The sequence below is a fragment of the Variovorax sp. RA8 genome, from assembly GCF_901827175.1.
Taxonomy (GTDB): Bacteria; Pseudomonadota; Gammaproteobacteria; order Burkholderiales; family Burkholderiaceae_C; genus Variovorax.
Map to the genome: position 1 here is coordinate 5,815,840 of NZ_LR594662.1, position 225,671 is coordinate 6,041,510.

Genomic DNA, 225,671 nt, shown 5'->3' on the forward strand with positions numbered 1-225,671 from the left:
ACTGGGCCGCGGCCGTGGAAAATCAGGCGCGCTACGTGGAGCGCTGGCCGGCCGACGAAGTCACATTGCACCAGCGACGGCTACTGCACGACTATCGCGAGGCGATGCGTACGGGAAGGGCCTTCGCGATCCCGCGCCTGCCGCACTTGCTGACCTTGCGCTTCTGAGACAGCGCCCGCCGGCAACCGCAGCCGCGGCGGCGGCCGGGAAGAAGAGGCTCAGGCCTCCGCCGTCAGCGTCTGCGCCGCAACGACTGCCTCCGTGCGGTTGCGCACGTTGAGCGCACGGAAAATGGCCGCCAGATGAATCTTTACAGTGCCCTCGCTGATGCCGAGCGCACGCCCGATCAGCTTGTTGGGCTTGCCTTGCGACAGCAGCTGCAGCACTTCGACCTGGCGCTCGGTAAGCACGGTGCGCAGGTGCTCGAGGGTCTGGGCGGTAGCGGCGGATGAGGCACGCTGCGCAGCCTCGCCGGCACCGGGCGGCACGCCGGCCACCACGCCCGGCGGTACCGCCGACAACAGCATCGGCGGCACATAGACGCCACCGGCCAGCACCAGCCGCACGGCCGACAGCATGACCTCGGGCGAGTAGGCCTTGGGAATGAAGCCCAGCACGCCACGCTCCAGCGCCGACCGCATGATGGCCGGGTCCTCGTAGCCCGAGAGCACGATGACCGGCACGGCCGGGTGGCGGCGCCGGATCTCGTCCACATGGGCCTGTCCCTCGGCACCGGGCATGTTGAGATCGATCACGGCCAAGTCGATGTCATCGGAGGCGCAGGCGAGCAGTTCGTCGACGCTCATCGCCAGAACGAACTCGATGCCGGGCTCGATCTCCGACAGCTTGGCCTTGACCGCCTCGATGACGAGCCTGTGGTCGTCGGCGATCAGGATTTTCATGGCAGGCCTTAATAGATTAAGCGTAATGCACGCAGTCAACTCAACGAGTAGCACGAAAGATAACGGTGAACGCCCAGCCCTGCAAGGCTCGCCGGCTCCACGAACGACATAGTCCCCAAGCGGTATGGCAGCTGTCCAGGGGCGTTGAAAGAATCGATCCAAGATCCACCGCTTCAACAGGGACATAGGCATGTGCCATCGAGACAGGCGCAAACCCAGGGCTCCCGTTGCCACCGAAGAATAGCGCGAGCGCTTCATGGCTCGGCTGTTCGACTGCTTCAGCGCACTCTTCTCGTTCGGCCTCGAGCTCGACGCGGCCATCGCGGCCGGCCGTGCCGCGCCCGCGCCCGAAGCCGCCCAGCGGCGCGCGCTCCAGTTGCTCGACCAGGCCCGTGCCGCGGCCCGCGAGGCCGGCAGCACGCAGGCGCACGTCGAATCGGCCTCCTTCGCGGTGGTCGCCTGGCTCGACGAGGTGATCGCGCGCCATCCGGCGTGGAACACCGGCGCGACGCCGCTGCAGGTGCGGCTCTTCAACTCCAACAACGCGCACAGCGAGTTCTTCCATCACCTGTCCGCCCTGCAGCCGGACGACGGCGAGGTGCGCGAGATCTACTGGCATGCGCTGGTCCACGGCTTCAAGGGCCAGTACTACTTCGAGAGCGGCGACGGCGGCGAGCTCGGCAAGCTCAAGGAGCTGCACGGGCGGCAGCTGCCCGTGCGCCCGCTGGCGCTCGACACGCTGGCCGAGGACCGTATCACGCCGCAGCCCTATGGCGTGCCCGATCCACCGGGCCCGCGCGTGCCCGAGCGGCGCGAGCGCGCGCTGCTGCGCGCCGCCGGCGCGATGGCGCTGCTCGTCCCGCTGGCCTACCTGCTATGGGCCATGCTGGGCGGCGCACGCGAGACGGCACCCACGCCGGCCCAGGCCGTCGACCAGCGGCTGCAGGCCGTTGCCTGCGCGGACCTCACCGTGGCGGTGGGCGACGACGGCACGGCGCGGGTGAGCGGCTTCGTCCCGACGGCGGAGGACATGGCGCGCGTGGAGCGCGAGGTGCGCGCCATGCCCGGCATGGCGACGGCGAACTTCGCGCTCCGGCTGCGCGTCTGGCCCCATTGCGAGGTCGTGGCCATCCTCAAGCCCTACCAGGCACGCAACCAGGAGAAGCGGCAACCGCTGAAGGTCGCCGCGCTCACCGCGCAGGAGGGTCGGGTGCGCGAGGGCGACACGGTGGTGGTGCGCGTCACCAACGCGGACCACGAGGGCTACCTGCGCGTCGACTACTACACGGCCGATGGCGCCGTCATGCACCTGCACGCGAACCGCGGCCAGCAGCCCCTGCGCCCCGGTGAAGTCCTGGAGCTGGGCCGCGACATTCCCTCGAGCTGGCTGGTGAGCCCGCCCTTCGGCACGGTGCTGATCACCGCCTTGTCGTCGACCACGCCACTGGCCGACACCGCCGGCACGCCGCCTTTCGAGCTGGCCTCGGCCTACCTGCAGCGCCTGCGCGAAGCGCTGGCCTCCAGCGAGGCCGCGGGCCGGCCGATCGCCGACTTCGTGTTCCTCGAAACCGTCTCACGCTGAGACCGCGACATCCCGCCCTCGCATGAACATGCTGTACCCGCTGCCCGCCCACTACGGCGCCCTGCTGGTGCTGTGCATGGCGGGGCTGCTCGCACTGTGGTGGTTCATGCTGGGCTCGCGCTACCTCGCGCGGCGGCGCCTGCTGCGCCGCCGCATCGAGGCCCTGGCCACGCCTTCGGATACGGCGCCGCCCGAGCCCTTCGCCGAGCCCCGCGCCGCGGTCGCGCATGCGCGCGAGCACCTGCTTTGCTCACCCGCGCTGCGCGCGCTGCATCACCCGCTCTATGACCTGCCCTGGCTGCTGTTCATCGGCGACGAGGACGCCGGCCTCCGGGCGCTGCTCGCCGCGGCCCGTCGCGAAGCCTCCGTGCCGCCGGGGCAGGGCATGGACGAGGGCGGAAACTTCTGGCGCTGGCATTTCTTGCCGACCCTTGTCGCCATCGAGACCCGTGCCGCCGCGGTGCACGAGCCGGCCACGCCGCACGAGCGCGGCCTCTGGTACCGGGCCCTGCTGGCGCTCGCCGAGCAGCGCGAGCGCCTGCCGCTCAACGGCATCGTGGTCTGCGTGAACGCGGCCCGCCTGCTGGGCGACGCGCAGCACGTGGCCGCCGATGCGGCACGCCTGCGCCAGCGTGTCGACGAGGCGGCCGAACTCCTGCGCTTGCAGCTGCCCATCTACCTGCTGGTGACCGGGCTGGAGCGGCTGGCGGGTTACGAGGTGATGCGCGAAGCCCTGCCGCGTGCGGTGCGTGCCCAGGCCCTGGGCCATCGCCTGCCCGACGTCGCCGCGGCCGCGGCGCGCCCTGATGCGCTGTTCGAGCCACTGGCGCTGCGCCTGCATGCCTTGCGCATGGGCCTGCTGCGCAGGCAGCCGGACCCGGCGCGCCGCCAGGCGATCCATGCCTTCGTCGAGCAGGTGCGCGCATTGCAGCCCGGATTGCGCGCCTTCGCACAGCAGCTCTTCGAGGCCCCGCGCAGCAGCCATGCCGGCGCGCGCTGGCGCGGTCTGTACCTCGTGGCAGCGCCGGGCAACAGCGACCAGTCGGCCTTCGTCTCCGACCTGTTCCAACGCTTCCTGCCCGCCGACCAACCGCTAGCGAGATAGCCGATTGCCTCGCGGCCGGCTAACGGATGCTTATCTGGCGCGCGCCGAAGGTGGCGGTCAGCACCAGCGGCTTGCCCGGCTCGACCACGCGCACCTCGCGCCAGCGTGCGCGATCCAGGTCGCGGTACGCGGCCATCACACCGATCGCCTTGATGTCGGCGGCCAGTGTCATCTCCAGCTTCTTGCTGTCGCCCGGGCGCAGCAGCAGTTCTTCGCGCTGCGCCATCTCCGCGCCCAGCGTGGCCTGGTCCTTCTCGAACAGCGAGAAGAAGTCGGCCGACTCGAAGGCGCCACGGGTCTTGAGCGCATAGACGCGCACCGTGAGCGGCGAGGCCCGGCCGCGCGCATCGGGATTGGCATCGGCACCGGCCACCAGCGTCATCGCCACCGGCGTCGTGACCGGTGGCGGCGGCGGCTTGGCGCAACCGGTCACCAGCAGGCCCGCGGCCAGCAGGCCCAGGCTCCAGCCCGACAGCACGCGGCGGCGGTCCGCGTTGCGCAGGCGTCCATAGGACGAACGGCGTGTACCCAGCTCACTCATGCTATTCCCTTCGTTGCATTGACCCGCCCCGGGGCATCTTTGATTATCACCAGCGTCTGTCGACACATGAATCAGCCGGAGGGCCGGGGGGAAGGAAATCCTCATGCCGACGGGCTCTGTCCATCCCAACAGGCAACATGCTGACACCCGAACTCGTCGATGCACTGCAAGCTCCCGTCAGCCAGGCATCGCCATGCGGCGACGATCTGGAATACGACCCGGCCTTCACCGCGCTCGAGGCTGCCGCGCAGGGCAAGGCCGAGCAGCAGTTCGGCGACACGGTGATCCCCGCGGTGGAGCCCGAGTGGCGCGCGGTCGCCGACCAGGCACAGGCACTGCTCGCGCGAACCAAGGACGTGCGGCCCGCCGTGCTGCTGCTGCGGGCAAGCACCCGGCTCCAGGGCGCGTCCGGCTTCGGCCTGGGGCTGCAGTTGCTGAGCGGCCTGCTCGAGCGCCACTGGGACGGCATACATCCAAAGCTGGATGCCGACGACGACAACGACCCCACCATGCGCCTCAACGCGCTCGCCCCGCTCGCCGACGAGGGCATGGTGCTGCGCGACCTGTACGACGCCCAGGTCGGCATCGCGCGCGGCGTAGGCCCGATCCGCGTGCGCGACATCGCGATCGCGCACAACGCGCTGGCCGCCGTGGGTGGCGACGCCGCCTACTCGCAGGCGCAGGTGCAGGGCGGGCTCGAAGCCATCCACGCCGAGACGCCTGACATGCTGCGTGCGCTGATGGCCACGCCAGCGCAGGTCTCCCGGCTGCAGACGCTGATCACCGAGCGCACCGGCCGTGCCGATGCCATCGATCTCTCTCGTCTGCGCGCGATCGGGCAGGTGCTGCACAAGGCCTGCGCGGCCGTGGCCGGCGCGGCAGGGCCCGCCGAGGCCGCGGCCGATGCCGGCGAACAGCCCGCCACGGCCGAGGGCAACGCACCGGCGCAGCGCGCCGCCGCGCCCGGCGAACTCCGCACCCGCCAGGACGTGCTCCAGACCCTGGACCGCGTGATCCGCTATCTCGAACAGACCGAGCCGGGCAACCCGGCGCCGCTCCTGATCGCGCGCGCCAAGAAGCTGATCGGCGTGAGCTTCCTCGAGATCATGGCCGACCTCGCGCCGAACGCGCTCGACACCATCGAAGCCGTGACCGGCAAGCAGACCACCGAGTAAGGCCCCTGCCGCCGCGCTCGTCTTCCCATCCATCCTGCAAGGAGTTCCTCCATGTCCACCAAGAGCAGCCAGAAGTTCATCGCCCGCAACCGGGCGCCGCGCGTCCAGATCGAGTACGACGTGGAGCTCTACGGCGCCGAGAAGAAGATCCAGCTGCCCTTCGTGATGGGCGTTCTGGCGGACCTCTCCGGCAAGCCGGCGGACCCGCTGGCGCCGGTCACCGACCGCAAGTTCCTCGAGTTCGACGTCGACAACTTCGACGCCCGCATGAAGGCCATGAAGCCGCGCGCCGCCTTCTCTGTGCCGAACACGCTGACCGGCGAGGGCGAGCTCAAGGTCGACATCAGCTTCGAGAACATGGACGACTTCTCGCCCGCCGCGGTCGCCCGCAAGGTGGATGCGCTCAACAAGCTGCTCGAGGCCCGCACTCAGCTGTCGAACCTGGTCACCTACATGGATGGCAAGGGCGGCGCCGAAGACCTGCTGGCCAAGGTGCTGGAGGACCCGGCCCTGCTGCAGACGCTCGCCGGCAGCAGGAAGCCCGAAGAGGGCGCCCCGTCCACGGCTTCCGCCGCCTGACGCCCCACGAAACGAATCACGAGGAGAAAGCAACATGGCCGAAGCACTCGAACAGCAGAGCGCACTGAAAGACGTCGCCTACGGGGGCAGCGACTTCGCGTCGCTGCTGCAGAAGGAATTCAAGCCGCGCAGCGACGAGGCGAAGAGCGCCGTGGAGGCGGCCGTGCTCACGCTGGCGCAGCAGGCGCTGGCGAACACGCAGGTCATCGGCAAGGACGTGACCAAGTCGATCCAGGCCATGATCGCCGCGATCGACCAGAAGCTCACCGAGCAGGTCAACAAGATCCTGCACCACGAGGACTTCCAGAAGCTCGAGAGCGCCTGGCGCGGCCTGCACTACATGGTGAACAACACCGAGACCGACGAGAACCTCAAGATCCGCGTGATGGACGTCTCGAAGAAGGAGCTGCACAAGACCCTGAAGAAGTTCAAGGGCGCGGCCTGGGACCAGAGCCCGCTGTTCAAGAAGATCTACGAGCAGGAGTACGGCCAGTTCGGCGGCGAGCCCTTCGGCGCCATCGTGGGCGACTACCACTTCGACCAGAGCCCGCCCGACGTGGAGCTCCTGGGCGAGATGGCCAAGATCGCGGCTTCGGCCCACGCGCCCTTCATCACCGGCGCCAGCCCCAACCTGATGCAGATGGAGTCCTGGCAGGAACTCGCCAACCCGCGCGACCTGACCAAGATCTTCTCCACCCCCGAGTACGCCGGCTGGCGCAGCCTGCGCGAGTCGGACGACTCCAAGTACATCGGCCTGTGCATGCCGCGCTTCCTGGCGCGCACGCCCTACGGCGCCAAGACCAACCCGGTTGAGGACTTCGACTTCGAGGAAGACGTCGCCGGCGCCGACCACAGCAAGTACGCCTGGGCCAACGCGGCCTACGCCATGGCCACCAACATCAACCGCTCCTACAAGCTCTACGGCTGGGGCTCGCGCATCCGCGGCATCGAATCGGGCGGCGCGGTCGAGAACCTGCCGCTGCACACCTTCCCGAGCGACGACGGCGGCGTGGACCAGAAGTGCCCGACCGAGATCGCCATCAGCGACCGGCGCGAGGCCGAGCTGTCCAAGGCCGGCCTGCTCTCGCTGATCCACCGCAAGAACTCCGACTTCGCGGCCTTCATCGGCTCGCAGTCGCTCAACAAGCCGACCGAGTACGACGACCCCGACGCCACCGCCAACGCCAACCTCGCCGCGCGCCTGCCCTACCTCTTCGCCTGCAACCGCTTCGCGCACTACCTCAAGTGCATCGTGCGCGACAAGGTCGGCAGCTTCAAGGAGCGCGATGAGATGCAGCGCTGGCTCAACAAGTGGATCACCAACTACGTGGACGGCGACCCCGTCAACTCCTCCGAGGAGACCAAGGCGCGCAAGCCGCTGGCGGCGGCCGAGGTGGTGGTGGAGGAGGTCGAGGGCAACCCCGGCTACTACACCTCCAAGTTCTTCCTGCGCCCGCACTACCAGCTCGAAGGGCTGACGGTGTCGCTGCGCCTGGTGTCCAAGCTGCCGTCCGTCAAGGGCGGCAAGTAGCACGTGACGAAGCGCAGCTTGCTCTGCAGTTGCCGATCAACCCCCCGCCCGCCGCAACGGGTTTCCTGAAGGAGCATCGAGATGAGTTCTGACTATTTCGCCAAGATCACGAAGGCCGACGGCGAGTCGAAGAAGGAAGGCCACGTCAACGAGATCGAGGTCCTGAGCTGGAGCTGGGGCGTCTCGAACGCCTCCAGCGCCGGCGTGGGCGGCGGCGCCGGCAAGGGCAAGGCCACGCCCTCCGAGCTCACCTTCATGCACAACTACGACAAGGCCTCGCCCGTGCTGGCCAGCTTCTGCGCCAAGGGCACGCACATCGACGAGATCAAGCTCACCGCCCGCAAGTCCGGCGATGGCCAGGAGGACTATCTCATCATCACCCTGAACGGCGCCTTCATCACCAGCACGCAGTTCAGCGGCGGAGGCGGCGGCGACATGGTCGAGAGCGTGTCCTGCGCCTTCAAGAAGATCAAGATCGAATACAAGCTCCAGGACGACAAGGGCAAGCTCAGCGCCGGCCCCGAGATGACCTGGGACCTCGAAGCCAACAAGGTCACCTGAGGCCACTACCTGGCCACCCGGCCACCACCCGACCCATCGCGAAGCCCGGGCCGTCGCCGGGCGATAGCAGCATCATCGAGGTCGACGGCTGGTGGGGCCCGACCCGTACCGCGACGCGCCCTGGACGCCGTCCACCATCTCCAGGACCACCTACGCGCTGGTCGTGCTGGTGCAGCGATGCCACCGGCTGTGCGAACAGAACCGCGAGACCTACTACCAGGACCTGCCCAACCGGCAGGACATGCCGCTGCAGCTGCGCAACGCGCTGAAGACGGTCAAGACCCGAGCCGACAAGTACAAGTACAAGTAAAAGCCAGGCGGGCGACCGCGCGGCGCTACGGCCGAGGCGGTTCGGGCAGCGGCCGCGTGACCTCGTCGTCCTCGCCGTCCTCGTGCAGCCATAGCACGACCGCCGTGTAGTTGTCGTGCCCGGGCTTGGCGCGTGCGCGAATCTCGGCGTCGAGCTGCTCCACCCATCGGCTGGGGTCCTGCGAGGCCTGCAGCGTCTCGCACAGGCACGCGTCGCCCAGCGGCTCCCAGACGCCGTCGCTGCACAGCAGCAGCACATCGTCCACGGCGAGTGGCATGCGCTCGGAAACGGTGATCTCCGGCAGCGACTCGAGCGAGCCCAGCGCCGACAGCAGCATGTTGCGCTTCGGATGCAGGCGCGCGGCCTCCTCGTCGATCATGCCGCCCGCCACCATCTGCTGGACCAGGCTGTGGTCGATGGTGCGCGCCACCGGCGCGCCGGCGCGGAACAGGTAGGCGCGGCTGTCGCCGCTGTGGGCCCAGACCACCGCGTTCTCGTGCAGGTCGATGGCGGCCAGCACCACGGTGGAGCGCATGGCCGCCAGCTTGCCGCCTTCGGCCTGGCGCGCGACCACGTCGCGGTTGGCCTGCTCCAGCAGGCGCCGCAGGCCTTCGGCATCCAGCCCCGGCGCCGCCGCGAAGCCGCCGAGCACGCTGCTGCGCACGATCGACGCGGCCACGTCGCCGCCGCCGTGGCCACCCGCGCCATCGGCCACCAGGCAGGCCAGGAAGCGGCCGTCGTTCCACTGGCCGAACACGTCCTCGTTGTAGCTGCGGCCGCCCTGCCTCGACAGGGTGACGATCTCGATCTCCATGGGGCCTCCCTCGTCCTCGTCCCTCTTGCTCTTGCACTTGCTCTTGCTCTTGCTATTTGCGGCCTTCGCCCGACTTCAGGCGTGCCATCTGTTCCTCGTAGGCCTGCACGAAGGCCTTGCCGAAGAGGGTGTGGAAATCGTCCTCCGCCTCGCTCGCGATGCCGGCGTAGAGCGCAACGAACTGGTCCCACAGCTTGGCCTTCCGGTTGGCGGCGAACAGGCTGTCGAGGGCGGACTTCGCGGCGATCTTCTTCTCGAGCTCGCCGGGTTCGAAGCGCTCGATGAGTTGGGCCAGCGCGGCGCGCATGCCGACCATCACGCCGAACTGGTGCGCGCGCAGGTCGTCGAAGGCATCGCGCATCGCCGCCTCGGCCGGCATGAAGCCGCGCACGCCGGGCCCCAGCAGATGCGCCAGCGCGACCTCGGCGGTGGGCGAGAACTTGAGCGGGTTGTTGGCCTGCGCCGCGATCATCGTCACCTCGGCGCGCAGCTCGCGCTTGAATTCCTGGCGTGTCAGCAGCAGCTGCAGCGTGCCCTCGGTGGCCGAGCGCAGCAGCACGCCGATGCGCTCCATCAGCCCCGGCGTCAGCAGCTCCGGCATCTGGTGCGTGCTGCCGAGGCCGCGCAGGAGGGCGGCGAGCAGCGCGTCGGGTGAGGTGGCGCCCATCGGAGCCGAGGCCGGGCCCGGCGGCGGCGAGGCCAGGACCGGCTCGCCCGTCATGTCGTCGAAGCGCGGCGCGGACGAAGGCGCGACGGCCGGCACTTCGCGCGGCGGCGCATAGCCGAATTGCCCGATCGGAAGATGGTCGGCGCGTGGCGCCGCGGCCGCGGGCGGCGTGCCCTGCAACGCCGCAAACGGATCGGCCGCCGCGGCCGTGTTGGGCTGGCGCAGCGGGTCTGCCAGCGGCGACAGCGCGAGCGGATCGCCGCCGAGGCCCGCGCCAGCGCCGCCGCCGAACAGCTCGTCGATGCCCGTCCCCTTGGCCGCAGGCGACACCAGGCCCAGGTCGGAGAAGTCGTCATCGAGCAGGCCGCGCGCCGGTGTCGCGACACCGGGCGCGGCCGGCGACGGCGCCAGGAGATCCGCGAAGGGATCCTCGGCCGAGGCCGCGGGACGCCCGGCGCCCAGCGGATCGCCGAGCGGAAGGTCCGGCACGGCCGAAGCCGCAGCCGGCGCCGGCGCGGCAGGCCCGAGCCCGGCAAGCAGGTCGGCAAAGGGGTCGTCCTCCGCAGGCCTCGCGACGGCGGCCGGCGCTGCGGCAAGAGCCGCGGCAGCGCCTGCGGACGCCGCGGAAGGCGCCGCCTCCACCACCAGCTCGAAGCCACCGATGACCAGCCGCATCCCTTGCGACAGCGCGGCCTCGTTGCCCGCGCCCAGCGGCCGGCCATTGCACAGCATCGGATTGCTGCCGCGGTCGACGATGAAGTACTGCCCGTCGCGGCACAGCACCTGCGCATGCACGCGCGACACCGTCCGGTCGGGATCGTCAAGCACCAGCGTGTTGGCCGGCGCGCGCCCGATGGTGCCGCCCTGCACGTCGAATTGCGCGCTCAGCGCGCGGCCCGCACGGGCGCCCTGGGGGGTGAGGACCGATATGCGAATCACGATCGTGGCTCCGTCGAGTGAGGCCTGCGCCTGGGCACCTTCGTCATGGCGCCAGCATCAGGACCAGCGCCTGGCTGGGCACGACGCGCGCGCCCGGGCAGTTGGTGCTGTTCTGCAGCGACATGCTGGTGAGGCGCGTCGCCGGCATGCCCATGTAGAGCACCGTGAAGGCGCCCGTCAGGTGGCGGCTCGGGCCCATCACCGTGCCCGAGGCCACACCGGTCGCCACGCCGGGGTTGTCGCCGTTGGTCATGGGAATGGTGGTCGCGAGGTTGTGCACCGGCATGCCCATGATCAGGATGTTCGGGCAGTTGGGAACCGCCATCGGCCCCATGGCGATGTTGGGATAGGGGATGGGGATCGGCGAGGGCGAAGGCGGCGCGGGCGTGAGGCACACGTCCGGGAAGCCCATGTCGGTGCCCATCATCTGGCAGTTGGCGAACATGGCGTCACCCGAAGTGGATCTGCCCGCCGCGGGTCTTGACCAGCTTGCCGCCGTTGATCAGCGCATGCTCGCCCGACAGCCTCAGCAGTTGGTCGGCCTCGATCTCCAGGTGCGTGGCCTGCACCCGGTCGATGCCCTGGGTGGTGCGCAGGTGATGCTTGCTGAAATGCGTGACCCGATCGAAGACGCTGTTCAACGCCAGGCCCACCAGCTTGATCGCACCCGCCACCACGCGCAGCCGGCTGCTGCTGAACTCGGCCTCGCCCACCACCATCTCGGCGCGCGCGGCGCGCAGTTCAAAACGCGTGATTTCGAAGCTGAGCTCGGGCGCCTCGATCTTGAGCGGCGCCCCGCTGCGCAGCAGGTGCGCCGCGCCCTCCTCGCGCTGCAGGACGGCCACCACCCAGAGCTCGTCCGGCGCCACCAGCAGGCAGGCGACCGTGTCGCCCGCCACCGGCTCCAGCAGGCAACTCGCGGCACGCCGCCCGACGGCTTCGAGCCCGCCGCTGCGGATGGAGAAGGCCCGGCCGGCGACGCCGGTCACCAGGCCGACGCAGGACTGCGCCGGCGTCGCGCCGCCCGGCACGCCACGCCGGGCCGGCTGCCCGGCGATGGATGTGGAATCGCTCATGGTCGCGTGCTCCTTGTCATTTCCTGGTCATTGCCTGTCATTTGCTTGTGCTGCATCCGATTCAGCCCCCCACCGGCTGCCAGTCCTCCGCCTGCGCCAGCGCGGGATCGGTCTCCAGGGCACGGACGCGGTCGGGCAACTGCGCATGCTCCGTGGCCGCGCGGTGCAGCACGGTGCGGAAAAGCGTCGCCTCGCGCGCATCCACCGCGCGCAGGTCGGCATGGCTGAAGTCCGCATAGGTCAGTTCGGCGCCGCGCAGCACCGCACCTGGCAGCTGCGCGCGCGCGAAATGGCACTGGTAGAGATCCGCGCCATCGAAGCGCGCGGCCGGAAAGATGCTGGCGGTGAACAGCGCCTGGCGCAGCCGGGCACCCGCGAAGCTCACGCCCGTTCCGCGGGCCTCGCAGAACACGGCGCCGTTCGCCTGCACGCCGGCGAAGTCGGCACCCTCCAGCGTCGCGCCCTGGAAGTTGCACTGCGGCATCGCCACCTGCGCGAAGCGCGCGCCGCTCAGGTCGAGGCAGGAGAACTGGCAGCCGTCCAGCGCCAGCCCGGCGAAGGACTTCTGCGCCAGCCCGGTCTTGTGGAAGATCACGCGGCGCAGGCTGGCGCGCTCCCAGCTCAGGCGCGCCAGGTCGCATTCCATCACCGAGGTGTGCAGCCAGCGGCTGTCGTCGGCGTTGACGTCGACCAGGCTGCTGCCCAGGAAGGCGGCCGATTCGAGCGAGCAGCCGGCCAGCGCCGCGTGGTCGAGCCGGCAGGCGGAAAAGGTCGCCATGTCGAGCGCCGCGCGGGCGAGCTGCCCATGCGGGAGCCGGCAGCCGGTGAAGGTGGCGCCGTGCAGGTTGGCCTCGCGGAAATCCACGTGCTCGAGCTCGCACTGGTTGAAGACGGCGCGGCGCAGGTTGGCGCCGTTGAAGAGCGCGCCGCGCAGGTCGCACTGGTCGAACAGGGTCTCGCGCGCATCGGCGCCGCGGAAGTCGGCCTGCGCCAGCTGCGTGCGCGTGAAGATGCCGCCGCCGAGGTAGCTCTTCGCGAAGGAGCCCTTGCGCAGGTCCTGGCCTTCGATCGGTTCGCCCAGCGCGGCGGCATAGGCCAGCAGTTGCGCCTTCATGGCGTGCCCCCCGCATGCTGCTCCGGCGCCAGCCGCGGCCAGGTGCGGGCCCGCTGCAGCAGCGCGCCTTCGAGGCGCGCATCGCCGTCGAGCCGGATGCGCGACAGGTCGGCGCCGAACAGGTTGGCGTTGCGCAGATCGGCGCCGCGCAGGTCGGCGCGCTGCAGGATCGCGTCCTTGAAGTCCACGCCCGCGAGCCGCGCCCGCGCCAGCACCGCCTTGCGCAGCAGCGCGCCCTTGGCGCTTGCCAGCCGCGCATCGCAATCGGTCAGTTGCGCCATGCCGAGGTTGGCCCCGTCGAGCCGGGCGCGCACCAGCCGCGCGCCGGTGAGATTGCATTCGCCGAGGTTGGCGCCCTGCAGGCCGGCGCCCGTGAAGTCGGCGTGCGCCAGGGTGGTGGCCTGCACGAAGCTCGCGCCGGCCAAGTGCGCGCCACTGAAATCGGCACGTTCGAGCCGGCACCCGATGAAGTTGCTGCCCGCCAGCTTCGCACCGCGGAAGTCCAGCCCCTGCAGGTCGCATTCGATGAAGTTGCACGCGGCCAACTCGGCCTCGGCCAGCACCACACCCTTCATGTCCAGCTTGTAGAAGAGCAGGCCCGGGCCCACCGCGCCGCTCCAGTCGGCCGCGCCCCAGCGCGTGTCCATCAGCTCGGCGCCGGCCAGGCGGGCCTGGCGCAGCTGGGTCGCCTCGAAGCTGCAGTACTGCAGGTTGGCACCCGAGAACTCGGCTCGGTCGAAGACGGCACCGCGCAGCTGCGCGCGGCCCAGGTTGGCGGCCTGGAAGACGGTCTCGATCGCGATCGCGCCGCGCAGGTCGGCATGGGCCAGCACGGCGGCGCGGAAGTTCGCACCCGACAGGTTGGCGCCCGCGAGCCGGGCGCTTTCGAGCCAGGCGCCGGTGAAGTCGATGCCACGCAGGTCGAGATTGGAAAAGTCCGCGCCGGTGAAGTCCGCACCCGGCAGCTGCTTCGTGCCGCGCGCGAGCAGCCATTCGATCTCGCGCCGGGCCTCGGCCGCACGCTCGCCCGCAAGCGGCGCGACCGGCGGCTGCATGTGGGCGTTCTTCAGGTAGTCGAGGTGGTGCGCCATTTCCTGCAGCACGAGCTGCGGTGCCATCGTCGCCCGGTCGAAGACGCGCTCGCCCAGCGCGAAGCCCTTCTCGATCTCGGCCAGCTGCGCGCTCGCGCGGTAGCTGGGCGGCCCGCGATGCACCAGCCGCTCGGGGTCGAGCTTCTTCTCGCGCATGAAGGCCTGTGCGTTCTCCAGCTGCGTCACCGCGTCCTCGACGGCGGCCCACTGCTGCTTCTCCATCTCGGCTTCTAGCTTCTCGAGGTACGCCGGCAGTTCCTGCGCACTCGGCGGCTTCTCGCGCGGCGCGAGGCGAACTCCGAGGGCGTCCGGGTCCTTGCCCTGCGCGCGCAGCTGGTCGCGCGCCATCTCGACGTCGACCTGCGCACGCCGGTACTGCGCGTCCTCGCGCAGCCCGTCGGACTTCATCACCGCCTGCGCCTGCTCCTGGCCGGGGTCGACAGTGTCCAGGCCCGCGGGCACCAGGTCCGCATCGTTGAGCGCCTGCACCGCAGCGCGCCGGCCGTCGAGGCGCTTGCCGAGCACCTCCAGGTAGTGCTCGGGCGGGCGCGGCTCGTCGAGGCGCTCGACGGCGCCGAGCAGCTGGCGCACATCGCCGCCGTCGTCCTCGCCGGTCTCGGCCAGGCCCTGGTGGATCAGCACCATGCGCCCGGCGTGCGGGAAGAACCACACGGTCGTCAACCGCATCGGGATCTCGCGCAGCCGCGTGTCGCCGTTGGTCCTGTAGTTGGCGAAGGCGCGCACCCGCAGGGCGGGCAGCGTGCCCTCGATACGCGCGCGTTCCGGATGCATGTGGTCGAGCGCGTAAGGCTCGTCGCCGCGCAAGGGCGCGTCCAGCCACTGGTCGCTGGGCGCGAGGTTGAAGTAGCGCCAGTCGACATCGGGCGGGAAGCCCGGCGCGTGCGCCTGAAGCCAGGCCTCGTCGTAGGTGCCGCGCAGGGCGGCGCGCTGCGGATGCATGACGTCGAGCGGCCCGAAGCCGGCCGGCGTCACCGCCTGGTCCGGCCGTTGCAGGCGCGCCTCCGGCAGCTCCAGGTTCGGCAGCCATTGCACGCCGCCTTCGACGCTGCGTCCGCGGCCCTGCGGATTGGGCGCGAAGTCCGGGCCGCCGTAGGCGTGGGTCCAGGCCAGCGGCATCCGCTCGAAGGGACGCGGCCGGCTGGGTGCGCCCGCGTCCCAGTAGCGCTCGCCGAAGACCAGCAGCGTCTTGTCGCGTGCGCCGAGCCGCGCGCGCACCGCCACCGCCTCCGGCCGCCCGGGCGCGGGCCAGGCATGGCCGTGCACCAGGAATTCCGGCGTGAGCTTGGCGATGCCCTCGTCGATCAGCGGCACCGCCATCTCGGCCGTGAGGAAGTTCCACATCGACTGCTCGTTCCACAGCGTGCCACGCGCGGCCTGCGCGAAAGGCACGTGCAGGTAACCCGAGACGCACAGGCCGAAGCGCTTGCGGTATTCCATCGGCCGCGCCGACAGGCCGAGCACCTGGGGCTTGATCACATGCATGGACAGCCCCTAGCCACCCGAGCCGCCCGAACCGCCGGACCCCGGCGCCGGCGGCAGCTGGAAGGGGGCATCGGCGGGCGCGATGCCATCGCCGCTGGTCGCCTGCGTGCTGTTCGGCGCCGGCCCGCTGGTGAGCGCGCCCACGTCGTTGCCGGTCGCGCCGCCCGACTGCGACAGCCGGTTGAGGCGCGCTGCCAGCCCTGGATGTCCCGCATCGGCCGCGGCCTGCGCTGCGTCGCGCAGCTCCTGGCGCGCCGCGCTGTACTGGTCCGACAGCTCGGAGAAGCCCATGCCGGCAGAGAACACGCTGAGGCCCGCCATCACGCCCAGCACCTCGGCCGCCACCGCCGCATCGGCGGCCGCCAGCGCAGCGCCGCCACCCGCGCCGCCGCCGCCCGGCGAATAGACCTTCATCGTGATCAGCTCCAGGTGCGGGCCCACCGAGGCGCTGATCTTCGCCGCCGCCACGGCCTCCATCTGCACCGCCAGCGTGGTGCTGATCTGCGCGCCCATGAAGGTGTCCACCGCCAGCCCGAGGAAGGTGCTGCGCGCCAGGCCCATGTTGGTCTCGCTCGCATGGCCGATGTAGCCGCTGGTGTTGGTGCCCAGCACCGTCGTGTTGTTCTCGATCGAGGTCTGGTTGATCTTGCCGACGGCGAGGATCGAGGCGTCGGTGTTGCTCAGCAGCGAGAACTTGTTCGCCATGATCGTGTACGGGCCGTTCGGCGAGGTGTGTACCACCGAGTTCGCGCCCGTCACCTTGTGCTCGATGTGGCCGGCCTCGAAGGTCATCTTCGCGGCCTTGTACGACAGGTTGCCGGTGATGTTGACCGTCTGGTTGCCGCCGATGGTGCGGGACTCGTTGCCGGTGGTGTTCTCGGTGCGGGTGGCCTTGGTGTCGGTGTTGATCGCGCCCTTGACCACCAGCGTGTGCACCCCGTCGACCTGGGTGCTCTGGTTGCCGACCACGTGGTTGTCCTGGTCGGTTCCGACCTTGAGCTTCTGCGCCAGGTCCACCACGTGCGACTCGTTGTTCTTGACGTGGATGCTGCGGTCACGCGTGACGGCCAGCGTCTGGTCGCGCTGCACGATGCTGCTCTGGTCGCGCTGGACCACCAGGCTCTGGTCGCGCCCGACGGTGGCCGAGTCGTCCAGCTCCACGCTGCGCGCCATGTTGCGCTCGGCGTGGACGGAGAGCACCTCCTCGCCCTTCTTGTCCTCGAACTGAATCTCGTTGTAGTTGTTGGCGTTGCCGCCCGGCGTGGAGCGGCTGCGGAAGCCGCTCTGCGTGGGGGACTTGTACGGGATCGGCTGCTCGTCGTTGTAGACCCGGCCGACGACGATCGGGCGGTCCGGATCGCCGTTGAGGAAGTCGACGATCACCTCCTGGCCGATGCGCGGGATGAAGTAGCCGCCCCAGCCCTTGCCGGCCCAGGGCTGCGAAACGCGCACCCAGCAGGTCGACTTCTGGTCGCGCTGGCCGTAGCGGTCCCAGTGGAAATGCACCTTGATGCGGCCATGGTCGTCCACGTGCAGTTCCTCGCCCTCGGGCCCCACCACGATCGCGGTCTGCGGCCCCGGCATGCGCACCCGCGGCGTCAGGCGCGGCGGCTTGAAAGGGATCTCCACCGGCAGCACCGTCAGCAGGAAGGCGCTGGCGCCGCGCGCGCCGTCGCGCAAGACCGGCGTGTCCTCGATCAGCTGCTGCAGCAGCTCGCGCGACTCGAGGTTGACGGCGTCGTCGGCCAGCGCCTGGCGCAGCAGCTCGGCGGGAAGCGCGGCGCCCTTGTAGCCCTCCAGGCCCTCGTAGCCCGGATGGGTCGCGACGAAGGTGCAGCCGGCGATGACGTACTCGCCGTCGCGCGTGCCGTCCGGGTCGCCCTCCAACTTGAAGGCCAGCCCTGCCGCCACGTCCGGCCAGGTGGTCAGCGCCCAGTGGCGGTCGCGCCGCGCCGTGAGCTCGTCGGCGCGGATCTTCGCCGTGTTCTCGGCGTCGTCGGTGCTGAAGTAGCCGCCCGGGAACTCGAAGGCTTCGAGGTCGGCCAGCTCGTGGTTGTCGGAGGCGTCGATGTCCACGCCCAGCTTCTTGCGGATCGCCTTGAAGTCGCTGTCGCGCGCCGCGTGCTTGCCGGTCTCGAAGCGGCGCGCCGCGACCCAGCGGCTGATCTCGTTGAAGCGGCCCTCGCTGGCGCCGTCGTGCGCGAAGCGCAGCGTCTCCGTCACCGGCAGCTTGGCGTGCGCCACGTCGCTGCTGTCGGCCAGGTGCATGGTGCCCGGCGCCTCGTGGGCGTCGAACCAGTAGTAGATGCCCTCGTCCTCGAGCAGGCGCGACAGGTAGTCGTAGTCGCTCTCCTGGTGCTGCACGCAGTAGCGGCGCGCGTTGTGCGTGCCGATCACGTTCTCGGACTTGAGCTTCTTGAAGCGCTTGATCGGGCTGTCCTCGAACACCGCGTCGAGCACTTCCAGCACCGGCTTGTCCTGCAGGATGCGCGAGTTCGTGCGCTTGCTCAGCAGCCAGAACCAGGAACGCAGCTGGATGCGGTATTCGAAGTAGCGTCCCACCTGTCCGCAGCGCATGAAGCGCACCGCGTGGCCCTGGCAGTGGCGCTCGTGCCTGCCGCCATCGGGATCGAGGAACTCCATCACCACGTCGAAGGCGCGGCCGAGGATGTCCTTGGCATCGAGCTGCCGGTTCTTCGACAGCACTGTCAGTTCGTAGACCGATGGCCGCGACAGCCCTTCATGGCCGGCCACGCTCCAGAACATCAGCTCGCCGGCAACGGGCGAATCGCTCTTGATGGTGAACTGCGTGTCTTCGGCCATGGCTCCTCTTTCTCTTTCTGCTTGCTAGTCCGCCGGGGACAGCGCCTCTTTCCTGCACGACACCACCCACCCGTCCACGGGCTCGCCGCTCTCCACGCGCAGATCTGCCCGCTCCAACTCCTCGACCACCAGGCCCGCATCCACAAGCACCTTGCGCAAGTAGCTCTCACGATGGCTGTAGCGGCCGTGAGGGTGGAGCCGGAAGCCGGCGGCCTCCTCCCCGGCCAAGGCCTCGACGGTGAAGACCAGCCAGCCCCCCGGCCGCAGGACCTTCGCCGCGGCCTGGAAGAGGCTGCCCAGCTCGCCGAAATAGATCAGCACGTCGGCCGATACGATGAGGTCGCAGGAGGCCGCCCGGGCGCCCTCGAGGAAGGCAGTGAGCTCGGCCTTCGTCAGCGCGTCGTAGCCCCCCCGCAGCCGCGCCTTGTCGAGCATCGGCTGCGACAGGTCGACGCCGGCCAGGTGCCGCGCGTACGGTGCGATCAGCGGGCCGCACAGGCCGGTGCCGCAGCCCGCATCCAGCACGTCCAGCGCGCGTTTCGGCTCGCCCAGGCGCCGTGCCACGGCCTCGGCAACCTGCGCCGGCCCGCGGTAGTCCAGCTCCGCCAGCGTCTTGTCGAAGGTGTTGGCAAAGGCATTGAAGGTGCGTTCCACGTAGGCGTCGGCGGCGCGCTCCGGCACGGCCTCGCCCGAGCAGCCTGCGAGATGATGGAGCGCCGTCGGGTCCCCGGGGTCCCGCGCCAGCCAGTCGCGGTAGACCTGCGCCGCCGCGTCCGGCCGCCCGAGCCTGCGGTAGATCAGTCCGAGCAAGGGGCGCGCCATCATGAGCTCGGGGTTCAGGCGCAGGGCCTCGTCGAGGCAGCTGCGTGCCTCCTCGTTGCGCGACAGGCGCAGCAGCACGCGCCCGAGGTTGGCATGGATCTCGGCCTTGTCCGGGTCCAGTGCGAGGGCGCGGCGCAGGGTGGACTCCGCTTCCCCGAGCCGCCCCCGCTCGTTCTGGAACACGCCGAGGTTGTTGTGGATGTCGGCGCGCTGCGGCGCCAGCCGCAGGGCCTGCGCGTAGGCCTCGCCCGCCGCGTCGGCCTGGTCGGCCAGCAGCAGGACATTGCCGAGATTGATGTACCAGCCGAAATGCCGGCCGTCGAGCGCGATGGCCGCCCGGATCAGCGTGATCGCCCGCGCATGGTCGCCGCGTTGGTGCGCCGCCAGGCCCTTGAAATGCAGGGCCTCGGCATGGCCCGGCGCTGCCGTGAGGACGCGCTCGTAGCCTTGCTCGGCCTCGTCGAACCGGCCGGCCTCGTGCAGTGCCCGGGCCCGGGCCCACTCCAGCGCCGGGCCGAATGCTTCGGCCGACGGCGTGGGTTGGACGATGGAATTTGAAGGGTTGCTCATCGGCGTCTGCTCCTTGTCATGTGTCGACGGTGAGTGGCCACTACTCCCGATCGGTTCCACGACGAGGCGCGTCTCTTCTTCGCATTCAGAACCCGTAGGCGAACTGCCCCTCGGCCACGCGCACCTGCACCCGCTCGATCGGCCTGCCTTCCATCATCCGGTTCAGGAACTCGCGGCTGATGTCGGGCAGCATCGTGTTGGTGAGGATCGCGTCGATCATCCGGCCGCCCGATTCGCTCTCGGTGCAGCGGCTGACGACCAGCTTCACCACGTCGTCGCCATACTCGAAGGGGATCTGGTAGCGCGCCTCCACCCGCTTCTTGATGCGTTTGAGCTGCAGCTCGACGATCTTCCCGAGCATCTCGTCGGACAGCGGGTAGTAGGGGATGGTCACCAGCCGGCCCAGCAGCGCCGGCGGGAAGATCTTCAACAGGGGCTCGCGCAGGGCCTTGGCCATGCCCTCGGGGTCGGGCATCAACTCCGGGTCCTTGCACAGGCTGGCGATCAGCTCGGTGCCGGCGTTGGTGGTCAGCAGGATCAGCGTGTTCTTGAAGTCGATGCTGCGGCCCTCGCCGTCCTCCATGAAGCCCTTGTCGAAGACCTGGAAGAACAGCTCGTGCACGTCGGGGTGCGCCTTCTCCACCTCGTCGAGCAGCACCACGCTGTAGGGCCGGCGGCGCACGGCTTCGGTGAGCACCCCTCCCTCGCCGTAGCCCACGTAGCCGGGCGGCGCGCCCTTGAGCGAGCTGACGGTGTGCGCCTCCTGGTACTCGCTCATGTTGATGACGATCATGTTCTGCTCGCCGCCGTACAGGGCCTCCGCCAGCGCGATCGCGGTCTCGGTCTTGCCCACGCCGGAGGTGCCGGCCAGCATGAAGACGCCGATCGGCTTGCCGGGGTTGTCGAGGCCGGCGCGCGCGGTCTGGATGCGCTTGGCGATCATCTCCATCGCGTGGTCCTGGCCGATCACCCGCTGGCCCAGCAGCGCCGGCAGCTTGAGCACGGTCTCGATCTCGTTGCGCTGCATGCGGCCGACCGGGATGCCGGTCCAGTCGGCGACCACCGACGACACGGCCTGCGAATCCACCGAGGGCAGGATCAGCGGGGACTCGCCTTGCACGCTACTGATCTTCGTCTGCAGCTCGTGCAGCTCGGCCAGCAGTGCGCTGCGGTCCGGGGCGACGCCCTCGGCCGTCGCCGCATCGATCGGCTTGTTGCCCTCGCGCAGCTTGCCGCGCAATTCGAGCAAGCGGTCGACCAGTCCCTTCTCCTCCTTCCAGCGCGCATCGAGCTTCTCGAGCTGCGCCTTCGACTCGGCCAGCAACGACTGCACCTGCGCCGAACGCTTGCTCACGTCGATCCCGATCGCCTCCTCGCGGCCGATGATCTCCTGCTCCACTGTCAGCGCCTCGATGCGGCGCTGGCAGTCCTCCACCTCCGGCGGCATCGCATGCTGCGAGACCGCGACGCGCGCGCAGGCCGTGTCGAGCAGGCTCACGGCCTTGTCCGGCAGCTGCCGCGCGGGGATGTAGCGGTGCGACAGCTTCACCGCCGCCTCGATGGCCTCGTCCAGCAGCTGCACGCGGTGGTGCTTCTCGAGCACGCTGGCCACGCCGCGCAGCATGAGGATCGCCTTGGTCTCGTCGGGCTCGGGCACCTGCACCACCTGGAAGCGGCGCGTGAGCGCCGGGTCCTTCTCGATGTACTTCTTGTACTCGGCCCAGGTGGTGGCGCCGATGGTGCGCAGGTTGCCGCGCGCCAGCGCGGGCTTCAGCAGGTTGGCCGCATCGCCGGTGCCGGCCGCGCCGCCTGCCCCCACCAGCGTGTGGATCTCGTCGATGAACAGGATGATGGGTGTCGGCGAGGCCTGCACCTCGTCGATCACCTGCCGCAGCCGCTGCTCGAACTCGCCCTTCATGCTGGCACCGGCCTGCAGGAGGCCGATGTCCAGCGTGAGCAGCTTCACCTCCTTGAGTTGCGGCGGCACGTCGCCGCGCGCCAGCCGCTGGGCGAAGCCTTCCACCACCGCGGTCTTGCCGACACCCGCTTCGCCGGTGAGCAGCGGGTTGTTCTGGCGGCGCCGCATCAGGATGTCGACGATCTGGCGGATTTCCTCGTCCCGCCCGGTCACCGGATCCATCCCCCCTTTCCTCGCCTTCTCGGTGAGGTCGACAGCAAACTTCTTGAGCGCATCGCCCTTGCCCATGGCGGCGGGGGCCATCGCGCCGGCGTCCTCGCCGGGGGCTGCACTGCCCATGCCGGTGCCGTCCTGCGCCCGCATCTTCGATTCGGGCGAAGGGTCGCAGATCTTTGCGAAGTTGTCGGCCAGGTCCTCGACCTTGACCTTCTCGAACTGCTTCGACAGGCCCATCAGCGGATTGCGCAGGCTGGGCGTCTTGAGCATGCCCACCAGCAGGTAGCCGGTGCGCACCTGCGCCTCGCCGAACTGCAGCGTGGCATAGGTCCAGGCGCGTTCGATGGCGTTCTCGATGTGCGGCGAGAAGTCGCTGATGGCGGTGGCGCCGCGCGGCAGGCGGTCGAGCGCGGCCGTCATGTCCTTGGCGATCACCGAAATGTCCAGCCCGTAGTGCTGCATCACGCGGTGCAGGTCGGAGTCCTGCTGCTGCAGCAGCTGGGCAAACCAGTGCTCGAGTTCCACGTAGGCATTGCCCCGCATCTTGCAGAACACGGTGGCGCCCTCGATCGCCTTGTAGGCGAGCGCATTGAGCTTGCCGAACAAGGCGGTGCGGCTGATTTCACTCATGATGTTTCTCCATCGTCAGGACGAACGGCCCCGGTGGTTCATTCAAGCGCGGCGCGCAGCAGCAGAGGCGCGTCGCCGTCGATGCGCACGTCGGCCGCGTCGCGCTTCCGGCGGCGCGTGCCCAGCCACGACACCCAGCCCAGACGCGGTGCGTTGCCCGCGTGCGCGCCCAGCCGCGTGGGCGGCACTTCCTCTTTCTCCAGGATCAGTTCGGCGTCCCAGTACAGCTCGCCGCCCAGCAGTTGCTGCATCCAGCGCTGCAGCACCGGCCGCGCCGAGCCGGTGGGCAGGAAATCGCGGTAGCGCTCCAGCGTGAGCGGCCCGATGTGCAGGCGCACGCGGTGCTGGCGGTCCCAGGCGCGCCGCCCCAGCATCGCGCCCATGCCCAGCGAACCGGCGGCCTCGCCACGGCCCAGGCGGGTGAGCTCCTGCGGGGGCAGCGCCATCCAGTGGCCGACCCAGGGCTCCAGCCGGACCGGCACGCCGAAGTAGCTGGCGAGCACCGCCTCCACGCCTTCGGCGTTGTGCACCCGGCGCACCAGGCGGCCCGCGAAATGCAGGCGCGCGTCGTCGTGGATCTCGTCGCGCTCCTGTCGCGCCGCGGTGCCGATGCCGACCAGCGCGCCGACCTGGCGGCGAAAGCCGTCCTCCTGCGGACGGTCCAGCCCGACCGCCGGCCGCGCCTGTGCCCAGGCCCGGTAGAAGAAGAGCGCGAAGCGGTGCGAGAAGGTGTCGAGGAAGGCGAGCCAGGTCGGGTCGCCGTGGTTGAGCACCCGCTCGCGGATGAAGTCGCTCAGGTGCACCGGCAGCGGCCCGTTGGGCCCGAGGTAGCCGAAGAAATGCTGGCGCAGCCGCGGCGGCGAATGGGCCGTCGCCGCCTCGAAACGGCTGAAGCTCGCCGGCGCGAAGGAGAGCGATGGCTCCTGTCCCACCCGCACGGACTCGGCCCCGGGCAGCAGCGCGCGGCCCCAGCGGGGTGCCGTGACGCAGAGGCTTTCGAGCCGCCGCATCAGTGCGAAGTAGTCGTAGGCCCAGGGCTGGTCCGCGCAGGCCTGAAGGCGCTCGGCGACCGTCTCGCCGCGAGCGGCCTGCAGCGTCACAGGATCGGGCGTGCCCCGCACAGCGGCCTCCAGCGCATGATCTCGCCCCGGCCCGCGGCCGTCAGCACGGTCTCGACGAAATGATTGACCTCCACGTGCCGCGCCAGGTAGCGCGCTAGCACCGCGCCGAAGAGGAAGGCACTGTGGCCATGGAAGGCATTGCGGTCGACGTCCAGGGTGACCTCGAGCCCGCGGCCGAAGGCGATCGGCCCGCCCAGCGGCAGGCGGCGCGCCACCGGCTTCGCGCGCACCGAGAGCAGGCCGCGCACCTGGCTCTGCCGGATCTCGTCGGCATGCGCCGCGTAGAGCATCAGCATCTCGCGCAGCGCGGCGGCGCCTTCCTGCGCGCTGCTGTCGGCCAGCGACAGGTAGTTGAGCGCGAGGTGATCGATCACGCGCCAGCCCAGCCCCTGGCTCACCACCGGCGAGACCGGCCGCGAGGGCCCACGCACCATGCGCACGCGCTGCGCCGGAAAGGCATCGACGCAGTCGAAGTCGTTGTCGCGGCCCAGCGGCATCAAGAGCGGCAGGTCGCGGTTGGTGACCAGCGCGCTGACGGCCAGCTGCCGCAGCGAGCCGTCGTAAGGGGCCTGCTGCGGATCGACGATCTGCATGTACAGCTCGGAGCCGATGTGGCTGCTGCGGCGCCCTTCGCTGCGCTGGCGCGCCGACATCATGCGCGGCTCGCGCGTGGTGGTGAAGTAGGCGGGATGGCTGTGGCGGCTGCCGTGGAAGGCCGCGTAGAAGGGCAGGAAGACCTGCTCCGGCGGGGCACCTGCGCCGCCGGGCGCCCCATGGCCCACCACCTCGGTGACCGTGTGCAGCTCGAAGTCCTGCGGCCGGGTGCGGTCCGGCACCAGGTGGAACTGGCTCACACCCTCGCTGACCGGCACACGGTCGAGCCGCTTGCCGAAGAGGTTGATGACCGGCACGCAGTGCAGCTGCACGTTGCCGAGGCCGACCAGCTTCTCCAACGCGGCATCGCCGCGCGAGAACAGCACCACGATCTCGATCTCGGTCACCGCCATCGACGACAGCAGCGACTGCAGCCCCGCGATGCGCGCGAACTGGAAGCGCTGCGGAAAGGCGAAGTACTCCTGCACCAGCCGATGGCCGGAGAAGCCGGTGGCGGTGACGGGCAGCAGCGCCTCGTCGTCCTCGAAGCCGATGGGGTGCACCGCGCTCGCGGGCAGCGATCGCACCGCGCTGCCGGCCGCACCGGAGGCGCTGCCGCCGGCGGCCAGCGGCTGCACCAGCACGCCCAGCGGCTTGCCGAGCATGCACTCGTGCAGTTGCCAGGCCACGTCCTCCGCGCCGCCGAAATGGAGCACGAGCTCGTCCATCGGGATCTGGTCGAAGCGCAGGCCGGCGGTGGCGGCGAGCGCGATGCGCAGGCCGCCGCGGATCTCGCGCGACTGCGGATGCTGCGCCAGCGGCAGGTCGGGCGCGTAGCTGAAGTACTGCACGCGCCGCACCTCGATCGGCCAGAGCCGCAGCGCGCGCGAGGTGCGGAACTCGCAATGCGTGTTCTGCCCCACCGCCGCGCGCGCGCGCAGGCCGCTGCCGCGCGGCAGCGTGGGTCCGGTGGCGAGGCTGGCGTCGTCGGGATCGATGGCCATGGAAACCACCGCCATCGAGGGCGTCGGCGCCATGAAGTTCGGATAGACGATGTCCAGCAGGTGCCCGGTGAAGCGCGGGTATTCGGCATCGAGCTTGAGGGCCACGCGCGCCGACAGGAAGGCGGTGGCCTCGATCAGCCGTTCGACATAAGGGTCGGCGACCTCCTGGCCCTCGATGCCGAGGCGGTTGGCGATCTTCGGGAAGGCCCGCGCGAACTCGGCCGAGCTCTCGCGGAAATAGCGCAGCTCCTGCTCGTACAAGGACAAGAGGCGCGGGTCCATTTCCTAGCGCTGCGCCCCTGGATTGGACATGTCCTGGATCTCGATGCGGCCCTCTTCCAGGTCGATCCGGCTGCGCATCAGGAACTCCAGCGGCACGGGCTGGGCCCAGAGCATCCCGCGTATCTGCAGGCCGATCCGGTTGTGGGAGTCGAGTGCCGAGCCTTCCATGACGAGTTCAACTTCGAGTGTGCGAGCCAGGATGCGAGGCTCGAACTGCAGGATGGCGTTCTTCAGAGCCTGTTCCATGCTGACACGCTGAACGGATGAAGTGAACTGGCCGGACAGCATAGGCAATCCGTAGTTGAGCACCGAGCGCGCCGCGTGCGGATAGCGCTTGTCGTCGTACGCGAGGCCATGGCCGGTGGCATTGAAGAGCCAGCCCAGGTCGCGCAGCACGGCCTGGCGCAGCGCCTGCCGCGTCAGCGTGCGCTTGTCGTCGCTCTCGCGCTGCTCGCCGGGCGCATGGTCCACGAGGCGGTCGAGCAGCGAGGGCTGCAGGCGCTCCTGGACGGTGAGCTCAGGCATTCGCGCCGCCCTCTTCTTCCGCTTGTTCCTGGGGCGCGAAGACGATCTCGCGCACGTCGAGCACGGCATGGTCGCCGGCATCGCTGCCGAGCATGCGCTGCCCGAGCCCGGCCCAGGCCTCGGAGCCGAGATCGCGCCACTCGGTCTTGCGCGCGAGTTGCAGCGCGCCGTCGGCACTCTTCTCACTGCCCTCGTAGCGCACGGGCACCAGCGCGAGGCTCTCGCCGCCGTTCTCGAACTGCAGGTGCGCGGGCAGCCAGACGCAGTCGCGCAAGTCCTCCGGCGGCTCGAACTGGACCTGCGCCAGGCGCGCGAACGGAATCCAGTAGTAGCGGCCGTTGACGAAGGCCTCGAGCACCGGGCCCAGGCGCATGTCTGCATCGGCCAGCCACTCGAAGTGCTGGCCGTCGAGCGTGCCGGCGGTGGCGGGCGCGGCATCGAAGGCGCGCCGGCGCAGGTCCTCGGCCAGCTCGGCTTCGCCGCGGCCGCGGCGCAGCAGCGACTCGATCAGCAGCGCAAGCCATTCGTCGGGCTGGCCGAAGACCATGGGCGTGCGGGTGCCGGCGAAGACCTCCGCGCGCAGGCCCTCGCAGCGGATCGCCTCGCCGTAGACCTGCTTCATCGGCACGGCCAGCGCATCGAGCTCGGCCGCGACGCCGAGCTGGTTGAGCGCGCGCTCCCACTGCCCCAGCACGCACAGCAGCTGCGCGAGGAAGACGCGCAGCTTGCTGTCGGCCGGCCTCGCGCGCACCTCCTCGGTCAGGGCCTTGAGCGCGCCGGCGGGATCGGCGGATTGCAGGTATTCGGCGGCGCTGGTGGCGGTCATGGCGATTGCCCTCGTTCCTTCTTCACTTCTTGAAGCTGCAGGTGCGCACCGCGCCGCGCAGGCCGCTGCCGCCTTGCGGCGCCGTGCGGATCTCGAGATCGCGGTACTCGATCTGCAGGATCTCGCGCGGCCGCTTGGGACCGGGGCCGGTCAGGATGGTGTGGTTCAGCAGCCGTGCCTGCCCGAGCTCGATCTCGAGCTGCGCCTGCATGTCCTTGGCGGTGTCGCCGCCGGCATGGAAGACGGAGAGCACCACCTTCAGGTCGCTCACCTGGTCGCGCAGCAGGCTGGCGAGCGAGGCGGTGGAGGCGTCGCAGTCGCGCACCACGAAGATGGCGGCCGCACGCAGCTGGCCCTTGGTGGAGCCCGGCGGCGAGACCACGTCCATCTGGTAGCGGAAGCCGGCCACCTCCAGGCGCGGCTTGCCGTCCTCGAACTCGCGCTTCGCCTCGCCTTCGATCGGCTTGCCCTTGGCCTCGACCAGCATCCAGAAGTCGTCGCCGTGCTCGCCGGGCACGAGGTCGAGCAGGCGCAGGCCCTCGTCGGGGTCCACGGCTCCATCCATTGTCCAACCCATGGCTTTCTCCTCAAGAATTCGAACGCGGGCAAAACAGCAGGGGAATTTCGTACGTTGCTGTTGGTTTGAGGCAGGAGCCGGGAATTCGCCCCGGCGGGCGAGTCACTTTCTTTGCTTCGCCAAAGAAAGTAACCAAAGAAAGGCGACCCCACTGGCCGCGACCCGCAGCGAAGGTGCGGGCAACCTGCGGTGCTCGCTTTTCGCGGGGTCCGCGCAAACTCGCTTCGCTCAAACACGCGCGGCCCTGATCCGCGAAAAGCTCCGCTCCTCGGCGCGGCCAGAGGGGACTTGGAATCCAACGCGCCATGGCGCGTCCTTGTGTGGAGTGCAGGTGGGCGTGAGCTTCTGGTCCTCGCTGGCGCTGGCACTCGCGCACATGCACATGCACATCCGCATGCTCGTGCTCGTGCTCGTGCTCGTGCTTGTGCTTGTGCTCACCTTCGAGCGCATCCGCATGCCCCTGTTCCAGGCCTCGCGCAGCGAGTCCGTTGGCGGCCGAGCGAAGCGATGGCCCGATCCATTCCCCTCTGCGCGTGCCGAGGAGCGCAGCTTCAGGCGGAAAAAGGGCCGCGCGTGCTTGAGCGAAGCGAGTTTGCGCGGACCCCGCCTGAAGCGAGCACCGCAGGTTGCCCGTAGCGAAGCGAAGGGACTCGCGCAGTGGGGTCGCCCTTCTTTGGTTACTTTCTTTGGCGAGACAAAGAAAGTGACTCGCCCGCCGGGGCGAATTCCGGGCTCCGGACTCACACCAACAGCAACGTCCGAAATCAAACGAACGCCTCCCGCCAAGACCCCAGACGAAGCAAGTAAGCCTAGTCATCGACACAGGCGTCCTCTTGCTCCACCAGGCACTGCGGCAGATCCGCCCCCACCGCCGCGCCGCGCGTGCGGATCGACGAGCTCGCCGCCGCCGCCACCGCAAGCCCGCGCGGCAGCAGGATCCACAGCTGCCCCCGCTCCTTCATGCGCCGCGCCTGAGCCGCAGCCTGCTGGCCGTTGCCGAAGAAGTAGTCGGCCCGCACCGCGCCGCGGATCGCGCCGCCGGTGTCCTGCGCGATGGTGAGCCGCTGCATCGGCGCGCCGCCGTCCGGTGTGCGCGTGGAGACGAAGACGGGGAAGCCCAGCGGCGTGCTGCGCGGATCGACCGCGATCGAGCGCCCGGCCGACAGCGGCACGCCGAAGGCGCCGACCGGCCCGCCGGTGCCGCCGCCTGCTTCCTTGAAGAAGACGTAGCTCGGGTCCTTGATGCCCGAGCCGATCACCGGGCCGGCGGAGCGCCGCCCCGGCACCACCACCGCGCCGCTGGACGCCGGCAGCGCCAAGGTGAAGCCGCGTGTGCGAATGGCGGGCGTGTCCTCCACCTCGTCGTCGCCGTCGTCCAGCTCGAGTTCGAGCGACAGGCCGCGCGTCTTCACCCGGCTGAGGGCCTTGCCCGATTTCGACTGCGCGAGCGTGGGCCGGAAGGGCTGGCCGTTCTGCTCGGCATAGGCGACGCGGATGATCTCGCCGCTGGGCAGGCGGATGCGGCCCGAGCCCTGGATCTGCATTTCGTAGAGGGCGGTGGCGCTGCTCACGAAGGCCAGCACGCGGGCGTTGGGCGCGCCCTTGGTCTCGATCTCCTCGCGGGTGTAGTAGGGCAGCAGGCTGCGGCCCTCGATGCGCAGGCGCACCTTGCGGTCCAGCGTGTCGCGCGTGATGCCCGAGAGGTCGAGCGCGTAGAGGCCCGGCGCGCCCATGTCGCGCGTGGAGAGGCCCTGCTGCACCACCACGCTGCGGCCTTGCACGCGCGCGGCCACCGTGCCGCTGCCGCGCGGCAGCTTGCGCGCGTCGGCGAACAGCATGTCCTCGGGTTGGCCGTAGACGGGGTAGATGTGCGGCGGCGCGTAGTTGCGGCTGCCCGCGATCTCGGGCTCGAAGTAGCCGGTGACCACGCCGTCCGGCCGGCGGTCGTCGTCGCGGATCTGGTAGGCCGAGAACTCGCGCTCGAAGAAGCCGCGGATGGCCGGGTTGCTCTTCGCGTCCACCGCCAGCGCGCGCTGGCAGACCTGCCGCCACTCGGCACCGCGGCCGGTCAGCACCTTGCAGCTGCCGAGGAAGGCCGGCCAGGTCTCGGAGAAGTCGTCGCGGCCCCAGCCCGGCAGGGCCTCGTAGGTCACGGCGGTGTAGGTCGCGAGCTGGGTGGAGAAGCTGCGCGCCTGGCCGGCCACGCTGGCGTTGGCGCTGGACGGGCGCGACGCCACAGGCTCCGGCGCGGCGGGCGCGAGCGCCGATGCCGGCGCGGCCGCCGCCGGCGCAATGGGCGCAGTCGGTACGGTCGACGCGGCCGACGCAGCGTTGGGTGCCGGCATCGTGGCGCAGCCAGCGAGCAGGGTCGAGACGGCCGCGGCGATGACCAGGCGCAGGGTCGCGAGAGGCTTCGGGACGAGAGGCTGGGTGCTGTTCATGCGAAATCTCCTGGTCTGGAGGGAGGGGTGCGAGTGCCCGCCGCCTTGAAGACGATTACTTCTCCGTGATCTTGAAAAAAGCCGTGCCGTAGGCGTCGTTGCACGGCGTGCCTGGGGCACATACCGGCTTGCCCAGCAGCGGTGGGGGGCCGCTGCCGCGTGCGGCCTCCAGCGCAGCCAGTACCGGCAGCGGGAATTGCGGGAACACGCCCTCGCTCTGGATGCCCGAGCCGCTGAAGTCGCGCTCCTGCGCACTGACCAGCACTGCGAACTGGTTGACGCCGGCCGGTCCGCCCGCGTCCATCGGCCAGGAGGCGCGCGGCAACGCGAAGCTCTGGCCGGCGGCGATCTTGTTGTGCTTGTCGAGCAGGTTGGGGAACAGCAGGAACAGCTCGCCGCTGCTGGACAGCAGGTAGACGTAGACGTAGCCCTCGCGCTTGCTGCGCAGCTCGAAGCCCAGCTTGTCCTTGCCGATGGCGACCTCGCTCTTGCGCGGGCTCGCCGTCACCTCGAAGCCGGGCGCGGCGCCCTCGGCCAGCGACTGCAACGACTCGGCCGGCGTGCGCGGCTGGACGGCCTGCGGTGGCGGTGGCGGCGCGGGCGCCTGCGCGACCTCGGCGGGCGGCGATGGCGCGGCGACGATGGGCGGCTTGCCGTCGTCGACGCCGACGGCGCGGCCTTGCCACCACCACCATCCACCGGCCGCGGCCAGCACGGCCACCGCGGCCACGCCGGCGAGGGCCGCGCCCTTGCCCTTGGCGGGTGCCGCGGGCGCAGGAGGCGGCGGCATGCGCGCCCCTGCCGATGTGAGCGAAGGCCCGGGTGGCGGCCGGATCAGCGTCGCGCCACCGTCCAGGCCCAGCGCCTCGCGCAGCGCCGCCATGGACTGCGGCCGCGACTCGGGCCGCACGCCCAGGCCGGCGTCGATGGCGGCGAGCAGCCGGGCGCCGTAGCGTTCGCGCAGCGCCTCGTTGCCCGAGAGCGGCACGTAGCTGTCGGCCAGCAGCCGCGCCACCGAGGGCGGCGGCGCGCGCCCGCTCACGGCGACGTGCATCACGGCCGCGAGTGCGTAGACATCGGTCCAGGCGCCTTGCGTCATGTCGGGCATCTCGGCGTACTGCTCGATGGGCGCGTAGCCGGGCTTGAGGATGACGGTGATGGCCTGCGTCTTGTCGGTGATCACGCGCCGCGCGGCGCCAAAGTCCAGCACCACCGGCCGGCCCGAGTTCTCGAGCAGGAGGATGTTGTCCGGCGCGATGTCGCGGTGGTAGCAGTGGGCCGCATGCATCACCGACAGCGCCTGCGTCACGCCGTCCATGATGTGCAGCAGCCAGCCCTCGTCGGCGCCGCCCGGCATCGCGTGCAGGGCCTGGCGCAGGGTGTCGCCGCGGTAGAAGGGCATCACCATGTAGGCGGTGCCGCGTTCCTGCCAGAAGCGGTAGACCTTGAGCAGCGAGGGATGGTCGAACTGGGCCAGCAGGCGCGCCTCGTTGATGAAGCTGCGCATGCCGAGCTCGAAGGTCTCGCGGTGCCGCTCCGACAATGGCGCGACGGTGCCGTCGCCCTGGCGGGTGGACAGCGAGCTGGGCAGGTACTCCTTGATCGCGACCACGCGTTCCAGCGTGGGGTCCCACGCCTCGTAGACCACGCCGAAGCCGCCCTGGCCGACGACGCGCGTGACCTCGAATTCGGCGAGGTGGCTGCCGATGGGGAGCAGGCCGGCCTGGTCGTTGGCGCTAGACGATGTGCGCGAGGTCGGTGCCACGGTGGGTGCCTGGGTGGACAGGAGCGTCGGGCCGGCACCGGTGATGACGGTGGCGCCTTCGTCCTGCATCGGGCGGTTGGTGATGACCTGGGTGGGGTCGTCGGCGCCGTTCGGTGGCAGGGTCCGCGGGTTGGGGTTCGGCTCGGTCATGGGGCAACCTCTTCCGGGGCTCTTTCGGACCTTGCGCTCGTTCCGAGGCAGGAGCCGGGGCGAATTCCCGGCTCCTGCCTCACGCCAACTGCAAGGCAAAAATCAGGCGACCGGACTGCGCTCATGACCCCGCCTCCTGCCGCACCCCCGTCTCCCCCCCAATCCCGAACAGCGCCGCGAACTGCTCGTCCTGCGGCAACCCCTGGCTCGTCATGCCCAGCCCCCGTTCGCCCCCCGGATCGGTGAACCACAGCGAGTGCCCCACCTCCGGCAGCGCCAGCGGCGAGCGCTCTCCCGCCGCGACCTCGGCCCCGTAGCCGGCGAACAGCTCTTCAAGACGCGCATCGAAACGCAGCGCATCGAGATCGTGCTCCAGCCCCTCGAGCGCAGCCTGCGCGGCCAGGGTCCACCAGCGCTGTGTGCGCGCCAGCACCTCCCCCTCCAGCGCGGTGCGCGAGGACACCAGCTCGGCCGTCAGCGTCAACGGGAAGTAGCGTCCGACGCCGTCGACCGAAGGCATCAGCACGCCGAGCCAGCTGGAGGCGTCGATCACGCCCTCGCCCAGCACGAAGCACCACAGCGGCGCCTTGAGGTAGCGCTCGGTCCAGTCGGGGTGCCACGCGCGCAGCCTGGCGAAGCCGTTCTGCAGCCAGCGGTCCCACGCATCGCGGAACACGATGGGCATGCGGCGCTGGGCGAAGTCGCCCATGCCGGGCAGCTTGCCGAACCAGCCCGGCGCGGCCGTCGAGCCCTCGTCTTGCATCACAGGCCCTCCGGACAAGCGAACTCGCGCAACTCGCGCAAGCGGATCGGATGCTGCACGCTGTTGGTCGTGACCTCGAATCGGGTCTTGCGCGCGCCCACCTGGAAGGTGATGAAGAACTTCTCCGGCGCGTCGCCGGCCTCCAGCTGCCCATCGTCGAGCACGCGGAACAGCGCCCACGGTCCATCGACCGCCATGCCCGACGGCCCGCTGGCCGACGGCGGGGCGACCTGCACCCGCACCTGGTTGCTGCCCTTGGGCCCGGGCCACTGCACGGCCATCGGCACCACCGGGCCGTGCGCGTACTTCACCAGCTGGCCATCGACGTCGAGGATGAACTGGGTGATGCCGGCGTCCATCTCCACCGGCTTGAAGTCCAGCCGCATCGCCGGCGTGCGACCGGCGGCGCGGAAGAAGATTTCCTTGATGCGCGCGGCGCGCTCGAACTGCGCGATGGCCTGCGCCGTGATGGCGCCCTGCTCCGCCACCGGCCTGTAGCGCCACGGCCGGGTGCTGGTGTCGACCAGCGCGGCCAGGCGCTTCTGGAAGAACTCGTCCATCAGCCCGCCGGGGCCGAACATCTGGCCGAAGTCCTCGGGCAGCACGTCGCGCTTGCTGGCGAGCACGAAGGGGTAGCGCCCGGCAATCGCGCGGTTGCAGAACTCGGTGACCGGCCGCAGGTCCAGGCTCAGGCTGCCGCGCTCGGCCAGGCGGGCCTGGGTGGCGCCGGACTGGCTCAGGTTCTCGACCATCGAGCGCACCGGCTCGGGCAGCCGGCCGGCATCGGACTTGAGCTTGCCCGCGACGTCGCCGGGCGGCGGCGAGGTGCGGCTCTTGACCGCGGTGTCGACCGCCGTGAGGTAGACGTAGACCTCGTTGAAGAGCTTGAGCGCGTCGTCGATGGGCGCGGGGCCACCGGGCGTGGGCGAGGTGACCATGCGGCGCAGCGGCTCGAAGCGATCATCCACGATGCTCTCGATGCGCTTGCCCGTGGCCACCGGCTTGTTGGGATCGCCGCCGAACAGCTCCTCCAGGCCCTTGCGGGTGTTGCGCACGGTCTCGCTGGCCTTGGTGACGACATCCCTGCCCTGCTGCTCGGCCGGCGTCAGCGTGGTCTCCTTGACCACTGCGCGCAGGAAGCTTGCGAGCGGCGAGCCGACGCCCGAGAGGATGCGTGCGCTCTCGATGTTCTTCTCGAGCCCGGTGGCGCGCACGAGGCGCACATCGGCCAGCAGGGCCTCCCACACCTTCACGTATTCCTCGAGGTAGAGCCGGCGCACGCGGTCGGTCAGCGCGCCCAGCGCGGCGGCGTCGCGCAGCCGGTCGGCCGCAGCACGCTCCTGGCCGAGCACCCACGGGTCCTCGCTGGCCAGCAGGCCGGTGACCACCGTCACCTCGTTCTGGAATCGCTTGTGGTAGCCGTCGTAGGTGAACATGCCCGGCACACCGTCGGCGAGCGGCTTGCCGCTGGCACGCTCGAAGACCAGCGGGCCGGCGGGACCGGCAGCCGCGGCGACGCTGAAGGGCGGGATGTCCTTGCCCAGGCGCTGGCGCTTGAGGCGGCTGAAGACGCGCTGCTCCAGCGGGTAGCTGGCGAGCACGGCGCGCACGTTGCGCACCAGGGCCTCGTCCATCTTGAGCGGCGAGCGCGGCGGGCCCTGCGCGATGAGCACGTCGAGCTGGTCCTCCAGCAGCTTGCGCTGGTCCTCGGGGATGCCGCGGTCCAGGTTGCGCGCCCAGTCGAGCGTGATCCAGGCCTTCAGTGCTTCGGCGTCGAAGCGCTCGGGCTGGTGCAGCATCAGGTAGGTCTTGAGCGCCTCGTAGCTGAACTCGAGGTTGTCCTTCTGCGCGGTGCGCAGCTGGTCCTCGATGCGCTTGGCCAGTTGCGGCAGGAAGACCTCGTTGAGCGCGCGCTGATGCGCCAGCATGGCGGCGGCGTCGAGCTTGCCGCCCTGGTAGAGGCCCAGGGTCATCGACAACGGCTCGTCGCCCTCGCGGTTCTCGGGCACCTTCCAGATGTTGCGCAGGCCCTGCAGCACGGGCGCGACCTCGACCAGGTTCGACACGCGCGCCGGCAGCGCGGCGAGCTGCTGGCGCGCGGGCGCGATGCGCGCATCGACCGCCTCCAGGTACTCGAGGTTGCGCCAGCCGCTCCAGCCCCAGCCCGCCAGCAGGGCGAGCGTGACCCCCGCCATCGCCGCCAGCCCGGCCACGCGCAGCGCATGGCGGCGGCGCTCCAGCTTGACGTCGGCGCCGGCCAGGCGCTGTTCGGGGAAGACCACGTCGCGCAGCAGCGAGGTGAGGAAGTAGCTGCGCCCGCTGCTCTTCTGCGGCGGCAGCATCGCGCGCTCCAGCCCGAAGCTGCGCGAGAGCGCGCCCATCACGCGGTCGATCGGGCTGCCCTCCTGCGTGCCGCTGGTGAAGTAGACGCCGCGCACCCAGGGCGGCTGGGTGAAGCGCGAGCCGGTGAAGACCTGGTCGAGCAGGTCCGCGAGCAGCGGCTCGACGGAACCGAACTGGGCCGGGAAGCCGAAGATCGCGGCGCGCCGCGTGCCCTCGGTCTCGCGCTGCATGCGCTGGATCAGCGCATCGTTGACGCGCCCGTGCAGCAGGCCGAACTCGCGATGGAAGGCAGCGGCGAGTCCCTTCTCGTCGACCACCGCGCCCTCCTGCGCCGGCAGCGTGAAGCCGAAGACCTGCGCGCGCTGCTCCTTGCCGAGGTCGGCGAAGTACTCGGCGAAGCCGTAGAGCAGGTCGCTCTTGGTGACCAGCACATACACCGGCAGGCGCGTGGCGAGCTTGGCGTCGAGCTCCAGCAGGCGCGCGCGGATCGAGGCCGCGAGCGTGCTGCGCGCCTCCGCGTTCTGCGACAGCAGGTCCTGCACGCTGACGGTGAGGAACACGCCGTTGAGCGGACGCCGCGGGCGCACCTTCTTCAGCAGGCCGAGGAAGCTCTCCCATGCGCCCTTGTCCTCGGCCTGGTGGCTGTCCTGGGTGGTGTAGCGCCCGGCGGTGTCGATCAGCACCGCGTCGTCGGTGAACCACCAGTCGCAGTTGCGCGTGCCGCCGATGCCGCGGATCGCGCCGGGGCCGAACTTCTCGGCCAACGGGAAGGACAGGCCCGAGTTGACCAGCGCCGTGGTCTTGCCCGCGCCGGGCGCGCCGATGAAGACGTACCAGGGCAGGTCGTAGAGATAGCTGCCGCCCGAGAGCGAGAGCCAATCGCGCCAACCCGGCTTGCGGCCGGCGGCGTGCAGGCGCATCTTCTTGAGCGTGGCGACGGCTTCGGTGAAGCGCGCGTCCAGCACCTGGCGCTCGCCGCCGTCGTCGCCCGTGGCGGCGGTTGGCGCGGCCGGTGCCTTCATCAGCCCGTCGGTGAGGTGCTGGCTGGCCTTGCGCACGCGCCAGCGGCGCCAGGCGGCGCGCAGCAACACCAGCAGCACGATCGCGCCGACCAGCACGGCGCGCGCGAGCTCGCTTTCCAGCGGAGCCAGCTCGCCGATGCGCACCAGCGGGCCGATCCACCAGACCAGCAACGCGACGACGATGAGCGCCAGCAGCGCCAGCAGCACGGGATGGAAGAGCCATCCGAAGAGCTTCTTGATCATCGCTTGGACTCCGACAGCTCGGCGGCCACACGCTCGGACGGGGAGAGCAGAACGATCTCGACGCGCCGATTGCGCGCGCGGTTTGCGGGCGTGTCGTTGGCCGCGACGGGCTCGGCATCGGCCCTGCCGTCGGCGCGCATGCGGGCGGGCTCGACCAGCGTGGAGAGTGCGCCCTTCACCGCTTCGGCGCGCGCGGCCGAGAGGTGCCAGTTGGAGGGATAGCGCATCGAGCGGATCGGCTGGTTGTCGGAATGGCCGGTGATCAGCACCTCGCCCTTGACCTCGGCCAGCGCCTGGCCGATGCGGTGCAGCACGGGCAGCGACTGCGACATGGGGTCGGCGCTGCCCGAGCCGAAGAAGCTGTCGCCGCGCAGCCGCACGGTGCTGCGATCGGCTTCGTCGGTGACCGTGACCAGGCCCTGCCTGATCTCCGCCTCGAGGAACTTCGCGAGCCGCGGCGACTTGGCCAGGATGGCCGGCGGCGCGATCTGCACGTTGGGCACGCGCAGGCCGGAGACGGCCGCATAGGTGGCGTCGGAGCGCTGGTTGAGCGCCAGCCGGAAGCCGAACCAGGCCAGCGCGAGCAGCAGCGCGAAGCCGGCCGCGAACACCCACATCGGCAGCGACTCGCGCAGCCGCACGGTGCCGGCGCCCTGCCCGCGCCAGTGCGGCGAGAGCTCGGCCTCGACCGGCGGGCGCTCCTTGGCGATCAACTCGGCCAGGCGCTGGCGCACGCTGTCGAGTTGGGCGCGGCCGTTCTCCACCACGCGGTAGCGGCCCTCGAAGCCCAGCGCCAGCACGCTGTAGATCAGCTCCAGCAGGTGGCGGTGGGTGGGCACGTCCTGCGCGAGCCGGGCCAGCAGCTGGAACACCTTCTCGCCGCCCCAGGTCTCGTTGTGGAACTGCACCAGCAGGCTCTGCTTGTTCCAGCCGGCCTGTGCGCCCCACGGGGTGTTGGCCACCGCCTCGTCGAGCGCGGTGCACAACACGTAGCGCGCCGCCATCACAGAGTCGTTGGAGACGCCGGCGCGCCGCACGGCGGCATCGAACTGGTTGACGGCGTCGGCGGCCGAGGCGCGCAGTGCCGGCACGTTGGGCGCGTGGACCATGTTGCGCAGCTGGCCCATCAGCACCAGCAGCTTGCCGGCCGCCGAGACCACCGGATTGAGCAGGCCCAGCTCGCCGAGCTCGGCCGGCAGCGGTTCGGCGCTGCCCATGGAGGCAGGCGGCGGCAGCGGCGCCGCACCGCCCGGCGCACGCGGCTTCGGCTTGATGACCGTGCGCTCCGACTCGAAAGCGGCGAAGGGGTCGGGGGTCGTCATGATCGAATCGCCCAGAAGGCCAAGTCCAGCCCGGGGAAGTCGCCCGCGATGTGCATCGCCATGCCGCCCGACTGCTCGAGCTGGCGCCAGAGGTCGCTGTTGCGCGTTTCGAGCTCGAAGTAGTTGGCGCCCGCATGGAAGGGGATCTGCCGCGGCGCCACCGGCAGCGGCATCAGCGTGACGCCGGGCAGGGCGAGGTTGACGAGATCGCGGATGCGCTCGACCGGGCCGATCTTGACCTGCGTGGGGAAGCGCGCGCGCAGGGCCTCGCCGGGCATCTGCGCGTTGACCGCGAGCACGAAGGTGGCGTTGCGCTGCAGCTCCACGTCGGGGATCAGCGCCACGCGCACGCCGTGCTTGCGGTCATGCAGCTCGATGCGGATGGCCGACTGCTCCAGCACCATCGAGAGGCTGCGGCGCAGGTCGTCCATCAGCGGCTTGAAGCTCATCGCGAGCTCGTCGTGCACGTAGGGCGGAAAGCGCGCCACGCGGCGGGCATCGCGAAAGCTCGCGAGGTCGCCGGCCAGCGCCAGCGCCTGCTCGAAGAAGCGCTGCGGGTGCAGGGTCGCACTCTTCGCGAGATGCGCGAACACCGCCTCGTTACGGTTGACGGTCTGCAGCAGCAGGAAGTCGGCGATCTCGGCGACGCCGCCGGTGCCACCCTGCGTCATGCGCCCGGCCAGCGCCTCGCCGCGCTGGCGCAAGAGGCCCAGCAACTCGTCGAGCCAGCCGCGAATCGCGGGATGGGCGGCCACGTCGAGCAGGGGCGGCAGCAGGGCGCGGTCGAGCTGCACCTGGTTGTCGGCACGGCGCTCGACCACGCGGGCGACGGTGAGCGTGGTCCAGGCGTCGGTGGCGTCGCCGGCGCGCAGCAGGCGCGCATTGAGCGCTCCCAGCTGCAGCACGGCGGTGCGCTCGCCAGCGGTATTGGAGTCGGGCACCTCGGTCTCGAGCACGCGGTGGCGCACCAGGTCCTCGTAGGCCTCGGCATCGGCCTCGCGCGCGCCCGCGCGGCGCAGCGGCAGGGCCAGCACCACCGCCTCGTCGCGCATCGTGGAAGGGATGTCGATGGATTCGGGCAGCGGGTCGACCGCCGGCATGTCGAACACCGTGCCGTCGCCGAACACGCCCACGGCACGCACCAGCGCCAGCTTGCCCAGCGTGAGCGCGGCGGCGTCGATCTCGAGTTCGGCGAATCCCCAGGCATAGGGCGCGGTGGTCCGCAACAACAGATGCCGCGCGTGGTCGGCATGGCGCTCGCTTTGCTGCAGGTGCTGGGGCTGCAGCAGCATCCCCTCGCTCCAAACCACTTTAGTTCGCCAGGTCATCCACGCTCCGTCGATGGCGGGCCGTTCCGCCGGGGTAGGAAACATCTAGTTTCCGGCGCGAGGAGCGCGCGGCAAATCTGGCTAACGGCCTAGCCGGCGAGGGCGGGATAGTGCGAAGGGGCTAGGCGGCGGCGCTGCCCGGCGGGCGCAGAGGCGCAGTCAACGGGCCGCGCCGGCGCCGGTCGCGAAGTTGAAGGTCTTCTCGAAAGGCGTGCCGTCGTTGGTCCCGGCGACGCTCACGGTGTAGCTGGTGTTCGGCATGAGGGAGGCGTCGGGAATGAGCACCGCCTGGTGGGGCGCCAGCACCGCGTTCGGGTCGCTGTTCTTGGTCAGCGGCGGCCGCAACGCGACGGGCGCGCGGCCCGACAGCGTGGTCATCGTGGCCGAGGAGATCGTGAGCGTCTGTCCGCTTCGCACGGCGACCACCACGCCCGGGCCGAGCGGGCTGGCCCGCAGGTCGCGGCCCGGCACCGGGTTGGGCGTCTCGTTGGTGATCTCGTAGAAGACACCCGTCGTCCCTTCGCAGGGATAGGTGAGCACCTGGTCGCCAGCGGGCTCCTGGCGGCCGGCCGAGCGCGTGAAGCCGAGGTTGAACTGCTGCACCGTGCGCGGACCCCTGCTGGCGGTGGTGCCGAGTTGGTCACTGCCACGCAGCGCGATGCCCACGTCGCGATAGCCGCTGAGCATTCCGAGCTGGTGGTAGGGCAGCGCGAGCAGCGCCCGCACACCGAAGACGCCCGTGCCGGCGATCGAGCCGGAATAGAACAAGCTCGAGATCTCTTCGCCTACGCCGGCGGCCACATAACCCGCGGCCGAAACCCGGTCCAGGGGGGTGACGCCCGTGAAGCCGGGCGTGCCCGTCACTTCGGTGTGGCTGAGCTGGTTGTTGAGAATCTGCCAGTCCGCATGCGCCTGCGCGGCCGCGTCGAGCTGGGCGTTCTGCGCGACCAGGCCGAAGCCGCAGCGCCCGCGCTCTGCGTTCAGCAGTTCGAAGGCTTGGCGGCCTTCCGAGCCCGCGCCATAGGTGGCGGGCGGGACGGACGCGACCAGCGTCGCGGGTTGTACGCCGTCGTTGGGTGTCGCCGTCGCGGGCGGGGTGGTGGCTGGAGCGCCGGCGTTGCTGGCGGGTGTCGACGCGAGCACAGGCAGCGCACCCCCACCGCCTCCGCCGCCACCACCGCAGGCCGCGATGGCTGCGCAGGAAAAGGCCGCAAGCGCACGGCCCATCACGTTGTAGGAAGAGAGGAGGAATCGCCGGCTAGTCGTCATGGTTACATCAGCTCACGCGCGGCCCCGCGGCCCTGTCAGCGCGCGGCCATCGTTCGTGTAAGGACGGCGCCACCGCGCCTCTCGAGCGGCAGGGGCAGCCCTTCTACAACGGCGCGCCGTTCGGGTCGCAGAATGCGGGCCTGGGTGTTACAGGAGAAATGCCATGCTTCAGAAATCCCCGATGTATGCCTACATCCCCGCGAAGGACGTCGACCGGGCGCGCCGGTTCTACGAGCAGAAGCTGGGCTTCCAACCCAAGGCGGAGATCGCCGGCGGCGTGGTCTACGACTGCGCCGGCGGCACCAGCTGCTTCCTGTACCCCACGCCCAATGCGGGCACCTCGCAGGCCAGCCAAGCCTTTTGGCAAGTGGCGGATATCGAGAGCGAAGTGGCCGAGCTGAAGAAGCGCGGGGTGGTGTTCGAGGACTACGGGATGCCGGGGCAGGACGCCAACGGGATCGTGAACGAGGGCGGGGCGAAGGCGGCCTGGTTCAAGGATACGGAGGGGAACATCATGGCGGTGATACAGGGTGTGTGAACCGGGTCCTGCTCTGCCGGCAAGCGGGTTGGCCGATTCGCCGTGTCGCGTGTATCAGGGCGCAGCGGAGATCCGCGCGGACGCCGGCCTGAATTGCTGCCGGATGTTCTGCGCAATCCTCGCCGCCAAGGCCTCGAGCGCCTCGTCATAGCTGCGAGCGACTTCCTGCGGCTTCGCGACCAGCTCGCCGAAGCTCGACCAGCGGTGGGCGGGATTGGCAGGCACGCTCCAGGATGCGTTGCCGCTTGAATCGGCGCCGTAGTAGATGGTCTCGTCGTAGACGGTCTCTTGCTCCCCGGGCCTGATGAGATAGGCGCTCAGGTTGACGCGCGGCACATAGTCCACCGAGAAGCGCGCGGAATGCATGCCGACCTCGTTCGACGAGACCCAAGGACTGGAACTCTTGGCAGGGTTGCGGCGATGTGCTGACGTAGAAATGCGCGGGGTGCCCGCGGCTTCGTACGACCAGCTTGGCTGTGCCGGGTTGGACCGAACGCAGCGCCTCATAACCGTTGGTGGCGCGGATGGCGGATGAAGGTGCCGCCATCGACGGCGATGCCCGCGGGGTTGGCCACGATGACCTCGGCGCGCTGGCCGCTGACCTCGATGGCGCCGCGCAATTGCGTGGGGTTGCGGCGTTGAAGACGACCCTGTGAAGATGCTTGTTCATATTCTTTTTCTTCCTGCGTACGCGTCAAAAGCTGTAGTTCAGGTTGAATCCCGCCGTGGTCGCAGCCGTGCGGAAGCCCTCGGGCTTCGCAATGGGCGCACCGACGAAGAAGTCGTAGCTCAGCCCCTTCCATACGCCGCGCAGTCCGACCACGCCGCCGCTCAGTCGGCGACCCTCCAATTGCCGCGTGGAAGGCCCGGCGACCTGCCCGTGGTCGAGGCCGAGGTAGAGCTCGGCGCCGCTCGCGCCCAGCGCCCAGCCGATGTCGTTGCGCAGCAGCCAGCCACGCTCGCCCATCAGGCTCGACTCACCGTCGAAGCCGCGCACGGTGTAGCGCCCGCCGATCGAGAAGCGATCCTGGGGAGTGAGCGCGCCCGGGCTCCACTGCGCGCGCCACAGGCCCACGAAGCGCAGCTTCTGCGCGCCGAGCTGGAAGGGCGCATTGAGGCCGAGCTCGGCCGTGGCGATCCGGAAGCGCGAAGTGCCGTCGCCAAATTTCTCCTCGGGCGCATGCAGTGCCCCGAAGGCGCCGGTGCCGCGCCGCCCCGCCAGGCTGGCATCGAGCGTCGCCTCGCCGATGAATTCGCGGTGCGCCAGGCCCAGCTCCCAGCCGGCGGTAGCGCGCCGCTGCACCGGGAGCTCGGCGTCCTCGACGAAGTTGTGCGCGCTGCGCCGGAAGGCGCGCAGGGCCAGCGTGGTCTTGCGGCGCTGGTCGCGGTAGACCAGGCGCGAGAGCTTGAGCTCGGCATTGGCCGACTCGCCTGCATAGACGTAAGCCTGGTCCGCGCCGTGCACGGTCTGGTGGTACCTGCCCTGCGAGGCGGTGGCGCTCGCGAGCCAATAGCCCCAGGGCAGCGAGTAGTGCACGGTCTGGCCGCTGGTGCCCTGCCCCGGGTGGTTGAAGGCGTCGTGGTTGAGGCTGACGTAGATCAGGTCGTTGAGTCCCAGCGGGTTGTCCCAGGCGACGGTGGCGCCGGCCTGCGTCTTGCCGGTGGCCTGGGTGCCGCTGTCGTCGAGGCTCAAGGTGGTGCGCAGCGGAAAGCGCTGCGCGTACTTGACGACCAGGTCGCTGTCGCCGGGGCGCGCGTCGGCGGCAGTCGAAGGCTCGATCTGGATATCGGCCTCGGCCGTGGGCGCGCGCTTCAGGTTCTCCAGGCCCTGCTCCATGTCGCGCAGGTTGATCAGACCGCCGGGGCGCGCGGGGATGGCGGCGGCAAGGCGGGTGCGCCCCTCGTTGCCTTCGGCGAATCGAATGGCGGCGATGCGGCCGGGGATCAGCGTCAGGGTCAGTGTGCCCTGGGCCAGCTGCTGCGGCGCGGCGAGCACGCGGGTGGTGACGTAGCCGCGCGCAACCACCGCCCGCTGCAGCCGCGCGATCACGATGTCGATGCCCTCGGTGCCGATGCAGCGGCCACGCGGATCGTCGCTGCCGTCCTCGCCGGCGGCGGCCAGCGCCCACTGGAAGTCCTGGGCGCGCTCGCCGGCCAGCACGATGCGATCGATGCGAAGGCACGGCGCCTCGTCCTTCGGCAGCCGGCGATCCTCGGGCCGGGCGTCGGGCTGCAGGCGGGTGTCGACGGTACGCTCCTGCTGCCGGCGCAGGGCGCGCTCGCGTTCCTGCTGGCGCTGCTCCTCGACGAAAGGGTTGGGCGCCGCGGGCAGCGGGGCCGTCTGGGCGTGCGCCAGAGCCGCCAGCGCGGCCGCGGCCGGCAGGGCCATCGCCCATGTCTTGCGCTTCCTCCCATAGGTGCGCGTATTGTTCCGGGCCACAGGCCCGGAACCTCCCCTGACACTCATCACGTCGACCCTTGTTGTTTTTGAAGGGCCGGATTCTGGTGCGCGGCGCCGCAACATTGGCAGCCGCGTCAGAAAACTCTAGATTTGGGGCAATCAATGCGTGGCCGACCGAAGCGGCTCGGGGAGCATGAAATCTATGTGCCAAGTAGAGCTGCTGCGCGAACAATGGCGCGCAGCCATGGGCCGCTCAGGGCGCGGCGCCACGCAGCGTCGCCACCTGCTGCGCGTAGCTGCGCTCGATGCGCTCGAGCCGGGCCTCGCGCGCCGCCGGGCTGACCCATTTCGCGTTGAGCGCGCGCTGCCGGGCGAGCTGATAGTCCAGGGCGGCGGTCGACAGCAGCGCGCTGTTGTCCTGCGCCACGTAGCCCAGGGGTGCCTGCAGTTGCTTCAGCACTTCGCGCTCGGCGTCGCCGCGCGGACCCCGCGCCTGGCCGTAGCCCACCAGGAAATCCTGCAAGGCCTTCTGCAGCGCCGCGGGCTGGTCGCGCCGCGCCACGAACAGGGCCGGCGGCGTGGGGCCGGATTCCCAGATCACCTGCAGCCGCGCCGCCTCGACCGGGAACTGCAGCCTGAAGCGCTCGAAGTCGGTGGTGTTGTTGGTGGCGACGTCGGCATCGCCGTTGGCCACCGCCAGCGCCGTGCCCTGGTGGGTATCGACCAGCTCGCTGCGGAAGCGCTCCATGGCGATGCCGTGGGGAAGGAAGAGTTCCTGCTGCGGCACGATGAAGCCGGAGATCGAGCGGCTGTCGCCGCGCGCCAGGCGCCATCGCTCGGGTGAGTCCAGAACCTCCTTCAGCGTGCGGGGCGGGGCGCCCGTGCGGGTGAGCAGCACTGCCCGATGCGCGGACACGCCGGGGTTGCGCTTCACCTGCGCCACGACGAGCATTGGAGGACGTCCGCCTTCGGGCGGCCGTGCGGTGCTCATCCGCTGCGTCGAGACGGCGTCGAGCGCCAGCTTGGCAGACAGGAGGGCGAAGTCCACCTCGCCGCGCCGGATCGCCTGGTCCAGCGATTCATAGGAGCTCACGGACAGCACGCTCACCGGCCGGCCGAGCGCGCGGCTCAGGTCGCCCAGCAGCGGCGTCCAGCTCTCGCGCGACTCGACCGCTCCGCCGACCGGCAGCACGCCGAAGCGCAGGGGAGCAGCCGCCTCGGTGCGCGCGCGCTGTGCAAAGGACGGGGTCGCAGGCAAGGCGAGCAGCACCGCCGCGGCCAGCGCCATGAAGCGCCGCCGCGCGCCCGCTTCAGGGTGCATTGCCGCGCAAGACCGCCAACTGCTCTGCATAGGCGTTTTCGATGCGCTGCAGCCGCGCCTGCCGCGCAGCCTCGTTGACCCACTGCGAGGTCATCGCGCTCTGGCGTGCCAGCTGGTAGGCCAGCTTGGCGGCCGGCAGCAGCGAGGTGTTGTCGGCCGGCACGAAGCCCGCGAGGTCGTGCAGCGACTTGAGCACGGCGCGCTCGGCATCGCCGCGCGGGCCCTTGCTGCGCGCGTAGTCGACCAGGAAGGCCTGCACCTTCTTCTGGAACTCGGGGCTGTAGTCGCGCCGCACCACGATCTGCGCATGTGGGATCAGCTCCGATTCCCAGATCACCTGGAGGCGCTCGGCCTCGACCGGGAACTGGAGCCGGAAGCGTTCGAAGTCGGCGGTGTTGTTGGTCGCCACGTCGGCTTCGCCATTGGCCACGGCCAGGGCGGTGGCCTGGTGCGTGCCGACCACCTCGCTCGCGAAGCGGGTTTCCATCACGATGTGGTTGGGCAGGAAGAGCTGCAGCTGCGGCACGATGAAGCCCGAGACCGAGCGGCTCTCGCCGCGCGCCAGGCGCCAGCTCTCGGGCTCGGCCAGCAGGCCCTTGAGCGTGGTGCGCGGCCCGGTCTTGCGCGTGAGCAGCAGGGCGCGGTAGCCCGGCAGGCCGTCGTGGCGCGTGACCTGCCCGACCACGTTCATACGCCGTTGCGAGACGGCATCGAGGGCCATCTTGCCGGAGAGAAAAGCCATGTCGACCTGGTCGCGCTGGATCGCCTGCTCGAGCGCCTCGTACGAGTTGACCGAGAGCACGCTCACCGGCCGGCCGATGGCGCGGCTCAGGTCCGTCAGCAGCGGCTCCCAGTCGTTGCGCGATTCGAAGGCGCCGCCCAGGGGCAGGATGCCGAAGCGCAGCGGGGCCTCGTCCGCGGCGGAAGCGGCCTGCATCGTGGCCGCGAGCGGCAGGCCCAGCAAGGCAGCGAGGATGCAGCGCCATGCAAGCGCCGACAGGCGCCGTGCCATCATGTGCAAAGCGAGCTTTGAACGCAGGGTCATCCAGTGAGCCGCATGGCCGCTCCGAAGGCGAACAGCACCGTAGCCGAAGGCGAAGGTACTCCAGGGGGCGGCATGGACAGGGGCCTGCATCTTCTTGGGGAACACGTTGGGCTGGGGCTCCGACAACGGGCTGGTCAAAGCTGTTCTCTCGAGAACACAATTAGAAACCAACTTTGGCAGATTCCGTGACTTTTTCCCCTGGACATGTACTTCAGTCACTTCAGTCGAAGCCCCGGCGCCACGCGGGCGCGCGGCTGATCCAACGATGAATTGGCCCTTCCGCGCCCTGCGCCTGCTGGTGCGCCTGACGCTGGCGCAGCAATTGGTGCTGCTGGCGCTGCTGCCGGCCACCGTGGCCACGCTGGGCGCCATCGCGGTGCTGACGCGCCAGCACCTCACGAACGTGACGGAGCTGATGCGCGCCAACGCCCAGACCGTGGCGCTGCAGGTGGCCACCGTGGCCCAGTCGCAGCTGCAGCGCATGGACCGTCGCGCGCTGCAGCGCACCGCCCAGTCCGGCAGCTACCAGCCGCACGTGCAGCAGGTGCAGATCTGGTCGGAGGACGGCGAGATCCTGGCCAACTCCGAGACCCAGGACCGCGAGCGCGGCGAGGGCCTGCAGGTGGTGGCGCCGATCGTGGCCGACGACGGCCGGCATGCCGGCAAGGTGATGGTGGAGATCAGCCTCGACGCGGTGGAGCGCGCCAAGCGCTCGGTCTGGCTCAACGTGGTGCTGGTGCTGGCGGCCAGCCTGGTGGGCGTGGGGCTGGCGGGCTGGTGGGCGGCGCGCCGCATCAGCGCACCGATCCGGGCGCTGGGCGAGGCGGTGGACCGCCTGGGCGCCGGCGAGGAAGTGCAGGTGGCGGTCGAGGGCACGGCCGAGGTGCGGCGGCTGCAGCACGGCTTCAACGAGGCAGCCGCCGCGTTGTCCGAAAGCCGCGCGCTGCTCGAGAGCCGCATCGCCCATGCCACCGCCGAGCTGGCCAGCAAGAACCAGCAGCTCGAGGTGGCGAGCCAGGCCAAGACGCGGCTACTGGCCGCCGCCAGCCACGACCTGCGCCAGCCGCTGCATGCGCTCACGCTGTTCTCCGACGGCCTGGCCAACGGCGAGACCGACCCGGTGCGCCTGCAGCGCATTGGCCACATCCGCGAATGCGTGGATTCGCTGGACCGCCTGTTCTCGGGCCTGCTCAATCTTTCTCAGCTCGATGCCGGCGTGCTGCAGCCGCAGTGGGCGGATTTCGCGCTGGACCAGCTGTTCGACGAGATCAGCCGCAACTTCCGGCCGGTGGCCGAGCAGCAGAACCTGCGGCTGGTGGTGCGCAAGACCGAGCTGTGGGTGCGCAGCGACTACGTGATGCTCTCGCGCATCCTCAACAACCTGGTGTCGAACTCGCTGCGCCACACCACGCAGGGCGGCGTGCTGGTCGGCGCGCGGCGGCGCGGGCGCAGCGTGCGCATCGACGTGGTGGACACCGGCGTCGGCATCGCGGAGCACCACCAGTTGCGGGTCTTCGAGGAGTTCTACCAGGTCGAGCCCCAGCCGCGCCAGGGCCGCGACGCGCGTGGCATGGGGCTGGGCCTGGCCACCGTGCAGCGGCTGGCCTCCCTGCTGAACACGCAGGTCGAGCTGAGCTCGCGCCCGCACAAGGGCACCTGCGTGCGCGTCCTGGTGCGCGCCGCCGAGCCGGCGCTGCCGGCGCCCGGCGCGGTGCCGGCCGCCGCAGCTGTCGAGGAGGAGCCGAGCCTGCGCCACGTGCGCGCGCTGGTGATCGACGACGAGCGCAGCATCCTCGAAGGGCTGCAGGTGGTGCTCAGCAACTGGGGCGCCGAGGTGATGACCGCGCAGACGCGCAGCGAGGCGCTGGCTTTCGCCGACAGCTGGGAGCGGCCGCCCGACCTGGTGGTGAGCGACCTGCTGCTGCAGGGCGGCGACAACGGCCTGGATGTGCTGGCCGCGCTGGAGCGCCATCCCCGCGGCATCGGCGCGTCGACCGCGCGCCTGCTGGTGACCGGCGAGACCAAGCCCGACCGGCTGCGCGAAGTCGCCAGCGCGGGCGTGGCCGTGCTCTACAAGCCGGTGTCGCCCAAGCTGCTGCGGCAGGCCATCGGCGCGCAGCTGGCAGCGGTGCGCCAGGCGACGGTCCAAGAGATACGAAATAAGGCATAGGCCGAGAAGCCGCGAACTTGCCGCGTTCCACGGCGCAATGCCTCGTCGCACGGGCCGACATAAGCCCTCTGCCTTATCGCGCGGAAAGAGCCGGCTCCGTACATTGGCTCCATCACCCACAGCCGGTGCACTTCATGTTCGTGAATCCTTCCTCTTGGCTCCTTCGGGGGCTGCGCGCCATCGCGGGCGCGGCCTGCGCGGCCGTGCTCGCTGCCGGCGCGCACGCAGCCGGACTCACGGTGCTGCTGGCCGACGACAACGCGGCCCACGCAGAATTCGTGCGCCTCCTGCGCGAGTCGCAGGACGCGAGCAGCCGCTTCGAGCTGGTGCGCCTGCCCGCCGACGGCACGCCCGCGGACCGCGTGGCGTCCGGCGGCGAGGATCGCGTGAACGCGGCCGTGCGCACCCGCAGCCTTCGCCCCAATCCGCCGGTGGACCTGCCGGTCACCATGGCGGTCGGCGTGGCCGCGGCGCGCAGCGCGATCGAACGGCCGGGCCAGGACCCGCTGGTGCTCGCGATGCTGAGCCGGCTCGACTACGAGAGTCTCAAGAGCAACCCCGCACTCAAGCGCGGCGATCGCCAGGTCGGGGTGCTGCTGCGCGAGCCGGCGATGGCCGATCAGCTCGCGCTCATCGACGCCGTGCTGCCGCAGAAGCGCCGGCTCGGCGTGGTGGCGACCGCCGAGTCGGAGCCGATCGTGCGAGAGCTGCAGCGCGCCGCCCAGGGGTGGGACCTGCAGGTCGAGTACGCGCCGGATGCCAGGTCGCTGGCCTCGGTGCTGCGCACGCTGGTGCCGCGCAGCGATGCGCTGATGGTGCTGCCCGACCTGATCGGCGACAGCCAGCCCGCCACCCTCTCGGTGCTGCGTGCCGGCGCCACGGCCGGCCTGCCGGTGTTCGGCACCAGCGACGGCCTGGTGCGTTCCGGCGGGCTGGCAGCCGCGGTCTCGACGCCCGGGCAGCTCGCGCAGCAGGCGCGCGCACTCGGGCAGAAGCTGGCCATGGGGCCCGTTGCCGGCGGGCTGCTGGTGGAGGCGGCGACCCCCTCCACGGTGCGCGTCAACGCGACCGTCGCACGCGGCCTGGGCCTGCGCCTGCCCGAAGAGCGCGAGCTGACCGAGCGGGTGACCGCCGCCCGATGATTTCCTCCATCCCCCCTCTGGCCGTGGCCACCGCCGCACGCCTCGCCGAACCCGCCGCAGATGCCCGGGCGGTGGTGGTCGGCGGCAGCCTGCGGCGCGACCTGTTCCGGCTCGGCGTGGTGCCCTGCGCGGCAGTGGCCCTGGCGCTCACCGCCTGGTTCACCCACAGCCGCCTCGACACGCTGGACGCCGCCTTCAATGCCGAGGGCCAGGCGGTGGCGCGCCAGGTCGCCGCGATGTCCGACCTGAGCCTCTATGCCGGCGACCTGCCGGCGCTGCAGAACGTGGCGAACGCAGCCCTGCGCGGCGGCCAGGTGACGCGGGTGGAGATCAGCAACAGCGCCGGCATCTACGTGACGGCGGGCTCCAAGGCTGCGCCCATGGGGCAGCTGCGCATGTTCACCGCGCCGGTGACGCTGCGCGAGGCCTCGAAGGCCAGCGCGTTCGCGCCCGAGGGCGCGACCGCTGCGGGCGAGCAGCCCATCGGCCTGGTGCAGGCCTTCCGCGACACCACCGCCTACGCGCACGAGCGCACGCGCTCGCTGATGGCAGGCATCGGCATCGCGATGATTGCGCTGATCGCGGCCTGGGCCTGGGTGCGGCACACCGCGCGCACCGTCGCGCAGCCGCTGCGCCGCATCTCGCGCACCGTGGCCGCGCTCGAGGCCGGCCAGTTCGATGCGCGCTGCAACGTGGTCGTGCGCGAGGGCGCCGCGGCGCAGGCGGGCGGCGAAAAGCGCGCGCGCCGCGCGCAGCACGAGCTCGCCAGCCTGGCGCACGACATCAACCGCCTCGCCGAGCGCCTGCAGCGCAACCGGCAGCAGAGCGAAGAACAGGTGCGCGAGGCCACCGCCGTCGCGCTGCAGCGCATGGCCGAGGCCGAGCAGGCCGCGCTCTCGCGCGCCCGCTTCCTGGCCGCGGCCAGCCACGACCTGCGCCAGCCGCTGCATGCGATGGGCCTGTTCATCGATGGCCTGCTGCCCACCGCCAGCGCGACGCAGCGCCCCGCGGTGCTGCGGCTGCAGGAAGGCGCCGAGTTCATGGGCGTGCTGCTCGACGACCTGCTCGAGATCTCGCGCCTGGATGCGCAGGTGCTGACGCCGGCCATCGGCAACGTCTCGCTGGCGATGCTGTTCGACCAGCTCGGCGCCCAGCATGCGGCGCGCGCCGCAGCCTCGCAGGTGCGGCTGGTGTGGCAGGACCGCGGCCTCGCGGTGCGCTCCGACCCCGCGCTGCTGCTGCGCATCCTCGGCAACCTGGTCGGCAATGCGATCACCCACAGCGGGCTCGACGGCACGGTGCTGGTGGCGGCGCGGCGCCGCGGCGGCCAAGTGCGCATCGAGGTGCGCGACAACGGCGTGGGCATCGCGCCGATCCACCAGGCGCGCATCTTCGAGGAGTTCTACCAGGTGGCGAACACCGAGCGCGACCGGCGCCAGGGCTTCGGCCTCGGGCTGGCCATCTGCGCCCGCATCGCGGCGCTGCTGGGCACGCGCATCGGGCTGCGCTCCGCGCTGCAGGCCGGCAGCACCTTCTCGCTGGAGCTGCCCGGTGCCGATCCACGCGACGTGCCGCCGCCGGCACCGGAACCGGTGGCCAGTTCGCCGCTGGCCGGGCTGCGCTGCCTGGTGGTGGACGACGATCCCGCCATCCTCGACGCCACCCGCTCGCTGCTCACGCAGTGGGACTGCGAGGTGGCGTGCGTGGACAGCGGCAGCGAGGCGATGCGCCGCCTGGCCGACCCCGAGACGCGCTTCGACGTACTGCTGTGCGACCTGCAGCTGGCCGACGCCGAGGACGGCATGGAAGTGATCGAGGCCGCACGCCGCCTGCAGCCCCACGCACTGGCCGTGCTGGTCTCGGGCGCCACCGGGCCCGAGGCGCTGCAGCGCCTGCGCCAGGGCGGCGTCACGCTACTGACCAAGCCGGTGGCGCCGGCCAAGCTCCGGGCGCTGCTGTCGACGCGGCGCGCCGGGCGCGTGTCTTCCTGAATCGCGCCCGACTGCGCGCCCGCTCAGCAAGCCCGCCGGTCTGTTTGCGTACTGCGTCTTCGGCGTGGTGCCGCTTGCCACCGAAGCGGCAACGCTGCGCCGCCTCCTTCCTGGACGGACTTCGCCTGAGGAGGACGCAGCCGGAAGCATCGGCAAGGAATTCGGAGCGCGCTCGGGCGGTGCCTGCGTGCCCGCTCCGGATAATCCCCGCCGATGGACCGCCTGAAGCAGCTCGAATCCTTCGTCGCGATCGCCGCCCGCGGCAGCCTCACCGCCGCCGCCAAGGCCGAGGGCGTCGCGCCCGCGATCATGGGCCGGCGCCTCGATGCGCTGGAGGAACGGCTGGGCGTCAAGCTGCTGTTGCGCACCACGCGCCGCATCACGCTGACGCACGAGGGCAGTGCCTTCCTGGAGGACTGCCAGCGCCTGCTGGTCGAGCTCGCCAATGCCGAGGCCAGCGTGAGCGCGGGCGGCGTCAAGGCCAGCGGCCACCTGCGGGTGACGGCGCCCGCGGGCTTCGGCCGCCGCCATGTGGCTCCGCTGGTGCCACGTTTCCACGCGCTGCATCCGGAGGTCACGATCTCGCTCAACCTCAGCGACCGCGTGATCGACGTGGCCGGCGAGAACTTCGACTGCGCGGTGCGCGTGGGCGACCTGCCCGACTCCTCGCTGGTCAGCCTGCGGCTGGCCGACAACCGCCGCCGCTGCGTGGCCACGCCGGAGTTCATCCGCAGGCATGGCGCACCGCGGCATCCGGACGAGCTGGCGCGCTTCGCCTGCCTGACCCTCTCCAGCGACGCCTCGCAGACCCGCGGCTGGGCCTTTCTCGTGCCGGCGGAGGCGGGCGAGCACGAGGTCGTCTACCTGAAGCCCAGCGGCCCGCTGGACTGCTCCGACGGCCAGGTGCTGCACGACTGGTGCCTGGCGGGCCACGGCATCGCCTGGCGCAGCACCTGGGAGGTGGAGGCCGAGATCGACGCCGGCCTGCTGGTGCCGCTGCTGGACGAGTTCGCCGCGCCGCCCAACGGCATCTATGCCGTCTTTCCCGAGCGCAAGCACCTGCCGCTGCGAGTGCGGCTGTGGCTGGACTTCCTGAAGGTGCAATACGCACGGCCCGAGTTCTGGGGCGGCACAATCGCTGCGCCCGCGACTTCAACGGAAAGAACCCGATGACCCTCGAAGCGATCCTTGCGTACGTGCATTTCCTGGCCATCCTCACGATGGTGGTCTTCATCGCCAGCGAGGCCGCCCTGTGCCGCGTCGAATGGCTCAACGCGGCGGCGGTCGAACGCATCGCGCGGGTCGACATGGTGTACGGGATCGCGGCCATCGCCGTGCTCCTGAGCGGCCTGGCCCGCACCTGGTGGGGCATCAAGGGCACGGCCTGGTACTGGACCAATCCGCTGCTGCACGTGAAGCTGGGGCTCTTCATCATCGTCGGGGTGCTCTCGATCTTCCCGACGCTCACCTACTTCCGCTGGCGCAAGGCGGTGCGCGCCAGCGGGACGCTGCCCGATGCGGCCGAGATCAAGAAGACGCGCAAGCTGGTGATGATCCAGGCCCACCTGATCGCGCTGATCCCGCTGGTGGCCGTGTTCCTGGCGCGCGGCTTCGGCGCGCGAGGGTAGCGACATGCAGCCGGCGTCGACCAAGGCGCTGTTCGCCGGCACCATCTTCATCAGCGCCTTCCTGCTGTTCCTGGTGCAGCCGCTGGTCGCCAAGCAGATCCTGCCCTGGTTCGGCGGCTCGGCGGCGGTGTGGTCCGTCTGCATGGTGTTCTTCCAGGTCGCATTGCTGGCGGGCTACGCCTATGCCGACTGGATCTCCCGCAGGCTGCGTCCGCGCACGCAGGCGAAGCTGCATGGCGCGCTGCTGCTGGCGAGCCTGGCCTTCATGCCGGTGCTGGCGGACGCGTCCTGGAAGCCCGGCGGCGGCGAGGAGCCGACGCTGCGCATCCTCGGCCTGCTGGTCGCGACCATCGGGCTGCCGTACTTCCTGCTGTCCACCACCGGGCCGCTGGTGCAGGCGTGGATCACGCGCACGCCGTGGGGTGCGCAGGTGTACCGCTACTTCTCGCTGTCCAACCTGGCCTCGCTGGCGGCGCTGCTGTGCTATCCCGTGCTGATCGAGCCGCACAGCACCGTGCAGCAACAGGCCTGGGCCTGGTCGGCGGGCTATGGCCTGTTCGTGCTGCTGTGCGCGGCAACCGCCATCTACGTCGCAGCGCGCTGGCCGGCGGCGATGCCGGCCGCGCCACAGGCCGGCGCCGGCCCGGCCCCGGCGGGCGGCCCGGAAACGAAGCCGCGCGTCATCGACCAGCTGCTGTGGCTCCTGCTGCCCGCGCTCGGGTCCTGGCTGCTGCTGGCCGTGACCAACCACGTCACGCAGAACGTGGCGCCGGTGCCTTTCCTCTGGGTGCTGCCGCTGTCGGTCTACCTGCTGTCCTTCATCCTGAGCTTCGAAAGCGATCGCTGGTACCGCCGCGCGGTGGTCCTCCCGCTGACCGCCGCGATGCTGGCGCTGTGCGCCTACGGGCTGCAGGACAGCATCGGCTCACACCTGCGCACAGGGTTGCCGATCTACCTCATCGGGCTGTTCCTGCTGTGCCTCTGCCTGCACGGCGAGACGGCGCGCCTGCGGCCGGCATCCGCCTACCTGACCCGCTTCTACCTGATGCTCTCGCTGGGCGGCGCGGCCGGCGGCGCGCTGGTCGGCCTCGTGGCACCGCATGTGCTGCCCACCTTCTACGAGCTGGGCATCGGGCTCGTGCTGTGCGCGCTCGCGGCGGCGCTGGTGTGGCGGCACCGGCGCATGGGGGTGCTGGCATCGCTGGCGATGGCGGCCTGCTGCGGCTGGTTCCTGGCCGAGGAGCTGCGCGACGACGCGCGCGCGAGGCGCATGGACCGCAACTTCTACGGCGCGATGATGGTGGTCGACTCCGGCGTCCTGCCCGACGACCGGGTGCGGCGCCTCTACCACGGCGCGACCCTGCACGGCGAGCAGTACCTGTCGAGCGCGAACCGGCGCTGGCCCGGCTCCTACTACAGCAGCAGCTCCGGCGTGGGCCGCGCGATCGAGGCGGCGCCCGCCGGCCCGCGCCGCGTCGGTCTCATCGGGCTGGGCGCGGGCACGCTGGCAGCCTACGGCCGGCCGGGGGATGTGTACCGCGTCTACGAGATCAACCCGCGCGTCTTCGAGCTGGCCGACACGGAGTTCAGCTACCTGCGCGACAGCGAGGCGCGCATCGAGCGCGTGCTCGGCGACGCCCGCCTGGCGCTGGAGCGCGAGGCGCCGCAGGCCTTCGACCTGCTGGCCGTGGACGCCTTCTCGGCCGACTCGGTGCCGGCGCACCTGCTGACCGTGCAGGCCATCGACATCTACCTGCGCCACATGAAGCCCGGCGGCGTGATCGCCTTCCACGTGTCCAACCGCTACCTCCATCTCGACGCGGTGGTGGCGAAGCTCGCGCAGGTGCGCGGGCTGCACACCGCGCTGATCGACGACGACCCGGACGCGGTCGATGCGGAGCGCAGCATCTGGATGCTGGTGGCAAGCGACCCGCAGGCCCTTCAGAGCGAGCCGGTGCGCAGCGTCGCCACGCAGCCCGAGCCGGCCGCGGACCTGGCGCCGTGGACCGACGACTTCAACAACCTGTTCAGCGTATTGAGGTAGTCGCCAGGCAGTTCATCGGCGCGGGCTCATGAAAAAGCCCCGCGGAGCTGCCGCGGGGCCGGATCGGGGAAGCGGGGCTCAGGCCGCAGGCTTGGCCGAGAGACATTCCTTCATGAAGGCCTTGCGCTCGTCGCCCTTCAGCGTCTTGGCCTTGGGGTCGGCGTTGCAGGTCTTCATCTTGTCCTGCTGCGTCACCGGCTTGGCAGAGAGGCAGGACTTCATGAACGCCTTGCGCTCATCGCCCTTTTTGTCGCCAGCTTCCTTGTTGCAGGTCGCCATCTTGCTCTGCTGGGCCGTCGGGGCCTTGTCCTGCGCGTGCACGGCGCCGATGGAAAGACAGGCGGCCATGGCCATCAGGGGGAGAAGCTTCTTCATGGTGTGATGTCCTCGGGGTGGGTTGTGAAGGCAGCCCCGGCCGGGGCCACCCATGCTAACGGGCGCCCCTGACCGGCGGATGACCTTCGCCCCGGGGGTCCGGTTTGCCCCCGGTAAAATCCCGCGATGCTATTGGTCAAACAGGAGCTGCTCGCGGCACTCGCGAACACGCTCGAATCCCTCTCCCCCGGCTCCGGCGCCAAGGCGGTCTTCGAATCGCCCAAGGTCGCGGCCCATGGCGACCTCGCCTGCACGGCCGCCATGCAGCTCGCCAAGCCGCTCGGGCGCAAGCCACGCGAGCTGGCCGAGGACATCAGCACCGCACTGCGCGACACGCCTGCCTTCCAGCAATGGGTCGATGCCATCGAGATCGCCGGCCCGGGCTTCCTCAACATCCGCCTCAAGACCGCCGCCAAGCAGCAGGTGGTGCGCGAGGTGCTCGCCGCGGGCGAGGCCTTCGGCCGCGAGGCGGACACGGGCGATCGCGTGCTGGTCGAATTCGTCTCCGCCAATCCCACCGGTCCGCTGCACGTCGGCCACGGCCGCCAGGCCGCGCTGGGCGATGCCATCTGCAACCTGCTCGCGACGCAAGGCGCGCAGGTGTATCGCGAGTTCTACTACAACGACGCAGGCGTGCAGATCCAGACCCTGGCCGCCAGCACCCAGCTGCGCGCCAAGGGCTTCAAGCCGGGCGATCCGCAATGGCCCGAGCAGGCCTACAACGGCGAGTACATCGCCGACATCGCCGAGGACTTCAAGGCGAGGAAGACGGTGCGCTCGGACGATCGCGAATACACCGCCAGCGGCGACGTGGAGGACATCGATTCGATCCGCCAGTTCGCGGTGGCCTACCTGCGCCACGAGCAGGACCTGGACCTCAGGGCGTTCCAGGTGCGCTTCGACAACTACTACCTCGAGTCCAGCCTTTACACCAGCGGCCGGGTCGAGGCCACGGTGATGAAGCTCGTCGAGGCCGGCAAGACCTATGAGCAGGACGGCGCGCTGTGGCTGAAGTCGACCGACTACGGCGACGACAAGGACCGCGTCATGCGCAAGGGGGACGGCAGCTACACCTACTTCGTGCCCGACGTCGCCTATCACATCGCCAAGTGGGAGCGCGGCTTCCACAAGGTGGTGAACATCCAGGGCACCGACCACCACGGCACGATCGCGCGCGTGAAGGCCGGCCTGCAGGCGGTGAGTGAGTTCGACAAATTGGGCATCCCGCCCGGCTACCCCGACTACGTGCTGCACACCATGGTGCGCGTGATGCGCGGCGGCGAGGAGGTCAAGATCAGCAAGCGCGCCGGCAGCTACGTCACGCTGCGCGACCTGATCGAGTGGACCAGCACCGATGCCGTGCGCTTCTTCCTGCTGAGCCGCAAGCCCGACACCGAGTACACCTTCGACATCGACCTCGCGCTGGCGCAGAACAACGACAACCCGGTCTACTACGTGCAGTACGCCCACGCGCGCATCTGCTCGGTGCTCGCGGCCTGGGGCGGCGACACGGCGGCACTCGCGCAGGCGGAGCTTTCGCCGCTCGGGAGCCCGGCCGCGCAGTCGCTGCTGCTGATGCTGGCCAAGTACCCCGACATGCTGGCCGCCGCGGCCCAGGACTTCGCGCCGCACGACGTCACCTTCTACCTGCGCGAGCTGGCCGCGGCCTACCACAGCTACTACGATGCCGAGCGCATCCTCGTCGACGACGAGCCGGTGAAACTGGCCCGCCTGGCGCTGGTCGCCGCCACCGCGCAGGTGCTGCACAATGGCCTCGCGATTCTCGGCGTGAGCGCGCCGCGCAAGATGTGATTGCTACCCTCACCATGACTCAAAGACGACAACGCGGCAACATCGTCATCGGCCTGATCATCGGGCTGGTGCTGGGCCTCGGCGTGGCACTGGGCATCGCGGTCTACGTGACCAAGGTGCCCATCCCCTTCATGACCAAGACCCAACGCGGCGGCCCCGAGCAGGACGAGGCCGAGGCGCGCAAGAACCGCGACTGGAACCCCAACGCCCCGCTGGCCGGCAAGGCTGGCGCCGTGCGTCCGCCGGAACCGCCGGCCCCGCCCGCGGCGCCGCAGCCGTCCGCCGCCGCGCCGGGCGTGCCGCAGACCGCGCCGGCCCCGGTGGTGGTGCCGCCGGCCGCTCAGCAACAGCAACAACGCGCGCGCCCGCCAGTGCCGGCCGAAGCCAACGCGCTGCCACCGTCCAACGACCCGATCGGCGATCTCGCACGTTCGCGTTCGGGCGCCGGCACCACCACGGCCGTCGCCCCGCCCAGCAGCAGCGATCCCTTCATGTACTTCGTGCAGGCCGGCGCCTTCCGCACTCCCGAGGATGCCGAGACGCAGCGCGCCAGGCTCTCGCTGATGGGCGTGGAGGCGCGGGTCACCGAGCGCGAGCAGGCCGGCCGCACCGTCTACCGGGTGCGTGCGGGGCCTTTCAACAAGAAGGAAGATGCCGACAGGCTCAAGGAACGGCTCGACGGCGGCGGCCTCGAATCAGCCCTGGTGCGCGTGCAGCGCTGAGCCTCGTCTTTTGATGCCCGCGCCGTCCCCGGGGAACTCCCGGCGCCATCGCGGGCTCTGTCAGCCGCACAGGAGAACCTTACACATGAAACGCCGTGACTTTTCGCTGGCTGCCACCTCGCTGGGGCTGCTTCCCCTGATCACCCCCGCGCACGCGCAGACGCTGGCGCCCAAGGCGGGCACCGACTACGCAGTGCTCGACAAGCGCGTGCCGGTCGATGCGCCGGCCGGCAAGGTCGAGGTGATCGAATTCTTCTGGTACAACTGCCCGCACTGCAACGCGTTCGAGCCCACGCTCGAGAGCTGGATCAGGAAGCTGCCGCCCCACGTGGCCTTCAAGCGCGTGCCGGTCGCCTTCCAGGCCAGCTTCCAGCCGCAGCAGAAGCTCTACTACGCGCTCGAGGCCATGGGCAAGGTCGACGAATACCAGCGCAAGGTCTTCGCCGCCATCCACCAGCAGCGGCAGAACCTCTCGGGCGAGCAGCAGATCATCGACTGGGCTGCCGCCAATGGCCTCGACAAGGCCAAGTTCACCGAGCAGTACAAGTCCTTCAGCGTGGCAAGCAAGATCCAGCGCGCCAAGCAGCTGCAGGACGCCTATCAGGTCGCCGGCGTGCCCTCGATCGGCATCGCCGGGCGCTGGTATGTGGATGGCGACCTCGCAAAGAGCATGGAGCGCGCCCTGCAGGTCACCGACTACCTGGTCGGCGAAGCGCGCAAGAGCGCCTGAGGCCGCTCCTCTTCCCCCGCAACAAGCCCGCCTCGGTGGGCTTTTTCATCGCCGGGCCGCCCCAAGATGAAAAACGCCCCCTTTTTTGGGAGGCAGCGACCACACGAAGTGAGGGAGCGTGGGGGCCATTTTTCATCCGGGTGCTCGAAGTCCGGTTCGTGAGCACGCATACAATCGCAGCAAGTTTCGTGCCTTTATGACTTCGTTCGCAATTCCCCTCCGCCCTACCCACTTCTGTCGTGCTTTCGTATTCGTCCTGATGCTGGCCGGGCTCTTCCCGCTGGCGCAGGCCGAGAAGGCCGACCGCACCAAGCCGATGAACATCGAGGCCGACGCGATGCGCTATGACGACCTCAAGCAGACCAGCGTCTTCACCGGCAACGTGGTGGTGACCAAGGGGACGATCATCATCCGCGGCGCCCGCATCGACGTGCGGCAGGACCCGGAGGGCTACCAGTACGGCGTGGTCACGGCAGCGCCCGGCAAGCTGGCCTATTACAAGCAGAAGCGCGACGCCGGCACCGACGAGTGGATCGAGGGCGAATCGGAGGTGATCGAGTACGACAGCCGTGCCGACAACGTGAAATTCATCCGGCGCGCCGTGATGCGCCGCCTCTACGGCGCCACCGTCAACGACGAGAGCAGCGGGCCGCTGATCGTCTACGACCAGAGCAACGACACCTTCACCGTCAACGGCTCCTCGCTGCCGCCCAATGCGGGCGTCGCGGCGCAGGGCGGCCGCGTGCGGGCCATCCTCACGCCCAAGCCGGCCGCCTCGGCGCCGGCTCCCGGCACCCGGCCGCCCGCGGCGCCTGCCGCAGCACCGGCGAGCGGCAGCGGCCTGCGCTCGACCACCACCCTCGGCGGGGAAGAACGCAAGTGAGGGCGGACCCCGATATGGCCCCCCATGGCCCCGGCGAAGCGACGGGCAGCCGCCTCGAGGCGCGCGGCCTGCAGAAGACCTACGGCAGCCGCAAGGTCGTCAAGGACGTCTCGCTGGGCGTCGACAAGGGCGAGGTGGTCGGCCTGCTGGGTCCCAACGGCGCCGGCAAGACCACCTCTTTCTACATGATCGTCGGCCTGGTGCGTGCGGACGCGGGCGAGATCAGCATCGACGGAGTGCCGATCGCGCACATGCCGATCCACCGCCGCTCCCGCATGGGCTTGAGCTACCTGCCGCAGGAGGCCTCGATCTTCCGCAAGTTGACGGTCGAGGAGAACGTGCGCGCGGTGCTCGAACTGCAGCGCGAGCCGAACGGCGACGGCCGGCCGCTGCCGCTGTCGAAGCAGCGCATCGAGGAACGCCTGAGCGAGCTGCTGCACGACCTGCGCGTGGACCACCTGCGCGATTCTCCTGCGCTGGCGCTGTCGGGCGGCGAGCGCCGCCGCGTCGAAATCGCGCGCGCGCTGGCCACCCAGCCGCGCTTCATCCTGCTGGACGAGCCCTTCGCCGGCATCGATCCGATCGCGGTGATCGAGATCCAGCGGATCATCAACTTCCTGAAGGAGCGCGGCATCGGCGTTCTCATCACGGACCACAACGTGCGTGAGACGCTGGGCATCTGCGATCACGCCTTCATCATCAGCGACGGGCATGTGCTGGCACAAGGCACGCCATCGGAGATCGTCGACAACGCCGAGGTGCGGCGCGTCTACCTCGGCGAGCACTTCCGGATGTAAGGGCTTGTCATTCAATGAAGCAAGGGCTCTCGCTGCGCGTCTCGCAGCACCTCGCGCTGACGCCGCAATTGCAGCAGTCGATCCGGCTGCTGCAGCTGTCGACGCTCGAGTTGAGCCAGGAAGTCGAGCAGATGCTCGACGAGAACCCTTTCCTGGAGCGCACGGCCGACGAGGCGCCGCGCGAAGAGTTCGGGCTCGACTCGGCCGACGCGCCGGTGCGCGACGATGACCGCCAGGTCGACAGCGAGTCCGAGTTCGTCGCGACCCCCGCTGCGGCGTCCGCCGACAGTGCGCCGGCCTCCCCCGCCGACAGCGAGACAGCCGCGGCCGCCGAAGGCCCGGAGAGCGAGCCCGACTGGGAAGGCGACGGCACGGTCGACCTCGCGCCGGACGACAGCGAATGGGGCGGCGACGCGCCCGCGCGCAACAGCGGCACCGGCGACAACGAGCGCCCCGATGCGACCGAACTCGCCAGCAGCCAGGAGTCGCTGCAGTCCTTCCTGCATCGCCAGGCACTGAGCCTGCGCCTGGAGGAGAACGACCGCGCCGCGCTGCGCTTCCTGATCGAGTCGCTCAACGACGACGGCTACCTCGAGGACTCGCTGCCGGCCCTGGCCTCCGGCCTGGCCGGCGACGACAACGAACAGTTCGACGAGCTGGTGCACCACTTCCAGGTCGCGCTCGGCCTGCTGCAGAACCTGGAGCCGGTCGGCGTCGGTGCCCGCAGCCTGGCCGAGTGCCTCGCCATCCAGCTGCGCGCGCAGCAGGAAGAGGACGACACCGAGGACGAGAAGCAGGTGCGCCGGACCGCGATCGCAATCTGCAAGCAGCCGATGGAGCTGCTCGCCAAGCGCGACTTCAAGCGCCTGGCCACGCTCACCCGCAGCAACGAGGAGGAAGTGCGCGCCGCCCTGCAGCTTATCGCGCGGCTGGAGCCCAAGCCCGGACGCCGCTTCGCCAACGTCGAGCGCAACATCGTCATCCCCGACGTGATCGTCACGCGCGTGGGCCACGGCACCAGCGCCAGGTTCCGCGTCATGCTCAACCCCGAGGTGATGCCGCGGCTGCGCGTGCACGACATCTACGCCGGCGCGCTGAAGGCGCACAAGGGTGAGGGCAGCCAGGCGCTGTCGCAGCGGCTGCAGGAGGCGCGCTGGTTCATCAAGAACATCCAGCAGCGCTTCGACACCATCCTGCGCGTGTCGAACGCGATCGTGGAGCGGCAGAAGAACTACTTCGTCCACGGCGAGCTCGCCATGCGCCCGCTGGTGCTGCGCGAGATCGCCGACGAGCTGGGCCTGCACGAATCCACCATCAGCCGCGTGACCACTGCCAAGTACATGTCCACGCCCTACGGCACGGTCGAGCTCAAGTACTTCTTCGGCTCGGCGCTGGGCACCGAGACCGGCGGCAACGCCTCCAGCACCGCGGTGCGCGCCCTGATCAAGCAGTTCGTGAGCGCCGAGGACGTGAAGAAGCCGCTGTCGGACAGCCAGGTTTCCGAGATGCTCAAGGAGCAGGGCATCGAGTGCGCGCGCCGCACGGTGGCCAAGTACCGCGAGGCGCTGCGCATCGCGCCTGCCAACCTGCGCAAGGCCTTGTAGCGATGCGCGCGCGCCGGAGCCGCTGGCCGCAGTGGGTGCGCCTGGGCTTGGCATTGGGGGCGCTACTCTTCCTGGCCAGCGGCTGTGCCGTGCTGCCTGCCGAGTTCGAGCGCACGCCCTCCAGGGCGGTGCCGCTGTCTCCTGACACTGCGCTGGGCCGCATCGCGAAAAGCTCGCAGCCCGACCCCGACCTGAGCGGCTTCCGCCTGATGCCCGGCGGCGATTTCGCGCTCGACACCCGGCTCGAGCTGGCGCGCCGGGCCCAGCGCACGCTGGACGTGCAGTACTACCAGATCCACAACGACGAGACCGGCCGCTACCTGCTGCGCACGCTGCGCGACGCCGCCCTGCGCGGCGTGCGCGTGCGCCTGCTGATGGACGATCTCTACACCTCGGGCGAGGACGATCTGCTGCTGGCGCTGGCCGCCACGCCCAACCTGGAGCTGCGCCTGTTCAATCCCTTCCCGGCCGGGCGCGGCAGCATGCTCGGGCGCTTCTCCGCGTCACTGTTCGACTTCAGCCGCGTGAACCGGCGCATGCACAACAAGCTCTTCATCGCCGACGGCGCGATGGCGGTGGCCGGCGGGCGCAACATCGGCAACGAGTACTTCACGCAGACGGCGGGCGCCAATTTCATCGACCTCGACACCTTCGTCGCCGGGGCGCTCATCCCGCGGCTGGCCAGCCTGTTCGACCAATACTGGAACAGCGAGTACGTGCGCCCCATTGAGACCGTGGTGGCATCCTCCGTGCCGCGCGAGGAACGCCAGCGCCGCTTCGAGGCGCTGAGCGGTCCGCAGACCACGCCACCCCCGCGCCCGCCCGCACCCAACGACGTGCTGGGCTACAGCCCCCTCGTGGAGGACATCAAGGCCGGCAGGCTGGACCTGATCTGGACCCGGGCAGAGGCCTACGCCGATTCGCCCGACCGGGTGATCGGCAGGCAGGTGACCTATGGCGGCATCCCGCTGCTGGACGTCGACAGCGTGCGCTACAACGTGATCGAGCAGATCCGCCGTGGGCGCTCCGACGTGACCATCGTCTCGCCCTACCTGATCCCCGGCAAGGGCGGGCTGGAGGCGATGCGCGAGGTGCGCCGGCGCGGCATGAAGATCAGCGTGGTCACCAACTCGCTGGCCGCCACCGACGAGCCGGTGGTGCACACCGGCTACCGCCGTTACCGCGAAGACATGCTCAGGCTCGGCGCCGAGATCTACGAACTCAGCTCCCAGCGCACCCGGCGCAGCGTGCGCCTCGGCCTCTTCGGCACGCAGATCGGGCGCCTGCATGCCAAGTCGGCGGTGATCGACGGACGCACGCTGTTCGTCGGCTCGATGAACTTCGATCCGCGCTCCGACATGCACAACACCGAGATCGGGCTGATCATCTTCAGCCCCCAGATGGCGCAGCAGGTGCTCAAGCTGATCGAGGTGCTCAAGCAGCAGGGCGCCTACAAGGTGCGCTTCGCGCCGGGCACCGAGCGCATCGAATGGGTCAGCGAGGAGGCCGGCGTCGAGCAGGTGCTGACCAGCGAGCCCGACTCCACCCTCTGGGACCGCGTGATGCTGGAGATCCTGGCGCCGCTGGCGCCGGAGAGTTTGCTGTAGAGAAGGCCGAGGTGGCCACAACCTGTGACCAGTTCGGGAAGTTCCGCTTTCCAACCAGCCGGCTTCGGACTCAGCCCGGCCCGCCCGTGATGTTCACCGCCTCCACCTGCACCAGCAGCCGCACCTTGTCCTCGAACCCGAAGGGGATGCCCCAGGTGATGCCCCAGCTGCTGCGCTCCACCGTCGTCTCGAAGTCGCCGCCGCAGACCTGGCGCTTGATGAGCGGGCTCAGGTAGCAGCCGAAGCGGTTGGCCTTGAGCTTGACCGGCCGGGTCTGGCCCATCATCGTGAGCGAGCCGTCGACCTCGGTCACCTTGTCGCCGCTGAAGTCGATCTTCTCGGCCACGAAACGGGCCACCGGAAACTCGGCGACGTTGAAGAAATCCTTGCTCAGCACATGGCGGTTGAGCAGGTCGACGCCGGTGTTGATGGAGCCGATGTCCATCGTGATGTCGATCTTGCCGCCCTTGCCCGTGCCGTCGATCTTGATGGTGCCGTCCTTCGTGCTGAAGCGGCCGCGGTTGGTGGTGGTGCCGTAGTGGCCCATCTCGTACATCACGAAGGTGTGCGTGGGGTCGACCACATAGCTCGCGCCCTTGACCGGTCCGCCGGCGGGCTGCGCGGCCATTTCCGGCGCGGTCTGCGCGGCGGCCAGGGAGGCGGCAGCCAGCAGTGCGGCGGCAACAACGGACTTGATCATCTTCATGGCGGGCTTGGGCGTGGCGGTGGATGCGTGCATGGCAAAGTCAGAGTGGACGCAGGCCTGTCAGGACGAGCTTAAAGCGCACCTGCACTTCGTCGCCGATCATCGCGGTGTCAGCCCATTCGCCCTCGCCGACCTTGAAGGCGAGGCGCTGGATCGTAAAGCTTCCGGCGGCGGTGGAGCGATCCGCGGACTGGGTGATCGTTACCGGCACCACGAGTTCCTGCGTCTGGCCCTTGATGGTCAACCGGCCCGCGATCTCGAAGCGGCCGCCGCCCAGGCCCCTGATCGCGCTGGACTGGAAGGTGGCCTTGGGAAAGCGCGCCGTGTCGAACCAGGGCGCCTTGGGCAGTTCGGCATCGCTCTGCGGGACGCCCAGCGTGGCGCTCGCCATGTCGACCTGCAGCGCCACGGTGCCGCCCTCGGGCTTCTTCGGGTCGAAGGCAACCTGGGCATCGAACTTCCGGAACCGGCCCTCGACCGGCACGCCCATCTGCTTGCTGACGAAGCCGATCTGGCTGTAGCCCGGCGCGAGCTGGGCCATGGGCTCGGCGCCAGCCACGGCGGCGGCCGAAGCAACGAGGATCAGCGCGGCTGCACACAGGGCGCGCCACGCGGGGCGAAGAAGGCTCATCGGGCGTGTCCCTGGTGCGAGAACGGCCACATGCGATCCAGCAGGCCGTCGTGGTCGATGAAGTGATGCTTGAGCGCTGCCGCCGCATGCAGCAGCACCACGGCCCCCAGCGCGAAGGCGCTGCCCTGGTGCAGCGGCTTCAGCACCGCCTCGGCGAAGGCCTTGTCCACCGGCACGAAGTCCGGCAGCGGCACCAGGCCCAGCCAGACGACGGGAAAGCCGAGCGCCGAGCTGTAGGCCCATCCGGCCAGCGGCACGGCGAAGAGCAGCAGGTAGAGCAGCAGGTGCGTGCCGCGGTGCGCCACCAGCTGCCAGCCCGGCATGGCCGCCGCAATGCAGGCCGGCAGCGGCGGCGGCGGGTGCGACAAGCGCCAAAGCAGCCGCAGCGCCGTCAGCCCCAGGATGGCGATGCCGGCCCACTTGTGCCAGTTGAAGAGCTTGAGCCGCAGCGGCGAGAAGGGCAGGCCGCCCATGTAGAGGCCGACGCTGAAGGAGGTGACGATCATCAGCGCGAGCAGCCAGTGCAGCGTCATCGCGACCGCGCCGTAGCGGCGGGCGGGGACGCGGTGGGCGGTTGCAGCCTGGGGTTTCAACGGCTCGGCGGGCATGGGCGGAGCATAAGGCCACGGGCGCCCTGCACCGGCCCGCTACGGACCTCGCGACTCCCTGGGAACCGTGATCCGCAAAGCGCTCAGAAGGCCACGGAACCCGGCTCGGGACCGATCGGCACGCCACTCGGTCCAGCGTTGAAGTTGGTAAATTGCCATTCCGGGGTTTGGCCGACGCCCGGCTTGGACCAGTCGCACACGCCCGACGGGAACGCGGCCGCGAGGCGTGCGAGTTGGCCCCCGCTGAATACGATGCCTCCGTAGTCGGGGCTGGTCGGCACGAGCGGCTTCAGTTGGCACTGGTAGACGTCCTCAGCGGTTGGCCCGCCTGCGACCCGCCGCGGCGACAGGGTCGGCCTCAAGGGACAGGCCGGATCTGTCAACGCGAGTTCGGCGGCCAGGTCGGCCTCGGTGGCGCCGCTCGTCGTGAAGCACCCGTCCTTCACGTCCGAAGGCTTGTTGCTGATGACCTTTGCCTCCAAAGGCGCGTCGCTGGCGTCGTTTTCCATGGCCGAGAGCCAACGGTCCATCATCTTGAAGGACTGGGCCGTCAGCGCGGCGCCGGTGACAGTATTGCTTCCGCGCATCACATGGTTGGCATGATGGCCGTTGGCCGCATCCAGGCGCGCGCGGGCTTCGTAGCTGCGCCATGTCATGTGGATGTCCGCACCTCTCTCGGGCCGCAGGTCGATGATGGGTACCTTCGCGAGGTTCCTTGCGTTGCTGTGCAGCCCGCTGCGGTAGATCTGCGGCAAGAGGTCGGGCAATGCCCGGAAGCGCGGCGCCGGGATCGTCGGCGCTGCGGCATCGCCACCGGTCCAGGCCATGTCGCTCGTATAGGCCCCGACGCTCTCGTTGAGCTGGACGAATTGCTCGGCCGATATGGCACCGTCCTGCAGTGCCTTCAGCCCGTACTGCACGCCGGTGTTGTCGTACGGAAGCTTCGGCTTCACGCTACCGTCGATGTCCGTCACGGTGCCGAAGATCGCAATCATCATGTCGTGAATCGAGCACCGAACCCCGTTCGGCCGCGAGCCGGGCACATAGACCAGCGATGCAGGGAACCCCGCGCCGCAATTGGCCGCACGCGTCGGATCCTGCGGGTTGATGAACGAGTTGATCCAGGTCTGGCAGTAGGTCGTGGGGTGGCCGTTGATCGCGGCGCGCGCGCTGTCTGCCAGCGCGCTTCCGTTGGATGTCTGGTAGTAGCGCCCCAGCAGCCCGCAGTCGCGAGTCTCGATCCACGTGGACACCGCATCCGGATAGCTCACGCCCGTCTGCAGCCCTTGCAGCAATCCAGGCATGACCGACGCGATCACCGTCTGCATCATCGAGCCGCCGGAGCCGCCATCGGACATCGTGTAGCGGATTTCTCCGTAGGTGTCGATGATGTGCTCCTTGACCATCATCATGTTTTCGGCGGCGAGTAGTTCGTTGTTGTTGTCGTTGTGATTGGTCAGTTGGGCGTTCGCAACCATGAAGCCCGCCGCCAGTGCATTCGCATCGAACACGGACCCTCCGGCAGGGGACATGGCGGGCGCTTGCTGAAAGCGATTGCCGGACGCCGATGCGCCGAACTTCCAAAAAAGCTTTCCGTTCCAGGCCTTCTGCGGGGACCAGGGTGCCCACGGCTGCGCGGGGTCGAAATAGGCGAGGATGCTGTACATCCCGCGTCCCATCGTTCCGAGTTCGAGCCGCAGCAGGCGCTTGGCGACCTGGCCCCTGTCGTTGGTGAAGTCCGCGATGTCGGCGTCGGCCGGCCTGGCTCCTGCCTGGTACTCGACGAAGCACGGATCTGCACCGGTCGTCGTGTACGTGCACGCGGTCCCCTGCTTTGCCTTCGGCTGGTAGTAGTAGAAGAACTTGGTGGGCGCGTTGCACTTGTCGTCGGACGGATCGGCGCCGAGCCCGTTGACCCGGGTGGTCACGCTGTCGGAGAGATTCGTGCCTTCGACGGCCAGATTGATCGCCTTGCCGTCGGCTGTCGCGCAGATCCACGGCTCGACCTGGACCCCCGCGAATACCGGCCCCCCACGATCGTGGTTCGTGATGACGAGCTTCGCGCCTTTCCCGTTGCCGCCGGTTGCGGCGACCGTGTTGGTGCCCGGCTTGAGTCCGGAGACCACGCCGAGCATGCGCCCGTCGGCGCGCACGGCAAATTGCGAGGTAACGTCCGTCCCGCCATTGAGATCGACCTTGATGCCTGTCGCGCTGGCACCCTGAGGCAGGACGATCTCGATAAGTGCATCGCCGTCACTTATCAGATCGGCTCGATTCGACACCGTCTTGACGGCGGTCGGTGCGGCGGCGGCGGGGGCGGAAGGAGGCGGGAAAAACCCCCCACCGTGATTCGATCCGCCGCCACAGGCGGCAAGCAGCGCGGCGAAGGCGAGTGCCAACGATGCAGGCAGGTGCGACAGGAACGGTCTCATGCTATGTCTCCTCTTGACGTTGCGCAGCTCACCGGTGACGAACTGCTGCCGGCATTGGAGCCACGTGTACCGGCGCTGACTGTTGTCGCGCGAACATTCCAAGGGGAAGTCCCTAGCCCAGGCGCTTGGCGTTTACACCCACGCATGCCGTAGTGAGAATGACAAAGGTGCAAACGGATACCCCACCCCATGCGAATCGAAGGAAGCGCCGAACTCTCAAGTGCACTCCGGGAAGCCAGCTGGGCTCACGGACTCTCAGAGGCCGACCTCGTCGCCGTGGAGCAAAGCGTGCACGAGCGAAGGTTCGCCGCAGGATCGGTCGTGATCCGGAAGGGCGAGCCCTCGGATCACTGGATCGGCGTCGTGAGCGGCATGGTGAAGGTCGACACCATGGAGGAGGACGGGCGAAGCACCACCTTCATCGGGGTGTCGCGCGGCGGGTGGCTCGGGGAGGGTTCGGTCCTCAAGAGCGAGTTGCGCCCCTACGAAGTCGTGGCATTGCAGGAAAGCCGGATCGCCTTCATGCCTCGCAGGACTTTCATGTGGCTTTACGAAACCAGCCTTTCGTTCAACCACTTCCTCATCTCGCAACTGAATGCTCGGCTCGGCCAGTTCATTTCAGTTGTTGAGCGGGCTCGAATGGGCGATACCTCCGCACAGGTCGCCTTCGGGCTCGCCAGCTTGTTCGATCCGCTTCTCAATCCGTCGGCAGGCCGAAAGGTTCGCATTTCGCAGGAAGAGCTTGGCAAGCTGTGTGGGCTCTCGCGTCAGGTCGTCAGCAGTGGACTGCATCGGCTGCAGCAGGTCGGCTTGATCGCTGTCGAGTACGGGCAGATTCGTGTGATCGACATTTCCGGGCTGAACAAGGTTGCCGGAATTGCGGGTTGACGTGTTCAGGCACAGGCCCACCACGTCGCCCGGCTTCTCGATGAAGAAGGCAAGCGCTCCGGCTGCACACTATCCGAGGCTCCAGCGCGCGATCAGCAGCAGGCCCGGGCCCAGCACCAGCAGCAGCACGAAGGGCACGACCAACCAGGACGCGTCGTGCTGCTCGGGGTTGTCCAGTCTCTTCATGGCGATCTTCCTTGGATGGCGGACACTCAAAAGGTGGCAACCGCTTCATCCGGCACCGGTTCGGCATTGCGCAGCACCTCGCTCGCGGCCGGGACCGCGGAGTCCCACACACCCGTGGCCGCGGGCGCGGCGCCCGTCGATGCGTCGGGATGGCTCGCTCCCACCTCCCAATGACCAAGCAGGACCATTGCCGCGAGCAGGGCAATGGCCAGCGTCGCGGAAAACAGCAGTTGCGGCATGCGGCACCGCAGGCGGGCGGGCCGATTGACGAAGACGGTATGCGGATGCGGCTGCATGGCGATTCCTTCCTTGCTCGAGATGCGCGACGTGCGCATGCATCCAATCTAGAAGGGAAGCGCGCACTGGGAAATTCCGCATTCACGCCGGGCATCCCGCATTCGCGGGAGGACCGCGCCGTCGGTGCTCAGGCCGCCGCTGCCGCAGGTACCGTCATCGGCAGGCGCAACACGACGCAGCAGCCGCCGGCGACCACTGAGCGCAGCTCCAGGCTGCCGCCCAGCCGCTCGGCGCGCGAGCGCATGTTGTGCAGGCCACGGCCGCCCTGCCGTCCGGGCTCGGGGTCCAGGCCGCGGCCGTTGTCCTCGATCTCCATCTCCAGCATCTCGCCCGCGCGCCGCAGCCGCACCTGGACCCGCGTGGCGCCGGCGTGCTTGAGCACGTTGGTCAGCGCCTCCTGCGCTACGCGCAGCAATTGCAGCGCGGCATGCGGCGAGAGCGTCCTCCCGTCCTCGGGCATGTCGATGTCCCAGCCCGAGCGCACGCCGGCCGCGAGCAGCTGGCCCTCCCAGCGGAACATGAAGTTGCCCAGCGCCGCGCCCAGGTCGTGCTCGCCGGAAGCCAGCGCGTCCAGCGCCAGCCGCATGTCGGCGATGCAGGCGCGCAGCGCGCCGGCGATCTGCGCCTCGTCCATGTCGCCGCGTTCCACCCGCGACAGCGAGGTGAAGAGCTGCGAGCCCAGGCCATCGTGCAGGTCGCGCATGATCAGCTGGCGCTCCTCCGCAGCGGCATGCTCGCGCTCCAGCGCGGCCACGCGCGCATAGTTTTCGGCCAGCGCGCGCTCGCGGTCCGCCACCCGCGTCTCCAGCGTGCGGTTGAGCTCCTCCAGCGAATGCAGGGTGCGCAGGAAGCGCGCCGTCAGCAGCGCGCCCATGGCCAGCAGCAGGGTGTTGGACCCGTAGTGCAGCAGGTGGATGCGATGGCCGGTCCATTCCGGGAAGAAGCGCCCGAGCAGGCGCGGGTCCCAAGTCAGCAGGTAGTCGTGGATGCCCACCAGCACGGCGAAGGCCATGACGGCCGAGAGCGCGGCGGCCGTCAGCGTGCCGCGACGCCGCGCATAGACGAATGCGACCGCGATGATCAGCAGCCCCACGCCCACCATGCCGCCCAGCCACCAGCGCGCAATGGCCTGCTCGGCCCCGAAGCCGCCGAGCGCGAACCACAGCGGCCCGACCAGCCCGTAGGCGACCAGCGCCCGGTCCAGCCAGGGCCGGCGCATGCCCGCGTAGTGCAGCGTGAACACCGCCATCACGATCACGAAGCCGCCGGTGGCGCACTGGTAGAGCACGCGCCACCACTGCCAGAGGCCGACGGGCAGCGTGTCGATGAGGAAGGTCATGGTTCGCACGGCCCACAGCACCGCCGCCAGCCCGAACAGGCCGTAGAGCGACTCGTCCGGGCGGCGCCACCAGATGAAGGCGACGAAGCCGGCCACCAGCAGCGACACCAGCACCGTGAGCTCGGGCACCGTGCGCACCCAAAACAGGCGCCGGTTGTGCAGCGGCTGGATCTCGTCCTGCGGCCCGACGCTGACCTGCGGGAAGCGCAGCGGATAGTCCAGGGAGGGCATGGCGCGGATCGCCAGCTCGTTGTAGCCCGGGCGCAGCAGCGAGGCGGGCAGCAGCGCCGTCTGGGGCCGGTAGGTGCGCGCATGGACCGTCGCGCTGCGCTCCGCTACGCTGCCGATCAGGCTGCCGTTGAGCCAGATCTCGCCGCCGTCGTAGAAGTAGGGCACATACACGGCCCATTGCAACTGGCGCGCGGGGTCGTCCGGGTAGTCGAGGCCGATGCGGTACCAGGCGGGCGCGCGCGCCAGCGCCGGGCGCGAATAGCCGGCGTCGTCGGGCAAGGTCACCGGCTGCCAGCCGGCGCCGGGCGGCGGCGGCGTGCGCTCCACCGTCGGCGCCGAGAGCACGACGGCGTGGCGTGGCGACTGCAGCGCCGCCGCGGCGCCGTCCGCGAGGCAGGCCAGGACCAGGAGGAGCAGCACCAGCCCTGCCGCCCGCGCGCCGGGGCGGCGCGCTCCGGGCATCACAGAAGCCCCATCTGGCTCGCTTCGTAGACCGCCTCGCCACGCGAATGCACGGCGAGCTTGCGGTAGATCTTCTTCACATGCGCCACCACGGTGTGGGGCGAGATCTCGGTCAGCTCCCCGATGGTCTCGAAGCTCAGGCCCTTGGCGGCCAGCCGCAGGATCTCGGTCTCGCGCTCCGTCAGCGGCGAAGGCGGCGCCTCCCTGGGCGCGGGCTGCTTGGGCGGCGTCGGCGCCGCGCTGATGCGGAAGCGCGCCAGCACGCGCCGCGCGATGCTGGGGCTGATGGGCGAGCCGCCGGCCCGCAGCTCGTGGATGCTGGCGGCGATGCGCCCGGCGCCCGCATCCTTCAGCAGGTAGCCGGTGGCGCCGGCCTCGATCGAGGCCACCACGTGCTGGTCGTCGCCGAACATGGTGACCACCAGCACGTCGCACTGCGGATGGTGACGCGCCGCGTGGCGGATCACCTCCACGCCGTCGATGTCGGGCAGGCCCAGGTCGACCAGCATCACGTCGGGCGGCTGGGCGTCCAGCATCGCGATCGCCGCGCGCCCGGTTCCCACCACGCCCGCCAGGGCGAGGCCCGGGTCGGCGAGCACCGCCTCCGAGAAGCGGCGCATGAACTCGGGTGTGTCTTCGACGATCAGCACGCTGGTGGTCATGGCAGCCCCTGTTGCAATGCGGCAATGCACGCGGGGGATTTTCCCACCGGGCTTGCGCCCGGCCATAGCGCAAACGCGGTACGGGACGCATGGGATACTGGCCGGCCATCCCCCCGACATGAACGATCTTTCCCTTTTCCTGCCCTGCGCCGCCGGCGTGGAGGACTTCCTGGCCCAGGAGGTGCACGCGCTGACCGGCCGCGCCGGCGATGAGCTCCTGGTCCTGCGCGGCGGCGTGCGCGTGCGCGCCGACTGGCGCCAGGCCCTGAAGCTCAACCTGCACAGCCGGCTCGCGCAGCGCGTGCTGATCGAGCTGGCCCATGCGCCCTACCGCAGCGAGCACGATCTCTACGACATCGCCGGCGGCGTGGCCTGGGAGCTCTGGTTCACGCCGAAGAACACCTTCAAGATCGAGACCACGGCCCAGCACAGTCCGCTCAAGAGCCTCAACTTCGCGACCCTGCGCATCAAGGACGCGATCGCCGACCGCTTCCGCGCCAAGGCGAACGGCGTGCGCCCCAGCATCGAGACCCAGTGGCCCGACGCGCGCGTCTTCGCGCACCTCGACGCGGAGCACTGCACCCTCTACATCGACACTTCCGGCGAGCCGCTCTTCAAGCGCGGCTGGCGCCAGGACAAGGGCGACGCGCCGCTGAAGGAGACGCTGGCCGCGGCCATGCTGGCCGCCAGCGGCTGGTGGAACCCCGAGCGCGGCGAGGTCTCGCCGGTGCCGCTCTACGACCCCTGCTGCGGCAGCGGCACCATCGTCATCGAGGCCGCGCAGCTGGCGCTGGGCATCGCGCCCGGCACCCAGCGGCGCTTCGGCTTCGAGAAGCTGCTGCCCTTCCAGGCGCATGTGTGGCAGGCCCTCAAGGCCGAGGCGCAGGCCGCGGTGAGGCAGGCGCTGCCGGCCCCCATCTTCGGCTCCGACGTGTCGCACCGCATGGTCGACTTCGCCGAACGCAATGCCGAGCGCGCGGGCGTGGCCAGCGCCGTGCAGCTGCGCGGCGGCGATGCGCTGCAGCGCATGCCGCCCGCCGAGTCGGGCGTGATCGTGCTCAACCCGCCCTATGGCGAGCGCATCGAGGTCGGCGGCGTGGCGGGCGATGGCCGCGGCAATCGCGGCAGCCGCAGCAGCCGTGAAGAGGCCCAGACCGAGGACGGCGGCGAGTTCTTCGTGCAGCTCGCCAGCCACTGGAAGAAGCACTACGCCGGCTGGACCGCCTGGGTGCTCACGCCCGACCTGCAGCTGCCCAAGCGCATGCGGCTCAAGGAATCGCGCCGCGTGCCGATGTGGAACGGGCCGATCGAGTGCCGGCTGTTCCGCTTCGACATGGTCGCAGGCTCCGCGCGCGGCAGCAGGACGGTTGCATAAAGCACACAGGGCGCAAGGAATACGACCACCCTCGGTTGACCCTGCCATGTTGCCTTGCAACAATCTCGCATCTTTATTTCGGAGCCTCGTGCGTGGACAGTGCCAGTCGAATCAGCGATGTGACGCGAACCCCGTCGTTTGCGGCATCTTCGGCACCCCAGTAGCGCAGCTCCCATGCGCTGCACGCCGAATCCGCCGCAGCGCAAAGCCTGTTACCCGCAGGCGCTTCTTGTTTCCCCGGTCCGCTTCCCGTCGTTGATGCATGCAGCATCGGTGCGCAGCCGCGCATCGCACGGCTGCAGCTGCCTGGATCGTTCCCGCCGCGGCTCTTCACTGCGAAGGAGCCTTGTCATGTGCCTACGGACGAATGCCCATCCGCCCGCTCACACGCGTGATCGGGCGACTTCTTCGCCCAGCCCTGCCGAGAAGGAAAGCGCGCTGGACCAGGCCCAGTCGCTGGACCGGAGCGGCCTGTGGCCCTGCCGGCGCATCCGCAACTTCCTGCTGGCGCAGCAGCCCGCGCGCGGCGCGGCGCTGAAGTAGCCGAGGGCGCGGCGCACGGAGCAAACGCTCAGAGATCGATGCGGTAGCGCCACTCGGGCGTGCCGCCCAGCTCAGGCATCTTGATGAACTTCTCGACGAGAACCCCGCCGTTGGCGCAGATCACCCGCTGCGATGCCAGGTTGTCGGGACTGGTGGTGATCTCGACATAGGCCAGGCCTTCGGCGCGGGCCTCGCGCAGCATCAGCCCGAGCGCCCGCGTGGCATGGCCCCGGCCGCTCTTCCATGGCACCACGGCATAGCCGATGTGGCCCAGGCAATAGGCAGGCAGGGCGTTGCTGCCGCGCTGCCAGCGCAAGGAAATGCTGCCGCAGAACTCGCCGTCCCAGATCCAGCGGCGATAGCCGGGCAGCCGGGGCACGACGGTGCCGTCCGGCAAGGCGACAGGCAGCCCCTTGGCGTCGCGGTCGACCATCCCTTCGAGAAAGCGCGCGGGATCCGCCCGGATCCGCGCCAGCTCCTCGAACCCGGCCGCGGGCCACAGGTTGTTGGGCGACCAGCCGCGCTCGAGCGCCGCAACATAGCTGGAAAGATATTTGCGCGCGGGCCAGACCAGTTCGCTCGCCGCGCAGTCATCCGGATGAGACATGTTGTGAATACTTCGCCTGCGCCGACCTCGACGCCATCGTTGCGCAGCATGCCACGGCCTTCAGCTCTGGATGTAGTTGCGCAGCTGCTCGATGGTCTCTTCGTGGTCCGCGATGATGTCGTCCATCAGGTCGCGGATGGAGATCATGCCGACCACCCGGTCGCCGTCCACCACCGGCAGGTGGCGGATCCGCTTCTGGCTCATCAGTGTCATGCACTCGCGCGTGCGGCTGGACGGCGTCACGGTCAGCACGTCGGCCGTCATCAGCTCGGCCACCAGCACTTCCTTCGAGTTGCGCCCCTGCAGCGCGACCTTGCGCGTGTAGTCGCGCTCGGAGATCACGCCGACCAGCTTGTCGTGCGTCATCACCATCAGCGCGCCGACCTCGTGGCGGGCCAACGCCTCCAGGGCGTCGAACATGGTGGCGCCAGGCTCGATGCGCCAGACGGCCGAGTTGCGGCGCTTGAGCAGTTCGGAGACGGGTTTCATGGATCGCAGCTCCCGAAGAGGGTGGGTCGCCGCAGCCCACGCAAGGGCTGCGCCAGCGCCCATCGTAGACGCTGCACGCGACATCCTCGAGGCAATGCACGTCCCGCAAGCGGGGGCATGAACACGAATGCCACGGCCCGACGGCCTAGCCGGTTCGAGGGATGGACACCCGCCGGGGCACGCAGCACCATGCGTCGCGCGGCGGGCACCACCGCCGTCGAGGAGCCGTCATGCACATCCTGATGAGCAAGGGAAGCACCGGAGAAGACGTCGAGCGGCTGCGCCGGGCGCTCGCCAAGGCGCTCGGCGAGGACGCGAAGCTGTTCCCCTCGCTACAAGCCTCGGGCACGCCGATCGACGAGGACTTCGACGCCGCGATTCGCCGCTGGCAGGCCGGTGTCGGCCTGATCGGCGACGGCGTGGTCGGTCCGCGCTGCCAGCTGCTGCTGGACCTGCTCGCGATCGACGCCGACAAGTTCGAGCTCACGCTCAACGTCGGCCACGTGAGCCGGCTGTTCCCCGCCACCAAGCCGGCCAACATCGCACGCTACCTGCCCTACATCGAGGCCGCGCTCGGCGTCGCGCAGCTGACGGACCGCGCGATGATCCTGGGCGCCCTGGGCACCATCCGAGCCGAGACCGAGGGCTTCGTGCCGATCGCGGAGGCGCCTTCCAAGTTCAACACGCCGCCGGGCGGCGCACCCTTCAGCCTGTACGACACCCGCGCCGCGCTCGGCAACAGCCGGTCGGGCGACGGCGAGCGCTACCGCGGCCGCGGCTTCGTGCAGCTGACGGGCAAGGACAACTACACCCGCTACGGCCAACGTATCGGCGTGCCGCTCGACGCCGCGCCCGAGCGGGCCAACGCGCCGGAGGTCGCGGCGGTGCTGCTCGCGCTCTATCTCGCGGACAAGGCGGCCAAGTTCCGCCCGGCCATCCGCGCAGGCGACTTCGCGCAGGCACGCCGGCTGGTCAACGGCGGCGTGCATGGCCTCGATCGCTTCAAGGACGTGTTCGAGCGCGCCGCCGCGGTATGGCCTGCGCTGCGCGTGGGCGCGGGTGCCGCCCGTCGCGGCGCCTCCGCCTCCGCCGCCGCCGCCGCCGAGGAGGCGGCTTCGCGCCGCTCCACGGTCTCCCGCACGCGCAAGGACGCGGCCGACCTGCGCGATCGCCTGTTCCTGCCGAGCGCGCTCACCCTGCCCGACGAATTCCCGCCGGCCGAGGAAGTGCGCCAGTACCTGCCGGCCTACACCCGGGCCGGCCTGATCCTCGACCAGGGCCGCGAAGGCGCCTGCACCGGCTTCGGCCTCAGCTGCGTCATCAACTACCTGCGCTGGGTCAAGTCCGGCCTGCCGGCGAAGATGGAATCGGTGAGCCCGCGCATGCTCTACACGCTGGCGCGCCGGCACGACGAGTACGAAGGCGAGAACTACGAGGGCTCGAGCTGCCGCGGGGCGCTCAAGGGCTGGTTCAACCACGGCGTCTGCCTGGAGCCGGACTGGCCCTACCTGCCCGAGAAGGCCAACCCCGCCAACTACGGCTTCGCGACGCGGGCGGCGCAGAACACGCTGGGCGTCTACTACCGCATCGACACCCGCTCGATCACGGACGTGCAGGCCGCGATCGCGCAGCACCGCGCGGTCTTCGTCTCGGCCTTCACCCACCCGGGCTGGGACGCGGTCCCGATCAGGCCCGCGCCGAAGCGCCATGCCGAGCTGCCGCTCATCGCCTTCGACGGCCGCCGCTCCGAGACGGGGGGACACGCCTTCGCGCTGATCGGCTTCAACGCGCAGGGCTTCATCGTGCAGAACTCCTGGGGCAAAACCTGGGGCGCCGGCGGCTTCGCGGTACTGGGCTACCTCGACTGGCTGGCCCATGCGATGGACGCCTGGGTGGTCTCGCTGGGCGTGCCCGGGGTGATCGCCGGCCAGCTGGCCGTGGGCGGCAGCGGTGCCGCCGGCCTGACGAGCGCCGACCGCAGCAAGTGGTGGGACACCGGCCTGGCCTACCAGCACAGCGTGGTGCTGGGCAACGACGGCCGCGTGAGCCGCTACCTGACCGAGGACGAGCAGCCGCGCAAACTGCAGCAGCAGGCGTGCGTGCTGCCGGACGACTGGTTCCGCAAGCAGGCGGCGGCGCGCAAGCGCCTGGTGCTGTACGTGCACGGCGGCCTCAACAACGAGGAGGAGGCGATCAAGCGCGCCAGCGCCATGGGCCGCTACTTCACCGGCAACGGCTGCTATCCACTCTTCCTGGTCTGGAAGACCGGCTTCCTCGAATCGGTGACGAACCTCATTGCCGACGCCTTCCGGCGCGAGCCGGCCCGCGCCGGCTTCGGCGAATGGTTCAGCGAGCAGACCGACCTGCTGATCGAGAAGACCGTCGGCCGCCCTGCGGCGCGGCCGCTGTGGAGCGAGATGAAGGAGAACGCCGGCCTGGCCTTCGCCGAGCGGCGCGGCGGCGACGTGCTGCTGGACGCAATGCAGGCACTCTGCGGCAACTGGGGCCCGCAGTTCGAGCTGCACCTGGTCGGCCATTCGGCGGGATCGATCGCCATCGGCCACCTGCTCTCGGCGCTGGCTGCGCGCAAGCGCGCTGGCCGCGATGGCGGGCTGAGCGACCGCGTGGCCTCGGTCAACCTCCATGCGCCGGCCTGCTCGGTCGCCTTTGCGAACCGCCACTACGCCGGCGACCCGGCCGTGCTGGAGCGCCTGCACCTGGAAGTGCTCACGGACGAGGCCGAGCGCCGGGACACCGTGGGCCCGATCTACCGCAAGTCGCTGCTGTACCTGGTCTCCAATGCGCTGGAGGCCGACCTGCACACGCCGATCCTCGGCCTGGACCGCGTCAACGACGAAGGCGATTCGGGCTGGGACGGCTCCTCCGACACCGGCGAGGCGCTGGCGGTGTGGCGCCAGGCTGCCAAGGCTTCGAAGCTCGAGGCCCGCACCCGGCGCATCGAGGGGCCGCGCATCGAGGTGGCGCTCGGGGCCGATGGCCAGCCGCTGCTGCAGGCGGCGACGCATGGTGGGTTCGACAATGACATCGGGCTGATGACGCGGACGCTGGAGCGGATCACTGGCGGGCAGCTGGCGCTGCCGGTGGAGGATCTGCGGGGCTTCTGAAGGGGTATTAGCATTGCCCTCCATGCGCATCGTCATCGACACCAACATCGCCCTCGACCTGCTGGTCTTCGACGATCCGGGTTGCGCGGCGCTGCTCGCCGCGCTCGAGGCCGGGGAGCCGCAATGGATTGCCACGGCCGCTATGCGCGAAGAGCTGGCGCGCGTGCTCGGCTACCGGCTGGTGGCGGCGCGGCTTGCGCGCAACGGCCGCGATGCCGAGGGCGTGCTCGCGGCCTTCGACCGGAGGGCGCAACGCATCGACGAGCCGCCGGCGCGGGCGCCATGCCTCTGCAGCGACCCCGACGACCAGATCTTCATCGACCTGGCGGTCGCGCAACGCGCGCGGCTGCTCAGCAAGGACCGGGCGCTGCTCGAGATGCGCAAGCAACTCGCGGCGCTCGATGTCGAGGTCTCGGCCCGATGACCTTCCTGCAGGGTCCGGATGGAGGCACTTCGTCCTTGTGCCAACACGTTCGAACGCAGCTCAGCGGCGAGACCGGCGCAGCCGAAGTCCGGTGCTAGCGACGCGTCGGCGCCGGCGGCGGTGGCTCGCTGCAATGCCAGCGCCACAGCAGCCGCGCCACCGCCCGCGAGCGCTGCGTGTCCCGCCCCCAGCGCCGCCCCGCCGGCAGATGCCGCAGCCAGCGCATGCGCCGCGCCGCGAGGGCCAGGCGCTCGCGCACCTCGTCGCTGGCATCGGCCAACGCCGCATGCCAGTGCGTGCCGGCCGCGCCCGCCGAGGCGGCGCGCACCAGCATCGCGGTGGAGTGGAGGTAGCTGAGCCAGTCGCGCAGCTGGCATTCGGCCAGGGGCAGAGTCTCGCCGGGGTCGTCCTCGAAGTCGATGTAGCCGATCGTGCCGTCGGGGCACAGCACCAGGTTGCGATCGAAGGCCTGGCTCAAATAGGTGCCGTGCGCGTGGACGGTGGCGATGGCGTCCAGGCCCTCGCGCCACACCGCGAGCAGGGCGCTCGGACCGATGGCGGCGGCGTGGTCAAGCCGCTCCTGCAGCACCACCGGTGGCCGGCCGCTTTCACCGAGGTCGGAGATCAGCAGGCCGTCGGGCTGCTGGGCCAGCACCGCCGGCACGCGCAGGCCGGCGGCGCCCAGGGCGCGCAGGCGGCGCGCCTCGGTGGCGATGGCGGCCTCGCCGCCCGGGTTGGGCACCGGCGTCAGCACATCGAGCCGCAGCAGACCGGCCACCATCGCCATCAGGTGGTAGCCCAGCTTGCCGTGCGGCGGGCCGGCCTTCTTGAGCCAGACGCGCTCGCTGCCGAGCCGGTGGCTGGCCACCGCCTTGTGCTGATGCGGCAGCGTGGCACGCAGGAATTCCGCATAGTCGCCTGGCTCCAGCGGGGAGTGGTTCGTTTCCAGGGGCGCCGGCGCCGATGCCAGGCTCTTGCGCGTCTGCACGCGCGTGCCGCGTTTCACGGAGTTCATGGGGCCAGGGCTGCCTGTGCGGGTCCGAGGGCCGAGGACGGGGCTGCTGAAATAACGGGTCTCCGGGAGCTTGCTGCATCATAGAGGGCTGCCGACCGCCCCTGCCATGACCACGTCCCCCTCGCCCTCCCCCGACCAGCCTCCCCTCGGCCCTGAAGACTTCGATGCTCTCGACCAGGCGCTCGACGCCATGCGCGAGCACGACGAGGAGATCCCGCAGTGGGAGTTCTGCGAGGGCTTCATGGCTGCGCTGGTCTGCATGCGCCGGCCCGTGGAGCCCGCGGAGTACTGGCCGGTGCTGCTGGGCGAGGCCTTCGTGCCGGCCCAGCACATGGAGTTCGCCTGGCGCTGGAAGCGGCGCTGGCGCGAAACCGAGGAGGGGCTGGACGCCGAGGTGCAGTCGCTCGACGACGAGCGAGCCTGGCAGCCCGAGGTGCTGGACACGCGCGGCGCCGTTGCGGCGCTGCCGCAGGAAGAGCGTGGCGAAATCGCCGACGAGGACGTCCCCTCCTTCGCGCAGGTCTGGGCCCTGGGCTTCATGTACGCGGTCGAGAGTTGGCCCGAGGAATGGACCCCGCCGCGCGACAAGGAGGCGGCTGCCATCCTCGACGAGGCGCTGGACGCCATCGTCGCCCTGACGGAGGACGACCGCGGCAAGCCCACGCTCTCGATGTACAGCGAGGACGGCCCGCCCAGCGTGAGCCAGCAGCGGGTGGACGACTTCGGCGATGCCATCTGGGCGGTGTACGACCTGCGCCGGCTCTGGCGCAGCCAGGGGCCGCGGGTGGAGACCCTCCGTAAGGAGGCGACCCCGGGCCGCAACGACCCCTGCCCCTGCGGCAGCGGAAAGAAATACAAGAAGTGCCACGGGGCCGGATGACGTGAGCCCGACGCTCCCGGCGCGCAGCGCCTGGGCCATGGTGCTGACGCTGTGCACCGCCTTCGCGCTGAGCCAGGCCTACCGCACGGTGGGCGCCATCATGGCCGGGCCGCTGCAGGCGGAGTTCGGGCTGTCGGCGCAGGCCCTGGGCCTGTTTTCCGGGGCCTTCCACTTCGCCTTCGGCGCCATGCAGCTCTTCATGGGCATCGGCATCGACCTGCACGGCGTGCGGCGCACGGTGCTCACCGCCTTCCCGCTCGCGATCGCAGGGGGGCTGCTGTCCGCGCTGGCGACCAGCTTCCCGCTGCTGATCACGGGGCAGGTCCTGATCGGCGTCGGCTGCGCGCCGGCCTTCCTGGTGTGCACCGTGTTCATCGCACGGCATTTCCCGGCGGCGCGCTTCGCCTCGGTGTCGGGGCTGGTGCTGGGCATCGGCGGGCTGGGCATGCTGGTGACCGGCACGCCGCTCGCTTGGCTGATCGAGGCCCACTCCTGGCGCATGGGCTTCGCGGTGCTGGCAGCGGCTTCGGCGCTGGCCTGGCTCAGCATCCTGCTGTGGGTGCGCGAACCGGCGCGCGAGGAGGCGCGCCCGAAGGAATCGTTGCTCGCCGCGCTGCGCAAGTTCGGCGCACTGTTCGCGATGCCGCACACGCTGGGTATCCTGCTGCTCGGCGCCGTGTCTTATGCGGCCTTCATCTCGCTGCGCGGGCTATGGCTGGGACCGCTGCTGGTGGAGCGCCACGGCTACTCGCTGGTGCAGAGCGGCAACGTCGCACTGGTCGTGTCGGTCGTCTCGCTGTTCGGCCCCCCGCTGTTCGGCCGGCTGGACCGCGACGGGCCGGCGCGCCGCCGGCGCATCGTGGCCTGCTGCGCGGTCTATGCGGCGCTGTTCGCCGCCATCGGCATCTTCCACGCGGCCTGGATCGATATCGGATGCGCCATCCTGGTCGCACTGTTGTCGGGCTTCATCGTCTGGGAGTACGCCGACGTGCGGGTGGCTTACCCGGCTGTGCTCACCGGCCGCGCGATGGCGGTGTTCACCATGGCCATGTTCCTCGGCGTGGCGCTGATGCAGTGGCTCACCGGCGTGGCGGCTTCGGTGGCGCAGTCGCAGGGCATCGAGCCTTACATGGCCGTGCTGGCGACCATCGCCACGCTGCTGGTGGCCGGCTGCGCGGCCTTCGCCTGGCTGCCTGCGCCGCCGGGCGCCGTGGCGCGCAAGCCCTAGATCTTGAATGCGCGCTGCGTTTCCGGACGCACCAGGTCCACGTACTCGCGGTGCTTTCGGATATAGCCGGCGATGAACAGGCAGGCAGGGATGACCGGCATGCCCTGCGCCCGCGCCTCGTCGAGCACATGCCGTGCGATGGCCGAGCCCACGCCCTGGCCCTCGAAGGCGGGCAGCACTTCGGTGTGGGTGAACATCACCGCGTTCGCGAGCAGGTTGTATTCGCAGTAGCCCGCGAGCTGGCCGTCGATGGCAGCCTCGTAGCGGTGCTTCTCGGGATGGTTCGTGATGGTGATCGTCATGATGTGCGCGCCATGTAGGCGGCCAGGTTCTTGGCGGCGCCGGCGCGCACCTTGTTCTTGAGCATCGGCGTCCAGCCCAGCAGCAGGCCTGGCGGGCCGAGCGCCTGGCGCGACCAGGCCCAGAAGTCGAAGCGGTCGCGCTGGGTGGCGATCAGCCCCTCGGGCGTGAAGCCGAACTCGGAGTCGATCGAGTTGTCGACGATGCGGCCGGTGGTGCTGAAGCGGTAGTGCGCATCCCAGTGGGCACGGCCGGTGGCACCATCGGCCTGGACGTCGCGCCAGCTGAGTTTCCACACATCTGCGCCCTTGGCGCGCGTGGCCTCGCAGAGCATCTTCCACATCGCGCCGACCTCGCGGCCATTTTTCAGGGAGAAGGCTTCGTCGTCGAAGCGCGCGTCCGGCGCGTAGCAGGACGCCATGGTGTCGGCGTCGAGCCGGGCGAAGGCCTCGTAGAGACGCTGGATGGTGGCTTCGTTGGGCATACGCAGGCGATCGTAGCCGAGCGAGGAGTCGCGCAGACGCCTACCCATTGCGCAACAGCGTCAGGAGCGTCTGCAGGGCGTAATGCACCGTGGCCGCCCGCACCGTGGCCCGGTCGCCGTCGAAACGCCGGCGCTCGGTGTGCACGCGGCCTGTCACCGACCAGCCGAACCACACGGTGCCCACTGGCTTCTCGGCGCTGCCGCCGGTCGGGCCGGCCACGCCGGTCACGGCCACCGCGACCTGCGCGGCCGACCGCGCCACCGCGCCCGCGGCCATGGCGCGCGCCACCGGCTCGCTGACGGCGCCCTCGGCCGTGATGAGCGCCGCATCGACGCCGAGCATCTCGCTCTTGGCCGCGTTGGAATAAGTGACGAAGCCACGCTCGAACCAGTTGCTGGAGCCGGAAAGATCGGTGCAGGCGCCGGCGATCAGCCCGCCGGTGCAGCTCTCGGCCGTGGCGAGCATCCAGCCCTTATGCTGCAGCAGATCGGCCAGTTGCCGCACCAGCGCAGGCGTGTCGAATTCGGGTGCGGAGGAAGCGTCGTTCATGGGCTCACCAACCGCGGACGAAGGCGATCACCAGCAGCGTGCAGAAGGCCGCCACCAGATCATCGAACAGGATGCCGAAGCCCGCCGCGCTCCACGAGATGGTGGCAGGCGTCGCCCGGCGCTGCTTGAAGAGCTGGTCTGCCCAGGCCACCGGCCCTGGCTTGGCGGCATCGAAGAGGCGGAACAGCGCGAAGGCCACCAGCTGGGCCAGCAGGCCGGCCGGCATCACGAGCCACAGCACCAGCCAGAAGCCGGCGACCTCGTCCCAGACGATGGCGCCGGGGTCGGCGATGGCCATGTGGCGCGCCGTCACGGTACAGGCCCACCAACCGAGGGGCAGCGAGGCGAGGATGATCCATCCGAGTGCGCCCGCCGGAAGCCAGCGCTGCATGAGCACGAAGACGGCCCAGGCCCACAGCGTGCCCACGGTGCCGGGCGCGCGCGGCGCGAGACCGGCGCCGAAGCCCAGCGCGATCAGGTGCGCCGGGTGGGCGAGCAGGAAGCGCAGCGTGGGGCGCCGCAGGGGCAGGAGCGGGAGGGCGCCGGAGGCAGGTGCGGATTGCATGGAACGACAGTGTCGCCCAAGACGCGCTCAGACCAGCACGCGCCTCGGCGCCCGAACGCGCTGCCACACCTGCGCCTGCGTGCCGGTCACGCCCATGGCATTGACAACAGGTCGATTTTTCAAGAATGAGAAACACCTTAGGACTTCTCACACGGCGAGGCCGCGCACCGCCCAGGCGCGCGCGTCCAGGGCGATGCCGCCATCATCCCGCACCGGCAAGGCTCGGCGAATGCGCTCGCGCAAGCGGTCCCGGTGCTCCTCGCTCAGCGACATCGCATAGCCGGGCGCTGACCCCTGGCCCCCGAGGAACGGCGTCCAGTAGTCGTCGAAGTCCTTGAAGGGTGTCTCGATCTCGATGGCCTGCACCTCGATGCGGTCCAGCCCCGCGCCGGCGAACAAGGCTTCCAGCGGCGCCGGCGCGCACAGCGACGGGAAGCGGCGCCCTTCGTCCAACGGCGCGGCCGCCGCATCCAGCTCGACCGCCTCTTTCCAGAAGTAGCGCATCAGGCCCATCCCGCCGGCGTAGTCCCATACATAGGCGGCCACCGTCCCGCCGGGCTTGACCGCGCGGGCCATGCCGGCCACCGCGCGACCAGGATCGGGCAGGAAGTTCAGCATCAGCGCCGAGACCGCGGCATCGAAGGATCCGGGCTCGACCGCCAGCGCCTGTGCATCGCCGACCTCGAACGAGGCCCGCGCACCCGCGGTATGCGCCCGGGCATGGGCGACAAAACCGGCCGAGGCATCGATGCCCAGCACGGACGCGGGCCGCGCCTGGCCGAGCAGGGTTTGCGTCAGCGCGCCCGTGCCGCAGCCGACATCGAGCCACTTGAGCTCGGGGTCGAGCCCGAGCCAGTGCACGAAGCGGGCCGCAACCTTGCGGCTCCAGCGGCCCATGTAGGGCTCGTAGAGATTGCCTGCAGCCCAGACGTCGGTCTCGATCATTCGCGTCTCCTGGATCGGCGTTGCGACGATGGTCGGACAGGGCCGCGCTTCGCGCAAGCAGCGCCCCTCCTCATGAGGAGGGATGTGCCGGCGCCTCGGCCGCCACGACGACGAACTCCCCCGGGATGCGATAGCCGCTGCCCTCCCGCCACGGCTCGATGGCCGCCAGATACCGCTCCTGCACCCGCAGGCGCGTCTCGCTGCCGAAGCGCGACCAGGCCAGCGCGACCGGACCGCCCACGAAGGCCGCGCCGCAAGCCTCCTTGCCATCGGCGTACTGCAAGGTGCTCGCCAAGCGCTGCTGCACGATGCGCTCGAAGCCGGCTTCGGCGCACAGGCGGGCCAGCGCGTCCTGCTGCCCGAGGCGGAAGAACAACGGGCAGACCTCGCTGCGCACCTCGTCGTCGACGATGGGAAACACGGCCGACCAGCCACAGCGCGCCCGTTCACCCCATACGGCCAGCGCCGCGCGGCCGCCGGGGCGCAGCACGCGCCGCATCTCGCGCAGGGCCTGCGCGGGCTCGGGCACGTACATGAGGCCGAGCGCGCACAGCGCGAGGTCGAAACCGCCATCGGGCAGCGCCAGTTGCTCCGCATCCATGCGCGCGAAGGCGAGCTGGCCCAGGCCTCGCTGCGCGGCACGCTCCCGGGCCGCATCGACCATGTGATCCGACAGGTCGGTGCCGAGAACCCGGCCCCGCGGACCGACGGCCTCCGCCGCAGCCAGCGCGACCAGGCCGGTGCCGCAGGCCACGTCGAGCACCTGCTCCCCCGGCCGCGGCGCGGCGAGCGCCATCAGGGCCTGGTGCGCCGGCGCCAGCTGCGCCTGCCAGAGCGATTCGTACTCCGCGGCTGCCAGGTCCCAACCGTAGCGCTGGATCCGTCGCTGCAGCCGCGGTTCCATGGCTCGAACCCTCAACGGCGCGTGATGACGATCTCGAGGTACTCGCCGGGCACCACCAGCGAGTCCGGCCCGGCGCGGTTCAGGCGATTCAGCAGCTCGCCCAGGTCCTGCTCCAGTGCCGCCGCCTTGTCGGGCGGCAGGGCGGCGAACGCCTTGAGCACCGGTCCGTACCAGGTGCGGAACACCTCGATGAAATGCGCGGCCGAGCGGTAGCGGAAGTTGAACAGGCGCGGCGTCGCCTGGATCGAGGCCGCCTGCTCGCCGAACAGCGAACGCAGGTGCGCTTCCGTGCCCCACAGGGCGGGCGGCTGCACACCCGCCGGCGGCGGCAGGTGGCGGCCCAGTGTCTTGAACAACTGGCCGATGAAGCCCTCGGGCGTCCAGTTGGCCATCCCGATGCGCCCGCCCGGGCGGCACACGCGCAGCATCTCGGCAGCGGACTTGGCATGGTCGGGGGCGAACATCACGCCGAAGGTGGAGAGCACGGCGTCGAAGCTCGCGTCTTCAAAAGGCAGGGCCTCCACGTCGGCGACCTGGAACTTCACCTCCAGGCGCTCGGCCTTGGCGCGCTCCGCGCCGCGGTCGAGCAGCGAAGCTACGTAGTCGGTGGAGGTGACCCTGCAACCGCGGCGCGCCGCCGCGAGCGTGGCGTTGCCGTTGCCGGCCGCGACGTCGAGCACCGCTTCGTCGCAGCGCAGGTCGCAGGCCTCGGCCAGCTGCTCGCCGACGATCTGCAGGGTGGTGCCGATGATGGCGTAGTCGCCGCTGGACCAGGCGGCGTGCTGGCGGGTCTTGACGGCATTGAGGTCGACGGGTGCGTTCATGCGATGGGCTCCTTGGGCTGGGCCGGAGATCCGGCGCGGGTCTATGGTCTGGGGAAGGACGGCGGCCGCCATGCGGTGCCGGCCTGCCGCTACTGGACCACCGCAGCGGCCGCGGCGTCCTGCCCGCGCGTCGCCCGTGTTTGCCCGATCGTCCTCCGCCGGCTGCGGCCGGCCGCCAAGCTGGCGCAGCGTCCGGGATTGCTGACCGGGCGTCCGCGCGACGGCATCGGCTGTTCGGCCTAGTTGGCCTGCGGAGGCGACGCACCCACAATTTCGCATCGTCCTCGGCCGACCGGAGAGCATCGACATGAGCATGCATGACATCGCTGCGGCCTTGCAGCGCGTGGAGGCGGCGCTGGAGCGCCGCCCGGACATGGGCCTTCACGACGACGCGCCGGCCACCGCTCGCTGGCAAGGCGGCACGCGCGTCGAATCCAGCCATGCCAACGGCACGGCCATGGTGACCGACATGCCGTGCGAGCTCGGCGGCAGCGGCGACCGCGTCACGCCCGGCTGGCTGTTCCGCGCCGGCATCGCGTCGTGCGCAGCCACTTCCATTGCCATGTCCGCCGCGGCTGAAGGCATCGCGCTGGGCGCGCTCGAGGTGCGGGTGGGCAGCCGCTCCGACACCCGCGGGCTGTTGGGCCTCGCAGACAGCGACGGCCAGGAGGTCGACGCCGGGCCGCGCGACATGCAGCTGCAGGTGCGCATCGCAGCCGAGGGGGTTTCGCCCGAGCGCCTGCGCACGCTGGTCGAGGCCGGCGTGCGGCGTTCGCCCATTCCCAGCGCGACGCGCAACGCGACGCCGCTGGCGCTGCAGATCGAGGTGGAATGACCATGGACGCGCTGTCGGAAGTCCTCCGTGTCGTGCGCCTGGTGGGCGCGATCTTCATCCACGGCCGCTTCACCGCGCCCTGGTGCTACCAGTCGCCGAGCGCGGACGCGGCCGCGCCCTTCCTGGAGCCGGGTGCGGAGCGGGTGGTCATCTTCCACCTGATCACCGAAGGCGAATGCTTCGTCGAGCTGGCCGGAGAGCCGCCGGTGCGCCTGGTCGCGGGCGACGCGGTCGTGTTCCCGCAGGGGGACGCGCACCGCATGACTTCCGAACCCGGCGTGCCTCCGGCGACCGGCGCGCGCCTCGACGAAGTGCTGTCGCGCCGCCCGCGCATGCTGGCCTACGGCGGCGGCGGCGCGACCACCCGCCTGATCTGCGGCTACCTTGCGTGCGATGCGCGGCTGGCGCGCATGCTGCTCGCGGGCCTGCCCCGGCTCCTGCGCGTGAACGTGCGCGGCTCGAACGCCGGCATCTGGCTCGAAAGCTCGGTGCGCTATGCGCTGGCCGAGGCGCGCTCGCCGCGCCCCGGCGGCGCCGGCGTGCTGGCGAAGCTGGCCGAGCTGCTGTTCATCGAGGTGCTGCGGCTGTACATGAACGGGCAGGGCGAGGGCCGCACCGGCTGGCTGGCGGGCATGGGCGATCGCATCGTGGGCAGCGCGCTCACCGCGCTGCACGCCCGCCCGGCCCAGGCCTGGACCCTGGAGGAGCTGGCGCGCACGGCCGGCACCTCGCGCTCGGTGCTGGCCGAGCGCTTCCAGCAGCTGGTGGGCACCGCGCCCATGCAGTACCTGACCCAGTGGCGCATGCTGCTAGCCGCCAACCTGCTGTGCCGCAGCAACGCGCCGCTGGCCCGGATCGCGGAGGACGTGGGCTACCAGACCGACACGGCATTCAGCCGCGCCTTCCGCCGTGAGTACGGCTGCCCGCCGGCGGCCTGGCGGCGCAACCGGGCGGCCGGTGCGGCCGTTGCGGCCGTTCACTGAGGCGGCAGCACTCCCCGCAGCTGAGCCACCAGCGCCACCGGATCGGCCGGGATGCGATCGCCGCGCCAGGCCACGTGCTGGTCGGCCCGGCACAGCACCAATCGGTGGCGGTAGGCCCGCGGAATTTCCTTCGCCTCGACGTCGAGCACCGAGAGCGGCACTCGCGCTGCACGCGCCGCTTCCTCCAGCGCCTGGATGTCCACGCGGCGGTCGAAGCGCAGCAACGTGTAGCCGGAGCCGAAGGCGTCGTACAGCGAACGCCCGTCGGCCAGCCACAGGTGCGGCGCGCGGCAACCGGGCACCGTCGAAGGCGCGAAGTCGCCCATGCTGTACGGGGGTGGCGCCTCGCCGTCCGCCACGATGATGGGCGAACCGGTGTAGAAGTAGCCGAAGTTGAGGCCGGCGCAGCAGAACTGCTGCACGTTCAGCTCGTACGCCTCGCGCCCGATCTCGGCACGCAACGCATCGCCTTCGTGGCCCGGTGCCTCGATGCCGGGAGGGACGGCGCGCCGCGCGCGAATCATCTTCTGCGCGTGGTCCATCGCGAACTGCGAGACCTGCTCCGTGATCGGCTGGCGCTCGGCCTGGTAGGCGTCGAGGATGCGCTCATCGGCCCAGCCTTGCACGCAGGCCGCGAGCAGCCACGAGAGATTGATCGCATCGGCGATGCCTGCGTTCATGCCGTAGCCCGCATACGGCACCCACAGGTGTGCCGCGTCGCCGGCGATGAACACGCGGCGATCGCGGAAGCGGTCGGCCACCAGGCGGCGGCCGACCCAGTCCTCCTTGCTGATCACCTCGTAGTGGAAGTCCTCGCCCACGCCGAGGATCTCGCGAATGGAGCGGTCGCGGTCCACCGAATCGAACTCGGGCTCGTCGGCATTCAGGTGGTTGTGCACCAGCCAGGTCTCGCGCCCGTCGATCGCGAACATCGTGCCGCAGCGCCGCGGGTTCACCGAGTAGTAGGACCAGGCCGGCTTGCCCGGGATCATCGCGCGCAGCTGCGGCGCGCGGATGTAGGTGGACTGCACGCGCTGGATCACGGGCGTACCTTCGAGCTTCGCGCCGATGCCCTTGCGCACGCCCGAGCTGCCGCCGTCGCAGCCCACCAGGTAGCGGCAGCGGATGCGGCGCGTGTCGCCGCTGTCGAGGTCGGTGGCGGCGGCGGTGACGCCCTCCGCGTCCTGTTCGAAGTCGGTGAGCTGCGTGCGGTTGAGCAGCCTCACGTTCGGCAGCGCGGCCGCGTGCTCGAGCAGGATCGGCTCGAGGAACAGCTGGTTGATGCGGTGCGGCGGCTCGGGCGTCGGCCACCAGGCGTCCGGGCCCTCGGTCTCGGTGTAGCGGTCCCGCCGGCAGGGGATGGGGATCCGCGTGAGCTCGATGCCCGTCACGCTGGTACGGAACACCACGTCGTTCGGGTAGTCGGCCGGCAGACCTGCGTCGCGAAGCTTGCGCGCCACGCCGAGGCGGCGGAACTGCTCCATGGTGCGCGCCGCCACGTGGTTGCACTTGACGTTGGGCGGCTCGGCGTAGCGCCGCGTCTCGACCACGAGCACCTTCACGCCGCGCGAGGCCAGGTCCATGGCGAGCGTCAGGCCCACCGGGCCGGCGCCGACGACGAGCACGTCGGCGTTCACTTCTTCCTCTTCATGCATGTCGTGCGTTCAGTCCAGCTTGATGTTCGCGGTCTTGATGACGTTGGCCCATTTCTTCGTCTCTGCGCGGATGTAGTCCTCGAAGGCCTTGGCCGTGCCGGGCGCGGGCTCCACGCCCAGGTTGCGCATCGCGGCCTGGATCTGTTCGTCTTTCAGGGCCGCGTTGATGTCCGCATTCAGGCGCGCGACGACGGGCGCCGGCGTGTCTGCTGGCGCCACCACGCCGAACCAGCCCGTGGAGTCGTAGCCCGGCAGGCCGGCCTCCGCCACCGTCGGGACGTCCGGCAGCAGGGGCAGGCGCTGCGGGCTGGTGACCGCAAAGGCGAGCAGCTTGCCGGCCTTGATTTGCTGCAACGCCGAGGGCAGGTCCACCACCGCCAGCGGAATCTGGCCCGCCATCGCGTCGACGGCCGCCGGCCCCGAGCCCCGGTAGGGCACCTCGACCAGTTTCACATCCGCCATCTGCGCGAAGAGCGCTGCCGACAGGTGCATGGCCGTGCCGTTGCCGCCGTGGCCGATCGAGAGCTTGCCCGGTTGCGCGCGTGCCAGCGCGAGCAGCTCGGCCTGCGTCTTCACGCCGATGGAGGGGTGGCCCACGATGACGAAGGGGATGGCCGCCAGCAGGCCCACCGGCTTGAAGTCCTTCTGCGCATCGAAGGGCATCTGTGCATAGAGGCTGCTGTTGGCCGAGAGCGCGCCCGCTGCGCCGACGCCCAGCGTGTAGCCGTCGCCCGGCGACTTCGCGACGGCCGTCAATCCGACGTTGCCGCCGGCGCCAGGTCGGTTGTCCACCACGACCGGCTGGCCCAGCCTGTCGTTGAGCTTCGGCACCAGCATGCGCACCACCGCATCGGCGCTGCCGCCCGGCGGGAAGGTGACGATCATGCGGATGGGCTTCTGGGGGAAATCCGCTGGCGCCTGGGCGCGCGCGGGCCCGGCGAGCAGCGCGGCAGTCCCGGCCAGCAGGACCAGGGCACGGGCAAGTGTCTTCATCGATGTTCCTCGTGATGTCTCCGGAAATGGATTGGACGGCATCGCCATTCATTCGTAAATCAATAAATTGCGAACGAAATATGATTTGAGCTGATGAATCCCGTCCCCAAGTTCAGCCCCACCATTCGCCAGCTGCGCGCATTCCTCGCGGTGCACCAGTTGCGCAAGCTCAGCGCGGCGGCCGAGAAGCTGTACGTCACGCAGTCGGCGGTCAGCATGCTGATCCGCCAGCTCGAGGAAGGGCTGGGCACGCGGCTCTTCGACCGCACCACGCGCTCGCTGCAGCCCACCGCCGCAGCCAACGAAATGCTGCCCGCGGCCGAGCGCATCCTGCGTGATGTGGATTCGCTCTCGGACGACTTCCGCGAGCTCGCGCAGCTGCAGCGCGGCCGTGTCTGCCTGGCGATCACGCCCACGCTCGCCTCCTTCCTGCTGCCGTCGGCGATCCGCGGCTTCGGCCAGGCGCATCCGGGCGTGCGGGTGGTGGTGGACGACTGCGCGCCCGACCAGTTCGTTTCGCGCATCATCGGCGAGCACGTGGACTTCGGCATCGGCACGCCCGAACGGCCGGGCGCCGAGGTCGAGACCGAGACGCTGATGCGCGACCACCTGAGCCTGGTCTGCGCACGCGGCCACGCGCTGGCAGCAAGCGCCAGGCCGGTGCGCTGGGCCGACCTGGCAGGCCATCCGGTCATCACGGTGCGCCCGGGCTACGGCATCCGGCCCTTGATCGACGGCACGGCGGCGCAGGCGGGAGTCGCGCTCGACGTGGTCAACGAGGTCTCCTTCCTGTCGACTGCGCTGTGGATGACGGCCAGCGGCATGGGGCCGTCGATCATGCCCTCGGCCTTTGCCAGGGCCGCAGGCGATGAGACGCTGGTGGTGCGCAGCCTGACGGCGCCCCGCGTGTCGCGCGACGTCTTCGTGGTGACGAAGCGGGGCCGCTCGCTGTCGGCGGCAAGCCGCAGCTTCATCGAGACGCTGCGGCAGGCGTTGAACGAAGGTTGAAAGGCAGCAGGCGCGGGAGGCCGGGAGGTGCCGTCGTCACAGCGCCGGGACGACCGGCTGGAAATGCTGCTGGATGCGCTGCGCCACCCGCTTGGGATGGCGGCGCAGCGCGTCGACGGGATAGGAGCCGACGAACAGGCCGTCCATGTTGAGCTCGACGCTCGGGAAAAAGGAACCCAGCGAAGCGCCGGCGTCGTACAGGCAGAACGCCAGCGAGTCGAATGTGCCGCTGTCCCCCGCCGGCCCCGCGCCGGCGACGAAGGCGCTGATGCGATAGGTGAAGGCGTGCGTTCCCACGCGTTGGATTTCGACCAGGGGCTTCATTCGGCTGCGGACAAAGGTGACGGGAGCGTGAATTTGTTGGGGAGCTCGATGGTCGCCGCCGCGCCGGTTTGCGTAAATAGTCCAATTGGACCGGCCGCGCAGCGGGGAGACTTGGGCAGAATGGCCGGCCCCCTCCCGCTCTTGTTCCCGCCCTCCTTCATGCTGCCGCCCCGCATTCTTCTCGTCGACGACCACGCGTTGTTCCGCAACGGGCTGCGCATGGTCCTGACTGCCGGAATCGCTGACCTGGAGGTGGCGGAGGCCGCATCGCTCGAGGAGGCCCTGCGCACGTCCATGCCGGAGCCGGCGCTGGTGCTGCTGGACATCCAGCTGCACGGCCTCAACGGGCTGGAAGGCATCGCGCTGGTCCGGCGCAAGTGGCCGCAGGTGCTGGTGGTGATCCTGTCCTCGGAGGTCTCGCCGCAGAAGGTCAGGCTCGCGATGGAGCGCGGCGCGGCTGCCTTCGTCTCCAAGGCCGAACCGGCCGACAAGATCCTGGCGGTGATCGGCCAGCTGCGCCAGGGCCTGGCGGTCGCGGCCGATGGCGTGCAGGCCGGCGAGGGCGGTGCGGACTCGCAGCCGTTGCTCACGCCGCGCCAGAGCGAGGTGCTCGACCTGATGTGCCAGGGCCTGTCGAACAAGCTGATAGGCCGGCGGCTCAACCTGTCCGAGAACACGGTGCGCGGCCATGTGCAGGCGGTGCTGGCGGCGCTGCAGGTCTCGAGCCGCTCCGAAGCCGGTTTCGCAGCGCGGCAGCGCGGCCTCGTAGCCTGATGGTCGACAAGCCGCGCCTGCCGGAGGAGCGCATGCTGGTGGAGCAGCTGCGGCTGCAGCTGGGCAACATCGGCGCCTCCGTGATCCCGACCATCCTGCTGGCGCTGCTGCTCGTGTGGGTGCTCTCCAACGAGACCAACGCGCTCGCGATGCGGGCATGGGCCGGCACCATCATCCTGCTCAAGCTCTACCTCGCGTGGGACGCGCGGCGCCTGCTGGCGTCCGAGATCAGCCCCGCGAGCGCGCGCCGGCAGCTGGCGCGCAAGATGGTGCTCAACGCCATCGACGGCGTGGCCTGGGGCTCGCTGGCCTGGGCCGCGCTGGGCACCACCACGGTGGCCGGCAACGTGCTGGTGGTGGCGGTGCTGGCGGGCGTGGCCGGCAGCTCCATGTCGTCCCTGGCGCCGATCCTGCCGGCCTTCATCGTCTTCGGCACCGCCGAGCTGATCGTGCTGGGAGCCAAGCTGTGGTCCATGGACGACCCGGCGTACGACGCCCTGGGCGTCGCGGCCATCATCTACACGGCGGCCCTGCTGGGGCAGGCGCGCAACGGCTCGCGCGCAGCGCGCCGGGCCATCGGGCTGCGCTTCGAGAACCTCGAGCTGATCGAGCGCCTGCGCATCGAGACCGAGCATGCGCAGGCCGCGCACCGGGCGGCCGAGGAGGCCAACCTCGCCAAGTCCCGCTTCCTCGCCGCCGCCAGCCACGACCTGCGCCAGCCGATCCATGCGCAGGGCCTGTTCCTCGAGGTACTGTCGCGCACCAAGCTCTCGGCCGACCAGTACGACGTGCTGGCCAATGCGCGCGCCACTTGGCAGGCCTCGGCCGAGATGCTCGACACGCTGCTGGACTTCTCGCGCATCGAAGCCGGCGTGGTGGAGCCGCAGGCGCAAGTCTTCCCGCTGCAGCCGCTGCTCAACAAGATCGAGAACGAGCTGGCGCCCCAGGCCGATGCCAAGGGCATCGTCTACCGCTCGCGCGAAACCCATGCGGCCGTGCGCTCCGACCCGGCGCTGGTGGCGCTGATCCTGCGCAACCTGGTGTCGAACGCGATCCGCTACACCGAGCGGGGCGGCGTGCTGGTCGCCTGCCGCGCGCGCGGGGAGCAGGTGCTGCTCGAGGTGTGGGACACCGGCCTCGGCATCGAGCCCGCGCAGCACCAGGCGATCTTTCGCGAGTTCCACCAGCTCGGCAACGCCGAGCGCGACCGCCGCAAGGGGCTGGGCCTGGGCCTGGCCATCGCGCAGGGCCTGGCGCGCGCGCTTGGGCAGGAACTCACGCTCGCGTCGGTGCCTGGGCGCGGCAGCGTGTTCCGGCTCACCCTGCCCGCGGCACGCTCCGGGGTGGTCGCCGATAGCGGTGCCGAGGCATTGCCGGCACCGGCGCGTGTGTTCGACCTGCGCGTGCTGGTGATCGACGACGACGAGTCCGTGCGCACCGGCATGCGCCAGCTGCTCGGCGCCTGGGGTTGCGCCTGCGACGTGGCCGATTCCATCGAGGAGGCACAGGCGTTGGCCCGCGCGCACCGGCCCGGCCTGGTGATCAGCGACTACCGGTTGCGCGAGCTGCGCACCGGCGCCGAGGCCATCTCGGCCTTGCGCTCGGAGTTCGGCGCAAACCTGCCGGCGCTGCTGATCACCGGCGACACCGCCCCGCAGCGCCTGCGCGAAGCGCGCGCAACCGGCGTGCCGCTGCTGCACAAGCCGGTGTTGCCGCGCCAGCTGTATCGCGCGATGACCGCGGTGCTGAACGGGCGCGAGCTGGATTCCTCTTTCGCGGCGCTCGAGGCGCGCCGGGCCTGAGCCGGCATGATCAGGCCTCGTTCAGCCGCGCGTTCGCTAGGTTCGTCCCGAAAAGGCTTGTGTCCGAGAAGTTGGTGCCCGTGCAATCCGCATGCTCGAGACTGGCGCCTTGCAGGCTGCACTGGAACAGCGTCACGCCTTGCAGATCAGCGCCTCGCAGATCGCTGCCGCTCAGGTCGAGCTTTGCGAAGCAAAGGGTATCGGCGGAGGAGGAGGACTGCGACTGCACGCGAATCGTGGCGCAGCCGCCGAAGGTGGCCAAATCCTCTGGGTCCTCGAGGACAACATGCACCAGGGCGTTGCCGTCGCGAGTCGATAACGATGTGATTTGCGCGGTATATCCGCTCGCCTTGGCCGTTGCGGTAGTGTGGGCACGCTGGAGCGCGTCGCTGAGGGCGTCGGCCAGGATCATGGGATCGGGCGGCGCCAAGCCGCGCTCGCGGGCTTGCTCTGCCAGGCGATCAGCAAGTAGCGCTCCGGCGGCCTGTCTTGCGGATGCGTCTTGGCCGAGGTGCCGCAACGCAACCCCGGAGACGACAGCCTCAACGGCTCAAATCGATCCGTCCACGCAAGGAGGGTCGGCCTCGAAACGCTGCTTCACTCGCAGCGAAACAGCACGCCCGCCTCCGCCGGCGCCTTGCCCAGCATGCGCGCGGTCGCACCCTTGTCGCGGCAATGGGCGTCGGCCTGGAGGTAGGTGGCGGCGCGCAGCGTACCGTCGCGCATGGGGACGACCTGGTTGGGTGGCACCCCGCAGCCGGTGACGAGCAAAGCGATGAGGAGGGGTGCGAGCCAGTTCATCCGGGTATTTTGCAGTAGTTCCCTGAGGTGCCTTCGGCGCTGCCGTGCTCTATAACCGAGCCTGGGCTTCATCCGAAGCCCGGTATCCTTCCGAGCCGAGTTCCCAATGACCCGTACCGTTGCCGAAAAGCGCGCCCTCTTCCGCCAGCTCCATGCCGAGGGCTGCTTCGTGCTGCCCAACCCGTGGGACGTGGGCAGTGCAAGATTCCTGCAGGGCCTGGGCTTCCGCGCGCTGGCCACGACCAGCTCCGGCTTCGCCTGGTCGCGCGGCCAGGCCGACGGGGCGCTTCCGCGCGAACAGATCCTGGCCCATCTGCGCGAGCTCGTCGCCGCCACAGATCTGCCCGTGAACGCGGACTTCGAGAGCGGCTTCGCCGCGGACCCGCAAGGCGTCGCGCAGAGCGTGCGCATGGCCATCGACACCGGCGTCGCAGGACTGTCGATCGAGGACTCGACCGGCGATCCGGATCGTCCGCTGTACGACATCGAGCTGGCGGTGGCACGCCTGCGCGCCGCGCGTGCGGCCATCGACCAGGAGGGCGGCGAGACGCTGCTGGTCGGCCGGGCCGAGAACTTCTTCCAGGGACGCCCCGATCTCGACGACACCATCGCCCGGCTCAAGGCCTATTCGGAGGCTGGCGCCGACTGCCTCTACGCGCCGGGCATCCGCACGCGCGAGCAGATCGCCGCGGTGGTGGCCGCGGTGGCGCCCAAGCCGGTCAACCTGCTGGTCGGCTCCACCAGCGAGTTGACGCTGCAGGACATCGCGGCGCTCGGCGTCCGGCGCGTCAGCGTCGGCGGAGCGCTGGCGCGCGCGGCGTGGGGTGGGTTCATGCGCGCGGCGCGCGCGCTCGAGCAGGGGCGCTTCGACGGCTTCGCCGATGCCGCCTCGGGCGTGGAACTCAACGCCCTGTTCCGCTGATCACTGCGCGGACAGCACCAGCAGCGCCCGCGCCTGCGCCCGCCCGACGCGGGCGATGCGGTGGTTCAGGTAACCGGGGAAGTGGATGCAATCGCCTGTCTGCAGGCGCTCGGTTCGCTCGGGGAAGATGACGTCGATGGTGCCGGCCAGCACGTAGAGCATCTCCTGCCCCTCGTGCTGCGCCTGCAGCGAGCCGCCGCTCTGTCCGGGGTAGACGATGAAGGCCTCGAAGGCGCTGACCGAGTGGCCGTGCAGCAGCGGCGCGAAGCGATGCGCCGCCGGTTCCTCGGCCGCATGGCCGGGCGCCAGCTCGGCGCCGCGCGTGATCTTGATGTCGGCCTTGTCCAGCGTCTCCCCGACCAGGTTGCCCATGCTGGTGCCCAGCGCCTTGGCCAGCCGCGCCAGCATGTGGATGGAGGGCGTCTTGAGGCCGCGCTCGAGCCGCGACACATGGGCCTTGTGCACGCCCACCGCATCGGCCAGCTCCTCCACCGTCATGTTCCGCAGGCGCCGCAGCGCCTTGATGCGCGGCCCCACGCTCTGGAAGGCCGCGACCGGCGCGGCTTCGTCCGGCGCCGGCGCGGCGGCCGCAAGGGCGCGCGGGTTCTTCGCAGGCGATGCGGCCGCAGGGGCACTGCGGGCAGGGGTTCTGGTGGCCATGGTGCTTTCGATGTTGACACAGGTCAACACGTTGACCAAAATAGGTCAACAAGTTGACTTGGAGAGCGCATGCAAGACGATCAGGACATCAAGGCGGCGGTTTACCGCGACCTGCAGGACAAGACCAGCCCTTCGTCGTGGAGCACCGTCGAGCAGCTGGTGCTGGCCTGCCGCATGCTCGCGGCCGAGGGGCACTGGGCCAACGGCCTGGCGGGGCAGATCACGGCGCGCGGCGAACGGCCCGGCACGTACTACACGTTGAAATTCGGCATCGGCGCGGACGAGGCGACGCCGCAGGGCTTCATCCTCACCGACGACGACCTGCGCCCGCTCGACGGCGTGTCGCTGCCCAACCCGGCAACGCGCTTCCACCTGTGGGTCTATCGCGCCAACCCGGCGGTGCAGTGCATCGTCCACACCCATCCGGCGGCGGTGTCGGCGCTGTCCATCATCGGCCAGCCGCTGGTTGTGGCCGGCATGGACGCCACCCCCTTCTTCGAGAACTGCGGCTACCTGTCGGAATGGCCCGGGCTGCCTATCGGCAACGACGAGGGGCGCCTCATTTCCGAGGCCCTGGACGGACGCAAGGCGCTGCTGCTGGCGCACCACGGCCTGCTGACCGCGGGCGCCACGGTGGCCGAGGCCGCGACGCTGGCGATCTGGATGGAGCAGGCCGCGGCGGTGCAACTGCGTGCTGCAGCGGCCGGCACCATCAAGCCGGTGCCCGCGCACCTCGCGCGCGAGTCGCGCGACTTCCTGCTGAAGCCGCAGATCACGGACCTCACCTTCCAGTACTTCGCGCGCCGCGTGCTGCGCGCCGACCCTGCCTGTCTTACCGCCTGAGGAAAAAAATCCGATGCAACGACGTTCCCTGCTCGCCGGCGCCGCCGTCGCCGCGACCGTTTCCGCACCCGCCATCGCGCAGGGCACGCCGGCCGTGCGCTGGCGCATGCCTTCGAGCTTTCCGAAGTCGCTGGACACCGTGTTCGGCGGCGCTGTCGCCATCGCGGAGATCGTGCGCAAGCTGACCGACGGCCGCTTCACCATCTCGCCCTTCGCCGCCGGCGAGCTGATGCCGCCGCTGGCGGTGCTCGACGGCGTGCAGAACCGCAGCGTCGAATGCGGCCACACCGCCGGCTTCTACTACGTGGGCAAGGAGCCCGCCCTGGCCTTCGACACCGGCGTTCCCTTCGGCATGACGCCGCGCCAGCACACGGCCTGGATGACCCACGGCGGCGGGCTGTCGTTGATGCGCGAGATCTACGAGCGCTTCGACGCCGTGCAGATCCCCTGCGGCAACACCGGCGCGCAGATGGGCGGCTGGTTCCGCAAGGAGATCAAGCGCGTGGAAGATTTCCAGGGGCTGCGCATGCGCGTCCCCGGGCTGCTGGGCCGCGTCTACGCCAAGCTCGGCGTCACGCCCCTGCAACTCGCCGCCGCCGACGTCTACCCGGCGCTCGAGAAGGGCACGCTCGACGCGGTGGAATTTGTCGGTCCCTACGACGACGAGAAGCTGGGCTTGGCCAAGGTCGCGCGCTACTACTACGGGCCGGGGGTGATGGAGCTGGGCGCCTCGCTGTGCTTCATTGCCAACAAGAAGGCCTGGGCCGAGCTGCCCGACAGCTACCGCGCCGCGCTGGAAGCTGCCTGCGCGCAGGCCGGCGCCGAGATGCTGGCCAAGTACGACGTGGGCAACGTGCCGGCGCTCAAGCGGCTGGTGGGTGGCGGCGCCAAGCTCAACTACTGGTCCAGGCCCATCATGGACGCGCTGCACAAGGCCACGCAGGAGGTGCTGAAGGAAGAGGCCGCGACCAACCCGGTCTTCGCCAAGGTGCACGGCAAATGGCGCGAGTTCCTCGACGAGCAGCTGGTCTGGTCCTCGGTCAACGACGGCGCGGCCGAGCAGTACATGCTGGGCACCAAGCGCGCGGCGGCGGGGCGCTGAAATTCATCCAGCGAACGATGCTCAGAAGAACAGCCAGTAGAACAGCCCGCCGAAGATCGCCCACTTGACGAGGTAGTAGCTGGGCTTGTTCCAGGCCTTCAACCGCTTCCCCAGCACGCGGATCTTGTAGACCTGCGCGAAGGCCTTGTTCAATCCACCGATCGGCTCGCCCTCCACGTTCTGCGTGGCGGCGGCCTTGATCATCCGCCAGCCGATCTCGCGGTTGATCCAGCGCGCTATCCGGTTGTTCAGCGGCCGCTCGACGTCGCAGAACAGGATCAGCCGGGTTTCATCGGTGAGATTCTCGGCGTGGTGGATGTAGGTCTCGTCGAACATCACCGCCTCGCCGTCCTTCCAGTGATAGGCCTGGCCGTCGACGAAGATCCTGCAGCTCGGCGCATCCTGCGGCACCTTGAGGCCCAGGTGGTAGCGCAGCGACCCTGCGAACGGATCGCGATGCCGCACCAGGTTGCCGCCCGGCGGCAGGATCGCGAACATGGCCGCGCGCACCGAGGGAATGCCCGCCAGCAGCTCGGTCGTCCTCGGGCACAGGCCCTTGGCCGAGGGCAGGAAGTCGCCGTACCAGTTGAGATAGAAGCGCTTCCAGCCGGTGCGGAAGAAGGAGTTGAAGCCGATGTCGGTGTAGCCCGCCGCCGCCTTGATGTGCCCCTCGTCGAACAGCGCCAGGCCTTCGTCGCGGATGGTCTGCCAGTTCTGCTGGAGCACGTCGAGCTCGGGGAACTGCTTCAGGTCGAGGTAGGGCTTCGACGGCACCGACGAGAACCAGTACATCAGCACGTTGAGCGGCGCGAAGAAGGTCGAGTGGTCGCTCAGCTGCCGCCCGAGCCGGTGCCGCACCTGGCCGCGGAAGTGCACGTAGAGGCCGGACGCCAGGAAGACCAGGGGGATCAGGAGCTTGTACGACAGGAAGCTGGGCATCGAGGGGCGACGTGCGGTCGTCGTCGGGATGGAGCGAAGCCTGGAATTCTCACCGAATCTCGCGCAGCGCGCCCGAGGAGATTCAGGCGTCTCAGGGCTCGGCCCGGAAATGATCGAACGCCGCGAACTGCTGCGAGAGCGGCGCGCCCTGCGCATCGACGATGCGCAAGCCGGGCGCCGCCTCGACGCGCCCGACGCGCGCGACGGGGGTGGCGCTCTGCCGTGCAGCCTCGAGGACGGCGGCGGCAGCAGAGGCCGGCGCGGCGAAGAGCAGCTCGTAGTCGTCGCCGCCCGCGAGCGCACAGCTGCGGCGCAGCGCCGGGTTTAGCGCGGCCGCGGCGGGGATGCCGACGAGGCCGCATGCGGCATCGGCATCCACCGTCGCGCCCACGCCGCTGGCGGCAAGGATATGGCCGAGATCGCCAACCAGCCCATCGCTCAGATCAACGGCGGCGCTGGCGATGCCGCGCAGCGCCTGGCCCAGCGCGACGCGCGGCTCGGGCTGCTCCATGCGCCGGCGCGCCTGTTCGAAGGCCTCGGCCGGCAACGCCAGCGTGCCGCGAAAGACCTCCAGCGCGAGGCGCGCGTCGCCCAGCGTGCCGCTGGCCCAGAGCTCGTCCCCCGGCCTGGCACCGGAGCGCAGCAGCGCCGCCCCGGCCGGGACCTCGCCGAAGACGGTGATGCAAAGATTCAGCGGCCCGCGCGTGGTGTCGCCGCCGACCAGCTCGCAGCCGTGCGCATCGGCCAGCGCGAACAGGCCGCGCGAGAAGGCCTCGAGCCAGGCCTCGTCGGCCGCGGGCAGCGCCAGCGCGAGGGTGAAGGCCAGCGGCTTCGCGCCGCAGGCCGCCAGGTCGCTCAGGTTGACCGCGAGCGCCTTGTGGCCGAGGCGTGCGGGATCCACAGTGGAGAGGAAATGGCGGCCCTCGACCAGCATGTCGGTAGACACCGCGAGTTGCATGCCGGGTGCGGGTGCGAGCAGCGCGCAGTCGTCGCCGACACCGAGAGGAGAACGCGCGGCCGGGCGCTTGAAGTACCGGTCGATGAGGTCGAACTCGCCCACGGTGGTCGCCCTCATCCGTGCCGGAAGCGCTTCGCCGCCTGCCGCACCACCTCCGCCAGCAGCCGCTCCTTGGCCTGGCGCTCGCGCAGCCAGCGCGCGTCGTTGCGGTTGGCTTCCACGCTGGTGCGCAGCTGGCCCAGGGCCTCGGTGGCGTCCAGCGCCTCGCTGTGCCATTCGAGCTGGGTCATGGTCATGAGAATGTGGTCGCGCAGCGGCATGTGGCTGCCGGTGGCAGGGTCGACGTAGACGGCGTCCAGACCGAAGCGGCAGGCCTGGAAACGGTTGTAGGTGTAGACCAGGTAGTCGTCCTCGGTCGGCGTGAAGGGCTGCTCCTGCAGGAACCAGGCCGCCAGCGACTGCACGTAGCCGGCCAGCGCCGCGGCGCGCTCGACCGTGAGCGGGGTGTCGAAGACACGGATCTCGATGGTGCCGAACTCGGGCTTGGGCCGGATGTCCCAGTAGAAGTCCTTCATGCTGCGCACGACACCGGTGCGGGTCATGCGCTCGAAGTAGTTGCCGAATTCGCGCCAGCTGAGGGTGAAGGGTGCGCGGCCCGACAGGGGAAAGGCAAAGACCGAGTTGAGCCGTGCCGAGTCGAACTGGGTGTCCTGCCCCTGCACGAAGGGCGACGACGCCGACAAGGCGATGAAGTGCGGGATGTAGCGCGACATGCGGTGCAGCATCAGCAGGGCGCCGTCGGCATCGGGGCAGCCGATGTGCACGTGCTGGCCGAAGATGGTGAACTGCTTCGACAGGTAGCCGTACAGCTCCGACAGCTCGCGAAAGCGCGGCTTGTCGTAGATGCGCCGCTCGTGCCACTGCTGGAAGGCGTGCGTGCCGCCGCCCACCACCGCGATGTTGAGCTTGTCGGCGTTCTTCACCAGCGCGTCGCGGATGGGCGTGAGCTGCGCCGCCACGTCCTTGGCCGAGTGGCAGATGTCGGTCGAGATCTCGATCATGCTCGAGGTCATCTCGGGCACCACGCTGCCGGGCAGCGGGGTTTGCGCCATCAGGCGCAGCATGTCCTCGGCATAGGGCGCGAGGTCGTAGTCGTGGGTGTTGACCAGCTGCAGCTCCAGCTCGACGCCCAGCGACAGCGCGACCGACTTGTTGAAGGGCTCCAGCGGCACCACGCGGCTCTCGGGAGAGCCGGGGATCGGCGGCGTTCCGTCGGCCGGCCGGGCAGTTTCGAAGACGCTCATATCGACCCCCACGCTCTGCACTTCGTGTCATCGCTGCCCCCCGAGGGGACGCGAGCTTGCTTGGGGCGGCCCGGCGCTGCGCTCATCGCTGCGTGTCCTCCGTGATGCTGAAGGCCTCGGGCAGCCAGGGCCTGGAGCTTTCGCCGGCGCCGTGGATGGCGACGGTGGCGAGCACCGCGCCGAGCACCTCCATCAGCAGGATGGCGGGCAGCGCGATCTGCGTGATCATCGCACCCAGCAGCGGCGAGGCGGTGACGAAGGCCGAGGTGATCAAGAGCGCGATGGACGACAGCGGCGACATTGCGCAGCCCACCCACAGGGCCTGGCGCCAGCTCGCGCCGCTGCCCGGGTTGGCGATGGCCACGCCCGCGATCTTGGCAACCGTGCGCACGGCGATCACCGCAAGCACCACGCTGGCTACGGGCAGGCTCCAGTCGGCCTGCGCCGCCACGACCGACACCAGCACGAACATCAGCATGGTGAGCAGCGAGGCCGCGGTGCCCAGTTGCCGCGGCCAGACCCAGGGCTTGGGATGCAGGGCCTTGAGCAGCACGCCGCCGATCAGCGCCGCCAGCGGGGCCGAGCCGCCGAAATGCGCAGCCAGCGCGGCGCCGGCCGCGATGATCGCGAGCAGCAGGATCGAGGTGTTCTCGCTGGTCGGGCTCATCACCCGCAGCGCCGAGCGCAGCGACAGCGCCATCAGCGCGCCCACCACGAAGGACAGGCCCAGCACCACCGCTACCGGGTAGAGCTTCTGGAACAGGCCCAGCGGCGCGTGCTCGATCAGCCCGGCCTGCGCATAGCCCAGCGCCAGCGCATAGAAGGTGTTGAGCGTGGCCAGCGTCAGCGCGCGCTCGGTCACCGGGCCGGAGCCGCGGGTGTCCATCACCACCCGGCTCAGCACCGCCGGCGAGGCCACGATCGCCATCAGCGCGACAGGGTTGGCCACCGGGTCGGGTACATCCATCCAGTGGAGCACCCAGAACACGCCGAAGTAGGTCAGCGTGGCTTCGAGCAGGCTCTGCACCAGCACCATCGGGTTGTGGCGGAACCAGCGCAGCGGCAGCCGGCCGCCGGCCTCGAACAGCACGATCGCCACGCCGAGCTCGAGCAGGAACAGGCTGATGCCCTGCAGCGGCCACATCGCGCCCTCGAAGCCCGCCAGGCCGACCACCGTGCCGACCACCGAGTAGCCGACCACCTTGGGCATGCCCGTGTAGCGCTGCACCAGGTGGCCGGCTGCGGCGGCAGCGGCCAGCAGCAGCGACCACAGCACCGTGGGCAGGCCCGCCGAGGGCCGCACCCATTCGGACCAGAAACCCAGCAGGTCGTTGGGAATGAAAGAACTCATCAAGCCAATCTGTTAACTAAAGGCGCGGGCGCCGGGCAGGCGCCGCGAATCGAGCAGAGCGCACGAGGCGTTCATGGCTCGAGGAAGAAGGTTGCGTTCAGTGCAGCACGCGCGAGACGGGCGGGCCGCCCGTGTCGGCTTCCAGCACGAACACGGGAATCGCGACGTCGAAGCGTTCGCCGTGCTCGGTCACGAAGAAGTAGCTCCCATGCATGGTACCGCTGGGCGCCTGCAGCCGGCATCCGCTGGTATATCGGAAGGACTGCCCCGGCGCCAGGAGCGGCTGCTGGCCGATCACGCCGAGGCCCTTGACCTCTTGCGTCTTTCCCGTCGCGTCGTTGATGAGCCAGTGCCGGGAGATCAGCTGCGCCGCCACGCGACCCGTGTTGGTCACGGTGATCGTGTAGGCGAAGGTGTAGACCCGGTCTTCGGGCGAAGACTGGTCCGGCAGGTAGCGCGGGTCGACCTGGACGTTGATCGGTTGGCTGGACATCGGGGCGATGTTAACAATGGATGAAAGACAGCCTGCGACAATCTACGCCCATGAGCAGCAGCCGCACCTTCCGGATCGCCCCTTCCATCCTCTCGGCCGATTTCGCGCGCCTCGGCGCCGAAGTGAGCGATGTGATCGCCGCCGGCGCCGACTGGATCCATTTCGACGTCATGGACAACCACTACGTGCCGAACCTCACCTTCGGCCCCATGGTCTGCCAGGCGCTCAAGCCCCATGCGAAGACGGCCGGCGGCACGCCGGTGCCGATCGACGTGCACCTGATGATCGAGCCGGTGGATGCACTGGCCGCCGCCTTTGCCCAGGCCGGGGCCGACTACATCAGCTTCCATCCCGATGCGTCGCCCCACACGCACCGCAGCATCCAGGCCATCAAGGCGGCCGGCTGCAAGGCGGGGCTGGTGTTCAACCCGGGTGCGGGGCTGGAGCCGCTGGACTGGGCCATCGACGACATCGACCTGATCCTGATCATGAGCGTCAACCCGGGCTTCGGCGGCCAGAGCTTCATCGACTCGGCGCTGCGCAAGATCGAGCTCGCGCGCAAGCGCATCGAGGCCAGCGGGCGCGACATCCGCCTGGAGGTCGATGGCGGCATCAAGACCGACAACATCGCGCGCGTGGCCAGTGCCGGCGCGGACACCTTCGTGGCCGGCAGCGCCATCTTCAATGCCAAGGACTATGCGGGCGTGATCGCCGAGATGCGCACCCGCCTCGAAGCCAGGCCCTAGCGCCTGACCTTTTCGTTGTAGACACGGTCGGCTTCGGGGCCGCGGTCGGTGTCGACCACCCCGCGTTCCACGTCTTCCATCGCCTTGCGGCCCATTTCCGAGCTGTCCTGGTTCTGCTGGCTGTCGGAAGACTGGTCCCGCTCGTGCGGCAGGCGTGGTGCGGATTCGCCGCCCTGCTCCACCTTGGTCTTGCCGCCGCCGGCATCCTTCAGCGGATCGGTCTTCGCGGGCGCCTTCTTGCTGGCCATTGCTTGCTCCTTTGTCATCCTGACCTTCTGGCACGCCATCGCGGAAAGCCCGGTAGGACCGCCATGCGCCGCCCTGTAGGATCAGCGGCGAGATGAGCGAGCAGCAGCCACCCGCACCCGACCTCCTTCGCATCCACGGCTTCACGTCCCTCGAGCCCGGGCCGAGGCTCATCGTCCTGGGCGGCGTGCATGGCGACGAAACCTGCGGCACCGTGGGCATCGAGCGTGCCCTGGCCGAGCTCGACAGCGGCGCCCTGCAGCTGCTACGCGGCCAGCTCACCCTCGTGCCCGTGGCCAACCCGCTGGCGCGCAGGCTGATGCGGCGCGAAGGCGAGCGCAACCTCAACCGCCTGTTCAAGCCAACGCCCACGGGCCAGGACCCGTCCGACTACGAGGCCCGCATCACCGACCTGCTGTGCCCACTGCTCGAGCGGCACGACGTGCTGCTGGACCTGCATTCCTTCCAGAGCGAGGGTGAGGCTTTCGCGATGATCGGCCCGCGCGACAACGCCGGCGCGCTGGAGCCCTTCGCGCGCGCCTTCGAGGAGGGGCAGCTCGCGCTTCACATGGGCACCTCGCGCGTGGTCGAGGGCTGGCTCGACATTTATGCAGCCGGCCTGGCGCAGCGTGCCGGCGGTCAGGCGGCCGACGAGGCGGCACTCGCATTCGGCTGGGGCACGAACGAATACATGCGCAGCCGCGGTGGCTACGGCGTCACGCTCGAATGCGGCCAGCACCAGGACCCGGCCGCGCCCGAGGTCGCGCACCGCGCCATCCATGCGGCACTGCGCCTGCTGGGCATGACCGCCGCCGATCCGCGCGCCGAGCCGCCGGCGGCGCCTGCGCTGCTGCGCCTGGTCAGCGTGACCGACCGCGACAGCGAGGACGACCAGTTCGTGCGCGACTGGGCCACCTTCGACCCGGTGGCGAAGGGCGAGCCCATCGGCGAGCGCGCCGACGGCAGCGTCATCGCGGCCGAGCGCGACGGCTTCATCGTGTTCCCCAACGCGCAGGCGCTGCCCGGGACCGAATGGTTCTACTTTGCGGTCGAGAGCGAGCGCGACCTGCGGCGGCGCGCCGCCTGAGGCGCCGCGCCGCAATCGGCGCATCCCAGATTCCTCCATATTTGGCGGCCAGCATCGGGCGGTCCCAGTCCAATCAGGAGGTCTTCTGCATGGAACTCTCGCCCGCCGTCATCCTCGGGCTCGGCCTGAACCTGTCGCTCGCCTGCGTGCCGCGCGCACTCGCGGCCCGCAGGCCGCACCCTGTCGACCCCAGCGCCTCCGAGGCGCTCGCACCCGTCGAGCGCCGCTGGCTCGACCTGCGCACCGCGCTCGAAGAGATGTCCCGTTCCTGCGGCGCGATGCTGCACGCGGCGGGCATCGCGCTCGAGCACCGGTTGCCCGACATCGCGCTCGGCGTGTGGGCAGACCCGGGCGAGCTGCGGCAGGCATTCATGCAGATCGTGCGCCTCGCGTGCGAAGCCATGCCGCGCGGTGGCATGCTGAAGACGCTGGCACGGCGCGAGAACGGCCAGGCGGTGGTGAGTTTCATGGACTCCAGCCTGGCCTCCGGACAGCAGCCACGGCTGGCCGCGCTCTTCGACCGTCTCTTCGCCGCGCGCCAGCCCATTGCGCCGGAGGAGGGCGAGCTGCGCGCCAGCGTGCTGCTGGCGCGGCGCATCGTCGATCGCCTGGGCGGCCGCCTGTATGCCGCGCCCTCGGCACTGGGCGGCATGGGCCTCACGCTGCGGATGCCCGTGGCTGCTGCCGGCCAGGGGGCGCAGCCATGAGGGCCGGATCGCTGCACGAGGAGGCCTTTGCGCTCGTCCCTGCAGCGGAAGCGCTGCCCGATGCGGGCAGCTTCCTCGAGGCGTCGCTGCCGTGGATCACCGGACTCTGCTTCACCGCCGCCCTCCTGCTCGCGGGCGGGGACGAGCCCCGATGCAAGGCCGGCTGCAAGGCCCGCTGCAAGGCCGAGCGGAGCGCCGCGGCCGACACGCTCGCGCCCATCCTGTCGACCGGCGACAGGCGATCCGGGGCGATCCGTCCTCAAGGGGCCTGCCCATGACGAATGGGAGATGTGGCGTCGCCGGCGCGATCGGCGTCTTGCTGGCCATCCCGCCGGCGGTGCTCGGCGTGCTGTTCATGGCGGAGATGGATGCGGACGGCGGCAGCGCGCGCGATGTGTGGGAGCAGGCCCTCATGGCGGCCAGCGCGCTCTTCGCGCTGGCGGTGCATGTCTGCGCGCTGCTCGCACTGCTGCGCGAGTCGCGCCGCCGCGGCGGTGCCGGCGCCTCGGAGCGCTGACCCGACATCGCCGCGTTGCGCCTGTGCGCATGCCGGTCCTGAGCTCCCAATTTCCTCCCCCTTTGGCCCCGACCATCCCTCCACCGCTCGAATGGAGCGGTTGCGCGGATGCGGTGCGGGCCGCGACGCGCCGGCTCGAAGTCCACTCCGGAAGTCGGCCGTGCTCCCTTTTGAAACTGGAGAAATCTGAATGAGAAAGTCCCTCGCGGCCCTCGCCGCTCTTGCCGCCACCGGGGCGGCCTTTGCCCAGTCGTCCGTCACGCTCTTCGGCGTGGTGGACGCGGGCGTGAGCTACCAGTCGGCGACCGCGCGCGATGCCGTCACCGGCCTGAGCTCAAAGCAAAGCCAATGGAGCCTGGCCAACTCGGGCTACAACTCCAGCCGCATCGGCTTCCGCGGCACGGAAGACCTGGGCGGCGGGCTGGCCGCGAGCTTCTGGCTCGAGGCGCCCATCAGCAACGACGACGGCGCCACCGGCATCAGCACCTTCAGCCGCCGCTCGACGGTGAGCCTGTCGGGCGGTTTCGGCGAACTGCGCCTGGGCCGCGACTACGCGCCGACCTTCTGGAACGACACGGTGTTCGACCCCTTCGGCACCAATGGCTCGGGCACCAACGTGATCAGTTCGGTGAGTGCGAGCAGCAGCCTTGCGAACTCGAACTACACGCGCGCCAGCAACTCGATCGGCTACTTCCTGCCTGGGAACCTGGGCGGCTTCTACGGCCAGATCCAGTACAGCCTGCACGAGAACACCGACACCAGCGGCTCGGCCAGCACCGCCTCGACCAACAGCAATGCAGGCCGCTACATCGGCGGGCGCTTCGGCTGGGCCAACGGGCCCGTGGATGTCGCGGTGTCGCTGGGTGAGAGCATCGCGGCGGACAACACCACGCTCACGCGCAAGGTGCGCACGGGCAATCTCGGCGCCTCCTACGACTTCGGCCCGGTCAAGCTGTTCGGCGAGCTGTCGAGCGTGCGCAACGGCTTCGAGACCGCGTTCGCATCGACGCACGACAGCTACGACGGCTACCTGCTGGGCGCCACCGTGCCGGTCGGGCCGGGGCTGATACGCGCCTCGTACTCCGCCGTCCGCTACAACGAGGGCGCGGCGGGCCTGCTGGGCGAAGAGCCTCGGGTGCAGAAGCTGGCACTGGGCTATGTGCACAACCTGTCGAAGCGCACCGCGCTCTACGCCACCGTGGCGCGTGTGAACAATCGCAACGATGCGGCCTACAGCGGCAGCCTCAGCTCCGCCATCACGACCGGCTACGGCAGCACGGGCGCCGGCTACGCGGGCCTGCCGCGTTCCTCGACCGGCTACGACTTCGGCATCCGCCATGCCTTCTGACGGCAGCGCCGCGCGCCGCGGGAGGCGCGGGAGGCGCGGGGGCCTGACGCAGAATGCGGCCATGCGCCGATCGTTCTTTCGATGCCCCGCCTGACGCTCACCAGGAAGATCTTCTTCGCCCTCGCCGCGCTGCTGGTCATGCTGCTGCTGATCTCCGCCGGCTTCTCGATCTTCGCGCTGCAGCGCGGCCTCGGGCCCTACGTGGCGGAGATCGAGATCCGCCGCATGGACTGGCTGGCGCAGCTGCTGCAGAAGCACTACGCGGCCCAGGGCAACTGGAATGCGTTGCGCGACCGCGATGAGGTCTGGCATCGGCTGCAGATGGGCGACGCGGGCGTGACGCAGCAAGCCGGGCCGCGTGATGCGGAGGACGCCCGGCTGCCGCCCTGGTATGCGCGCCCGGCCCGCCCCGAAGCCGAGCCCGGCGGCGCTCCCGGCCCCGTTCCGCCTCCCCAGCTCGAACTGCTGCCCCGGCGCTTCGCCCCTCCGCCGCCGCCCTGGCTCTTTCCCGGCCTGCGCGATGCGGTCGATTCGATCTACCGGCGCCTGGGCGTCATCGATGCCGCCGGGCAGCGGGTGATCGGCGCGACCGTCGACCCGGCCTCGGCTGCCCACCTGCCGATCCGCCTCGGCAACCTGGTCGTCGGGCAACTGGTGCTCGCACCCGTCGAGGGACTCGCCAGCGAGGCCGATCGCGCCTTCCTCGCCCGGCAGTCGGGCTACATCGCCTTGACCGGCGCGGTGGGGCTGGGCCTCGCGCTGGTGCTCTCGTGGCTGCTGGCGCGGCGCTGGCTCAGCCCCATCGATGCGCTCACGCAGGGGGCGCAGGACGTGGCGCGCGGCCGGCTCGGCACCCGCGTGCAGGTGCGGGGTTCGGACGAGCTGGCCCTGCTCGGCCGCACCTTCAACGACATGGCCGAGCGCCTCGATACGGTCGAGGCGTCGCGCCGCGCCTGGCTGGCCGACGTGGCGCACGAGCTGCGCACGCCACTGGCCGCCATGCGCGCGGAGATCGAGGCGCTGCAGGACGGCGTGCGCAGCTTCGACGACCGCACCGCGCTGCGGCTGCACCGCCAGGTCATGCGGCTCAACCAGTTGGTCGACGACTTGCGCAGCAGCATGCGCGAGCCGCAGGCCGATTCGATCACCCGTGCGCCCGTGTTCCCGCTCATGTTGCTGAAGGAGGCGCTGGCCGCGACGCGCGATCGCTTCGCCCGGCGCCGCATCGCGGTGGAGGCGGAAGCGGTCGATGCCCTGGCCGCTGGATCGCAACCGATCGTGGAGGGCGATGCCCAGCGGCTGCACCAGGTGTTCATGAACCTGCTCGACAACACCCTCTCCTACACCGACGGGGGCGGCACGCTGCGCATCGACGCCGCGGTCGAAGGCAGCGCCGGGGCGCAACGGCTGGTGCTGCGCTTCGACGACAGCGCCCCGGGCGTCGCGCCCGGCGAACTGCCGCTGCTGTTCGAGCGCCTGTTCCGTGCCGAGGGCTCGCGCAGCCGCGCACTCGGCGGCTCGGGCCTGGGCCTGTCGATCTGCCGGGCCATGGTCGAGGCGCACGGCGGCGAGATCGATGCCTCGGCCTCGCCACTGGGCGGGTTGAGGATCACGCTTTGGCTTCCACTGGAGGAAAAATACATGAGCAGCACGGCCGCTCCGAAGGCGAATGGCACCGTAGCCGAAGGTGTAGTCCAGTGAGCCGCATCCTGATCGTCGAGGACGAGGCCGACATCGCCTCGGTGCTGCAGGACTACCTGCGCCATGCCGGCCACGAGACCGAGCACGTGGCCGACGGCCGCACGGCGCTGGCGCGCATGCTGGAGGCACCGCCCGACCTCACGCTGCTCGACATCATGCTGCCGGGGCTGGATGGCCTGGGTGTGCTGCGGCAGGCCCGCGTGCACACCAGCCACCCGATCATCATGCTCACCGCGCGGATCGAGGAGGTCGACCGCCTGCTGGGGCTGGAGCTGGGGGCCGACGACTACGTGTGCAAGCCCTTTTCGCCGCGCGAGGTGGTGGCCCGCGTGCGCGCCGTGCTGCGCCGCGTCGAGGGCCTGGCCGCGACCGACCGCGAGGCCGAGGCCCCGGTGGTACTGGACGAGGCGCACTGGCGCGCGACGCTGGGCGGCAGCCCGCTGAACCTGACGCGGCGCGAGTTCAGGCTGCTGCAGGCGATGTCGCGGCACCCCGGCCGCATCTTCCCGCGGGCCCGGCTGCTGGAGCTGGCCTACGACGACGATGCCGACGTCTCTGAACGCGCGGTGGACAGCCACATCAAGAACCTGCGGCGCAAGCTCTCCGCCGCTGCGCCCTCGCACGACTGGATTCGCTCCGTCTACGGCGTGGGCTTCGCCTTCGAGGCACCCCTCGATTGAGCAGGAAGGTCTTCCAAGCTTTCTCCCAAGTCGGCCCGCACACTGCGGGATCACCTGATCTGGAGGACGAACCATGAGAACGATCCCTGCTCTGGCCGCCGTGCTGCTGGCCGCCTGCCTGAACGCCTGCATCATGCTGCCCCCACCGCCACCGCCACCGCTTCATGCGACACCGCCGCGGCCCGGCGAGGCCATGCCGCCCTTCGCCCACCGCGGCGGCCCGCCGCCCGAGGCCCTGGAGCTCTGCGCGGGCAAGGCCGAGGGCGCACGCTTCGAGATGCCGGGGCGGCGCAGCGACATGTTGGCGGGCAGCTGCGAGCGCGGCCCCGACGGCCGGCTGGTGCCGCGGCCGGACGGCGCGCGCTAGCGGCTGACCCGCAGCCGGGGCGCCCCCGCCGCGCAGCCGCCCAGCCCTGACGCCGGGCCCCGCCGCGTTCCTACATGCGCGCCGGCATGGCCGCCCTACGGTAGCCTTCCGGAGAATCCATGCCTGCAGCCACGACCAAGACCCCCGCGCCTCGCGTCCTGTGGAAAGGCGCGATCAGCTTCGACGAGCCCGCACCGTCCAAGGCCTGCAAGCCGGCCGTCAAGCGCACGGCCCGCGAGCGCGCCTCCGCACGCAAGGCGGCCACGCGCCGCAAGGCCGCCTGAGGCGCCGCCGTGGCAAGAAGCCCCCGTGCAAGCGAGGCGCTGGCGCCCTACCGCCGCAAGCGCGACTTCAAGAAGACCCCGGAGCCGCACCAGGTCGGCCGCGCCAGCCAGGGTGGCCATGCCTTCGTGGTGCAGAAGCACCATGCCCGCCAGCTTCACTACGACTTCCGGCTCGAGCTCGACGGCACGCTCAAGAGCTGGGCCGTGCCCAAGGGGCCCTGCCTCGATCCATCCGTCAAGCGCATGGCGGTGCATGTCGAGGACCATCCTGTGTCCTATGCCGACTTCGAAGGCACCATCCCGCCGCGCCAGTACGGCGCCGGCACGGTGATCGTCTGGGACCGCGGCGAGTGGGAGGCCGAGGGCGATGCGGCGCGCGGCCTGGCCGAGGGCAAGCTCAAGTTCGAGCTGCGCGGCGACAAGCTGCGTGGCCGCTGGACGCTGGTGCGCATGCGCGGCAAGGGCGAGAAGCAGGAGCCCTGGCTGCTGATCAAGGAACAGGACGCGGAGGCGCGCCCGCTCGCGGACTACGACATCGTCGAGGCCGAGCCCGACAGCGTGCTGAGCGGTAGCGATGTCGATCATCCGCCGGCGGTGACCTACGGCCGGAAGGCCGAGCCCGCCCCCAGGCCCGGGCCTGCCCGGGCGCCACGCAAGGCCACCTCGGCGAAGCGCCGCCAGGCCGCGCTGCCCGAGCGCCTGGAGCCTGAGCTGGCCACGCTGGTGTCGGCGCCGCCCGCGGTGCCCGACGACTGGCTCTACGAGCTCAAGTTCGACGGCTACCGCCTGCTGGCCCGCATCGAGGGCGACCAGGTCCGGTGCATCACGCGCAACGGCAACGACTGGACGTCGAAGCTGCCGGGCCTGGCGAAGGCACTGGCGAAGCTGCCCACCCGATCGGCCTGGCTCGACGGCGAGATCGTGGTCGCCGGCAAGAACGGCGCGCCGGACTTCCAGGCGCTGCAGAACGCCTTCGATCGCCGCGCGACGGCCGACATCGTGTACTGGCTCTTCGATGCGCCCTTTCTGGATGGCGAGGACCTGCGCGCCCTGCCCGTGGAAGAGCGCCGGGCGCGGGTCGCGCAGCTGCTGGGCCCCAAGCCGCCGGCCGGCCTGCATTTGTCCGAGGCCTTCGAGGCCGCGCCGCGCGAGCTGCTGGCGTCCTCGGCGGAGCTGGGCTTCGAAGGGATCATCGCCAAGCGCAAGGGCTCGGCCTATGTGTCGCGCCGCTCGCCGGACTGGATCAAGCTCAAGAACCAGCGGCGCCAGGAATTCGTGATCGGCGGCTACACGGCGCCCCAGGGCTCGCGAACGGGCTTCGGCTCGCTGCTGCTGGGCGTGTACGACGAACAGGGCCATCTGCAGTATTGCGGCAACGTGGGCACCGGCTTCGACGCCGGTCGGCTGAAGGACGTCAAGGCCAGGCTCGACCGGCTGGCGAGTGACGCGTGTCCCTTCGAGAAGCGGCCCGCGGGCGTCAAGGCGCACTGGGTCAAGCCCAGCCTGGTGGCCGAGGTCGCCTTCGGCGAATGGACGCGCGATGGCCGCGTGCGCCACGCCGTGTTCCAGGGCCTGCGCAGCGACAAGCCCGCGTCGCAGATCCGGCGCGAACTGGCGCAAGCGCCGGCCGCCAACCCTCTTGACCATGAAGCGAGCCCATCGATGAAGGCGTTGCACATCACCCATGCCGAGCGCGTGATCGACCAGACCAGCGGCGTCACCAAGGGCGAGCTCGTCGCCTTCTACGACCAGGTGGGAGCGCTCATGATCCCGCACCTGAAGGGCCGCCCGGTCGCGCTGGTGCGCGCCCCGGAGGGCGTGGGCGGCGAGCTCTTCTTCCAGAAGCATGCGAGCAGGAACGAGATGCCGGGCGTGAAGCTGCTGGACCCCGCGCTCGACCCCGACCACGAGCCGCTGCTGCAGATCGACACCGTGCAGGGGCTGCTCTCCGCCGCGCAGATGAACGTGCTGGAGCTGCACACCTGGAACGCCACCTCCAACGCGATCGACCGCCCCGATCGCATCACGCTGGACCTCGATCCGGGCGAAGGCGTCGATTGGGCCGCGATGCAGGAGGCGACACTGCTGGTACGCACCCTGCTGGACGAGCTGGAGCTGCCGGCCTTCCTGAAGACCAGCGGCGGCAAGGGCATGCACGTGATGGTGCCGATTCGGCGGCACTACGGCTGGGATGCGGTCAAGGGCTTCGCGCAGGCGCTGGTGATCCACCTGGCCGAGACCATTCCCCAGCGCTTCGTCGCCAAGAGCGGGCCGCGCAACCGGGTCGGCAGGATCTTCGTCGACTACCTGCGCAACGGCTTCGGCGCGACCACGGTCTGCGCCTGGTCGGCGCGCTCGCGGCCGGGCCTGGGCGTTTCCGTGCCGGTCGAATGGGACGAGCTGCCGATGCTGCAGAGCGCCGCGCACTGGACCGTGCGCACCATCGGCGAGCGCCTGTCCGTCGGCAACAAGCCCTGGGCGGCGATGGAGAAAAGCCGCAAGGGGCTGGCTGCGGCCATGAAGACACTGGGCTATGTGCCGCCGGACGCACCCTGAACGTCAGCCCACCACTTCCTCGGTCACCACCTCGAAGCGCTCCAGCGTGTGCTCGCCGAACACCATGGTGATCGGTACATCGGCGGCGTCGCGGCCGTGCGCGATCATGATGCGGCCGATGCGCGGCGTGTTGTGCCGGGCATCGAAGGTCCACCAGCGGTCGCCGAGGTAGACCTCGAACCAGGCGCTGAAGTCCATCGGATACGGCACCGGCGGGATGCCGATGTCGCCTAGATAGCCGGTGACGTAGCGGGCGGGTACGTTCATGCAGCGGCACAGCGTGATCGCGAGGTGGGTGAAGTCGCGGCAGACGCCGACGCGTTCTCGCCACGCCTCCAGCGCGGTCCGCGTGGGACGCGCGCTCTGGTAGTCGAAGACCAGGTGCTGGTGCACGTAGTCGCAGATCGCCTGCACCAGCGACCAGCCCTTGGGCAACTGGCCGAAGCGGCTCCAGGCGAAGGCCAGCAGCTCGCCGTCCACCTCGCAGTAGCGGCTCGGCAGCAGGAAGCGCAGGGTCTCCACCGGCAGTTGGTCGGGCGTGTGCTCGACCGCGCCGAGGTCGACCGGGTCGGGCCAGCCGTTGTCGAAGACCTTTGCCTCGTTGCGCAGGCGCACTCGCGTGACGCCCGCGGGCACGCGAACCCGTGCACACTGGTTGTCGAAGCCGTCGCGGTAGAAGTCGGTCGCGAGCGGCGGGCTGATCGTGATGTTCTCGCTCCCGACGATGTCGCCGGCCCGCGAAGGATGCACCTGCAGCATGTAGATCAAGGCGGTCGGCGCGCTCACGCCGAGTTCGATGTCGAAGCCGATTCGGATGAGCATGGGCTATATGGAGTTGGCGGGGTCGGACAGAAGAGTGGCGAAGCGAGCACGCATCCTAAGTGGCGACGCAAGATTCGTGCGTGGCGTGCAGCGCGTCTGCGCGTAGGCCGGACTTCGGATCCGTCAGTTCGCTCCTACTGCAAAGCACTGGACCCTCCCACAGACGCCAGTGCGCGGCCACTACGGAGGATTGCCGGCGCGCAGCCTAAGCTGAGCTCTTGCACACGCCCGCATGTCGGCCGTGCCCTCACGCATCCCTCAATACCACCACAATGACTCGGAGCGAATCATGGAGCTTCCTCGCTGTTCAGTGCACTTGATGGGGCCTGGATCGACGATGTCATCCTCTGGTCCGTGGTGGCGGTGGCCGGCATTGCCGGCCTTGCGGTCGTGGTCAACGCCCTGGACGTCTTCTTCGATGCCGGCTGATGCCGCGGCGCTCCGGAAAAACGGAAGGAACGCCCGATGACACCCGCGAAGAAGCCCTCCGGCAGCCGCCGCCCCAAGCCGACGAACGGCAGCAACGACAAGCTGGAACAGCTGGCCGAATCGATCGCCGAAAACACACCGCGCATCACCACCAACCAGGGCGTTCAGATCCCCGACAACCACAACTCGCTGCGGGCGGGCGTGCGGGGGCCCTCGCTGCTGGAAGACTTCATCCTGCGCGAGAAGATCACGCACTTCGACCACGAGCGCATCCCCGAGCGCGTGGTGCATGCGCGCGGCGAGGCGGCCCATGGCTACTTCGAGGTCTACAAGTCGATGTCGCAGTTCACCTCGGCCGACTTCCTGCAGGACCCCTCGGTCAAGACGCCGGTCTTCGTGCGCTTCTCCACGGTGGCCGGCTCGCGCGGCTCGGCGGACACCGTGCGCGACGTGCGCGGCTTCGCCGTCAAGTTCTACACGCGCGAGGGCAACTACGACCTGGTGGGCAACAACATCCCGGTCTTCTTCATCCAGGATGCGATCAAGTTCCCCGACCTGATCCATGCGGTCAAGCCCGAGCCGCACCACGAGATGCCGCAGGCCGCGAGCGCCCACGACACCTTCTGGGACTTCGCCTCGCTGATGCCCGAGACCACCCACATGCTGATGTGGATCATGTCGGACCGCGCGATCCCGCGCAGCCTGCGCATGATGGAGGGCTTCGGCGTCCACAGCTTTCGATTCGTCAACGCGCGCGGCGAGAGCCATTTCGTCAAGTTCCACTGGAAGCCAAAGCTCGGCATCCACGGCCTGGCCTGGGACGAGGCGCAGAAGATCGCCGGCAAGGACCCGGACTTTCATCGCCGTGACCTCTGGGAGGCGATCGAGCGCGGCGACTTCCCCGAATGGGAACTGGGCGTGCAGATGATCCCGCAGGACAAGGAGCATTCGCTGCCCTTCGACCTGCTGGACCCGACCAAGCTCATTCCCGAGGAGATGGTGCCGGTGCAGCGCATCGGGCGACTGGTGCTCAACCGCAATCCCGACAACTTCTTCGCGGAGACCGAGCAGGTCGCCTTCCATCCGGGGCATCTGGTGCCCGGCATCGACTTCACCAACGACCCGCTGCTGCAGGGGCGCCTGTTCTCGTACACCGACACGCAGCTTTCGCGGCTGGGCGGGCCCAATTTCCACGAGCTGCCGATCAACAAGAGCGTCTGCCCCTTCCACAACTTCCAGCGCGACGGCATGCACCGCCAGGCCATCGCGCGCGGCCACGTGGCCTACGAGCCGCACTCGCTGAACGACGGCAAGGAGTTCCGCATCGACGGCGCCAGCGGCGGTTTCCAGTCCTTCCCCGAGGAGATCGAGACGCCGAAGGTGCGGCGCCGCAGCCCCAGCTTCGACGACCACTTCACCCAGGCGCGGCTGTTCTTCAACAGCCAGAGCGTGCCCGAGAAGGAGCACATCATCGCGGCCTTCCGCTTCGAGCTCTCGAAGGTCGCGGCGCCGATCATCCGCCAGCGGATGGTCGACAACCTCGCGCTCGTCGACGAGAAGCTGGCGCGCCGCGTGGCCGAGCCGCTGGGCATCGGTGCACCCGATCCGAAGGCGGCCGCGGGCCGCGCCGGCTACCGCGAGCACCGGATGAAGCTGCCGATCGAGGAGTCGCCGGCGCTGCGCATGGTCGACACCGGCGACGGCTCGATCAAGACCCGCCAGGTCGCGATCCTGGCGGTGGACGGCATCGACTCGGCCTCGCTCAAGCCCATCCGCGAGGCGATCGAACAGGCCGGCGCGCAATGCAAGGTGGTGGGGCCGCGGCTGGGCACGGTCACCAGCGCGTCGAAGCGCCAGGTCGAGGTGGACGCCACGTTCCTCGCCATGCCCTCGGTGATGTTCGATGCGGTGCTGGTGCCGGCCGGCGCGCCGGGTGCCGAGGCCATGGCGCGCAACGGCGACGCGGTGCACTTCGTGCTCGAAGCCTACAAGCACTGCAAGGCCATCTGCACCGTGGGCGAGGGCGTACAGCTGCTGTCGATGCTTGGCATCGGCACCGACGCCAAGTCGTTCCCGCCCGGTGTCGTGGTGGCCGCGACGCCGACCACCAATCTCGGCGACAGCACGGCTGCGGTGAAGATCGCGCACGACTTCGTCGCTGCGATCGCCAAGCATCGGCACTGGGATCGGCCCGGGATCGACGCCGTCCCCGCGTAGTGCGCATTCAGGGGCTGAGGCGCAAGCACGTTGCGCAATGGTGACGCAATGCACGGTTGGCCCCCGGCCAAACAGCCGCTGGCCCGTTTAGCCGATAGGCAGGCGCGCACTTCGTGCCTACGATGACATCGAACCTCTCGTCGGAGTCACCCACATGGACACCAAGCCCGCCATCCTGCAGCCGCAAGACCCGGTCGCCGCCAAGCTCGGGATCTACGTCACCCGTGCCGGCATCGCGCTCGCCACCATCCTCTTCGCGCTGTCGTACCTGCGCGGCTGACGCCGCAAGGCGCGTCTACTCGCCGTCCGGCGCCACCGTGTGCGCCGCCATCTGCTCGAGCGCCTTGACCAGGGCCGAGTGATCCAGCTGGTCCCAGCCGTGCGCGGCGCAGGACTGCATCAACTGCGCCGCCGAGGCCGTCTGCGGCAGTGCAACCCCCATCGAACGCGCGCCGGCCAGCGCCAGGCTCAGGTCCTTCTGGTGCAGCGCAATACGGAAGCCCGGGTCGAATGTGCGCTTGATCATGCGCTCCCCATGCACCTCCAGGATGCGGCTGGCCGCGAAGCCGCCCATCAGCGCCTGCCGGACCTTGGCCGGATCGGCGCCGGCCTTGCTCGCGAACACCAGCGCCTCGCCCACTGCGGCGATGTTGAGGGCCACGATGATCTGGTTCGCTACCTTGGTGGTCTGGCCGTCGCCGTTGCCGCCCACCAGCGTGATGTTCTTGCCCATCTTCTCGAACAGCGGCTTCGCACGCTCGAACGCTGCCTCCGGTCCGCCGACCATGATGGTCAGGCTGGCCGCCTTGGCGCCCACCTCGCCGCCCGAGACCGGCGCGTCCAGGTAGTCGCAGCCGAGCTCGTTGATCTTCGCGGCGAAGCGCTTGGTGTCGATGGGCGAGATCGAGCTCATGTCGATCACCAGCTTGCCCTTGGCCAGGCCGGCCGCGACGCCCTCCTCGCCGAACAGCACCTGCTCGACGTCGGGCGTGTCCGGCAGCATGAGGATCACCACCTCGGCCGCCCGCGCCACCTCGGCGTTGGTCTTGCACACGGTGGCGCCCTTCAGCGCGTCCGGCACCTTGCTGCGGGTGCGCACGATCATCTCGTGGCCGGCCTGCATCAGGTTCTGCGCCATCGGCGCGCCCATGATGCCCAGGCCGATGAATCCGATCTTCATGTCGATGTCCTTTCAGTAGGTGGAGGAGTTGGACGGCGTCGTGCTCGGCGGTGTGGCACGCATCGTGGCCAGCACCTGTTGTGAGCCGGCGGCGATCAGGCGCGCGTCCGAGCTCACGGTGACGAACTGAAAGCCCTTGGCGATGCGCGCCAGCGCGCCCTCGGGCGTGCCGTTATGGATGCCGGCGACCAGGCCGTGCGCCTTGGCGCGCGCGAGGATGTGGTCGATGGCCTGCGCGACCGGCGGGTCGACGTCGTCGAAGACGGGCCGGCATCCGAGCGCCAGCGAGAGGTCCGAGGGGCCGATGTAGACCGCGTCCAGGCCCTCGACCGAGAGGATGTCGTCGAGGTTGTCCAGCGCCTGCGCGGTCTCGATCATCGCGAAGGTGACGATGGTGTCGTTGGCGTGCTGCGGGTAGTCGGCGCCGCCGTAGAGCAAGGCGCGCACCGGGCCGAAGCTGCGCGTGCCGCGCGGCGCGTAGTGGGTGTAGGCGACCAGGCGCTGGGCCTCCTCGCGCGTGTTGACCATCGGGCAGATCACCCCGTAGGCGCCCGCGTCGAGCGCCTTCATCAGCGCGCCCGGCTCCAGCCAGGGCACGCGCACCACGGGTACGGTGTCCGTGGTGGAAATGGCCTGCAGCATCGTGACCATGGCCTGGTAGTCGACCACGCCGTGCTGCAGGTCGATGGTCAGCGAGTCCCAGCCCTGGTGGGCCATGGTCTCGGCCGAGAAGCCGTTCGGGATGGCGAGCCAGCCGTTGACGGCAGCCCCACCGGATTTCCACAGCGCGCGCAGGCGGTTCTCTCTCATGGGGCTTCCTTCAGGAGGTTCAGCGGACGAAGGCAGGGCGCTTCGGGTCGAAGCGCCAGCCGGGGACCAGATATTGCATCGCAACCGCGTCGTCGCGTGCGCCCAGGCCATGCTGTTTGTAGAGCTGGTGCGCCTTCTCGACCTCGGCCATGTCCAGCTCGACGCCCAGCCCGGGCTTCTTCGGCACCTGCACCAGGCCGCCTTCGATCTTCAGCGGCTCCTTCGTGAGGCGCTGGCCATCTTGCCAGATCCAGTGCGTGTCGATCGCGGTCACGCGCCCCGGCGCGGCGGCGCCTACTTGCGTGAACATGGCCAACGAGACGTCGAAATGGTTGTTGGAATGCGAGCCCCAGGTCAGCCCCCAGTCGCGGCAGGTCTGCGCTACGCGCACCGAGCCGGCCATCGTCCAGAAATGCGGATCGGCCAGCGGGATGTCGACCGACTGCAGCGCCAGCGCGTGGCTCAGCTGGCGCCAGTCGGTGGCGATCATGTTGGTCGCGGTGGGCAGGCCGGTGGCGCGGCGGAACTCGGCCATCACCTCGCGGCCGGAGAAGCCCTCTTCCGCGCCGCAAGGGTCTTCGGCGTACGCGACCACGCCGCGCATGCGCTGGCCGAGGCGGATCGCATCCTTCAGGAGCCAGCCGCCGTTGGGATCGAGCGTCACCCGCGCCTCGGGGAAGCGCTCGTGCAGCGCGACCACTGCATCGACTTCCTCATCCCCGCGCAGCACGCCGCCCTTGAGCTTGAAGTCGTTGAAGCCGTAGCGCGCCTGCGCCGCCTCGGCCAGGCGCACGATCGCCTCGGGCGTCATTGCCTTCTCGTGGCGCAGGCGCGACCAGTCGTCGGCGGCATCGGGCTCGCGCGCGTAGGGCAGGTCGGTCTTGTCGCGGTCGCCGACGTAGAACAGGTAGCCCAGCATCTCCACCGCGTCTCGCTGCTGGCCTTCGCCAAGCAGCGCGGCGACCGGCACGTCGAGGTGCTGGCCCAGGAGGTCGAGCAGCGCGGATTCGATGGCCGTCGCGGCATGGATGGTGGTGCGCAGGTCGAAGGTCTGCAGCCCGCGGCCGCCGCTGTCGCGATCGGCGAACTTCTGCTGCACCTGCTGCAACACCCGCTGGTGGGCGCCGATGGGCTGGCCGACCACCAGTTCGCGGGCGTCTTCCAGCGTCTGGCGGATCTTCTCGCCGCCGGGCACCTCGCCGACGCCGGTGCGGCCGGCGCTGTCGGTCAGGACCAGCAGGTTGCGGGTGAAGAAGGGGCCGTGGGCGCCGCTCAGGTTGAGCAGCATGCTGTCGCGGCCGGCGACCGGTATCGCGCGCAGCTCGGTGATGACGGGGGTCTGATTCATAGGAGTGTCGATCAGTCGATCGTGATCTTGCCGGTCTCGATCACTTTCTTCCAGCGGTCGAACTCTTGTTTCTGAAAGCTTGCGAACTGCGCGGGCGTGTTGCCGACCACTTCGAGGCCGATGGCGGTGAACTGCTGCTTGACCGCCGGTTCGTTCAGCGCCGCAACCATCGCCTCGCTCGCCTTGGTGCGCACCGCGGGCGGCAGCCCCTTCGGCGCGACGATGGCCTGCCACGAATAGACCTCCACGTTCTTCACCCCGGCCTCGGCCATCGTGGGTACGTCGGGCAACACCGGCGATCGCTTTGCGCCGGTGACCGCCAGCGCCTTGAGCTTGCCGCTCTTGATGTGCGGGACCACCGCGTTGACGTTCTGGAAGGACGCTTCGACCTGGCCGCCGAGCAGGTCGGTGATGGCCGGCGCGCCGCCCTTGTAGGGCACATGCAGGCCGGTGGTGCCGGTCTCCTGCCAGAACAGCTCGGCCGTGAGGTGGTCGCTGGAGCCGTTGCCGGAGGAAGCGAAGGTCGTCTTGCCGGGGTTCTTCTTCTCGTGGGCGATCACGTCGGCCACCGTCTTGTGCGGCGAGGCGGCGGGCACCACCAGCACGTTGGGCGCCTGCACCGCAACGGTGATCAGGTCGAAATCCTTCAGTGCGTCGTACTGCAACCCCTTGATCAGGTGCGGCGCGATCACCAGCGGCCCGAGCGAGGTGACCAGGAAGCTGGAGCCATCTGCGGCCGCCCGCTTGACCTGGGTCGCGCCGATCGTGCCGGTGGCGCCGGCCTTGTTGTCCACCAGGAAAGGCTGGCCGAGCTTCTCGGTGAGCTTGGGGGTGATGGCGCGCGCCACCATGTCGGTGGACCCCCCGGCCGGGAAGGGGACGACCAGCGTCACTGGTTTCTGGGGCCATTCCTGGGCTTGGGCGAGGCAGGCGGACAGGCCGATGGCCAAGGCGCAGAGCAGTTTCTTCATGGGGCTTGTCTCCGAAAAATTCGAAAGTGGGGATTGCAGATGCGGCAACGGCTTGGTAGCGCTACCGCGAACAGCCCCGATGGTAGCGCTACCGTTGTTGGCGTCAAGTGCCGATTGCTAAGGGTTTCTACTGAATCAGGCGCTGGCGCGGTCGACGATCGAGAAGCCGATGTCGACCACCCGTTCGGCCACGTCCCGGCCCTCGGCGCGATCCACGATGAAGCGCGCCGCCTGCCGACCAATGGCCGCGCTGTCGATGCGCACCGTGCTGAGTGCCGGATGCAGATCGGCCGCGAACTCAAGGTCGCCGAAACCCACCACCGCCAGCTGGTCCGGCACCGCGATGCCGCGGGCCTGGGCTTCGATCATCACGCCCAGGGCCAGCAGGTCGGAGCTGCAGAACACGGCCTCGATGCCGGGCGCCGATGCGAGCAGCTCGGCCAGCGCGCGGCGCCCGCTTCCGAGCGTGGTCGGCGCCGGCACGTAGATCAGCGACACCTCGGGCAGGCCGGCGTCGCGGGCCGCGTCGCAAAAGGCCTGGTGCCGGCGCCGCGAGCGCTCGTCGTCGCCGGCCACCACCGCCAGGCGGCGGCGGCCCTTGGCGCGCAGGAAATCCACCACTGCGCGCCCCACCGCCGCGTGAGAAAAGCCGACCAGCATGTCCAGCGGCGTGGGCGTGAGGTCCCAGGTCTCCACGACCGGGATGCCGGCGGCCAGCAGGCGCCGCCGGCCCTCGGTCGAATGCAGGATGCCGGTGAGCACGATCCCGTCGGGACGGCGGCCGATGATGGCATCGAGCAGCGCGTCCTCGCGCGAATCGGTATAGCCGCTCTGGCCCAGCATCAGCTGATAGCCCTCCTCGGCCAGCGCCTCGGTGAGCGACTGCACGGTCTGCAGGAACACCGGCCCCGCGATCGTCGGCACCACCGCGGCGACCAGCCGGCTGCGCGTCGACGCCAGGCCGCCGGCCAGGACGTTGCGCACGTAGCCGGTGCGGGCGACGGCCTCGCTCACCTTCCGGAGCACCTCCGGGGACACCTGGGCCGGCGTGTTGAGCGCACGCGACGCGGTGATGGGCGCGACGCCGGCCAGCTTGGCCACGTCATGCAGCGTGACGGCGCCGCTGCCGCGGCGGCTGCGGCGTGCGGGGGACGGTTCGGCCTTCATGACGGCGATTCTAAGTGCGGACGATAGCGCTACCGTCGGGGAGTGGCTGTGGTGCCCGCGCCCATGTCCGGGAGCGCCGGAATCTCCTTTTCGCCTAGTGCTTCTGGTGAATGCTTCTGTTTGCAACGCGCAGTAGAGTCAATGCTCACATAGGGGATTGGACGCCATGGACAGCCTCGCCACCGTCACCCTGCCTGTCGTGCCCGGCCCAGCGACCGAAAGCAGCGACTGGCCGGCGCAGCAGCCCGACTGGGCCGAGTTCGAACGCGACGGCGCGCGCGCACTGCCCGAAGGCCTGCGCCTGCGCGACTACGAGATCGTCGGCCCGATCGGCGAAGGCGGTTTCGGCGTGGTCTACCTCGCCTGGGACCACGCGCACCAGCACCATGTCGCGATCAAGGAATACCTGCCGGCAGTGCTGGCCGGGCGCGACCGCTCCTCCACCGCGGTGGTCGTCCGATCGCCGCGGCACCAGGACAGCTTCCGCATCGGCCTGCGCAGCTTCGTCAACGAGGCCCGCATCCTGGCGCGCTTCGACCATCCCGCCCTGGTGCGCGTGCTGCACCACTGGGAAGACAACGGCACGGCCTACATGGCGATGCCCTACTACCAGGGCCCGACGCTGGCGCGCGCCCTCGCAGGACTGGGCCGCCCTCCCGAGGAGGCCGAGCTGCGCGGCTGGCTGCGGCCGCTGCTCGACGCGCTGGGCACGATGCACGCGCTGAGCTGCTTCCACCGCGACATCGCGCCCGACAACATCCTGCTCACTGACAGCGGCCCCGTGCTGCTGGACTTCGGCGCTGCGCGGCGTGTGATCGACGGCGCAGGGCAGTCGCCGGCGGTGGTGTTCAAGCCCGGCTTTACGCCCGTCGAGCAGTACGGCGAGCTCGCCTCGATGCGGCAGGGGCCGTGGACCGACCTCTATGCGCTTGCGGCGGTGGTGTACGCGGCGATCACCGGCCAGCCGCCGATCTCATCGATCGAACGGATGCCCGACGACCCTCTGCAGCCCCTCTGCGTAGTGGCGCGCGGCCGCTACAGCGAGCCCTTCCTCGCGGCCGTCGACGCGGCGCTGTCGGTGCTTCCGCAGGACCGGCCACAGAGCGCGGCCGAGTTCAGGGTGCGGCTGGGCGACGATGGCGTGGCATGCGAAGCGTGTGGCGATGCCCCGGACTTCGCGCCCGGCCGCCCGCCGGCTTCGGCTGCGGCCGAAGCGCCGGCACTGCACGCCGCGTTCCGCAGCTTCGTGCCTTCGATCGCCACGCCGGCGGCACGCCGGGTCGAGCCGCTCGCGGCGATGGCGCCGCGCCCGCGCCCGAAGCCGGCGCCGGTGCAACGCACCCGCTTCAAGCTCCCGGCGCTGGCGGGAACGGCCGCAGTGCTGATCGGCCTGATGACCGCCGGGCACTACCGCATCGGGGATCCGGTCCGCACGGACCCGCCGCTGGCCGTGCTGGCCGCCTTGCCCGCGACGCCTGCTGCGCCTCTGACACCCGCGGCATCAGTGGCACGGGCAGCGCCGGTCGCATCGACTGCGCCGACGACGCCGATGCCATCGGCCCTGCCAGCTGCGGCCGCCGCGGTGCAGCCTCCCGACCCACGGCCTGTGGCTGCCATGCGCGAACGCACGCCCCCGGTGCCAGTGCCTGCGCCGGCCGACGTGCAGCCGCTGCGCGTCGTCGCCCTGCCATCGATCGCCCTCGACGCACCAGAGCCCGCCCCGTACGCCGAGGCAGCGCCATCGCCGCGCCGCGCGCCGCGGCCTGCCGTCGCGCCCGCACCGGCGCGTGCCGACCCCTTGTTCGGCACGGTGTCGCGCCAGCCCGTTCAGGCACGCCCGGCCAGGCGCGAGGCGCCCGCGCTTGCCGCCGAGCCGCCGGCCCGCGTGCTGGCCAGCGCCGCGCCCTCGCATGACGGCCGCTGCAGCGAGCTGCTGCTGCGCGCCTCGCTCGAACCCCTGGGCGCCGCAGAGGCGGCCAGTCTGAAAAGGGGGTGTGAATGATGGCCACGACCTTCTCCCGCAGCCGCCTGGCCGTGTCCCTGTCCGGCGCCCTGCTGATCCTGGCCGGCCTCGCCGGCTGCGCGACGCCCGCGCCGCCGCCGCCCTCCAAGGCCGAGCTCCCCTTCGACCAGGCCATTGCCCAGGCCACCGACAGCCTGGTCGTGCAAACGCAGAAGCAGGCGCCCCTGATCGCACGCAGGAGCGTCAAGCGCGGCGTCGTGCTCGATCCGATGATCGACGCGGGCAGCGCTCAGCAGACCGTGGCCACGCAACTGCTGCAGGAGCGGGTCAGCGAGCGCATGGGCTCCAGGCACGAGACGATCGAGCTGCTGCCCTTCCAGAGCGCGAACCTCGCCAAGGCCCGCTACCTGCTGACCGGCACCATGACGCGGCTGTCGGTCGAGCAGGCGCGCAGCCCGTTGCGCATCGACCTGGCGCTCACCGAGCTGGCCACCGGCATGGTGGTGGCCCAATCCTCCGTGGTGGCGCGCGACGACGGCCTCGACCACACGCCGCTGCCTTACTACCAGGACACGCCGGTGCCCATCAGGGACCAAGTCATCGACAGTTACGTGCGCACCACCGCCACGCCTGCAGGTCAGCGCGCCGACCCGTACTACCTGGAGCGCATCGCGGTGGCCCCTGCCATCAAGGACGCCACCACGCACTACAACGCCGAGCGCTTCCAGGACGCGCTGGCGCAATACAACAGCGCCGCCGGCGGAACGGCGGGCAACGCACAGCTGCGCGTGCTCAACGGCATCTACCTGAGCGCGGCCAAGCTGGGCCGAACTGCCGAGGCCGAGCAGGCCTTCGGGAAGATCGTGGCCTACGGCATCGCGCAGCAGCAGCTGGGCGTGAAGTTCCTGTTCAATCCGGGCAGCACCGCGTTCTGGCCCGATACCAAGGTCAGCGGCCCGTACCCCATGTGGCTGCGCGAGATCGCCAAGGCCAGCGCTGACGCCAAGGTCTGCATGGACATCGTCGGCCACACCAGCCGCACCGGCTCGGTCGCCTTCAACGACACCCTGTCGATGCAGCGGGCGCGCTACATCCGCCAGCGCCTGATCGGCGAAGCCGGCGTGCTGGACGAACGCACCAAGCCGAGCGGCAAGGGCTTTCGCGAGAACATCATCGGCACGGGGACCGACGACGTGGTCGATGCGCTCGATCGCCGGGTCGAGTTCAAGATCGTGGATTGCGGCTGAGCGCTGCGGTCTTCATGCCCTATGTCGGGCAAGAGCGGCCGCGCCGGTTCGACAGCTTCACCTGCAGCTCGTCGGCCACTTCCACTGCGCGATGCTCCATCACCGCCACCGGATAATTGCCGATCACGATGCTGTCGACGCTCACGGTGGCATAGCTGAACTCGTGGCCCAGGGCCGACGCGGCGTCCTGCAGGCACTGGGCCACCGACGCCAAGCCCTCCCGCGCGTAGCGCCAGGTGCCGTCGCCAATGCCTACGTACGAATTGAAGTTGCGGTCGCCGCACTTCGTGATTTCAACTGCCGGTTGCATCGCTGTTCTCCCAGAGTTCGCTGGGAAGATTCTCGCGAGCACCCTGGCCCGGCGGAACTGGCCATTGGTCGAATTAGCCGCTCAGCATCCTTCAACTGGAGGAGGCCGCTCGGCCTGCGCGGCCCCCTCGCCACTCAACCGCGGGCGCGCGCCTGGTCGCGCAGCGTCTTGATCTGGTCGTGATTGCGCTGCGCGCCCTCGGCCTGGCGCTCGACCACGCTGCGCACGTCGGCGGGCAGGTTCTGCTTCAAGGCCTTGCGGTAGCGCGCCACGGCTGCGTCCTCGCCGCGCTCGCACTCCTCGAGCATCGACAGTTCGCTGTTGGCGCCCACTGCCCCCTTCACATGCACCCAGCCGCGGTGCATCGCACCCGTCGCGGTGCCCCCCTCGGCCGGCTCGCCGCCACGCGCCAGGATCAGCTGCGAGAGCTCGCTCGCAGCCTGCGCGCAGCCTGCGGCGCGGTCGCTGAACACGCGCTTCATCTCGGCCGACTTCACCTCGTCGGCGCATGTGCGAAAGCCGTACTCGCCGTCTCGCGAGTTCTCGAGCAGGTCGTTCAGGATGTCCACCACGTCGTCGTCGGCCAGAACTTCAGTATCAACTGCCATGAAAGTACTCCTAGTGATTCAGCGGTCCCGTGCGGGACGCTTGCTGGAGCCTTCATGATTGGCCAACGGCTCGCTCGCCACGTCAGCCTCGCCTGACGGCACCTGTAGGGCGGTGCCGCCCTCACAGACCGTTTCAGGCAGCGACGGAATGCGTTTTTGCCTGCTTGGCTGAGCCATCGACCGCCTACGCCCTTCGCGCTAGACCGTATTGCGAATAGCCCCTCCCCGACCCCCCTCCTAGACTCGCCCCCGACGAGGTCTGAGGGGCGCGCACTCCGCGCGCCGGCGGCACGCAATCGCGCCGCAGAGGCCGCGCGCGGGGGTCGAATGCAAAGTCTTTCGGAGTTCGGACGAGCGCATGCGCGCAGGTGGATCGGCGCAGGTACCCTCGGGCTCGCGGCGCTGGTCGGCGGCCATGGGGCGCTGGCCCAGGCACCCGACGCCGAGGCGGTGGCCAGCAAGCAGGAACAGGCGCGGCTCGCCGACACCGACACGCTGCTGGCACTCACCAGCGACGGCGCGGTGCTCTACGCACAGGACAGTCCCAAGCTCTCGGGCTATCAGTACTGCAGCCAGGCGGTGGCGCTTGCCGAGGCCGGCGAGTTCCGCCAGAGCGTGCGCGCGGCGAGCAAGGCGTTGCACCTGGCCAACACGACGCGCGATCCCAACCTGCTCGCGATGGCGAACCGCGACCTCGCCATCGTCTACAGCTACTCGGGCCAGCTGGAAAAAGCCGAGGAGTTCGCTCGCGAGGCGCTCAAGCACCCGGCGCGCGACCCCCGGCTGGTCGTGGGCCCGGCGAACAAGGTCATCGGCGACGTGCGGACGCGGCGTGGCGACTATGCCGGCGCGGTCGCCAGCTACGAGACGGCGCTCGCCAACAGCTCGCAGCGCTACGCGCCGCTGGTGCAGTCCTCGCTGGTCAACGCCTTGATCGAATCGGGCGATGCGCCGCGCGCGCGCCAGCTGCTCGGCACCCTGCCCCCGCCGCGCGAAGCGCCGCTGGCCGCGCAACTGGAGCGCACGCGGGCGCGCCTGCTGCTCGCCGAGAACAAGCCGGCCGAGGCGCGCGACCTGTACCTGCAGCTCACCACGCGGCAGGTCGGCATCGACAGCGGCTACTACCGGCTCTGGGCCTGGGACGGCGTGGCGCGCAGCGAGCTCGCGCTCGGGCAGAAGCAGGCGGCGGCCGATGCGGTGGGCCGCGCGCTCGGCAGCGTCGATGCGGTGCGCGCGAAGTTCCGCAGCGAGGAATTCAAGATGGGCCTGTTCTCGGACCTCCAATCGGTGTTCGAGCGCGGAGTAGGGCTCTACAGCGAGGTCGGCGATGCGCGCCAGGCCTTCGAGCTCAGCGAGCGCAGCCGCTCGCGCGCGCTGCTCGACGCGGTGCGCGGCCGGGCGCGGCTGAGCAGCGTGGCCGCCGCGACCGTCGACCTGGCGACGCTGCAGCGCACGCTGGCCCCCGATGAGCGCGTGCTGCAGTTCCATGCCCTGCCCGACCGCCTGCAGGCCTGGGTCGTGAGCCCGGCAGGCATCGAGGCCAGGAGCTTCGCGATCAAGCGCGACGACCTCAACGAGCTGGTCGAGACATTCCGCAATTCGGTGGTGCGCGGGCGGCGCGCCGCCATCGCCAATGCCGACAAGCTGGGCGCTGCGCTGATCGCTCCGTTGGGCCTGAAGGCCGGCGAGCGCCTGGTGATCGTGCCGCACGGCCCGCTGCACTACCTGCCCTTCCAGGCGCTGCGCGTCGACGGCCGCTACCTGATCGAGACCCATCCTGTCTCCGTCGCGCCCTCGATGAGCATCGCGGTGCAGCTGGCGCAGCGCTCGCCGCGCGCCGATGCGGTGCTCACCGCCTTCGGCAATCCGCGCATCGAGGACAAGTACGACCTGCCCGGCGCCGAGGTCGAGGTCAAGCAACTGGCCCAGCTGTTCCCGCGCAACAGTGTCTACATGGGCGCCGCGGCGACCAAGTCGCAGTTCCGCGACGTCGCCGCGCGCGCGCCGCTGATGCACGTGGCCGCCCACGCCGAGGCCGACCAGGTCGACCCGCTCTATTCGCGCATCCTGCTGGCCAACGAGGGCGGCAAACAGAGCTTCCTGGAAGCGCACGAGATTCTCGGCCTGCCCATGCAGGGCAGCGCCCTGGTCACGCTCTCGGCCTGCGAGTCGGGCCTGGGCCGCATCGCGCAGGGCGACGAGGTGCTGGGCTTCACCCGCTCCTTTCTCTCCGCTGGCACCGGGAGCCTGATCTCCTCGCTGTGGCCCGTCTCGGACGATGCCACCGCCGTGCTCATGGGCACCCTCTACGCCGAGCTGGCCAAGGGTCGCGACATCCAGCAGGCCATGCAGGCCGGCCAGCTCGCCGTGCTGAAAGAACCCCGCATGTCGCATCCCTTCTTCTGGGCCCCGTTCAACCTGATCGGCAACTGGCGTCTCAAGGTGGGGAGCCCGGCATGAAGGGGGCACGCGCGCTGTCGAAGCCCTCGCAGATCCGCCGTCCCGCCGCGCTCGCCGCCGCCTCGCTCGTGGTGATGGCGATGGCGCTGGCCGCCTCGCGCGTCCACGCGGGCGGCGATGAAGCCGTCACGCTCGCGCCCACCCAGGACCCGTGCGGCAGCTGCGACCGCCCCGTGGCCCAGGCTCCCGCCGCGCCGCAGAGCCTGCCGGCGCCGCCCGCGCCCGTGGCGAGCTTCCGGCTCAACGATCTCCGGCTCAACGGCGCGCAGACGCTCGGCAGCGAGGAGCTGCAGGCCATCACCCGCCCCTACATCGGCCGCGACGTCACCCTGGCCGACCTGGAGGCACTGGCGCAGGCCATCACCGCCAGATACCGCGAGCGCGGCTACTTCCTGGCGCAGGCCGTCGTGCCGGTGCAGACAGTGCAGGGCGGCATCGTCGAGATCAGCGTGATCGAGGGCCGGCTCGGCAAGGTCGACGTGGCCGTGGCACCGGATGCGCCGATCGGCGAGCAGCGCGTGCGCGCTTTCCTCGCGCCGCTGCAGTCGGGCGAGGCCCTCAGCGGCGATCGCTACGAGCGCGCGATGCTGCTGCTGTCGGACCAGCCCGGCGTGCGCGTGTCCTCCGCCCTGCAGGAAGGCACCCAGCCGGGCACCACCGATCTCACGGTCGAGGTCACGGCCGGGCCGCGCTGGGCCTTCACCGCGGAAGCCGACAACCACGGGACCAAGGAGTCGGGCCGCTATCGCGTGGGGGGCACGGCGCGCTGGCTCAGTCCGGCCGGCATCGGCGACAACCTCGACCTGCGCGCCATGGTGTCGGACGACGGGCTGTGGTTCGGCCGCGCCGCCTACGAGGCGCCCATCGGCGCGAGCGGGCTGCGCGCCGGCATCGGCCTGGCGCGGGTGCGCTACGAACTGGGCGGCCAGTTCGCCGACCTGGACGCGCGGGGCCGCGCCGACGTGTTCGACCTTTCGCTCAGTTATCCGCTGATCCGCCAGCGCCGGCAGAACCTGTTCCTGCGGCTCTCGGCCGACGCCAAGAAGCTCGAGGACGAGCTGGGCGCCGTGAGCCTCACCTCCGACAAGCGGATTCACGGCCTCGGCCTGGGCTGGGCCTGGGAGCGGCGCGACGAGGTGCTGGGCGGCGGCTACTGGGCAAGCTCCGGCGCGCTCTACCACGGCAAGCTCGACATCCGCGACCCGCAAACGCTGGCCTTCGACCAGGGCCTCGGCGGCCACCGTACCGACGGCAGCTTCACCAAGCTGAGCTTCCTGGTCTCGCGGCTGCAGTCGGTCATGCCACGGCACTCGCTGTTTCTTTCGCTGGGCGGCCAGTGGGCCAGCAAGAACCTCGATGCGTCCGAGAAGCTGGCGCTCGGCGGCGCCCGCGCCGTGCGCGCCTATCCCTCGGGCGAGGTGCTGGCCGACCAGGGCTTGATCGGCACCGTCGAATGGCGCTGGTCCTACAACGAGGAACTCACGCCCTTCGTGTTCTACGACGCCGCCCGCGGCAAGCTGGCGCACGACCCCACGCCCTTCGACGGCGTCAACCGGCTGAGCCTGCGCGGCTACGGCATCGGCCTGTCGTGGTCGCGGCCCGGCAACTTCGCCATCAACGCGACGCTCGCCTGGCGCGACGGCACCCAGCCGACGCAGACCGACGGGGGCGGGCGCAACCCTCGCCTTTACGTGCAAGCACAGAAGGCCTTCTGAACATGAACTCCCAATCGAAGCCAAGGCGATCCGGACGCACCCAGCCTGCGTGTTTCCCCTTGCGCCCGGTGGCGCTGGCCCTGGCGTGCATGAGCGCCCTGGCGCCGGCGGCGGCGCAGCAGTTGCCGACCTGGAACAACTTCATCGTGCGCGGCGGCAACGTGGCGGTGGGGAGCGGGCCCGGCAACCTGCCGATCACGGCCGCCGGGGTGCCTTCGCCCGCGGGCACGATCCTGCCGATCACGCAGGCCACGCCGCGCGCCATCATCGACTGGCAGGGCTTCTCGATCGGGCCCGGGAACGCGGTCAACATCACGCAGCAGGCAGGCCCGCGCAGCGTGCTGCTCAACCGCGTGACCGGCAACGAGCTCTCGACCATCGCCGGCTCGATGACGGCCAACGGCCGCGTCTTCCTCGTCAACCCCAACGGCGTGCTGTTCGCGAACGGTTCGACGGTGAACGTCGGCGGCATGGTCGCCTCCACGCTCCGGATGGGGACCAGCGACGCGGACTTCATGGGCGGCAGCGAGCGGCTGGTGTTCCAGCAGGTGGGCGGTGCGCTCGGCACGGCCGAGAATCGCGGCAGCATCACCGCGAACGGCGGCGGCACTGTGGCGCTGATCGGCGCAAGGGCCTTCAACAGCGGCAGCATGGTGGCGCAGGGCGGTACGGCCGCACTGGTGTCTGCCGACACGGTGACGGTCGACTTCGCTGGCGACGGGCTCACCACCTTCAAGGTCTCGCCGGGCCTCTACGGCAATGCGATCAACGGCGGCCTGGTGCAGGCCGACGGTGGGCGGGTGGTGCTGATGACCACCGGCGGCAGCGAGGTGGGGCAGGGCGTGGTCAACAACCGCGGCGTGCTGCGCGCCGACACGCTCTCATCGCGCAACGGAGAGATCGTGCTCGACAGCGGCAGCACGGCGGCCGGCGTCACCCTCAACGGCGGCCTGCTCTCGGCGGCCGGCAACGAGGCCGGGTTTCAGGGCGGCACGATCGACGTCACGGGGCGCACCATCCTGCTGCAGCCCTTCGTGGCTCTGCCGTCGACCGTCGTGGTTCCGGGGCCGAACGACAGCGGCATCGTCGATGCGAGCGGCGCTGCCGGCGGCGGGCGCATCCAGCTGCACGCCACGGCGGTGGGCGCCAGTGCGCAAACGGGCGCCATCGCCGTCGCGGCCGGCACCCGCATCGGTGCCGACGCCACGGCCGCCGGCAACGGCGGCGAGATCCGCGTGCTGGGCGAGCGCACGCTGCGCGCCTACGGCACGATCACCGCCAAGGGCGGACCTGCCGGCGGCAACGGCGGCGTCATCGAGACCTCGGGCGGCTATGCGGTGCCCGCGGGCGACAGCAATGGCGGCATCGACCTCGCGGGCCTGCGCACCGATGCCTCGGCACCGAACGGAACGGCGGGCCAGTGGCTGGTCGATCCGTTCGACGTCACGATCGTCAACGGCAACGCCGCCGGCACACTGACCGGCACGCCCTTCGTGCCGATCGCCGATTCGACCATCCAGGACGGCGACATCAATGCGGCGCTCAACAGCGGCACCAGCGTGCGCATCACGACCGGCAATCCTGCGGCGGGGGCGCCGGACGTCGGCGACATCTTCATGGACGACGTGCAGATCGAGTACAGCGCCAGCAAGGGCCCGCTCACGCTGCAGCTGGATGCGCACCGCAGCGTGCGCGGCAACACCGCCTCGGTGATCGCCTCGGTCGGCGATCCGCTGAACGTGATCTTCAACGCCGACGCCAACGGGGCGGGCGCTACGGTGGGCGGCGGCCAGGTGAGCTACAGCGGCGCGATCTACACCAACGGCGGCAGCGTCGCGATGAACGGCACCTGGGCGAACGCCAGCAACGGCATGTGCAGCATCTGCCTCACGACGGCGCTCATCGACACGCGCACCGGCAATCAGCAATCGACGCTCGGCGTACCCGGCGCGTACACCGGGGGCAGCGACGCGGGCCTGGGCGGCGCAGTGCAATTGCGCGGCATCAGCACCTTCGGCGATCCGGCCGCGGACAGCGTCGGCGCAGTCTTTGTCCAGAACAGCGTCATCAGCACGGCCACCGGTGACATCTCGATCTTCGGCAGCCACAGCGCTGGCAACGGCGTGCAGCTCGAGAACTTCGTGAGCCCCGGCACGCTCAGCACCACCAGCGGCAACATCTCGGTGACCGGCATCGGCACCTTCGCCGCGCAGACGCCGGGGCATGGCGTGCTGATCGACAGTGAGACACTGCGCACCGCCGACGGCAACATCACGATCGCCGGCCGGCGCCTGGCCGGCGGCCCGGTGGCCGGCGCGGGCGTGCTGCTGGCCAACGGCGCGCTGCTGCAGACCACCGGCAGCGGCGACATCCGCGTGACCGGGCAGTCCGATGGCAACGGCGCCGGCGTCAACATCGCGCCCTCGCCCGCGCCGACGGCCGGGCCGCCCGGCCAGATCGACGGCAACCGCAACGTGGTGCTGCGCGCAGTCAACGACGGCAGCACCGATGCGCTGGCGATCGGCGGCCCGGTGCGTGCCGGCAACGCGCTCGACCTGCGGCCCGGCGGCGTCGACCTCGCAGGCAATGCGCTGGACCGCACCGACGTGCCGATCACGATCGGCAGCACCGCAGGCACCGGCTTCGCGGTCTCCGCCGCGGAGCTCGGGCAGATCACCACGCCGACCCTCGTGGCCGGCAGCACTGCGCACGCAGCCGACATCACGGTGGTGGGGCCGTTGGCGCTGGCCTCGGCGCTCACGCTGCACAACGGCGGCGGCGGCAACATCCGGCTCGCCGCGCCCGTGTCCACGCCGCAGCTGGGCCTGCTGAGTGCGGGCGACATCACGCAGGCCGCAGGTTCGACCGTCACCGCCGGCGCGCTGCTGGCGCGCTCCAGCGGCGGCAGCGTGCTGCTCAACGAGCCGGGCAACAACGTCGCGGCCGTGGGCGGCGGCGCGGCCGGCCGCTTCGAATACACCGACGCCGACGCGCTCGCGCTGAGCACGCCTTCGGTCACCAGCTTCGATGCCGCGACCCAACTGCCGCAGACGGTGTCCGGCACGACCGTGAGCGCCGACCGGGTGCTGGTGCGCACGCTGAGCGGCGACCTCTCGCTCGGCACCCACGTCACGAGCACCACCAGCACCGACCTGGTGGCGGCGGCGCGCTTCCAGAACCTGGGCGCCTACACGATCGCCGGCGCGCCCTGGCGCGTGTGGGCCGATACGTGGGTCGGCGAGACGCGCGGCGGGCTGTTCGGATCGGGCCTGCTGCCCAACCTCTACCACTGCGCGTACCTGGGCCTGTGCACGGTGACGGTATCGGCCGCCGACAACCATTTCATCTACGCGCAGCAACCTGGCGCGACGGTGCTGGTCCACAATGCCGCGCGAGCCGGCGGCCGGCTCAACCCGCCGTTCACCTACAGCATCACGGGCCTGATCCTCGGCGACACCGGCGCGGGCTTCGCGGGCACCCTCAGCAGCCCGGCAACTCCCTTCAGCCTGCCGGGCAGCTACCCGATCAACGGCAGCTTCACGTCGGCCGAAGGCTACGCGGTCAACGTGGTGCCGGGCGTGCTGACCGTGGGGGCGCTGCCGGAACTCATCAAGCCGGACCTGGTGCGCGACACGCCGAGCACCTGGCTCTACGACCGCAACATCGGGCCGGCGCCGATCTGCCTGGCCACCGGGCCACTGGATGGCGACCGCGCCGCGCAGGAGGGCGACGTGCTCGCGCGCGAATGGTCGCGCGTGCGCTCGCGGCCCAACCTCACGAATTGCGTCGACACGGAGCGGCGCAATGGGTGCGCGGACTTCTAGCCTTCGTGGAATGGCCGAACCACCGCTATGAGCGGCGAAGCGGCACGGAGTGACGTCATCCAGGAGGAACGCCGAGCCAGACGGGTTCCCTTCCCTTCCTCGCCGATCCGCTCTCTTCCGCGCGGCCCGCATCGGTCAGCCAGGACCGCGGCCTTATACCTTGCTGCGGCCCGGGTGTGCGGACTTCTAGCCGACGTCCGGTGCCACTTCGGTTCGACTGCGAGGAAACGTCGACGAGATGTCGCGCCACGCTTGCGCGCCCATCGCGGTCTCGACGCGCTCGCCGATATTCAGGACGTTCAGGACACGGTACTCGAACATGCGCACCATTGCGCCTACGACATGGTCGGCAGGACGATCCGGATAGAACCTGCACGGCGAAGAATCGCCCGCAAGGCTGATGAGCGCACGCGCCGCTGCTGCGTGCAGCGCCACCCTTCTGTCCGGATCATCGAGCTGTCCCATCCAGATGAGCGTGTCGCGCCCCAGTTGCTCGTCGCTGAATACGGCGCGCAGGACGCTGTGCACGTCGCCATCCGATAGCAAAGGCGTGCCATTCACTTGAATCGCTTGAAGTTGCAGCAGGGCATTCAGGGCGTCCTGAGCCCAGGGGTACTTCAATTTGTGCAACAGTTCATCCGCCCCGCCGCGCAGGCTGTCCGCGGCTGCAGCATCGATCGCTTTCACTCCCATCAGGAACATGGGATCTTTCAAGAACGAGAGCGCGGGTTTCAAGGACGTGGGCTGCGCACGAAGCATGACCCACATGAGCCTCCACCCGCGAGCCCACGGACGGACGTGCCGGATCTGGCTATCGGAGAGGTCGACGTGCCAGACCAGCATCTTCTTCAAGTCGGTCAGCGGCGCCCCGTCCAAGACTTGCTCGATGCGACCTGTTCCACCAACCTCGTGCCGTACCGTGGTCTGGATCGCTGGCAAAGCCGGACCCAGATCGACGCGAGGCGCGAGTGCGTTGAACAGCAAAGTCACCTGGGCGTTGTTCCATTTGCCGTTCCGGAGGCCGTCCACCGTGGCTTGCGCGACCAGCTGTTGACCCTCATTCATCTTCAGGATGACATCGAGCTCCGGGGAGCGCTCGGCGCTGCAGAGCAGCGGCAGCGCATAGATCATGAGCGTTGGCATGGCGCCAACGTTGTCCCGCTTAGGCTCTCCGACCATTCGATGGATGGCCCACCGTGGGTCTTGCGGCATCGGAAAGACGATCGAAAGAATGGTGTCGGCGAGTTGCGAGCATTCCGGCACCCCGGCCGCGGTGAGCACCACGGCCATCTGCAGCGCGACCGAACGCTGCTCTTCCCGCTCGACATCCGTGCTCTTCTCTTCCAGCGCCATGAAGCTGACAGGCCGCAGCTCGGCCTTGTATCCAGCTGCCGCAAGCTTTCCGATCGCAGCCTCGATAAGTCGCTCGCGTGCCGGGTTGCCGAACTCCGGGTACGGGCAGTCACGAATGAGAAGCGCGGCCGTGCGCAAGTCATCAGCGTCGAGAGCTCGCCGGAAGGTGTCGGCCAACTGGATGAGCGTGTCTGCAGGCTTTTCGACGGTGTTGGCGGCCTTGCCTGCTATCGAACTCAGAAGGCGGCCCCTCAGGATTGAGACCGTCTTTGCAGGGATTGCCGGCAGCGCGCCTTTGTGGGCTTGATAGACCGGCTCATCCCACCGCACAAGCAACCTGCTCACCGCGCTCATGAGTTGGGATCGCAGCCAATCGGCGTCGCTCTCCCCGAGCTTGTCGATCCACGCTGCAAGCCCCTGCAGGCGCTTGGCGCATGCGTCAGGGGTCTGCGAGTTCTCGGCCGCCGCCACCGCAACGCGCAGTACCTCAGCTCGCCCGTTCGCCGGTATGCGGCTGACCAGATCGAGTGTCAGCTCCGGCAGCTGAGCCATGTCTTTCAGCTGGGCCGCGAATGCCATGAGTTCAACCTCGTCCGCACCAGGGCGTCGCTCATCCAGGGCGGAACGGATGATGGCGGTCATCGTCACCGTCCACGGGAGATTGAGCGCCTTGAGTTCGTCGGCGAACAATAGGAGCAGGCGCAATTGCGTGAGGCATCTGACCGTGTCACGCGTCAGGGCGCGGTCCACCGTCAGGCGCACAGCCTCGACGAACACGTCGCCGTCCAACTTGTCGGCCATCTCCATGGTGAGCGGTGGAAACATTGTCATCACGCTCGACCTTGCCTCTGGCCACCACCGCAGCACTCCGAACACCTCATGAAATTTGCCGTCGCGCAACGCCTTGTGGGCCGTGGCCTCCAGCGCCCGATTCAGAGGCGTGAAGACCTCGTCGCCGCTCTTCCTCAAACGCTCGACGCGCTCGGTTCCACAGAAGTTCAGCAGCCCGAGTCGCACCGACGGCTCGCACACGCGAACGAGCGTGCATGCCCCCACGAAGCAGTTCGCGTCCACCAGAACCGCGACGAGGTTAGCGATGACGTGCCGGCTCTGATCGCCAAGCATCGAAGGAAAGACGATGCGGTCCGCCTCGATGATCAGGCCCTCGACCTGCTCCAGCGACGACAGCACATGTTCCCATCGACCGCCGCAATCCGCTTTCGTCAAAGGCGGAAGTGGTTTGATCGCATGTTGTCTTCTGCCTCCAGTCTGCCGTGGCGAAGCGGCTGGCAGCGGGTTTGCTTCGAGTGTTGAACGCCTGGTCGATCTGGTCGATCTGGTCGATCTGGTCGATTCGGTCGAATCGTTCAAGCCACCGCGTGGATTCCCCAAAAAAGATATAGGTCTCACAGTATCTGCCTGTCTGAAGTAGGTTGGGAATGTGAAGCGCTTGCAAGCAAGTCAGCTTCTGCTGAGCTCAACAGCGCAGAAATGCGCCCGAGCTGATCTCGGCCGGCCCGACGCCGGCGTGCGGCAACGGATTGGGCGGCTCGGGATGGAGGCGGGCGGTCCACGACTCGGCGGTTCGCCTGAATGCATCCAGCACTCCGGGCCATTCGTCCGGATCGTGGGGAAGGGCGGGGACGAGCATGGACAAGGTCAACAAACCCGTCTCTCGATGGACGTCGACAGCCCAGTGCGCTCCCTCGCCCGTCCAACGCGCCACGATGTCCGCCACATGGCGCGGCTCATCGTCGTCGAAGTCGTCATCCTCGTCGGCTTCCACGATGGCCTGCAGCAGCTCGGCCCGCACGTAGCCCGCGCCCGCAAACAGCTCGACCCGGCCATCCGGCAGCATGGCGGCGTGAATGTGCAGGCGCTCTCCGGCATCGAACACGAGGCCGCCGTCGGCGCTGACGCATGTCGGCGGCCGCTCCACCGAGGCAAGATACAGGTCGAGGCTGTGACCTAATTGAGCGGTCATCTTGGTGTCGCTCCTCTGGGGTAATGGTTATCCCGCTGAGTAACGGATCCTTCGCCTTGGTTCCATCACGGCGACATGACGTGACTCGGCGAAGAAGGCCACCTTCATGAGGCGTACCCTCGCCCAGCCTGAAATCGGAGAGCAATGAAACGTCGATGCCACCCAGGGTTGAACTGCCGCCCTGACCCCAACGCGCCCGGAGTACCTCCGGCGGAGCGCTCCTCGTGAGCGCCGCCCCCGACAAGATGGGCGAAGCGGTCGCCGCGCCCGCTCTCGCCAGCTTCGCCGAGGCCTTCCGCTTCTGGCTCAAACTCGGCTTCATCAGCTTCGGCGGCCCGGCGGGGCAGATCGCGATCATGCACACCGAACTGGTCGAGCGCCGCCGCTGGATCAGCGAGAGGCGCTTTCTCCACGCGCTGAACTACTGCATGCTGCTGCCCGGCCCCGAGGCACAGCAGCTGGCCACGTACATCGGCTGGCTGATGCACCGGACCTGGGGCGGCATCGTCGCCGGTGCCCTGTTCGTGCTGCCCTCGCTGTTCATCCTGGTCGCGTTGTCATGGATCTACCTGCGCTTCGGCGACGTGCCGGCGGTGGCCGGTCTCTTCTACGGCATCAAGCCGGCCGTCACCGCGCTGGTGCTGCACGCGGCGCACCGCATCGGCACGCGGGCGCTGCGCAACCCTTGGATGTGGGGCATCGCGGCGGCGGCCTTCGTGGCCATCTTTGCCTTCCACACGCCCTTTCCGGCCATCGTGCTTGGGGCCGGGCTGATCGGCCACTTCGGGGCGCGCCGCGCACCGGCGGTGTTCGCGCTCGGCGGCGGCCCTGGCGGCGCGCAGCACCGCTACGGTCCGGCGCTGATCGACGACGACACGCCGACACCGCCGCACGCGCGCTTCTCGCGCAGCCGGCTGGCAAGGCTGCTGGCTGTCGGGCTGGGTATCTGGGCGCTGGCGATGGGCGCGCTGGTCGCCACGCAGGGCCTGCACGGCACGCTGACGCAGATGGGCTGGTTCTTCACGAAGGCGGCGCTGCTGACCTTCGGCGGCGCCTACGCGGTGCTGCCCTATGTCTACCAGGGCGCGGTGGAGCAGCACCACTGGCTGTCGGGCGCGCAGATGATCGACGGCCTGGCCCTGGGCGAGACGACGCCGGGCCCGCTGATCATGGTGGTGGCCTTCGTCGGCTTCGTCGGCGGCTGGCTGCGGCAGGTGCTCGGCCCCGAGGCCCTCTTTCTCGGCGGCGCGCTGGCGGCCACGGTGGTCACCTTCTTCACCTTCCTGCCTTCCTTCGTCTTCATCCTGGTCGGCGGGCCCCTCGTCGAGGCCACGCACGGCAAGCTCGGCTTCACCGCGCCGCTGTCGGCGATCACCGCGGCGGTGGTCGGCGTGATCCTGAACCTGGCGCTGTTCTTCGCCTATCACGTGCTCTGGCCGCAGGGCTTCACTGGCCGCTTCGACTGGGTGTCCGCCGTCATCGCGGTGGCCGCGGCCTTCGCTCTCTTCCGCTTCAAGATCGGCGTGATGCCGCTTCTCGGCGCTTGTGCGCTGGTCGGACTTGCCGTCACGCTGGGCAGGGGCTGAACGCGATACGGACGTCCGCTTTGCTCAGTCGCCCGCAGCAATGCCCCGCTGCTTGAGTGCGGCGATGTCGGCCTCGCTGTACCCGACCTCGCGCAGCAGCGCATCCGTGTGCTCGCCGAGCAGCGGCGGCTGCAGCCGGATGCCCGGCCGCTCGCCGCCGAGAGTAAACGGCATCAGCGGTACCTTCGACTCGCTGCCGTCGTTCATGCGCACCGGCGCCAGGCCGCCCGTGGCGTTGAGGTGTGGGTCGTCGAAGAGCTCATGCGGTCTGGCGATGGGGGCGAAGGGCAGCTCGTTCTTCTCGAACACGGCGCTGAGCTCGGCTGCGCTGTAGCCCGCGAGGTGCGAGCGCAGCAGGGGCATCATCCAGTCGCGCGCGAGCACGCGGTCGTTGTTGGTCTTCAGGCGCGGATCGGCCAGCATGTCCTCCAGGCCGAAGGCCTTGCAGAAGATGGTCCACTGCTTGTCGCTGACCGCGGCCAGGAAGATCTGCTCGCCGTCCTTCACGGTGAAGACGTCGTACACGCCCCAGGCCGAGATGCGGCTGGGCATGGGATCGGCCGGCTTGCCCGTGGCCGCGAACTGCATCATGTGCTGCGCGACCAGGAAGATGTTGTTCTCGAACAGCGCCGACTGCACCTCGCAGCCCTCGCCGGTCTGCTCGCGCTCGCGTAGCGCCGCCATCGCACCGATGGCGCCGAACATGCCGCCCATGATGTCGTTGACGCTGGTGCCGGCGCGCAGCGGGTCGCCGATGCGGCCCGTCATGTAGGCCAGGCCGCCCATCATCTGCACCACTTCGTCCAGCGCGGTCCGGTGGTCGTAGGGGCCGGGCAGGAAGCCCTTGTGGCTCACGTAGATGAGGCGCGGGTCGAGCTTCTTCAGGCTCTCGTAGTCGAGGCCCAGCTTCTTCATCGTGCCGGGCTTGAAGTTCTCGCTCACGATGTCGGCGCTGGCGATCAGGCGCAGTGCGGCCTCGATGCCCTCGGGCTTCTTGAGATCGAGGGCGATGCTCTTCTTGTTGCGGTTGAAGGTGGGGAAGAAGCCGGCGCCGGAGCCCAGCAGGCGCCGCGTGGAGTCGCCCTCGACGGGCTCGACCTTGATGACCTCTGCACCGAGGTCGGCCAGCATCATGCCGCAGGTGGGACCCATCACCATGTGGGTGAATTCGACGACGCGGACGCCGGCGTAAGGCAGTGGCTTTGCGGTGCTGTCAGGCATATGCGGTTCCTTGGTTTCCCTGGGCAAAGCCCTTGGGCAGGCCGGCCTCGGGCGTCATGCCGTAGACCGGCTCGCCCGGCAGGCCGGCCATGAGCGGCGCGCGCGCCGCGATGAGTTTGCCGATGTCGATGTCGGTGGCGACGCCCATGGCCTCGAACATGAAGACCAGGTCCTCGGTCACGACATTGCCCGAGGCGCCGGGCGCATACGGGCAGCCGCCCAGGCCGCCGAGCGAGGCGTCGAAGGTGCGCACGCCCTCTTCGAAGGCCGCGAGGCAGTTGGCCAGGCCCAGCCCGCGGGTGTTGTGCATGTGGGCCGCGCCGGCCTGGCCGCCGAGCTCGGCGCGCAGGCGCCTGAAGAGGCGCCGCACCTGGGCCGGATTGGCATAGCCGACAGTGTCCGACAGGCCCGATTCGTCGGCGCCCGCCGCCACGCACTGCACCGCGAGGCGGATGACCTCGTCCTCCGGCACCTCTCCCTGCAGCGTGCAGCCGAAGGCGGTGGAGATGCCGGCCTCGAGCTTCACGTGCGGCGCGATCTCGCGGCGCAGCGCAGCGATGGCGCGCACTTCCTCGACCATCTCCTCGCGCGTCTTGCGCACGTTGGCCAGAGAATGCGCAGCGCTGGCCGACACCGGCATGGTGAGCTTGTGCACGCCGGCCGCGAGCGCGGCCTCCGCGCCCTTGCGGTTGGGCACAAGCGCCATCACGGTGAGCCCGGGCAGCGTGACCGCATGGCGCACCACCTCGGCGGCATCGGCCATTTGCGGCAGCAGGCGGGCCGGGACGAAGGAGGCGACCTCGATCTCGCGCACGCCGGCGGCGTGGAGCGCGTCGATCCACCGCAGCTTGTCCGCGGTCGGCATCGTCGCCTTGACGGACTGCAGGCCGTCGCGCGGGCCGACCTCGCTGATCAGCACATCGGGGCTTGTCATCGGGCTTGTCTCCTGGAGCGGGGTTTGCAAGTGCCTTGATCGAGCCTTGCTTGACAGTTCTATCTTACAGAACTAAATTCTATTGTACGAAATTAGACTGCAGCACCCCATGGCTGTCAAGCCGAGCCCATGCCCCGCAAAGCCCAGACCGAATCGATCGCAGACCTCGATGCCGCGCCCGGCGGCGCCGCCGCGGTCGATCGTGCGCTGAGCCTGCTGGCCTGCTTCCAGCCCGGCGACGAGGCGCTGAGCCTGGTGCAGTTCGCAGAGCGCACGCAGCTGTACAAGAGCACCGTGCTGCGGCTGCTCGCTTCGCTGGAGCATGCACGCCTGGTTCGTCGGCAGGACGACGGCCGCTATGGGCTGGGCATGGAGATCGCGCGGCTGCACGGTCTCTACGCCGCGGCCTTCTCGCTCGACCGCATCGTGCCACCCGTGCTGCGCGAGCTGGTCGCAGCCACCGGCGAGAGCGCGGCATACCACGTGCGGCAGGAGCAGGGCGATCACTGGGCGAGGCTGTGTCTCTACCGCGTCGACTCGCCGCACGAGGTGCGCGACCATGTGCGCGCGGGCGACCTGCTGCCGGCCAACCGCGGCGCCGGCGCGCGCATTCTCATCGCCTTCGGCCCCGAGGCCGAGCGGCCGCGCGGCGCGAAGGAGCGCAAGCTCTACGAGCACATCCGTGCGCAGGGCTGGTGCGCGCTGGTGGGCGACCGCTCGGCCGAGCTGGCTGGCATCTCGGCGCCGGTGTTCCATGCTGATGGCCGGCTGGCCGCGGCACTCACGCTGACGATGCCGGCGCATCGCTACGACGAGCGGCACATCGAGCCGGTGTGCGCAGCGGCGCGCCGGCTCACGGCGCAGGTCTAGCCCATCGTGCAGCCAAGATCACGCCGGGCCGTCACCAGCAGGTCGGCCTGGTTGCCAAGGCTGAAACGGGTATCTGGGTGACGCAGCTCCAGCTGAGGAGCGAAGACAGGTTGACCTGGATCTTCAGGACTCACCGCGCCGGGGCATGGTCGCGCAGCGCGGCCAGCACCGCCTCGATCTGCTCCGGCAGCCCCACGGTAATGCGCAGCCACTGCGGCAGACCGTAGCTGTCGAGCAGCGCCACCTCGACACCGGCGGCCAGCAGGCGCGCGTGCACGGCGCGCCCCTCGCCGACGTGCACCATCACGAAGTTGCCCGCGGAGGGGAGCGAGCCGAGCCGCAGCTCGTGCAGCCCCGCCTCGAGCCGCAGCCGCCCGACGGTGTTGAGCTGGTAGCTGCGCGCCAGGAAGGCCTCGTCGGCCAGCGCCGCCACCGCCGCAGCCTGCGCCGGCGTACTGACGTTGAAGCGCGGCCGCTGCGCATTCAGGCGCGCCGCCAGCGCGTGCTGCGCGACGCCGTAGCCGATGCGCAGCCCGGCCAGCCCGTAGGCCTTGGAGAAGGTGCGCGCGACGATCAGGTTCGGAAAGCGCCGCACCCAGGCGATGCTGTCATAGCGCTGGGCCGGCGCAAGGTACTCGCCGTAGGCCTCGTCGAGCAGCACGGTCACGTGCGGCGGCACCGATTCCAGGAAGGCGAGCAGCGGCCCGGCCTCGATGAAGCTGCCGGTGGGGTTGTTGGGATTGGCGACGAAGAGCAGCCGCGTGTCCTCGCCGACGGCGGCGCGCATGGCGTCCGGGTCATGGCCGAAGTCCCGCGCCGGCGCCACGGTGCTGCGCGCGTGGGCGTGCGCGGCCGCCTGCCCGTAGACCACGAAACCGTACTGCGAATAGACGACGTGCTCGCCCGGCTTGACGCCGACCCGGGCCGCGAGCTCGAGGATCTCGCTGGAGCCGCTGCCCAGCACCAGCCAGTCGGCCGGCACGTCGAGCCGAGCCGACAGCGCATGCTTGAGCGCGGTGCCGCTGCTGTCGGGGTAGTTGCCTGCGCCCTGGAGCGCTGCCGCGGCGGCGCGACGGGCGGACTCGGGCATGCCGAGCGGGTTTTCATTGGAGGCCAGGAGAATCATCGCGAGGGCCGGCATATTTGAGAGGTGAATGTATGGACCCTTTGCAGCCTGCCTATCAGGGCCTACCCTCTGCGAGTGGCTTCGCCGGCCTTGGCCTTTGATTACCCTCAATTTGGTCATTGATCAATCACATTTGAGGCGCTTACTCAACGGCCAGGTATCGAATAAAGTCCTCGACTGCATTTTTCCGTCTTGATTCAAGGAGTAGCTAACCATGACCGCCCGCACGACCGTCCACGGCCTCCAGGTCGCCACCGAGCTCCATCGCTTCATCGAAGACCAGGTGCTGCCGGCCACCGGCGTCGCCAGCGAGGTTTTCTGGAAGGGCTTCGACGCCATCGTCGGCGATCTCGCGCCCAAGAACATCGCGCTCCTGGCCGAGCGCGACCGCCTGCAGTCCGAGATGGACGCCTGGCACCAGGCCCATCCCGGCCCGATCGCCGACATGCCGGCTTACCGCGCCTTCCTCGAGAAGATCGGCTACCTGCTGCCGCAGCCCAAGGGCGCGAAGGCCACCACCACCAACGTCGACGCCGAGCTCGCGCTGCAGGCCGGCCCGCAGTTGGTGGTGCCGATCCTCAACGCACGCTATGCGCTGAACGCCGCCAACGCGCGCTGGGGCTCGCTCTACGACGCGCTCTACGGCACCGACGCCATCCCCGAGACCGATGGCGCGGAGAAGGGCCAGGGCTACAACCCGGTGCGCGGCGCGAAGGTGATCGCCTTCGCGCGCGAAGTGCTGGACCAGGCCGCGCCGCTGGCCAATGGCTCGCACAAGAACGCGACCGGCTACTCGGTGAAGGACGGCCAGCTGATGGTGGCACTGCAAAGCAGCAGCACGCCACTGGCGGACCCCTGGCAATTCGTCGGCTACCAGGGCGATGGGGCGACGCCAAGCTCGGTGCTGCTCAGGCACAACGGCATCCACCTCGACATCCGCATCGATCGCAACACGCCGATCGGCAAGACCGACCCGGCGGGCATCAGCGACGTGGTGCTCGAGGCGGCGCTGTCCACCATCCTCGACCTCGAGGACTCGGTGGCAGTGGTCGATGCGCAGGACAAGGTGCTCGCCTATTCGAACTGGCTCGGCATCCTGCAGGGCACGCTGACGGAGGAAGTGCAGAAGGGCGGCAAGACCTTCACCCGCGGCCTCAACCCGGACCGCGAGTACACCGGCGCCGACGGCAAGCCGGTCAAGCTGCACGGCCGCTCGCTGATGTTCGTGCGCAACGTCGGCCACCTGATGACCAACCCGGCGATCCTCTACGGTGAGGGCAAGGAGATTCCCGAGGGGATCATGGACGCGGTGATCACCACCACCATCGCCACCATCGACCTGAAGCGCAAGGGCAACTCGCGCACCGGCAGCGTCTACATCGTGAAGCCCAAGATGCACGGCCCGGCCGAGGTGGCCTTCGCCAGCGAGCTGTTCGGCCGCGTCGAGCAGATGCTGGGCCTGCCCGCCAACACGGTGAAGCTCGGGATCATGGACGAGGAGCGCCGCACCAGCGTCAACCTGAAGGCTTGCATCGCCGAGGCGGCGGGCCGGGTGGCCTTCATCAACACCGGCTTCCTGGACCGCACCGGCGACGAGATGCACACCGCGATGCGCGCCGGCCCGATGCTGCGCAAGGGCGACATGAAGACCACGCCCTGGATCCAGGCCTACGAGAAGAACAACGTGCTGGTGGGCCTCTCGTGCGGCCTGCGCGGCAAGGCCCAGATCGGCAAGGGCATGTGGGCCATGCCGGACCTGATGGCCGCAATGCTGGAACAGAAGATCGGCCACCCGAAGGCCGGCGCCAACACCGCCTGGGTGCCCTCCCCCACGGCCGCCACGCTGCATGCGCTGCACTACCACCGCGTGAATGTGGCCGAGGTGCAGAAGGAGCTCGAGAAGATCGACGCCGATGCCGAGCGCGACAACATCCTCGCCGATCTGCTCAAGGTGCCGGTCGCGCCCGAGGCGAAGTGGACGTCGGCCGAACGCCAGCAGGAGCTGGACAACAACGTGCAGGGCATCCTGGGCTACGTGGTGCGCTGGATCGACCAGGGCGTGGGCTGCTCCAAGGTGCCCGACATCCACAACGTGGGGCTGATGGAAGACCGCGCGACCTTGCGCATCTCGAGCCAGCACATCGCCAACTGGCTGCTGCATGGCGTGGTGACGAAGGAAGAAGTGGAAGCAACCTTCCAGCGCATGGCCGCGGTGGTCGACGGGCAGAACGCGGGCGATCCGCTCTACAAGAAGATGGCGGGCCACTTCGAGACCTCGGCGGCGTACAAGGCGGCGCAGGACCTGGTGTTCAAGGGCGTGGAGCAGCCGAGCGGGTACACCGAGCCGCTGCTGCATGCCTGGCGGCTGAAGGTGAAGGCCGGGCAGGCCTGATCGCCATGCCAGCCACCAAGGAAGAAATCGCAGCATTCATTGCACGCGAGTTTCCGCAGACGAAGTGCGCCGTCCTCGAAGCCGGCAATGCCGGCGCGACCGTCGCGCACGAGGTGGGGCCCGCCGAATTGCGGCCCGGCGGCACGGTCTCAGGGCCGGTCCTCATGGCCACGGCCGATGTGGCGCTTTATGTGGCGATCCTCGCTGAAATCGGCATCGTTCCCTTGACGGTGACCACCAGCCTGAACATCAACTTCCTTCGCAAGCCGGAGGCGGGCGCGCGCGTCATCGGCGTCTGCAAGCTCATCAAGCTGGGTCGCTCGCTGGCGGTTGGCGAGGTCAGCCTTTACTCGGAGGGGCGCAGCGAAGTCGTTGCGCATGCGGTGGGGACCTATTCCATTCCGCCACGCGCAACGTAAGCCTCGTCAGGCCCTCGCTCCCGCGGGGGCCGCGGAGGCCAGCGTTCGCTTCACCTCCGCCGGATCCATCCCGTACATCTCCGCGAACTCGGCGATGCTGCGACCGCTGGCCTCGAAGGCGCGGCGCAGCGCCTCGCGCTTCGCGTTGCGCGCGCCCAGTTCGGCAAAGGCCTCGTCGAGGACTGCGTTGGCGCTCTCGTCGTTGCTGCGCACCACGAGCATGTAGTCCTCGCGCGAGAGGCCCGAGGCCTCGATGGCCGCCATCAGGCGTGCGCGCAACTGCGGGCGCAGGTCCTCGCTGCTGCGCGCCTGGCGCCTGCGGAACACTTCGAGGATGGCGTGGTGCACATGCTCGGGAGCGACGGGTTCCACGGGCACGCCGCCCAGGTCATGGCGCGGCTTGCCCGCTGCCACGGCTTCGAGGTAACGCGTGGACCGCGCATGCAGGCCGAGCGCGACCTTCAGGTCATCGCGCTTGAACTCGTCGGCATGCGCCGCCAGCAGGTCCTCGAACACGCCGAGCTTCAGCGGCAGGAAGCGCGCGCCGAACAGCCCAGGGTAGAGCTCGAACAGCCGCTCCAGCACGGGATGGGTCTTGCGCGGACGGGGGGGCTGCTTGCCCTGCGCGGGCTGGTGCCCCGGCGGCTTCTGCTGCGCCGCGCCGGCACGCCTGTGCTTGCGCGCGGGCGGAGCGTTCCTTTCCTTCTGCGACGGCGAGGGTTGCGGCGAAGAGGCGGTATCGGTATCGGCTGTGTTCGAGGTCATGGATATGGCGGCCCTCCCAGGCCTGAAGTCGCACGAAGCGGCGCGGACCCGAACTGTAATGCGAGACGCTTCGCCGCACGGCCGCCGCAGCCTTCCGAGTCCCGCCCCCTCGTCCTACACCCATGCGCGCGACGCACCGACCCGGCCCCGTAACCATCTGTCTACGTTTGCAAATACTGAGGCCTCAGTCAACAACCATTCACCCCTTCAAGGAGATAGCTCATGACATCCACCTCGTTTCCCAAAGTGCTGAAAGTCACTGCCGCCGCGTTCGCCATTGCCGGGGCCGCAGGCCTCGCCGTCGCACAAGGCAACCCGCCGACCACCAGCTCGCCCAATCCCGCAACGGGCGCAGGCCAGCAGGCGCAAGGCACGCAGGGCACTCAGGGCAGCACGCCCATGGGCACGACCGGCACGCCTGCCGCACAGGGCTCCGGGGCGATGAGTTCCGGCTCCGCGGCCAGCGGCAGCACCTCGGGCAGCGGGACGATGTCTTCGACCGACACCACGCCGAGGTCTTCCGACAACATGCGCATGGCGCGGGCTGACCGCAACTGATCGTGCGACGCATCTCGCCGACCTTGCCGGGCGCAGCGCCCGGCCTTCTCGCGCTGGCCTTGGTCGCTGCCGCGCTGGCACTCCCCGTGCCGGCGCAGGCGCAGGGTGAGCTCGAGAGCCTGGTCCAGTGGGTGCGAACTACCGGCGACAACCAGGGGGCGGCCTTCGCTGTCGTCGACAAGAAGGGTGCTCGCGTCCACGTCTTCGATGCGGGCGGAAAGAAGCGGGCGTCTGCGCCGATCCTTCTCGGCCTGGCGCGCGGGGACGATTCGGTGCCCGGCATCGGCGAGCGCCCGATGGCACAGATCCGGCCCGAAGAACGCACAACACCGGCCGGCCGCTTTGCCACCGAGCCGGGCCGCAACCTGCAGGGCGAAGACATCGTGTGGGTCGACTACGACGCAGCGGTCTCGATGCACCGTGTGCGTGCCACCAACCCGGCCGAGCGCCGCCTGGAGCGGCTCGCGACGCCGGGCGTCGAGGACAACCGCATTTCCTATGGCTGCATCAACGTGCCGGCAGCCTTCTACGATGCGCACGTGAAGCCCACGCTTGGCGCCCACCGCGGCGTGGTCTATGTGCTGCCGGAAACAAGGCCGCTCGCAGCGGTGTTCGGCCTGGGCACGCGGGTCGCCGCGAGGCCGGTTGCGCAGCGCTGAAGCCGATCAGGCACGCTGCGCGGCCTCGGCCTCGGCACGCAGCCACCGGATGAAATCCTGCGCGTCCGCGTTTTGTGCGGCGCGGCGGGCGCTGTCGATGAAATAGGCGCGGCGCGAGGCCACGTCCGTGCCGAAGGGCGCCACGAGGCTCCCTTCTTCCACCAGGTCGCGCAGCAACGGCAAGCGGCCGATCACGACGCCTTGGCCGGCCACGGCCGCGGCAACGGCGTCGGTGTACAGCGTGAAGCGCAGGGAATTCTTCATGCGCAGGCCGGTGAGCCCCATCACTTCGAGCCAAGGCTCCCAGTCAACCGTGGGAGCATCGTTGTGCTTGGGCATGTCGATGGTCAGCAGGGTCTGATCGACGAGATCGTCGGGCGAGTGCAGCCGCTCGGCGACCTTGGGCGCGCACAGCGGTATGACCGATTCCTCGAAGAGCGCAGGGCCGGTGCCGCGCTCGAGCGGCACGAAGCGCACCGCCACGTCGATGCGGCTGCGTTCGAGGTCCAGTACCTCCAACGTGGCCGAGAGCCGCACGTCGACCCGCGGATGGTCCGAGGTGAAGCGCGCGAGACGCGGGATCAGCCAGAAGGAGGCGAAGCCCGGCGTGCAGGTGATCGCGACCTGGCGCAGCATCGGCGCCGCCCGCAGCCGCGCGGTTGCATCGCGCAGCCGTTCCAGGCTTTCGACGACGGCGCGCTGCAGCACGCCACCGGCCTCGGTCAGCGCCAGGGCGCGATGGCGGCGCTCGAACAACAGCACGCCCAGGCTCGCCTCGAGCTGCTGGATCTGCCGGCTGACGGCGGACTGGGTCAGGAAGAGCTCGGCCGCCGCCTGCGTGAAGCTCAGCGTGCGAGCCGCGGCCTCGAAGCTGCGCAGCAGCTCCAGGGGCGGCAGCTCGGCGCCGGCGGGAGGGGGTTTTGCATTCTCTGCGCGCATGCAACGAGTTCCATATGACCGTGTGACTACGGCGCTCCGGCTCACTATATTCATTCCACAGCCGAATGCAAAAGGAGAGTCCGCCATGAACACCGCCCCCAGCCGTTTCCACCTGAGCCTGGCCAAGCGCACCATCTTCACTCTGCCGGATGCCGCGGGCGTGGGCATCGAATGCCGCAGCGGCAGCGTATGGGTCACTCTGGACCACGATCCGCGCGACATCGTGCTGGCGCCGGGCGAGCGATTCGAAGGCGATCAGCACCGGCGCATGCTGGTGTCGGCGCTGGAGCCCTCGTGCATCACGGTTTCGGGCTCGCAGCCGGCGGCGCTGCCGGTGCGGGAGGAGCCCGCTCGGTCGCCTTGGCGACTCCGGCTCCACGGGATGTCCCCGGCTTGACCGTCGGTGCCCGGGCGTTGAACCATCGACGCTCGTGGCCCTGGACGCAGCGACGCCGTCACCCAGGTTGACGGCGTCTTGCTTTGGTGCTCGGCCATGCTTTTCCCTCCCGAGCAAGGACATCAGATGGCAGAGGCATACATCGTGGCCGCGACGCGGACCGCCGGCGGCCGCCGCGGCGGCAGGCTGGCGGGTTGGCATCCGGCCGACCTGGCGGCGCAAGTGATCGACGCGCTGGTCGCGAAGAGCGGCATCGACCCGGCCGCGGTGGAGGACGTGATCCTGGGCTGCGTCAGCCAGGTCGGCGAGCAGGCCACCAACATCGCGCGCAACGCGGTGCTGGCCTCGAGCCTGCCCGAATCGGTACCGGGCACCTCGGTCGACCGGCAATGCGGCTCCTCGCAGCAGGCGCTGCACTTCGCAGCGCAGGCCGTGATGGCGGGCAGCATGGACGCGGTGATCGCGGGCGGCGTCGAGAGCATGACGCGCGTGCCCATGTTCACGCCCAACGTGCTGCCGGCCAAGGCCGGTCTCGGCACCTACATGAGCCCCGCCATGCAGCGCCGCTACCCGGGCGTGGAGTTCAGCCAGTTCACCGGCGCCGAGATGATCGCGAAGAACTACGGGATCGCGAAGGAGGCGCTGGACCGCTACGCCTTCGAGACCCACCGGCGCGCCATCGCCGCCACCCGCGAGGGCGCCTTCGCCGAGGAGATCCTTCCCGTCGCGGTGCGGCTCGCCGATGGCAGTACCTCGGGCGAGATGCACCAGGTGGACGAAGGCATCCGCTTCGACGTCACGCTGGAAGGCATCGCCGGCGTGAAGCTGATCGCTGAGGGCGGCCGCTGCACCGCCGCCACCGCCAGCCAGATCTGCGACGGCGCCAGCGGCGTGCTGGTGGTCAACGAACGCGGGCTCAGGGCGCTGGGCGTGAAGCCGCTGGCGCGCATCCACCACATGGGCGTGCTGGGCCATGACCCGGTGATCATGCTGGAGGCGCCCATTCCCGCCACCCAGCGCGCGCTGCAGAAGGCCGGCATGAAGATCGAGGACATCGACCTCTACGAGATCAACGAGGCCTTCGCGCCGGTGCCCATCGCCTGGCTGCAGGCGCTGGGCGCCGACCCGGCCCGGCTCAACGTCAACGGCGGCGCGATCGCGCTGGGCCATCCGCTGGGCGCCTCCGGCACCAAGCTCATGACCACGCTCGTCCACGCGCTGAGCCAGCGTGGCAAGCGCTTTGGGCTGCAAACCATGTGCGAAGGCGGCGGCATGGCCAACGTGACGATCGTCGAGAGGCTCTGATGTCTGCCGTCATCTGGGAATCGAAGGAGGGCGTCGCCACGCTGACGCTGAACCTGCCGGCCAAGCTCAACCCGATCGCGCTCGACCTGCAGCACGAACTGGGCGCCGCGTTGGCCCGCGTGCGCGAGGACCGCAGCGTGCGCGCCGTGGTCCTCACCGGCGCCGGCAAGGCCTTCTGCGTGGGTGCGGACCTGAGCGCGATGCGCCCGCCCGAAGCCGGCGAGACGCTCGGCGATCAGACCGCGAAGTGGATGCAGTCGGTAAGCAACCCGCTGATCGAGTCGATGCGCGCGTTCCCGGTGCCGGTGGTGTGCGCGGTCAACGGCGCCGCGGCGGGTGCCGGCGTGGGGCTCGTGCTGGCCTGCGACGTGGCGATCGCGGCGAAGAGCGCGTACTTCTACCTGTCCTTCCTGCCCAAGCTGGGCATCGTGCCGGACCTGGGCTGCACCTGGTTCATTCCGCGCCTGGTGGGTCCGGCGCGCGCGATGGGCATGAGCCTGCTCGACGAGCGCCTCGGCGCCGAGCGCGCGGCGCAATGGGGCCTGATCTGGGCCTGCGTCGACGACGATCTGCTCCTGCTGGAGGCCCAGCAGATCGCACGGCGCCTGGCACGCCTGCCGGCCCACGCGGTCATCGAAGCGCGCCGTGCCTTCGAAGCATCGCAGCGCCACACGCTGCCCGAGCAATTGCACTACGAGAGCGAGCGCCAGCGCGAACTCCTGAACCACCCCGCCTTCGCCGAGGGCGTCGCGGCCTTCCTGCAGAAGCGCGCGCCGGAGTTTCCGGGGCGCTGAACTGGGCACACCATGATCGAACGCACCCTCTTCACCCCCGACCACGAGGCCTTTCGCGACAGCTTCCGCCGCTTCATGGACAAGGAGATCGCGCCTTTCCATGAGGACTGGGAAGCGCAGGGCTACGTCGATCGCCAGCTCTGGAACAAGGCGGGCGAGAACGGTTTTCTGTGCATGTCGCTGCCCGAGGAACACGGCGGCGCGGGCGCCGACCTGCTCTATTCGGTGATCCAGTTCGAGGAGCTGTGGGCGCGTGGCTTCACCGGCGTCGGCTTCGGACTGCACAGCGAGATCGTGGCGCCCTACATCCTCCACTACGGCACCGAGGCGCAGAAGAAGAACTACCTGCCGCGGCTGGCCAGCGGCGAGATGGTTGGCGCCATCGCGATGAGCGAGCCCGGCGCCGGCAGCGACCTGCAGGCCGTGCGCACCGCCGCGCTCAAGCAGACCGACGGCAGCTGGCGGCTCTCGGGCAGCAAGACCTTCATCACCAACGGCTGGCATGCCGACCTGGTGATCGTGGTGGCCAAGACCGACCCCGCGGGCGGCGCCAAGGGCACCAGCCTCTTCCTGGTGGAGCGCGGCATGCCGGGCTTCGAGAAGGGCCAGCGGCTGAAGAAGCTTGGCCTGAAGGCGCAGGACACCTCGGAGCTGTTCTTCAACGATGTGCACCTGCCGGCAGAGGCCCTGCTCGGAGGGCAGGCGCAGGAGAACCGCGGGTTCGTCTGCCTGATGGAGCAGTTGCCCTGGGAGCGGTTGCAGATCGCGATCAGCGCGGTGGCCGCTTCGCAGGCGGCGATCGACCACACCGTCGCCTACGTCAAGGACCGCAAGGTCTTCGGCCAGGCGGTGGGCGCCTACCAGAACACGCGCTACACCCTGGCCGAGCTGCAGACCGAGGTGCAGGTCGCGCAGGTCTTCGTCGACAAGTGCATCGAGCTGCTGCTGCAGCAGAAGCTGGACACCGCCACCGCCAGCATGGCCAAGTACTGGACCACCGACCTGCAGTGCAAGGTGATGGACGAGTGCGTGCAGCTGCACGGCGGCTACGGCTTCATGTGGGAGTACCCGGTGACCCGCGCGTACGCCGATGCGCGGGTGCAGCGCATCTATGGCGGGACCAACGAGATCATGAAGGAAGTGATCACGCGGGCGATGGGCTTGCCGGGGCGCTGAAAAGCGGGAACCCAAGGCCAGGCACCTAGGCGCGCGCGCCCAGCCCGAGGATCAGGTCGCGCAACCAGCGCTGCGCGCTCGAGGCCCGCTCGGGGCCGGGCGACAGCAGCACGATGCGCACGGGATCGATCTCGAACGGCGGCGGCTGCAGCACGACGGCATCGCGCGCGGTCCCTTCGAGGTCGCAGAACACGCCTCGCGCGAGCGTGGCCACCAGGCCCGAACCTTCCAGCATGGCCGGCACGCGCAGGAAACTGGGAACGATGCAGCGGATGTCGCGCCGGTGCCCGGCCGCCTTGAGCACTGCGTCCACGGCGCTGTATTCGCCCTGCCCCACTGCGACGCGCAGGTGGGGCGCCGCGAGGTAGGAGAGCAGGCCCATGCCGGCGCCGTGGGCGCGCCGCGAGAACGCCACCACGTAGGGGTCGGCCAGCAACTCGTCGCACTGGATGGCGGCATCGGCCAGCACCGGATTGCCGACGATCGCCATGTCCACCGCGTCGCCGAGCAGCATGCCTTCGGCGGCGTAGCGGTCGATGGAGCGCACGGTCAGGCGCACGCCGGGCGCGCGCCGCTCCAGGGCCATCCACAGGCGCGGCGAGAAGACCCTTTCGGCGTAGTCGGTCATCCCGATGCGCAGCTCGAAGGCGTCACGCAGCGGGTCGAAGAGCCTGCGCTCCTCGTGCAGCGAGTCGATCAATGCGACGGCCGCCTGGATGGTGGGATGAAGCTGCTGCGCGACCTGGGTGGGCCACATCTCGCCGCCGCGCAGCACGAAGAGCTCGTCACGCAGCAGCTCGCGCAGGCGGGACAGCGAATGGCTCAGCGCCGACTGGCTGCGGCCCAGCCGCTGCGCGGCGAGCGTGACCTGGCGCTCGTCGTAGATGGAGAGGAAGGCGAGCAGGTGCTGGATCTCGACGCCGAAGGGCCGGCCCCGCAGCGAGCGCTGGTGCGAAGCCGGAGCGCCATTCATCGGTTTCATACTGGGTTTCATCCATATTCATGCCGGCGGACATGCACGGTGCTCCAGGCGCGGATGGCGCCACTAGGATCGATTGCGCGCAGGCGGACATGCGCCGCCATTCTCGATCCAACTCAGGAGACCTCTGCATGAGCCTCGTCATGGAAAGCAGCATCCACGCCATCCCGGTGATCGACATCCAGCCCTTCTCCCGCGGCTCGCCGGAGGGCCGGCGCGAAGTGGCGGCCGCGGTGCAACAGGCCTGCGAAGGCCTCGGCTTCCTGGTCGTGACCGGCCACGGCGTGCCGGAGGCCGTGACCGACGCCTTGTACCGGGAAGCGATCGCCTTCTTCGACCTGCCGCTGGAGGAGAAGAACCGCATCCGCAAGCCGGCCGGCACGGCCTACAAGGGCTATGGCGCGATGGGCGTGAAGACGATCGGCAAGCACATCGATCCGACGCTCAAGCCTTCGCTGCACGAAAGCTTCGCCATCGGCCCGCTGGACGTGAGCGACGACCCCTACTACACGCGCCCGGAGGCCGGCAACAACTTCATGCCCAATCTCTGGCCCGAGCGCCCCGCGGCATTGCGCCCGGCAATGACGGCCTACTACCGCGAGATGGAACGGCTGTCCGCCGACATCCTGCGCATCTTCGCGCAGGTGCTGGACCTCGACCCCGGCTATTTCGCGTCGCGCATCGACCGCCACACCAGCATCCTGCGCACCATCCACTACCCGGCACTCGAACGCCCCCCGGAGAAGGGCGAGGAGCGCTCGGGCGCGCATTCCGACACGACGGCGATCACGGTGCTGAAGATCGACGACGCGCCCGGCGGACTTCAGGTGATGCTGCCCGACGGAGGCTGGCGTGACGTGCCGAAGATCCCAGGCGCCTTCGTGATCAACATCGGCGACATCATGATGCGCTGGACGAACGACCGCTTCGTCTCGACGATGCACCGCGTGGTGAACCCGCCCGAAGGCGTGGGCACGCGTGCGCGCCGGCTGTCGATCCCCTACTTCTGCATGCCCAACTACGACGCACTCATCGAGTGCATCCCGAGCTGCATCGGCGACGGCGCGCGCTACAGCCCGATCGCCTCCGGCAAGCTGCTGGCCGACCGCTACGCGGCGACCTACGCGAACGACAAATAACCGCATACCCCCCTCTGGAGTTGCCGCCATGACACGCTCGATCTCTCCGGCCATGCCGGCCCGCCGCGCCTCGTGCCGGACTCTTCTCGCCGCGGCGCTGCTGGCCGCAGGCACGGCGGCGTGGGCCCAGGGCGCGACGGCGACAGCGGCGGCGACGCCGATCCGCATCGTCGTGCCCTATCCCGCCGGCGGCGGCGCGGACATCGTCACGCGCCGCATTGCCGAACGGGCCAAGGACATCCTGGGACAGCCCATCGTGGTGGAGAACAAGACCGGCGCGGCCACCGCCATCGGCGCGCTCGCCGTGCAGAAGGCGCCGCCCGACGGGCACACGCTTCTGCTCGCGACCTCCACCACGCTGGCGGTCAATCCCAACCTGCAGCGCAGCCTGACCTACGCGCCCGACAAGCTGGTGCCTGTCGCGGCGCTGCAAGCCGTGCCCTTCATGCTCAGCGTCGACCGCCAGACGCCGATCTCCTCGCTGCGCGAGCTGCCGGCCTATGCGCAGGCGCATCCCGGCATGGTGAACTACGGCACGCTGGGCGTGGGCAGCTCCAACCACATGCTGGGCGGCCTGCTCGAGAAGCGCGCGCCGGGCCTGGTGCCCATCCACTACCAAAGCTCCGGCCAGGCCATGCTGGCGCTGGCCCGCGGCGACATCCACCTCTACTTCGACGGCATCTCGACCTCGGTGGCGCGCGTCAACGCCGGCGAGTTGCGCGGGCTCGCGGTGACCAGCCGCAAGCGCGTGCCCGCGGTGCCCGGCATTCCGACGGTGGAAGAGGCCGGCTTTCCAGAACTCGGCCTGTCCATCTGGTATGGACTGGTGGCACCGGCCGGCACGCCCGACGCGGTGATTCGCCGGCTCAATGGCGCCTTCAACCAGGTGCTCGCGCAGCCCGAGGTCACCGCCTTCATGACCGCCGACGGCACCGAGCCGATGGCCATGACGCCGGAGGCCTTCGGCGCGCTGATCCGCGAGGACCGCGCGACCTGGAAGCGCACGATCGACGCGCTGCAGATTAGGCTCGAGTGAGACGCCCCGACGGGGGGCCCACCCGATAGTCCGATCCCGCCCCCGGTTCGCGAGCCGGCTCGCGCAAGCCCAAGGGCTGCGCGAGAATGCAACAGCCATCGCGCTTGCATCCGGCGGCGCTCGGCATTTTGCAATGGCTGGATTCCAGGAGTTCACACCATGCCCCTCAATGCCTTCTATGCCCAATCCGGCGGCGTCACTGCGGTGATCAACGCCTCCGCCGCCGGGGTGATCGAGACGGCGCGCCGGCACGCCGACCGCATCGGCACCGTGTATGCCGGGCGCAACGGCATCCTCGGCGCGCTGGCCGAGGAGCTGATCGACACCGGGCTCGAATCGGCCGAAGCCATCGCAGCGCTGCGCACGACGCCCGCGGGCGCCTTCGGCTCCTGCCGCTACAAGCTCAAGTCGCTGGAGAAGAACCGGCGCGAGTACGAGCGGCTGATCGAGGTCTTCAAGGCGCACGGCATCGGCTACTTCTTCTACAACGGCGGCGGGGATTCGGCCGACACGTGCTTCAAGGTGAGCCAGCTGTCGCAGTCGATGGGTTACCCGCTGCAGGCTATCCACGTGCCCAAGACGATCGACAACGACCTGCCGCTGACGGACTGCTGCCCCGGCTTCGGCTCGGTCGCGAAGTACGTCGCGGTCTCCACGCTCGAGGCCTCGCTGGACGTGCGCTCGATGGCCGCGACCTCGACCAAGGTCTTCGTGCTGGAGGTGATGGGCCGCCATGCAGGCTGGATCGCGGCGGCCGGCGGGCTGGCGGCCGACCACGGCATCCCCGTGGTGATCCTGTTCCCCGAGATTCCATTCGACCAGCCGGCCTTCCTGGCGCGGGTCGATGCGCTGGTCAAGCACCATGGCTATTGCACGGTAGTGGTCTCGGAAGGGGCGCACCATCCCGACGGCAGCTTCCTCGCCGAGCAGGGCAGCAAGGACGCCTTCGGCCATGCGCAGCTCGGCGGCGCCGCGCCGGTCGTGGCGCAGATGGTGAAGGAGGCGCTGGGCTACAAGTTCCACTGGGCGGTGGCCGACTACCTGCAGCGCTCGGCGCGCCACATCGCATCGGCCACCGACGCGCGCCAGGCCTACGAGCTGGGCCAGCGCGCCGTCGAGCTCGCGCTCGAAGGGAAGAACGCGGTGATGCCGTGCATCGAGCGCACGTCCGACGCGCCCTATGCGTATCGCATCGGGAGCGCGCCGCTGGACCAGGTGGCCAATGCCGAGAAGTTCATGCCGCGCGACTACATCTCGGCCGATGGCTACGGCATCAGCGAGAAGGGGCGCGCATACCTGCTGCCGCTGATCCAGGGCGAGGACTATCCGGCGTATCGCGATGGCCTGCCGGTGTACGTGACGCTGCAGAACCATCCTGTCGAGAAGAAGCTGCCCGCCTTCGAGATCGCGAAGTGACAGGCGCGAAGCCGGGACTCGATGCCTCGCGCTGCCCGGTGTGCGGCGAAGCCAACCGCTGCGCGATCGAGCTGGAACGGGAGACGGGTCAGCCGCAGGGGCCCTGCTGGTGCATGCAGGCCGGCGTCAGCCCGGAGGCGCTCGCGCGTGTGCCGGCCGAGGCGCGGGGCCTGGCCTGCATCTGCGCGCGCTGCGCTATGGGTGCGGTTGCTCCACAACCCGTTTAGCGCCCTGAGGCTCGCTGACGAGTTTGCGCGAGCTGGCGCGCTGCTCCGAAATGACCTCGTGAATGAACTGGAGCTTTCCTACCGCGACCCGCGGCAGCACGAAGGGGTAGTAGTCGGGCTGGCCCATGCTGCGTGAGAGCTCGTTGAGCACGTTGGTGAGGCGCACCCAGCCGTTGAGGAAGTCGAGGAATTCGCCGGCCTCGGGATGCTCGGGCTGCCACAGGTCCGGGAGTTCGAAGAGGTCGCTGGTGAGCTCCACGTTCTGCGCATCGACGCCGAAGCTCATCGCCGTGTCGGCGGTGTCGGCCATGTGCAGGTAGTGGGCCCAGGTCTCGGCCCAGTCCTCCCACGGATGTGAGCTGGCGTAGCTGGTCACGAAACGATTGGCCCAGTCGGGCGGCGGGCCGCTCTCATAGTGGGCCTGCAGCGCCGCCGCGTAGTCGGCGCGTTCGTCGCCGAAGAGCTCGCGGAAGGGCTCGAGCCAGTGGGTCGGCTGGACCAGCAGGTCCCAGTAGTAGTGGCCGATCTCATGGCGGAAATGGCCCACCAGGGTGCGATAGGGCTCGCGCATCTCGGCGCGGATGCGCTCGCGCACGGCGTCCTCGGCCTCCTCGGCATTGAGGGTGATCACGCCCATCTGGTGGCCGGTCATCACATGCGGCCCGCCCGGCACATTGCCGAGGAAGTCGAAGGCCAGGCCGTGCACCGGATCGGCCAGCCGCGTCACCACCGGCAGCTTGAGCGCGAGCAGCTGCGAGACCAGCCGGCGCTTGGCCAGCTCGAGCTTGCGCCACAGTTCACCATTGCTCTCGATCGACAGGTCGGGAATGGTGCGCGTGACGCTGCACGCCAGGCAGAGGCCGGGCACCAGCCCATCGGTGTTGAAGGATGGGTCGTCGCCCTCGCGCGGCGCCGGCACCATCCAGTTGCAGGCCGCCGGAGTCAGCAGGTTGTCGCAGCGGCGGTAGGCCTTGCCCTGCGCATCGCCGAAGACGGTAAAGGTATCCGGCTCGGCACCCTCGCGCGTGTCGGGCGCGAGCGGCACCACGCCCAGGTGCTCGACCGCGTAGCCCAGCGGTGTGTGGCAGGCCAGGCACTGGCTGTTGCGCAGGAACACGGGCCGGCCGCACTGGCACTGGTAGGCGCGGGTGACCGTCGGCGCCTTCAGTTCGGCCGCGAGCGAGGGTGCGGCTTCGGCATTGGTCTCGGCGTTGGTGCCTGCGGGTGTGTTGTCGTCGGTGGCGGATTCCATTTCGAAAGAACGTGCGGAAGAACGACGCGCCATTGTCGAGGCGGCGGGCGCGGCGGCCGGGTGAGCAATGCCCGTATCCTTGTAGGACAGCCGAACAGGCTGCAGCACGATGATCGACACACCCCCGCCCCTCTCCCTCAGTGCCCGCTACGGGACGCGCTACCGCTGGCTGCTCCTTCTCTCGGTGATGATCGGCGTGATGGCCTCGATCATGTCCTCGACCATCGTCAACGTGGCGATCCCGGGCATGAGCCACCATTTCGAGCTGGGCCAGGAGCGCGCGCAATGGGTCAGCTCGGGCTTCATGGTGGCGATGACGGTCTCGATGCTGACCACACCCTGGCTGCTGGCGCGCTACGGCTACCGCCGGACCTATGTCGGCACCATGGTGCTGCTGCTGGCGGGCGGCGTCAGCGGGGGGCTGGCCAACCACTTCCCGCTGGTGCTGGCGGCGCGGGTGGCTGAAGGGCTGGCGGCAGGGGTGGTTCAGCCGATCCCGGCCATCATCATCCTGCGTGCGTTCGAGCCCCACGAGCAGGGCCGTGCCAGTGGCATCTTCGGCATGGGCGTGGTGCTGGCGCCGGCCGTGGGCCCGAGCATCGGCGGCGTGCTGGTCGACCTGTTCGGCTGGCGCTCGATCTTCTTCATGGTGGTGCCCTTCTGCATCGCCTCGATCTGGCTGGCCTACAAGTTCGTGCCGGTCACCGCGCCGGGCGGCGCCATCGCTGCGCGCAGCGGCGGCCTGGACTGGGGCGGCCTGGCGCTGGGCACGGCCGGCACGCTGTGCCTGCTCAATGGCCTGGTCGAGCTGCGCGGCGATGCGCCGCTGCAGGCAGCGGCGCTGCTCGCCTGCGCGGGCCTGGCCTTCGGTGCCTTCATCGCCTGGCAGCGCCGGGTCGCGGCCACGGGCGGCACGCCGCTGATGAACCTGGCGCTGTTCCAGCACCGGCAGTTCGCCATGGGCAGCGTGGTGGCCTTCATCTACGGCACGGCGCTGTTCGGCTCCACCTACCTGCTCCCGGTCTACATGCAGGTCGGGCTGCATCTCTCGGCCTCGCACGTGGGCACCATCCTGTTGCCGGCCGGGATCGTGCTGGCGGTCACCATCGCGGGGGTCGGCCGGCTGGCCGACCGGCAGCCGACCTGGCTGCTGGTGTGCATCGGCCTCGCGCTGCTGGCCGTCTCCTTCGCGCTGATGGTGGTACTGCGGCTGGACAGCGCGCTCTGGCTGCTGGCGGCTTTCGCGGTCATCGGCCGGGTGGGGCTGGGCTTCATCCTCCCCTCCCTCAACCTGGGGTCGATGCGCCCGCTGGAGCGGGCGCTGATCCCGCAGGGGGCCAGCGCGATCAACTTCCTGCGCATGCTGGGCGGCGCCGCCGGCGTGAGCCTGTGCGCGATCGTGCTCGAATGGCGGCTGGCCGCGCACGGCGATTCGCTCGCGAACGCTGCCACCAGCACGGCCCGGCTGGCGGCTTTCGACGAGGTGTTCCTGCTGCTGGCCGGGCTGTGCGCGCTGGCGATCTGCGCGGCCTGGCAGCTTCGGGAAAAGCGCAAGCCCTGAAGCCTTTGCTGCGTTCTAATCATCCGCATGTGCCAGCTTCTCGGAATGAACTGCAACACGCCGACGGACGTGACCTTCAGCTTCACGGGCTTCGCGCAACGCGGCGGGCGCACCGACCACCACGCCGACGGCTGGGGCATCGCCTTCTTCGAGGACCGGGGCCTGCGGCACTTCGTCGACCACCAGCCGGCCTGCGAGTCGCCGGTGGCCGAGCTGATCCGGCGCTACCCGATCAAGAGCCGCAACGTCATCGCCCACATCCGCAAGGCCACGCAGGGCGCGGTGAACCTGCAGAACTGCCACCCCTTCGTGCGCGAGCTGTGGGGACGCTACTGGGTGTTCGCCCACAACGGCGACCTGAAGGACTTCCGGCCGCGGCTGCACGGCAACTTCCACCCGGTGGGCAACACCGACAGCGAGCATGCCTTCTGCTGGATCATGCAGGAGCTGGCCAAGTCGCATGCCGGCGTGCCCACCATCGATGAGCTGACGCTCACGCTGCGCGAGCTGGCGCCGCGCTTCGCACGCCAAGGCAGCTTCAACTTCATGCTCTCCAACGGGCAGGCGCTGTGGTCCCATGCCTCGACGAACCTCTGGTACATCGAGCGGCGCCACCCGTTCCTGACGGCCGAGCTCTCGGACGAAGACCTGTCCGTGGACTTCGCCCAGCACACCACGCCGGACGATCGCGTTGCGGTGGTGGTGACCGCGCCCCTGACCGTCAACGAGACCTGGACGGCCTTCGCGGCCGGCGAGCTGGCGGTCTTCGTCGACGGGCAGCGCAGGTCCTGAGGGGCGCAAGCGCAAGAACGTGGCAGCGAAGGGAGGTCGCCCGTAGATAATAACGGTTCTCATTTGCAACCTACTTCCCCGAGAACCGTTTCATGCTGCCTGTTCCCTCCCGCCTGCGCCCCGTTGCCCTCGCCGCCTTCCTGTCATTCCAAGCCTGGACCGCGACGGCCCAGCCGGGGACGGCGGAGTCGGCCGGAACGCTCTCGACGCTGACGGTCGAGGCCAGCGCCGACGCCTCGGCGGAGGGCCTCGCCAAGCCCTTCGCGGGCGGCCAGGTCGCGCGCGGTGGGCGCACAGGCATCCTGGGCAACCAGGACTACATGAGCTCGCCCTTCGGCGTGACCAGCTACACCAACGAGCTGATCCAGAACCAGCAGGCGCGCAGCGTAGGCGACGTGCTGCAGAACAACTCGTCGGTGCGGGTGGCGCGCGGCTTCGGGAATTTCCAGGAGTCGTACTTCATCCGCGGCTTCATCCTGACCTCGGACAGCGTCGCCTACAACGGCCTCTACAGCCTGCTGCCGCGCCAGTACATCTCGTCCGAGCTGTTCGAGCGGGTCGAGGTGCTGCAGGGCGCCAGCGCCTTCCTGACGGGCGCAGCGCCGGGCGGCGACGGCATCGGCGGCTCGGTCAACCTGCTGCCCAAGCGCGCCGGCAGCGAGCCGCTGACGCATCTCACGCTGGGCGCCTCCAGCGGTTCGCAGGTCTATGCCGCGACCGACATCGCGCGCCGCTTCGGCCCCGACCAGAGCCTGGGCATCCGCGTCAACGCGGCCCATCGCGACGGCGGCACCGGCGTGGACAACGAGCACGTGAAGCTCGACGTGGCCTCCGTCGGCCTCGACTGGCGCAGCCGCAACGCGCGCCTGTCCGCCGACATCGGCCACCAGGAGCACCGGCTGAGCGAGACGCGCACCAACGTCACGCTGGGCAGCGGCGTGAGCATCGTGCCGGCGGCGCCGGATGCGAAGACCAACTGGGCACAGCCCTGGAGCTACTCCAACGAGCGCGACACCTTCGGCACACTGCGCGGCGAATACGATTTCAGCGACAACGTCACCGGCTGGTTCGCGGCCGGCATGCGCCGCGGCGTCGAGGCCAACTCGCTGGCCAATCTCAGCGTGAGCGATGCACTCACCGGCGCGGGCACCACCTACCGCTTCGACAACACGGGCATCGAGAAGGTCAAGACCGGCCAGCTCGGCGTGCGTGGCAAGCTCGCGACCGGGCCGGTGAAGCACGAGCTGGTGGCCGCCTACGACTACTTCGAGTCGGACCGGAAGAACGCCTACCGCTTCGATTTCCTCAACACCCAGAGCACCAATCTCTACAACCCGATTCCCTCGTTCCTGCCGGCCTTCAGCGCCTTCTCGCTCGGCGGCAACGACCTGAGTTCGCCGCGGACGACCGGGAAAAAGCGGCTGACCAGTTACGCCATCGGCGACACGATGTCCTTCCTGGACGCCTCGGTGCTGGTCACGGTCGGCGCCCGCCGCCAGACGCTGGACATCGACAGCTTCGCCTACGACACCGGCGCGCAGATCGGCGACTACGACCAGAGCCGCACCAGCCCCGCGGCGGGAGTGGTGTTCAAGGCCACGAAGGAACTGTCGGTCTACGCGAACTACATCGAGAGCCTGGCCGCCGGCGAGACGGCGCCGGCCCAGGTCGGCGGCCGGCCGGTGCTCAACGCAGGGCAGGCGCTCGCGCCCTATGTCGCCAAGCAGAAGGAGCTCGGCCTCAAGTACGACGGTGGCGGCCTCGGCGCGACCGCGGCGCTGTTCTCGATCGAGAAGCCGCGCGCCCTGATCAATGCGGCCGGCACCTTTGCCACGGAGGGCAAGGACCGCCACCAGGGCCTGGAGGTGACAGCCTTCGGCGAACCGGTGAAAGGCCTGCGCGTGCTGGGCGGCGTGACGCTGCTGAACGCCAAGCAGAAGGACACGGGCATCGCCACCACCGACGGCAGGCGCGTGATCGGCGTGCCGAAGGCACAAGGCACGCTGGGCCTGGAATGGGACGTGCCGGGCGTGCGGGGCCTCTCGCTGGACGCCCGCATGATCACGAGCGGCCACAGCTATGCGGACGCGACCAACACCCTGCGCGTGCCCGGCTGGACCCGGCTTGACGTCGGCGCGCGCTACATCACCGAAGTCGCCGGCCGCCTGCTGACGCTGCGCGCGCGCATCGACAACGTTGCGAACCGCGACTACTGGGCCTCGGTCGGCGGCTCGCCCGGCGCCGGCTACCTGGTGCTGGGCAACCCGCGCACCTTCAGCCTGACGGCTTCTGTCGACTTCTGAGGCGGCGGGCGCCATGCGCAGCTGCTGGACGCGGTCGCGATGACCCGCGCGGGAGCTCGACAGCAACCGCTCTGAAGTCTCAGCGCAGCTCGGCCTCGAGCGCGTCGATGAACATCGCCGGCACGTCGAAGCCGGTCTGGTCCGTGATTTCCTGGAAGCAGGTCGGGCTGGTGACGTTGATCTCGGTGAGCGAGTTGCCGATCACGTCGAGCCCGATCAGCAGCAGCCCGCGCTCGTAGAGCACCGGGCCGATGGCTTCGGCAATGCGCCGGTCCTGGTCGGTCAGCGGCTGGGCCACGCCCTTGCCGCCGGCCGCGAGGTTGCCGCGCACCTCGCTGCCCTGCGGGATGCGCGCGAGGCTGTAAGGCACGGGCTGGCCGGCGATCACCAGGATGCGCTTGTCGCCCTGCGTGATCTCGGGCACGAAGCGCTGCACCATGATGGTCTGCGCGCCGTGCCTGTTGAGCGTCTCGACGATGGAGCCCAGGTTGAGCCCGTCGGCGCGCACGCGGAAGATGCCCATGCCACCCATGCCGTCCAATGGCTTCAGGATGATCTCCTGGTGCTCGGCGTGAAAGGCGCGAACCGCATCCGGGTCGCGCGTGACCAGGGTCGGCGTCGTGTATTCGGCGAACTCCATGATCGCCAGCTTCTCGGGATGGTCGCGCAGCGCGCGCGGGCGGTTGATGACGCGCGCGCCCTCGCGCTCGGCCTGCTCCAGCAGGTGCGTGGCGTAGATGTACTCGGCGTCGAAGGGCGGGTCCTTGCGCATCAGCACTGCGTCGAAGGCGTGCAGCGGGCGCTCGATCACCGCGTCTTCGCGAAACCAGGGCTCCTGCTCGCCGGTCAGCACGACCTCGCGCACCTTCGCGGTGACCGGGCGGCCGCGCTGCCAGTTGAGGTCCTGCGGCACGCAGGCCGAGATCTTGTGCCCGCGGCGCTGCGCCTCGCGCATCATCGAGAAGGTGGTGTCCTTGTAGATCTTGAAATGCTCGAGAGGATCGGCAATGAAGAGGATGTGCATCAGGATGTCTTTCCGGCGGTCGAAGAAGGGCGGGCTGCGTCTGCGGTAGCGGCGGCCCGGTTATCTTGCTTGATCTTGCAGCCAGGTGCGATGTCCCTGCCGGCGGAGGGTTTGCGGCCCAGCTGCTGGATCGCGAGCGCGAGCGCGCCGGCCACCACGCCCCAGAAGGCCGAGCCGATGCCCGCGATGGTCAGGCCCGAGAGCGTGACGAGGAAAGTGATCAGCGCTGCCTCGCGGTGCGATTCGTCGCGCACCGCCGCGGCCAGGCCGCCGCCGATGGTGCCCAGCAGCGCCAGCCCGGCGATGGCCGCGACCAGTTCCTTCGGGAAGGCCGTGAGCAGCCCCGTGACCGCCGCGCCGAACAGGCCGATCACCACGTAGATGGCGCCGCAGCTCACGGCCGCGGTGTAGCGCCGCGCCGGGTCTTCGTGCGCCTCGCGGCCCATGCAGATCGCCGCGGTGATCGCGCTCAGGTTGAGGGCGAAGGCGCCGAAGGGCGCAAGCACCAGCGTGGCGAGGCCGCTGATGGTGATGAGCTTGGAGATCGGCAGTTCATAACCGGCGGCCCGGATTGCCGCCACGCCCGGCAGGTTCTGCGAGGCCATGGTCACGACGAAGAGCGGCAGCGCCAGGCTCACCACCGCCTGCCAGCTGAAGACCGGCAGGGTGAACACCGGCACCGCGGCACTGAAATGCACTGCACTCCAGGCCAGCTCGCCGCGCGCCGCCACGAAGACGATGGCGACCAGGAGCGTCAGCGGCACCGCGTAGCGCGGCAGCAGGCGCCGCGCCACCAGGTAGCACAGGAGCATCAGCAGCACCAGCGCGAGCGCGGTGCGCGCCGCCAGGAAGGCCTCGAGCCCGAAGCGCGCCAGCACGCCGGCCAGCAGCGCCGAGGCCAGGGCCATGGGAATCCGGTTCATCACGCGCTCGAACCAGCCGGTGGCGCCGGCCACCGTGATCAGCAGCGCGCAGACGATGAAGGCCCCGACCGCCTCGCCCATGCCGTAGCCCGACCCGGCCACCGCCAGCACCGCCGCGCCGGGCGTGCTCCAGGCGATCATCACGGGCTTGCGCCACCAAAGGGATGTGACCGCCGAGGTCAGCCCCATGCCCAGGCCGAGCGCCCACATCCACGAGCTGATGATCTCGGGTGTGGCGCCGAAGGCCTGCGCCGCCTGGAACACGATGGCCACGGAGCTCGTGAAACCCACCAGCACGGCAACGAAACCCGCGGTGAAGGATGCGAGGCTCAGATCCTTGAAGAAGCGCATGGAGGCGAAAGCAGAAGTCAGAGGCTCAGATCTCGATTTTCGAACCAAGCTCCACCACCGCATTGTTCGGCAGGCCCAGGAATCCGGCGGCGCCGCTGGCGTTGTGATGCATCTGCGCGAACAGCTTCTCGCGCCACGGCGCCATGCCGCTGCCGAGCGTGGGAATGACCACGTCGCGGGAGAGGAAGTAGCTGGTGGTCATCGGCTCGAGCTGGCAGCCGCGCAGGCGCGCATGCTCCAGCGCGCGCGGCAGGTCGACGTCGTTCTTGAAGCCGTAGTGCACGACCACCTGCCAGCAGTGGTGGCCGAGCGGCTCCATCTCGATGCGCTTGTCCATCGGGATCCACGGCACCTCATGGTTGCGCACGGTGACGAACAGGTTCTGCTCGTGCATCACCTTGTTGTGCTTGAGGTTGTGCAGCAACGCATTGGGCACCACGCCCGGCTCGGCGGTCATGAAGACCGCGGTGCCGTCGACGCGCGCCGGCGGGCTGACGAACACCGAGTCGAGGAAGCCGCGAAGGTCGATGGCCTCGGCCATCTGCATCTGGCCCATGAGGCGGCGGCCTTCCTTCCAGGTCAGCATCAGCATGAAGATCGAGCCGCCGATCAGCAGCGGGAACCAGCCGCCCTGGAACAGCTTCAGCAGGTTGGAGGCGAAGAACAGGAAGTCGATGATGAAGAAGGCGCCCGTGGCCGCGATGCACAGCGCCAGCGGGTACTTCCAGGCGTAGCGGATCACGAAGAAGGTCAGCACGGTGGTGATCAGCATGTCGGTGGTCACGGCGATGCCGTAGGCCGCGGCGAGGTTGCTCGACGAACGGAACATGACCACCGCCAGCACGATGGCGACGAACAGCCCCCAGTTGACGAACGGGATGTAGATCTGGCCTGCGGTGCGCACGCTGGTGTGCTCGATGTTGAGCCGCGGCAGGTAGCCCAGCTGGATCACCTGCCGCGTGACGCTGAAGGCGCCGGTGATCAGCGCCTGCGAGGCGATCACCGTGGCCGCGGTGGCTATGAGCACCAACGGGATCAGCGCCCATTCGGGTGCCATCATGAAGAAGGGGTTCTTCACCGCCGCCGGGTTTTCCAGCAGCAGCGCGCCCTGGCCGAAGTAGTTGAGCGTGAGCGCCGGCATGACGACCGAGAACCAGGCGATGCGGATCGGCCCCTTGCCGAAATGGCCGAGGTCGGCGTAGAGCGCCTCGGCCCCCGTCACGCACAGCACGGTCGCGCCCAGGATGATGAAGCTGGTGCCCGGGTTGTCCCACATGAAGCGCAGCGCGAAGTGCGGGCTGACGGCCTTGAGGATCGCCGGATGCGTGACGATCTGAGAGACACCCAGCAGCGCGATGACGACGAACCAGGCCAGCGTAATCGGCCCGAAGAAGCGGCCGATGCCCGCGGTACCGTGCTTCTGCACCGCGAAGAGGCCGAACAGCACGACCAGCGTGATGGGGATCACGTAGTGCTTGAAGTGCGGCGACACCACCTCCAGGCCCTCGACCGCCGACAGCACGGAGATCGCGGGGGTGATGACGCCGTCTCCATAGAACAGGGAGGTGCCGAAGATGCCGACCACCAGCAGCACCTGGCGCAGCCGCGGCTTGTCGACCACCGCCTGCGAGGCCAGCGCCAGCATCGCGACAAGGCCCCCCTCGCCCTCGTTGTCGGCGCGCAGCACCAGCACCACGTACTTGAGGGAGACGATCACCGTCAGCGTCCAGAAGAACATCGACAGGATGCCGTAGACGTTCTCGACGGTGAACGGGACGTGGCCGTGCCCGAACACCTCCTTGACCGCATACAGAACGCTGGTGCCGATGTCGCCGTAGACGACGCCAATGGCTGCGAGGATCAGCGCGGCGGAGGAGGATTTGGTCGGGGACACGGGAATCGGGTGCACCAACGAGGGCGTCCGGCGTGGGATGCACGCCCTGGCGCCTCGTCGGCCTCAAGCGGCCTCCGCGTCGCCCTCCGCCCTCGGGTTCTTGCGTTGCTGTGGGGTCGCTATTTTGCCGCCACCCGGACCCGGCGCAAGGCCGGACTAAGAAATCATTCGTACGTCTCGGCGTCGGGATTGGTCGCTTCCATCTCATAACTGGCCGCCACCATGGCCAGGCGCCCGATCACGCCGTACATGTAGAAGCGGTTGGGGGCGCTCGCACCCGGCTTGGCGCCGGGCTGCGGTAAGTGCGCACTCTCCGAGAACGCCAGCGGCACGAAGCTGGCGCCCGGAAGATTGAGGTTCTCGTCGGGGCTGCGCTCCGCATGCACCCGGTAGAAGCCGCCGACCACGTAGCGGTCCATCATGTAGACCACCGGCTCGGCGACGCCGTTGTGGACGCGCTCGTTGGTCAGCACGCCTTCCTGCACGATCAGGTCGCTGGCGATCCGCACCTCGTCGTTGGCGGCGGCCGAGCGGGTGCGCGCGCGGCGGTTGAAGGCCTCCAGGTCCTTGAGGTCGCGCACGGTCATCACGCCCATGGGGTCGGCGCCGTTGTCCGCCTTGACCACCACGAAGGGCTTCTCGTTGATGCCGTATTCCTTGTACTTGCGCCGGATCTTGGTGAGCAGCGCATCGACATGGCTGGTCAGCACGTCCAGCCCCTTGCCTTCCGCCAGGTCGACGCCGCCGGCGCGCGCGTACATGGGATTGATCAGCCAGGGGTCGATGCCCAGCAGCTTGCCGAAGCGCTTGGACACTTCCTCGTAGCTGTGGAGATGGTTGCTCTTGCGGCGCACCGACCAGCCGGCATGCAGCGGCGGCAGCAGGTACTGCTCATGCAGGTCTTCCAGGATGCCCGGCGTGCCGGCCGACAGGTCGTTGTTGAGCAGGATGGTGCAGGGGTCGAAATGCTTGAGCCCCAGGCGCCGCCGGCTGCGTACCACCGGCTCCAGGCACACGCTCTCGCCATGGGGTAGCTCGATCTTCTTGGGCGACTTGATGGCGGGGTCGATGGAGCCCACCCTGACGTTGAGCCCCGCCATGTGGAAGATCTTTACCAGGCGCGCGACATTGGCCAGGTAGAAGGTGTTCTTCGAGTGGTTCTCGGGGATCACCAGCAGGTTGCGCGCCTCGGGGCAGATCTTCTCGATCGCGGCCTGCGCGGCCTGCACCGCCAGCGGCAGCATGTCGTCGGTGAGATTGTTCCAGCCGCGCGGAAAGAGACTGGTGTCGACCGGCGCCAGCTTGAAGCCGGCATTGCGGATGTCGACCGCGCTGTAGAAGGGCGGCGTGTGCTCCATCCATTCGAGGCGGAACCAGCGCTCGATGGCCGGCATGGAGTCGAGGATGCGTTGCTCGAGTTCGTTGATCGGGCCGGTCAGGGCGGTGACGAGGTGGGGGACCATGAGGCGGCCTTGTTATGGGTGTTCTGCAACGAAAGGTGGAGTGGAATTGTAGGATTTGGGGGTGCCGGCATGGATGACAAGCCGTCTCGATACGGCGGACCGGACGCAGAGGACGCGCGAAACCTTGCGGTACGGATCTCCGCTTTAGTCAGCTTCGCACTTCCCCCTGCCCCAGCACCACGTATTTGAGCGAGGTCAGCCCCTCGATTCCCACCGGCCCACGCGCATGGAACTTGTCGGTGCTGATGCCGATCTCGGCGCCCAGCCCGAACTCGAAGCCGTCGGCGAAGCGGGTGCTGGCGTTCACCATCACGCTGGCCGAATCCACTTCGCGCAGGAAGCGCTGGGCATGCACGTGGTCGCGGGTGACGATGGCGTCGGTGTGGTGGCTGGAATAGCGGTTGATGTGGGCGATGGCCTCGTCCACGTCCTCCACCACCTTGATGCTGATGACGGCCGCCAGGTATTCCTCCGACCAGTCGGACTCGACCGCGTCGACCACCCGGGCACCCGGCGGCAGCGCGCCCTCGGCCCGCAGGATGCGGGCGGCAGCGGGGTCGCAGCGCATCTCGACCCCCTTGGCCGCGAAGATGGAGCCGATCTCGGGCAGGAAGCTCTCGGCCATCGAGGCCGCCACCAGCAGGCCTTCCGCCGCGTTGCAGGGGCTGTACTTCTGGGTCTTGGCGTTATCGACGATGCGCACCGCCATGTCGAGCTCGGCCGTGTCGTCGACGTAGACATGGCAGTTGCCGTCCAGGTGCTTGATCACCGGCACCTTGGCCTCGCGGCTGATGCGCTCGATCAGCCCCTTGCCCCCCCGCGGGATGATCACGTCCACGAACTCGGGCATGGCGATCAGCCGGCCCACCGCCTCGCGGTCGGTGGTCTGCACCAGTTGGACCGCCTTCACCGGCAGGCCGGCTTCGGCCAGCGCCTCGCCCACCAGCGTGGCCAGGGCCTTGTTCGACTCGATGGCCTCCGAACCTCCGCGCAGGATCGCCGCGTTGCCGCTTTTGATCGCCAGGCTGGCAGCCTCGATGGTCACGTTGGGCCGGCTCTCGTAGATCATGCCGAAGACGCCGATCGGCACCCGCATCTGGCCCACGCGGATGCCGCTGGGCTGCTGCCGCATGCCGATGACCTCGCCGATCACGTCGGGCATGGCGGCCAGCTGCTCGCAGCCCAGCGCCACGGTCTCGATGGTCTTGGGCGCCAGCTTGAGACGGTCGACCATCGGCGCCGAGAGGCCCGCAGCCCGCGCGCGCTCGATGTCGCGCGCATTGGCAGGCGCCAGGGCTTCGGCGCTCTCGCGCAGGCGGCGCGCCAGCGCCCTGAGCGCTTGGTTCTTGGTCGCCGCGGGGGCCTTCGCCATCCGGGCAGCCGCTGCCTTGGCCTGCAGCCCCAGGGCCTGCATGTATTCGTTGACGTTGAAGGCGTTCATGCCGCGCATTTTCCCACGCGGGGCCCGCCGGATCGGGCGACGCATGGAAACGCCGGGTTCCCAAAAGAGCAACGCCGCGTGGACTTCAGCCCCGTGCCGGCGCGGTACAAGCCCGGCACAGCATCAGCGCCAGCCGCTGCAGCGCCTGCCAGCCGCTGGCCGGCCAGTCGGGCTGTTTCAACCCCTTGACGATGCCGTCCACCACGTGGGCGGCGCGCAGCAGCCGGGCCAGCGCGCGCTCGTCCAGCCGCGGCAGCACGCGCTCGAAGGCGCGCTCGCGCGGCCCCCAGATGCGGTTTTCGCGCAGCGCCATCGGCAGCGGGCGGCCGGCCGACATGGCGTCCTTCACCCGCTTGAGCGCGCGGATGTCCTCGGCCAACGTGTAGTGCACCAGGACCTCGGCCTCGCCCTCGGCCTGCAGGCCGTCGAGCATGCGTGCCACGCGCTGGGGGTTGCCGCCCAGCACCGCCTCGGAGAGCTTGAAGACGTCGTAGCGCGCCACGTTGTTCACCGCGGCCTCGACCTGCTCCCAGCCGAGCTCGCCCGCGGGGTACAGCAGCGCGAGCTTCTGGATCTCCTGGTGCGCTGCCAGCAGGTTGCCTTCGACGCGGTCGGCGAAGAACTGCAGGGTGCGCTGGCCCTCCTCGCCCCCCTTCACCCGCTGCGCCTGCCGCGCCAGCCGCTGCGCGATCCACTGCGGCAGCGCGGCGCGCTCGATGGCTTCGACGGGCACGCTGACGCCGTGGTTCTCGAGGGCCGCGAACCAGGCGCCGGTGCGCGTGGCCTTGTCCAGCCGCGGCAGCAGGACCAGCGTCAGGGTGCTGTCATTGCCCGCAGCGGCCTCGGCAATCTGTTGCAGCGCGGCGCTGCCGTCCTTGCCCGGCTTGCCGGAGGGGACGCGGATCTCCACGATCTGCCGCTCGGCGAACAGGCTCAGCGAGCCGCCGGCCGCCAGCACCGCGCTCCAGTCGAAGTGCGCGCCGGCCACGGTGTACGAGCTGCGCTCGGTGTAGCCCTGCTGCCGCGCCGCCGCGCGGATCGCGTCGGCCGTTTCCTGCGCCAGCAGCGGCTCGTCGCCGTGGACGACGTAGAGCGGCTTCAGCCCCTTCTGCAGGTGGGCTTCGAGCTGGGCCGCGGCGAGCTGCATCAGAGACTCTTGACCGCCGCGAGCCGGCGCAGCGTCTGTTGGGCGATGTCGCTCTGCATGTCGCGGTACAACAGTTCGGTCTCGCTTTCCTTGGCCAGCGCGGCGGTTTCGTTGTAGGTGATGTCGCGGGTCTGCTCGATCTGGGTCGGAGCCATCAGCTCCTTGCCGCCGGGGGTGCGCAGCCGCACTCGCATCGTGAGCCGCAACTGCAGCTCGCGCACCTGGCCTGCCGAGTTGGTGGACAGCACCGCGCTGCCGCGATTCTCGGACAGGACCTCCAGCACCGCGTCGGCGCGTTGTTGTTCCTCGATGGGCACCAGCTCGACATTGCCCGCGGCACGGAACTGGCGGCGCAGCGTGTTCACGAAGGCCGAGCTGCCCGGCACCGCCAGCGACTTGAAGGCGAAGTCCGGTGCCTTGCGCAGCTCGAAGCCGCAGCCGGCGAGCGCCACCGCGGAGACCGCCGCGGCGAGCAGGGCGCGGCGCGGCAGGCGGCCCACGTTCCGGGTCGATGTGTTCATGTTGTCGTTCATACCACCACGTTGACCAGCCGCCCCGGCACCACGATCACGCGCTTGGCCACGGCGCCCTCGGCGTGCTTGACGAAGGCCTCGCTGGCCAGCGCGATCTTCTCGATTTCCGGCTTGCTGGCATTGGCGGGCACGCGCAGCGACCCGCGCAGCTTGCCGTTGACCTGCAGCATCAGCTCGATCTCGTCCTGCTCGAGGGCGATGGTGTCGACCTCCGGCCAGGGTGCGTCGAGCAGCGCGCCGTGCAGCTTGTCGTAGTCCAGTTCGTGCCACAGCACGTGCGTGAGGTGCGGCGTGGCCGGGTAGAGGCAGCGCAGCAGGATGCCGAAGCCCTCGCGCGCGGCGGCGCGGTCGCCCGGGCTGCCGTCCGACTTGAAGCCCTCCAGCGCGTTCAGCAGCTTCATCGCGCCCGATACGACGGTGTTGTACTGCATGCGCTGGTAGTCGTAGTCGATCTGGCGCAGCACGGTGTGGACCTCGCGGCGCAGTGCCTTGGCCGCCTTGCCGAAAGCCGCGCGCGGGTCCACCGTCTCGAGATCGATCTCCTCGCCCTCCGGCGCAGCCGCCTGCGCGGTGCCGAGCGCCACGCCGTAGTTCCAGACCCGGCGCAGGAAACGGAAGCTGCCCTCCACCGCCGCGTCGTTCCACTCCAGCGTAGCCTCGGGCGGCGCGGTGAACATGGTGTACAGGCGCGCGGTGTCGGCGCCGTACTTCTCGATCAGGTCCTGCGGGTCGACGCCGTTGCGCTCGCTCTTGCCCATCTTGCCGACGCCGCCGTATTCGACCTTCGTGCCGTCGGCCAGCGTGCCGCCGGTGATGCGGCCCTGCGCGTCGAGCACCTGGGTCACCTCGGAGGGCGGGAAGTACTCCTTGCCGCCTTTCCCGCTGCGCCGGTAGAAGATGTGGTTGAGCACCATGCCCTGCGTGAGCAGCTTGCTGAAGGGCTCGTCCACCTTGATCAGCCCGAGGTCGCGCATCACCTTGGTCCAGAAGCGTGCGTAGAGCAGGTGCAGGATCGCGTGCTCGATGCCGCCGATGTACTGGTCCACCGGCATCCAGTACTGCGCCCCCTCGGCGACCATGGCCTGGTCGTTCTTCGGATCGCAGTAGCGCATGAAGTACCAGGCGCTATCGACGAAGGTGTCCATGGTGTCGGTCTCGCGCCGGGCCGGCTTGCCGCAGACGGGGCAGGCCACGCCGGCGTGGAAGCCTTCGTGCTTGTTCAGCGGGTTGCCCGAGCCGTCCGGCACGCAATCGGTGGGCAGCACGACCGGAAGATCCTTCTCGGGCACCGGCACCGCACCATGCTCCTCGCAATGGATGATGGGAATCGGTGTTCCCCAGTAGCGCTGGCGACTGACGCCCCAGTCGCGCAGGCGCCAGGTGGTCTGCATCTCGCCCAGGCCCTTCTGGCCCAGTGCGTGTGCCACCGCCTTGACCGCCTCGGCATGGGACATGCCGCTGAAGTTGTCGGAGTTGATGGTGACGCCGCGCTCCTTGTCGGCGTACCAGTCCTGCCAGCGGTGGTAGTCGAAGTGGGGTTCGTCATCGACCAGGACCACCTGGATGATCTCGATGCCGTACTTGTTGGCGAAGGCGAAGTCGCGCTCGTCATGCGCCGGCACGCCCATCACGGCGCCGTCGCCGTATCCGATCAGCACGTAGTTGCCGACCCAGACCGGCACCGGCTCGTCGGTGATCGGGTGCCGCACGTGCAGGCCGGTGGGAAGGCCCTTCTTCTCCTGCGTCGCGAGCTCGGCCTCGGTGGTGCCGCCGCTCTTGCATTCCTCGATGAAGGCGGCGACCTTGGGGTCTGTCTTCGCGGCATGCATGGCCAGCGGATGCTCCGGTGCGACGGCGCAGAAGGTCACGCCCATGATGGTGTCGGCCCGCGTGGTGAAGACGTACATGCGGCCGCCCTGAATGAGCTCGCCCTTCTCGTCCTTGATGTCATGCGGGAAGGCGAAGCGCACGCCCTCGCTCTTGCCGATCCAGTTCTCCTGCATCAGCTTGACCCGCTCGGGCCAGCCCGGCAGCTTGTGCTGGGTGTGCTCGAGCAGTTCCTCGGCGTAATCGCTGATCTTCAGGTAGTAGCCGGGGATCTCGCGCCGCTCCACGGTCGCGCCGGTGCGCCAGCCTTTGCCGTCGACCACCTGCTCGTTGGCCAGCACGGTCTGGTCGACCGGATCCCAGTTGACCACCTGGGTCTTGCGGTAGGCGATGCCCTTCTCGAGCATCTTGAGGAACAGCCACTGGTTCCACTTGTAGTAGCTGGGATCGCAGGTCGCGATCTCGCGGCTCCAGTCGATCGCCAGGCCCATGGCCTGGAGCTGGCCCTTCATGTAGTCGATATTCTCGTAGGTCCATTTGGCCGGTGGCACGCCGTTCTTGAGGGCGGCGTTCTCGGCTGGCAGGCCGAAGGCGTCCCAGCCCATCGGCATCAGCACGTTGTAGCCGCTCATGCGCAGGTAGCGCGTGAGCATGTCGTTGATGGTGTAGTTGCGCACATGGCCCATGTGCAGCTTGCCGCTGGGGTACGGCAGCATCGAGCAGGCGTAGTACTTCTTCTTTTGCGCGTCCTCGGTCACGCGGTAGGCGTCGGCCGCCGTCCAGGCCGCCTGGGCGGCCGACTCGACGTCGCTGGGTTTGTAGCTGGGATTCATTGGGCAAAGAGCAACAACAGCCCGGCATCGGATGGCCGGGGAAGAGGGATTATCGCGGCTGGCAATGCCCCGCCGCTCGATGACGACAGGGAAGCCCCGCCCGGCGCCCTCTCCGGAGAGGATCTCAGACTTCTCAGGGCTTGCGCAGCGGCGCGTCGGTCACGAAGCCGATGCGGCTGAGGCCGGCCTTGTTCGCAATGCCCATCAGCTCGACGATGCGCCCGTAGGGGACGGCCTGGTCGGCGCGCAGCTGGACCTCGGTGTCGCGGTTGTCGGCGGCGGCCTTCTGCAGACGGGCCGCGAGCTCCTCGGCGCTCACCAGCTGGTCGTTGAGGAAGAGCCGGCCGGCCGTATCCACCGAAAGGCTGACGAACTTCGGCGTGTCGCTGGGCTGGCCGGCGTCGGTGCGCGGCAAATCCAGCTTGATCGAGCTCGCCATCAGCGGGGCGGTGATGATGAAGATGACCAGCAGCACCAGCATCACGTCCACCAGCGGCGTGACGTTGATGTCCGACAGCGGCCGCTGCCCGCCGGCGCCGATCGCGCGGCCGCCGGTGGCGCTGCTGCCGAGGGAGGTGCGACCGAATGCCATGGCAGGTGTCCGGGCCGGCTACGCGGGCATCGGGCGGGCGGGGGCAGGGGCGCCTCGGGCGCCGGGTCCTCGCCCAGGGCGCCGAGCAGGTCGTGCGCGAAGCCTTCGAGCTCGGCCTCGATGCGGCTGACCACGCGGCCGAACACGTTGTAGGCCAGCACGGCCGGGATGGCCACGGCCAGACCGAAGGCGGTCATGATCAGCGCCTCGCCCACCGGGCCGGCCACCTTGTCGATGGTGAAGCCGCCGGTCTCGCCGGCGATGGCCGTCAGGGCGCCGTAGATGCCCCAGACGGTGCCCAGCAACCCGACGAAGGGCGCGGTGGCACCGACCGTGGCCAGCAGGATCTGCCCGGACTGCAGCCGCCGCAGGGCGGCATGCAGGGCGTCGCGCAGCACCCGCGTGAGGCGCTGGCCGCGGGCGACCGCGCCGCCGAGCGTGGCCGGATCGGGCTGCGCGCCGAGCTGCCGCACCGCGCTCACCGCCGGCCAGACCAGCGCCGCGCGATCGAAGCCTCGGAGCCGCTCCTCCGCATCGCCCAGCGAGGCGGACTGCCAGAAGGCCGCGATGCTGCGCACCACGTCGCGGGTGCCGCCGCGCAGCAGCCAGGCCTTCCAGAGGATCACGACCCAGCTGGCGACCGACATCATCAGCAGCAGAACCGCCACCGAGCGGCTGACGCCATCGCCGTGGGTGAGCAGCTCCAGGACCGTCATGCCTCGCGCGGGGGGTAGCTTCTCAGCGCAGCCCGAGCACGTCGAACATGTCGAACAGCCCGTTCTTGCGATCGGCCAGGAACCGCACCGCGCGCAGGCTGCCCTGCGCGTAGGTGACGCGGCTGGCGGACTTGTGGGTGATCTCGATGCGCTCGCCGGTGCCGGCGAAGAGCACCGTGTGATCGCCAACGATGTCGCCGCCGCGGATGGTCGCGAAGCCGATGCTGGAGGGGTCGCGTTCCCCGGTGACGCCCTCGCGCGCGTAAACCGCGCAGTCCTTGAGGTCGCGGCCCAGCGCGCCGGCGATCACCTCGCCCATCTTGAGCGCGGTGCCGGAGGGCGCATCGACCTTGTGGCGGTGATGCGCCTCGATGATCTCGATGTCGTAGCCGGTGGACAGGGCCTTGGCCGCCATCTCCAGCAACTTGAAGGTGACGTTGACGCCCACGCTCATGTTGGGCGCCATCACGATGGCGATGTCCTTGGCCGCGTCGGCGATCTCGGCTTTCTGCGCCTCGCTGAAGCCGGTGGTGCCGATCACGGCCTGCACGCCCAGTTCGCGGCACACGGCCAGATGCGCCAGCGTGCCCTCGGGACGGGTGAAATCGATCAGCACCTGGGCGTCCTGCAGGCCGGTGCGCAGGTCGGACACGATCGGCACGTCGCTGGTGAATCCGAGGAAGGCGGCGGCGTCGCCGCCGATCGCCGGACTGCCCGCGAGGTCGAGGGCGCCGGCCAGGCGGCAGTCCTGGGCCTCGCGCACGGCCTCGATCAGCATGCGGCCCATGCGGCCGGAGGCGCCGGCGATCGCAATGCGGCGCAGCGGCGGAGTGGTGATGGAAGAGGAGTCGGTCACGCGGGGGAGCCTTCGGGAAATGCCGGCCGGTGCGGCCGGCGGGGCCGGGGGCCGGCGTACTAGCGCGTCGCTTCCAGCGGCGGGTAGCTGGGGGGCAACGGCGGCAGGGAGGCGGAGGAGGTGTCGGCGTCAGCCTCCTTGCCCCTGTCCTTCGACGGCTGGAACTTCTTGAGCTGGTCTTCCGTGGCTTCCAGCACCGGCACCTTGCCGGCGCGCCCGCGGGCGTCGACCGCGGCGACGAACTCCTGCTCGCTGGGCATCGCATCGCCTTCGAAGCGATCGAGCACCTCGCCGTTGAAGAACACCGTCAGGCGCCGCTGCTGGGGCTCGACGCCCTGGCGCCGGATGGTGAAGACATAGTCCCAGCGGTTGGTGTGGAACACGTCGGTCAGCAGCGGGGTGCCGAGGATCTCGCGCACCTGTTGGCGCGACATGCCGGCCTTGAGCAGCTCGACCTGCTCCTTCGAGACGAAATTGCCCTGGACCACTTCGACCTTGTAGGGCGTGATCGCAGAGAGAACACCGCGCGAGCGCTCGGTGAAACTGCTGCAAGCCCCCAGGCTCAACGTCGCGGCGACCGCGCCGGCGAGCAGCCAGAGGCGGCTTTCTTGGGAAAACTCAGGCATGGGAAAGGGCCGGGAGGGCAAGCGATATGATCGAGCCATTGTAGCGGCTGGCCCTGCGGGCGCCTCTCGCAGGGACGGGCGCAGGAGTGACCATGGGCAACATCGACGAACTCAAGAATACCGGCCTCAAGGCCACGCTGCCGCGCCTCAAGATCCTGGAGATCTTCCAGAACGGCGGGCAGCGCCACATGACGGCGGAAGACGTGTTCCGCGTGCTGCTCAACGAGCATTCCGACATCGGCTTGGCAACGGTCTACCGCGTGCTCACGCAGTTCGAGCAGGCCGGCATTCTCGAGCGCAGCCACTTCGAGAGCGGCAAGGCGGTCTACGAGCTCAACGAGGGCAAGCACCACGACCACCTGATTTGCACCGGCTGCGGCAAGGTCGAGGAGTTCTACGACGCCGAGATCGAGCGCCGCCAGCAGATGATCTCGAAGGACAAGGGCTGGATCCTGCAGGACCACGCCATGTCGCTCTACGGGCTCTGTGCCGACTGCACGAGCAAGCGCTAGGCTCGCCGGCGGGCCGCGCTCCAAGGCGGTCCAACCTTCTTCTCTAATCGTCTTCCCGCGCGCCTTCCATGGCCTTGTGGTGCCGCGCCACGAAGTCCGCATAGGTGTCGATGCCGCGCAACTGCAGGATCGAGTTGCGCACCGCCGCTTCCACCAGCACCGCGATGTTGCGGCCGGCCACGACCTGGATGATCACCTTGCGCACCGGGATGCCCAGCACGTCCTGGGTCAGCGGCGCCGAGGGCATGCGCTCGTAGTCGCGCTCGAAGCTGTCGCGCCGCACCAGGTGCACGATCAGCTTGAGCCGCATCTTCCGGCGCACCGCGGTCTCGCCGAAGATGGCGCGGATGTCCAGCAGGCCGATGCCCCGCACTTCCAGCAGGTTCTGCAGCAGCTCGGGGCAGCGCCCTTCGAGCGTGGTCTGGTTGATGCGATAGAGGTCGACCGCGTCGTCGGCCACCAGGCCGTTGCCGCGCGAGATCAGCTCCAGGCCCAGTTCGCTCTTGCCCAATCCCGACTCGCCCGTGATCATCACGCCCAGGCCCAGGATGTCCATGAACACGCCGTGCATCGAGGTGCGTTCGGCGAAATGCTTGGACAGGTAGGCGCGCAGCAGGTCGATGACGAACGCCGATGATTCCCGCGTGGCGAACAGGGGCAGCTGCGCGCGCTCGCAGATCGACAGCAGCTGGTCGGGCGCCGCCTGGCCGTCGGCCAGCACCAGCATGGGCGGCTCCAGCGTCACGATGCGAGCGATGCGCCGTACGCAATCCTCGGGCGAGCCGCGCGTGAGATAGGCCACCTCGCGCGCGCCGAGGATCTGCACGCGGTAGGGATGGATGTAGTTGAGGTAGCCGACCAGGTCGGCGGCCGACTGGGCGCGGCTGATGACGCCGGGGTCGAACTGGCGCTCCGAGGCACCCAGGCCCGCAAGCCACTCCCAGCGCAAGGAGCCGCGGAACTCCTCGAACATCGCGTCGGCGCTGATGACGGTCGGCTTCATGCGCCAGACGCCCGACGGAAGATGCGCTTCAAGCGACCTGGGCCGATTGCCATCCTGCGATCAGGGCATGCAGCTGCGCGGCGTCGTTGCTCGACTTGATCTGCTCGCGCAGGCCGGCGTCGCTCAGCAGCTCGGCGATTTCGGAGAGTATTTCCAGATGTTTCTGGGTCGCCGCTTCGGGCACCAGGAGGAAGATCAGGAGCACCACGGGCTGCTCGTCCGGCGCATCGAAGCCGATCGGGTTGGCCAGCTGGAACACCGCGGCCATCGGGGACTTCAGGCCCTTGATGCGGCCGTGGGGGATGGCCACGCCATGCCCCAGACCGGTGGAGCCCAGGCGCTCGCGGGCGAACAGGCTGTCGGTGATGAGGGCGCGGCCCAGGCCGTGCAGGTTTTCAAACAGCAAGCCCGCTTCTTCGAAAGCTCGTTTCTTGCTGGTGGCGTCGACGCTCACAAGGACTTGAGCGGGCGGCAGGATGGACGCGAGTCGGTTCATGTTGGGGCAGGGCGGGGGCGATTATGCACCTGCCCCGCAAAAAGCAAAGAGCCGCCCGAAGGCGGCTCGCAAGAGTGTTTGCCCGAAGAGGCACTACATCACGCGCTTCGGCGCAGCGTGGTAGTGGTCCTTGAGGCACTCCTTGTGGCGCACGACCTGGCGGTCGAGCTTGTCGACCAGCTCGTCGACGGCGGCGTAGAGATCAGCGTGGCTCGACTCGGCGAACATGTCACTGCCCTTGACGTGAATATTGCATTCGGCCCGTTGGCGCCTTTCCTTTTCCTTCTGCTTTTCCACCGTGAGGATCACCTTCACATCGACCACCTGGTCGAAGTGACGGGTGATTCGGTCCAGCTTGCTCGTGACGTAATTGCGAAGCGCGGGGGTGACGTCGAGGTGATGACCGCTGATCGTCAAATTCATGAATGACCTCCTGGAATCGACGGTTGGGAAAAAGGCCTTGCTTCTGAAATTGAAGCCTGGCCGGCGAAAAAAAAGAGGGGGCGGGAGAAGGGAGGGGAAGGAGAAGAGGAAGGGGTCGGTTCACTATGCCCATGCTGTCATCGAATTGCAATCCCTCTCGGCGCAAACCCCCGGACGCCTTTGTGGTCAAGGCGTGGGTGCTATCAAGTTTGTAGTGCTAAAGACCGCGCGCCGCGCTCAGCGCCACGCGGCGCGCAGGCGCTTGCGCAAGTCGATGACCGCCGCTGGCGGCGGCACCGCAGGGGCTCGCTCGGGCGCTGGCGGCCAGGTGATCTGCTCGAAGCCCCGGGCTTCGGCCGCCGAGATGAAGCGGGTGCGGCCGGCGTAGAGATGGCGGTCCCCGCGCACCGCCTGCTGGGTGACATAGAAGCGCAGCGGCACGATCAGTTGCAGGTGGTCGCGCGCACGTGTCATCGCCACGTAGAGCAGGCGCCGCTCCTCCTCCAGCTCCTGGGCGCCCTGCGCGACATCGGCCGGGATGCAGCCGTCGACCACGTTGAGCACGTGCACCGAGCGCCATTCCTGCCCCTTCGCCGAATGGATGGTGGAGAGGATCAGGTAGTCCTCGTCGAGCAGGGGCGGGCCGGGCCGGTCGCTGGTGGCCTCGGGCGGATCGAGCGTGAGCTCGGTCAGGAAGCGCTCGCGCGAGGTATAGCCGGAGGCCAGGCGGGCCAGCTGCTCGACGTCGCCGCGGCGCAATCCGGCATCGTCGTGCAGCCGCTCCAGGTGCGGCAGGTACCAGCGCAGTGCGAGCTCCATGTCGGCCGGCCAGGCGAGTTCCGGGGCACGCAGCTGCGCATAGATCGCTGCGAAGCGTGCCCACTCCTCCTTTGCGGCAGCGGGCGGCTGGAAGGCCTGCACCACGGCAGCCGGATCTTCCGCATTGGCCATCCCGTCGAGCAGCCGCGTCGAGGTGGCAGGCCCGATTCCCGGGATCAGCTGGGTGACGCGAAAGCCCGCCATGCGCCCGCGCGGGTTCTGCGCGAAGCGCAGCACCGCCAGCAGGTCCTTCACATGCGCGGCCTCCAGGAACTTGAGCCCGCCGTACTTGACGAAGGGGATGTTGCGCCGTGCCAGCTCGAGCTCCAGCGCCGCGCTGTGACTCGAAGTGCGGAACAGCACGGCCTGTGCTTTCAGGGCCAGCCCGCCTTCGCGGTGCGCCAGCACGCGCTCCGCCACGAAGCGGGCCTGTTGGGCCTCGTCGGGCACCAGCACCAGCTGCGGCCGGCCCATCGAGGGCTTGTCGGTCCACAGCGTCTTGGCATGGCGCTCGGCCGCCCCCGCGATCACGGCATTGGAGACGTCGAGGATCGGCTGGGTCGAGCGGTAGTTGCGCTCCAGCGTGACGATTCGCGCGGGCTGGGTGAACTGCCCCGGGAAGTCGAGGATGTTGCGCACCGTGGCGCCGCGAAAGGAATAGATCGCCTGCGCATCGTCACCCACCACAGTGAGGCCGCGGCCGTCGGGCTTGAGGGCGTGCAGGATGGCGGACTGCAGCAGGTTGGTGTCCTGGTACTCGTCGACGAGCACATGGTCGAAGCGCGCGCCCAGCTGCGCCGCGAGCGAGGGCTCCGCCACCATCTCGGCCCAGTACAGCAGCAGGTCGTCGTAGTCGAGCACCTGCTGCGCCTGCTTGGCCTCTACGTAGGCGCCGAACAGGCGCTTGAGCTCGGCCTCCCATTCGGCGCACCAGGGGAAGGCCTGGGCCAGCACCTCGGCCAGCGGCGCGCCGCCGTTGACGGTGCGCGAGTAGATCGCCAGGCAGGTGCCCTTGCGCGGAAAGCGGCGCTCCATCGCGGCCAGGCCGATGTCGTTGCGCACCAGGCCCATGAGGTCCTCGGCGTCGCCGCGGTCGTGGATGGTGAAGCTGGCGTCGAGACCGATCTGCGCGGCATATTCGCGCAGCAGCCGGGCGCCGATGCCGTGGAAGGTGCCGGCCCAGGGCAAGGACGGCGGGGCCTCCGAACGCAGCCCGAGCACCTTTGCCAGCACCTGGCCGGCGCGCCGCTCCATCTCTTGCGCGGCGCGGCGTGAGAAGGTCAGGAGGAGGATGCGCTGCGGATCGGCGCCGTGCGCGATCAGATGGGCCACGCGGTGCGCCAGGGTGCTGGTCTTGCCCGAGCCGGCGCCGGCGATCACGAGCAGCGGGCGCGGGTCCGGCGACGCTTCCCCGGCCCCGTGCTCGACGGCCGCCCGCTGTGCCTCGTTGAGCTCCGCGAGAACCGCGGCGAGGCGCTCTTCCTGGCGCAGTGGGACGGGGATCGCGACGCCGGTCCACTGCGTCATTGAAATGGCACCCGAGGGCCGTGCGAGACGGGATGCGATGCAAGGCGCAAAGCGCAGCGATGCCCGACGGCATCGCGAGCATTTGTAACGCGGCAGCGCGCCCGTATCGTGCGGACAGCGGGTGCCATTTCAGTGACGCAGTGGACTACACATCGAGCGCGACTTTACTGGATATCCATCCAGATCCCCTCAGGAAAATGCAAGACGCCGGTGACATAATCGCGCCTCGCTGCAACCGGAGACTTCGAATGGACACCGTTCCGCCTCGGCAGCTTTCAACTCCCCTGTGACGCGTCGTTGGCCAGGGATTTGAAAGCGCCCCCCGCCCCTCGCCAACGCCACAACACCACCCGGGAGTGAGCCATGCTCAACATCTTCACGCTCGCCAACGGCCGCCTCGTCCAGGAAGAGATCGAAGCGCTCGAGGAACTGTCGAAATTCCAGCCGATCTGGGTCGATCTCGAATCGCCCACGCTGGAGGAGAAGCGCTGGATCAAGCAGTACTACGGCCTGTCCATCCCCGAGGATGCGATGGACGAGGACATCGAGGAGTCGGCGCGCTTCTACGAGGAAGACAACGGCGAGCTGCACGTGCGCAGCGACTTCCTGATCGATGACGACGAGAACCCGCGCTCGGTGCGCGTGGCCTTCATCCTCAACCAGCACAACACCGAACTGCGCAGCCGCGGCGTGCTGTTCTCGATCCATGACGAGGACGTGCCGGTGTTCCGCCTGCTGCGCATGCGCGCGCGCCGCGCACCCGGGCTGATCGAGGACGCCAAGGAGGTCCTGCTCAAGCTCTTCGACGCCGATGCCGAGTACTCGGCCGACTCGCTGGAGAACATCTACGACGAGCTGGAAGTCGCCGGCAAGAAGGTGCTCGAAGGCAACGTGAGCGACGAACTGGCCGGCGAGGTGCTGGCCGCGATCGCGCGCCAGGAAGACCTGAACGGCCGCATCCGCCGCAACGTGATGGACACGCGCCGCGCGGTGAGCTTCATGATGCGCAGCCGCATGCTCAACGCCGACCAGTTCGAGGAGGCGCGACAGATCCTGCGCGACATCGAGTCGCTGGACAACCACACGGCCTTCCTGTTCGACAAGATCAACTTCCTGATGGACGCCACCGTCGGCTTCATCAACATCAACCAGAACAAGACCATCAAGATCTTCTCGGTGGCGAGCGTGGCGCTGCTGCCGCCGACGCTGATCGCGAGCGTGTACGGCATGAACTTCAAGCTCATTCCGGAGCTCGACTGGCGCTATGGCTACGTCTACGCGATCGTGCTGATGGTCGCCAGCGCGCTGGTGCCGATGTGGTACTTCCGGCGGCGCGGCTGGCTCAAGTAGCGCGGGGGCCGGGCAGCCCGGCGAGCCAGGCCTCGATCAGGGCCAGGCTGTAGCGGCTCGCGACTGCGGCGACAAAGCGCAGGAAGTCGGCATGGGCCTGGTCGTCGGCGCGGTCCGAAATGGCTCGCACCGCGGCGAAGGGGACGCGATAGTCGTGGCAGACCTGCGCCACGGCGGCGCCTTCCATCTCGCAGGCCAGCGCGTCGGGCAGGTCATGGCGCAGCGCCGCGCTGTCGGCGGCGCGAGCAATGAATCGGTCGCCGCTCACCACCAGGCCGCGGTGCAGGCGCGGCGCGTGAAGGCCGAAGTCGTCGACCACCTGTTGGCCCAGCAACGCGACCGGATCGCCCAGCAGCCGCTCCGCCACCGCCGCCAGCGCATCGCTGATGGCGGTGTCGGTCGCGAAGCGCGCGTGCCCGGTCAGCGGCACCTCGTAGCGCGGAAAGATCGGCGATGCGTCCAGGTCGTGCTGCAGCAGGCGGCTCGCCACCACCACGTCGCCCACCCGTACGCCGGGCGCCAGCCCGCCGGCCACGCCGGTGAAGACGATGGCGCGCACGCCGAAGCGTTCGAGCAGCACGGTGGCGGTCGTGGCCGCCGCAACCTTCCCAATGCGCGACAGCACCGCGACCACCGGCTGGCCCTGCAGATGCCCGGCCCAGAAGTCGCGGCCGGCGACGCGCACGCGCTGCTCGTCCGGCATGGCGGAGAGCAGCGCGCCGAGCTCCTCCTGCATGGCTGCCACGATCGCGACCGGCGCCACCATGGATGCACCGCTACTTCTTGTCGCGCAGCTCGCGACGCAGGATCTTCCCCACCGGCGTCTTCGGCAGGTCGGTGCGGAACTCGATCAGCCTGGGCTGCTTGTAGCCGGTGAGATTGGCGCGGCAGAACTCGCGCACCTGGGCTTCGGTGAGCTCGGGGTTCTTCTTGACGATCACCAGCTTGACCGCCTCGCCGGTCTTGTCGTCGGCAATGCCCACCGCCGCGCATTCGAGCACGCCCGGGACCTGCGCCACGACATCCTCGACCTCGTTAGGGTACACGTTGAAGCCCGAGACCAGGATCATGTCCTTCTTGCGGTCGACGATCTTGAAGAAGCCGCGCTCGTCGACCACGCCCACGTCGCCGGACTTGAAGTAGCCGTCGGCCGTCATGACCTTGGCCGTCTCGTCGGGGCGCTGCCAGTAGCCGGCCATCACCTGCGGGCCCTTGATCGCGATCTCGCCGGGCTGTCCCGCCGCCACTTCGTTGCCGTCGTCGTCCAGCAGCTTCAGGTAGGTGCTCGGCAGCGGCACGCCGATGGTGCCGGTGTACGCGGTGCTGGTGGTGGGGTTGCAGGTGGCCGAGGGCGAGGTCTCCGACAGGCCGTAGCCCTCGCAGATCGGGCAACCGGTCTTCTCGAGCCAGAGCTTGGCGACCGCGCCCTGCACCGCCATGCCGCCGCCGACGGAGACCTTGAGGTTCTTCCAGTTGACGGTGTTGAAGTCCGGGTGATTGGCCAGCCCGTTGAAGAGCGTGTTGACCGCCGGGAAGCTGTGGAAGGTGTGCTTGGACAGCTCCTTGAGCACGGCCGGGATGTCCCGCGGATTCGGGATCAGGATCAGCTTGCCGCCGGTGCGCATGGACAACATCATGTTCACCGTGAAGGCGAAGATGTGATAGAGCGGCAGCGCGCACACGCTGGTGGGCTGCTCGCCGGCCGGCACCTTCTGCATGACCGGGTCGTTCCAGGCCTCGGACTGCAGCACGTTGGCGATCACGTTGCGATGCAGCAGCACCGCGCCTTTCGAGACGCCGGTGGTGCCGCCGGTGTATTGCAGCACCGCGACGTCATCGGGCCCGATGGCCGCCTTCTGCAGCGTGCGCCCCGCCCCCTTGTCCAGCGCGTCGTTGAAGCGCACGGCGCCGGGCAGGCTGTACGCGGGCACCATCTTCTTGACGTTGCGCACCACGTAGTTGACCAGCGCGCCCTTGAGCAGGCCGAGCCGGTCGCCCATGCCGCTGAGCACCACATGCTTGACCGGTGTGGCGCCGATGCACTGCTGCAGCGTGCTGCCGAAGTTCTCCATGATCACGATCGCCTTGGAGCCCGAGTCCTTGAGCTGATGCTCCAGCTCGCGCGGCGTGTAGAGCGGGTTCACGTTCACCAGGATCAGCCCGGCGCGCAGGATGCCGCAGACCGCGATGGGGTACTGCAGGCAGTTGGGCATCATCACCGCGACGCGATCGCCCTTGGCCAGGCCCATGCCCTGCAGGTAGCTGGCGAAGGCGCGGCTCAGCTTGTCGACCTCGCCGTAGCCCATGTCCTTGCCCATGAAGCTGTAGGCCGTCCGATCGGCGAATTTCGAGAAGCTCTCGTCCATGAGCGCGACCAGCGACGGGTAGCGCGAAGCGTCGATGTCGGCCGGCACGCCTTGCGGGTAGCTGCTGAGCCAGGGACGGTCTGTCATGGATATGTCTCCTCAACGAATTCGGGATTCTGGTTACGGAAACGCCGCCCGGCCTTCTCGGCTCGGGCGGCGTGCACACGGGGTGCCGCCGCTCTTATTCGATCGCCTTGCCCATGTCCTCGACCACCTTCTTGGCGTCGCCGAAGACCATCATGGTCTTGTCCATATAGAACAGTTCGTTGTCCAGCCCGGCATAACCCGCGGCCATCGAACGCTTGTTCACGATCACCGTCTTGGCCTTGTAGGCCTCCAGGATCGGCATGCCGTAGATCGGCGTGCCCTTGGTGAGCGCGGCAGGGTTCACCACGTCGTTGGCGCCCAGGATGATGGCCACGTCGGCCTGCGCGAACTCGCCATTGATGTCCTCCATCTCGAACACCTGGTCGTAGGGCACCTCGGCCTCGGCCAGCAGCACGTTCATGTGGCCCGGCATGCGCCCGGCCACCGGGTGGATCGCGTACTTCACGGTCACGCCCTTCTCGGTGAGCTTCTGCGCCAGCTCGTTGACCGCGTGCTGCGCCCGCGCCACCGCCAGGCCGTAGCCTGGCACGATGATCACGGTCTCGGCGTTGGAGAGCATGTAGGCCGCATCGTCCGCGCTGCCGCTCTTGACCGGCCGCTGCTCCTTGGCCCCGCCCGTGGCCGCCGCCGCCTCGCCGCCGAAGCCGCCCAGGATCACGTTGAAGAACGACCGGTTCATCGCCTTGCACATGATGTAGCTCAGGATCGCACCGGAGCTGCCCACCAGCGAGCCGGCCACGATCAGCATCGCATTGTTCAGGCTGAAGCCGATGCCCGCGGCCGCCCAGCCCGAGTAGCTGTTGAGCATCGACACCACGACCGGCATGTCCGCCCCGCCGATCGGGATGATGATCAGCACGCCCATCACGAAGGCCAGCAGCAGCATCAGGAAGAAGGCGGTCCAGCTCTCGGTGGCCATGTACACCAGCCCGAGCCCGATGGTCAGCAGCCCCAGCACCAGGTTGAGCATGTGCTGGCCCTTGAACTGCACCGGCGCGCCCTGGAACAGGCGGAACTTGTACTTGCCTGAGAGCTTGCCGAAGGCGATCACGGAGCCGCTGAAGGTGATGGCCCCGATGGCGGCGCCCAGGAACAGCTCGAGCCGGTTGCCGGCGGGAATGGCGTAGCGCGCGAACCCGTCGAGGAGATATGCGCCTTCGGGCGTGTTGCCGCCGATCAGCGCCGCCACCGGAGGCGGCGTGATGCCGAAGGCCCAGGGCTCGACCACGGCCGCCACCGCGATGAACACGGCCGCCAGGCCGATCATGCTGTGGAAGAAGGCGACCAGCTCGGGCATCTGGGTCATCTCGACGGTCTTGGCGCGGTAGGCGCCGTAGCCGCCGCCGACCACCAGGCCCAGCAGCACCCAGGCCATGCCCTGGGCCTTGCCGCTGGAGAGCTGCACGATCAGCGCCCCGGTGGTCAGGATGGCGATCGCCATGCCGACCATGCCGAAGATGTTGCCGCGGATCGAGGTGGTGGGATGGCTCAGGCCCTTGAGGGACTGGATGAAGCAGACGCTGGCGACCAGGTACAGCAGCGTGACGACGTTCATCGACATGGTCAGTGGCCCTCCGCCTTGGCAGGGGCCGCCTTCTTGTCCTTCTTCCTGAACATCTCCAGCATGCGCCGGGTGACCAGGAAGCCGCCGAAGACGTTGACTGCGGCCAGCGCGACCGCCAGCACGCCCATGCCCTTGCCCAGCCAGGTGCTGGTGAGCGCGGCCGCCAGCATGGCGCCGACGATGACGATGGCGGAAATCGCGTTGGTCACCGCCATCAGCGGCGTGTGCAGCGCAGGCGTGACGGTCCAGACCACGTGGTAGCCCACGTAGATGGCCAGCACGAAGATGATCAGGTTAATGACGGTGTGGGAGACGGGGTCCATGGGCTGCTTCCTCGTTCTTACTTGCGGGTCACTTGGCCGTCCCTGCTCATCAGGCAGGCGGCGACGATGTCGTCCTCGAGGTCGATCTTGAAGCCGCCCTCCTTGGGGAGCACGAGCTTCAGGAAGTCGAGCACGTTGCGCGCGTAGAGCGAGGAGGCGTCGGCCGCCACGAGCGCGGGCAGGTTGGTCTCGCCCACGAGCGTGACGCCATGCTTGATGACCGTGCGGCCGGGCTCGGTCAGCGGGCAGTTGCCGCCCTGCGGGGCCGCCAGGTCGACGATGACGGAGCCGGGCTTCATGGCCTTCACCATGTCCTCGGTGACCAGCACCGGGGCCGGCCGGCCGGGGATCAGCGCCGTGGTGATGACCACGTCGGCCTGGGCCACGCGCTTGGCGACCTCGGCCTTCTGGCGATCGAGCCAGCTCTGGGGCATGGGGCGGGCATAGCCGCCGACGCCTTCGGCGGCTTCCTTCTCTTCCTGCGTCTCGTAGGGCACGTCGATGAACTTGGCCCCCAGGGACTCGACCTGCTCCTTGACGGAGGGGCGCACGTCCGAGGCCTCGATGACGGCGCCCAGGCGCTTGGCGGTGGCGATGGCCTGCAGGCCGGCCACGCCGACACCCAGGATGACCACGCGCGCAGCCTTCACGGTGCCGGCGGCGGTCATCAGCATGGGGAAGAAGCGCTGGTACTTGTCGGCCGCGATCATGACGGCCTTGTAGCCGGCGATGTTGGCCTGGGAGGAGAGCACGTCCATGCTCTGGGCGCGGGTGGTGCGCGGGGCCGCTTCCAGCGCGAAACCGGTGAGGCCGGCCGCCGCGAGCCTTTGCAGGCCCTCGGCATCGAAGGGGTTGAGCATGCCCACCACCACCGTGCCGGGCTTCATGAGCGCGGCCTCGCCGTCGGACGGCGAGCGCACCTTGAGCACGAGCTCGCAGGCGAAGGCGCCGGCGGCATCGGTGATCTCGGCACCGGCGGCCTGGAAGGCGGCGTCGGTGATCGCGGCAGTGATGCCGGCGCCGGACTGCACGCGCACGGTGTGCCCCTGCGCGACAAGCTTCTTGGCCGTCTCCGGAGTGACGGCCACTCGGGTTTCGCCGGGCACAGTTTCGGCCGGCACGCCTATCAGCATGGGGATCTCCTCGGGGCTACGTTGGAATTCGCGCCGAGCTTACATGAAGATGACAGGCGCAGGCCGGCCGCACTGTCCCGAGGGTGCGCGGTCTTGGCGGTGCGCCGCCGCCATGCACGCGCAAGCCCTCTTCCAATTCGGCGCTTGCTTCCTGTACAGTGCGATCCGCGCGCGACCGGCGCCCAGAATGGCCGGCAGCGTGGAACAAGAATCTTCAGGGAGATGCTATGCGAATAGCGATGCTCGACGACGAGCCGCGCGAGATCGAATCGATCCAGCGCGTGATGGCGACAAGCGGTCACGAGTGCCACGGCTATGCCAACGGCAAGTCCTTGCTGCGCGGACTCCGCGCCCAGCGCTACGACCTGCTGATGCTCGACTGGCGCCCCCCGGACGTCGAAGGAATCGAGATGGTCCGGCGGCTGCGCGAGAGGTTCGGCAACCGGCTGCCGCTGCTCCTCACGGCCGGCCCCGAGGACAAGGCCCGAATGACCTCGGCCCTGCTGGCGGGCGCCGACGACTTCATGGTCAAGCCCCTGTGCAGAGCCGAACTGCAGGCGCGCGTGCACGCCCTGCTGCGCCGGGCGTATCCGACCCGTTTCGAGAGAGAGCTGGTCTACGGGCCCTATCACTTCTCCCCGCTCGCCGGTACGATCCGCCTGCACGGGGAACCGGTGCGGTTGAAACAACGCGAATACGACCTCGCGCTGCTCCTGTTTCGCAACATCGGCCGGCTGCTGCCGCGCGAGCACCTGATGCTGACCGTCTGGGGGCAGGAGCTCGAGCCTGGTTCACGTTCGCTCGACACGCATATGTCGCGGCTGCGCGCCCGGCTGGACCTGCGCCCCGCCAACGGCATGATCCTGGCCTCGGTCTACGGCCTGGGCTACCGGTTGGAATACCTCGCCGGCGAAGAGGCCGAGTTGCCGTATCCCCTGGCAGGGGCGACAGAATGATTAACCAAGGAGTGGCGTCACGATGAAAAAGATGATCCGAAGCCTGCTGGCTGCCGTGCTGCTGGGCAGCTGTCTGCAGCTCGCATTTGCGCAGGACGCGGAGCCGAGCGACCTGGTCCGCGGCGGCCTGCAGGCGATCCAGATGATCGACCAGAACAAGACCGGCGAGCTCTGGGACGGCGCCACGCCGGCCGCCCGCAAGCGCGTGAGCCGCGACGATTTCGTGAACCAGGTCGCCAAGGCACGCACCCCGCTGGGCGCCCCGCAGCAACGCACCTGGGTCGCCATCAACCGGCAGGTGGTCGGGGAGAGCAACCAGGAGCTGGCCGGCCAGTACGTGAGCATCGAATACGAGACCCGCTTTGCCAACAAGGCGAACGCCACCGTTCGCGAGCTGGTGACCTTCCAGCTGGGGGACGACCGGGTCTGGCGCTTCTCGGGCTACGTCTTGCGCTGATGGCGCATCGCTGGAAGCCCAACGTCACCGTCGCCGCGGTGATCGAGGAGGCCGGCCGCTTCCTCGTGGTCGAGGAAGAGACGAGCGATGGCCTGCGGCTGAATTCGCCCGCCGGGCATCTGGACCCCGGCGAGTCGCCGGCCGAAGGCTGCGCGCGCGAGACGCTGGAAGAAACCGCACACCGCTTCACCCCGACCGCGCTGGTGGGTATCTACATGGCGCGCCAGCGCGGCGCCCGTGGCGAGGACACCACCTACATGCGTTTCGCCTTCTGCGGCACGCTGGGCCCTCTCGAGCCGGGCCGCGCGCTGGACCACGGCATCGTGCGTACCCTATGGATGACGGCCGAGGAGCTGCGTGCGAGCCGCGAGCGGCATCGCAGCCCGCTGCTGCTGCAATGCGTGGACGACTATCTCGCCGGCCATCGCCATCCGCTGGACCTCATCCACGTCCACGCCTCGGTGGCGGGCGAGGACGAGGCCTGAGCACCCGGCCGGACGCTCCGGGAGAGGGCTCGTACCGCAGCCGAAGGCGAAGGTACTCCAATGTGCAACGCACGGCCCTCCGAAGCTGCTCGTCATCCAGCCGAGGGCGAAGATGCGCCAGCAGGCGTCAGCCGGCGCGCGAGATGACCCCGCCACCCAGGCATACCTCGCCGTCGTAGAGCACCGCCGACTGTCCCGGCGTCACCGCCCATTGGGACTCGGCGAAGGCGAGCCGGAACGCGCCGTTGGCGCCCTCCGCCAGCGTGCAGCCGGCGTCGGCCTGGCGATAGCGCGACTTCGCCGCGTAGGCGCCCGCGGGCGGCGCCGCGCCTCCAACCCAGCTGGCATCGTCCGCCTCCAGGGTAGCCGACAGCAGCCAGGGGTGGTCGTGGCCCTGCACCACCCAGAGGGTGTTGCTTTCGATGTCCTTGCGAGCCACGAACCAGGGCGCATGCTCGCCAGCGCCCCGCTGCGCCCCTCTGGGCTTGAGGCCGCCGATGCCCAGGCCCTGGCGCTGGCCCAGGGTGTAGAAGCTCAGGCCCTGGTGCTCGCCGATGCGCCGGCCCCGCTCGTCGCGGATCGGGCCCGGCTCCTTCGAGATGTACCGGTTGAGGAATTCCCGAAAAGGCCGCTCGCCAATGAAGCAGATGCCGGTCGAGTCCTTCTTCCTGGCGTTGGGCAGGCCGATCTCGTCGGCGATGCGCCGCACCTCGGTCTTGTGCAGCTCGCCGACAGGGAACATCGTCTTCGCCAGTTGCTGCTGGTTCAGGCGGTGCAGGAAGTAGCTCTGGTCCTTCGCCGGATCGAGGCCCTTGAGCAGCTCGTAGCGCTCGCTCGCCGCGTTGAAGCGAACGCGGGCGTAGTGCCCGGTGGCTATCTTTTCCGCGCCAAGGCGCATCGCATGATCGAGGAAGGCCTTGAACTTGATCTCGGCATTGCACAGCACGTCCGGATTGGGCGTGCGGCCGGCCTGGTACTCGCGCAGGAATTCGGCGAAGACACGGTCCTTGTAGTCGGCCGCGAAGTTGACGTGCTCGATCTCGATGCCCAGCACGTCGGCCACGCTGGCGGCGTCGATGAAGTCGATGTTCGACGAACAGTATTCGCTGTCGTCGTCGTCCTCCCAGTTCTTCATGAAGATGCCGACCACCTCATGGCCCCGCTGCTTGAGCAGGTGCGCCGTGACCGCAGAGTCCACCCCGCCGCTCAGGCCCACCACGATGCGCTGCTTGTCCATGGGCCGCGATTGTCCCAGGCCGGCCATGCCGGTGCCGGTGCGCGGGTAATCACGGAGCGCGAAGGAGGCCGGCCCTGCGGGTCTTCATCCAGTTGAAAGAAGCGGCGCCGAGGTTCACACTGCAACGCCGATCGGACGCACAACAACGCGGGCGGGGCGCCGAGGCGTCCGCCAAGGAGACTTGCATGGATCACCTCAGCGGCATGGACGCCTCGTTCCTGCACCTCGAAACCCCCGAATCGCCGATGCATGTCGGGAGCCTGCAGCTGATCGATCTGCCGCCCGGCTACGAGGGCGACTTCGCCGAGGACGCCAAGAAGTACCTGAGCGGGCGCCTGCACCTGGCCTCGGTGTTCGTGCGCAAGCTGGCGATGATGCCCTTCGACCTTGCCAACCCGGTATGGGTGGACGACGACGACCTGGACCTGGACCACCACATCCACCACGTGATCATGCCGAGGCCCGGCACCATGGCGCAGCTGGAGCGCCTGGTGGGCCGGCTTCATTCCTCGCTGCTGGACCGCAGCCGCCCGCTGTGGGAAATGCACATCATCGAGGGCCTGCAGACCGGCCAGGTGGCGCTCTACAGCAAGATGCACCATGCGGCGATCGACGGCCAGGCCGGGGTGGCGGTGGCGAAGGCGCTGTTCGACATCTCCGAGACGCCGGCGCCGGTGAAGGCCCCGCGCGTGACGCGCCGGCCCGACTCGTCGCAGCTCGGCATGGCCGAGCTGGCCACGGCAGCGCTGAGCAACGCGGTGCAGCAGTACGTGAAGCTGATCCAGTCGATCCCGGCCACCGCCAAGGCCATCGGCAACGTGCTGATGCCGGTGTCGGAGGGGACAGGCCAGCGCAAGTTCGAGCTGCCCAAGGCCTTGCGCACCGCGCCGCGCACGCCGCTCAACGTGTCGATCACCAACCAGCGTTCCTTCGCCGCGCGTTCCGTGCCGCTGGCCGAGGTCAAGCAGATGTCGAAGGCCACCGGCACCAGCCTCAACGACATCGTGCTGGCCATCTGCGCCGGCGCGCTGCGCCGCTACCTGGCCGGCTACGGCTGCAAGCCGGCCAAGCCGCTGATCGCCGGCGTGCCGGTGTCGCTGCGCAGCGAGGGCAACACCGACCTCAACAACCAGGTCTCGGTGATGCTGGTGAGCCTGGCCACGGACATTGCCGATCCGCTGGAGCGGCTGGCGGCCATCCACGAATCTTCGAGCGAGGGCAAGAAGCTCACCGGCAATGTCAAAGCCGCGATTCCGACCGACTTCCCCTCGCTGGGCGTGCCCTCGCTGATGTCGGGCCTGGCGTCGCTCTACGGCCGCTCAGGGCTGGCCGACAAGCTGCCGCCGGTCGCCAACGTGGCGATCTCCAACGTGCCCGGGCCCTCATTCGCACTGTATTTCGCGGGGGCCAAGGTGGCGGCCTACTTCCCGGTCTCGATACCGGGCCACGGGCTCGCGCTGAACATGACAGTGCAGAGCTACAACGGCGCGCTCGAGTTCGGCCTCACGGCCTGTCGCCGCGCGGTGCCGGACGTGGCGGACCTGGGGGACTATGTAGTGGCGGAGCACAGGAAGCTGTTCGCACTGATCGTAGGGAATGCGCAGGCCGCGCCGGCACCCACTGCCGTGCCGGTGGCTGCGCCGGGTGCTGCAGCCGCGCCGAAACCTCCCGCGAAGAAGCGGGCAGCACCGAAGGCGGTGGCGAAGAAGAAGGTGACAGCGAAAGCGGTGCGCGCTGCAGTGCCGAAAGCGCCACGCAAGCCCGGCGCCTCCAAGCGCGCAACCGCACTGAACTGACCACTCCCGGACTTGCTCGCTGTCGCTCCGGGAGAAGGCGTCAATCGCGAAGACCGGCGAGGATCTCGTAGGACTTCAAGCGCGCTTCGTGGTCGAACACCTGCGAGGTGATCATCAGCTCGTCCGCGCCGGTGCGCTCGATGAAGGCCTTCACCCCTGCCCGCACCGTCTCCCTCGACCCCACCGCCGCGCAGGACAGCACCGAATCGAGCAGTGCGTTCTCTGCCGGCCCGATGCGCGTGCGGTAGCCTTCCACCGGCGGCGGCAGGCGGCCCGGACGTCCGCTGCGCAGGTTGACGAAGGCCTGCTGCCAGGAGCTCGCGCGAAATTCCGCCTCTTCGTCGGTCTCGGCCGCGAACACGTTGAAGCCCAGCATCACATAGGGCTTGGCGAGCTGCTTCGAGGGCTTGAAGGTATCGCGGTAGATGCGGATGGCCTGCATCAGCTGCTGCGGCGCGAAATGCGAGGCGAAGGCATAGGGCAGACCCAGGTGCGCCGCGAGCTGCGCGCCGAAGGTGCTCGAGCCGAGAATCCACACCGGCACCTCCAGCCCCGTGCCCGGCACGGCGCGAACCGCCTGCTGCGGCTCCTTGGACATGAAGTCCATCAGCTCGACCACGTCCTGGGGGAACTGGTCGGCATCGGATTGCAGGTCGCGCCGCAAGGCCCGCGCGGTGCGCTGGTCCGAGCCCGGCGCCCGCCCGAGGCCGAGGTCGATGCGGCCCGGGTAGAGCGACTCCAGCGTGCCGAACTGCTCGGCGATCACCAGCGGCGAATGGTTGGGCAGCATCACGCCGCCGGCACCGATGCGGATGGTGGAGGTACCGGCGCCGATATAGGCCAGCAGCACGGCAGTGGCCGCGCTTGCGATGCCGGGCATGCCGTGGTGCTCGGCCAACCAGTAGCGCCGGTAGCCCAACTTCTCGCCAAGCTGCGCCAGGCCGAGGGAGTTGCGGAAGGACTGCGCGGCGTCGCTGCCTTCGGTAATGGGGGCGAGATCGAGGATGGAGAAGGGCACCATGGTCGCGCATCATGGCGCGATCGCGATGATCGTGCTGGCGCAGGCCATTTCCGGCTTCTGATAAAACGTCGTGCTGTTGCCATCCACCGAAGCCGATGCTGCCATGTCCAAGTTCTGGTTGATGAAGTCCGAACCGGACGATTGCTCGATCGACGACGCGCTGGCCGCGCCCGACGCCACCGTGCCCTGGACCGGCGTGCGCGGCTGGCAGGCGCGCAACCTCATGCGTAACGAGATGCTGGTTGACGACGGCGTGCTGTTCTACCACTCGAGCTGCCCGCAGCCGGGCATCGTCGGCATCGCGCGCGTGGCCTCCGGGACGCGGCCCGACCCGACGCAGTTCGAGCCCGAGTCGCCCTATTACGACCCGGCATCGAAGCCCGAGCATCCGCGCTGGCTGCTGCTGGACGTGCAGGCGCTTCGCAAGACCCGGCTGCTGGGCCTGCCCGAGATGCGCGCGACGCCCGAGCTGGCCGACATGGTGGTGCTGCGCCGGGGCAATCGCCTGTCGATCATGCCGGTCGACCCGGTGCACTGGCACCTGATCGTGGACAAGTTGCTGGCCTGAGCGCGGCCCGCGCTCGGCTCAAAGGCCAGCGACGGCAAGCTCCGCGCGCTGCTCGAGGTGGACCCAGTCCACCACCTCCCCCCGCGGCCGATACCCGAGCACCATCTGCTGCAGCTGCTGCCGGATCGAAGGCGCATCGTTGATCTCGAGCGCAGCCTTCAGGCGCTCCAGTTGCGGCGACAGCGCGCCCCACGACAGGAAGTCGTCTCGCGCCTTGAGGATGCGGGAATGGGGCGTGGGCAGCGGGTTGTCGCCGATCAACAGCTCTTCGTACAGCTTTTCGCCGGGGCGCAGGCCCACGACCCGGATTTCGATGTCGCCTGCCGGGTTGTCCGCATCCCGCACCGTCATGCCCGAGAGCTCGACCATGCGGCGGGCAAGATCCGCGATCCTGATCGGCTCGCCCATGTCCAGCACGAACACCTCGCCGCCGTTGGCCATGGCACCGGCCTGGATGACCAGCTGGGCCGCCTCGGGAATGGTCATGAAGTAGCGGGTGATGTCGAGGTGCGTCAGCGTGATGGGGCCGCCATTGCGGATCTGCTGTCGGAACAGGGGCACCACGGAGCCTGAGGAGTCCAGCACATTGCCGAAGCGAACCATCGAGAAGCGCGTGCCGTTGGGCCGGCGTGACGCCTGCTCGGCCAGGGCCTGCAGGCCCATCTCGGCCAGGCGCTTGCTGCAACCCATGATGTTGGTGGGGCGCACGGCCTTGTCGGTGCTGATGAGCACGAAATCGCGCACGCCGTGCGCGGCCGCTGCCCCTGCCGTGATCAGCGTGCCGAAGACGTTGTTGCGGACGCCCTCGGCCGGGTTGTGCTCCACCAGCGGTACGTGCTTGTAGGCCGCGGCATGGTAGACGGTGTGCGGATGCCAGGCCGCCATGATCTCGCGCATGCGGCGCGCATCCGCGACCGAGGCGAGCAGGGGCACGATCCGCGGCGCGTCCCCACCCCTGCCTTCCAGTCCTTGCAGCAGCTCGCCGTGGATGGTGTAGAGCGCAAACTCCGAGCGCTCCACCAGAAGCAGCGTGGCGGCATCGCCCTTGACGATCTGGCGGCACAGCTCGCTGCCGATGGAGCCTCCCGCCCCCGTCACCAGCACCACCTTGCCGCGAATGTTCTTGCCGAGCAGGAGAGGATGGGGCGCGACGGCGTTGCGCCCCAACAGGTCTTCGACGTCCAGCTCGCGCAGGTCGCTGACCTGGACCTTGCCCTGGGCGAGCTCCATCAGGCCCGGCAGCGTCCGCACCGATACCCTGGCCTGCCGCACCTGCTCCAGGATCTCGTGGCGCCGCTGGCGCGAAACCGAAGGGATTGCCAGGAAGATGTCGCTGACGCGCAGCGCGGCCACCTGCGCCTTCAACGTTGCGGGGTCATGGACCGGCAGGCCATGGATCAGGCCGCCTTGCAGGCGCTCGTCGTCGTCGAGAAACCCCAGCAGGCGCAGCTCGCTGCCGGCCGACAGGGCTTGGGCGAGTCGGCGGCCGGCGTCGCCTGCGCCGTAGATCAGCACCCGGGGGAGTTCCCTGCGAGTCAGCAGCCCTTGATAGACCCCGCCCAGCCAGCCACGAGCAAGAAGGCGCGAGGCACTCACTGCCAGCAGCAGCAGCAACGGCTGGATCAGTCCGATGGTGCGCGGCACGCCCGGCACGCCGATCGCCGCGAACACCAGGCCGTAGGCCGCGGCGTAGATCGCCACTGCCTTCGTGACGGCCGCCAAGGCTGGCCACCCGCTGTAACGGAAGATGGCGCGATACATGCCGAACTTCACGAACAGCGGCAGCGCCAGCGACAGCGAGACCCCCACGGCCCACAGGTCGCGGCTGGACAGGACCACCCAGGCATCGAAGCGCAGCGACAGTGCGAGCCAGACCGTGAAGACGCAGAGGCAGGCGTCCATCCCCAGTACCAGCGCACGCTTGGCGGTGCGAGGCAGCGCCAGCAAGGGGGCCGCGGCCCGTGTCAGGAATCTCGGGCGCTCATTCATCGCTCGACCTCGATGCAACTCGCCTGGCGAGGAGCCAGGCCGCCAACTGGCCGAGAGCCCAGCCGGCGAAGAGTCCGAGCGCGTCTGCCACCAGATCCGCCCACTCGGCGAAGCGGGCGGGCGTGAGCGATTGCAGGAGCTCGATCAAGCCGCCGTAAGCCAACAGGCCGCACACGAGGAACGCCGTGCGACCGGGATAGGCCCACCGGCCAAGCAGCATCAGCACGGCGAAGCCGAGCATGTGGTTGCTCTTGTCCCAGCCGGTAGTGGGCATCTGGGGCACCGGGGGCATGAGCGACATCACAAGGATTGCCAACACGCACACCCAGAAGGCCGAACGCAGCATGGTCATACGCATGGTCAGGCATTCGCCTCGCGCAACACGTGGTCGATCGCCGCGCAAGTCCTGGCGATCTCTGCCGATGTCAGCGTCGGATGCACCAGGAACATCAGGCTGGTCTCTCCGAGTCGGCGCGCGACCGGCAGCCGCTCGTCCGGTCGCCAACCGGTGCCGTCGAACGCCTTCTCGAGATAGACCTCGGAGCACGAACCCTGATAGCAGGGGACGCCCCTTGCCTGGATGGCCTCGATGATGCGGTCGCGGCTCCAGCCCCGTGAAAGGCGGTCGGGCTGCACGTACGCGTAGCACTTGTAGTGGGCATGGATGCAAGGCGCAGGCACTCGCGGCACGTGGACTGCCGCATAGGGTGCACACGCGGCCCAGATCGCCTCGGCATGGCGGGTGCGCCTCGTGGTCCAGTCGGCCATGCAGCGCAGCTGCATGCGGCCGATGACTGCCTGCATCTCCAGCATGCGCCAATTGGTGCCGAAGCTTTCATGCAGCCAGCGAAAGCCCGGTGGGTGCTGGCGCTCGTACACCGCTTCGTGGCTCTTGCCATGGTCCTTGTATTGCCAGACGGCGCGCCACAAGTCCGTGTCGTGCGTCGTGACCATGCCGCCTTCGCCACCCGTGGACATGATCTTGTCCTGGCAGAAGGACCAGGCGCCGGCATGGCCGAGAGTGCCGACGGACCTGCCCTTGTAGCGTGCCCCGTGGGCCTGGGCACAGTCTTCGATGACCTTGATGCCATGCTCGGCAGCCAGCGCCATGATGGGATCCATGTCGCACGGCCAGCCGGCCAGGTGCACGCAGATGACGGCCCGGGTGCGGGGCGTGATGACCCGCGCGATGGTCGACGCCGAGAGGTTTCCGCTGTCGGGCTCCACGTCGGCGAAGACGGGCGTTGCGCCGGCATTGACGACGCAGGACACGCTGGCGATGAATGTGCGTGGCGTGACGATGACCTCGTCGCCCGGGCCTATGCCCATGGCCTTGAGCACCACATCGAGCGCCAGTGTGCCGTTGGCGAGCGCAACGGCATGCGCGGCACCGGTCCAGGCGGCAAACTCTTGTTCGAACGCGCGGCACTCCTCACCGGTCCAGTAGTTGACCTTGTTGGAGATCAGCACCCGCACCACGGCCTCGGCCTCCTGTGTGGTGAAGCTGGGCCAGGGAGAAAAAGACGTGTTCAGCACGATCAGCCCTTGACGAGTGGCCTGGCAGGATTGCCGGCTACCGTGGTGCCCGCGGGCACATGGCGCGTGACAACGGCGCCCATGCCGATGACGGCACCGCGGCCGATGACCAGCGGCTGGCCAGGCTTGCCCTGCTTGAGGACAGCCCCCGTCCCGACGTACGCGTGGTCCTCGACGACAACGTTGCCGTTGCACTTGACGCCCGGCGCAAAGGTGACGAAGTCGCCGATGACGCTGTCATGCTCGACATAGCTGTAGAGGTTGGCGTGGAAGTGCCGGCCGATGCGGACGTTGGAACCCAGAGTGACGAAGGGGCTGAGGATCGCGCCTTCACCCAGGGTGACTTCGTCCATCACCACCACGTTGGCCGCGATGACCGTCCAGGGCTGCACGCCGCCGGCGCGGCAGCGATCGGAAAGTTGCTTCCGGACCTGGCCGTCGCCGACGGCGAGCACGGCGTGGCGAGTGCTGGCCTGGGCTTCAAGGTATTCCTCGTAGCGCAGCACGCGCTGGCCGTTCACCAGCGCCGCCTCGGGCTGGTCGTCCACGAAGACCAGCCGCGTCGCCAGGATTCCCTGGCGCTCCAGCTGCGAACGCGCGAGGGGCGTGACGCTGCGGCCGCAGCCGCTGGCACCGTAGACGGCAAAAAGCGGCATGTTCATTGCTCGTGCTCCATCTGCGGTCCGGTAAAGCGCGGCATCGTCGCCTCGCCAAGCGCGCTGATGCCGTCGCGCGCGAGGACCTTGCGCACGGTGAGCCACAGGATGCGGAGATCCAGCCACAGCGAGCGATGGTCCACATACCAGACATCGAGCCTGAATTTCTCTTCCCAGCTCAACGCGTTGCGGCCATTGACCTGAGCCCAGCCTGTGATGCCCGGCCGGACATCGTGGCGCCGCGCCTGCTCGGGCGAGTAGAGGGGGATGTACTCCATCAGCAGCGGGCGCGGGCCGACGAGGCTCATGTCGCCTTTCAGAACGTTCCATAGCTCGGGCAATTCATCCAGACTGGTCGTGCGAAGGAAGCGTCCGAAGCTCCCGAGCCGCTCTTCGTCCGACAGCAATTGGCCGTCCTCGCTTCGCGCGTCCGTCATGGTGCGGAACTTGATCATCTTGAAAGGCCGCCCGCGCAGGCCAGGGCGTGTCTGAGGAAAAAACACCGGACTTCCGAGCGCGCACCTCACGCACCACATCAGCAGCACAAGCGGAATGCTGAGAACAAGCAATCCCACGGTAGCCAGACCAACATCCAGGAGGCGCTTCATGTCGTCACCGTTCCAAGGCGCCCACGCGGCATGCAAACCTCGTCCAGCAGCCCTCCCAGCCGAGCCGCCAAGCTGGAAAAATCATGGTTCTGCTCCACGTATGCTCGCCCGGACTGCCCCATGCGCCAGCGCTCCTCCGGGGACATGGCTGCCAGCTTGAGGATGGCGTCGGCCAGTTCGCCCGGTTCGCCGGCACTGACAGCGAGCCCGGCCTTCGCGTCGCGCACCGGGTTGTTGGCTGCGTCCGAAGCAATGATGACCGGACGAGCCGCGGCCAAATAGTCGAATAGCTTGTTCATGCTGATCCCGTAGCGATACAGCCCCGGCAAATCCAGCACCGCGATGACGAACGCGTCTGCCTGCGCGGCCACAGCGGGAATCTCGGCCTTAGGCACCGCTGGCTCGAATCTCACGTTGTCCAGTCGCATTTCCAGCGCCTTTGCCTGCAAGGCGGCCTTCTGCGGACCTTCGCCGATGAGGCGCAACAGAACGCGCGGAGCGCAATTCGCCTCTTGCACCTGCTTCATGGCCTGCAGCACGCCTTCGAGCCCATTGGCCTGGCCGTGCGCCCCCAGATACATCAGCGTGAACGGCGCAGATGGTGGATGGACGCTGCGTTGCAATGAAGAGAACCTTGAAGCATTGACGCCGTTGGGTATCCAAACAATCTTCTCCTCCGCGATCCCCATCGGCGCGATGTACTCGGATGCAAACGGCAACAGCACGACGATCCTGTCGGCGCGTCGATATAGCCACAATTCGAGTTTGCGCAGAAGACGCACCATCGCACTGCCCTCTCTCAATCGGCCCATGTCCACCAGCGTCTGCGGCCAAAGATCGCGGACCTCGAAAACAAAGGGCACTTTGCACCGGCGAGCCCAGATCGCGGCCGCCCAGGCTGCAAGAAGATGGACGCTGGATCCCACCACGACGTCGGGCCGAGGAAGAACGCTCAACGTGCTTGCCGGAAGCACCCGCCACGCATACGCCAACATGTTGCGCATCCTTCCCAAGCCATTGCCTTGGTAGTCGGGCGTGCGAATCCACAGGAACGGGACCCCATCGATCACTTCGAGCCGAGCCTGCTCGCCTTCGACCAATCGTCCGCGGCTGTTATGGGCGTCGAAGCTCGCGGCAATCAAGCTGGCCTGCCAGCCGTGTGCATTCAACAGACAAGCCAGCTCGAAGTGACGAGTTCCGCCGGAGCTTCCAGGCTCCGTCGCGTAATGATTGAAGATCCAAACGTGCTTCATGCTGTCAAGCCTGCTTCGGATTCGCCGCGATGAAGCAGGATCGTCTTGCGATACGCCTCGCACATGAGTGCCACCGATCGAGTCCATGTGTAGTGCGTCAAGACGTGACGTCGTCCTGCTTCTCCCATTTCTCTCATCAGCTCGGGTGAGCGAGCCAATTGGACAATGGCGCTTGCCGCAGCCATCGGATCGTTCCGACGTACGATGAAGCCGGTCGAGCCATCGATGGTCACTTCGGCTGGGCCATCGGCATCCGAAACCACGACCGGCTTTCCAGCGGCCGCAGCCTCCAGGATCGCCACGCCGAAGCTTTCGGAGTCCAATCGACTCAAGGCAGCGAAGATATCCAACCGATCGAGCATCAACGGAATGCGCTCATGTTCGACCGCACCATGGAAAATCACGCTGTCCGCGACGCCCAGCCGCGCGGCCAGCGCCTTCAGTGCTCCTTCCTCCGGGCCGGTGCCCGTGATTTCCAAGCGCACGGTCCGAGGCGCGAGTTGGGCTTGCGCCAGTGCAAAGGCTTCGATCAACGTGTCGACGCCATACTTGTTCTTCAGCGCCTTGACCGTCCCCAACACCAGGCAACGCGCGTCCGCGTGCCGACGCATCGGCGTGAAGCGCTCTTCGTCTATGCCAAAGGGTGTAATGAACACATGGGCATGCGCCCAGGTCTCAGCCGATTGCCGAGCCATACACATGCTGGTCGAAGCCAGGGCATTGGCATGTTTCAAGTTCATGGCCAGAAACCGTCGATGGAAGAAGGACTTCTGCGGAAAGTCGTACACATCGCTGCCCCACATCGAGAGCAGCAGCGGCCGGAAGCGGCTCAGCCGCGCAAGCAGACCGTAGCCGGTCGCGTAGTGAGCATTCAGGATGTCCGGGCCTATTCGTCTCAGAACGCCTCTTAAGGACCCTGCTGCAGCCAGATAGCCCCAAGGCGCACGAACAGGCAAAGGATGAAACATCACCGTATCGTCCAAAGCGCCAGCTAGCCGATGAGCGCTGATCAAATGAACCTCGGCGCCGGTGGCTGCGAGTCCATTCGCCCAACGCAGTGTATGCACGCTATGGGCCCCTGCTAGAAGTGCAACTTTCATGCTCGCCATACCTCCCGCCGTCGTGCAACGAGGGTTTTGCGAATCGACGAATTGAGAAAGCCGGGATCGGATGGTCCGCTTGCGTAACGTGCCAACCATGACCCGAAAACCGGCAGGTATCTCGGCCTCACCTCCACGTCGAGGCCCACGTTCTGCACAGTCTGTCCGAGCACCAGGCGCGAGCGCAGGATCTGCATTTCGGCCGATGCCGGAGAGCGGATGTCGAACAGGCTGGCAGCGTCGCCCAACAGCGTGCCGGCCCCGCCCTTGCTCTCTTCCACCTGCACCATGGTGCTGGCTCGGTAGACGGGCGTGGCGAGCAGCGCATAGGCCACGCCCAGCACGAGACCCAGCACCGTCACAGCTGCGATAAGCCATCGGTTGTCAAGAACGACGTCGAGCAGCTCAAGCAGGCTGACCTCGTCCTTCGCCCGCGATACAAGCGGCGCGTTGGCGGTGATGGGCGCGGGGGTATTCATTCGCAGTGGACGATCGGCTGTCGTGGCAGAAGACGGCTGCATTCCAGCTCGCGGATGCGCCTGGCCCACGCGGCGACGCCGGCGGCGACGTCGATGCAGGCGGCTTCGAAGGTCTTGCGGGGCTTGCGGTACGGATCAGCGATGTCGAAGCCGGCTGCTTCACCCAGCCTGAACACCTTTCCCCATACCTGCGGATATCTCCGCCTGAGCTCGGCGGTGTGGCGCTGCTCCATCACCAGGATGAGGTCGGCGGCCCGGCACATCGCAAAGGTCACGTGCTGCGCGCGGTGGACCGAAAGGTCCAGGCCTCGCGCCGCTGCGAACTCGATCGCCATAGGATCGGCCGGCGCGCCCACCGGTGCGGCCAAGCCGGCCGATCTGATCGTCTTGCCGGGAAGCTCACGCGCCAACAGCGCCGCGGCGACCGGGCTGCGGCAAACGTTGCCCGAACACAGCACGAGGATATGTCGCGTCATTTGACGTTGTTGGCCACGTTGACCACCTGCGCACTCGGAAGGATCAGACTGATGACGCGGTTCCAGCGCACCAGGGGTACGGGATCGACATACACGACGTCGCGCGCCTTGAGTTCGAAGCTCTCCGCCAACGCGTAGGCCACCGGAGCGCTCGCGTCGAGGTGGAAGATCTGCGGCGCCCCGGCTGCCCCGGCTGCACCAGCCCGCACGACATAGATCTGCTGCGGGTTCCCTGTCGTGGTGCTGACGCCACCCGCCTCGCCCAGCGCCTGGTTGAGCGTGAGCCGCCCGTTGCGCAGAGGCTGCGCGACCGCACGCGTGACCTCGCCCATCACATAGACCTTCGCATCCTCGCGGCTGAGGACCCGCACCAGATCGCCGGCGGCGAGGAGGATGTCGGTCGGGTTGACGCCCAGAGCCGTCAGCCGCGGCAGGTCGACCATCGTGGTGGCGCCGCTGCGCGACACGCTGACGGAGGAACGATCGGCCTCGGCCGTGAACCCTCCGGCCCGATGGATCGCCTCCGGCAAGGTCATCGGGATGTCGTTGACCGCCTGCAGGCCCGGCGCGCGCACTTCACCATCCACGTACACCCGGCCGGCCCGGTAGGACTGAATGCGGACCGTGACCTTCGGCTCGCTGAAGTATTTGGCGAGTCGTGTGACCAAGCGATCGCGCACTTCTGTTTCGGTGAGTCCAGCGACTTTGAAACTGCCCAGGTAGGGAAACTGGATCGTCCCGTCCGCGCCCACGTTGTAGCCGTTGCTGACGGGAGAGCCGGCGATGGCGTCCGTGGTGAGAGAACCTGCCGGCGCGAGCACCAGGTCGGGGTGGTCCCACACGACGATGTTCAAGATGTCGCCACTGCCGATACGGTACGGCTGCGCGACACCGAACAGGCGCTTGACATCCGAGCCCACCACCGTGGCTTGAGCCGCGCGTTGGCTGCGGATCAGTTCGGGTGTGATGCTCTGCAATGCCCCGGGCGGCGGCAGGTCTGCAGCGTCGGCGGACGCGCTAGCGGAGCTTGCGGCCGGACCCGCGACAGTCCCACCGAAGTTCACACCCGGTGCGAGCGCGCAGCCACTCAGCACTGCGGCCGTGCAAATCAATGCGCATCGGAGAAACGGAGTCATCGCTGAAGTCGTTAGAGGTTGTCGCCAAGCGATGCGTATGGTGCTGAAGAGTCACCGCAGGAAACAATTGCCGCGACAATTCATCAGGATCTGCGCAACCTGATGGCACCTTTTCCGCCACTGCTACCCGACGCCGCCTCCCCTGGGCTTCGGATTGTCCGAACGGGGCACAACAAAAAAAGGCGCAGGGCCGTCAAGCCCTGCGCCTTAGAAGGCGATGTGGAAGGATCTCGTCAGAAAGGAATGTCGTCGTCCATGTCGTCGAAGCCGGACGAGGACTTGGCCGGCGCCTGGCGCGGTGCCGGCGATGCGGCCGGTGCGCGCGGTGCCGCGGCGGGCGGGCGCGAGTAGCCACTGCCACCGCCACCGCCACCCTGCGAATAACCACCGCCATAGCCGCCATCGTCCTCCCCCGAGGGCGCGCCCTGCCCCTGGCGGCTGCCCAGCATTTGCATCTGATCGACGCGGATGTCGGTGGCGTACTTCTCGACGCCGTCCTTGTCGGTGTACTTGCGCGTGCGGATCTGGCCCTCGACGTAGATCTGCGAGCCCTTGCGCAGGTACTGCGCGGCGATTTCGGCCAGCCGGCCGTTGAACACCAGGCGGTGCCACTCGGTGGCTTCGCGCATCTCGCCGCTCTGCTTGTCCTTCCACTTGTCGGTGGTGGCCAGGGTCACGTTGCAGATCTGGTCACCGCTCGGGAAGGTGCGGGTTTCGGGGTCGCGCCCGAGATTGCCGACGAGGATGACTTTGTTGACCGATGCCATATGTGTTGCCCCTGGGGATAAGTGGACGGAAGACGGGAAACGCGACATTGTGCCGCATGAAGGCCGGCATCCGCCTTGCTGGCGGACGCTGCCACCGCTGCTGCGAGAATGAACCGCTTCGATGAACCGCGAACCCGACTTTCTCGAGAATCTGCGTGCCGAGCTGTCCAGCGGCCGCCTCTGGCTCGATCGCGCCATCGTGCTGGCCTATGCGGTGGCCGCAGGCCTGTTCGTGGTGGGCTTCACCCTCGGGAGCGACGCCGCCTTCGCCCTTTTCCGTCGGCTGCATCAGGCGCAGCCCTGGGCACTGCTGTTGTGGACGCCGGCCCTCACCGTCGCCATCGTCTGGGCCACGCGCCGGTGGTTTCCGGGGGCGGCCGGCTCGGGCATTCCACAGGTCAAGGCCGCGCTGCACCCAGCCCTTCCGCCCGAACGCCGTGGCCGGCTGGTCTCGCTGCGCCTCACCCTTGCCAAGATCGGGCTGGCGGTCGCCGGCCTGGCGGCGGGCCTGTCGATCGGCCGCGAAGGGCCTTCCGTGCAGGTAGCGGCCGGGGTGATGCAGCATGCGCGCCGCTGGCTCTCGCCCGCCTCGACCATCGATGCGCGCGCACTGCTGGTGGCCGGCGGCGCGGCCGGGATCGCGGCCGCCTTCAATGCACCGCTGGCGGGCGTGGTGTTCGCGATCGAGGAACTGTACGGCCGGCTGGAGACGCGCGCCAGCGGCCTGATCATCACCGCCATCGTGCTGGCAGGCCTGGTGGCTGTGTCCGTGTTCGGCAATCTCAGCTACTTCGGAATCATCCGGGTGCCTGACCTGGGCTGGTCGGCGCTGGGGCCAGGCCTGGCGGTCACGCTGGCGAGCGGCGTGGCGGGCGGCCTGTTCGCGCGCCTGCTCGCCGCCTCGCTGACCGGTGCGCCAGGACGGCTGAACCAGGCCCGCGCACGCTGGCCGCTGCGCTTTGCCGCGGTGGGCGGCCTGCTGATCGCGGTGATCGGCCTGGTGACGGGCGGCGCCACCTTCGGGGCCGGCTCCGAGACCGTGAAGGGCATGCTGGCCGGCCATGAGGAGCTCTCGCCGCTGCACACCCTGCTCAAATTCGTCGCTACCTGGCTCACTGCCTGGTGCGGCGTGCCGGGCGGCATCTTCGCACCTGCCCTGACCATCGGAGCAGGTATCGGCAACAGCATCTCGCAACTCACCGGCAGCGGCCTCGGCCCGGCGCTGATCGCGGTGGGCATGGCCGGCTTCCTGGCGGCGGTGACGCAGACCCCGCTCACCGCCTTCATCATCGTGATGGAGATGGTCGACGGCCACTCGATGGTGCTGAGCCTGATGGCCTCGGCCATGCTGGCCAGCCTGGTGTCGCGCATGATCAGCCGGCCGCTGTACGAGTCGCTGGCCGAGCACATGGTGGCAGGCGCGATCGGATCGCCCTCGCCGGTGGTGGCGCCTTCCGAATCCCAGCAGCAATCCGCCAAAACCGGCCACGTGCCCTGAAAACCCGAGGGATTTATCATGCTCGGTTGTCCAAAATCGACCGTCCTGTGAATTCCACCCTCATGGATAGCGCCAGCGGCGCCTATCTTGGCGATAGCGCCAGCGGCGCCTACCTCGGCGCCGCGCTTGCGCAGCAGCGCATCAGCATCCGCGGCGCGCGCACGCACAACCTCAAGAACGTCGACCTCGATATTCCGCGCAACAAGCTGGTGGTGATCACCGGCCTGTCGGGCTCGGGCAAGTCCAGCCTGGCCTTCGACACGCTCTATGCCGAGGGCCAGCGCCGCTATGTCGAAAGCCTGTCGGCCTATGCGCGCCAGTTCCTGCAGCTGATGGACAAGCCCGACGTCGACATGATCGAGGGCCTGTCGCCCGCGATCAGCATCGAGCAGAAGGCGACCAGCCACAACCCGCGCTCCACCGTAGGCACGGTGACCGAGATCCATGACTACCTGCGCCTGCTGTATGCCCGCGCCGGCACGCCCTACTGCCCCGACCATGACCTGCCGCTGCAGGCCCAGACCGTCTCGCAGATGGTCGACTCGGTCATGGCTGTTCCCGACCAGCCGCGCCTGATGATCCTGGCCCCGGTGGCCCGCGAGAAGAAAGGCGAGTTCCTCGAGCTCTTCGCCGAGATGCAGGCCCAGGGCTACGTGCGCTTCCGCGTCGACGGCCAGACCTACGAATACAACGACCTGCCCAAGCTCAAGAAGACCGAGAAGCACGACATCGACGTGGTGATCGACCGCCTGCGCGCGCGCCCCGACATGCAGCAGCGCCTGGCCGAGAGCTTCGAGAACGCGCTGCGCCTGGCCGAGGGCCGCGCCATCGCGCTGGAGATGCACGAGGACGGCAGCACGAAGGAACACCTCTTCAACGCCAAGTTCGCCTGCCCGATCTGCCACTACTCGCTGGCCGAGCTGGAGCCGCGCCTGTTCTCCTTCAACTCACCGGTGGGCGCCTGCCCGAGCTGCGACGGCCTGGGCCACCGCGAATTCTTCGATCCGCAGCGCGTGGTCGCCTTCCCCTCGCTGAGCCTGGCCAGCGGCGCCATCAAGGGCTGGGACCGGCGCAACGGCTACTACTTCAGCATGCTGGAGAGCGTGGCCAAGCATTACAAGGTCAGCGTCGACACGCCCTTCGAGGAGCTGCCCGCCTCGGTGCAGCAGGCGGTGCTGCACGGCTCGGCCGAGGAGGAGATCAAGTTCTCCTACACCATGGAAAGCGGCCAGCAGGCCGGCAGGAAGCTGGTGCGCAAGCACCCCTTCGAGGGCGTGATCCCGAACATGGCGCGGCGCTACCGCGAGACCGATTCGGCGATGGTGCGCGAGGACCTCTCGCGCTTTCGCAACCTGCAGCCCTGCCCCGACTGCGCCGGCACGCGGCTGCGGCGCGAGGCGCGCCATGTGTACCTGGTCGACGACTCGGACGGCGGCGCGCAGCGCATGGCGATCTACGAGATCAGCCACGCCACGCTGCGCGAGAGCCTGGCCTATTTCCAGCAGCTGCGCCTGCACGGCGCCAAGGCCGAGATCGCCGACAAGGTGGTGCGCGAGATCGGCTTGCGGCTCAAGTTCCTCAACGACGTGGGCCTCAACTACCTGAGCCTCGACCGCAGCGCCGAGACGCTCTCCGGCGGCGAGGCGCAACGCATCCGCCTGGCCTCGCAGATCGGCTCCGGCCTCACCGGCGTGATGTACGTGCTCGACGAGCCCAGCATCGGCCTGCACCAGCGCGACAACGACCGGCTGATCGGCACGCTCAAGCATCTGCGCGACATCGGCAACAGCGTGATCGTGGTCGAGCACGACGAAGACATGATCCATGCCGCCGACCACGTGATCGACATGGGCCCCGGCGCCGGCGTGCACGGCGGCCGCGTGATGGCGCAGGGCAGCTACGCGCAGGTCGCCGGCCATCCCGATTCGCTCACGGGCCAGTACCTCTCGGGCGCCAGGAAGATCGCCGTGCCGAAGCGCCGCACCCCCTGGCTGCCGGTGGTTGCCAAGGCGGCGGCCGCCGAGCCGAAGAAGGCCTCGCGCTTCCCCATGAGCCCGGCCGCCGAGCGGCGCGCGGCGCGCGAGGCCGCGCACCTGGCCACCCAGACCGCCCTGCAGGAGATCCGCGTGGTCGGCGCCACCGGTAACAACCTCAAGAACGTCAGCGTGGCCTTCCCCGTCGGCCTCTTCACCTGCGTGACCGGCGTCTCGGGCTCGGGCAAGTCCACGCTGGTCAACGACACCCTCTACGCCGCGGTCGCCCGCACGCTCTACCGCGCGCACGAGGAGCCGGCCGCGCACGAGACGGTGGAGGGCATCGAGTACTTCGACAAGGTCATCAACGTCGACCAGTCGCCCATCGGCCGCACGCCGCGCAGCAACCCCGCCACCTACACCGGCCTGTTCACGCCGATCCGCGAGCTGATGTCCGAGACCAACACCGCGCGCGAACGCGGCTACGGCCCCGGCCGCTTCAGCTTCAACGTCGCGGGCGGGCGCTGCGAGGCGTGCCAGGGCGACGGCGTCGTGAAGGTCGAGATGCACTTCCTGCCCGACGTCTACGTGCCCTGCGAGGTCTGCCACGGCCAGCGCTACAACCGCGAGACGCTGGAGGTCCAGTACAAGGGCCGCAACATCGCGCAGATCCTGGACATGACGGTGGAGGCCGCCTACGAGTTCCTGAAGGCCGTGCCGACCATCGAGCGCAAGCTGCGCACGCTGCTGGACGTCGGGCTGAGCTACATCAAGCTGGGCCAGGCGGCGACCACGCTTTCGGGCGGCGAGGCGCAGCGCGTCAAGCTGGCGCTGGAGCTCAGCAAGCGCGACACCGGCCGCACCCTCTACATCCTCGACGAGCCCACCACCGGCCTGCACTTCGCCGACATCGAGCTCCTGCTCAAGGTCCTGCACCAGCTGCGCGACGCGGGCAACACCATCGTGGTGATCGAGCACAACCTCGACGTGATCAAGACGGCCGACTGGCTGATCGACATGGGCCCCGAAGGCGGCGCCGGCGGCGGCTCGGTGGTGGGCGAGGGCACGCCGGAAGAACTCGCAGCGAATGAGGCCAGCCACACAGGCCGCTACCTGAAGCGCCTGCTGCCCGGCTGAATCAGGCGTCTCGCGTCGCACCGCGCCTTGGCCAGCCGCCATGACCTGCGAGGTCATCGACGCCACGCACCGGCTCCACGACATTGGAGGCAAGCCGGAACCGGGGTGGTTCCGGCAGCCACCAGGCCGAACTTCCAAGGCCACGAAAGAGCAACATGACCCAAGGCTTCGACATCCTCCCTCTCGCCGTCGCGCTTCTCATCGGCATTGCCGCCGTGGGCTCCTGCATCGGCATCGGCATCGTCGGCTCGAGGCTGCTGGAAGGCACGGCACGGCAGCCCGAGCTCAAGGACCAGTTGCAGACGCTCTTCTTCCTGATCGCGGGCGTGACCGACGGCGCCTTCATCATCGCCACCGGCATCGGCCTGTGGTTCGCGACGGCGAATCCGTTTCGCTGACCGCACGGCGGGGGCAGCGCCTGCACGCCGCAGGCGCGCAGTCCACAATGCCCGCCCATGCACGCCTTCACTCTGCGCCACCTGGCCCTGCTCGTTCCCCTGACGCTGATCTGGGGCATCAACTGGCCGGTGATGAAGCTGGGCGTGGCCGACTTTCCGCCGCTGACCTTCCGCGCGCTGACTCTCCTGCTCGGCCTGCCGGTGCTGGCCCTGGCGCTGAAGGTCATGAAAGTGCCCTTTCGCGTGCCGCGGCGCAACTGGCCCGAGCTGCTGTCGCTGGCGGCCGCCAACATGTTCGTCTGGCACGCCTGCATGATCCTCGCGGTGAAGGCGCTGTCGAGCGGACGCGCGGCCATCCTGGGCTACACGATGCCGGTGTTCTCGGCCGTGATCGGGGCGATGCTGTTCTCGACCATGCTGACGCGCCGCGGCTGGCTGGGCGTGAGCGCCTGCGCGCTGGGCGTGGGGCTGCTGTTGTGGCACGAGCTCACCCACCTCGCCGGGCGCCCCGGCTACGTGGCGCTCGCACTGGTGGCGGCGGCCACCTGGGCGCTGGGCACGCAGCTGCTGCGGCACACGCGCCTCGAGCTGCCCACGCTCACGCTCTCGTTCTGGATGACGGCGCTGACCACGGTGGTGATCAGTTCCCTGTCGTGGTTGTTCGAGCGGTCCCAGTGGCGCGCGCCCAGCACGGCCTCATGGAGCGCGATCCTCTACAACGCGGTGCTCATCTTCGGCTTTGCGCAAGCGGTGTGGTTCTACCTGGCGCGCAGCCTGCCGCCGGTCGCCTCGACCCTCAGCGTGATGCTGATCCCGGTGCTGGGCGTGTTCAGCGGCGCGCTGTGGCTGGGCGAGACCGTCTTCTGGCAGGACTGGGCCGCGGTGGTGCTGATGATGGTGGCCATCGGCTCGGTGCTGTGGCCGGCCGGGGCGCCCCGGGCGGACTGACGAAGGGCCGGATCCTCAGATCGGTGCAGCGCCGCCGCTGATGGACCAGGGGCTGCCTTCGGGCAGGACGCGGATCATCCCTTCCTGTGCCGTCGAGGCCACCAGGCGACCCTCGCGAGTGAACAGGCTGCCCCGGCACAGCCCCCGGGCGCCGCCCGCGCTCGGCGAGTCGATCACGTACAGCAGCCAGTCGTCCATGCGGAAATCGCGGTGGAACCACATCGCATGATCGAGGCTGGCCGGGCGCACGCGGCCGCTCATGAAGCTGAGGCCGTGGGGCAGCATCGAGGCGCGCAGCAGACCGTGGTCGGACGCATAGGCGAGCAGTGCGCGGTGCACGACCGGATCGTCGGGCAGCGGCGCGATCGCGCGCATCCAGAGCGCGGCCTGCGGCGGTCGTGGGGCCGGCGTCAGCAAGTCGTCGGGATCGACCCGGCGGTATTCGATGCCGTGCGGCGCGAGCGCGGCGTTGCGCCAGCGCTCCGGCAGCCGGTCGCCGAGCGCGCGGCGCTGTTCCACTTCGTTCAGCAGGCCTTCGGGACCGGCCTGCTCGGGCATCGGCAACTGGTGCTCGATGCCCTCGTCCACTGTCTGGAAGGAAGCCGACATCTCGAAGATGATGCGATCGCGCTGGCGCGCCACCACATGCCGCGTGGTGAAGCTGCGGCCGTCGCGCACCCGATCGACCGCATACTCGATGGGCGCATGCTCGCCGGGCAGCAGGAAGTAGGCATGCATCGAATGCACCGGGCGGTCGGCGGCCACCGTGCGGCTGGCGGCCACCAGCGACTGGCCCAGCACCTGGCCGCCGAACACGGCCGGCGTGCCGATGTCCTCGCTCTGGGCGAGGAAGCGGTCATCGCCCAGCGGCTCCAGCCGCATCAGGTCTACGAGTTCGCCGACGAGTCGGGCGGCGGTGGCGGGATCGGTCATGGGGCAGCGTGTCGCGGACAAGAGATCCGGCAACGATAGCAAAGAGCCTGCCCGCCAGCTGTCCCCGGGCTGTCAGAAGGCGTGAATGAATCCGGACATGGCGGGCTCGTTCACACCTTCTTCAGCGGTCGAGGTCGGCGCCGTCGTTCGCCAGCGCCTTCTGCAGCGCCGCCACATCGACATCGGCGAAGCGCGAATCGCCCAGCGAAGCCGCCGCCGTGCCGGCCGCCTGCCCCATCACGAAACAGCCGCCGCTCGCGCGCGCGGCCGACTGGCCCTCGTGCGTCATCGAGGCGCAGCGGCCGGCCACCAGCAGGTTGTCCACGCCGCGCGGCACCAGCATGCGCCACGGCAGCTGGTTGTAGGTGCGCTGCTCGTCGCGCGGGAAGGCCCACTCGATCCTGCCCGCGGCGTGCATCTCCATCGGCCAGGCGTTGATGCCGATGCTGTCGTCGAAGCGCGCCGAGGAGAGGATGTCCTCGCCCGAGAGCGCATACAGGCCCTCGATGCGCCGCGTCTCGCGGATGCCCACCTGCGGGGCGATCTCGACAATGGCCGACTGCTCGAAGCCCGGCACCTCGGCCTTGAGAAAGCGGAAGTACTCGCCGATCTGGCGCCGTCCCTCGACCTCGCCCTCGCTGAGCTCGCGCGCGTCCACGCCGTTCATGGCATCGCCCCTGGCGTTGCGGATCTGGGTGACGTTGGCGCGCCATTCGCGCGGATCGATCTGCGGCCGGAGGATCGCGCCCTCGCGCGGAAAGCGGTAGGCCCCGGGGCTGCGCTCCAGCGCCTTCGCCATCAGCTCGTTGATGGCCTTGAACTCGCCCACAGCGGCCAGCGCGCGCGGCGCGTCCACATGGCCGACGCGAAACATGGTGGAGGGAAAGAGCCCGCTGCCGTGCCCGTCGCCGACCGCGAAGGGCACGCCCGCGAAGGCGGCCACGTCCGCGTCGCCGCTGGCGTCGATGAAGGCGTTGGCGCGGATCGCGACGCGGCCGGACTTGGTCTCGACAGCCAGCGCGGCAATGCGCGCGCCGTCCATCACCACCGCCGCGGCCAGCGCGTGGAACAGCAGCTCGACGCCGGCATCGAGCAGCAGCGGGTCGGCCGCGCACTTGTAGACCGAGGTGTCGTACGAGCGCACGCGGATGCGGCCCTGCATGCCATCCTGCGGCTTGTTGAGCCCGCCCATCGCGTCCATGCGCGCCAGCAGCTCGTCGACCACGCCATGCACCAGCTGCGTCATCTCGCCGCCGCGCTTGCCGTAGAGGCCGGCGAAGTTGGTCACCCCACCGGCCGTGCCCATGCCGCCGAGGAAGCCGTAGCGTTCCACCAGCAGCGTGCGCGCGCCGTGGCGCGCCGCGCTCACCGCCGCGGCCAGGCCGGCAGGGCCGCCACCAACCACGATCACGTCGTATTCGCCGAAGACCGGCAGTTCGCGCGCAGGTTCACGAAGGGTCGAATTCATCTGATGCCTCGATGGGGTCGGGTCTTTCGGGGGAACACCGCGGAACCGGCTTTGCCGGGCCGCTGGTGTTGCCCCCGGTGAGGGGGTGGGCGGCTACACGAAGTGAGCCAACCTGGGGGAGAGCTATTGGATCTTGATTCCCTGCGTGGAAATGATCCTGGTCATCACGGCCGCCTCTTCCTTCACGCGCGTGCGCATGCCCTCGGGCGAGGTGCCCACTGCCTGCCAGCCCTGCTCGAACAGCTTCTGCCGAACCTCGGGCGACTTCATCACCACGGCCAGCTCGCGCGTGATGCGCTCCTGCGCCGCCTTGGAGAGATTGGCGGGGCCCAGCAGCGCGGTCCAGACCTCGAGGTTGAAGTCCTTCACGCCGGCATCGGCCAGCGGCGGCAGTTCGGGCACCAGCGCGCTGCGGCCGCTGGTGACGCCGATGGCCTTCACCTTGCCGGCCCTGACCTGGGGCATGGCGATGCCGGGAGGAATGAGCGCCATCTGGATCTGGTTGCCGATCAGGTCGGTCATGACCTGCGGGTTCCCCTGGTAGGGCACGTGCACCGCCCTCAGGCCCGGCACGCGGCTCTTGAGCAACTCCATGCCCAGGTGGCCGACGGAGCCGACGCCCACCGAGCCGTAGCTCCACTGGTCGCCACTCTTACGGCCGGCCTCGAAGAAGGCGGCCCCCGTGGGCAGGCTGTTCTGCGCCACCAGCACCAGCGGGGCGGTGGTCAGCAGCGAAAGATAGGTGAAGTCTTTGCCCGGGTCGTAGGGCAGCTTCGGGTAGAGCACCTTCGACGAGGTCAGGTTGCCGTTGATCACCACGCCGAGGGTGTGATCGTCGGTCGCCTTGGCCACCTGGTCGGCCGCGATGTTGCCCGAGGCGCCGGGCTTGTTGTCGACCACGATCGGCTGGCCCAGCGCCTTGCCCAGCGGCTCGGCGATGGTGCGAGCGGCGATGTCGGGCGTGGAACCGCCGGGGAAGCCCACGACCAGCCGCACGGGCTTGGTGGGCCAGGTGGCCTGGGCGGCAGCGGCCAGCGGAAAGACGCAGGCGGCGATCAGGAGGGCACGTTTTGAAGCTTGCATGTGGAGACAGTGAAATGGATGAGGAACCTTTGAGGATACGTGCCCCATTCCCGGCATACCGCGGAACCGGCTTTGCCGGGCCGCTGGTATGGCCCCCGGTCGGGGGTGGGCGGCTACACGAAGTGAGCCAACCTGGGGGCGAGCAACATTTCACTCGAGGCTGATGTTCCCGCGCCGCACCAGCTCGCCGTAGACCTTGGACTTGGCCTCGGCCTGGCGCCGGATCTCCTCGGGCGACCAGGCCAGCGCCTCGAAGGCGAAGGTGTCGAAGCGGGCGCGGATATCGGGGTCGGCGATGACCTTGGCGACGTCCGCGTTGATCTTCGCCTGGATGGCCGGCGGCACGCCCTTGGGCGCGAGCAGCGAGACGAAGGAAGTGACCTCCAGGCTGGCGGGGCCGCCGGCCTCGGCCATGGTGGGCACGTCGGGCATCTGCGGGACGCGCTTGGGCGTTGCGACCGCGATGTAGCGCAGCTTGCCGGCCTTGTAGACCCCCTGGCTCGAAGGGATGCTGGCGAAGGCCCACGGCACCTCCCCCGAGCCCACGTTGGTGTAGAGCTGCGAGACCTCGCGGTAGGGCACGTGCTGCATCTGCACGCCGGTCAGCGCCTCCAGTTGCTGCGCGCCCAGGTGCCCCGGGCTGCCCACGCCCCAGGAGCCGTAGCTCAGCGGGGCGGCCTTGGCGGCGGCGATCAGGTCGCTCATGTTCTTCCACTTCGAGTCGGTGGGCACCGCGACGAAGAAGGGCGTGCGGAACAGCGACGCCACCGGGTCGAAGTGCTGCAGCGTCACGAAGTTGCGCGACTTGTACAGGTGCGGCAGGGCCGCGACGTGTTCGCTGTCGAGCTGCAGCAGGGTGTAGCCGTCAGGGGCCGCGCGCCGGGCCTGCTCGATGGCGATGAAGCCGCCGCCGCCGGGCTTGTTGTCCACCACCACGCGCTGGTTCCACAGGCGGCCGAGCTTGTCGGCCACCAGGCGCAGCACCGCGTCGGGCCCGCTTCCGGCCGCGAAGGGCGTGACCAGGGTGACGGGCTTGCCGGGGTAGTCGGATTGCGCCGCGGCGCCGGTGGCGAACAGCACGGCGGCGAGACCGGCGATCAGCGGCAGGAAGGATTTCATGAGGGCTTTGTCTCCGTGGATGTCATTGAAAACGGCGTGCGGCTCAGGCCGCTGCGCGCTGCGCGTCGGCAAGACACGCCGCGGGGTTCCACGCGTACAGCCATTCGACGGCATCGTAGAAGCGTTCCGGCGTGCGGCCGGCCCACAGGCTGTTGCGCACCAGACGCTCCACGCCCTTGGCATGGTAGAGCCGGCCCATCTCGCGCACCGACAGCACGACGCGCGCGGTACGCGCCACGCGCGCCGACGCATAGAGCCGGAACGCCGCAGGCAGGTCGAAGTCGCTGGCCTCGACGGCGGCGCCCAGCGTCACCGCGTCCTCGAGCGCCATGCAGGCGCCCTGCGCCAGGTACTGCATCATCGGGTGGGCCGCGTCGCCCAGCAGCGTGGCCGGGCCCTGGCTCCAGTTCGCGACCGGATCGCGGTCGGCCGTACTCCAGCGGCGCCAGGAGGTGGGCCGGTCCAGCAACTGGCGCGGGCGCGCATGCACGCCCTCGAAATAGGAGAGCACCTCCTCCTTGCTGCCGTCGGTCACGCCCCATTCCTCGTCGTAGCGGCTGTGGAAGGTCACGACCAGGTTGTACAGCTCGCCATGGCGCAGCGGATAGTGGACCAGGTGGCAGTTGGGGCCGGCCCAGACCACGGGCGCGTTCCAGCGCAGGTCCTCGGGCATGTCGGCGGCCGGCACCACCGCGCGGTAGACCACGTGGCCCGAGACGCGCGGCGCGTCGCCGATCAGCTTGCTGCGCACCACTGACTTGACGCCGTCGCAGCCGACGATGGCGTCGGCCTGGAAGCGCCGGCCGTCGCGCGTGACCGCCACTACGCCGTGCTGGCCGCCCTCGCCGATGTCGACCGTCTCGACCTGCGCCGAGGTGTGGAAGCGGATCAGCGGATGCTGCTTCACCGCCTCGTGGATCGCGCCATGCAGGTCGGCGCGGTGGCTCACCGCATAGGGGTTGCCGAAGCGCGCGCGGAAGGCCTCGCCGACCGGGACGGAGGCGACCTCGCTGCAGTCGACCGCATCCATCATCACCAGCCGGTCGGTGAACACCGCGCCGCGGCGCACCGCCTCGCCGACGCCCAGCGCGTCGAGCGCGGCGAAGGCGTTGGGGCCGAGCTGGAGACCGGCGCCGATCTCGCCGATCGCGGCGCTCTGCTCCAGCAGCTCGATGGGCATGCCCAGCCGCGCCAGCGCCAGCGCTGCCGCCAGGCCGCCGATGCCGCCGCCGACCAGCAGCACGGAGGGCTTCTCTTGTCGAGGGGTGCTCATCGTGTTTGTCTCCCGCGGATGAAACAGGACCTCAATCCACGCGCACGGAGATGGGATCGAGGCCGTCGATGCGCACGCTCATGGTCTGGCCGCGCTGTACCGCGCCCACGCCCTCGGGCGTGCCGGTGAAGATCAGGTCGCCGGGCTGCAGCGCGAACAGCGTCGAGAGATTGGCGATCACCTCGTTGACCGACCAGATCAGGTTGCGGATGTCGCTCTTCTGGCGCGTCTCGCCGTTCACCTCCAGCGTGATCGCGCCGCTGTCGATCTCGCCCGCGTCCGCGCGCCTGCGCACCGGCCCGATGGGCGCCGAGAAGTCGAAGGCCTTGCCGATCTCCCAGGGCCGGCCCTGCTCGCGCATCCTCATCTGCAGGTCGCGGCGCGTCATGTCCAGGCCGACCGCGTAGCCGTAGATGTGCTTCGCGGCCTCTTCCACCGCGATGTCGCGGCCGCCCTGGCCGATCAGCACCACCAGCTCGGCCTCGTAGTGGTAGTTGGCGGTCTGGCCCGGGTAGGGGATGCCCACCGTCTCGCCGGCCGGCACCGGCACGACCGAGGCATCGTCGTTGGGCTTGCAGAAGAAGAAGGGTGGCTCGCGGTCGGGGTCGAAGCCCATCTCGCGCGCATGGGCCGCGTAGTTGCGGCCGACGCAGTAGACGCGGCGCACCGGGAACAGGTCGGACGATCCGACGATGGGGAGGCCGACGGTGGCCGGCGGCGTGACGACATAGGACATGGAAGCTCCCGCCGCAGGGCGGCACGTGGTTCAGGGAAAAAAGAAAAAAGGCTTGCCGCGCGGACGGCGCGATGTCAGGCGTCCTGCAGGAAGGCCTCGCGCAGCACGCCCATGGCGAGCTGCACCGGACGGTCGGAGAAGCTGAACAGCACGGCGTCCTCCGCGGCCGAAAGGCGCAGCGGCGCCCACGAAGGCACCACGAAGGTGTCGCGCGGGCCGAAGTCGAAGCGCTGGCCGCCGATCTCGGCCGTGCCGCGCCCTTCGACCACGCTGTAGACCGTACCGTCGGTGGCGCGGTGCGTCTTGCCCGCAAAGCCTTTGGGCAGCAGCTGCAGGTTCGTGCCGATGGTGGGCATCGGCGCGCCGCCGGTCAGCGGATTGACATAGCGCAGCTTGTGGCCCAGCCAGGCGTCGGGCGCCTCCTGCTTCTGCAGTTGGGCCAACGCCTCGCGGCTGCGCGCATAGGGGTAGTTGAAGATGGGCGAGGTGGGCGCGACATGGTCGTGCCGCACCGGCACCATGTTGTGGCCGAAGCGCGCCAGGCTGTTGCCTTCGGGCCGGGCGACGTGTTGCACCTTGGCATCGTCGTTCTCGGCGAAGCCGGCGTCGAAGAAGCGCAGCATCGGAATATCGAGGCCGTCCAGCCAGACCACCGGCTCGACCACGCCCTCGATGCCCTCGTTGCCGTGGTCGTGCCAGGCCCAGGAGGGCGTGATGATGAAGTCGCCCGGGAACATCGTGGTGCGCTCGCCGCCCACCGTGGTGTAGGCGCCCTTGCCATCGACGATGAAGCGCAGCGCCGACTGCACATGGCGGTGCGAGGGCGCGATCTCGCCGGGCATGATCAGCTGCAGGCCGGCGTAGAGCGACTGGGTGATCGAGGAGCGGCCGGGGATCGCCGGGTTCTCCAGCACCAGCACGCGGCGCACCGCTTCCTCGGCCGTGATGAGCGCGGCGGATTCCATCAGCAGCGGGCGGATCTCGTCGTAGCGCCAGAGCGCGGGCACGCAGGGCGTCTGCGGCTCGCGCGGCACCAGGGCATGCAGCGATTCCCACAGCGGCGTGAGGTTCAGCGGGCGGATGCGTTCGTAGTAGTCGCGGCGCTGGGCGGCGTCGCCGCTCGCGGCCTTGGGGGCGGTGTTCATGGGGGTGTCTCCGGGCGCGTCCTGCGCCTCGTGGCCGATTGTTCGCCCGGACCACTATTTCCTCAAGACCTGTGGCCAATACTTCGGATCATGTTTTTCGATAATGGGCTCCCGCCCCCCGAAGGAAGACCCATGGCCAAGCTCGATCTCGAATGGCTCGCAGTGTTCGACGAGATCTACAAGACCGGCAGCGTCTCGAAGGCCGCCGAGCGCCTCGGCCTGGCGCAGGCCGCGGCCAGCACCATGCTCAACAAGCTGCGCGCGCACTTCGACGACCGGCTGTTCGCGCGCACCGCGCAGGGCATGCTGCCCACGCCCTATGCGCAGCGCATGCTGCCGCACGTGCGCGAGGCCCTGTCGCAGATCGAACAGGCGCACGGCAGCCGCAGCAGCTTCGACCCCGCCAGGGCGCAGCGCAACTTCCGCATCTGCATGACCGACATCAGCGAGGTGGTGCTCCTGCCCGGCCTGCTCGACCACCTGCGCCGAAACGCCCCCGGCGTGCATATCGAGACCGAGATCATCTCCACCGACAGCGGCCGGCGGCTGGCCGATGGCGAGGTGGATCTTGCGGTGGGCTTCATGCCGCAGCTGGACGCGGGCTTCTACCAGCAGACGCTCTTCATGCAGAACTTCGTCTGCCTGGCGGCGCGCAACCACCCGCGCATCGGCGAGCGGCTCACACGCAAGCGCTTCGAGGCCGAGGCGCACGCGGTGATTTCGTCGTCCGGCACCGGCCACGCCATCGTGGACAAGACCATCGCGCGCCTGGGCCTGAAGCGCGAGGTGGTGGTGGCGCTGTCCAGCTTCCTGAGCGTGGCGCGTATCGTGGCCCACACCGAGCTTGTCGTGATCGTGCCGCGCATCCTCGGCGAGGTGCTGGCCACGCAGGAGCCGGTGAAGCTGCTGGAGCCGCCCTTCGCGCTGCCTCACTACGCGGTCAAGCAGCACTGGCACGAGCGCTTCCACGCCGATCCCGGCAACGCCTGGCTGCGGCGCACGGTGGCGGACCTGTTCGGGACGGGCAAGGCCACGGCCCTCGCATAATCGCCGCAGTTCCGCCTTCCCTTTTTCTTCACCGCCGAGGCTTCCCATGACCAGCATCACCCTGCGCTTCCTCGCCGAGCCCAGCACCGTCAACTTCGGCGGCAAGGTCCACGGCGGCACCGTCATGAAATGGATCGACGAAGCGGGCTACGCCTGCGCGACCACCTGGTCCAAGCGCTACTGCGTGACGGTGTTCATCGGCAGCATCCGCTTCCACCATCCCATCATGATCGGCGACCTGGTCGAGGTCGACGCCCGGCTGGCCTACACCGGCACCAGCAGCATGAACATCGTGGTGGAGGTGCGCAGCGGGGACATGAAGGGCGGCGAGATGCAGAAGACGGCCGAATGCCTGATCGTCTTCGTCTCGGTCGACTCGCACGGCCGGCCGCTGCCGGTGAGCGCATACACCCCGGGCACGCCCGAGGAAGCGGTCCTGGCCGAGCGGGTGCGGGTTCATCTCACCGCCTCGCGCGCCGCGTCCGGCCAGAGCTAGCCTGGGCGCGCCAGCCGCGCGGCCCGTTTGTGCGATCTGTCTGACGCGGGTTCAGGACGGCGGTCGATACACTGCCCCGCACCAATCGAGTTTGCCGCTGCTCAAGGCCGGAGGAAATTGATGAACGTCCTGGACCAACCCCTCGCGACCGGGTCGCTCGAGGAAATGGCCATCCTGCTCGACGCGCTGACCCGCTTTCGCAAGGGCGACGCCGAGATCCGCCTCCCCCAGCACTGGACAGGCCTGTCCGGCAAGGTGGCCGATGTCTTCAACGACGTGGTCGAGCAGAACGCGATGCTGGCGGCCGAACTGGTCCGGCTGCGCCAGGTGGTCGGCAAGCAGGGCCAGCTCAAGCAGCGCGCGGCGCTGTTCGAGACGCGGGGCTTCTGGGGCGAGTCGATCGAGTGCGTCAACGCGCTGATCGACGACCTGGTGCATCCGACCACCGAGGTCGCGCGCGTGATCGGCGCCGTGGCCCAGGGCGACCTGTCCAAGAGCATGGCGCTGGAGGTGGACGGCCGGCCGCTGGAGGGCGAGTTCCTGCGCACCGCCAAGACCATCAACAAGATGGTGGAGCAGCTCGGCAACTTCTCCGCCGAGGTGACGCGGGTGGCGCGCGAGGTCGGCACCGAAGGCAAGCTGGGCGGCCAGGCCAAGGTCAAGGGCGTGGCCGGCACCTGGAAGGACCTGACGGACTCCGTCAACTCGATGGCCGGCAACCTGACCGACCAGGTGCGCAACATCGCCGACGTGACCACCGCCGTGGCCAAGGGCGACCTGTCCAAGAAGATCGACGTGGACGTGAAGGGCGAGTTCCTGACGCTGCGCAACACGATCAACACCATGGTCGACCAGCTTCGCTCCTTCGCCTCGGAGGTGACCCGGGTCGCCCGCGAGGTGGGCACCGAGGGTTCGCTGGGCGGCCAGGCGCGGGTCGAGGGCGTCTCGGGCACCTGGAAGGACCTGACCGATTCGGTGAACTCGATGGCCGGCAACCTGACCTCGCAGGTGCGCAACATCGCCGACGTGACCAAGGCGGTGGCCGCAGGGGACCTCTCCAAGAAGATCACGGTGGACGTGAAGGGGGAAATCCTCGAGCTGAAGAACACCGTCAACACCATGGTGGACCAGCTCAATTCCTTCGCCGCCGAAGTGACGCGGGTGGCCCGCGAGGTGGGCACCGAAGGCAAGCTGGGCGGGCAGGCCGACGTGCAGGGTGTCGCCGGCACCTGGAAGGACCTCACCGAGTCGGTCAACTTCATGGCCGGCAACCTGACCAGCCAGGTGCGCAACATCGCCGACGTGACCAAGGCGGTGGCCGCGGGCGATCTCTCCAAGAAGATCACGGTGGACGTGAAGGGCGAGATCTCCGAGCTGAAGAACACCATCAACACCATGGTGGACCAGCTCAATTCCTTCGCCGCCGAGGTGACACGCGTGGCCCGCGAGGTGGGCACCGAAGGCAAGCTGGGCGGCCAGGCCGACGTGCAGGGCGTGGCCGGCACCTGGAAGGACCTCACCGAGTCGGTCAACTTCATGGCCGGCAACCTGACCAGCCAGGTGCGCAACATCGCGGAGGTGACGACCGCGGTGGCGGCGGGCGACCTCTCCAAGAAGATCACGGTGGACGTGAAGGGCGAGATCTCCGAGCTGAAGAACACCATCAACACCATGGTGGACCAGCTCTCCTCCTTCGCAGCCGAAGTGACGCGGGTGGCGCGCGAGGTCGGCACCGAAGGCAAGCTGGGCGGCCAGGCCGACGTGCAGGGCGTGGCCGGGACCTGGAAGGACCTCACCGACTCGGTGAACTCGATGGCCGGCAACCTGACCGACCAGGTGCGCAACATTGCCGACGTGACCACCGCCGTGGCCAAGGGCGATCTCTCCAAGAAGATCACGGTGGCCGTGAAGGGCGAGATCCTGGAGCTGAAGAACACCGTCAACACCATGGTGGACCAGCTCAATTCCTTCGCCGCCGAGGTGACGCGCGTGGCCCGCGAGGTGGGCACCGAAGGCAAGCTGGGCGGCCAGGCCGATGTGCAGGGCGTGGCCGGGACCTGGAAGGACCTCACCGACTCGGTGAACCTGATGGCCTCGAACCTCACCTCGCAGGTGCGCAACATCGCCGACGTGACCAAGGCGGTGGCCGCGGGCGATCTCTCCAAGAAGATCACGGTGGACGTGAAGGGCGAGATCCTGGAGCTCAAGGCCACCATCAACACCATGGTGGACCAGCTTTCCTCCTTCGCCGCCGAGGTGACGCGGGTGGCGCGCGAGGTCGGCACCGAAGGCCGGCTGGGCGGGCAGGCCCAGGTGCGCGACGTCTCCGGCACCTGGAAGGACCTCACGGACAACGTCAACTTCATGGCCGGCAACCTGACCGGGCAGGTGCGCGGCATCGCCAAGGTGGTGACGGCCGTGGCCAATGGCGACCTGCAGCAGAAGCTGATGGTGGAAGCCAAGGGCGAGATCGCGGCCCTGGCCGAGACCATCAACAGCATGACCGACACGCTGGCCACCTTCGCCGACCAGGTGACGACGGTGGCGCGCGAGGTGGGCGTCGAGGGCAAGCTGGGCGGCCAGGCCAAGGTGCCCGGCGCCGCCGGCACCTGGAAAGGCCTGACCGAGAACGTGAACCAGCTGGCCGCCAACCTGACGACCCAGGTGCGCGCCATCGCCGAGGTGGCGACCGCCGTGACGCAGGGCGACCTGACGCGCTCCATCACGGTGGAAGCGCGCGGCGAGGTCGCGGCCCTGAAGGACACGATCAACGAGATGATCCGCAACCTGAAGGACACCACGCAGAAGAACACCGAGCAGGACTGGCTCAAGACCAACCTGGCCAAGTTCAGCCGCATGCTGCAGGGGCAGAAGGACCTGCTGACGGTGGGGCAGCTGATCCTCTCCGAGCTGGCGCCCGTGGTGGGCGCGCAGCAGGCGGAGTTCTACATGCTGACCACCAACACGGCCACGCCGCGGCTGAAGCTCTTCGCCAGCTACGCCTCGGGCGGCCAGGCGGTGCATGGCAAGGAAATCGACCTGGGCCAGGGCCTGGTCGGCCAGTGCGCCGTCGAGAAGACCAAGATCCTGCTGACCAACGTGCCGAGCACGGCCTTCCGCATCGCGACCGGCCTGTCCGAAGGCGCGGCCATGGACGTGATCGTGCTGCCGGTGATCTTCGAGGGCGAGGTGCGCGGCGTGCTGGAGCTGGCATCGCTGGAGCGCTTCAATCCTTCGCACCAGGCCTTCCTGGACCAGTTGACCGAGTCGATCGGCATCGTGATCAACACCATCTCCGCCAACATGCGCACCGAGGACCTGCTCACGCAGTCGCAGTCGCTGGCCGAGGAGCTGCAGAGCCGCCAGCAGGAGCTGCAGCAGACCAACGAGGCGCTGCAGGAGAAGGCGCGGCTGCTGGTCCACCAGAACCAGGAGGTGGAGCGCAAGAACCAGGAGGTGGAGCAGGCCCGCCAGGCGTTGGAGGAAAAAGCCGAGCAGCTCGCCCTCACCTCCAAGTACAAGTCCGAGTTCCTGGCCAACATGTCGCACGAGCTGCGCACGCCGCTCAACAGCCTGCTGATCCTGTCGGACCAGCTGTGCAAGAACAGCGAGGGCAACCTGACGGCCCGGCAGGTGGAGTTCGCCAAGACCATCCACCTCTCGGGCAACGACCTGCTGATGCTGATCAACGACATCCTGGACCTGTCGAAGATCGAATCGGGCACGGTGGCGGTGGAGCTCAGCGAACTCAGGCTGGACGACCTGCAGCGCTCGGTGGAGCGCAGCTTCCGCCACGTCGCCGAGGCCAAGCACGTGGACTTCGACATCCGTTCCGCGGGGCCGCTGCCCGAGACCATCGTGACGGACGTCAAGCGGCTGCAGCAGATCATCAAGAACCTGCTGTCCAACGCCTTCAAGTTCACGCACCAGGGCTCGGTGGCCATGACGGTGTCCGCAGTCGACAGCGGCTGGTCCGCCGACAACGAGAGCCTCAACCGCGCCGGCCGGGTCATGGCCTTCTCGGTGGCCGATACCGGCATCGGGATTTCCGCGGACAAGCAGCAGATCGTGTTCGAGGCCTTCCAGCAGGCGGACGGCTCGACCTCCCGCAAGTACGGCGGCACCGGGCTGGGCCTGGCGATCAGCCGCGAGCTGGCACGGCTGCTGGGCGGCGAGATCCGGCTGGTGAGCGCGCCCGCGCAGGGCAGCACCTTCACGCTGTACCTGCCGCAAAGCTACAGCTTGCCGCGCGG

202 protein-coding genes (2 of these 202 only partly in view) are annotated in these 225,671 nt (G+C 69.3%); 86 read left to right on the forward strand and 116 right to left on the reverse strand.

Annotated elements, in window-relative coordinates; genetic code table 11:
- Positions 1-167 carry the 3' end of a hypothetical protein gene (locus E5P3_RS27745; RefSeq protein WP_232073344.1) on the forward strand. Its footprint begins 1,840 nt before the window's first position, so 167 of the gene's 2,007 nt are visible here — the last part of the coding sequence; its start codon lies off the left edge, out of view; the stop codon is at positions 165-167.
- Positions 168-218: 51 nt separating this feature from the next.
- Here the strand turns inward: E5P3_RS27745 and E5P3_RS27750 are convergent, their stop codons facing one another.
- The gene (locus E5P3_RS27750) at positions 219-902 is read right to left on the reverse strand and encodes a LuxR C-terminal-related transcriptional regulator (RefSeq protein ID WP_162588891.1); all 684 of its coding nucleotides are present in this window, start codon (positions 900-902) and stop codon (positions 219-221) included.
- 256 nt (positions 903-1,158) lie between these two features.
- Between E5P3_RS27750 and E5P3_RS27755 the strand changes: the two genes are divergently transcribed.
- Together E5P3_RS27755 and E5P3_RS27760 are read left to right on the forward strand one after the other, a co-directional pair.
- On the forward strand, positions 1,159-2,484 hold the full coding sequence (locus E5P3_RS27755; RefSeq protein WP_162588892.1) for a DotU family type IV/VI secretion system protein: 1,326 nt from the start codon (positions 1,159-1,161) through the stop codon (positions 2,482-2,484).
- Between the two features lie 22 nt (positions 2,485-2,506).
- Positions 2,507-3,589 carry a type VI secretion system protein gene (locus tag E5P3_RS27760; protein ID WP_232073346.1) on the forward strand — a complete coding sequence of 361 codons (1,083 nt, stop codon included), beginning with the start codon at positions 2,507-2,509 and terminating at the stop codon, positions 3,587-3,589.
- 19 nt (positions 3,590-3,608) lie between these two features.
- On the opposite strand, the gene tssJ is transcribed toward E5P3_RS27760, so the two are convergent.
- On the reverse strand, positions 3,609-4,130 hold the full coding sequence (gene tssJ, locus E5P3_RS27765) for a type VI secretion system lipoprotein TssJ (RefSeq protein WP_162588893.1): 522 nt from the start codon (positions 4,128-4,130) through the stop codon (positions 3,609-3,611).
- A gap of 137 nt (positions 4,131-4,267) precedes the next feature.
- Here tssJ and tssA point away from each other — a divergent pair, with 137 nt between their 5' ends.
- The 5 genes from tssA to E5P3_RS27790 all read left to right on the forward strand — a co-directional run bounded on the left by tssA (position 4,268) and on the right by E5P3_RS27790 (position 8,286).
- Positions 4,268-5,305, forward strand: coding sequence for a type VI secretion system protein TssA (gene tssA / locus E5P3_RS27770; RefSeq protein ID WP_162588894.1), 1,038 nt, complete (start codon positions 4,268-4,270; stop codon positions 5,303-5,305).
- Between the two features lie 51 nt (positions 5,306-5,356).
- Positions 5,357-5,884 carry a type VI secretion system contractile sheath small subunit gene (tssB, locus tag E5P3_RS27775; protein ID WP_162588895.1) on the forward strand — a complete coding sequence of 176 codons (528 nt, stop codon included), beginning with the start codon at positions 5,357-5,359 and terminating at the stop codon, positions 5,882-5,884.
- Positions 5,885-5,918: 34 nt separating this feature from the next.
- Positions 5,919-7,415, forward strand: a complete 1,497-nt coding sequence (tssC, locus tag E5P3_RS27780) for a type VI secretion system contractile sheath large subunit (protein WP_162588896.1) — start codon at positions 5,919-5,921, stop codon at positions 7,413-7,415.
- Positions 7,416-7,496: 81 nt separating this feature from the next.
- Complete coding sequence (locus tag E5P3_RS27785; RefSeq protein WP_162588897.1) at positions 7,497-7,976, forward strand: Hcp family type VI secretion system effector; 480 nt, start codon at positions 7,497-7,499, stop codon at positions 7,974-7,976.
- Positions 7,977-8,067: 91 nt separating this feature from the next.
- Positions 8,068-8,286, forward strand: coding sequence for a hypothetical protein (locus E5P3_RS27790; protein WP_162588898.1), 219 nt, complete (start codon positions 8,068-8,070; stop codon positions 8,284-8,286).
- Between the two features lie 25 nt (positions 8,287-8,311).
- On the opposite strand, the gene E5P3_RS27795 is transcribed toward E5P3_RS27790, so the two are convergent.
- The 21 genes from E5P3_RS27795 to E5P3_RS27895 form a co-directional block, all read right to left on the reverse strand.
- On the reverse strand, positions 8,312-9,100 hold the full coding sequence (locus tag E5P3_RS27795) for a PP2C family protein-serine/threonine phosphatase (RefSeq protein ID WP_162588899.1): 789 nt from the start codon (positions 9,098-9,100) through the stop codon (positions 8,312-8,314).
- Positions 9,101-9,152: 52 nt separating this feature from the next.
- Positions 9,153-10,706 carry a type VI secretion system-associated FHA domain protein TagH gene (tagH, locus tag E5P3_RS27800; protein ID WP_162588900.1) on the reverse strand — a complete coding sequence of 518 codons (1,554 nt, stop codon included), beginning with the start codon at positions 10,704-10,706 and terminating at the stop codon, positions 9,153-9,155.
- Between the two features lie 43 nt (positions 10,707-10,749).
- Entirely contained in the window at positions 10,750-11,151 is a 402-nt protein-coding gene (locus E5P3_RS27805; RefSeq protein ID WP_068678020.1) for a DUF4150 domain-containing protein, read from the reverse strand.
- A 4-nt stretch (positions 11,152-11,155) separates the two neighbouring features.
- Positions 11,156-11,782 carry a DUF3540 domain-containing protein gene (locus E5P3_RS27810; RefSeq protein ID WP_162588901.1) on the reverse strand — a complete coding sequence of 209 codons (627 nt, stop codon included), beginning with the start codon at positions 11,780-11,782 and terminating at the stop codon, positions 11,156-11,158.
- A 61-nt stretch (positions 11,783-11,843) separates the two neighbouring features.
- The gene (locus E5P3_RS27815; protein ID WP_162588902.1) at positions 11,844-12,896 is read right to left on the reverse strand and encodes a pentapeptide repeat-containing protein; all 1,053 of its coding nucleotides are present in this window, start codon (positions 12,894-12,896) and stop codon (positions 11,844-11,846) included.
- On the reverse strand, positions 12,893-15,490 hold the full coding sequence (locus tag E5P3_RS27820) for a DUF2169 family type VI secretion system accessory protein (protein WP_162588903.1): 2,598 nt from the start codon (positions 15,488-15,490) through the stop codon (positions 12,893-12,895). The genes E5P3_RS27815 and E5P3_RS27820 overlap by 4 nt, the downstream gene beginning before the upstream one ends.
- Before the next feature lie 9 nt (positions 15,491-15,499).
- A complete protein-coding gene (locus tag E5P3_RS36205) occupies positions 15,500-18,313 on the reverse strand; it encodes a type VI secretion system Vgr family protein (RefSeq protein ID WP_162588904.1) in 2,814 nt (937 codons plus the stop codon).
- A 24-nt stretch (positions 18,314-18,337) separates the two neighbouring features.
- Complete coding sequence (locus tag E5P3_RS27830) at positions 18,338-19,705, reverse strand: tetratricopeptide repeat protein (protein ID WP_162588905.1); 1,368 nt, start codon at positions 19,703-19,705, stop codon at positions 18,338-18,340.
- Positions 19,706-19,790: 85 nt separating this feature from the next.
- On the reverse strand, positions 19,791-22,469 hold the full coding sequence (gene tssH / locus E5P3_RS27835) for a type VI secretion system ATPase TssH (RefSeq protein WP_162588906.1): 2,679 nt from the start codon (positions 22,467-22,469) through the stop codon (positions 19,791-19,793).
- Between the two features lie 38 nt (positions 22,470-22,507).
- A complete protein-coding gene (tssG, locus tag E5P3_RS27840; RefSeq protein WP_443083270.1) occupies positions 22,508-23,590 on the reverse strand; it encodes a type VI secretion system baseplate subunit TssG in 1,083 nt (360 codons plus the stop codon).
- Positions 23,566-25,470 (reverse strand): type VI secretion system baseplate subunit TssF, encoded by a 1,905-nt coding sequence (tssF, locus tag E5P3_RS27845; protein WP_162588907.1) that lies wholly within the window; start codon positions 25,468-25,470, stop codon positions 23,566-23,568. The genes tssG and tssF overlap by 25 nt, the downstream gene beginning before the upstream one ends.
- A gap of 3 nt (positions 25,471-25,473) precedes the next feature.
- Positions 25,474-25,995 (reverse strand): type VI secretion system baseplate subunit TssE, encoded by a 522-nt coding sequence (tssE, locus tag E5P3_RS27850; RefSeq protein ID WP_162588908.1) that lies wholly within the window; start codon positions 25,993-25,995, stop codon positions 25,474-25,476.
- Positions 25,988-26,821: a type VI secretion system accessory protein TagJ gene (locus E5P3_RS27855; protein WP_162588909.1), complete on the reverse strand. Its 834-nt coding sequence runs from the start codon at positions 26,819-26,821 to the stop codon at positions 25,988-25,990. The genes tssE and E5P3_RS27855 overlap by 8 nt, the downstream gene beginning before the upstream one ends.
- Positions 26,822-26,843: 22 nt before the next feature.
- On the reverse strand, positions 26,844-27,398 hold the full coding sequence (locus tag E5P3_RS27860; protein ID WP_162588910.1) for a hypothetical protein: 555 nt from the start codon (positions 27,396-27,398) through the stop codon (positions 26,844-26,846).
- Between the two features lie 809 nt (positions 27,399-28,207).
- Positions 28,208-29,839 carry a murein transglycosylase A gene (mltA, locus tag E5P3_RS27865; RefSeq protein WP_232073348.1) on the reverse strand — a complete coding sequence of 544 codons (1,632 nt, stop codon included), beginning with the start codon at positions 29,837-29,839 and terminating at the stop codon, positions 28,208-28,210.
- Positions 29,840-29,894: 55 nt separating this feature from the next.
- A complete protein-coding gene (locus E5P3_RS27870; protein ID WP_162588911.1) occupies positions 29,895-31,754 on the reverse strand; it encodes a serine/threonine-protein kinase in 1,860 nt (619 codons plus the stop codon).
- A gap of 121 nt (positions 31,755-31,875) precedes the next feature.
- Positions 31,876-32,517: a type VI secretion system-associated protein TagF gene (gene tagF, locus E5P3_RS27875; RefSeq protein ID WP_162588912.1), complete on the reverse strand. Its 642-nt coding sequence runs from the start codon at positions 32,515-32,517 to the stop codon at positions 31,876-31,878.
- Complete coding sequence (gene tssM / locus E5P3_RS27880) at positions 32,517-36,125, reverse strand: type VI secretion system membrane subunit TssM (protein ID WP_162588913.1); 3,609 nt, start codon at positions 36,123-36,125, stop codon at positions 32,517-32,519. Before tssM ends, tagF begins: the two co-directional genes overlap by 1 nt.
- Positions 36,122-37,447, reverse strand: a complete 1,326-nt coding sequence (locus E5P3_RS27885; RefSeq protein WP_162588914.1) for a DotU family type VI secretion system protein — start codon at positions 37,445-37,447, stop codon at positions 36,122-36,124. The genes tssM and E5P3_RS27885 overlap by 4 nt, the downstream gene beginning before the upstream one ends.
- Positions 37,444-38,775: a type VI secretion system baseplate subunit TssK gene (tssK, locus tag E5P3_RS27890; protein ID WP_162588915.1), complete on the reverse strand. Its 1,332-nt coding sequence runs from the start codon at positions 38,773-38,775 to the stop codon at positions 37,444-37,446. Before tssK ends, E5P3_RS27885 begins: the two co-directional genes overlap by 4 nt.
- 159 nt (positions 38,776-38,934) lie before the next feature.
- Positions 38,935-40,044, reverse strand: coding sequence for a CAP domain-containing protein (locus E5P3_RS27895; protein ID WP_162588916.1), 1,110 nt, complete (start codon positions 40,042-40,044; stop codon positions 38,935-38,937).
- A gap of 163 nt (positions 40,045-40,207) precedes the next feature.
- On the opposite strand from E5P3_RS27895, the gene E5P3_RS27900 reads away from it, so the two are divergent.
- Entirely contained in the window at positions 40,208-40,582 is a 375-nt protein-coding gene (locus tag E5P3_RS27900) for a VOC family protein (protein ID WP_162588917.1), read from the forward strand.
- Positions 40,583-40,636: 54 nt separating this feature from the next.
- Here E5P3_RS27900 and E5P3_RS27905 read toward each other — a convergent pair whose 3' ends face one another.
- The 5 genes from E5P3_RS27905 to phnD form a co-directional block, all read right to left on the reverse strand.
- Positions 40,637-40,948: a hypothetical protein gene (locus tag E5P3_RS27905; protein WP_162588918.1), complete on the reverse strand. Its 312-nt coding sequence runs from the start codon at positions 40,946-40,948 to the stop codon at positions 40,637-40,639.
- A gap of 137 nt (positions 40,949-41,085) precedes the next feature.
- Positions 41,086-41,280: a filamentous hemagglutinin N-terminal domain-containing protein gene (locus E5P3_RS27910; RefSeq protein WP_162588919.1), complete on the reverse strand. Its 195-nt coding sequence runs from the start codon at positions 41,278-41,280 to the stop codon at positions 41,086-41,088.
- A complete protein-coding gene (locus E5P3_RS27915) occupies positions 41,277-42,971 on the reverse strand; it encodes a ShlB/FhaC/HecB family hemolysin secretion/activation protein (protein WP_162588920.1) in 1,695 nt (564 codons plus the stop codon). Before E5P3_RS27915 ends, E5P3_RS27910 begins: the two co-directional genes overlap by 4 nt.
- 265 nt (positions 42,972-43,236) lie before the next feature.
- Positions 43,237-44,304, reverse strand: a complete 1,068-nt coding sequence (locus E5P3_RS27920) for a phosphate/phosphite/phosphonate ABC transporter substrate-binding protein (RefSeq protein ID WP_174263110.1) — start codon at positions 44,302-44,304, stop codon at positions 43,237-43,239.
- Positions 44,294-45,316 carry a phosphate/phosphite/phosphonate ABC transporter substrate-binding protein gene (gene phnD / locus E5P3_RS27925; protein ID WP_162589911.1) on the reverse strand — a complete coding sequence of 341 codons (1,023 nt, stop codon included), beginning with the start codon at positions 45,314-45,316 and terminating at the stop codon, positions 44,294-44,296. The genes E5P3_RS27920 and phnD overlap by 11 nt, the downstream gene beginning before the upstream one ends.
- A 298-nt stretch (positions 45,317-45,614) precedes the next feature.
- On the opposite strand from phnD, the gene E5P3_RS27930 reads away from it, so the two are divergent.
- The 6 genes from E5P3_RS27930 to E5P3_RS27955 all read left to right on the forward strand — a co-directional run bounded on the left by E5P3_RS27930 (position 45,615) and on the right by E5P3_RS27955 (position 54,324).
- A complete protein-coding gene (locus E5P3_RS27930) occupies positions 45,615-47,519 on the forward strand; it encodes an ATP-binding response regulator (RefSeq protein ID WP_162588921.1) in 1,905 nt (634 codons plus the stop codon).
- 134 nt (positions 47,520-47,653) lie between these two features.
- A complete protein-coding gene (locus tag E5P3_RS27935; protein WP_162588922.1) occupies positions 47,654-48,661 on the forward strand; it encodes an ABC transporter substrate-binding protein in 1,008 nt (335 codons plus the stop codon).
- Positions 48,658-50,652, forward strand: coding sequence for an ATP-binding response regulator (locus E5P3_RS27940; RefSeq protein ID WP_162588923.1), 1,995 nt, complete (start codon positions 48,658-48,660; stop codon positions 50,650-50,652). Before E5P3_RS27935 ends, E5P3_RS27940 begins: the two co-directional genes overlap by 4 nt.
- 213 nt (positions 50,653-50,865) lie before the next feature.
- On the forward strand, positions 50,866-51,825 hold the full coding sequence (locus E5P3_RS27945; protein WP_162588924.1) for a LysR family transcriptional regulator: 960 nt from the start codon (positions 50,866-50,868) through the stop codon (positions 51,823-51,825).
- Positions 51,822-52,280 (forward strand): DUF2214 family protein, encoded by a 459-nt coding sequence (locus E5P3_RS27950; protein ID WP_162588925.1) that lies wholly within the window; start codon positions 51,822-51,824, stop codon positions 52,278-52,280. Before E5P3_RS27945 ends, E5P3_RS27950 begins: the two co-directional genes overlap by 4 nt.
- A gap of 4 nt (positions 52,281-52,284) precedes the next feature.
- Positions 52,285-54,324, forward strand: a complete 2,040-nt coding sequence (locus E5P3_RS27955; RefSeq protein ID WP_162588926.1) for a spermidine synthase — start codon at positions 52,285-52,287, stop codon at positions 54,322-54,324.
- 78 nt (positions 54,325-54,402) lie between these two features.
- Here the strand turns inward: E5P3_RS27955 and E5P3_RS27960 are convergent, their stop codons facing one another.
- On the reverse strand, positions 54,403-54,699 hold the full coding sequence (locus tag E5P3_RS27960; RefSeq protein ID WP_162588927.1) for a PsiF family protein: 297 nt from the start codon (positions 54,697-54,699) through the stop codon (positions 54,403-54,405).
- A 126-nt stretch (positions 54,700-54,825) separates the two neighbouring features.
- On the opposite strand from E5P3_RS27960, the gene argS reads away from it, so the two are divergent.
- The 7 genes from argS (at position 54,826) to E5P3_RS27995 (ending at position 62,854) form a co-directional block, all read left to right on the forward strand.
- On the forward strand, positions 54,826-56,511 hold the full coding sequence (argS, locus tag E5P3_RS27965; protein WP_162588928.1) for an arginine--tRNA ligase: 1,686 nt from the start codon (positions 54,826-54,828) through the stop codon (positions 56,509-56,511).
- 14 nt (positions 56,512-56,525) lie between these two features.
- Positions 56,526-57,233 carry an SPOR domain-containing protein gene (locus E5P3_RS27970; protein ID WP_162588929.1) on the forward strand — a complete coding sequence of 236 codons (708 nt, stop codon included), beginning with the start codon at positions 56,526-56,528 and terminating at the stop codon, positions 57,231-57,233.
- Positions 57,234-57,318: 85 nt separating this feature from the next.
- Positions 57,319-57,963: a thiol:disulfide interchange protein DsbA/DsbL gene (locus E5P3_RS27975; protein WP_162588930.1), complete on the forward strand. Its 645-nt coding sequence runs from the start codon at positions 57,319-57,321 to the stop codon at positions 57,961-57,963.
- A gap of 196 nt (positions 57,964-58,159) precedes the next feature.
- Entirely contained in the window at positions 58,160-58,846 is a 687-nt protein-coding gene (lptA, locus tag E5P3_RS27980; RefSeq protein WP_162588931.1) for a lipopolysaccharide transport periplasmic protein LptA, read from the forward strand.
- 14 nt (positions 58,847-58,860) lie between these two features.
- Positions 58,861-59,643, forward strand: coding sequence for an LPS export ABC transporter ATP-binding protein (gene lptB, locus E5P3_RS27985; protein ID WP_162588932.1), 783 nt, complete (start codon positions 58,861-58,863; stop codon positions 59,641-59,643).
- Positions 59,644-59,657: 14 nt separating this feature from the next.
- Positions 59,658-61,247 (forward strand): RNA polymerase factor sigma-54, encoded by a 1,590-nt coding sequence (locus E5P3_RS27990; protein ID WP_162588933.1) that lies wholly within the window; start codon positions 59,658-59,660, stop codon positions 61,245-61,247.
- A gap of 2 nt (positions 61,248-61,249) precedes the next feature.
- Positions 61,250-62,854 (forward strand): phospholipase D family protein, encoded by a 1,605-nt coding sequence (locus tag E5P3_RS27995; RefSeq protein ID WP_162588934.1) that lies wholly within the window; start codon positions 61,250-61,252, stop codon positions 62,852-62,854.
- 70 nt (positions 62,855-62,924) lie between these two features.
- On the opposite strand, the gene E5P3_RS28000 is transcribed toward E5P3_RS27995, so the two are convergent.
- The 4 genes from E5P3_RS28000 to E5P3_RS28015 all read right to left on the reverse strand — a co-directional run bounded on the left by E5P3_RS28000 (position 62,925) and on the right by E5P3_RS28015 (position 67,231).
- Positions 62,925-63,554 (reverse strand): YceI family protein, encoded by a 630-nt coding sequence (locus E5P3_RS28000; RefSeq protein ID WP_162589912.1) that lies wholly within the window; start codon positions 63,552-63,554, stop codon positions 62,925-62,927.
- A gap of 46 nt (positions 63,555-63,600) precedes the next feature.
- Positions 63,601-64,191, reverse strand: coding sequence for a YceI family protein (locus tag E5P3_RS28005; protein ID WP_162588935.1), 591 nt, complete (start codon positions 64,189-64,191; stop codon positions 63,601-63,603).
- Positions 64,188-64,799: a cytochrome b gene (locus E5P3_RS28010; RefSeq protein WP_162588936.1), complete on the reverse strand. Its 612-nt coding sequence runs from the start codon at positions 64,797-64,799 to the stop codon at positions 64,188-64,190. Before E5P3_RS28010 ends, E5P3_RS28005 begins: the two co-directional genes overlap by 4 nt.
- An 83-nt stretch (positions 64,800-64,882) precedes the next feature.
- The gene (locus tag E5P3_RS28015; protein WP_162588937.1) at positions 64,883-67,231 is read right to left on the reverse strand and encodes a DUF6351 family protein; all 2,349 of its coding nucleotides are present in this window, start codon (positions 67,229-67,231) and stop codon (positions 64,883-64,885) included.
- Between the two features lie 189 nt (positions 67,232-67,420).
- On the opposite strand from E5P3_RS28015, the gene E5P3_RS28020 reads away from it, so the two are divergent.
- Positions 67,421-68,119 carry a Crp/Fnr family transcriptional regulator gene (locus E5P3_RS28020; RefSeq protein ID WP_162588938.1) on the forward strand — a complete coding sequence of 233 codons (699 nt, stop codon included), beginning with the start codon at positions 67,421-67,423 and terminating at the stop codon, positions 68,117-68,119.
- A 212-nt stretch (positions 68,120-68,331) separates the two neighbouring features.
- Here E5P3_RS28020 and E5P3_RS28025 read toward each other — a convergent pair whose 3' ends face one another.
- From E5P3_RS28025 to E5P3_RS28035, 3 genes are all read right to left on the reverse strand, one after another.
- A complete protein-coding gene (locus E5P3_RS28025) occupies positions 68,332-68,640 on the reverse strand; it encodes a hypothetical protein (RefSeq protein ID WP_162588939.1) in 309 nt (102 codons plus the stop codon).
- Positions 68,641-68,729: 89 nt separating this feature from the next.
- Positions 68,730-70,634: a sensor histidine kinase gene (locus E5P3_RS28030; protein ID WP_162588940.1), complete on the reverse strand. Its 1,905-nt coding sequence runs from the start codon at positions 70,632-70,634 to the stop codon at positions 68,730-68,732.
- Positions 70,634-71,296 carry a response regulator gene (locus E5P3_RS28035; RefSeq protein ID WP_162588941.1) on the reverse strand — a complete coding sequence of 221 codons (663 nt, stop codon included), beginning with the start codon at positions 71,294-71,296 and terminating at the stop codon, positions 70,634-70,636. Before E5P3_RS28035 ends, E5P3_RS28030 begins: the two co-directional genes overlap by 1 nt.
- 118 nt (positions 71,297-71,414) lie before the next feature.
- On the opposite strand from E5P3_RS28035, the gene E5P3_RS28040 reads away from it, so the two are divergent.
- Together E5P3_RS28040 and E5P3_RS28045 are read left to right on the forward strand one after the other, a co-directional pair.
- On the forward strand, positions 71,415-72,671 hold the full coding sequence (locus E5P3_RS28040) for a THUMP domain-containing class I SAM-dependent RNA methyltransferase (RefSeq protein ID WP_162588942.1): 1,257 nt from the start codon (positions 71,415-71,417) through the stop codon (positions 72,669-72,671).
- Positions 72,672-73,022: 351 nt separating this feature from the next.
- Positions 73,023-73,214 (forward strand): hypothetical protein, encoded by a 192-nt coding sequence (locus E5P3_RS28045; RefSeq protein WP_162588943.1) that lies wholly within the window; start codon positions 73,023-73,025, stop codon positions 73,212-73,214.
- Positions 73,215-73,242: 28 nt separating this feature from the next.
- On the opposite strand, the gene E5P3_RS28050 is transcribed toward E5P3_RS28045, so the two are convergent.
- Positions 73,243-73,821, reverse strand: coding sequence for a GNAT family N-acetyltransferase (locus tag E5P3_RS28050; protein WP_162588944.1), 579 nt, complete (start codon positions 73,819-73,821; stop codon positions 73,243-73,245).
- Positions 73,822-73,881: 60 nt separating this feature from the next.
- On the reverse strand, positions 73,882-74,310 hold the full coding sequence (locus tag E5P3_RS28055) for a CBS domain-containing protein (protein ID WP_162588945.1): 429 nt from the start codon (positions 74,308-74,310) through the stop codon (positions 73,882-73,884).
- A 230-nt stretch (positions 74,311-74,540) separates the two neighbouring features.
- Here E5P3_RS28055 and E5P3_RS28060 point away from each other — a divergent pair, with 230 nt between their 5' ends.
- Both E5P3_RS28060 and E5P3_RS28065 read left to right on the forward strand, forming a co-directional pair.
- On the forward strand, positions 74,541-77,435 hold the full coding sequence (locus E5P3_RS28060) for a C1 family peptidase (RefSeq protein ID WP_162588946.1): 2,895 nt from the start codon (positions 74,541-74,543) through the stop codon (positions 77,433-77,435).
- Positions 77,436-77,457: 22 nt separating this feature from the next.
- Positions 77,458-77,859 (forward strand): PIN domain-containing protein, encoded by a 402-nt coding sequence (locus tag E5P3_RS28065; protein WP_162588947.1) that lies wholly within the window; start codon positions 77,458-77,460, stop codon positions 77,857-77,859.
- 94 nt (positions 77,860-77,953) lie between these two features.
- On the opposite strand, the gene E5P3_RS28070 is transcribed toward E5P3_RS28065, so the two are convergent.
- A complete protein-coding gene (locus tag E5P3_RS28070; RefSeq protein WP_162588948.1) occupies positions 77,954-78,874 on the reverse strand; it encodes a hypothetical protein in 921 nt (306 codons plus the stop codon).
- 106 nt (positions 78,875-78,980) lie between these two features.
- On the opposite strand from E5P3_RS28070, the gene E5P3_RS28075 reads away from it, so the two are divergent.
- On the forward strand, positions 78,981-79,754 hold the full coding sequence (locus tag E5P3_RS28075) for a YecA/YgfB family protein (RefSeq protein ID WP_162588949.1): 774 nt from the start codon (positions 78,981-78,983) through the stop codon (positions 79,752-79,754).
- A gap of 37 nt (positions 79,755-79,791) precedes the next feature.
- Positions 79,792-80,982: an MFS transporter gene (locus tag E5P3_RS28080; RefSeq protein WP_162589913.1), complete on the forward strand. Its 1,191-nt coding sequence runs from the start codon at positions 79,792-79,794 to the stop codon at positions 80,980-80,982.
- On the opposite strand, the gene E5P3_RS28085 is transcribed toward E5P3_RS28080, so the two are convergent.
- From E5P3_RS28085 to E5P3_RS28115, 7 genes are all read right to left on the reverse strand, one after another.
- Entirely contained in the window at positions 80,979-81,284 is a 306-nt protein-coding gene (locus tag E5P3_RS28085) for a GNAT family N-acetyltransferase (protein ID WP_162588950.1), read from the reverse strand. The genes E5P3_RS28080 and E5P3_RS28085 overlap by 4 nt on opposite strands.
- Positions 81,281-81,766 carry a nuclear transport factor 2 family protein gene (locus tag E5P3_RS28090; RefSeq protein WP_162588951.1) on the reverse strand — a complete coding sequence of 162 codons (486 nt, stop codon included), beginning with the start codon at positions 81,764-81,766 and terminating at the stop codon, positions 81,281-81,283. Before E5P3_RS28090 ends, E5P3_RS28085 begins: the two co-directional genes overlap by 4 nt.
- Positions 81,767-81,806: 40 nt before the next feature.
- Positions 81,807-82,316: a CinA family protein gene (locus E5P3_RS28095; protein ID WP_162588952.1), complete on the reverse strand. Its 510-nt coding sequence runs from the start codon at positions 82,314-82,316 to the stop codon at positions 81,807-81,809.
- Positions 82,317-82,320: 4 nt separating this feature from the next.
- Positions 82,321-82,881 (reverse strand): phosphatidylglycerophosphatase A family protein, encoded by a 561-nt coding sequence (locus E5P3_RS28100; protein ID WP_162588953.1) that lies wholly within the window; start codon positions 82,879-82,881, stop codon positions 82,321-82,323.
- 147 nt (positions 82,882-83,028) lie between these two features.
- Complete coding sequence (locus E5P3_RS28105) at positions 83,029-83,826, reverse strand: class I SAM-dependent methyltransferase (protein WP_162588954.1); 798 nt, start codon at positions 83,824-83,826, stop codon at positions 83,029-83,031.
- Positions 83,827-83,896: 70 nt separating this feature from the next.
- On the reverse strand, positions 83,897-84,730 hold the full coding sequence (locus tag E5P3_RS28110; protein WP_162588955.1) for a class I SAM-dependent methyltransferase: 834 nt from the start codon (positions 84,728-84,730) through the stop codon (positions 83,897-83,899).
- A gap of 11 nt (positions 84,731-84,741) precedes the next feature.
- On the reverse strand, positions 84,742-85,554 hold the full coding sequence (locus tag E5P3_RS28115; protein ID WP_162588956.1) for a class I SAM-dependent methyltransferase: 813 nt from the start codon (positions 85,552-85,554) through the stop codon (positions 84,742-84,744).
- A 307-nt stretch (positions 85,555-85,861) separates the two neighbouring features.
- Between E5P3_RS28115 and E5P3_RS28120 the strand changes: the two genes are divergently transcribed.
- Together E5P3_RS28120 and E5P3_RS28125 are read left to right on the forward strand one after the other, a co-directional pair.
- Positions 85,862-86,389, forward strand: coding sequence for an OsmC family protein (locus E5P3_RS28120; protein WP_162588957.1), 528 nt, complete (start codon positions 85,862-85,864; stop codon positions 86,387-86,389).
- Positions 86,386-87,372, forward strand: coding sequence for an AraC family transcriptional regulator (locus E5P3_RS28125; protein WP_197893993.1), 987 nt, complete (start codon positions 86,386-86,388; stop codon positions 87,370-87,372). The genes E5P3_RS28120 and E5P3_RS28125 overlap by 4 nt, the downstream gene beginning before the upstream one ends.
- On the opposite strand, the gene E5P3_RS28130 is transcribed toward E5P3_RS28125, so the two are convergent.
- Positions 87,366-89,027, reverse strand: coding sequence for an FAD-dependent oxidoreductase (locus E5P3_RS28130; protein WP_162588958.1), 1,662 nt, complete (start codon positions 89,025-89,027; stop codon positions 87,366-87,368). The genes E5P3_RS28125 and E5P3_RS28130 overlap by 7 nt on opposite strands.
- A 9-nt stretch (positions 89,028-89,036) precedes the next feature.
- On the reverse strand, positions 89,037-90,020 hold the full coding sequence (locus E5P3_RS28135) for a Bug family tripartite tricarboxylate transporter substrate binding protein (RefSeq protein ID WP_162588959.1): 984 nt from the start codon (positions 90,018-90,020) through the stop codon (positions 89,037-89,039).
- A gap of 93 nt (positions 90,021-90,113) precedes the next feature.
- Between E5P3_RS28135 and E5P3_RS28140 the strand changes: the two genes are divergently transcribed.
- Positions 90,114-91,028 (forward strand): LysR family transcriptional regulator, encoded by a 915-nt coding sequence (locus E5P3_RS28140; RefSeq protein WP_162588960.1) that lies wholly within the window; start codon positions 90,114-90,116, stop codon positions 91,026-91,028.
- 36 nt (positions 91,029-91,064) lie between these two features.
- On the opposite strand, the gene E5P3_RS28145 is transcribed toward E5P3_RS28140, so the two are convergent.
- Positions 91,065-91,352, reverse strand: a complete 288-nt coding sequence (locus E5P3_RS28145) for a hypothetical protein (RefSeq protein ID WP_162588961.1) — start codon at positions 91,350-91,352, stop codon at positions 91,065-91,067.
- A 120-nt stretch (positions 91,353-91,472) separates the two neighbouring features.
- Here E5P3_RS28145 and E5P3_RS28150 point away from each other — a divergent pair, with 120 nt between their 5' ends.
- Positions 91,473-92,126 (forward strand): response regulator, encoded by a 654-nt coding sequence (locus tag E5P3_RS28150; RefSeq protein ID WP_232073352.1) that lies wholly within the window; start codon positions 91,473-91,475, stop codon positions 92,124-92,126.
- The gene (locus E5P3_RS28155) at positions 92,126-93,928 is read left to right on the forward strand and encodes an ATP-binding response regulator (protein WP_162588962.1); all 1,803 of its coding nucleotides are present in this window, start codon (positions 92,126-92,128) and stop codon (positions 93,926-93,928) included. Before E5P3_RS28150 ends, E5P3_RS28155 begins: the two co-directional genes overlap by 1 nt.
- Before the next feature lie 10 nt (positions 93,929-93,938).
- Here the strand turns inward: E5P3_RS28155 and E5P3_RS28160 are convergent, their stop codons facing one another.
- Positions 93,939-94,340 (reverse strand): pentapeptide repeat-containing protein, encoded by a 402-nt coding sequence (locus E5P3_RS28160; protein WP_162588963.1) that lies wholly within the window; start codon positions 94,338-94,340, stop codon positions 93,939-93,941.
- Positions 94,341-94,525: 185 nt separating this feature from the next.
- The gene (locus tag E5P3_RS28165; protein ID WP_162588964.1) at positions 94,526-94,729 is read right to left on the reverse strand and encodes a hypothetical protein; all 204 of its coding nucleotides are present in this window, start codon (positions 94,727-94,729) and stop codon (positions 94,526-94,528) included.
- A 106-nt stretch (positions 94,730-94,835) separates the two neighbouring features.
- On the opposite strand from E5P3_RS28165, the gene E5P3_RS28170 reads away from it, so the two are divergent.
- On the forward strand, positions 94,836-95,651 hold the full coding sequence (locus E5P3_RS28170) for an isocitrate lyase/PEP mutase family protein (RefSeq protein WP_162588965.1): 816 nt from the start codon (positions 94,836-94,838) through the stop codon (positions 95,649-95,651).
- Here the strand turns inward: E5P3_RS28170 and E5P3_RS28175 are convergent, their stop codons facing one another.
- On the reverse strand, positions 95,652-96,311 hold the full coding sequence (locus E5P3_RS28175; RefSeq protein WP_162588966.1) for a helix-turn-helix domain-containing protein: 660 nt from the start codon (positions 96,309-96,311) through the stop codon (positions 95,652-95,654).
- 69 nt (positions 96,312-96,380) lie between these two features.
- Between E5P3_RS28175 and E5P3_RS28180 the strand changes: the two genes are divergently transcribed.
- Positions 96,381-97,154 (forward strand): aldolase, encoded by a 774-nt coding sequence (locus tag E5P3_RS28180; protein WP_162588967.1) that lies wholly within the window; start codon positions 96,381-96,383, stop codon positions 97,152-97,154.
- A gap of 13 nt (positions 97,155-97,167) precedes the next feature.
- Positions 97,168-98,256, forward strand: a complete 1,089-nt coding sequence (locus E5P3_RS28185; protein ID WP_162588968.1) for a TRAP transporter substrate-binding protein — start codon at positions 97,168-97,170, stop codon at positions 98,254-98,256.
- A 21-nt stretch (positions 98,257-98,277) separates the two neighbouring features.
- Here the strand turns inward: E5P3_RS28185 and E5P3_RS28190 are convergent, their stop codons facing one another.
- From E5P3_RS28190 to apaG, 5 genes are all read right to left on the reverse strand, one after another.
- The gene (locus E5P3_RS28190) at positions 98,278-99,195 is read right to left on the reverse strand and encodes an aspartyl/asparaginyl beta-hydroxylase domain-containing protein (protein WP_162588969.1); all 918 of its coding nucleotides are present in this window, start codon (positions 99,193-99,195) and stop codon (positions 98,278-98,280) included.
- A 91-nt stretch (positions 99,196-99,286) separates the two neighbouring features.
- Positions 99,287-100,255: a thiamine-phosphate kinase gene (thiL, locus tag E5P3_RS28195; protein WP_162589916.1), complete on the reverse strand. Its 969-nt coding sequence runs from the start codon at positions 100,253-100,255 to the stop codon at positions 99,287-99,289.
- 11 nt (positions 100,256-100,266) lie between these two features.
- Complete coding sequence (locus tag E5P3_RS28200) at positions 100,267-101,385, reverse strand: YbdK family carboxylate-amine ligase (RefSeq protein ID WP_068681842.1); 1,119 nt, start codon at positions 101,383-101,385, stop codon at positions 100,267-100,269.
- Between the two features lie 154 nt (positions 101,386-101,539).
- Complete coding sequence (locus E5P3_RS28205) at positions 101,540-102,808, reverse strand: cation:proton antiporter (RefSeq protein WP_162588970.1); 1,269 nt, start codon at positions 102,806-102,808, stop codon at positions 101,540-101,542.
- A gap of 97 nt (positions 102,809-102,905) precedes the next feature.
- Positions 102,906-103,301: a Co2+/Mg2+ efflux protein ApaG gene (apaG, locus tag E5P3_RS28210; protein ID WP_068681727.1), complete on the reverse strand. Its 396-nt coding sequence runs from the start codon at positions 103,299-103,301 to the stop codon at positions 102,906-102,908.
- Positions 103,302-103,351: 50 nt separating this feature from the next.
- Between apaG and rpe the strand changes: the two genes are divergently transcribed.
- A complete protein-coding gene (rpe, locus tag E5P3_RS28215; protein WP_162588971.1) occupies positions 103,352-104,047 on the forward strand; it encodes a ribulose-phosphate 3-epimerase in 696 nt (231 codons plus the stop codon).
- Here rpe and E5P3_RS28220 read toward each other — a convergent pair.
- The gene (locus E5P3_RS28220) at positions 104,044-104,295 is read right to left on the reverse strand and encodes a hypothetical protein (protein WP_162588972.1); all 252 of its coding nucleotides are present in this window, start codon (positions 104,293-104,295) and stop codon (positions 104,044-104,046) included. The two genes, rpe and E5P3_RS28220, sit on opposite strands and share 4 nt — an antisense overlap.
- A 92-nt stretch (positions 104,296-104,387) precedes the next feature.
- Between E5P3_RS28220 and E5P3_RS28225 the strand changes: the two genes are divergently transcribed.
- From E5P3_RS28225 to ligD, 10 genes are all read left to right on the forward strand, one after another.
- Positions 104,388-105,380, forward strand: a complete 993-nt coding sequence (locus E5P3_RS28225; RefSeq protein WP_162588973.1) for a succinylglutamate desuccinylase/aspartoacylase domain-containing protein — start codon at positions 104,388-104,390, stop codon at positions 105,378-105,380.
- 89 nt (positions 105,381-105,469) lie between these two features.
- Positions 105,470-106,087 carry a sensor histidine kinase gene (locus E5P3_RS28230; RefSeq protein ID WP_162588974.1) on the forward strand — a complete coding sequence of 206 codons (618 nt, stop codon included), beginning with the start codon at positions 105,470-105,472 and terminating at the stop codon, positions 106,085-106,087.
- Positions 106,084-106,365, forward strand: coding sequence for a hypothetical protein (locus tag E5P3_RS28235; RefSeq protein WP_162588975.1), 282 nt, complete (start codon positions 106,084-106,086; stop codon positions 106,363-106,365). The genes E5P3_RS28230 and E5P3_RS28235 overlap by 4 nt, the downstream gene beginning before the upstream one ends.
- Positions 106,362-106,604 (forward strand): hypothetical protein, encoded by a 243-nt coding sequence (locus E5P3_RS28240; RefSeq protein WP_162588976.1) that lies wholly within the window; start codon positions 106,362-106,364, stop codon positions 106,602-106,604. Before E5P3_RS28235 ends, E5P3_RS28240 begins: the two co-directional genes overlap by 4 nt.
- A 190-nt stretch (positions 106,605-106,794) precedes the next feature.
- Positions 106,795-107,952, forward strand: coding sequence for a porin (locus E5P3_RS28245; RefSeq protein WP_162588977.1), 1,158 nt, complete (start codon positions 106,795-106,797; stop codon positions 107,950-107,952).
- 81 nt (positions 107,953-108,033) lie between these two features.
- A complete protein-coding gene (locus tag E5P3_RS28250) occupies positions 108,034-109,653 on the forward strand; it encodes an ATP-binding protein (RefSeq protein ID WP_162588978.1) in 1,620 nt (539 codons plus the stop codon).
- Entirely contained in the window at positions 109,650-110,333 is a 684-nt protein-coding gene (locus E5P3_RS28255) for a response regulator (protein ID WP_162588979.1), read from the forward strand. The genes E5P3_RS28250 and E5P3_RS28255 overlap by 4 nt, the downstream gene beginning before the upstream one ends.
- 73 nt (positions 110,334-110,406) lie before the next feature.
- Positions 110,407-110,700, forward strand: a complete 294-nt coding sequence (locus E5P3_RS28260) for a hypothetical protein (protein ID WP_162588980.1) — start codon at positions 110,407-110,409, stop codon at positions 110,698-110,700.
- A gap of 119 nt (positions 110,701-110,819) precedes the next feature.
- Complete coding sequence (locus E5P3_RS28265) at positions 110,820-110,984, forward strand: hypothetical protein (RefSeq protein ID WP_162588981.1); 165 nt, start codon at positions 110,820-110,822, stop codon at positions 110,982-110,984.
- Positions 110,985-110,993: 9 nt separating this feature from the next.
- Complete coding sequence (gene ligD / locus E5P3_RS28270; RefSeq protein ID WP_162588982.1) at positions 110,994-113,540, forward strand: DNA ligase D; 2,547 nt, start codon at positions 110,994-110,996, stop codon at positions 113,538-113,540.
- A gap of 3 nt (positions 113,541-113,543) precedes the next feature.
- On the opposite strand, the gene E5P3_RS28275 is transcribed toward ligD, so the two are convergent.
- Positions 113,544-114,362, reverse strand: coding sequence for a transglutaminase-like domain-containing protein (locus E5P3_RS28275; RefSeq protein WP_162588983.1), 819 nt, complete (start codon positions 114,360-114,362; stop codon positions 113,544-113,546).
- Positions 114,363-114,827: 465 nt separating this feature from the next.
- Between E5P3_RS28275 and katE the strand changes: the two genes are divergently transcribed.
- Positions 114,828-117,008 (forward strand): catalase HPII, encoded by a 2,181-nt coding sequence (katE, locus tag E5P3_RS28280; protein WP_162588984.1) that lies wholly within the window; start codon positions 114,828-114,830, stop codon positions 117,006-117,008.
- A 154-nt stretch (positions 117,009-117,162) separates the two neighbouring features.
- Complete coding sequence (locus E5P3_RS36210) at positions 117,163-117,288, forward strand: hypothetical protein (RefSeq protein WP_269473996.1); 126 nt, start codon at positions 117,163-117,165, stop codon at positions 117,286-117,288.
- A gap of 15 nt (positions 117,289-117,303) precedes the next feature.
- Here E5P3_RS36210 and E5P3_RS28285 read toward each other — a convergent pair whose 3' ends face one another.
- The 5 genes from E5P3_RS28285 to E5P3_RS28305 form a co-directional block, all read right to left on the reverse strand.
- Positions 117,304-118,188 (reverse strand): 2-hydroxy-3-oxopropionate reductase, encoded by an 885-nt coding sequence (locus E5P3_RS28285; RefSeq protein WP_162588985.1) that lies wholly within the window; start codon positions 118,186-118,188, stop codon positions 117,304-117,306.
- A gap of 12 nt (positions 118,189-118,200) precedes the next feature.
- On the reverse strand, positions 118,201-118,998 hold the full coding sequence (locus E5P3_RS28290; RefSeq protein WP_162588986.1) for an HpcH/HpaI aldolase family protein: 798 nt from the start codon (positions 118,996-118,998) through the stop codon (positions 118,201-118,203).
- A gap of 19 nt (positions 118,999-119,017) precedes the next feature.
- Positions 119,018-120,346 carry a glucarate dehydratase gene (gene gudD / locus E5P3_RS28295; RefSeq protein ID WP_162588987.1) on the reverse strand — a complete coding sequence of 443 codons (1,329 nt, stop codon included), beginning with the start codon at positions 120,344-120,346 and terminating at the stop codon, positions 119,018-119,020.
- 11 nt (positions 120,347-120,357) lie between these two features.
- Complete coding sequence (locus tag E5P3_RS28300) at positions 120,358-121,317, reverse strand: Bug family tripartite tricarboxylate transporter substrate binding protein (protein WP_162588988.1); 960 nt, start codon at positions 121,315-121,317, stop codon at positions 120,358-120,360.
- Between the two features lie 135 nt (positions 121,318-121,452).
- Entirely contained in the window at positions 121,453-122,484 is a 1,032-nt protein-coding gene (locus tag E5P3_RS28305; protein WP_162588989.1) for a LacI family DNA-binding transcriptional regulator, read from the reverse strand.
- Positions 122,485-122,650: 166 nt separating this feature from the next.
- Here E5P3_RS28305 and E5P3_RS35925 point away from each other — a divergent pair, with 166 nt between their 5' ends.
- Complete coding sequence (locus E5P3_RS35925; RefSeq protein WP_232073354.1) at positions 122,651-124,486, forward strand: serine/threonine protein kinase; 1,836 nt, start codon at positions 122,651-122,653, stop codon at positions 124,484-124,486.
- A complete protein-coding gene (locus E5P3_RS28315; protein WP_162588990.1) occupies positions 124,483-125,694 on the forward strand; it encodes an OmpA family protein in 1,212 nt (403 codons plus the stop codon). The genes E5P3_RS35925 and E5P3_RS28315 overlap by 4 nt, the downstream gene beginning before the upstream one ends.
- 19 nt (positions 125,695-125,713) lie before the next feature.
- Here the strand turns inward: E5P3_RS28315 and E5P3_RS28320 are convergent, their stop codons facing one another.
- The gene (locus tag E5P3_RS28320; protein ID WP_162588991.1) at positions 125,714-126,004 is read right to left on the reverse strand and encodes a hypothetical protein; all 291 of its coding nucleotides are present in this window, start codon (positions 126,002-126,004) and stop codon (positions 125,714-125,716) included.
- Between the two features lie 134 nt (positions 126,005-126,138).
- The gene (locus E5P3_RS28325; protein WP_162588992.1) at positions 126,139-126,612 is read right to left on the reverse strand and encodes a ferritin-like domain-containing protein; all 474 of its coding nucleotides are present in this window, start codon (positions 126,610-126,612) and stop codon (positions 126,139-126,141) included.
- 327 nt (positions 126,613-126,939) lie between these two features.
- On the opposite strand from E5P3_RS28325, the gene E5P3_RS28330 reads away from it, so the two are divergent.
- From E5P3_RS28330 to E5P3_RS28340, 3 genes are read left to right on the forward strand one after another with little or no spacing between them, the layout of a single operon-like run.
- A complete protein-coding gene (locus tag E5P3_RS28330) occupies positions 126,940-129,072 on the forward strand; it encodes a CHAT domain-containing protein (RefSeq protein WP_162588993.1) in 2,133 nt (710 codons plus the stop codon).
- On the forward strand, positions 129,069-130,787 hold the full coding sequence (locus E5P3_RS28335; protein ID WP_162588994.1) for a ShlB/FhaC/HecB family hemolysin secretion/activation protein: 1,719 nt from the start codon (positions 129,069-129,071) through the stop codon (positions 130,785-130,787). The genes E5P3_RS28330 and E5P3_RS28335 overlap by 4 nt, the downstream gene beginning before the upstream one ends.
- 2 nt (positions 130,788-130,789) lie before the next feature.
- A complete protein-coding gene (locus E5P3_RS28340) occupies positions 130,790-134,611 on the forward strand; it encodes a beta strand repeat-containing protein (protein WP_162588995.1) in 3,822 nt (1,273 codons plus the stop codon).
- Between the two features lie 186 nt (positions 134,612-134,797).
- Here E5P3_RS28340 and E5P3_RS28345 read toward each other — a convergent pair whose 3' ends face one another.
- Both E5P3_RS28345 and E5P3_RS28350 read right to left on the reverse strand, forming a co-directional pair.
- Positions 134,798-137,155, reverse strand: coding sequence for a hypothetical protein (locus E5P3_RS28345; protein ID WP_162588996.1), 2,358 nt, complete (start codon positions 137,153-137,155; stop codon positions 134,798-134,800).
- 286 nt (positions 137,156-137,441) lie between these two features.
- Entirely contained in the window at positions 137,442-137,948 is a 507-nt protein-coding gene (locus E5P3_RS28350) for a hypothetical protein (protein WP_162588997.1), read from the reverse strand.
- Positions 137,949-138,193: 245 nt separating this feature from the next.
- Between E5P3_RS28350 and chrA the strand changes: the two genes are divergently transcribed.
- Positions 138,194-139,534 (forward strand): chromate efflux transporter, encoded by a 1,341-nt coding sequence (chrA, locus tag E5P3_RS28355; protein WP_162589917.1) that lies wholly within the window; start codon positions 138,194-138,196, stop codon positions 139,532-139,534.
- A gap of 24 nt (positions 139,535-139,558) precedes the next feature.
- Here the strand turns inward: chrA and E5P3_RS28360 are convergent, their stop codons facing one another.
- Both E5P3_RS28360 and E5P3_RS28365 read right to left on the reverse strand, forming a co-directional pair.
- Complete coding sequence (locus E5P3_RS28360) at positions 139,559-140,755, reverse strand: CaiB/BaiF CoA transferase family protein (protein ID WP_162588998.1); 1,197 nt, start codon at positions 140,753-140,755, stop codon at positions 139,559-139,561.
- A complete protein-coding gene (locus E5P3_RS28365; protein ID WP_162588999.1) occupies positions 140,748-141,689 on the reverse strand; it encodes a hydroxymethylglutaryl-CoA lyase in 942 nt (313 codons plus the stop codon). Before E5P3_RS28365 ends, E5P3_RS28360 begins: the two co-directional genes overlap by 8 nt.
- Before the next feature lie 129 nt (positions 141,690-141,818).
- Between E5P3_RS28365 and E5P3_RS28370 the strand changes: the two genes are divergently transcribed.
- Positions 141,819-142,559 carry an IclR family transcriptional regulator gene (locus E5P3_RS28370; protein ID WP_162589000.1) on the forward strand — a complete coding sequence of 247 codons (741 nt, stop codon included), beginning with the start codon at positions 141,819-141,821 and terminating at the stop codon, positions 142,557-142,559.
- A 130-nt stretch (positions 142,560-142,689) separates the two neighbouring features.
- On the opposite strand, the gene hisC is transcribed toward E5P3_RS28370, so the two are convergent.
- On the reverse strand, positions 142,690-143,805 hold the full coding sequence (gene hisC, locus E5P3_RS28375; RefSeq protein WP_269473997.1) for a histidinol-phosphate transaminase: 1,116 nt from the start codon (positions 143,803-143,805) through the stop codon (positions 142,690-142,692).
- Positions 143,806-143,899: 94 nt separating this feature from the next.
- Between hisC and E5P3_RS28380 the strand changes: the two genes are divergently transcribed.
- Complete coding sequence (locus E5P3_RS28380; RefSeq protein WP_162589002.1) at positions 143,900-146,077, forward strand: malate synthase G; 2,178 nt, start codon at positions 143,900-143,902, stop codon at positions 146,075-146,077.
- Between the two features lie 5 nt (positions 146,078-146,082).
- Entirely contained in the window at positions 146,083-146,496 is a 414-nt protein-coding gene (locus E5P3_RS28385) for a PaaI family thioesterase (protein ID WP_162589003.1), read from the forward strand.
- Positions 146,497-146,502: 6 nt separating this feature from the next.
- Here the strand turns inward: E5P3_RS28385 and E5P3_RS28390 are convergent, their stop codons facing one another.
- Positions 146,503-147,261, reverse strand: a complete 759-nt coding sequence (locus E5P3_RS28390; RefSeq protein ID WP_162589004.1) for a ProQ/FINO family protein — start codon at positions 147,259-147,261, stop codon at positions 146,503-146,505.
- A 222-nt stretch (positions 147,262-147,483) separates the two neighbouring features.
- On the opposite strand from E5P3_RS28390, the gene E5P3_RS28395 reads away from it, so the two are divergent.
- Positions 147,484-147,819, forward strand: coding sequence for a proteophosphoglycan ppg4 (locus E5P3_RS28395; protein ID WP_162589005.1), 336 nt, complete (start codon positions 147,484-147,486; stop codon positions 147,817-147,819).
- Positions 147,819-148,478 (forward strand): L,D-transpeptidase, encoded by a 660-nt coding sequence (locus tag E5P3_RS28400; RefSeq protein ID WP_443083299.1) that lies wholly within the window; start codon positions 147,819-147,821, stop codon positions 148,476-148,478. Before E5P3_RS28395 ends, E5P3_RS28400 begins: the two co-directional genes overlap by 1 nt.
- 6 nt (positions 148,479-148,484) lie before the next feature.
- Here E5P3_RS28400 and E5P3_RS28405 read toward each other — a convergent pair whose 3' ends face one another.
- Positions 148,485-149,417 carry a LysR substrate-binding domain-containing protein gene (locus tag E5P3_RS28405; protein ID WP_162589006.1) on the reverse strand — a complete coding sequence of 311 codons (933 nt, stop codon included), beginning with the start codon at positions 149,415-149,417 and terminating at the stop codon, positions 148,485-148,487.
- An 85-nt stretch (positions 149,418-149,502) separates the two neighbouring features.
- Here E5P3_RS28405 and E5P3_RS28410 point away from each other — a divergent pair, with 85 nt between their 5' ends.
- From E5P3_RS28410 to E5P3_RS28425, 4 genes are all read left to right on the forward strand, one after another.
- Positions 149,503-149,814, forward strand: a complete 312-nt coding sequence (locus E5P3_RS28410) for a DUF2917 domain-containing protein (RefSeq protein ID WP_162589007.1) — start codon at positions 149,503-149,505, stop codon at positions 149,812-149,814.
- Between the two features lie 126 nt (positions 149,815-149,940).
- Positions 149,941-151,119 (forward strand): acetyl-CoA C-acetyltransferase, encoded by a 1,179-nt coding sequence (locus E5P3_RS28415; protein WP_162589008.1) that lies wholly within the window; start codon positions 149,941-149,943, stop codon positions 151,117-151,119.
- The gene (locus E5P3_RS28420) at positions 151,119-151,913 is read left to right on the forward strand and encodes an enoyl-CoA hydratase-related protein (protein ID WP_162589009.1); all 795 of its coding nucleotides are present in this window, start codon (positions 151,119-151,121) and stop codon (positions 151,911-151,913) included. Before E5P3_RS28415 ends, E5P3_RS28420 begins: the two co-directional genes overlap by 1 nt.
- Positions 151,914-151,925: 12 nt before the next feature.
- Positions 151,926-153,089 carry an acyl-CoA dehydrogenase family protein gene (locus E5P3_RS28425; RefSeq protein ID WP_162589010.1) on the forward strand — a complete coding sequence of 388 codons (1,164 nt, stop codon included), beginning with the start codon at positions 151,926-151,928 and terminating at the stop codon, positions 153,087-153,089.
- Positions 153,090-153,114: 25 nt separating this feature from the next.
- Here the strand turns inward: E5P3_RS28425 and E5P3_RS28430 are convergent, their stop codons facing one another.
- Positions 153,115-154,071, reverse strand: coding sequence for a LysR family transcriptional regulator (locus E5P3_RS28430; protein ID WP_162589011.1), 957 nt, complete (start codon positions 154,069-154,071; stop codon positions 153,115-153,117).
- A gap of 128 nt (positions 154,072-154,199) precedes the next feature.
- Between E5P3_RS28430 and E5P3_RS28435 the strand changes: the two genes are divergently transcribed.
- The 4 genes from E5P3_RS28435 (at position 154,200) to E5P3_RS28450 (ending at position 157,886) form a co-directional block, all read left to right on the forward strand.
- The gene (locus E5P3_RS28435) at positions 154,200-155,207 is read left to right on the forward strand and encodes an isopenicillin N synthase family dioxygenase (protein WP_162589012.1); all 1,008 of its coding nucleotides are present in this window, start codon (positions 154,200-154,202) and stop codon (positions 155,205-155,207) included.
- A gap of 28 nt (positions 155,208-155,235) precedes the next feature.
- Positions 155,236-156,243 (forward strand): Bug family tripartite tricarboxylate transporter substrate binding protein, encoded by a 1,008-nt coding sequence (locus E5P3_RS28440; RefSeq protein WP_162589013.1) that lies wholly within the window; start codon positions 155,236-155,238, stop codon positions 156,241-156,243.
- A 159-nt stretch (positions 156,244-156,402) separates the two neighbouring features.
- Positions 156,403-157,659: a 6-phosphofructokinase gene (locus tag E5P3_RS28445; RefSeq protein ID WP_162589014.1), complete on the forward strand. Its 1,257-nt coding sequence runs from the start codon at positions 156,403-156,405 to the stop codon at positions 157,657-157,659.
- 38 nt (positions 157,660-157,697) lie between these two features.
- Positions 157,698-157,886 carry a cysteine-rich CWC family protein gene (locus E5P3_RS28450; RefSeq protein ID WP_443083300.1) on the forward strand — a complete coding sequence of 63 codons (189 nt, stop codon included), beginning with the start codon at positions 157,698-157,700 and terminating at the stop codon, positions 157,884-157,886.
- Here the strand turns inward: E5P3_RS28450 and E5P3_RS28455 are convergent.
- A complete protein-coding gene (locus tag E5P3_RS28455) occupies positions 157,855-159,138 on the reverse strand; it encodes a zinc-binding metallopeptidase family protein (protein WP_162589016.1) in 1,284 nt (427 codons plus the stop codon). The two genes, E5P3_RS28450 and E5P3_RS28455, sit on opposite strands and share 32 nt — an antisense overlap.
- Before the next feature lie 109 nt (positions 159,139-159,247).
- On the opposite strand from E5P3_RS28455, the gene E5P3_RS28460 reads away from it, so the two are divergent.
- The 3 genes from E5P3_RS28460 to E5P3_RS28470 all read left to right on the forward strand — a co-directional run bounded on the left by E5P3_RS28460 (position 159,248) and on the right by E5P3_RS28470 (position 163,794).
- Complete coding sequence (locus E5P3_RS28460; protein WP_162589017.1) at positions 159,248-160,699, forward strand: MFS transporter; 1,452 nt, start codon at positions 159,248-159,250, stop codon at positions 160,697-160,699.
- Positions 160,700-160,726: 27 nt separating this feature from the next.
- Entirely contained in the window at positions 160,727-161,491 is a 765-nt protein-coding gene (locus tag E5P3_RS28465; RefSeq protein WP_162589018.1) for a class II glutamine amidotransferase, read from the forward strand.
- A gap of 92 nt (positions 161,492-161,583) precedes the next feature.
- The gene (locus E5P3_RS28470) at positions 161,584-163,794 is read left to right on the forward strand and encodes a TonB-dependent receptor (protein ID WP_162589019.1); all 2,211 of its coding nucleotides are present in this window, start codon (positions 161,584-161,586) and stop codon (positions 163,792-163,794) included.
- A 79-nt stretch (positions 163,795-163,873) separates the two neighbouring features.
- Here E5P3_RS28470 and gshB read toward each other — a convergent pair whose 3' ends face one another.
- The 12 genes from gshB to E5P3_RS28530 form a co-directional block, all read right to left on the reverse strand.
- Entirely contained in the window at positions 163,874-164,818 is a 945-nt protein-coding gene (gene gshB / locus E5P3_RS28475; RefSeq protein WP_174263112.1) for a glutathione synthase, read from the reverse strand.
- A complete protein-coding gene (locus E5P3_RS28480; RefSeq protein WP_162589020.1) occupies positions 164,818-166,092 on the reverse strand; it encodes a benzoate/H(+) symporter BenE family transporter in 1,275 nt (424 codons plus the stop codon). The genes gshB and E5P3_RS28480 overlap by 1 nt, the downstream gene beginning before the upstream one ends.
- Positions 166,093-166,117: 25 nt before the next feature.
- Complete coding sequence (locus tag E5P3_RS28485; RefSeq protein ID WP_162589021.1) at positions 166,118-167,986, reverse strand: potassium transporter Kup; 1,869 nt, start codon at positions 167,984-167,986, stop codon at positions 166,118-166,120.
- A 164-nt stretch (positions 167,987-168,150) separates the two neighbouring features.
- The gene (gshA, locus tag E5P3_RS28490; protein ID WP_162589022.1) at positions 168,151-169,449 is read right to left on the reverse strand and encodes a glutamate--cysteine ligase; all 1,299 of its coding nucleotides are present in this window, start codon (positions 169,447-169,449) and stop codon (positions 168,151-168,153) included.
- A gap of 148 nt (positions 169,450-169,597) precedes the next feature.
- Positions 169,598-170,899 carry a glutamate-5-semialdehyde dehydrogenase gene (locus tag E5P3_RS28495; protein WP_443083271.1) on the reverse strand — a complete coding sequence of 434 codons (1,302 nt, stop codon included), beginning with the start codon at positions 170,897-170,899 and terminating at the stop codon, positions 169,598-169,600.
- Positions 170,900-170,975: 76 nt separating this feature from the next.
- The gene (gene holA, locus E5P3_RS28500) at positions 170,976-172,037 is read right to left on the reverse strand and encodes a DNA polymerase III subunit delta (RefSeq protein ID WP_162589024.1); all 1,062 of its coding nucleotides are present in this window, start codon (positions 172,035-172,037) and stop codon (positions 170,976-170,978) included.
- Positions 172,037-172,558, reverse strand: a complete 522-nt coding sequence (locus E5P3_RS28505) for an LPS-assembly lipoprotein LptE (RefSeq protein ID WP_162589025.1) — start codon at positions 172,556-172,558, stop codon at positions 172,037-172,039. The genes holA and E5P3_RS28505 overlap by 1 nt, the downstream gene beginning before the upstream one ends.
- 8 nt (positions 172,559-172,566) lie before the next feature.
- The gene (gene leuS, locus E5P3_RS28510) at positions 172,567-175,230 is read right to left on the reverse strand and encodes a leucine--tRNA ligase (protein WP_162589026.1); all 2,664 of its coding nucleotides are present in this window, start codon (positions 175,228-175,230) and stop codon (positions 172,567-172,569) included.
- A 133-nt stretch (positions 175,231-175,363) separates the two neighbouring features.
- Positions 175,364-175,822 carry an ExbD/TolR family protein gene (locus E5P3_RS28515; protein ID WP_162589027.1) on the reverse strand — a complete coding sequence of 153 codons (459 nt, stop codon included), beginning with the start codon at positions 175,820-175,822 and terminating at the stop codon, positions 175,364-175,366.
- On the reverse strand, positions 175,711-176,538 hold the full coding sequence (locus E5P3_RS28520; protein WP_162589028.1) for a MotA/TolQ/ExbB proton channel family protein: 828 nt from the start codon (positions 176,536-176,538) through the stop codon (positions 175,711-175,713). Before E5P3_RS28520 ends, E5P3_RS28515 begins: the two co-directional genes overlap by 112 nt.
- Before the next feature lie 22 nt (positions 176,539-176,560).
- Positions 176,561-177,361 (reverse strand): 4-hydroxy-tetrahydrodipicolinate reductase, encoded by an 801-nt coding sequence (dapB, locus tag E5P3_RS28525; protein WP_162589920.1) that lies wholly within the window; start codon positions 177,359-177,361, stop codon positions 176,561-176,563.
- Between the two features lie 92 nt (positions 177,362-177,453).
- Positions 177,454-178,020 carry an outer membrane protein assembly factor BamE gene (locus E5P3_RS28530; RefSeq protein ID WP_162589029.1) on the reverse strand — a complete coding sequence of 189 codons (567 nt, stop codon included), beginning with the start codon at positions 178,018-178,020 and terminating at the stop codon, positions 177,454-177,456.
- Between the two features lie 92 nt (positions 178,021-178,112).
- Here E5P3_RS28530 and fur point away from each other — a divergent pair, with 92 nt between their 5' ends.
- The gene (gene fur, locus E5P3_RS28535) at positions 178,113-178,532 is read left to right on the forward strand and encodes a ferric iron uptake transcriptional regulator (protein WP_068681825.1); all 420 of its coding nucleotides are present in this window, start codon (positions 178,113-178,115) and stop codon (positions 178,530-178,532) included.
- Positions 178,533-178,575: 43 nt separating this feature from the next.
- Here the strand turns inward: fur and hprK are convergent, their stop codons facing one another.
- The 4 genes from hprK to E5P3_RS28555 all read right to left on the reverse strand — a co-directional run bounded on the left by hprK (position 178,576) and on the right by E5P3_RS28555 (position 182,800).
- Positions 178,576-179,535 carry an HPr(Ser) kinase/phosphatase gene (gene hprK / locus E5P3_RS28540; RefSeq protein WP_162589030.1) on the reverse strand — a complete coding sequence of 320 codons (960 nt, stop codon included), beginning with the start codon at positions 179,533-179,535 and terminating at the stop codon, positions 178,576-178,578.
- A 28-nt stretch (positions 179,536-179,563) separates the two neighbouring features.
- Positions 179,564-180,031 (reverse strand): PTS sugar transporter subunit IIA, encoded by a 468-nt coding sequence (locus E5P3_RS28545; protein ID WP_068681828.1) that lies wholly within the window; start codon positions 180,029-180,031, stop codon positions 179,564-179,566.
- 93 nt (positions 180,032-180,124) lie between these two features.
- Entirely contained in the window at positions 180,125-180,454 is a 330-nt protein-coding gene (hpf, locus tag E5P3_RS28550) for a ribosome hibernation-promoting factor, HPF/YfiA family (RefSeq protein ID WP_162589031.1), read from the reverse strand.
- Positions 180,455-180,691: 237 nt separating this feature from the next.
- Positions 180,692-182,800, reverse strand: a complete 2,109-nt coding sequence (locus E5P3_RS28555; protein WP_162589032.1) for an ATP-dependent helicase — start codon at positions 182,798-182,800, stop codon at positions 180,692-180,694.
- 363 nt (positions 182,801-183,163) lie between these two features.
- On the opposite strand from E5P3_RS28555, the gene corA reads away from it, so the two are divergent.
- A complete protein-coding gene (gene corA, locus E5P3_RS28560; protein WP_162589033.1) occupies positions 183,164-184,150 on the forward strand; it encodes a magnesium/cobalt transporter CorA in 987 nt (328 codons plus the stop codon).
- Here the strand turns inward: corA and E5P3_RS28565 are convergent.
- The 5 genes from E5P3_RS28565 to E5P3_RS28585 form a co-directional block, all read right to left on the reverse strand.
- Positions 184,143-184,916 (reverse strand): 5'-methylthioadenosine/adenosylhomocysteine nucleosidase, encoded by a 774-nt coding sequence (locus E5P3_RS28565; RefSeq protein WP_162589034.1) that lies wholly within the window; start codon positions 184,914-184,916, stop codon positions 184,143-184,145. The two genes, corA and E5P3_RS28565, sit on opposite strands and share 8 nt — an antisense overlap.
- A 10-nt stretch (positions 184,917-184,926) precedes the next feature.
- The gene (locus E5P3_RS28570) at positions 184,927-186,603 is read right to left on the reverse strand and encodes a long-chain-fatty-acid--CoA ligase (protein WP_162589035.1); all 1,677 of its coding nucleotides are present in this window, start codon (positions 186,601-186,603) and stop codon (positions 184,927-184,929) included.
- Positions 186,604-186,697: 94 nt separating this feature from the next.
- Complete coding sequence (locus E5P3_RS28575; RefSeq protein WP_162589036.1) at positions 186,698-188,185, reverse strand: NAD(P)(+) transhydrogenase (Re/Si-specific) subunit beta; 1,488 nt, start codon at positions 188,183-188,185, stop codon at positions 186,698-186,700.
- Positions 188,186-188,187: 2 nt separating this feature from the next.
- The gene (locus tag E5P3_RS28580) at positions 188,188-188,511 is read right to left on the reverse strand and encodes an NAD(P) transhydrogenase subunit alpha (protein WP_162589037.1); all 324 of its coding nucleotides are present in this window, start codon (positions 188,509-188,511) and stop codon (positions 188,188-188,190) included.
- A gap of 17 nt (positions 188,512-188,528) precedes the next feature.
- Positions 188,529-189,644, reverse strand: coding sequence for a Re/Si-specific NAD(P)(+) transhydrogenase subunit alpha (locus E5P3_RS28585; protein WP_162589038.1), 1,116 nt, complete (start codon positions 189,642-189,644; stop codon positions 188,529-188,531).
- A gap of 239 nt (positions 189,645-189,883) precedes the next feature.
- Between E5P3_RS28585 and E5P3_RS28590 the strand changes: the two genes are divergently transcribed.
- The 3 genes from E5P3_RS28590 to E5P3_RS28600 are packed head-to-tail and all read left to right on the forward strand — an operon-like array spanning position 189,884 to position 191,542.
- The gene (locus E5P3_RS28590) at positions 189,884-190,600 is read left to right on the forward strand and encodes a response regulator transcription factor (protein ID WP_232073357.1); all 717 of its coding nucleotides are present in this window, start codon (positions 189,884-189,886) and stop codon (positions 190,598-190,600) included.
- A gap of 22 nt (positions 190,601-190,622) precedes the next feature.
- Positions 190,623-191,057 carry a DUF4019 domain-containing protein gene (locus E5P3_RS28595; protein WP_162589040.1) on the forward strand — a complete coding sequence of 145 codons (435 nt, stop codon included), beginning with the start codon at positions 190,623-190,625 and terminating at the stop codon, positions 191,055-191,057.
- Positions 191,057-191,542, forward strand: coding sequence for an NUDIX hydrolase (locus tag E5P3_RS28600; RefSeq protein WP_174263113.1), 486 nt, complete (start codon positions 191,057-191,059; stop codon positions 191,540-191,542). Before E5P3_RS28595 ends, E5P3_RS28600 begins: the two co-directional genes overlap by 1 nt.
- A gap of 127 nt (positions 191,543-191,669) precedes the next feature.
- Here E5P3_RS28600 and mnmA read toward each other — a convergent pair whose 3' ends face one another.
- Positions 191,670-192,779, reverse strand: coding sequence for a tRNA 2-thiouridine(34) synthase MnmA (mnmA, locus tag E5P3_RS28605; protein ID WP_162589041.1), 1,110 nt, complete (start codon positions 192,777-192,779; stop codon positions 191,670-191,672).
- Positions 192,780-192,964: 185 nt separating this feature from the next.
- Here mnmA and E5P3_RS28610 point away from each other — a divergent pair, with 185 nt between their 5' ends.
- The gene (locus E5P3_RS28610) at positions 192,965-194,575 is read left to right on the forward strand and encodes a WS/DGAT/MGAT family O-acyltransferase (protein ID WP_162589042.1); all 1,611 of its coding nucleotides are present in this window, start codon (positions 192,965-192,967) and stop codon (positions 194,573-194,575) included.
- A gap of 40 nt (positions 194,576-194,615) precedes the next feature.
- Here the strand turns inward: E5P3_RS28610 and E5P3_RS28615 are convergent, their stop codons facing one another.
- Positions 194,616-195,596 carry an LLM class flavin-dependent oxidoreductase gene (locus tag E5P3_RS28615; RefSeq protein ID WP_162589043.1) on the reverse strand — a complete coding sequence of 327 codons (981 nt, stop codon included), beginning with the start codon at positions 195,594-195,596 and terminating at the stop codon, positions 194,616-194,618.
- A 103-nt stretch (positions 195,597-195,699) separates the two neighbouring features.
- Here E5P3_RS28615 and E5P3_RS28620 point away from each other — a divergent pair, with 103 nt between their 5' ends.
- Positions 195,700-196,164: an EVE domain-containing protein gene (locus E5P3_RS28620; RefSeq protein WP_162589044.1), complete on the forward strand. Its 465-nt coding sequence runs from the start codon at positions 195,700-195,702 to the stop codon at positions 196,162-196,164.
- A gap of 18 nt (positions 196,165-196,182) precedes the next feature.
- Here E5P3_RS28620 and E5P3_RS28625 read toward each other — a convergent pair whose 3' ends face one another.
- The 11 genes from E5P3_RS28625 to ssb form a co-directional block, all read right to left on the reverse strand.
- On the reverse strand, positions 196,183-198,153 hold the full coding sequence (locus tag E5P3_RS28625) for a polysaccharide biosynthesis protein (RefSeq protein ID WP_162589045.1): 1,971 nt from the start codon (positions 198,151-198,153) through the stop codon (positions 196,183-196,185).
- Complete coding sequence (locus E5P3_RS28630; protein WP_162589046.1) at positions 198,146-198,511, reverse strand: VanZ family protein; 366 nt, start codon at positions 198,509-198,511, stop codon at positions 198,146-198,148. Before E5P3_RS28630 ends, E5P3_RS28625 begins: the two co-directional genes overlap by 8 nt.
- 2 nt (positions 198,512-198,513) lie before the next feature.
- On the reverse strand, positions 198,514-199,689 hold the full coding sequence (locus tag E5P3_RS28635) for a DegT/DnrJ/EryC1/StrS family aminotransferase (protein ID WP_162589047.1): 1,176 nt from the start codon (positions 199,687-199,689) through the stop codon (positions 198,514-198,516).
- A gap of 2 nt (positions 199,690-199,691) precedes the next feature.
- Positions 199,692-200,345, reverse strand: a complete 654-nt coding sequence (locus E5P3_RS28640; protein ID WP_197894032.1) for an acetyltransferase — start codon at positions 200,343-200,345, stop codon at positions 199,692-199,694.
- A 2-nt stretch (positions 200,346-200,347) separates the two neighbouring features.
- On the reverse strand, positions 200,348-200,953 hold the full coding sequence (locus E5P3_RS28645) for a sugar transferase (RefSeq protein WP_162589049.1): 606 nt from the start codon (positions 200,951-200,953) through the stop codon (positions 200,348-200,350).
- Complete coding sequence (locus E5P3_RS28650; RefSeq protein WP_162589050.1) at positions 200,950-202,206, reverse strand: glycosyltransferase family 4 protein; 1,257 nt, start codon at positions 202,204-202,206, stop codon at positions 200,950-200,952. Before E5P3_RS28650 ends, E5P3_RS28645 begins: the two co-directional genes overlap by 4 nt.
- Positions 202,203-203,306, reverse strand: coding sequence for a glycosyltransferase (locus E5P3_RS28655; protein ID WP_162589051.1), 1,104 nt, complete (start codon positions 203,304-203,306; stop codon positions 202,203-202,205). Before E5P3_RS28655 ends, E5P3_RS28650 begins: the two co-directional genes overlap by 4 nt.
- Complete coding sequence (locus E5P3_RS28660; protein ID WP_162589052.1) at positions 203,303-203,785, reverse strand: Wzz/FepE/Etk N-terminal domain-containing protein; 483 nt, start codon at positions 203,783-203,785, stop codon at positions 203,303-203,305. The genes E5P3_RS28655 and E5P3_RS28660 overlap by 4 nt, the downstream gene beginning before the upstream one ends.
- Positions 203,782-204,261: a low molecular weight protein-tyrosine-phosphatase gene (locus E5P3_RS28665; RefSeq protein ID WP_162589053.1), complete on the reverse strand. Its 480-nt coding sequence runs from the start codon at positions 204,259-204,261 to the stop codon at positions 203,782-203,784. The genes E5P3_RS28660 and E5P3_RS28665 overlap by 4 nt, the downstream gene beginning before the upstream one ends.
- Positions 204,258-205,373 carry a polysaccharide biosynthesis/export family protein gene (locus tag E5P3_RS28670; RefSeq protein WP_232073358.1) on the reverse strand — a complete coding sequence of 372 codons (1,116 nt, stop codon included), beginning with the start codon at positions 205,371-205,373 and terminating at the stop codon, positions 204,258-204,260. The genes E5P3_RS28665 and E5P3_RS28670 overlap by 4 nt, the downstream gene beginning before the upstream one ends.
- 257 nt (positions 205,374-205,630) lie before the next feature.
- Positions 205,631-206,164, reverse strand: a complete 534-nt coding sequence (gene ssb, locus E5P3_RS28675) for a single-stranded DNA-binding protein (RefSeq protein WP_162589055.1) — start codon at positions 206,162-206,164, stop codon at positions 205,631-205,633.
- Positions 206,165-206,285: 121 nt separating this feature from the next.
- On the opposite strand from ssb, the gene E5P3_RS28680 reads away from it, so the two are divergent.
- From E5P3_RS28680 to E5P3_RS28695, 4 genes are all read left to right on the forward strand, one after another.
- Complete coding sequence (locus E5P3_RS28680) at positions 206,286-207,662, forward strand: chloride channel protein (RefSeq protein WP_162589056.1); 1,377 nt, start codon at positions 206,286-206,288, stop codon at positions 207,660-207,662.
- 62 nt (positions 207,663-207,724) lie between these two features.
- On the forward strand, positions 207,725-210,772 hold the full coding sequence (gene uvrA / locus E5P3_RS28685) for an excinuclease ABC subunit UvrA (protein WP_162589922.1): 3,048 nt from the start codon (positions 207,725-207,727) through the stop codon (positions 210,770-210,772).
- A gap of 155 nt (positions 210,773-210,927) precedes the next feature.
- Positions 210,928-211,170 (forward strand): F0F1 ATP synthase subunit C, encoded by a 243-nt coding sequence (atpE, locus tag E5P3_RS28690; protein WP_068684783.1) that lies wholly within the window; start codon positions 210,928-210,930, stop codon positions 211,168-211,170.
- Positions 211,171-211,227: 57 nt separating this feature from the next.
- Positions 211,228-212,118 carry a DMT family transporter gene (locus E5P3_RS28695; protein ID WP_162589057.1) on the forward strand — a complete coding sequence of 297 codons (891 nt, stop codon included), beginning with the start codon at positions 211,228-211,230 and terminating at the stop codon, positions 212,116-212,118.
- A 15-nt stretch (positions 212,119-212,133) separates the two neighbouring features.
- Here the strand turns inward: E5P3_RS28695 and E5P3_RS28700 are convergent, their stop codons facing one another.
- From E5P3_RS28700 to gtdA, 7 genes are all read right to left on the reverse strand, one after another.
- Positions 212,134-213,051, reverse strand: coding sequence for an acyl-CoA thioesterase (locus E5P3_RS28700; protein WP_162589058.1), 918 nt, complete (start codon positions 213,049-213,051; stop codon positions 212,134-212,136).
- A gap of 121 nt (positions 213,052-213,172) precedes the next feature.
- Positions 213,173-214,519 carry an FAD-dependent oxidoreductase gene (locus tag E5P3_RS28705; protein ID WP_162589059.1) on the reverse strand — a complete coding sequence of 449 codons (1,347 nt, stop codon included), beginning with the start codon at positions 214,517-214,519 and terminating at the stop codon, positions 213,173-213,175.
- 123 nt (positions 214,520-214,642) lie between these two features.
- Positions 214,643-215,602, reverse strand: a complete 960-nt coding sequence (locus tag E5P3_RS28710) for a Bug family tripartite tricarboxylate transporter substrate binding protein (protein WP_162589060.1) — start codon at positions 215,600-215,602, stop codon at positions 214,643-214,645.
- 150 nt (positions 215,603-215,752) lie between these two features.
- Complete coding sequence (locus E5P3_RS28715; RefSeq protein WP_162589061.1) at positions 215,753-216,721, reverse strand: Bug family tripartite tricarboxylate transporter substrate binding protein; 969 nt, start codon at positions 216,719-216,721, stop codon at positions 215,753-215,755.
- A gap of 43 nt (positions 216,722-216,764) precedes the next feature.
- On the reverse strand, positions 216,765-217,994 hold the full coding sequence (locus E5P3_RS28720; protein WP_162589062.1) for a 3-hydroxybenzoate 6-monooxygenase: 1,230 nt from the start codon (positions 217,992-217,994) through the stop codon (positions 216,765-216,767).
- Between the two features lie 31 nt (positions 217,995-218,025).
- Complete coding sequence (locus E5P3_RS28725) at positions 218,026-218,730, reverse strand: fumarylacetoacetate hydrolase family protein (RefSeq protein WP_162589063.1); 705 nt, start codon at positions 218,728-218,730, stop codon at positions 218,026-218,028.
- 74 nt (positions 218,731-218,804) lie between these two features.
- Entirely contained in the window at positions 218,805-219,875 is a 1,071-nt protein-coding gene (gene gtdA / locus E5P3_RS28730; RefSeq protein WP_162589064.1) for a gentisate 1,2-dioxygenase, read from the reverse strand.
- A gap of 132 nt (positions 219,876-220,007) precedes the next feature.
- Between gtdA and E5P3_RS28735 the strand changes: the two genes are divergently transcribed.
- The 3 genes from E5P3_RS28735 to E5P3_RS28745 form a co-directional block, all read left to right on the forward strand.
- Positions 220,008-220,922 (forward strand): LysR family transcriptional regulator, encoded by a 915-nt coding sequence (locus E5P3_RS28735; protein WP_162589065.1) that lies wholly within the window; start codon positions 220,008-220,010, stop codon positions 220,920-220,922.
- Positions 220,923-220,968: 46 nt separating this feature from the next.
- Positions 220,969-221,418 carry an acyl-CoA thioesterase gene (locus E5P3_RS28740; protein ID WP_068684809.1) on the forward strand — a complete coding sequence of 150 codons (450 nt, stop codon included), beginning with the start codon at positions 220,969-220,971 and terminating at the stop codon, positions 221,416-221,418.
- Between the two features lie 120 nt (positions 221,419-221,538).
- On the forward strand, positions 221,539-225,671 hold the 5' portion of the coding sequence (locus E5P3_RS28745; protein WP_162589066.1) for a HAMP domain-containing protein. The gene runs 1,369 nt beyond the window's last position; only the first 4,133 of its 5,502 coding nucleotides appear in the window; it begins with the start codon at positions 221,539-221,541; its stop codon lies off the right edge, out of view.

Coding starts and splice junctions, on each gene's coding strand:
- E5P3_RS28335 (WP_162588994.1), top strand. CDS start 129,069: ATGAAGGGGGCACGCGCGCTGTCGAAGCCCTCGCAGATCCGCCGTCCC.
- E5P3_RS28050 (WP_162588944.1), bottom strand. CDS start 73,821: ATGTCTCATCCGGATGACTGCGCGGCGAGCGAACTGGTCTGGCCCGCG.
- E5P3_RS28110 (WP_162588955.1), bottom strand. CDS start 84,730: ATGGAACCGCGGCTGCAGCGACGGATCCAGCGCTACGGTTGGGACCTG.
- E5P3_RS28625 (WP_162589045.1), bottom strand. CDS start 198,153: ATGAATGAGCGCCCGAGATTCCTGACACGGGCCGCGGCCCCCTTGCTG.
- E5P3_RS28245 (WP_162588977.1), top strand. CDS start 106,795: ATGAGAAAGTCCCTCGCGGCCCTCGCCGCTCTTGCCGCCACCGGGGCG.
- E5P3_RS28640 (WP_197894032.1), bottom strand. CDS start 200,345: ATGCCGCTTTTTGCCGTCTACGGTGCCAGCGGCTGCGGCCGCAGCGTC.
- E5P3_RS28315 (WP_162588990.1), top strand. CDS start 124,483: ATGATGGCCACGACCTTCTCCCGCAGCCGCCTGGCCGTGTCCCTGTCC.
- E5P3_RS27820 (WP_162588903.1), bottom strand. CDS start 15,490: ATGCATGTGATCAAGCCCCAGGTGCTCGGCCTGTCGGCGCGGCCGATG.
- E5P3_RS28495 (WP_443083271.1), bottom strand. CDS start 170,899: ATGCGCGGCATGAACGCCTTCAACGTCAACGAATACATGCAGGCCCTG.
- E5P3_RS28575 (WP_162589036.1), bottom strand. CDS start 188,185: ATGTCGATGAACGTCGTCACGCTGCTGTACCTGGTCGCCAGCGTCTGC.
- E5P3_RS27810 (WP_162588901.1), bottom strand. CDS start 11,782: ATGAGCGATTCCACATCCATCGCCGGGCAGCCGGCCCGGCGTGGCGTG.
- E5P3_RS28020 (WP_162588938.1), top strand. CDS start 67,421: ATGCGAATCGAAGGAAGCGCCGAACTCTCAAGTGCACTCCGGGAAGCC.
- E5P3_RS27815 (WP_162588902.1), bottom strand. CDS start 12,896: ATGAAGGCGCAACTGCTGGCCTATGCCGCCGCGCTGGGCGAACCGATC.
- E5P3_RS28735 (WP_162589065.1), top strand. CDS start 220,008: ATGGCCAAGCTCGATCTCGAATGGCTCGCAGTGTTCGACGAGATCTAC.
- E5P3_RS28660 (WP_162589052.1), bottom strand. CDS start 203,785: ATGAATACCCCCGCGCCCATCACCGCCAACGCGCCGCTTGTATCGCGG.
- E5P3_RS28065 (WP_162588947.1), top strand. CDS start 77,458: ATGCGCATCGTCATCGACACCAACATCGCCCTCGACCTGCTGGTCTTC.
- E5P3_RS27905 (WP_162588918.1), bottom strand. CDS start 40,948: ATGCATTCCGCGCGCTTCTCGGTGGACTATGTGCCGCGCGTCAACCTG.
- E5P3_RS28610 (WP_162589042.1), top strand. CDS start 192,965: ATGGATCACCTCAGCGGCATGGACGCCTCGTTCCTGCACCTCGAAACC.
- E5P3_RS28390 (WP_162589004.1), bottom strand. CDS start 147,261: ATGACCTCGAACACAGCCGATACCGATACCGCCTCTTCGCCGCAACCC.
- E5P3_RS28420 (WP_162589009.1), top strand. CDS start 151,119: ATGTCTGCCGTCATCTGGGAATCGAAGGAGGGCGTCGCCACGCTGACG.
- E5P3_RS28135 (WP_162588959.1), bottom strand. CDS start 90,020: ATGAAGACACTTGCCCGTGCCCTGGTCCTGCTGGCCGGGACTGCCGCG.
- rpe (WP_162588971.1), top strand. CDS start 103,352: ATGAGCAGCAGCCGCACCTTCCGGATCGCCCCTTCCATCCTCTCGGCC.
- E5P3_RS27955 (WP_162588926.1), top strand. CDS start 52,285: ATGCAGCCGGCGTCGACCAAGGCGCTGTTCGCCGGCACCATCTTCATC.
- gshB (WP_174263112.1), bottom strand. CDS start 164,818: ATGCACATCCTCTTCATTGCCGATCCTCTCGAGCATTTCAAGATCTAC.
- E5P3_RS28230 (WP_162588974.1), top strand. CDS start 105,470: ATGGAACTCTCGCCCGCCGTCATCCTCGGGCTCGGCCTGAACCTGTCG.
- E5P3_RS28585 (WP_162589038.1), bottom strand. CDS start 189,644: ATGCTGATAGGCGTGCCGGCCGAAACTGTGCCCGGCGAAACCCGAGTG.
- E5P3_RS28000 (WP_162589912.1), bottom strand. CDS start 63,554: ATGATCAAGTCCGTTGTTGCCGCCGCACTGCTGGCTGCCGCCTCCCTG.
- lptA (WP_162588931.1), top strand. CDS start 58,160: ATGACTTCGTTCGCAATTCCCCTCCGCCCTACCCACTTCTGTCGTGCT.
- mltA (WP_232073348.1), bottom strand. CDS start 29,839: ATGAACAGCACCCAGCCTCTCGTCCCGAAGCCTCTCGCGACCCTGCGC.
- E5P3_RS28260 (WP_162588980.1), top strand. CDS start 110,407: ATGAGAACGATCCCTGCTCTGGCCGCCGTGCTGCTGGCCGCCTGCCTG.
- E5P3_RS28445 (WP_162589014.1), top strand. CDS start 156,403: ATGCCCCTCAATGCCTTCTATGCCCAATCCGGCGGCGTCACTGCGGTG.
- E5P3_RS27760 (WP_232073346.1), top strand. CDS start 2,507: ATGAACATGCTGTACCCGCTGCCCGCCCACTACGGCGCCCTGCTGGTG.
- E5P3_RS28205 (WP_162588970.1), bottom strand. CDS start 102,808: ATGAGTTCTTTCATTCCCAACGACCTGCTGGGTTTCTGGTCCGAATGG.
- tssH (WP_162588906.1), bottom strand. CDS start 22,469: ATGAGTGAAATCAGCCGCACCGCCTTGTTCGGCAAGCTCAATGCGCTC.
- E5P3_RS28010 (WP_162588936.1), bottom strand. CDS start 64,799: ATGCCCGCCGAGCCGTTGAAACCCCAGGCTGCAACCGCCCACCGCGTC.
- E5P3_RS28090 (WP_162588951.1), bottom strand. CDS start 81,766: ATGCCCAACGAAGCCACCATCCAGCGTCTCTACGAGGCCTTCGCCCGG.
- E5P3_RS28680 (WP_162589056.1), top strand. CDS start 206,286: ATGAACCGCGAACCCGACTTTCTCGAGAATCTGCGTGCCGAGCTGTCC.
- E5P3_RS27995 (WP_162588934.1), top strand. CDS start 61,250: ATGCGCGCGCGCCGGAGCCGCTGGCCGCAGTGGGTGCGCCTGGGCTTG.
- E5P3_RS28150 (WP_232073352.1), top strand. CDS start 91,473: ATGGCCGGCCCCCTCCCGCTCTTGTTCCCGCCCTCCTTCATGCTGCCG.
- E5P3_RS28365 (WP_162588999.1), bottom strand. CDS start 141,689: ATGACAAGCCCCGATGTGCTGATCAGCGAGGTCGGCCCGCGCGACGGC.
- E5P3_RS28555 (WP_162589032.1), bottom strand. CDS start 182,800: ATGACGCAGTGGACCGGCGTCGCGATCCCCGTCCCACTGCGCCAGGAA.
- tssM (WP_162588913.1), bottom strand. CDS start 36,125: ATGATCAAGAAGCTCTTCGGATGGCTCTTCCATCCCGTGCTGCTGGCG.
- katE (WP_162588984.1), top strand. CDS start 114,828: ATGACACCCGCGAAGAAGCCCTCCGGCAGCCGCCGCCCCAAGCCGACG.
- holA (WP_162589024.1), bottom strand. CDS start 172,037: ATGCAGCTCGCCGCGGCCCAGCTCGAAGCCCACCTGCAGAAGGGGCTG.
- E5P3_RS28465 (WP_162589018.1), top strand. CDS start 160,727: ATGTGCCAGCTTCTCGGAATGAACTGCAACACGCCGACGGACGTGACC.
- E5P3_RS28395 (WP_162589005.1), top strand. CDS start 147,484: ATGACATCCACCTCGTTTCCCAAAGTGCTGAAAGTCACTGCCGCCGCG.
- E5P3_RS28305 (WP_162588989.1), bottom strand. CDS start 122,484: ATGAAGGCCGAACCGTCCCCCGCACGCCGCAGCCGCCGCGGCAGCGGC.
- E5P3_RS35925 (WP_232073354.1), top strand. CDS start 122,651: ATGGACAGCCTCGCCACCGTCACCCTGCCTGTCGTGCCCGGCCCAGCG.
- E5P3_RS28105 (WP_162588954.1), bottom strand. CDS start 83,826: ATGATCGAGACCGACGTCTGGGCTGCAGGCAATCTCTACGAGCCCTAC.
- E5P3_RS28470 (WP_162589019.1), top strand. CDS start 161,584: ATGCTGCCTGTTCCCTCCCGCCTGCGCCCCGTTGCCCTCGCCGCCTTC.
- E5P3_RS28075 (WP_162588949.1), top strand. CDS start 78,981: ATGACCACGTCCCCCTCGCCCTCCCCCGACCAGCCTCCCCTCGGCCCT.
- E5P3_RS28565 (WP_162589034.1), bottom strand. CDS start 184,916: ATGGTGGCGCCGGTCGCGATCGTGGCAGCCATGCAGGAGGAGCTCGGC.
- argS (WP_162588928.1), top strand. CDS start 54,826: ATGCTATTGGTCAAACAGGAGCTGCTCGCGGCACTCGCGAACACGCTC.
- E5P3_RS28325 (WP_162588992.1), bottom strand. CDS start 126,612: ATGGCAGTTGATACTGAAGTTCTGGCCGACGACGACGTGGTGGACATC.
- E5P3_RS28290 (WP_162588986.1), bottom strand. CDS start 118,998: ATGAGAGAGAACCGCCTGCGCGCGCTGTGGAAATCCGGTGGGGCTGCC.
- tagF (WP_162588912.1), bottom strand. CDS start 32,517: ATGCAAGACGAGGGCTCGACGGCCGCGCCGGGCTGGTTCGGCAAGCTG.
- E5P3_RS28515 (WP_162589027.1), bottom strand. CDS start 175,822: ATGGCATTCGGTCGCACCTCCCTCGGCAGCAGCGCCACCGGCGGCCGC.
- E5P3_RS28085 (WP_162588950.1), bottom strand. CDS start 81,284: ATGACGATCACCATCACGAACCATCCCGAGAAGCACCGCTACGAGGCT.
- E5P3_RS28170 (WP_162588965.1), top strand. CDS start 94,836: ATGACCCGTACCGTTGCCGAAAAGCGCGCCCTCTTCCGCCAGCTCCAT.
- E5P3_RS27975 (WP_162588930.1), top strand. CDS start 57,319: ATGAAACGCCGTGACTTTTCGCTGGCTGCCACCTCGCTGGGGCTGCTT.
- tssB (WP_162588895.1), top strand. CDS start 5,357: ATGTCCACCAAGAGCAGCCAGAAGTTCATCGCCCGCAACCGGGCGCCG.
- E5P3_RS28185 (WP_162588968.1), top strand. CDS start 97,168: ATGCAACGACGTTCCCTGCTCGCCGGCGCCGCCGTCGCCGCGACCGTT.
- E5P3_RS28440 (WP_162589013.1), top strand. CDS start 155,236: ATGACACGCTCGATCTCTCCGGCCATGCCGGCCCGCCGCGCCTCGTGC.
- E5P3_RS28665 (WP_162589053.1), bottom strand. CDS start 204,261: ATGACGCGACATATCCTCGTGCTGTGTTCGGGCAACGTTTGCCGCAGC.
- E5P3_RS28125 (WP_197893993.1), top strand. CDS start 86,386: ATGACCATGGACGCGCTGTCGGAAGTCCTCCGTGTCGTGCGCCTGGTG.
- E5P3_RS28005 (WP_162588935.1), bottom strand. CDS start 64,191: ATGAGCCTTCTTCGCCCCGCGTGGCGCGCCCTGTGTGCAGCCGCGCTG.
- E5P3_RS28055 (WP_162588945.1), bottom strand. CDS start 74,310: ATGAAACCCGTCTCCGAACTGCTCAAGCGCCGCAACTCGGCCGTCTGG.
- E5P3_RS27935 (WP_162588922.1), top strand. CDS start 47,654: ATGTTCGTGAATCCTTCCTCTTGGCTCCTTCGGGGGCTGCGCGCCATC.
- E5P3_RS27830 (WP_162588905.1), bottom strand. CDS start 19,705: ATGAGCAACCCTTCAAATTCCATCGTCCAACCCACGCCGTCGGCCGAA.
- E5P3_RS27915 (WP_162588920.1), bottom strand. CDS start 42,971: ATGGCCCTGCCGGCCGCGGCCGCGCTGGCGGCTCTGGCGCACGCCCAG.
- E5P3_RS27750 (WP_162588891.1), bottom strand. CDS start 902: ATGAAAATCCTGATCGCCGACGACCACAGGCTCGTCATCGAGGCGGTC.
- E5P3_RS28600 (WP_174263113.1), top strand. CDS start 191,057: ATGGCGCATCGCTGGAAGCCCAACGTCACCGTCGCCGCGGTGATCGAG.
- E5P3_RS28265 (WP_162588981.1), top strand. CDS start 110,820: ATGCCTGCAGCCACGACCAAGACCCCCGCGCCTCGCGTCCTGTGGAAA.
- E5P3_RS28580 (WP_162589037.1), bottom strand. CDS start 188,511: ATGGACCCCGTCTCCCACACCGTCATTAACCTGATCATCTTCGTGCTG.
- corA (WP_162589033.1), top strand. CDS start 183,164: ATGCTCAACATCTTCACGCTCGCCAACGGCCGCCTCGTCCAGGAAGAG.
- E5P3_RS28650 (WP_162589050.1), bottom strand. CDS start 202,206: ATGAAGCACGTTTGGATCTTCAATCATTACGCGACGGAGCCTGGAAGC.
- E5P3_RS27945 (WP_162588924.1), top strand. CDS start 50,866: ATGGACCGCCTGAAGCAGCTCGAATCCTTCGTCGCGATCGCCGCCCGC.
- phnD (WP_162589911.1), bottom strand. CDS start 45,316: ATGGCACGGCGCCTGTCGGCGCTTGCATGGCGCTGCATCCTCGCTGCC.
- E5P3_RS27970 (WP_162588929.1), top strand. CDS start 56,526: ATGACTCAAAGACGACAACGCGGCAACATCGTCATCGGCCTGATCATC.
- E5P3_RS28595 (WP_162589040.1), top strand. CDS start 190,623: ATGAAAAAGATGATCCGAAGCCTGCTGGCTGCCGTGCTGCTGGGCAGC.
- E5P3_RS28180 (WP_162588967.1), top strand. CDS start 96,381: ATGCAAGACGATCAGGACATCAAGGCGGCGGTTTACCGCGACCTGCAG.
- E5P3_RS28545 (WP_068681828.1), bottom strand. CDS start 180,031: ATGAACCGACTCGCGTCCATCCTGCCGCCCGCTCAAGTCCTTGTGAGC.
- E5P3_RS28235 (WP_162588975.1), top strand. CDS start 106,084: ATGAGGGCCGGATCGCTGCACGAGGAGGCCTTTGCGCTCGTCCCTGCA.
- E5P3_RS28145 (WP_162588961.1), bottom strand. CDS start 91,352: ATGAAGCCCCTGGTCGAAATCCAACGCGTGGGAACGCACGCCTTCACC.
- E5P3_RS27930 (WP_162588921.1), top strand. CDS start 45,615: ATGAATTGGCCCTTCCGCGCCCTGCGCCTGCTGGTGCGCCTGACGCTG.
- E5P3_RS27940 (WP_162588923.1), top strand. CDS start 48,658: ATGATTTCCTCCATCCCCCCTCTGGCCGTGGCCACCGCCGCACGCCTC.
- E5P3_RS28725 (WP_162589063.1), bottom strand. CDS start 218,730: ATGTCCTATGTCGTCACGCCGCCGGCCACCGTCGGCCTCCCCATCGTC.
- hpf (WP_162589031.1), bottom strand. CDS start 180,454: ATGAATTTGACGATCAGCGGTCATCACCTCGACGTCACCCCCGCGCTT.
- E5P3_RS27885 (WP_162588914.1), bottom strand. CDS start 37,447: ATGACGACCCCCGACCCCTTCGCCGCTTTCGAGTCGGAGCGCACGGTC.
- E5P3_RS27960 (WP_162588927.1), bottom strand. CDS start 54,699: ATGAAGAAGCTTCTCCCCCTGATGGCCATGGCCGCCTGTCTTTCCATC.
- E5P3_RS27920 (WP_174263110.1), bottom strand. CDS start 44,304: ATGCACCCTGAAGCGGGCGCGCGGCGGCGCTTCATGGCGCTGGCCGCG.
- E5P3_RS28695 (WP_162589057.1), top strand. CDS start 211,228: ATGCACGCCTTCACTCTGCGCCACCTGGCCCTGCTCGTTCCCCTGACG.
- E5P3_RS27990 (WP_162588933.1), top strand. CDS start 59,658: ATGAAGCAAGGGCTCTCGCTGCGCGTCTCGCAGCACCTCGCGCTGACG.
- fur (WP_068681825.1), top strand. CDS start 178,113: ATGGGCAACATCGACGAACTCAAGAATACCGGCCTCAAGGCCACGCTG.
- tssE (WP_162588908.1), bottom strand. CDS start 25,995: ATGCCTGAGCTCACCGTCCAGGAGCGCCTGCAGCCCTCGCTGCTCGAC.
- E5P3_RS28070 (WP_162588948.1), bottom strand. CDS start 78,874: ATGAACTCCGTGAAACGCGGCACGCGCGTGCAGACGCGCAAGAGCCTG.
- E5P3_RS28275 (WP_162588983.1), bottom strand. CDS start 114,362: ATGCTCATCCGAATCGGCTTCGACATCGAACTCGGCGTGAGCGCGCCG.
- E5P3_RS28080 (WP_162589913.1), top strand. CDS start 79,792: ATGGTGCTGACGCTGTGCACCGCCTTCGCGCTGAGCCAGGCCTACCGC.
- E5P3_RS28155 (WP_162588962.1), top strand. CDS start 92,126: ATGGTCGACAAGCCGCGCCTGCCGGAGGAGCGCATGCTGGTGGAGCAG.
- E5P3_RS28240 (WP_162588976.1), top strand. CDS start 106,362: ATGACGAATGGGAGATGTGGCGTCGCCGGCGCGATCGGCGTCTTGCTG.
- E5P3_RS28190 (WP_162588969.1), bottom strand. CDS start 99,195: ATGCCCAGCTTCCTGTCGTACAAGCTCCTGATCCCCCTGGTCTTCCTG.
- E5P3_RS27855 (WP_162588909.1), bottom strand. CDS start 26,821: ATGACCGCCACCAGCGCCGCCGAATACCTGCAATCCGCCGATCCCGCC.
- E5P3_RS28250 (WP_162588978.1), top strand. CDS start 108,034: ATGCCCCGCCTGACGCTCACCAGGAAGATCTTCTTCGCCCTCGCCGCG.
- hisC (WP_269473997.1), bottom strand. CDS start 143,805: ATGACCAAATTGAGGGTAATCAAAGGCCAAGGCCGGCGAAGCCACTCG.
- E5P3_RS28095 (WP_162588952.1), bottom strand. CDS start 82,316: ATGAACGACGCTTCCTCCGCACCCGAATTCGACACGCCTGCGCTGGTG.
- E5P3_RS28120 (WP_162588957.1), top strand. CDS start 85,862: ATGAGCATGCATGACATCGCTGCGGCCTTGCAGCGCGTGGAGGCGGCG.
- E5P3_RS28570 (WP_162589035.1), bottom strand. CDS start 186,603: ATGACAGACCGTCCCTGGCTCAGCAGCTACCCGCAAGGCGTGCCGGCC.
- E5P3_RS28025 (WP_162588939.1), bottom strand. CDS start 68,640: ATGCGCACGTCGCGCATCTCGAGCAAGGAAGGAATCGCCATGCAGCCG.
- E5P3_RS28015 (WP_162588937.1), bottom strand. CDS start 67,231: ATGAGACCGTTCCTGTCGCACCTGCCTGCATCGTTGGCACTCGCCTTC.
- E5P3_RS28430 (WP_162589011.1), bottom strand. CDS start 154,071: ATGAAACCGATGAATGGCGCTCCGGCTTCGCACCAGCGCTCGCTGCGG.
- E5P3_RS28435 (WP_162589012.1), top strand. CDS start 154,200: ATGAGCCTCGTCATGGAAAGCAGCATCCACGCCATCCCGGTGATCGAC.
- E5P3_RS28160 (WP_162588963.1), bottom strand. CDS start 94,340: ATGATCCTGGCCGACGCCCTCAGCGACGCGCTCCAGCGTGCCCACACT.
- E5P3_RS28330 (WP_162588993.1), top strand. CDS start 126,940: ATGCAAAGTCTTTCGGAGTTCGGACGAGCGCATGCGCGCAGGTGGATC.
- E5P3_RS36210 (WP_269473996.1), top strand. CDS start 117,163: ATGGACACCAAGCCCGCCATCCTGCAGCCGCAAGACCCGGTCGCCGCC.
- leuS (WP_162589026.1), bottom strand. CDS start 175,230: ATGAATCCCAGCTACAAACCCAGCGACGTCGAGTCGGCCGCCCAGGCG.
- E5P3_RS28340 (WP_162588995.1), top strand. CDS start 130,790: ATGAACTCCCAATCGAAGCCAAGGCGATCCGGACGCACCCAGCCTGCG.
- E5P3_RS28165 (WP_162588964.1), bottom strand. CDS start 94,729: ATGAACTGGCTCGCACCCCTCCTCATCGCTTTGCTCGTCACCGGCTGC.
- E5P3_RS28350 (WP_162588997.1), bottom strand. CDS start 137,948: ATGACCGCTCAATTAGGTCACAGCCTCGACCTGTATCTTGCCTCGGTG.
- E5P3_RS28225 (WP_162588973.1), top strand. CDS start 104,388: ATGAGCGAGCAGCAGCCACCCGCACCCGACCTCCTTCGCATCCACGGC.
- E5P3_RS28140 (WP_162588960.1), top strand. CDS start 90,114: ATGAATCCCGTCCCCAAGTTCAGCCCCACCATTCGCCAGCTGCGCGCA.
- E5P3_RS27870 (WP_162588911.1), bottom strand. CDS start 31,754: ATGACCGAGCCGAACCCCAACCCGCGGACCCTGCCACCGAACGGCGCC.
- tssK (WP_162588915.1), bottom strand. CDS start 38,775: ATGACCTGGCGAACTAAAGTGGTTTGGAGCGAGGGGATGCTGCTGCAG.
- gshA (WP_162589022.1), bottom strand. CDS start 169,449: ATGGTCCCCCACCTCGTCACCGCCCTGACCGGCCCGATCAACGAACTC.
- E5P3_RS28285 (WP_162588985.1), bottom strand. CDS start 118,188: ATGAAGATCGGATTCATCGGCCTGGGCATCATGGGCGCGCCGATGGCG.
- E5P3_RS27795 (WP_162588899.1), bottom strand. CDS start 9,100: ATGGAGATCGAGATCGTCACCCTGTCGAGGCAGGGCGGCCGCAGCTAC.
- E5P3_RS28100 (WP_162588953.1), bottom strand. CDS start 82,881: ATGCAATCCGCACCTGCCTCCGGCGCCCTCCCGCTCCTGCCCCTGCGG.
- E5P3_RS27785 (WP_162588897.1), top strand. CDS start 7,497: ATGAGTTCTGACTATTTCGCCAAGATCACGAAGGCCGACGGCGAGTCG.
- E5P3_RS28370 (WP_162589000.1), top strand. CDS start 141,819: ATGCCCCGCAAAGCCCAGACCGAATCGATCGCAGACCTCGATGCCGCG.
- E5P3_RS28220 (WP_162588972.1), bottom strand. CDS start 104,295: ATGGCCAGCAAGAAGGCGCCCGCGAAGACCGATCCGCTGAAGGATGCC.
- E5P3_RS27900 (WP_162588917.1), top strand. CDS start 40,208: ATGCTTCAGAAATCCCCGATGTATGCCTACATCCCCGCGAAGGACGTC.
- E5P3_RS28035 (WP_162588941.1), bottom strand. CDS start 71,296: ATGACCACCAGCGTGCTGATCGTCGAAGACACACCCGAGTTCATGCGC.
- tssA (WP_162588894.1), top strand. CDS start 4,268: ATGCTGACACCCGAACTCGTCGATGCACTGCAAGCTCCCGTCAGCCAG.
- E5P3_RS28415 (WP_162589008.1), top strand. CDS start 149,941: ATGGCAGAGGCATACATCGTGGCCGCGACGCGGACCGCCGGCGGCCGC.
- E5P3_RS28360 (WP_162588998.1), bottom strand. CDS start 140,755: ATGCCTGACAGCACCGCAAAGCCACTGCCTTACGCCGGCGTCCGCGTC.
- E5P3_RS28175 (WP_162588966.1), bottom strand. CDS start 96,311: ATGGCCACCAGAACCCCTGCCCGCAGTGCCCCTGCGGCCGCATCGCCT.
- E5P3_RS28045 (WP_162588943.1), top strand. CDS start 73,023: ATGTGCCTACGGACGAATGCCCATCCGCCCGCTCACACGCGTGATCGG.
- E5P3_RS28705 (WP_162589059.1), bottom strand. CDS start 214,519: ATGAATTCGACCCTTCGTGAACCTGCGCGCGAACTGCCGGTCTTCGGC.
- E5P3_RS28620 (WP_162589044.1), top strand. CDS start 195,700: ATGTCCAAGTTCTGGTTGATGAAGTCCGAACCGGACGATTGCTCGATC.
- lptB (WP_162588932.1), top strand. CDS start 58,861: ATGGCCCCCCATGGCCCCGGCGAAGCGACGGGCAGCCGCCTCGAGGCG.
- E5P3_RS27950 (WP_162588925.1), top strand. CDS start 51,822: ATGACCCTCGAAGCGATCCTTGCGTACGTGCATTTCCTGGCCATCCTC.
- E5P3_RS28710 (WP_162589060.1), bottom strand. CDS start 215,602: ATGCAAGCTTCAAAACGTGCCCTCCTGATCGCCGCCTGCGTCTTTCCG.
- E5P3_RS28425 (WP_162589010.1), top strand. CDS start 151,926: ATGATCGAACGCACCCTCTTCACCCCCGACCACGAGGCCTTTCGCGAC.
- E5P3_RS28320 (WP_162588991.1), bottom strand. CDS start 126,004: ATGCAACCGGCAGTTGAAATCACGAAGTGCGGCGACCGCAACTTCAAT.
- E5P3_RS28460 (WP_162589017.1), top strand. CDS start 159,248: ATGATCGACACACCCCCGCCCCTCTCCCTCAGTGCCCGCTACGGGACG.
- E5P3_RS28720 (WP_162589062.1), bottom strand. CDS start 217,994: ATGAGCACCCCTCGACAAGAGAAGCCCTCCGTGCTGCTGGTCGGCGGC.
- mnmA (WP_162589041.1), bottom strand. CDS start 192,779: ATGGACAAGCAGCGCATCGTGGTGGGCCTGAGCGGCGGGGTGGACTCT.
- E5P3_RS28530 (WP_162589029.1), bottom strand. CDS start 178,020: ATGCCTGAGTTTTCCCAAGAAAGCCGCCTCTGGCTGCTCGCCGGCGCG.
- E5P3_RS28405 (WP_162589006.1), bottom strand. CDS start 149,417: ATGCGCGCAGAGAATGCAAAACCCCCTCCCGCCGGCGCCGAGCTGCCG.
- E5P3_RS28385 (WP_162589003.1), top strand. CDS start 146,083: ATGCCAGCCACCAAGGAAGAAATCGCAGCATTCATTGCACGCGAGTTT.
- E5P3_RS28715 (WP_162589061.1), bottom strand. CDS start 216,721: ATGAAATCCTTCCTGCCGCTGATCGCCGGTCTCGCCGCCGTGCTGTTC.
- apaG (WP_068681727.1), bottom strand. CDS start 103,301: ATGTCCAGCCAACCGATCAACGTCCAGGTCGACCCGCGCTACCTGCCG.
- chrA (WP_162589917.1), top strand. CDS start 138,194: ATGGGCGAAGCGGTCGCCGCGCCCGCTCTCGCCAGCTTCGCCGAGGCC.
- E5P3_RS28740 (WP_068684809.1), top strand. CDS start 220,969: ATGACCAGCATCACCCTGCGCTTCCTCGCCGAGCCCAGCACCGTCAAC.
- E5P3_RS27895 (WP_162588916.1), bottom strand. CDS start 40,044: ATGACGACTAGCCGGCGATTCCTCCTCTCTTCCTACAACGTGATGGGC.
- E5P3_RS28060 (WP_162588946.1), top strand. CDS start 74,541: ATGCACATCCTGATGAGCAAGGGAAGCACCGGAGAAGACGTCGAGCGG.
- E5P3_RS28505 (WP_162589025.1), bottom strand. CDS start 172,558: ATGAACACATCGACCCGGAACGTGGGCCGCCTGCCGCGCCGCGCCCTG.
- E5P3_RS28115 (WP_162588956.1), bottom strand. CDS start 85,554: ATGAACGCACCCGTCGACCTCAATGCCGTCAAGACCCGCCAGCACGCC.
- tssJ (WP_162588893.1), bottom strand. CDS start 4,130: ATGAGTGAGCTGGGTACACGCCGTTCGTCCTATGGACGCCTGCGCAAC.
- atpE (WP_068684783.1), top strand. CDS start 210,928: ATGACCCAAGGCTTCGACATCCTCCCTCTCGCCGTCGCGCTTCTCATC.
- E5P3_RS28300 (WP_162588988.1), bottom strand. CDS start 121,317: ATGAAGAAACTGCTCTGCGCCTTGGCCATCGGCCTGTCCGCCTGCCTC.
- hprK (WP_162589030.1), bottom strand. CDS start 179,535: ATGAAGCCGACCGTCATCAGCGCCGACGCGATGTTCGAGGAGTTCCGC.
- E5P3_RS28410 (WP_162589007.1), top strand. CDS start 149,503: ATGAACACCGCCCCCAGCCGTTTCCACCTGAGCCTGGCCAAGCGCACC.
- E5P3_RS28030 (WP_162588940.1), bottom strand. CDS start 70,634: ATGCCCGGAGCGCGCCGCCCCGGCGCGCGGGCGGCAGGGCTGGTGCTG.
- E5P3_RS28040 (WP_162588942.1), top strand. CDS start 71,415: ATGAACGATCTTTCCCTTTTCCTGCCCTGCGCCGCCGGCGTGGAGGAC.
- E5P3_RS28655 (WP_162589051.1), bottom strand. CDS start 203,306: ATGAAAGTTGCACTTCTAGCAGGGGCCCATAGCGTGCATACACTGCGT.
- ssb (WP_162589055.1), bottom strand. CDS start 206,164: ATGGCATCGGTCAACAAAGTCATCCTCGTCGGCAATCTCGGGCGCGAC.
- E5P3_RS28645 (WP_162589049.1), bottom strand. CDS start 200,953: ATGAAGCGCCTCCTGGATGTTGGTCTGGCTACCGTGGGATTGCTTGTT.
- E5P3_RS27755 (WP_162588892.1), top strand. CDS start 1,159: ATGGCTCGGCTGTTCGACTGCTTCAGCGCACTCTTCTCGTTCGGCCTC.
- E5P3_RS28590 (WP_232073357.1), top strand. CDS start 189,884: ATGCTCGACGACGAGCCGCGCGAGATCGAATCGATCCAGCGCGTGATG.
- E5P3_RS28480 (WP_162589020.1), bottom strand. CDS start 166,092: ATGCGCTTCTTCAAGGATCTGAGCCTCGCATCCTTCACCGCGGGTTTC.
- E5P3_RS28615 (WP_162589043.1), bottom strand. CDS start 195,596: ATGGTGCCCTTCTCCATCCTCGATCTCGCCCCCATTACCGAAGGCAGC.
- E5P3_RS28380 (WP_162589002.1), top strand. CDS start 143,900: ATGACCGCCCGCACGACCGTCCACGGCCTCCAGGTCGCCACCGAGCTC.
- tssC (WP_162588896.1), top strand. CDS start 5,919: ATGGCCGAAGCACTCGAACAGCAGAGCGCACTGAAAGACGTCGCCTAC.
- E5P3_RS28130 (WP_162588958.1), bottom strand. CDS start 89,027: ATGCATGAAGAGGAAGAAGTGAACGCCGACGTGCTCGTCGTCGGCGCC.
- uvrA (WP_162589922.1), top strand. CDS start 207,725: ATGGATAGCGCCAGCGGCGCCTATCTTGGCGATAGCGCCAGCGGCGCC.
- E5P3_RS28520 (WP_162589028.1), bottom strand. CDS start 176,538: ATGACGGTCCTGGAGCTGCTCACCCACGGCGATGGCGTCAGCCGCTCG.
- E5P3_RS27805 (WP_068678020.1), bottom strand. CDS start 11,151: ATGTTCGCCAACTGCCAGATGATGGGCACCGACATGGGCTTCCCGGAC.
- E5P3_RS27860 (WP_162588910.1), bottom strand. CDS start 27,398: ATGGGTTGGACAATGGATGGAGCCGTGGACCCCGACGAGGGCCTGCGC.
- gtdA (WP_162589064.1), bottom strand. CDS start 219,875: ATGAACACCGCCCCCAAGGCCGCGAGCGGCGACGCCGCCCAGCGCCGC.
- E5P3_RS28455 (WP_162589016.1), bottom strand. CDS start 159,138: ATGGAATCCGCCACCGACGACAACACACCCGCAGGCACCAACGCCGAG.
- E5P3_RS28700 (WP_162589058.1), bottom strand. CDS start 213,051: ATGACCGATCCCGCCACCGCCGCCCGACTCGTCGGCGAACTCGTAGAC.
- E5P3_RS36205 (WP_162588904.1), bottom strand. CDS start 18,313: ATGGCCGAAGACACGCAGTTCACCATCAAGAGCGATTCGCCCGTTGCC.
- E5P3_RS28630 (WP_162589046.1), bottom strand. CDS start 198,511: ATGCGTATGACCATGCTGCGTTCGGCCTTCTGGGTGTGCGTGTTGGCA.
- tssF (WP_162588907.1), bottom strand. CDS start 25,470: ATGGACCCGCGCCTCTTGTCCTTGTACGAGCAGGAGCTGCGCTATTTC.
- gudD (WP_162588987.1), bottom strand. CDS start 120,346: ATGAATCAGACCCCCGTCATCACCGAGCTGCGCGCGATACCGGTCGCC.